This is a genomic window from Halomonas sp. 113, from assembly GCF_904067645.1.
GTDB lineage: Bacteria > Pseudomonadota > Gammaproteobacteria > Pseudomonadales > Halomonadaceae > Vreelandella > Vreelandella titanicae.
The window spans coordinates 854,775-1,085,460 of the sequence record NZ_LR881453.1 but is presented as its reverse complement, the minus strand read 5'-3'; the positions used below and the strand labels follow the sequence as shown (position 1 = coordinate 1,085,460).

General features: G+C 55.4%; 198 protein-coding genes and 1 pseudogene (2 of these 199 only partly in view). 90 read left to right on the top strand and 109 right to left on the bottom strand.

The window, feature by feature from the left end; translation table 11 throughout:
* The 7 genes from YERSI8AC_RS05180 to YERSI8AC_RS05150 form a co-directional block, all read right to left on the bottom strand.
* A protein-coding gene (locus tag YERSI8AC_RS05180) for an ABC transporter substrate-binding protein (RefSeq protein ID WP_159176247.1) crosses the window boundary here: on the bottom strand, positions 1 to 179 show its 5' end (the start). It extends 718 nt beyond the left edge of the window; the window shows 179 of its 897 coding nt (coding positions 1-179); its start codon is at positions 177 to 179; its stop codon lies off the left edge, out of view.
* Between the two features lie 47 nt (positions 180 to 226).
* Positions 227 to 2,704 (bottom strand): TonB-dependent siderophore receptor, encoded by a 2,478-nt coding sequence (locus tag YERSI8AC_RS05175; RefSeq protein ID WP_201304188.1) that lies wholly within the window; start codon positions 2,702 to 2,704, stop codon positions 227 to 229.
* A gap of 94 nt (positions 2,705 to 2,798) precedes the next feature.
* The gene (locus YERSI8AC_RS05170) at positions 2,799 to 3,824 is read right to left on the bottom strand and encodes a FecR domain-containing protein (protein WP_159176246.1); all 1,026 of its coding nucleotides are present in this window, start codon (positions 3,822 to 3,824) and stop codon (positions 2,799 to 2,801) included.
* On the bottom strand, positions 3,825 to 4,379 hold the full coding sequence (locus YERSI8AC_RS05165) for a sigma-70 family RNA polymerase sigma factor (RefSeq protein ID WP_159176245.1): 555 nt from the start codon (positions 4,377 to 4,379) through the stop codon (positions 3,825 to 3,827). It abuts the gene before it with no gap.
* A 74-nt stretch (positions 4,380 to 4,453) separates the two neighbouring features.
* Positions 4,454 to 5,698, bottom strand: coding sequence for an MFS transporter (locus YERSI8AC_RS05160; protein ID WP_159176244.1), 1,245 nt, complete (start codon positions 5,696 to 5,698; stop codon positions 4,454 to 4,456).
* Entirely contained in the window at positions 5,695 to 6,726 is a 1,032-nt protein-coding gene (locus tag YERSI8AC_RS05155; protein ID WP_159176243.1) for a methyltransferase, read from the bottom strand. Before YERSI8AC_RS05155 ends, YERSI8AC_RS05160 begins: the two co-directional genes overlap by 4 nt.
* Positions 6,723 to 8,726, bottom strand: coding sequence for a TonB-dependent receptor (locus YERSI8AC_RS05150; protein WP_159176242.1), 2,004 nt, complete (start codon positions 8,724 to 8,726; stop codon positions 6,723 to 6,725). Before YERSI8AC_RS05150 ends, YERSI8AC_RS05155 begins: the two co-directional genes overlap by 4 nt.
* A gap of 177 nt (positions 8,727 to 8,903) precedes the next feature.
* Between YERSI8AC_RS05150 and YERSI8AC_RS05145 the strand changes: the two genes are divergently transcribed.
* Together YERSI8AC_RS05145 and YERSI8AC_RS05140 are read left to right on the top strand one after the other, a co-directional pair.
* Positions 8,904 to 9,731: a helix-turn-helix domain-containing protein gene (locus tag YERSI8AC_RS05145; protein ID WP_159176241.1), complete on the top strand. Its 828-nt coding sequence runs from the start codon at positions 8,904 to 8,906 to the stop codon at positions 9,729 to 9,731.
* A 126-nt stretch (positions 9,732 to 9,857) separates the two neighbouring features.
* Positions 9,858 to 10,127: a HigA family addiction module antitoxin gene (locus YERSI8AC_RS05140; protein ID WP_051052223.1), complete on the top strand. Its 270-nt coding sequence runs from the start codon at positions 9,858 to 9,860 to the stop codon at positions 10,125 to 10,127.
* A 22-nt stretch (positions 10,128 to 10,149) separates the two neighbouring features.
* Here YERSI8AC_RS05140 and YERSI8AC_RS05135 read toward each other — a convergent pair whose 3' ends face one another.
* From YERSI8AC_RS05135 to fhuB, 5 genes are all read right to left on the bottom strand, one after another.
* A complete protein-coding gene (locus tag YERSI8AC_RS05135) occupies positions 10,150 to 10,542 on the bottom strand; it encodes a type II toxin-antitoxin system VapC family toxin (RefSeq protein ID WP_201304187.1) in 393 nt (130 codons plus the stop codon).
* On the bottom strand, positions 10,542 to 10,772 hold the full coding sequence (locus YERSI8AC_RS05130; RefSeq protein ID WP_138799744.1) for a CopG family transcriptional regulator: 231 nt from the start codon (positions 10,770 to 10,772) through the stop codon (positions 10,542 to 10,544). Before YERSI8AC_RS05130 ends, YERSI8AC_RS05135 begins: the two co-directional genes overlap by 1 nt.
* 198 nt (positions 10,773 to 10,970) lie before the next feature.
* A complete protein-coding gene (locus tag YERSI8AC_RS05125) occupies positions 10,971 to 12,629 on the bottom strand; it encodes a multidrug ABC transporter permease/ATP-binding protein (protein ID WP_159176240.1) in 1,659 nt (552 codons plus the stop codon).
* Positions 12,630 to 12,657: 28 nt separating this feature from the next.
* Positions 12,658 to 13,446 (bottom strand): siderophore-iron reductase FhuF, encoded by a 789-nt coding sequence (fhuF, locus tag YERSI8AC_RS05120; RefSeq protein WP_039860843.1) that lies wholly within the window; start codon positions 13,444 to 13,446, stop codon positions 12,658 to 12,660.
* Positions 13,443 to 15,443 (bottom strand): Fe(3+)-hydroxamate ABC transporter permease FhuB, encoded by a 2,001-nt coding sequence (fhuB, locus tag YERSI8AC_RS05115; protein ID WP_159176239.1) that lies wholly within the window; start codon positions 15,441 to 15,443, stop codon positions 13,443 to 13,445. Before fhuB ends, fhuF (YERSI8AC_RS05120) begins: the two co-directional genes overlap by 4 nt.
* 181 nt (positions 15,444 to 15,624) lie before the next feature.
* On the opposite strand from fhuB, the gene YERSI8AC_RS05110 reads away from it, so the two are divergent.
* From YERSI8AC_RS05110 to YERSI8AC_RS05100, 3 genes are read left to right on the top strand one after another with little or no spacing between them, the layout of a single operon-like run.
* A complete protein-coding gene (locus YERSI8AC_RS05110; RefSeq protein WP_159176238.1) occupies positions 15,625 to 16,581 on the top strand; it encodes a siderophore-interacting protein in 957 nt (318 codons plus the stop codon).
* Positions 16,574 to 17,197 carry a cytochrome b gene (locus tag YERSI8AC_RS05105; protein ID WP_159176237.1) on the top strand — a complete coding sequence of 208 codons (624 nt, stop codon included), beginning with the start codon at positions 16,574 to 16,576 and terminating at the stop codon, positions 17,195 to 17,197. The genes YERSI8AC_RS05110 and YERSI8AC_RS05105 overlap by 8 nt, the downstream gene beginning before the upstream one ends.
* A gap of 52 nt (positions 17,198 to 17,249) precedes the next feature.
* Positions 17,250 to 18,233, top strand: coding sequence for an Rpn family recombination-promoting nuclease/putative transposase (locus YERSI8AC_RS05100; RefSeq protein WP_159176236.1), 984 nt, complete (start codon positions 17,250 to 17,252; stop codon positions 18,231 to 18,233).
* A gap of 104 nt (positions 18,234 to 18,337) precedes the next feature.
* On the opposite strand, the gene YERSI8AC_RS05095 is transcribed toward YERSI8AC_RS05100, so the two are convergent.
* The 3 genes from YERSI8AC_RS05095 to YERSI8AC_RS05085 all read right to left on the bottom strand — a co-directional run bounded on the left by YERSI8AC_RS05095 (position 18,338) and on the right by YERSI8AC_RS05085 (position 20,437).
* Positions 18,338 to 18,526, bottom strand: a complete 189-nt coding sequence (locus tag YERSI8AC_RS05095) for a HigA family addiction module antitoxin (RefSeq protein WP_236557249.1) — start codon at positions 18,524 to 18,526, stop codon at positions 18,338 to 18,340.
* A 67-nt stretch (positions 18,527 to 18,593) separates the two neighbouring features.
* Positions 18,594 to 18,731: a type II toxin-antitoxin system RelB family antitoxin gene (relB, locus tag YERSI8AC_RS05090; RefSeq protein ID WP_236557248.1), complete on the bottom strand. Its 138-nt coding sequence runs from the start codon at positions 18,729 to 18,731 to the stop codon at positions 18,594 to 18,596.
* A 29-nt stretch (positions 18,732 to 18,760) separates the two neighbouring features.
* Entirely contained in the window at positions 18,761 to 20,437 is a 1,677-nt protein-coding gene (locus YERSI8AC_RS05085; protein ID WP_236557247.1) for a cyclic peptide export ABC transporter, read from the bottom strand.
* 211 nt (positions 20,438 to 20,648) lie between these two features.
* Here YERSI8AC_RS05085 and YERSI8AC_RS05080 point away from each other — a divergent pair, with 211 nt between their 5' ends.
* The 5 genes from YERSI8AC_RS05080 to YERSI8AC_RS05060 all read left to right on the top strand — a co-directional run bounded on the left by YERSI8AC_RS05080 (position 20,649) and on the right by YERSI8AC_RS05060 (position 27,459).
* Entirely contained in the window at positions 20,649 to 21,761 is a 1,113-nt protein-coding gene (locus YERSI8AC_RS05080) for a GNAT family N-acetyltransferase (protein ID WP_236557246.1), read from the top strand.
* A 23-nt stretch (positions 21,762 to 21,784) separates the two neighbouring features.
* The gene (locus tag YERSI8AC_RS05075; RefSeq protein ID WP_159176234.1) at positions 21,785 to 23,077 is read left to right on the top strand and encodes a lysine N(6)-hydroxylase/L-ornithine N(5)-oxygenase family protein; all 1,293 of its coding nucleotides are present in this window, start codon (positions 21,785 to 21,787) and stop codon (positions 23,075 to 23,077) included.
* Between the two features lie 174 nt (positions 23,078 to 23,251).
* On the top strand, positions 23,252 to 24,097 hold the full coding sequence (locus tag YERSI8AC_RS05070) for a formyltransferase family protein (protein WP_159176233.1): 846 nt from the start codon (positions 23,252 to 23,254) through the stop codon (positions 24,095 to 24,097).
* A gap of 239 nt (positions 24,098 to 24,336) precedes the next feature.
* Complete coding sequence (locus tag YERSI8AC_RS05065; protein ID WP_159176232.1) at positions 24,337 to 26,535, top strand: TonB-dependent siderophore receptor; 2,199 nt, start codon at positions 24,337 to 24,339, stop codon at positions 26,533 to 26,535.
* Positions 26,536 to 26,598: 63 nt separating this feature from the next.
* Positions 26,599 to 27,459, top strand: coding sequence for an ABC transporter substrate-binding protein (locus YERSI8AC_RS05060; protein WP_159176231.1), 861 nt, complete (start codon positions 26,599 to 26,601; stop codon positions 27,457 to 27,459).
* Between the two features lie 68 nt (positions 27,460 to 27,527).
* Here YERSI8AC_RS05060 and YERSI8AC_RS05055 read toward each other — a convergent pair whose 3' ends face one another.
* The 15 genes from YERSI8AC_RS05055 to YERSI8AC_RS04985 all read right to left on the bottom strand — a co-directional run bounded on the left by YERSI8AC_RS05055 (position 27,528) and on the right by YERSI8AC_RS04985 (position 59,324).
* Complete coding sequence (locus YERSI8AC_RS05055) at positions 27,528 to 28,901, bottom strand: thioesterase domain-containing protein (protein WP_442907328.1); 1,374 nt, start codon at positions 28,899 to 28,901, stop codon at positions 27,528 to 27,530.
* A 16-nt stretch (positions 28,902 to 28,917) separates the two neighbouring features.
* Positions 28,918 to 29,750, bottom strand: an 833-nt coding sequence (locus YERSI8AC_RS05050; protein ID WP_236557245.1) for an amino acid adenylation domain-containing protein, incomplete at its 3' end; no start/stop codon positions are given.
* Positions 29,725 to 31,668 carry a condensation domain-containing protein gene (locus YERSI8AC_RS05045; protein ID WP_236579231.1) on the bottom strand — a complete coding sequence of 648 codons (1,944 nt, stop codon included), beginning with the start codon at positions 31,666 to 31,668 and terminating at the stop codon, positions 29,725 to 29,727. The genes YERSI8AC_RS05045 and YERSI8AC_RS05050, both read right to left, overlap by 26 nt.
* Positions 31,646 to 34,327 (bottom strand): condensation domain-containing protein, encoded by a 2,682-nt coding sequence (locus tag YERSI8AC_RS05040; protein WP_268898627.1) that lies wholly within the window; start codon positions 34,325 to 34,327, stop codon positions 31,646 to 31,648. The genes YERSI8AC_RS05045 and YERSI8AC_RS05040 overlap by 23 nt, the downstream gene beginning before the upstream one ends.
* A gap of 77 nt (positions 34,328 to 34,404) precedes the next feature.
* Positions 34,405 to 37,256: amino acid adenylation domain-containing protein (locus tag YERSI8AC_RS05035; protein WP_422822667.1), on the bottom strand; the 2,852-nt coding region annotated here is incomplete at its 3' end.
* 33 nt (positions 37,257 to 37,289) lie between these two features.
* Positions 37,290 to 40,493, bottom strand: coding sequence for a non-ribosomal peptide synthetase (locus YERSI8AC_RS05030; protein ID WP_159176229.1), 3,204 nt, complete (start codon positions 40,491 to 40,493; stop codon positions 37,290 to 37,292).
* A gap of 25 nt (positions 40,494 to 40,518) precedes the next feature.
* A complete protein-coding gene (locus tag YERSI8AC_RS05025; protein WP_159176228.1) occupies positions 40,519 to 50,739 on the bottom strand; it encodes a non-ribosomal peptide synthetase in 10,221 nt (3,406 codons plus the stop codon).
* 3 nt (positions 50,740 to 50,742) lie between these two features.
* Positions 50,743 to 51,408 (bottom strand): phosphopantetheine-binding protein, encoded by a 666-nt coding sequence (locus YERSI8AC_RS05020; protein ID WP_201304703.1) that lies wholly within the window; start codon positions 51,406 to 51,408, stop codon positions 50,743 to 50,745.
* Positions 51,351 to 55,526, bottom strand: coding sequence for an AMP-binding protein (locus YERSI8AC_RS05015; protein ID WP_201304702.1), 4,176 nt, complete (start codon positions 55,524 to 55,526; stop codon positions 51,351 to 51,353). Before YERSI8AC_RS05015 ends, YERSI8AC_RS05020 begins: the two co-directional genes overlap by 58 nt.
* Positions 55,527 to 55,571: 45 nt before the next feature.
* Positions 55,572 to 56,573 (bottom strand): TauD/TfdA family dioxygenase, encoded by a 1,002-nt coding sequence (locus YERSI8AC_RS05010; RefSeq protein WP_159176226.1) that lies wholly within the window; start codon positions 56,571 to 56,573, stop codon positions 55,572 to 55,574.
* Between the two features lie 31 nt (positions 56,574 to 56,604).
* Positions 56,605 to 57,285 carry a 4'-phosphopantetheinyl transferase family protein gene (locus YERSI8AC_RS05005; protein ID WP_159176225.1) on the bottom strand — a complete coding sequence of 227 codons (681 nt, stop codon included), beginning with the start codon at positions 57,283 to 57,285 and terminating at the stop codon, positions 56,605 to 56,607.
* Positions 57,263 to 58,003 (bottom strand): thioesterase II family protein, encoded by a 741-nt coding sequence (locus YERSI8AC_RS05000; protein ID WP_159176224.1) that lies wholly within the window; start codon positions 58,001 to 58,003, stop codon positions 57,263 to 57,265. The genes YERSI8AC_RS05005 and YERSI8AC_RS05000 overlap by 23 nt, the downstream gene beginning before the upstream one ends.
* On the bottom strand, positions 57,993 to 58,238 hold the full coding sequence (locus YERSI8AC_RS04995) for an MbtH family protein (protein WP_035564240.1): 246 nt from the start codon (positions 58,236 to 58,238) through the stop codon (positions 57,993 to 57,995). Before YERSI8AC_RS04995 ends, YERSI8AC_RS05000 begins: the two co-directional genes overlap by 11 nt.
* Positions 58,239 to 58,466: 228 nt before the next feature.
* On the bottom strand, positions 58,467 to 58,685 hold the full coding sequence (locus tag YERSI8AC_RS04990) for a FecR/PupR family sigma factor regulator (RefSeq protein WP_233973850.1): 219 nt from the start codon (positions 58,683 to 58,685) through the stop codon (positions 58,467 to 58,469).
* 129 nt (positions 58,686 to 58,814) lie between these two features.
* The gene (locus tag YERSI8AC_RS04985; protein ID WP_236557244.1) at positions 58,815 to 59,324 is read right to left on the bottom strand and encodes an RNA polymerase factor sigma-70; all 510 of its coding nucleotides are present in this window, start codon (positions 59,322 to 59,324) and stop codon (positions 58,815 to 58,817) included.
* Positions 59,325 to 59,596: 272 nt separating this feature from the next.
* On the opposite strand from YERSI8AC_RS04985, the gene YERSI8AC_RS04980 reads away from it, so the two are divergent.
* The 6 genes and pseudogenes from YERSI8AC_RS04980 to fhuF (YERSI8AC_RS04955) all read left to right on the top strand — a co-directional run bounded on the left by YERSI8AC_RS04980 (position 59,597) and on the right by fhuF (YERSI8AC_RS04955) (position 67,138).
* Positions 59,597 to 61,777: a TonB-dependent siderophore receptor gene (locus YERSI8AC_RS04980; RefSeq protein ID WP_159176223.1), complete on the top strand. Its 2,181-nt coding sequence runs from the start codon at positions 59,597 to 59,599 to the stop codon at positions 61,775 to 61,777.
* Positions 61,778 to 61,902: 125 nt separating this feature from the next.
* Positions 61,903 to 62,781 carry an ABC transporter substrate-binding protein gene (locus YERSI8AC_RS04975; protein WP_159180173.1) on the top strand — a complete coding sequence of 293 codons (879 nt, stop codon included), beginning with the start codon at positions 61,903 to 61,905 and terminating at the stop codon, positions 62,779 to 62,781.
* Positions 62,782 to 62,928: 147 nt separating this feature from the next.
* Positions 62,929 to 64,357, top strand: a pseudogene (locus YERSI8AC_RS04970) (ATP-binding protein).
* Positions 64,358 to 64,467: 110 nt separating this feature from the next.
* A complete protein-coding gene (locus YERSI8AC_RS04965; protein WP_138799723.1) occupies positions 64,468 to 65,265 on the top strand; it encodes an inositol monophosphatase family protein in 798 nt (265 codons plus the stop codon).
* Positions 65,266 to 65,432: 167 nt separating this feature from the next.
* Complete coding sequence (locus YERSI8AC_RS04960) at positions 65,433 to 66,200, top strand: ABC transporter ATP-binding protein (RefSeq protein WP_027957190.1); 768 nt, start codon at positions 65,433 to 65,435, stop codon at positions 66,198 to 66,200.
* 149 nt (positions 66,201 to 66,349) lie between these two features.
* Positions 66,350 to 67,138, top strand: coding sequence for a siderophore-iron reductase FhuF (gene fhuF, locus YERSI8AC_RS04955; protein ID WP_138799722.1), 789 nt, complete (start codon positions 66,350 to 66,352; stop codon positions 67,136 to 67,138).
* Positions 67,139 to 67,162: 24 nt separating this feature from the next.
* Here the strand turns inward: fhuF (YERSI8AC_RS04955) and YERSI8AC_RS04950 are convergent, their stop codons facing one another.
* The 5 genes from YERSI8AC_RS04950 to YERSI8AC_RS04930 form a co-directional block, all read right to left on the bottom strand.
* Entirely contained in the window at positions 67,163 to 68,815 is a 1,653-nt protein-coding gene (locus YERSI8AC_RS04950; protein WP_138799721.1) for a multidrug ABC transporter permease/ATP-binding protein, read from the bottom strand.
* A gap of 183 nt (positions 68,816 to 68,998) precedes the next feature.
* A complete protein-coding gene (locus tag YERSI8AC_RS04945; RefSeq protein ID WP_022523611.1) occupies positions 68,999 to 70,087 on the bottom strand; it encodes a DUF1513 domain-containing protein in 1,089 nt (362 codons plus the stop codon).
* Between the two features lie 3 nt (positions 70,088 to 70,090).
* Entirely contained in the window at positions 70,091 to 71,116 is a 1,026-nt protein-coding gene (locus tag YERSI8AC_RS04940) for an imelysin family protein (RefSeq protein WP_009286895.1), read from the bottom strand.
* Positions 71,117 to 71,139: 23 nt separating this feature from the next.
* Positions 71,140 to 72,609, bottom strand: coding sequence for a di-heme oxidoreductase family protein (locus tag YERSI8AC_RS04935; RefSeq protein ID WP_009286894.1), 1,470 nt, complete (start codon positions 72,607 to 72,609; stop codon positions 71,140 to 71,142).
* 91 nt (positions 72,610 to 72,700) lie between these two features.
* On the bottom strand, positions 72,701 to 73,996 hold the full coding sequence (locus tag YERSI8AC_RS04930; RefSeq protein WP_138799719.1) for an imelysin family protein: 1,296 nt from the start codon (positions 73,994 to 73,996) through the stop codon (positions 72,701 to 72,703).
* A gap of 208 nt (positions 73,997 to 74,204) precedes the next feature.
* On the opposite strand from YERSI8AC_RS04930, the gene YERSI8AC_RS04925 reads away from it, so the two are divergent.
* On the top strand, positions 74,205 to 75,071 hold the full coding sequence (locus YERSI8AC_RS04925; protein WP_027957195.1) for a LysR family transcriptional regulator ArgP: 867 nt from the start codon (positions 74,205 to 74,207) through the stop codon (positions 75,069 to 75,071).
* Positions 75,072 to 75,277: 206 nt separating this feature from the next.
* The gene (locus YERSI8AC_RS04920; RefSeq protein ID WP_138799718.1) at positions 75,278 to 77,083 is read left to right on the top strand and encodes a sensor domain-containing diguanylate cyclase; all 1,806 of its coding nucleotides are present in this window, start codon (positions 75,278 to 75,280) and stop codon (positions 77,081 to 77,083) included.
* Between the two features lie 16 nt (positions 77,084 to 77,099).
* On the opposite strand, the gene YERSI8AC_RS04915 is transcribed toward YERSI8AC_RS04920, so the two are convergent.
* The gene (locus YERSI8AC_RS04915; RefSeq protein WP_009286892.1) at positions 77,100 to 77,657 is read right to left on the bottom strand and encodes a cytochrome b; all 558 of its coding nucleotides are present in this window, start codon (positions 77,655 to 77,657) and stop codon (positions 77,100 to 77,102) included.
* Between the two features lie 129 nt (positions 77,658 to 77,786).
* On the bottom strand, positions 77,787 to 78,659 hold the full coding sequence (locus YERSI8AC_RS04910) for a LysR substrate-binding domain-containing protein (RefSeq protein WP_138799717.1): 873 nt from the start codon (positions 78,657 to 78,659) through the stop codon (positions 77,787 to 77,789).
* Positions 78,660 to 78,760: 101 nt separating this feature from the next.
* On the opposite strand from YERSI8AC_RS04910, the gene YERSI8AC_RS04905 reads away from it, so the two are divergent.
* A complete protein-coding gene (locus YERSI8AC_RS04905; RefSeq protein ID WP_138799716.1) occupies positions 78,761 to 79,639 on the top strand; it encodes a DMT family transporter in 879 nt (292 codons plus the stop codon).
* 125 nt (positions 79,640 to 79,764) lie between these two features.
* Here YERSI8AC_RS04905 and YERSI8AC_RS04900 read toward each other — a convergent pair whose 3' ends face one another.
* Positions 79,765 to 81,210, bottom strand: a complete 1,446-nt coding sequence (locus tag YERSI8AC_RS04900; RefSeq protein ID WP_159176220.1) for a hypothetical protein — start codon at positions 81,208 to 81,210, stop codon at positions 79,765 to 79,767.
* 325 nt (positions 81,211 to 81,535) lie between these two features.
* Between YERSI8AC_RS04900 and YERSI8AC_RS04895 the strand changes: the two genes are divergently transcribed.
* The 3 genes from YERSI8AC_RS04895 to YERSI8AC_RS04885 all read left to right on the top strand — a co-directional run bounded on the left by YERSI8AC_RS04895 (position 81,536) and on the right by YERSI8AC_RS04885 (position 85,974).
* Complete coding sequence (locus tag YERSI8AC_RS04895) at positions 81,536 to 81,916, top strand: septal ring lytic transglycosylase RlpA family protein (RefSeq protein ID WP_027957199.1); 381 nt, start codon at positions 81,536 to 81,538, stop codon at positions 81,914 to 81,916.
* Between the two features lie 242 nt (positions 81,917 to 82,158).
* On the top strand, positions 82,159 to 83,157 hold the full coding sequence (locus YERSI8AC_RS04890) for an NADP-dependent oxidoreductase (RefSeq protein WP_138799714.1): 999 nt from the start codon (positions 82,159 to 82,161) through the stop codon (positions 83,155 to 83,157).
* A gap of 261 nt (positions 83,158 to 83,418) precedes the next feature.
* Positions 83,419 to 85,974, top strand: a complete 2,556-nt coding sequence (locus YERSI8AC_RS04885) for a glucose/quinate/shikimate family membrane-bound PQQ-dependent dehydrogenase (RefSeq protein ID WP_022523620.1) — start codon at positions 83,419 to 83,421, stop codon at positions 85,972 to 85,974.
* 93 nt (positions 85,975 to 86,067) lie between these two features.
* Here the strand turns inward: YERSI8AC_RS04885 and YERSI8AC_RS04880 are convergent, their stop codons facing one another.
* Positions 86,068 to 88,131: a TonB-dependent receptor family protein gene (locus tag YERSI8AC_RS04880; protein WP_138799713.1), complete on the bottom strand. Its 2,064-nt coding sequence runs from the start codon at positions 88,129 to 88,131 to the stop codon at positions 86,068 to 86,070.
* A 154-nt stretch (positions 88,132 to 88,285) separates the two neighbouring features.
* On the opposite strand from YERSI8AC_RS04880, the gene YERSI8AC_RS04875 reads away from it, so the two are divergent.
* The 6 genes from YERSI8AC_RS04875 (at position 88,286) to YERSI8AC_RS04850 (ending at position 93,697) form a co-directional block, all read left to right on the top strand.
* Positions 88,286 to 88,459: a YqaE/Pmp3 family membrane protein gene (locus YERSI8AC_RS04875; protein WP_009722289.1), complete on the top strand. Its 174-nt coding sequence runs from the start codon at positions 88,286 to 88,288 to the stop codon at positions 88,457 to 88,459.
* Positions 88,460 to 88,651: 192 nt separating this feature from the next.
* A complete protein-coding gene (locus tag YERSI8AC_RS04870) occupies positions 88,652 to 89,629 on the top strand; it encodes a GlxA family transcriptional regulator (protein WP_022523622.1) in 978 nt (325 codons plus the stop codon).
* Positions 89,630 to 89,812: 183 nt separating this feature from the next.
* On the top strand, positions 89,813 to 90,799 hold the full coding sequence (locus YERSI8AC_RS04865; protein WP_022523623.1) for a TRAP transporter substrate-binding protein: 987 nt from the start codon (positions 89,813 to 89,815) through the stop codon (positions 90,797 to 90,799).
* A 60-nt stretch (positions 90,800 to 90,859) separates the two neighbouring features.
* Positions 90,860 to 91,357, top strand: coding sequence for a TRAP transporter small permease (locus tag YERSI8AC_RS04860; protein WP_022523624.1), 498 nt, complete (start codon positions 90,860 to 90,862; stop codon positions 91,355 to 91,357).
* Positions 91,354 to 92,634, top strand: a complete 1,281-nt coding sequence (locus YERSI8AC_RS04855; RefSeq protein WP_138799712.1) for a TRAP transporter large permease — start codon at positions 91,354 to 91,356, stop codon at positions 92,632 to 92,634. The genes YERSI8AC_RS04860 and YERSI8AC_RS04855 overlap by 4 nt, the downstream gene beginning before the upstream one ends.
* 46 nt (positions 92,635 to 92,680) lie before the next feature.
* Complete coding sequence (locus YERSI8AC_RS04850) at positions 92,681 to 93,697, top strand: proline racemase family protein (RefSeq protein WP_138799711.1); 1,017 nt, start codon at positions 92,681 to 92,683, stop codon at positions 93,695 to 93,697.
* 44 nt (positions 93,698 to 93,741) lie between these two features.
* On the opposite strand, the gene YERSI8AC_RS04845 is transcribed toward YERSI8AC_RS04850, so the two are convergent.
* Entirely contained in the window at positions 93,742 to 95,004 is a 1,263-nt protein-coding gene (locus tag YERSI8AC_RS04845; RefSeq protein WP_138799710.1) for a dicarboxylate/amino acid:cation symporter, read from the bottom strand.
* A 63-nt stretch (positions 95,005 to 95,067) separates the two neighbouring features.
* A complete protein-coding gene (locus YERSI8AC_RS04840) occupies positions 95,068 to 96,012 on the bottom strand; it encodes an AraC family transcriptional regulator (RefSeq protein ID WP_138799709.1) in 945 nt (314 codons plus the stop codon).
* A 210-nt stretch (positions 96,013 to 96,222) separates the two neighbouring features.
* Between YERSI8AC_RS04840 and YERSI8AC_RS04835 the strand changes: the two genes are divergently transcribed.
* Together YERSI8AC_RS04835 and YERSI8AC_RS04830 are read left to right on the top strand one after the other, a co-directional pair.
* Positions 96,223 to 96,963: an SDR family oxidoreductase gene (locus tag YERSI8AC_RS04835; protein ID WP_159176219.1), complete on the top strand. Its 741-nt coding sequence runs from the start codon at positions 96,223 to 96,225 to the stop codon at positions 96,961 to 96,963.
* A 404-nt stretch (positions 96,964 to 97,367) separates the two neighbouring features.
* Positions 97,368 to 97,574: a cold-shock protein gene (locus YERSI8AC_RS04830; protein ID WP_007111402.1), complete on the top strand. Its 207-nt coding sequence runs from the start codon at positions 97,368 to 97,370 to the stop codon at positions 97,572 to 97,574.
* A 139-nt stretch (positions 97,575 to 97,713) separates the two neighbouring features.
* On the opposite strand, the gene YERSI8AC_RS04825 is transcribed toward YERSI8AC_RS04830, so the two are convergent.
* Together YERSI8AC_RS04825 and YERSI8AC_RS04820 are read right to left on the bottom strand one after the other, a co-directional pair.
* On the bottom strand, positions 97,714 to 98,580 hold the full coding sequence (locus tag YERSI8AC_RS04825) for a putative RNA methyltransferase (RefSeq protein WP_141439823.1): 867 nt from the start codon (positions 98,578 to 98,580) through the stop codon (positions 97,714 to 97,716).
* Positions 98,581 to 98,616: 36 nt separating this feature from the next.
* Positions 98,617 to 99,546, bottom strand: a complete 930-nt coding sequence (locus tag YERSI8AC_RS04820) for a DMT family transporter (RefSeq protein ID WP_159176218.1) — start codon at positions 99,544 to 99,546, stop codon at positions 98,617 to 98,619.
* 97 nt (positions 99,547 to 99,643) lie between these two features.
* Here YERSI8AC_RS04820 and YERSI8AC_RS04815 point away from each other — a divergent pair, with 97 nt between their 5' ends.
* Complete coding sequence (locus YERSI8AC_RS04815; RefSeq protein WP_022523632.1) at positions 99,644 to 100,579, top strand: LysR substrate-binding domain-containing protein; 936 nt, start codon at positions 99,644 to 99,646, stop codon at positions 100,577 to 100,579.
* 39 nt (positions 100,580 to 100,618) lie between these two features.
* On the opposite strand, the gene YERSI8AC_RS04810 is transcribed toward YERSI8AC_RS04815, so the two are convergent.
* Entirely contained in the window at positions 100,619 to 101,356 is a 738-nt protein-coding gene (locus YERSI8AC_RS04810; protein WP_022523633.1) for a helix-turn-helix domain-containing protein, read from the bottom strand.
* 159 nt (positions 101,357 to 101,515) lie between these two features.
* Here YERSI8AC_RS04810 and YERSI8AC_RS04805 point away from each other — a divergent pair, with 159 nt between their 5' ends.
* The 5 genes from YERSI8AC_RS04805 (at position 101,516) to YERSI8AC_RS04785 (ending at position 108,463) form a co-directional block, all read left to right on the top strand.
* On the top strand, positions 101,516 to 104,989 hold the full coding sequence (locus YERSI8AC_RS04805; protein WP_159176217.1) for an acyl-[ACP]--phospholipid O-acyltransferase: 3,474 nt from the start codon (positions 101,516 to 101,518) through the stop codon (positions 104,987 to 104,989).
* Between the two features lie 232 nt (positions 104,990 to 105,221).
* Positions 105,222 to 105,584, top strand: a complete 363-nt coding sequence (locus tag YERSI8AC_RS04800) for a DUF952 domain-containing protein (RefSeq protein WP_159176216.1) — start codon at positions 105,222 to 105,224, stop codon at positions 105,582 to 105,584.
* Positions 105,585 to 105,908: 324 nt separating this feature from the next.
* On the top strand, positions 105,909 to 107,495 hold the full coding sequence (locus YERSI8AC_RS04795) for a flavin monoamine oxidase family protein (protein WP_159176215.1): 1,587 nt from the start codon (positions 105,909 to 105,911) through the stop codon (positions 107,493 to 107,495).
* A gap of 13 nt (positions 107,496 to 107,508) precedes the next feature.
* On the top strand, positions 107,509 to 107,910 hold the full coding sequence (locus YERSI8AC_RS04790; RefSeq protein ID WP_022519606.1) for a c-type cytochrome: 402 nt from the start codon (positions 107,509 to 107,511) through the stop codon (positions 107,908 to 107,910).
* Between the two features lie 61 nt (positions 107,911 to 107,971).
* Complete coding sequence (locus YERSI8AC_RS04785) at positions 107,972 to 108,463, top strand: RidA family protein (RefSeq protein ID WP_035538940.1); 492 nt, start codon at positions 107,972 to 107,974, stop codon at positions 108,461 to 108,463.
* Positions 108,464 to 108,562: 99 nt separating this feature from the next.
* Here the strand turns inward: YERSI8AC_RS04785 and YERSI8AC_RS04780 are convergent, their stop codons facing one another.
* From YERSI8AC_RS04780 to YERSI8AC_RS04770, 3 genes are all read right to left on the bottom strand, one after another.
* Entirely contained in the window at positions 108,563 to 109,327 is a 765-nt protein-coding gene (locus tag YERSI8AC_RS04780) for an alpha/beta hydrolase family protein (protein ID WP_159176214.1), read from the bottom strand.
* Positions 109,328 to 109,404: 77 nt separating this feature from the next.
* Positions 109,405 to 110,154, bottom strand: coding sequence for an RES family NAD+ phosphorylase (locus YERSI8AC_RS04775; RefSeq protein ID WP_022519609.1), 750 nt, complete (start codon positions 110,152 to 110,154; stop codon positions 109,405 to 109,407).
* Positions 110,151 to 110,522 carry an antitoxin Xre-like helix-turn-helix domain-containing protein gene (locus YERSI8AC_RS04770; RefSeq protein WP_022519610.1) on the bottom strand — a complete coding sequence of 124 codons (372 nt, stop codon included), beginning with the start codon at positions 110,520 to 110,522 and terminating at the stop codon, positions 110,151 to 110,153. The genes YERSI8AC_RS04775 and YERSI8AC_RS04770 overlap by 4 nt, the downstream gene beginning before the upstream one ends.
* Before the next feature lie 227 nt (positions 110,523 to 110,749).
* Here YERSI8AC_RS04770 and YERSI8AC_RS04765 point away from each other — a divergent pair, with 227 nt between their 5' ends.
* Positions 110,750 to 111,526 (top strand): glutamate racemase, encoded by a 777-nt coding sequence (locus tag YERSI8AC_RS04765; RefSeq protein ID WP_022519611.1) that lies wholly within the window; start codon positions 110,750 to 110,752, stop codon positions 111,524 to 111,526.
* Positions 111,527 to 111,542: 16 nt separating this feature from the next.
* Here the strand turns inward: YERSI8AC_RS04765 and YERSI8AC_RS04760 are convergent, their stop codons facing one another.
* The 6 genes from YERSI8AC_RS04760 to YERSI8AC_RS04735 form a co-directional block, all read right to left on the bottom strand.
* The gene (locus YERSI8AC_RS04760) at positions 111,543 to 111,974 is read right to left on the bottom strand and encodes a helix-turn-helix domain-containing protein (RefSeq protein ID WP_022519612.1); all 432 of its coding nucleotides are present in this window, start codon (positions 111,972 to 111,974) and stop codon (positions 111,543 to 111,545) included.
* Positions 111,975 to 112,066: 92 nt separating this feature from the next.
* On the bottom strand, positions 112,067 to 113,794 hold the full coding sequence (locus tag YERSI8AC_RS04755; protein ID WP_159176213.1) for a mechanosensitive ion channel family protein: 1,728 nt from the start codon (positions 113,792 to 113,794) through the stop codon (positions 112,067 to 112,069).
* A gap of 189 nt (positions 113,795 to 113,983) precedes the next feature.
* On the bottom strand, positions 113,984 to 114,517 hold the full coding sequence (locus tag YERSI8AC_RS04750; protein ID WP_138799699.1) for a GDYXXLXY domain-containing protein: 534 nt from the start codon (positions 114,515 to 114,517) through the stop codon (positions 113,984 to 113,986).
* Positions 114,514 to 115,584, bottom strand: a complete 1,071-nt coding sequence (locus YERSI8AC_RS04745) for a DUF4401 domain-containing protein (RefSeq protein WP_159176212.1) — start codon at positions 115,582 to 115,584, stop codon at positions 114,514 to 114,516. Before YERSI8AC_RS04745 ends, YERSI8AC_RS04750 begins: the two co-directional genes overlap by 4 nt.
* Complete coding sequence (locus YERSI8AC_RS04740) at positions 115,581 to 116,552, bottom strand: DUF2157 domain-containing protein (protein ID WP_138799697.1); 972 nt, start codon at positions 116,550 to 116,552, stop codon at positions 115,581 to 115,583. Before YERSI8AC_RS04740 ends, YERSI8AC_RS04745 begins: the two co-directional genes overlap by 4 nt.
* Before the next feature lie 58 nt (positions 116,553 to 116,610).
* Positions 116,611 to 118,266: an FMN-binding glutamate synthase family protein gene (locus YERSI8AC_RS04735; RefSeq protein ID WP_022519617.1), complete on the bottom strand. Its 1,656-nt coding sequence runs from the start codon at positions 118,264 to 118,266 to the stop codon at positions 116,611 to 116,613.
* A gap of 173 nt (positions 118,267 to 118,439) precedes the next feature.
* Here YERSI8AC_RS04735 and msrP point away from each other — a divergent pair, with 173 nt between their 5' ends.
* The 3 genes from msrP to YERSI8AC_RS04720 all read left to right on the top strand — a co-directional run bounded on the left by msrP (position 118,440) and on the right by YERSI8AC_RS04720 (position 121,968).
* On the top strand, positions 118,440 to 119,456 hold the full coding sequence (msrP, locus tag YERSI8AC_RS04730) for a protein-methionine-sulfoxide reductase catalytic subunit MsrP (protein ID WP_159176211.1): 1,017 nt from the start codon (positions 118,440 to 118,442) through the stop codon (positions 119,454 to 119,456).
* Positions 119,456 to 120,073 (top strand): protein-methionine-sulfoxide reductase heme-binding subunit MsrQ, encoded by a 618-nt coding sequence (gene msrQ, locus YERSI8AC_RS04725; RefSeq protein WP_138799695.1) that lies wholly within the window; start codon positions 119,456 to 119,458, stop codon positions 120,071 to 120,073. The genes msrP and msrQ overlap by 1 nt, the downstream gene beginning before the upstream one ends.
* 101 nt (positions 120,074 to 120,174) lie before the next feature.
* The gene (locus YERSI8AC_RS04720) at positions 120,175 to 121,968 is read left to right on the top strand and encodes a S8/S53 family peptidase (protein ID WP_138799694.1); all 1,794 of its coding nucleotides are present in this window, start codon (positions 120,175 to 120,177) and stop codon (positions 121,966 to 121,968) included.
* 88 nt (positions 121,969 to 122,056) lie between these two features.
* Here YERSI8AC_RS04720 and YERSI8AC_RS04715 read toward each other — a convergent pair whose 3' ends face one another.
* Positions 122,057 to 122,635, bottom strand: coding sequence for an NAD(P)H-dependent oxidoreductase (locus YERSI8AC_RS04715; protein ID WP_022519621.1), 579 nt, complete (start codon positions 122,633 to 122,635; stop codon positions 122,057 to 122,059).
* Between the two features lie 183 nt (positions 122,636 to 122,818).
* On the opposite strand from YERSI8AC_RS04715, the gene YERSI8AC_RS04710 reads away from it, so the two are divergent.
* Positions 122,819 to 123,721 (top strand): LysR family transcriptional regulator, encoded by a 903-nt coding sequence (locus tag YERSI8AC_RS04710; RefSeq protein ID WP_022519622.1) that lies wholly within the window; start codon positions 122,819 to 122,821, stop codon positions 123,719 to 123,721.
* A gap of 9 nt (positions 123,722 to 123,730) precedes the next feature.
* Here the strand turns inward: YERSI8AC_RS04710 and YERSI8AC_RS04705 are convergent, their stop codons facing one another.
* The 4 genes from YERSI8AC_RS04705 to YERSI8AC_RS04690 all read right to left on the bottom strand — a co-directional run bounded on the left by YERSI8AC_RS04705 (position 123,731) and on the right by YERSI8AC_RS04690 (position 128,619).
* The gene (locus tag YERSI8AC_RS04705) at positions 123,731 to 124,600 is read right to left on the bottom strand and encodes an alpha/beta hydrolase (RefSeq protein ID WP_138799692.1); all 870 of its coding nucleotides are present in this window, start codon (positions 124,598 to 124,600) and stop codon (positions 123,731 to 123,733) included.
* A 31-nt stretch (positions 124,601 to 124,631) separates the two neighbouring features.
* Positions 124,632 to 127,040 (bottom strand): TonB-dependent siderophore receptor, encoded by a 2,409-nt coding sequence (locus YERSI8AC_RS04700; protein WP_236557242.1) that lies wholly within the window; start codon positions 127,038 to 127,040, stop codon positions 124,632 to 124,634.
* Between the two features lie 83 nt (positions 127,041 to 127,123).
* Complete coding sequence (locus tag YERSI8AC_RS04695) at positions 127,124 to 128,098, bottom strand: FecR domain-containing protein (RefSeq protein WP_159176210.1); 975 nt, start codon at positions 128,096 to 128,098, stop codon at positions 127,124 to 127,126.
* Complete coding sequence (locus tag YERSI8AC_RS04690) at positions 128,095 to 128,619, bottom strand: sigma-70 family RNA polymerase sigma factor (protein ID WP_022519626.1); 525 nt, start codon at positions 128,617 to 128,619, stop codon at positions 128,095 to 128,097. Before YERSI8AC_RS04690 ends, YERSI8AC_RS04695 begins: the two co-directional genes overlap by 4 nt.
* Before the next feature lie 487 nt (positions 128,620 to 129,106).
* Here YERSI8AC_RS04690 and YERSI8AC_RS04685 point away from each other — a divergent pair, with 487 nt between their 5' ends.
* Positions 129,107 to 130,471: a metal-dependent hydrolase family protein gene (locus YERSI8AC_RS04685; protein WP_236557241.1), complete on the top strand. Its 1,365-nt coding sequence runs from the start codon at positions 129,107 to 129,109 to the stop codon at positions 130,469 to 130,471.
* An 8-nt stretch (positions 130,472 to 130,479) separates the two neighbouring features.
* Positions 130,480 to 131,223 carry a hypothetical protein gene (locus YERSI8AC_RS04680; RefSeq protein ID WP_159176208.1) on the top strand — a complete coding sequence of 248 codons (744 nt, stop codon included), beginning with the start codon at positions 130,480 to 130,482 and terminating at the stop codon, positions 131,221 to 131,223.
* Between the two features lie 200 nt (positions 131,224 to 131,423).
* On the opposite strand, the gene YERSI8AC_RS04675 is transcribed toward YERSI8AC_RS04680, so the two are convergent.
* Positions 131,424 to 132,083, bottom strand: coding sequence for an NADPH-dependent F420 reductase (locus YERSI8AC_RS04675; RefSeq protein WP_159176207.1), 660 nt, complete (start codon positions 132,081 to 132,083; stop codon positions 131,424 to 131,426).
* A 100-nt stretch (positions 132,084 to 132,183) separates the two neighbouring features.
* On the opposite strand from YERSI8AC_RS04675, the gene YERSI8AC_RS04670 reads away from it, so the two are divergent.
* Positions 132,184 to 133,077 (top strand): LysR family transcriptional regulator, encoded by an 894-nt coding sequence (locus YERSI8AC_RS04670; protein WP_159176206.1) that lies wholly within the window; start codon positions 132,184 to 132,186, stop codon positions 133,075 to 133,077.
* A 9-nt stretch (positions 133,078 to 133,086) separates the two neighbouring features.
* Here YERSI8AC_RS04670 and YERSI8AC_RS04665 read toward each other — a convergent pair whose 3' ends face one another.
* Positions 133,087 to 133,941 (bottom strand): helix-turn-helix transcriptional regulator, encoded by an 855-nt coding sequence (locus YERSI8AC_RS04665; protein WP_159176205.1) that lies wholly within the window; start codon positions 133,939 to 133,941, stop codon positions 133,087 to 133,089.
* A 144-nt stretch (positions 133,942 to 134,085) separates the two neighbouring features.
* On the opposite strand from YERSI8AC_RS04665, the gene YERSI8AC_RS04660 reads away from it, so the two are divergent.
* Positions 134,086 to 135,252: an MFS transporter gene (locus YERSI8AC_RS04660; RefSeq protein WP_159176204.1), complete on the top strand. Its 1,167-nt coding sequence runs from the start codon at positions 134,086 to 134,088 to the stop codon at positions 135,250 to 135,252.
* A gap of 68 nt (positions 135,253 to 135,320) precedes the next feature.
* Here the strand turns inward: YERSI8AC_RS04660 and YERSI8AC_RS04655 are convergent, their stop codons facing one another.
* Together YERSI8AC_RS04655 and YERSI8AC_RS04650 are read right to left on the bottom strand one after the other, a co-directional pair.
* Entirely contained in the window at positions 135,321 to 136,217 is an 897-nt protein-coding gene (locus tag YERSI8AC_RS04655; RefSeq protein WP_138799686.1) for an NAD(P)/FAD-dependent oxidoreductase, read from the bottom strand.
* A 147-nt stretch (positions 136,218 to 136,364) separates the two neighbouring features.
* Positions 136,365 to 136,814, bottom strand: coding sequence for an Rrf2 family transcriptional regulator (locus YERSI8AC_RS04650; RefSeq protein ID WP_027957229.1), 450 nt, complete (start codon positions 136,812 to 136,814; stop codon positions 136,365 to 136,367).
* Positions 136,815 to 137,079: 265 nt separating this feature from the next.
* On the opposite strand from YERSI8AC_RS04650, the gene YERSI8AC_RS04645 reads away from it, so the two are divergent.
* From YERSI8AC_RS04645 to YERSI8AC_RS04635, 3 genes are read left to right on the top strand one after another with little or no spacing between them, the layout of a single operon-like run.
* Positions 137,080 to 137,298, top strand: a complete 219-nt coding sequence (locus YERSI8AC_RS04645; protein WP_022519635.1) for a DUF1656 domain-containing protein — start codon at positions 137,080 to 137,082, stop codon at positions 137,296 to 137,298.
* Between the two features lie 23 nt (positions 137,299 to 137,321).
* The gene (locus YERSI8AC_RS04640; protein WP_159176203.1) at positions 137,322 to 138,206 is read left to right on the top strand and encodes an efflux RND transporter periplasmic adaptor subunit; all 885 of its coding nucleotides are present in this window, start codon (positions 137,322 to 137,324) and stop codon (positions 138,204 to 138,206) included.
* Positions 138,207 to 138,209: 3 nt separating this feature from the next.
* Positions 138,210 to 140,285, top strand: coding sequence for an FUSC family protein (locus YERSI8AC_RS04635; protein WP_159176202.1), 2,076 nt, complete (start codon positions 138,210 to 138,212; stop codon positions 140,283 to 140,285).
* Between the two features lie 44 nt (positions 140,286 to 140,329).
* On the opposite strand, the gene YERSI8AC_RS04630 is transcribed toward YERSI8AC_RS04635, so the two are convergent.
* Positions 140,330 to 141,268, bottom strand: coding sequence for a LysR family transcriptional regulator (locus YERSI8AC_RS04630; protein ID WP_159176201.1), 939 nt, complete (start codon positions 141,266 to 141,268; stop codon positions 140,330 to 140,332).
* Between the two features lie 140 nt (positions 141,269 to 141,408).
* Here YERSI8AC_RS04630 and YERSI8AC_RS04625 point away from each other — a divergent pair, with 140 nt between their 5' ends.
* The gene (locus tag YERSI8AC_RS04625) at positions 141,409 to 141,801 is read left to right on the top strand and encodes a RidA family protein (RefSeq protein ID WP_039858874.1); all 393 of its coding nucleotides are present in this window, start codon (positions 141,409 to 141,411) and stop codon (positions 141,799 to 141,801) included.
* Between the two features lie 375 nt (positions 141,802 to 142,176).
* Positions 142,177 to 142,920: an SDR family oxidoreductase gene (locus tag YERSI8AC_RS04620; RefSeq protein ID WP_159176200.1), complete on the top strand. Its 744-nt coding sequence runs from the start codon at positions 142,177 to 142,179 to the stop codon at positions 142,918 to 142,920.
* 38 nt (positions 142,921 to 142,958) lie between these two features.
* Here the strand turns inward: YERSI8AC_RS04620 and YERSI8AC_RS04615 are convergent, their stop codons facing one another.
* Positions 142,959 to 143,969, bottom strand: coding sequence for an MBL fold metallo-hydrolase (locus YERSI8AC_RS04615; protein ID WP_201304185.1), 1,011 nt, complete (start codon positions 143,967 to 143,969; stop codon positions 142,959 to 142,961).
* Between the two features lie 171 nt (positions 143,970 to 144,140).
* Here YERSI8AC_RS04615 and YERSI8AC_RS04610 point away from each other — a divergent pair, with 171 nt between their 5' ends.
* A complete protein-coding gene (locus YERSI8AC_RS04610; protein ID WP_138799681.1) occupies positions 144,141 to 145,049 on the top strand; it encodes a LysR family transcriptional regulator in 909 nt (302 codons plus the stop codon).
* 65 nt (positions 145,050 to 145,114) lie between these two features.
* Here the strand turns inward: YERSI8AC_RS04610 and YERSI8AC_RS04605 are convergent, their stop codons facing one another.
* Together YERSI8AC_RS04605 and YERSI8AC_RS04600 are read right to left on the bottom strand one after the other, a co-directional pair.
* The gene (locus YERSI8AC_RS04605) at positions 145,115 to 145,672 is read right to left on the bottom strand and encodes a sugar O-acetyltransferase (RefSeq protein WP_138799680.1); all 558 of its coding nucleotides are present in this window, start codon (positions 145,670 to 145,672) and stop codon (positions 145,115 to 145,117) included.
* Positions 145,673 to 145,700: 28 nt separating this feature from the next.
* The gene (locus YERSI8AC_RS04600; protein ID WP_022519644.1) at positions 145,701 to 145,874 is read right to left on the bottom strand and encodes a hypothetical protein; all 174 of its coding nucleotides are present in this window, start codon (positions 145,872 to 145,874) and stop codon (positions 145,701 to 145,703) included.
* 60 nt (positions 145,875 to 145,934) lie between these two features.
* On the opposite strand from YERSI8AC_RS04600, the gene YERSI8AC_RS04595 reads away from it, so the two are divergent.
* A complete protein-coding gene (locus tag YERSI8AC_RS04595; protein ID WP_159176199.1) occupies positions 145,935 to 146,462 on the top strand; it encodes a TetR/AcrR family transcriptional regulator in 528 nt (175 codons plus the stop codon).
* On the top strand, positions 146,459 to 147,607 hold the full coding sequence (locus YERSI8AC_RS04590) for an MFS transporter (protein WP_159176198.1): 1,149 nt from the start codon (positions 146,459 to 146,461) through the stop codon (positions 147,605 to 147,607). The genes YERSI8AC_RS04595 and YERSI8AC_RS04590 overlap by 4 nt, the downstream gene beginning before the upstream one ends.
* A 273-nt stretch (positions 147,608 to 147,880) precedes the next feature.
* On the opposite strand, the gene aroQ is transcribed toward YERSI8AC_RS04590, so the two are convergent.
* The 5 genes from aroQ to YERSI8AC_RS04565 all read right to left on the bottom strand — a co-directional run bounded on the left by aroQ (position 147,881) and on the right by YERSI8AC_RS04565 (position 152,464).
* Positions 147,881 to 148,507, bottom strand: a complete 627-nt coding sequence (gene aroQ, locus YERSI8AC_RS04585; RefSeq protein WP_159176197.1) for a gamma subclass chorismate mutase AroQ — start codon at positions 148,505 to 148,507, stop codon at positions 147,881 to 147,883.
* A 111-nt stretch (positions 148,508 to 148,618) separates the two neighbouring features.
* A complete protein-coding gene (locus tag YERSI8AC_RS04580) occupies positions 148,619 to 149,542 on the bottom strand; it encodes an AraC family transcriptional regulator (protein ID WP_159176196.1) in 924 nt (307 codons plus the stop codon).
* 73 nt (positions 149,543 to 149,615) lie between these two features.
* A complete protein-coding gene (locus tag YERSI8AC_RS04575) occupies positions 149,616 to 150,023 on the bottom strand; it encodes a DoxX family protein (RefSeq protein WP_022519649.1) in 408 nt (135 codons plus the stop codon).
* Between the two features lie 216 nt (positions 150,024 to 150,239).
* Positions 150,240 to 151,724 carry an ATP-binding protein gene (locus YERSI8AC_RS04570; protein WP_236579230.1) on the bottom strand — a complete coding sequence of 495 codons (1,485 nt, stop codon included), beginning with the start codon at positions 151,722 to 151,724 and terminating at the stop codon, positions 150,240 to 150,242.
* Positions 151,725 to 151,744: 20 nt separating this feature from the next.
* Positions 151,745 to 152,464: a response regulator gene (locus YERSI8AC_RS04565; RefSeq protein WP_138799675.1), complete on the bottom strand. Its 720-nt coding sequence runs from the start codon at positions 152,462 to 152,464 to the stop codon at positions 151,745 to 151,747.
* 591 nt (positions 152,465 to 153,055) lie between these two features.
* Here YERSI8AC_RS04565 and YERSI8AC_RS04560 point away from each other — a divergent pair.
* From YERSI8AC_RS04560 to YERSI8AC_RS04550, 3 genes are read left to right on the top strand one after another with little or no spacing between them, the layout of a single operon-like run.
* Positions 153,056 to 153,505 (top strand): (2Fe-2S)-binding protein, encoded by a 450-nt coding sequence (locus YERSI8AC_RS04560; RefSeq protein ID WP_022519653.1) that lies wholly within the window; start codon positions 153,056 to 153,058, stop codon positions 153,503 to 153,505.
* 45 nt (positions 153,506 to 153,550) lie between these two features.
* Positions 153,551 to 155,719, top strand: a complete 2,169-nt coding sequence (locus YERSI8AC_RS04555) for a xanthine dehydrogenase family protein molybdopterin-binding subunit (protein ID WP_159176194.1) — start codon at positions 153,551 to 153,553, stop codon at positions 155,717 to 155,719.
* Between the two features lie 31 nt (positions 155,720 to 155,750).
* On the top strand, positions 155,751 to 156,764 hold the full coding sequence (locus tag YERSI8AC_RS04550) for an XdhC family protein (RefSeq protein ID WP_159176193.1): 1,014 nt from the start codon (positions 155,751 to 155,753) through the stop codon (positions 156,762 to 156,764).
* 170 nt (positions 156,765 to 156,934) lie between these two features.
* On the opposite strand, the gene YERSI8AC_RS04545 is transcribed toward YERSI8AC_RS04550, so the two are convergent.
* On the bottom strand, positions 156,935 to 157,891 hold the full coding sequence (locus tag YERSI8AC_RS04545; protein ID WP_422822512.1) for an AraC family transcriptional regulator: 957 nt from the start codon (positions 157,889 to 157,891) through the stop codon (positions 156,935 to 156,937).
* Between the two features lie 167 nt (positions 157,892 to 158,058).
* On the opposite strand from YERSI8AC_RS04545, the gene YERSI8AC_RS04540 reads away from it, so the two are divergent.
* The 3 genes from YERSI8AC_RS04540 (at position 158,059) to YERSI8AC_RS04530 (ending at position 160,945) form a co-directional block, all read left to right on the top strand.
* Positions 158,059 to 159,117, top strand: a complete 1,059-nt coding sequence (locus YERSI8AC_RS04540; RefSeq protein WP_159176192.1) for an aldo/keto reductase — start codon at positions 158,059 to 158,061, stop codon at positions 159,115 to 159,117.
* Between the two features lie 53 nt (positions 159,118 to 159,170).
* Positions 159,171 to 160,043 carry an aldo/keto reductase family oxidoreductase gene (locus YERSI8AC_RS04535; RefSeq protein WP_138799671.1) on the top strand — a complete coding sequence of 291 codons (873 nt, stop codon included), beginning with the start codon at positions 159,171 to 159,173 and terminating at the stop codon, positions 160,041 to 160,043.
* Between the two features lie 80 nt (positions 160,044 to 160,123).
* Positions 160,124 to 160,945 (top strand): SDR family NAD(P)-dependent oxidoreductase, encoded by an 822-nt coding sequence (locus YERSI8AC_RS04530; RefSeq protein ID WP_022519868.1) that lies wholly within the window; start codon positions 160,124 to 160,126, stop codon positions 160,943 to 160,945.
* A 43-nt stretch (positions 160,946 to 160,988) separates the two neighbouring features.
* On the opposite strand, the gene YERSI8AC_RS04525 is transcribed toward YERSI8AC_RS04530, so the two are convergent.
* Complete coding sequence (locus YERSI8AC_RS04525; RefSeq protein ID WP_022519867.1) at positions 160,989 to 161,912, bottom strand: NADP-dependent oxidoreductase; 924 nt, start codon at positions 161,910 to 161,912, stop codon at positions 160,989 to 160,991.
* Positions 161,909 to 162,379 (bottom strand): ester cyclase, encoded by a 471-nt coding sequence (locus tag YERSI8AC_RS04520; RefSeq protein ID WP_138799669.1) that lies wholly within the window; start codon positions 162,377 to 162,379, stop codon positions 161,909 to 161,911. The genes YERSI8AC_RS04525 and YERSI8AC_RS04520 overlap by 4 nt, the downstream gene beginning before the upstream one ends.
* A 102-nt stretch (positions 162,380 to 162,481) precedes the next feature.
* Here YERSI8AC_RS04520 and YERSI8AC_RS04515 point away from each other — a divergent pair, with 102 nt between their 5' ends.
* Entirely contained in the window at positions 162,482 to 163,387 is a 906-nt protein-coding gene (locus tag YERSI8AC_RS04515; RefSeq protein WP_138799668.1) for a LysR family transcriptional regulator, read from the top strand.
* Between the two features lie 6 nt (positions 163,388 to 163,393).
* Here the strand turns inward: YERSI8AC_RS04515 and YERSI8AC_RS04510 are convergent, their stop codons facing one another.
* The gene (locus YERSI8AC_RS04510) at positions 163,394 to 163,480 is read right to left on the bottom strand and encodes a hypothetical protein (RefSeq protein WP_138799819.1); all 87 of its coding nucleotides are present in this window, start codon (positions 163,478 to 163,480) and stop codon (positions 163,394 to 163,396) included.
* 114 nt (positions 163,481 to 163,594) lie between these two features.
* Entirely contained in the window at positions 163,595 to 164,212 is a 618-nt protein-coding gene (locus YERSI8AC_RS04505; protein WP_053857125.1) for a TetR/AcrR family transcriptional regulator, read from the bottom strand.
* A gap of 177 nt (positions 164,213 to 164,389) precedes the next feature.
* Here YERSI8AC_RS04505 and YERSI8AC_RS04500 point away from each other — a divergent pair, with 177 nt between their 5' ends.
* A complete protein-coding gene (locus YERSI8AC_RS04500; protein WP_236557240.1) occupies positions 164,390 to 165,610 on the top strand; it encodes an MFS transporter in 1,221 nt (406 codons plus the stop codon).
* Positions 165,611 to 165,700: 90 nt separating this feature from the next.
* Complete coding sequence (locus YERSI8AC_RS04495) at positions 165,701 to 166,633, top strand: alpha/beta fold hydrolase (protein ID WP_321169475.1); 933 nt, start codon at positions 165,701 to 165,703, stop codon at positions 166,631 to 166,633.
* Between the two features lie 112 nt (positions 166,634 to 166,745).
* On the opposite strand, the gene YERSI8AC_RS04490 is transcribed toward YERSI8AC_RS04495, so the two are convergent.
* Positions 166,746 to 167,693 carry a quinone oxidoreductase family protein gene (locus tag YERSI8AC_RS04490; protein ID WP_159176191.1) on the bottom strand — a complete coding sequence of 316 codons (948 nt, stop codon included), beginning with the start codon at positions 167,691 to 167,693 and terminating at the stop codon, positions 166,746 to 166,748.
* 124 nt (positions 167,694 to 167,817) lie between these two features.
* On the opposite strand from YERSI8AC_RS04490, the gene YERSI8AC_RS04485 reads away from it, so the two are divergent.
* A complete protein-coding gene (locus YERSI8AC_RS04485) occupies positions 167,818 to 168,729 on the top strand; it encodes an AraC family transcriptional regulator (protein WP_159176190.1) in 912 nt (303 codons plus the stop codon).
* A gap of 34 nt (positions 168,730 to 168,763) precedes the next feature.
* Here the strand turns inward: YERSI8AC_RS04485 and YERSI8AC_RS04480 are convergent, their stop codons facing one another.
* The 13 genes from YERSI8AC_RS04480 to YERSI8AC_RS04420 form a co-directional block, all read right to left on the bottom strand.
* Positions 168,764 to 170,983: a xanthine dehydrogenase family protein molybdopterin-binding subunit gene (locus tag YERSI8AC_RS04480; RefSeq protein ID WP_159176189.1), complete on the bottom strand. Its 2,220-nt coding sequence runs from the start codon at positions 170,981 to 170,983 to the stop codon at positions 168,764 to 168,766.
* A gap of 3 nt (positions 170,984 to 170,986) precedes the next feature.
* A complete protein-coding gene (locus tag YERSI8AC_RS04475) occupies positions 170,987 to 171,439 on the bottom strand; it encodes a (2Fe-2S)-binding protein (RefSeq protein ID WP_138799663.1) in 453 nt (150 codons plus the stop codon).
* A gap of 20 nt (positions 171,440 to 171,459) precedes the next feature.
* The gene (locus YERSI8AC_RS04470; RefSeq protein ID WP_138799662.1) at positions 171,460 to 171,855 is read right to left on the bottom strand and encodes a c-type cytochrome; all 396 of its coding nucleotides are present in this window, start codon (positions 171,853 to 171,855) and stop codon (positions 171,460 to 171,462) included.
* 289 nt (positions 171,856 to 172,144) lie between these two features.
* Complete coding sequence (locus tag YERSI8AC_RS04465; protein WP_236557239.1) at positions 172,145 to 172,591, bottom strand: class I SAM-dependent methyltransferase; 447 nt, start codon at positions 172,589 to 172,591, stop codon at positions 172,145 to 172,147.
* A 140-nt stretch (positions 172,592 to 172,731) separates the two neighbouring features.
* Positions 172,732 to 173,424 carry a DedA family protein gene (locus YERSI8AC_RS04460; protein ID WP_159176187.1) on the bottom strand — a complete coding sequence of 231 codons (693 nt, stop codon included), beginning with the start codon at positions 173,422 to 173,424 and terminating at the stop codon, positions 172,732 to 172,734.
* Positions 173,425 to 173,465: 41 nt separating this feature from the next.
* Positions 173,466 to 175,784 carry a xanthine dehydrogenase family protein molybdopterin-binding subunit gene (locus tag YERSI8AC_RS04455; RefSeq protein WP_159176186.1) on the bottom strand — a complete coding sequence of 773 codons (2,319 nt, stop codon included), beginning with the start codon at positions 175,782 to 175,784 and terminating at the stop codon, positions 173,466 to 173,468.
* A gap of 10 nt (positions 175,785 to 175,794) precedes the next feature.
* Positions 175,795 to 176,259 carry a (2Fe-2S)-binding protein gene (locus YERSI8AC_RS04450; RefSeq protein ID WP_138799658.1) on the bottom strand — a complete coding sequence of 155 codons (465 nt, stop codon included), beginning with the start codon at positions 176,257 to 176,259 and terminating at the stop codon, positions 175,795 to 175,797.
* A gap of 79 nt (positions 176,260 to 176,338) precedes the next feature.
* Positions 176,339 to 177,370 carry an alpha/beta hydrolase family protein gene (locus YERSI8AC_RS04445; RefSeq protein WP_201304184.1) on the bottom strand — a complete coding sequence of 344 codons (1,032 nt, stop codon included), beginning with the start codon at positions 177,368 to 177,370 and terminating at the stop codon, positions 176,339 to 176,341.
* Between the two features lie 231 nt (positions 177,371 to 177,601).
* Positions 177,602 to 178,570 carry an SDR family oxidoreductase gene (locus YERSI8AC_RS04440; RefSeq protein WP_138799656.1) on the bottom strand — a complete coding sequence of 323 codons (969 nt, stop codon included), beginning with the start codon at positions 178,568 to 178,570 and terminating at the stop codon, positions 177,602 to 177,604.
* Positions 178,571 to 178,671: 101 nt separating this feature from the next.
* On the bottom strand, positions 178,672 to 179,658 hold the full coding sequence (locus YERSI8AC_RS04435; RefSeq protein ID WP_201304183.1) for an alpha/beta hydrolase: 987 nt from the start codon (positions 179,656 to 179,658) through the stop codon (positions 178,672 to 178,674).
* A 183-nt stretch (positions 179,659 to 179,841) separates the two neighbouring features.
* Positions 179,842 to 180,864 (bottom strand): SDR family oxidoreductase, encoded by a 1,023-nt coding sequence (locus tag YERSI8AC_RS04430; RefSeq protein WP_159176184.1) that lies wholly within the window; start codon positions 180,862 to 180,864, stop codon positions 179,842 to 179,844.
* Positions 180,865 to 180,903: 39 nt separating this feature from the next.
* Positions 180,904 to 181,695 (bottom strand): MipA/OmpV family protein, encoded by a 792-nt coding sequence (locus tag YERSI8AC_RS04425; RefSeq protein ID WP_022519847.1) that lies wholly within the window; start codon positions 181,693 to 181,695, stop codon positions 180,904 to 180,906.
* A gap of 55 nt (positions 181,696 to 181,750) precedes the next feature.
* Entirely contained in the window at positions 181,751 to 183,136 is a 1,386-nt protein-coding gene (locus tag YERSI8AC_RS04420) for an NTP/NDP exchange transporter (protein ID WP_159176183.1), read from the bottom strand.
* Positions 183,137 to 183,386: 250 nt separating this feature from the next.
* On the opposite strand from YERSI8AC_RS04420, the gene YERSI8AC_RS04415 reads away from it, so the two are divergent.
* Positions 183,387 to 184,052: a response regulator transcription factor gene (locus tag YERSI8AC_RS04415; RefSeq protein ID WP_159176182.1), complete on the top strand. Its 666-nt coding sequence runs from the start codon at positions 183,387 to 183,389 to the stop codon at positions 184,050 to 184,052.
* Positions 184,052 to 185,431, top strand: coding sequence for a HAMP domain-containing sensor histidine kinase (locus tag YERSI8AC_RS04410; protein WP_159176181.1), 1,380 nt, complete (start codon positions 184,052 to 184,054; stop codon positions 185,429 to 185,431). The genes YERSI8AC_RS04415 and YERSI8AC_RS04410 overlap by 1 nt, the downstream gene beginning before the upstream one ends.
* Positions 185,432 to 185,570: 139 nt before the next feature.
* Here the strand turns inward: YERSI8AC_RS04410 and YERSI8AC_RS04405 are convergent, their stop codons facing one another.
* Positions 185,571 to 186,080, bottom strand: coding sequence for a lipocalin-like domain-containing protein (locus YERSI8AC_RS04405; RefSeq protein ID WP_159176180.1), 510 nt, complete (start codon positions 186,078 to 186,080; stop codon positions 185,571 to 185,573).
* A 341-nt stretch (positions 186,081 to 186,421) separates the two neighbouring features.
* Here YERSI8AC_RS04405 and YERSI8AC_RS04400 point away from each other — a divergent pair, with 341 nt between their 5' ends.
* Positions 186,422 to 187,258 (top strand): helix-turn-helix transcriptional regulator, encoded by an 837-nt coding sequence (locus YERSI8AC_RS04400; protein ID WP_159176179.1) that lies wholly within the window; start codon positions 186,422 to 186,424, stop codon positions 187,256 to 187,258.
* A gap of 26 nt (positions 187,259 to 187,284) precedes the next feature.
* On the opposite strand, the gene YERSI8AC_RS04395 is transcribed toward YERSI8AC_RS04400, so the two are convergent.
* Positions 187,285 to 187,647, bottom strand: a complete 363-nt coding sequence (locus YERSI8AC_RS04395) for a cupin domain-containing protein (RefSeq protein ID WP_053856885.1) — start codon at positions 187,645 to 187,647, stop codon at positions 187,285 to 187,287.
* A gap of 367 nt (positions 187,648 to 188,014) precedes the next feature.
* Positions 188,015 to 188,980: an AraC family transcriptional regulator gene (locus YERSI8AC_RS04390; RefSeq protein ID WP_138799645.1), complete on the bottom strand. Its 966-nt coding sequence runs from the start codon at positions 188,978 to 188,980 to the stop codon at positions 188,015 to 188,017.
* Positions 188,981 to 189,339: 359 nt separating this feature from the next.
* On the opposite strand from YERSI8AC_RS04390, the gene YERSI8AC_RS04385 reads away from it, so the two are divergent.
* The 3 genes from YERSI8AC_RS04385 to YERSI8AC_RS04375 all read left to right on the top strand — a co-directional run bounded on the left by YERSI8AC_RS04385 (position 189,340) and on the right by YERSI8AC_RS04375 (position 191,521).
* Positions 189,340 to 190,392, top strand: coding sequence for an NmrA family NAD(P)-binding protein (locus YERSI8AC_RS04385; RefSeq protein WP_201304182.1), 1,053 nt, complete (start codon positions 189,340 to 189,342; stop codon positions 190,390 to 190,392).
* Positions 190,393 to 190,447: 55 nt separating this feature from the next.
* The gene (locus YERSI8AC_RS04380; protein WP_138799816.1) at positions 190,448 to 190,804 is read left to right on the top strand and encodes an SDR family oxidoreductase; all 357 of its coding nucleotides are present in this window, start codon (positions 190,448 to 190,450) and stop codon (positions 190,802 to 190,804) included.
* Between the two features lie 291 nt (positions 190,805 to 191,095).
* Positions 191,096 to 191,521 (top strand): Rid family hydrolase, encoded by a 426-nt coding sequence (locus YERSI8AC_RS04375; RefSeq protein ID WP_022519837.1) that lies wholly within the window; start codon positions 191,096 to 191,098, stop codon positions 191,519 to 191,521.
* A gap of 100 nt (positions 191,522 to 191,621) precedes the next feature.
* Here YERSI8AC_RS04375 and YERSI8AC_RS04370 read toward each other — a convergent pair whose 3' ends face one another.
* Positions 191,622 to 192,515, bottom strand: coding sequence for a LysR family transcriptional regulator (locus tag YERSI8AC_RS04370; RefSeq protein ID WP_159176178.1), 894 nt, complete (start codon positions 192,513 to 192,515; stop codon positions 191,622 to 191,624).
* A gap of 109 nt (positions 192,516 to 192,624) precedes the next feature.
* Between YERSI8AC_RS04370 and YERSI8AC_RS04365 the strand changes: the two genes are divergently transcribed.
* Positions 192,625 to 193,461 (top strand): SDR family oxidoreductase, encoded by an 837-nt coding sequence (locus YERSI8AC_RS04365; protein WP_022519835.1) that lies wholly within the window; start codon positions 192,625 to 192,627, stop codon positions 193,459 to 193,461.
* Positions 193,462 to 193,491: 30 nt separating this feature from the next.
* On the opposite strand, the gene YERSI8AC_RS04360 is transcribed toward YERSI8AC_RS04365, so the two are convergent.
* Positions 193,492 to 194,424, bottom strand: coding sequence for an AraC family transcriptional regulator (locus YERSI8AC_RS04360; protein WP_022519834.1), 933 nt, complete (start codon positions 194,422 to 194,424; stop codon positions 193,492 to 193,494).
* A 166-nt stretch (positions 194,425 to 194,590) separates the two neighbouring features.
* On the opposite strand from YERSI8AC_RS04360, the gene YERSI8AC_RS04355 reads away from it, so the two are divergent.
* The gene (locus tag YERSI8AC_RS04355) at positions 194,591 to 195,334 is read left to right on the top strand and encodes an SDR family oxidoreductase (RefSeq protein ID WP_022519833.1); all 744 of its coding nucleotides are present in this window, start codon (positions 194,591 to 194,593) and stop codon (positions 195,332 to 195,334) included.
* Positions 195,335 to 195,476: 142 nt separating this feature from the next.
* On the opposite strand, the gene YERSI8AC_RS04350 is transcribed toward YERSI8AC_RS04355, so the two are convergent.
* The 3 genes from YERSI8AC_RS04350 to YERSI8AC_RS04340 are packed head-to-tail and all read right to left on the bottom strand — an operon-like array spanning position 195,477 to position 200,252.
* Complete coding sequence (locus tag YERSI8AC_RS04350; protein WP_022519832.1) at positions 195,477 to 196,043, bottom strand: sugar O-acetyltransferase; 567 nt, start codon at positions 196,041 to 196,043, stop codon at positions 195,477 to 195,479.
* A 28-nt stretch (positions 196,044 to 196,071) separates the two neighbouring features.
* A complete protein-coding gene (locus tag YERSI8AC_RS04345) occupies positions 196,072 to 199,134 on the bottom strand; it encodes an efflux RND transporter permease subunit (RefSeq protein ID WP_138799641.1) in 3,063 nt (1,020 codons plus the stop codon).
* Positions 199,131 to 200,252 (bottom strand): efflux RND transporter periplasmic adaptor subunit, encoded by a 1,122-nt coding sequence (locus YERSI8AC_RS04340; protein WP_236557238.1) that lies wholly within the window; start codon positions 200,250 to 200,252, stop codon positions 199,131 to 199,133. The genes YERSI8AC_RS04345 and YERSI8AC_RS04340 overlap by 4 nt, the downstream gene beginning before the upstream one ends.
* Before the next feature lie 213 nt (positions 200,253 to 200,465).
* On the opposite strand from YERSI8AC_RS04340, the gene YERSI8AC_RS04335 reads away from it, so the two are divergent.
* The 5 genes from YERSI8AC_RS04335 (at position 200,466) to YERSI8AC_RS04315 (ending at position 205,057) form a co-directional block, all read left to right on the top strand.
* Positions 200,466 to 201,281 carry a MipA/OmpV family protein gene (locus tag YERSI8AC_RS04335; RefSeq protein ID WP_009286854.1) on the top strand — a complete coding sequence of 272 codons (816 nt, stop codon included), beginning with the start codon at positions 200,466 to 200,468 and terminating at the stop codon, positions 201,279 to 201,281.
* Positions 201,281 to 201,967, top strand: a complete 687-nt coding sequence (locus YERSI8AC_RS04330) for a response regulator transcription factor (protein ID WP_009286853.1) — start codon at positions 201,281 to 201,283, stop codon at positions 201,965 to 201,967. Before YERSI8AC_RS04335 ends, YERSI8AC_RS04330 begins: the two co-directional genes overlap by 1 nt.
* Positions 201,936 to 203,300 (top strand): ATP-binding protein, encoded by a 1,365-nt coding sequence (locus YERSI8AC_RS04325; RefSeq protein ID WP_009286852.1) that lies wholly within the window; start codon positions 201,936 to 201,938, stop codon positions 203,298 to 203,300. The genes YERSI8AC_RS04330 and YERSI8AC_RS04325 overlap by 32 nt, the downstream gene beginning before the upstream one ends.
* A 49-nt stretch (positions 203,301 to 203,349) precedes the next feature.
* Positions 203,350 to 203,775, top strand: a complete 426-nt coding sequence (locus YERSI8AC_RS04320; RefSeq protein WP_039858846.1) for a Rid family hydrolase — start codon at positions 203,350 to 203,352, stop codon at positions 203,773 to 203,775.
* Between the two features lie 130 nt (positions 203,776 to 203,905).
* Positions 203,906 to 205,057: an alpha/beta hydrolase gene (locus tag YERSI8AC_RS04315; protein WP_159176177.1), complete on the top strand. Its 1,152-nt coding sequence runs from the start codon at positions 203,906 to 203,908 to the stop codon at positions 205,055 to 205,057.
* Positions 205,058 to 205,171: 114 nt separating this feature from the next.
* On the opposite strand, the gene YERSI8AC_RS04310 is transcribed toward YERSI8AC_RS04315, so the two are convergent.
* A partial coding sequence (locus tag YERSI8AC_RS04310) for a transposase (protein WP_422822534.1) occupies positions 205,172 to 205,324 on the bottom strand: 153 nt, incomplete at its 3' end.
* Positions 205,325 to 205,515: 191 nt separating this feature from the next.
* On the opposite strand from YERSI8AC_RS04310, the gene YERSI8AC_RS04305 reads away from it, so the two are divergent.
* From YERSI8AC_RS04305 to YERSI8AC_RS04290, 4 genes are all read left to right on the top strand, one after another.
* Positions 205,516 to 205,845, top strand: a complete 330-nt coding sequence (locus YERSI8AC_RS04305; RefSeq protein ID WP_159176176.1) for a hypothetical protein — start codon at positions 205,516 to 205,518, stop codon at positions 205,843 to 205,845.
* 654 nt (positions 205,846 to 206,499) lie between these two features.
* A complete protein-coding gene (locus YERSI8AC_RS04300) occupies positions 206,500 to 207,036 on the top strand; it encodes a class I SAM-dependent methyltransferase (RefSeq protein WP_201304181.1) in 537 nt (178 codons plus the stop codon).
* 91 nt (positions 207,037 to 207,127) lie between these two features.
* Positions 207,128 to 208,225: an efflux RND transporter periplasmic adaptor subunit gene (locus YERSI8AC_RS04295; protein WP_236557237.1), complete on the top strand. Its 1,098-nt coding sequence runs from the start codon at positions 207,128 to 207,130 to the stop codon at positions 208,223 to 208,225.
* A gap of 3 nt (positions 208,226 to 208,228) precedes the next feature.
* Complete coding sequence (locus YERSI8AC_RS04290; RefSeq protein ID WP_159176174.1) at positions 208,229 to 211,384, top strand: efflux RND transporter permease subunit; 3,156 nt, start codon at positions 208,229 to 208,231, stop codon at positions 211,382 to 211,384.
* A gap of 514 nt (positions 211,385 to 211,898) precedes the next feature.
* Here the strand turns inward: YERSI8AC_RS04290 and YERSI8AC_RS04285 are convergent.
* Positions 211,899 to 212,069 carry a hypothetical protein gene (locus YERSI8AC_RS04285; RefSeq protein WP_201304180.1) on the bottom strand — a complete coding sequence of 57 codons (171 nt, stop codon included), beginning with the start codon at positions 212,067 to 212,069 and terminating at the stop codon, positions 211,899 to 211,901.
* A 458-nt stretch (positions 212,070 to 212,527) separates the two neighbouring features.
* Here YERSI8AC_RS04285 and YERSI8AC_RS04280 point away from each other — a divergent pair, with 458 nt between their 5' ends.
* Positions 212,528 to 213,709 (top strand): AAA family ATPase, encoded by a 1,182-nt coding sequence (locus tag YERSI8AC_RS04280; protein WP_159177895.1) that lies wholly within the window; start codon positions 212,528 to 212,530, stop codon positions 213,707 to 213,709.
* Between the two features lie 46 nt (positions 213,710 to 213,755).
* Here YERSI8AC_RS04280 and YERSI8AC_RS04275 read toward each other — a convergent pair whose 3' ends face one another.
* From YERSI8AC_RS04275 to YERSI8AC_RS04260, 4 genes are read right to left on the bottom strand one after another with little or no spacing between them, the layout of a single operon-like run.
* The gene (locus tag YERSI8AC_RS04275; protein ID WP_159176173.1) at positions 213,756 to 214,931 is read right to left on the bottom strand and encodes a mandelate racemase/muconate lactonizing enzyme family protein; all 1,176 of its coding nucleotides are present in this window, start codon (positions 214,929 to 214,931) and stop codon (positions 213,756 to 213,758) included.
* Between the two features lie 17 nt (positions 214,932 to 214,948).
* On the bottom strand, positions 214,949 to 216,220 hold the full coding sequence (locus YERSI8AC_RS04270) for a TRAP transporter large permease (protein WP_159176172.1): 1,272 nt from the start codon (positions 216,218 to 216,220) through the stop codon (positions 214,949 to 214,951).
* Positions 216,217 to 216,795 (bottom strand): TRAP transporter small permease, encoded by a 579-nt coding sequence (locus YERSI8AC_RS04265; RefSeq protein ID WP_159176171.1) that lies wholly within the window; start codon positions 216,793 to 216,795, stop codon positions 216,217 to 216,219. Before YERSI8AC_RS04265 ends, YERSI8AC_RS04270 begins: the two co-directional genes overlap by 4 nt.
* Positions 216,795 to 217,760 carry a sialic acid TRAP transporter substrate-binding protein SiaP gene (locus tag YERSI8AC_RS04260; RefSeq protein ID WP_159176170.1) on the bottom strand — a complete coding sequence of 322 codons (966 nt, stop codon included), beginning with the start codon at positions 217,758 to 217,760 and terminating at the stop codon, positions 216,795 to 216,797. Before YERSI8AC_RS04260 ends, YERSI8AC_RS04265 begins: the two co-directional genes overlap by 1 nt.
* A 146-nt stretch (positions 217,761 to 217,906) precedes the next feature.
* Here YERSI8AC_RS04260 and YERSI8AC_RS04255 point away from each other — a divergent pair, with 146 nt between their 5' ends.
* The 5 genes from YERSI8AC_RS04255 (at position 217,907) to YERSI8AC_RS04235 (ending at position 221,520) form a co-directional block, all read left to right on the top strand.
* Positions 217,907 to 218,602, top strand: coding sequence for a FadR/GntR family transcriptional regulator (locus YERSI8AC_RS04255; protein WP_159176169.1), 696 nt, complete (start codon positions 217,907 to 217,909; stop codon positions 218,600 to 218,602).
* 193 nt (positions 218,603 to 218,795) lie between these two features.
* Positions 218,796 to 219,224, top strand: coding sequence for a DUF2231 domain-containing protein (locus tag YERSI8AC_RS04250; protein ID WP_159176168.1), 429 nt, complete (start codon positions 218,796 to 218,798; stop codon positions 219,222 to 219,224).
* Positions 219,221 to 220,513 (top strand): PQQ-dependent sugar dehydrogenase, encoded by a 1,293-nt coding sequence (locus YERSI8AC_RS04245; protein WP_159176167.1) that lies wholly within the window; start codon positions 219,221 to 219,223, stop codon positions 220,511 to 220,513. Before YERSI8AC_RS04250 ends, YERSI8AC_RS04245 begins: the two co-directional genes overlap by 4 nt.
* A 77-nt stretch (positions 220,514 to 220,590) precedes the next feature.
* The gene (locus YERSI8AC_RS04240; RefSeq protein WP_159176166.1) at positions 220,591 to 221,136 is read left to right on the top strand and encodes a hypothetical protein; all 546 of its coding nucleotides are present in this window, start codon (positions 220,591 to 220,593) and stop codon (positions 221,134 to 221,136) included.
* Between the two features lie 87 nt (positions 221,137 to 221,223).
* Positions 221,224 to 221,520: a DUF1330 domain-containing protein gene (locus YERSI8AC_RS04235; protein ID WP_159176165.1), complete on the top strand. Its 297-nt coding sequence runs from the start codon at positions 221,224 to 221,226 to the stop codon at positions 221,518 to 221,520.
* A gap of 95 nt (positions 221,521 to 221,615) precedes the next feature.
* Here the strand turns inward: YERSI8AC_RS04235 and rhuM are convergent, their stop codons facing one another.
* Together rhuM and YERSI8AC_RS04225 are read right to left on the bottom strand one after the other, a co-directional pair.
* Complete coding sequence (gene rhuM / locus YERSI8AC_RS04230; RefSeq protein WP_159176164.1) at positions 221,616 to 222,605, bottom strand: virulence protein RhuM/Fic/DOC family protein; 990 nt, start codon at positions 222,603 to 222,605, stop codon at positions 221,616 to 221,618.
* A 233-nt stretch (positions 222,606 to 222,838) separates the two neighbouring features.
* On the bottom strand, positions 222,839 to 224,965 hold the full coding sequence (locus YERSI8AC_RS04225) for a TonB-dependent siderophore receptor (protein ID WP_053856879.1): 2,127 nt from the start codon (positions 224,963 to 224,965) through the stop codon (positions 222,839 to 222,841).
* A gap of 264 nt (positions 224,966 to 225,229) precedes the next feature.
* On the opposite strand from YERSI8AC_RS04225, the gene YERSI8AC_RS04220 reads away from it, so the two are divergent.
* Genes YERSI8AC_RS04220 through YERSI8AC_RS04205 form a run of 4 tightly spaced genes read left to right on the top strand, consistent with a single transcriptional unit; the run spans position 225,230 to position 229,107 of the window.
* Positions 225,230 to 226,225, top strand: a complete 996-nt coding sequence (locus YERSI8AC_RS04220; protein ID WP_159176163.1) for an iron-siderophore ABC transporter substrate-binding protein — start codon at positions 225,230 to 225,232, stop codon at positions 226,223 to 226,225.
* Complete coding sequence (locus tag YERSI8AC_RS04215; protein ID WP_022519807.1) at positions 226,182 to 227,273, top strand: FecCD family ABC transporter permease; 1,092 nt, start codon at positions 226,182 to 226,184, stop codon at positions 227,271 to 227,273. The genes YERSI8AC_RS04220 and YERSI8AC_RS04215 overlap by 44 nt, the downstream gene beginning before the upstream one ends.
* Positions 227,270 to 228,313 carry a FecCD family ABC transporter permease gene (locus YERSI8AC_RS04210; RefSeq protein WP_022519806.1) on the top strand — a complete coding sequence of 348 codons (1,044 nt, stop codon included), beginning with the start codon at positions 227,270 to 227,272 and terminating at the stop codon, positions 228,311 to 228,313. The genes YERSI8AC_RS04215 and YERSI8AC_RS04210 overlap by 4 nt, the downstream gene beginning before the upstream one ends.
* Positions 228,310 to 229,107 carry an ABC transporter ATP-binding protein gene (locus YERSI8AC_RS04205; RefSeq protein WP_022519805.1) on the top strand — a complete coding sequence of 266 codons (798 nt, stop codon included), beginning with the start codon at positions 228,310 to 228,312 and terminating at the stop codon, positions 229,105 to 229,107. The genes YERSI8AC_RS04210 and YERSI8AC_RS04205 overlap by 4 nt, the downstream gene beginning before the upstream one ends.
* Here YERSI8AC_RS04205 and YERSI8AC_RS04200 read toward each other — a convergent pair.
* Positions 229,104 to 230,477 (bottom strand): Asp-tRNA(Asn)/Glu-tRNA(Gln) amidotransferase GatCAB subunit A, encoded by a 1,374-nt coding sequence (locus tag YERSI8AC_RS04200; protein ID WP_022519804.1) that lies wholly within the window; start codon positions 230,475 to 230,477, stop codon positions 229,104 to 229,106. The two genes, YERSI8AC_RS04205 and YERSI8AC_RS04200, sit on opposite strands and share 4 nt — an antisense overlap.
* Complete coding sequence (locus YERSI8AC_RS04195) at positions 230,471 to 230,686, bottom strand: hypothetical protein (protein WP_022519803.1); 216 nt, start codon at positions 230,684 to 230,686, stop codon at positions 230,471 to 230,473. Before YERSI8AC_RS04195 ends, YERSI8AC_RS04200 begins: the two co-directional genes overlap by 7 nt.
* A protein-coding gene (locus YERSI8AC_RS04190) for an MFS transporter (RefSeq protein WP_022519802.1) crosses the window boundary here: on the bottom strand, positions 230,683 to 230,686 show its 3' end. 1,226 nt of this gene lie beyond the right edge of the window; 4 of the gene's 1,230 nt are visible here — the last part of the coding sequence; the start codon falls outside the window, past its right edge — the gene reads right to left on this strand; it ends in the stop codon at positions 230,683 to 230,685. Before YERSI8AC_RS04190 ends, YERSI8AC_RS04195 begins: the two co-directional genes overlap by 4 nt.

The window sequence follows — 230,686 nt, the reverse complement described above, 5'->3', positions numbered from 1 at the left end:
CGATAACCTGAGAGACCGCCCACGGCTTGAGGCGGTGCTCCAAGGGCTTGCAATGTTTCAGCAATCGCATAGTCCAGTGTGACTACTGCCGTGTTAGAAGGCGCCTCTCCCTGCCCAAACAGCTGTGAGGAGACCGTCAGCAGCATGGCGGACAAAAGCCCGCACGTAGCCTTTTTCATGGGTGCGACATGTCTAGTTACCTTGGGGTAGCTCAATCAAACCCGTGTTAATAGCGGAAGGACAAGGTGCCCTGCACAGTACGGTCGGTGCCCCAGTAGCAGCGTGCGGCGTTGTTGCACTCCCCCACATACTGCTTATCGAATAGATTTTCCACGTTAAGACCTACCCGCCAGTTAGCATCCAAGGCGTAGCCTAGGGAAAGATCAGCCAGTGTCACTGCTTGGGTGGTCAGCGTATCGCCGTAGGCGAGGCTAGCGTCAGGGTAGGCGTTAGAACTCCCCAAATAGCGCACCCCTAATCCTACTTCAGCGCCCTGCATAACGCCTTCCAGGAACTCGTAGTTCGCCCACAGGGATGCTTTATGGCGGGGCACACCGGCTACTTGATTATCTTCATAACGGGGAAATGCCACATCCTCAACAATACGTGCATCGGTGTAGGTGTAAGCGACGGCGACACTGAGCGCTTCGTTAATATCGCTGACCAACTCTAACTCGACGCCATTGGAATCGGTACGCCCCACATTGCGGTAACCACCGATAGCGCTGTCGTAGTTAATGTCATTTTTCATCACGATATCGTAGGTCGAAAGCGTAATCGCGGTATCCGTGTCAGGGACGTCGTAGCGCAGGCCCAACTCATACTGGCGCCCAGTAATTGGCTCTAGCGGTTCGTTAGTGGTAACGGAGACTTGGCGCGCAGGCACAAAGGTAGTGGCATAATTCATATAGGGCGATAAGCCGGAATCAAATTGATACATTAAACCCGCTTGCCAGCTAAACTCCTCATCGTTCACAGAGAAGTCACTGCCGGGAGCAAGATAGCTATTATATTCTGTTTTAGCAGAGTCAAAGCGCCCGCCCACTTGGGCAATAAAGCCACCCATTTGGCTATGCAACTGGGAGTAAATGCCAGTTAACTCCTGCACATCCTCGCCATCTTCAGAACGCTGTAACGTTTGTGGCGGCGAACTCCACTGCGGGTTAAAGATATTGATCAGCTGTGGCGTGCTAAATCCCACGTCCTGAGTCTGAGAAAAAGAGGTTCGGTCATACCCAAACCCGGCTAGCCAGGTGTGCTCAACCACATCGTTACCAAATTTACCCACTATTCGGTTATCAATCGCCAGCGTTTTGCTATCGTTATCGCGATCACGCCCGTAAGCACCCACTACGTCATCATATCCATCGCCTGGGTAGCTCCACCATACTTCCTGACGGTTCACCTGGGAACGCAAATAGCGCGCATTTTGTTGGAAACGCCAGCTATCATTGAAAGCATGCTCATACTCGTAACCTAGCGACCAGACTTCACGATCAAAGGTGTCCCATTCAGGGTGACCTAGATTGGTACTACTGCTTAGCGTACCTGAAGGATGACCGAGTAGCGTACCCGCCGCAGGAAGGCCTAATTGCAACTCGCTATCATCTTTCTGGTACATACCCAACACCGTCAGACGGTCTTGATCACTCAACTCAAACGTCAACGAAGGGGCTATGTAGGTGCGATCATCATTTACGCTATCGATCTGGGTATCCGACTCACGGTGCAGGAATACAACACGCCCCTGTACCGACCCATCAGCGTTCAGCGGGCCAGAAACGTCGGTCGAGATTTGGCGGCGGTTATGGCTGCCATAACTAAGGTTTACTTCTCCCTCATGGTCAGCGGTAGGCCGCTTGCTTACTAGATTGACCAGCCCACCCGGTACGTTTTCACCGTAAAGCGCCGACGTTGGACCTTTGAATACCTCGACGCGCTCCAAACCATAGGGCTCAGCGGAAGTCGAATAAGCATTGGGTTGAACGCGCAGGCCATCGCGGTAGGTGCCGTAGCCGTAGTCGCGCTGGTTCATACCACGAATAAAGAAGATGTCCCCTGCCAGGCCGTCGCCCACAGGAAAATCACTCGACGAAATACCGGACACATAACTAAGAATATTGCTTAGCGTGCGCGGGTTCTGATCTTCAATACGCTCACGTGTGATTACCGACACCGTGCGCGGCGTATCCTCAAGGGCGATATCAGTTTTGGTAGCCGTTAAGCTGCGCTCTGCCCGATAGCCATAATCCGGCCCCACGGGGGAAGGGCTCAACCATTCTGCTTTCACTTGAAGCAGCGGCAACGCTTCGTTGCTAGCCCGCGCTTCCAGCCGGTAGCTACCATCGGCATTGCGCACTGGCGCAATGCCTGTGCCTACCAACAGCTGCTCTAAGCCCTCTTCTACTCCATAATTTCCCTGCAAACCAGGGCTTTGACGCCCCTCCCCAAGCTCGCCAGCGCCGCTGATAAAGACACCGGCCTCCGCAGCAAAGCGATTGATCACGCTGCCTACTGGGCCAGCAGCAATATCATAGTGGCGTGCTTGCTGCTGGGTGGACTGGGCCATGGCATGCTGCGATAGCTGCGGCACGGCTAATAGTCCGGCGGCGGCAAAATGAACCGCCAGCGCCAAGGCGCGGCGGTTAAGCGTCGGTTGGTGCTTGGCAGTAAGCGGTTGAGGTGCAGTGCGCTGTTGGAGCATGTCGGTTCCCCTTGCAGATACGTTTTAAGTGCTTATAAAGGGGAATCGAACCAGCGCGAAAAAGGGGAACCAGAAAAACCAATTTTTGCTCTTTTTATTCCTCGCTGGAGCTTGCTTCGCCTGCCTCTATTTTGATCCACCAGGGCATTACCCGGCGCACCTTCACCGGCAGCGTGGTCTCTACCATGTTCAGGGTGCGCTCTAGGTCATCGAGCGGGAAAGCGCCGAGCAGCGTGAGATCCGCCACCGACGGGTCGACCTCAAGGCGGCCACGGTGATGGCGGCTAAGCGCCGCGGCGAAGGTTTTAAGCGACATGCTCTCGGCCAGTAGAATCCCGTTGGCCCAGGCTTCCCGACGGCCTTCGGCGGGGGTGAGTTCCCCGATGCGGTCAGCGGCGTAGTGGGCCTGCTGCCCGGCAGTGACTACCTGCCGCTGGCTCGCATGCTGAGCATCGCCCAGGGTCTGGATGGCCACGGCACCGTCAAACACCGCCAGCAGTTCGCCTGATGGCTGCTCACCCACGCTAAAACGCGTGCCCAAGGGCGTTAGTCGCGCACTGCGGGTATCCAGGTAAAACGGTCTTTCGGTGTCTTTGCCGGTCTCTATCAGTATCTCGCCGGTCACCAACGCCAAACGGCGCTGCTCTTGGTCGTAATCGACATTCAGCGCCGAGGCGCTGCTCAGCCAAACCTGAGTGCCATCCTCCAGCACGATGTGAGTGATTTCGCCGGTGGCGGTGTGATAATCAGCGCCCCACTGCTGTACTAGTCGTGGCAGTGGTGGGCTTTGCCAGAGCGCTGCGGTGAGTACAGAGACCAGCGCAAGGCTTGCCAGACCACCCAACAGGTGACGCCGCCCCCGCCGCCGCTGGCGCGCCAGGCTAATCACGCTGTCAGCGGTTTGGCGTTCATCTTCGCCTAGATGCTCGGTGAAGCGGCGGCTTACGCCTTCCACTTGATGCCAAGCCCAGCGATGGATGTCGTTAGCATCCCGCCATGCCTGCCAGCGTTGACGCTCTGTTGCCGACAACTCCCCCGCTTGCCACTCAGCAAACCATTCAGCGGCCTCCGACAACGCGCGGCGCTTGGCGGCTTCATCGGCGCTAGCAGCAGAAACCATTTAGAGGCCCGCCTCGAAGCCCGCTTCGATCAACGCGCACTGCAGCGTGGCCTGGGCCATATATTTTTTGACCATGCGTTCGGAAACACCCAGCTCCTCAGCAATCTGCCGATAGGGTTTGCCGTGCAGTTGGGAGGCCAAAAAGGCGCTAGCGACTTTCTCGGGCAGCCGCGCCAGCATGCGGTCGATCTCGCACAGCGTCTCGATAACGATCTGCTGGTGTTCGGCAGAGGGCAAATGCACCTCGGCGCTGGCCGCCAGGGCTTGCTGCCAGGCGCGCTCGATATCCTGGCGGCGCCAATGATCCACGCACAACCCTTTGGCCATACGGCTGAGATAGGCTCGGGCACCTTCGAAACTATCCAGGTGGCGGGGCGTTTTCATCAATCGCACAAACGCATCCTGCGCCAGATCCGCCGCCGACTCACTGCACCCCAACCGCTGGCTGAGCAACTGCTGCAGCCAGGGTTGATGGTGGTGATACAGCTGGCCGAGGGAGTCTCGACAGCCGGTATGGTAAGCCACAGGATCGGCTGATCGGGGTGCCGCCGCCATATAAAAAGTGCCTCACTTCTACGAAAATGATTCTTATTCTTTTTCAATTCACAGACAGTGTCAATGCACAGTGCTCAACGAACCTCTCCACTTTTTGATATGGCACCCTGCAAAATACTACCCCTCAGCAGCGCCATCACCGTCACCGCCGCCATGCCTAGCGCCAGCGCCGTAAACATAGCCGGGTAGCCCAGCCGGTCTAGCAAAATACCAGCGAGCACAGGCACAGCCAAACGCGACAGGGTGAACAGACTGGCCTGTAGGCCGTAATCTAACGCCTGATACCCTGACCGGGCAAAGTGCATCATCAGGCCGAACATGACGCCCGAAAGCGCTCCCATGGCACAGGCCAACAGTCCTGCGCCCACCAGCCAAAGGCTATGCCCCGCAGCCATATAGCCCACTCCCCCCAGAGTCGCCAGGGCCAGCGTTGCCAAAGCGGCTAACAGCGGTAAGGCTCGGCCAAGCCCAACACTCCGTGCCAGGCGCTGTCCCGCTAGACTCGCCAGGGCGCCCGCTATGCCACCACCAACCCCCACCCACCAGGCGACTTGTTCCATCGGCATCCCCAGGTCGAGCAATAGCGGTTTTAGATAGACCCAGCCAGCGCCAACGAAGGGAAAGAGTAACATCAGCAGGGCGATCCAAAGGCCTGCGGCTGGCTGACGGACAAAGCCCATTGCCCCCTTATGGCTCACAGGTTGAACCGCCTCCGCTGCCGAGACATACCGTTGCCTGCCAGCCTCTGGCGGTACCGATATCCAGCGTAATAGGAGTCCTCCCACGGCTAATAGCAACGCCATCAGTACGAAGGGCACGGCTCCCCCTGAACGCTCGTGCACGACCAGTAATAGGCCGCCGCCCACCACCGCGGCCAGAAACAGCGCCGCCGAACGAATTCCTCCGGCGCGTAGTCGCTCTTCGGCGGGCAGGCAGCGAATCGCCAGCGCGTTCACGGGCACATCAGCCCAAGTCGCCAACCAACTGATCAGCAGCACCCAGCCATAGAAACGCGGCGGCTGCGCCAGGGGGAAGTCGTACGCTAACCCTAGCAACGCCAAGCCCAACAGCAATCCGAGCAGACCAGCCCAGGCGCGATAGCCACCGCCACCCAGGCGGCAGCGCTCAACGGGAACCGCCATCACCAGTTTAAGCACCGCTGGCAGGCCCGCCAGTTGCAGTAGGCCAATCTGGGTACCGCTCCAGCCCTGCTCGCGCAGCACCAGCGGCATTCCCAACAGCAGATAGATACTGGGCAATGCCAGGGCGAAGTGGAGCCAGCCGAATGCCAGTTGCCGGGCGGTCAGAGAGCGCATCATTTCGCCCTCCTACGCGCGACCAGAGCCGTGGCAGGCGCCATGGGAAGTGCAATCGGCTGCGCCTCACACACCTCAAAACCCTGCGCCAGCAATGCCTGACGCAGCTCACCGGCCTGGGTCACCCGACGCCCCTGCCACAGCAGCGGCAGGTAATAGGACAGCATCCGGCGGGCCGCCTCGGGTTCTTCGGGAATTTCAGCGTGCACACAGATCAACTCGCCGCCGGGCTTTAGTGCGGCATGCAGTTTGGCTAGGCAGGCCGAAAGCTCGGGCACAAAATGCAGTACCGAGGAGCACCAAATCAGATCGTACCCTGTGCCGATATCATCCCTCGCCAGATCGCCGCCCCGCGCTTCGAGACGCGATGCCAAACCAGCCTCGGCGATGTGTTGCGCGGCGACATCGGCGGCTTCGGGCAGTTCAAAGACCACGCCGTGCATATGTGGAAACGCCTTCGCCAGGGCGACGGCGACCAGCCCCGGGCCACCGCCTAGATCCAGCAGCCGCCAGGCTGATTCAGTCGCCCTCCGTTGTGCCACCAATTCACAGGCAGCAGGCGCCGTTACCGCCGCCTGCTCGCGTGCCAGATGGCCGCGCGCTGCCACGGCCCAGCGCTCACCGTTAGCCAGCGGTGCTGGCCGGCTTTGTCCGCGCAGGCCATCGGCTAGCCCGGCACCGAAATCACGCAGTGAAACAAGTCGAAAGCACCAGGCATCACCACAGTCTAACGCTGAGGAAGACGCCAGATAGCGCCGCGCCACCTCGCTGCTGGTGTAGTGCCACTCCCCCTTCGCATCACAGCTTCGGTCGAGCAGTTGCATGCTCCATAACAGCGTCAACCAGTGGCGCGTGGCTTCGGGCTGCCATGCGTGCATTTGTGCCAGGGCCTCGGGGGTGCAGGGCGACGCCAGCGTCTCAAATAGATCCTCTGCTAAGGCAAGCTGTAGGGCCTCGGCCTGTACAGCGGCCAGCGATAGATCCCAATAGGGCTGCAGCGCATGGGGAAGCGCATCCGCGGGCCGGCTCATAACGATACCCCCACACGCAAGCCAATCTCACGGGGCGGGCTGTACTCCCGTATCGTGCCGTTGAGCAGGCCCACTGCATCGTATTGTCGGTCAGTGGCGTTGTTCACATAGACCCCCAGTTGCCATGGCCCCTGTTGATAGCCGCCAGCCAGATCGAGCAGGGCATGACCGGGGCGGCTAAAGCGGTTGGCCGCATCCAGGTAGGTCTTACTCATGCCACTCAGGTTGGCCTGGGCATACCAGCCCTGGGGTGAGTCGTAGCGCAGCCCCAACCGACCGCTGATATCGGGCGCAAAGGGGTTGTGGTTACCGGCGTGGTCACCGCTCAGGTCGTTGAACTCGCGAAACCGGGTACGATTGAGGGCCAGGCCCGCCTGGAGCGTCCAATGTCCGCCCAGCAGGTAGTCAATATCCAGCTCTACGCCCTGGGAACGCGCCGCGGCAGCATTGGTGATCTGCACACTACCGGGCTGAATAACTTGCTGGACTTGCATGTCGTCAATGGTCACCCAGTAGCTGGCTAGCCCATAGCGCAGCCGTTGCGAAAGCGCTGTTCCCTTGATACCCAGCTCGTAGGAAGTCACTTGCTCAGGTTCGTAGCCGGGATAGTCACTCTGAGCAGAGAAGGCGTTGAAACCGCCGGTGCGAAACCCTTCGGCATAGCGGGCATACAGCCAGTCGTCGTCACCCAAGCGGTACTGCAGGGCCAACTGCGAGGTAACATCACCCCAGCGCTCGCTGCGCTGCCCGGATCCCCGGGGCGTCAACGCCACCCGGCTCTGCTCTAAGCGCAGGCCTGGTGTTAGGCGCCAACGCTCGCCCAGCGGCAACGTCCACTGCCCGAACAGCGCGAGGTTCTCAGCCTCCAGCGTCGCCTCACTGCGCTGGGTGCCCATCGGGTTGCGTTGCTCGAACTGCAGTTGATGATCATCACGGTCACCGTACAGGCCCAGCACCCAACTGCTCTGCCCCTCATCACCCTGACGCTCCAGACGCAGTTCCTGGGAGAAGGTGGTCAAACGCTGGTCGCGCCCGACGGCAAAGCGCTGAGCTGGCGTTAAATCGGTATCCTGGGTGACGCGATCACGAATCTCGCGCCGCGCTGTGATGGATCGCAGCGTCAAATCAGGCGCTAAGGCATGACGCGCATCCAGGGAAATATCCCGTCCGCTTGAGCGGTTACTACCGGGATGAGGGGAGTCAATGCGACGCGTATCGTGACCGTTTGACCCGACAGGCCCCCAGGGAGCCGCACCGTCGCGGTAGTGTAACTGCCCATAGCGCAGGGTAACGTCCGTCTCCGCTGTCGGCATCCAGAGTAGACGTAGCCGCCCGCTCTTGCGCTTGCGGTCATCTGCCTCACCCGCACGCGCCAGGTTATCCACGAAGCCATCCTGCTGGCGCCACTCCCCACTGACCCCCAAATAGAGCTGCTCGGGCACGAGTGCCTGAGCGGCATCGAGGCGTAGCGCGTTCAGGTCGCGGCTACCCAACGTCGTCGCCAGTTCGGCATAAGGGCCTGCATCCGGCTGACGAGTATGCAGGCTGACCACGCCTGCCTCGGCGTTGCGACCATAGAGCGTCGACTGGGGCCCGCGCAGCACCTCAACCCGTTCCACGCCCTGCAGGTTGTGATCGAACCCCTGGCCGGCCACGACTGGCACCCCATCCACCAGCATGAGTACTGATGAGGAGAAAGCGGTAGCACCTGAGGTTAGCCCCCGCATTACCGGCAGCGCGGTACCCGACTGGCCAAAGGGCTGAAAACTCAACCCAGGTGCGTAGCGCGCCAAGTCGCCAATATTGGCAGCACCGGCATCCGCCAGCGTCTCGCCAGAGATGACCACCAGGCTCGCCGGCACCTCTTGCTCAGCCTGCGCGACCTTGTTAGCCATTACCTTCACCACGGGTAGTGCTTCCCCTTGAGCGATGCTGCCCACGCCGCATCCCCCCAGCAGAAGCACCACCGCTGCATTTCTTTTTAACCCCTTGCTCTGCATCGCCCACCCCCTTAGCGCTGTTTCTGGCTCCCGACTAGCGCGGGAACATTCAAGGGAGTAGGCTAGCTATAAACGATAGCAATTATCATACTCATTCATATGCAAACCAATTCACTTCTTATGCGTAGCGACGCTTCACCTCCCATTAGCGACTCTCTGCAAGGTTCTCAATGCTGCGTGCTGGATGATGGCCTCTCGGTAGTGTTAACCCGCTACCGTGCTAAACAAGCGCTCGTCGAAGAGAGCCGCACACCCCATACGGGCGCAGGCGTGATTGTGACCTTTGGTCTACAAGGCCGCTCTGATTACCGAGAGCGCTGGGGGCCGCGCATCGATTTCGGTCACGGTCACACCACGGTAACCACCTTTGACCACAGCCAGGGGGAGCGCCATATACCGGAAGGGGAAACAGTGCTTCAGTTACGCCTTGTCGCCAGTACTGGCTGGCTAGCGCGCTACCTGGGCGAGCGATATCAAGCAGCACTCCCTGCCTCTGGGGGTATTCGACCGCTGGCTTTTCAGCCTACGTCGCCGGTCAGCCGGGCACATCTGCAGGCGCTCCAGGTATGCCTCCAAACAGGCAGCGCTCGGCTCCAGCAACACATTCACGCCTTGAGCTTATTGGGGGAACAACTCGAGACGCTGCTGCCGGAACCCAGCCCTACACGGAACATCGCCAGCGCAGACGCCGAGCGCATCGTCCAGGCCCGTGAGATCCTTCTCAGCGAACTGGATCGCCCCTTGACCCTGACCTATCTAGGAGCACGGGTGGGGCTAGGAGAGCAGAAGCTTAAGCAGGGATTTCGTCGCATGTTTGGCACAACGCCTCAACACTTTCTTCATCAACAGCGCATGCGCCACGCCCATACGCTGCTGGAGAGCGGTCAACAGGTCGCGCAGGCCGCCTACGCCACGGGCTATCAGCACCCAAGTAACTTCAGCGCAGCCTTCACGCGCTTCTTCGGTTATGCCCCTAAAGCCATCAAACAGCGCAAAAGGTTATAAAAAGTATTGCGAGTACTGATGCAGCTGTACGAGCGAGTTCTGGGGGAATTGCACACTGTCGCGCGACACACTACAATAAATAAAAACCAGTTGGGATTATCACTGATGGGAGAAGAAACAATGGCCATGTATAACCCCTCACATCCGGGTCGCATTATCCGGCAACGTCTGATTGAGGATGAAGACGGCCACAAGATTGGCAGCGTGGCATCGGTCGCTGAACAACTCGGCTGCCACCGTAACACCCTGAACCGGGTAATTAACGGCAGCGCCTCCGTCACACCTGAAATGGCATTGGCTCTAGAAAAATTGCATGCCGGAAGCGCCGAATTCTGGCTATCCATGCAGACCAATTATGACCTCTTTCAGCTTCGCCATAATCAGGGCGCGGCTTAGCTGAGCGATACCGCGCAACCAGCTAGTACCAATCTTCAACCGCTAGCTTTTTAATGCGTTTAAATTCCCCAGTATTGTGGGTGACTAATGTACCTTGGTTGGCGAGCGCGGTACCGGCGATCAGCGTATCGTAGGGGCCGATAGGGGTTCCCTGCTTTTCCAGGGTTGCGCGAATTTGCGCTGAGGCTTTGGCTTCGGGTGTGGAAAACTCAAGAATCTGTACAGTGTCGATCAGTTTGTCGAGCTGCATCATTCTCTTTTGGGGAGCAGCCGATTTTGCAATACCCAGCTCCAGCTCGTACAACACAATCGCAGGTATGCCAACATCGCCAGGCTTTTTTGACAAGAGGTTATCGGCGACACTGCCCATGCCTTTGAAAAAGTAGATGAGCGTATTGGTGTCAAGCACATACATCAAAGTGGTTCCCGCTGATGATCGGTGCCGGCTCCTGCCCGAATCTCCTCCAGGGACGGAAACTCATCCCAAGCCCCAGCCAGTTCGACCACCGCCTGTGGCCACTCATTGGCAACCTCATCTTTGATCAGATTAGTAATCCATTTGCTCTTGGAGACATTCATCGACTTGGCCGCCGCCGCCATTTTCTTCTCGGTATCATCATCGATATAAATCGTAACTTGGCCCATGACACACCTTTTACCAGCAAGTATATGTTGAAATATATGTCCCTGTGGTAAAAGCGTCAAGGCTGCTGGCGGTGCAAGTGCTGGCAACGGGGCCTTTCTCTAACTGGAAAACGGGACACTCCGCCATCACCAGGGCATGGCTTAGACAAGCGATATCACTCGCCATAACTAATCATTCCAAGCGACTCACATCAATGACTACCCATTCACCCTTGCCACCGCATCGCGGCTGGCGGCTTCCCGCTGTTCGCCGGTGAGTTCAACCAACTGCCCCTGGCGCATTTCCAGCAGCCGGTCGGCCTGGTCGAAGTAGTGGTCATCGTGGCTGATCACCACCAGCGTCTTGCCCAGTGCCCGCAACTGCGGCAAGAGCTCGCGGTAAAAGACTCGGCGGAACTGCGGGTCTTGGTCGGCGGCCCATTCGTCAAGCAGCAATAGGTCGCGCTGCTCCGCAACGGCTAGCAGCATCGCCAGACGCTTGCGCTGGCCCTGGGAGAGGTTGACGTTGGTGATGCGATCGCCGTCGAAGTCGAGCTTGCTATGCATGCCCAGCGCGGCAAGCCACTCCTCCACCAACGCCGGGTCGGGTGACTCACCCGCAGGGCCCATCAGACGATCAAACAAATGCAGGTCAGTGTATATGGCCGAGAAGTGCTGGCGATAGCGTGTCCAATCTTCCTCCTGCAGCGGCCTGCCATCGACGCGCACACCGCCGCTTTGAGGCTGGTAGAGCCCAGTCAGCAGCCTCGCCAAAGTCGATTTCCCGCTGCCGTTACCGCCGATCAGAAACACCACCTCGCCACGTTTCAAGGTCAGGTCGATAGGGCCGATGGCAAAACCCGCCCGAGATTCCTCATCCGGGTAGCGATAGCTGACCTGCTCAAGGGTTAGTTCCTGCCAGTCGTGGCGCAGCGCAGAGTGGCCGAACGCTTCGCGGTGCTCGGCCAAGTCTAAACTGCTGATCTTTTCGAACGCCACTCGGGCGTTAATCAGCGTCGGAAAGGCGCCAATGGCCTGCATAAGCGGCGCACGCAAAAACAGCAGCGTGAGTGAAAAAGTAGTGGCTACCTGCACCGATGCCCAGCCCAGGCCGTTGGCCAAAAAGAACGCGACGCCGATGGCGCCCAGCATCATGATGTTGAACCAGTTCACCGCGCTGAGATGGTAGGTATCACCAAGAATAAAATGACGCCGACAATCCTGTGCGTTAGGTGTATAGACATCGCGATACAGCCACTCGGCGCGGTCGCGATTGAGTGCCAGTTCCTTACGCCCCTCGATCACCGACTGGTAATCCGCGTAGAGACGATCCTGTATGTCGCGCAGTTTGGCCATATGCCCATAGACCCGGGCCACCAAACGCATGCCAATCAACACCGTCACGATCACCCAGAGCGCGGAGACACCCAGCATGGCAGGCGAAAGCCACGCCAGGTAAAGCGTGGCACCTATCGTCAGCACCCCGCCCTGCACCAGTTCCGGCAAGCGTATAAAAGCAACGGTCACTGAACTCACGTCGGAGGAGAGACTTGCCAGCAGCCGCGCACTGCCAATCTGCTCGGTGCGTTCGATATCGGTATCCAGAATTCGCTTGATCAACTGCCCCCGCAGCCGATAGACGAAATGGTGACCCAGCGTGGTCAGCGCCAATTGTGATGTCAGAGTAATGACCAGTAGCAACGCTATCAGCCCCAGGAACTCGGGCAGGATGCGCCAGGGGTCAGTGAAGGTGCCCAGCAGCCGTTGATTGATAAAGGCGATGACACCGATGCCCAGGCCAGCACTTGTGAGGCTAAGCAGTACCACTGCGACAAAAGGCCAACGATAATCACGCCATACAATCCTCAACAGCTCCATAAACAAGGCTCCTTTGGCGATTCGAAAGTTAGCTCCGGCGCTTGGCCGGCTTATTCTCAGGTTTTAGCGGGCAACCGCCACATAGCGGCTCACCGGGTAGCCGGTATTTGATACAGCATAGCCGCCGCACACGAGCAGGCGTCTCACCGCCCAGTTCTAGATAGCGCACCGGCTGGTAGAGCGGGTTGCGCCGCCCATCGGGCAGCGTCTTGGTATCGAGATAATCCAGCAGTGGATCACCCGCGCCGCTGAATTCCGGGAGCCGCGAACAGGTCTTCCCCACGAACTCCACATAGGCTCCAAGGTTGCTCCAAAACACTTTGGTAGAAAGCCCAGAAACCGCTGCAAGCGCCTCAATGAGTGGCGCACAGTGGTCGTCAAATAGCGTGCTAAAGCGGGCTTGGGGCGCTTGAGAGGACAGCGGAATGCCACCATGGGGCAACCAGATACGCCCGGTCTGGCCTTTATCACCAAGCGCCAGCCGTAGTTCGTTTATGCTCACCGGCAACGCGTAACCGAGGAGCAGATTGGCCACCAGCGTCGGAATCGAGACACTACTGAAATGATACTTCGACCAAATTGAAGCAACGGCTTTGCGGTCGGCATCTTCACCGTGGCTGCGGCCATAGCGCGCCAGTTGCTCACTCAGGAAGTCTCGATCCAGCAACGCAGAGGCTGCCAGCGTCGGTTCATCAGGCTGACCAAACGCTGGGGCTTTCAGGTTATCCAGTGGCGGCTGGCGGTACAGCGCTAACAGCGCCTCCGCAGGGTTCGCTGCTGCCCAAAGCTCCCTCGTTTTGATCGCCACGTTACTCATAGCCGCCGCAGCCCCCACATAAAGTAAGCGCCGCCAATCAGGGAGGCGACCAAGCCCGCTGGTATCTCATAGGGGAAAATAATCTGACGACCCACCCAGTCCGCCAGCACCATCAATAGCATGCCGATCAATGCAGCCCCCAGCAGATGCTGACCCGCCCGGGAGAAGCCGACCAAGCGCGCCATATGCGGCGCCAGCAGGCCAATAAACGAAAGCGGCCCCACCACCAGGGTGGCGCAGGCGGTTAACAAGGCCACCAACAGCAGCAACGCCAAACGGGCACGGTTGAGGGTTACCCCAAGCGCCTTGGCCGTCGGTGCGCCTAACGGCAAGATATCCAGCCAGCGGGTGAAGGGCAGCGTGATCAGCGCCAGCACGGCAGCAATCCCCCCTACCACCACCGCATTGGTGATATCCACGTAGTAGGTGGAGCCCGCCAGCCAGGCAATCACCTGCTGGCCACGAGGATCGCCACCTGCCAGCATTACGCTGCGAACCGCATCAAATAACGCACTGACCGCCACCCCGGTGAGCAGCAAACGCTCGGGGAGGTAACCGCTCTTGCGGTTGATACCTACCAACACCAGCAGTGTTGCGAAAGCCCCCAGGGTACCCACGCCAATCAGCATCATATTGGTGGGCGCAGGCAGCAGAAAAATCCCCAGAATCAGCGCAATGGCACAGCCACCGCTGATACCCAGCACTTCGGGGCTAGCCATGGGGTTGGCGGAAAGGCGCTGAAGAATCGTCCCGGCAATCGCCAGCATCAATCCGCTGGCGGCGGCCGCCATCACCCGGGGCATGCGCCACTGCATGACATTCCAGTTATTGGGTGCCAGCCAGTACCAGCCGTCTACACCCTGGCCAAACAGCAAGCCGAGAACCGTTGCCCCCAGTAACGCGAGCAGTAATCCGGTGGCTAAACGTGAAGGCGCTGGGTTACGGCGGGCGAAAACACCCGCCCCTTTCGGCGGCTGGTCGCCCTGCAGTTTCAGGCGCGGAATCAGCCACATTAACAGCGGTGCCCCCAGGGCACCGGTAATCGCCCCGGTAGGAATAAAAGCTGCCACCATGCCACCGAACTGCTGCAGCAGCAGATCCGTGGTAGCCAGCAGCACGGCCCCTAATAGCGTCGACCAGATTAGCCGCGGCCCTAAGCGGCGCGCACCGGCCATGCGCACGATATTCGGCGCTGCCAAGCCGATAAAACCGATGATGCCCACCACGCTGACAATGCTGCCGGTAATAAATACTGCCAACCCCATCCCCGCAAAGCGTAGATAGGTCAGCGAGACTCCCAGGCTCTTGGCGCTGGCGTCGTCCAGCTCCAGCACCGCCAAGGGCCGTAGCAAAAACCACGCGGCCACGCAGCTAATCGCCAGCCGAGGCCAGAGGATTGCAACGCCGTCCCAACCGTTTTGCGCCAGCGAGCCCGCGCCCCAAATCAGTAGCCCGGAGAGCGCCTCGTGGTTGAACAGCAGTAGCGCGGTGGAGAGTGCCCCCAGGTACAGATTGACCACCAGGCCCGCCAGCACCACCACGATCGGCGCCAGCCCGCGCCGCCAGGAGAGCAGAAAAACTAAGCCAACTGCCAGCGCGCCTCCCAGCAAAGCCACCCATTCTCGCCCGGCCACAAGCAGCCCCGGCGCCAGCAAGGTGGCGGTCATCAGCGCCAAATTAGCGCCCGACGCCACACCTAGGGTGGTGGGCGATGCCAAGGGGTTGCGCAGAACCTGCTGCATAAGTACGCCCGCTAGCCCTAACCCCCCCCCGGCGAGCAGCGCAATCGAGAGGCGCGGCCACCACGCGTAATAAAGCAGCAGCTCGTCAACGTTTTCAAAAGAGGGCGCCACTAACGCCTGCAATCCCAGAGTAAAACCACCCTGCCCCTGCAGGCCCACCCAAAACAGCACAACCATCGGCAGGCTCAACAACAGGCAGGCTTTTGCAGGCGACATTCCGCCCACTCGTTGGGCAACTTGCGAGGCGCCTAGCATAGTGGGCACCTGAACACCGAACAGCTCGCCACGCGGGGCGTAATAGGCAACAGCGTCATTGTCTTAGCCTTCAATGGTTTTGGAGGTTAATGATTAAATTATTGACAACGATTCTAAATGATAATAATTAGCACTACAATTGACTCCTTGATTTATGCAGACGTATAAGGAGACCCACACCATGGCAGCCAAACCGAGCTACCAGCTTTTCGATATCACCCTAGCCCGGCGCACCCAAGTCAGCGCCTCATTAGTCAGGTTCACCTTTACTGGCCCGGAAGTCAGCCAAATGGCGACCTACGCACCGGATCAGCGCGTCAAGCTATTCTTTCCCGAAGGCGGTGGCAGTCTCGACCCGCTGTTTGAAATTGCCAAGCTGGAAGAACACGACTGGTACGGCGCCTACCGCGCACTGCCGGATGCGCAGCGCCCCTCTGCGCGCACCTACACCATCCGTGCCCTGCGCCCAGAGCAGGCTGAGGTGGATGTAGAATTCGTGCTCCATGGTGACAATGGCCCCGCCTCACGCTGGGTAATGCACGCCCGCCCCGGCGACCGGCTAGCCATGACAGCCCCCGACGCTAACGCGGAAGGCCCAAAGTTGGGCTACGAGTGGAAGCCGCCCCAAGGCGTACGCCGTATTCTGATCATCGCCGATGAAACCGCCCTCCCCGCTGCCGCCGGCATTCTGGAAACCCTTGATGACCTACCGCTCAAACCCAAGGTCGAAGCGCTATTCGAAGTGCCTCGTGGCGACGACGTTCAGCCTCTGCCCCAGGCCGCCAAGCTGCGCTGGCTGGCACGTGACGCTGAGTCCGGCTGCCAACATGGTGAGCTGCTAATGAGAGCAGTACGCGATATTGATTTACATAGGGAAATTCAAGCGCTAGGCGGCACGCCTGCTAACACCACTACCAGCGCCACTACCGGCGCCACGACCGACGACGAAAGCAACGATGAGGATGGCCCACTCTGGGAACCCGCCACCCTGGATGACAGTGCGCCCTTCTACGCCTGGATCGCCGCTGAAACCAAGGTCGCCATGAAACTGCGCCGCTACTTAGTCAACGAGTGCGGGCTACCCAAGCAGTACGTTACCAGCATGGGCTACTGGCGCCAGGGCAAGGCCAATGGTTAAAGGAACGGCAAACAACACGGCGTTAAACAGTGATATCACAAGCAAGCCAGCTCAAACGCCTATTGGCTGGCGAGACAGCCCCAACTGCTATGGGCGGGTCAGCCGTGTACTGCACTGGTTGACCGCCGCGCTGGTCACGCTGCAATTTTCCGTGTTGCTGGCCTGGAGAGGAATGGGCGAAAACGCTATCACGCTGTTCTTGGCGAGCATCGGGCCTCACGGCTCATTAGGATTTATGATTCTGATCGTGACGCTGGCTCGCCTTGGCTGGGCATGGATAAATCGCAAACAACGCCCGCCCCACACGCCAGGGCTAGGTGGGCGCTTGGCGCGCTTTGTCCATATCACCTTTTATGGGCTACTAATGTGGTTGCCCGCTTTCGCTATTTTGCGCCAGTACGGCCGCGGCGGGGCGCTACGCTTTTATGGCATGGAGCTGCTGCCCGAAGCGGAACGCGACATCACCTGGATGATCGCCCCAGCCGAGCTCCTTCACGGCCCGCTCTCGTGGCTGCTATGTGGATTAGTCATCGGCCACATAGCAATGGCACTGGTTCACCATTTCTGGTTCAAGGACAAGGTATTGGCGCGGATGGTGGGGGGAAGTGGCAGGTAAAGGTCTGGATTAGGATTCTTAGGTTATGCAGTTGTAAACGATAGGAGACCTCATGGCTAACCACTACGACACTGGCTATAAAGAACTCTTCAGTTACCCTGAGTTTGTCCAACAGCTCATTGAAGGCTTTACACCCCCAGGCATTGCCGAGCTGATGGATTTCAAAACGTTGCAGCTACATAGCGGCAATTACATTACCCCGCTGTTTGAAGAAAAATTTGAAGACTTGGTCTGGTCAGTGCAAGTAAATTGGCAGGGCGCTACCCAAGAAGTCTATCTTTACCTGCTGCTCGAGTTTCAATCCACAATCGATCACACCATGCCGATTCGGCTCATGCACTACGTCGCCTGCTTCTACGATCACTTATTAAAAAATAGCGCCACCACCGCCAGTCAAGGGCTTCCGCCGGTGTTTCCCATCGTGCTGTATAATGGCTCGCGACGCTGGCAGGCCAAACAAGATATTTACGACATGGTGCAGCCCGAGCCTCCTGCTTTCTTACAGTCCTACCAGCCACATTTACGCTATTATTTAATCGACGAAGGCGCCTACACTGATGAGGAACTCGCTCAGCGTCATAGTGCTCTAAGCGGTGTATTCGAAATTGAAAAGGCATCACTTGACCACACTTCACTCCAGCTGGCAGTAGATAGGATCGTCAGCATTATCAAGAACGATCCAAATAAGGAGAGAATTGACAAGATCCTGACTCGCTGGCTAAAACGCCACCTGCAGCGGCTGAGTACCAATATCAACCTGGATCAGTTACATAGCTTAGTGGAGGACAGAGATATGTTGGCAGAAAACTTAGAAAACTGGCGCCAAAAAGAACGGCAGGAAGGGCGGCAAGAGGGACGGCAAGAGGGACGTTTGGAAGAAGCCCGCGATATGGTACGCACACAACTCACCTTTAAATTTGGTGAGATGCCCGAGTGGGTGGAAACGGCACTTGCACAAGCCGACCATGATCAGTTGAAGGACTGGATGCGAGAGGTGTTATTCGCCACTAGCCTGGACGATATGTTTAAGCGCTGATAGCCATGAAAAAAGAGCACCCCGACGCAGACGGTGGCTCTAATACTGCCCTCCTTGATCCATCGCAGGGCCGAAGCAAATGGGACATGCCCTTTAGCTTGCCTTCACCCTATTGCGTGAAGAGGAGTGACCTGAGCGCGTGGACGCTGTGACGCTTGCCATAGCTCATACTTGAGCTGCATTTCCAGCCACATTTCGGCGCTGGTACCCAATGCCTGCTCAAGCCTCAGTGCCATGTCGGCAGAAATACCGGCATTACCGTTCAGAATCCGCAATAGCGCAGTACGCGTCATGCCAGTGGATAGGCAGGCTCACGAAACTCCGCCGCTTTGGCGTTGCTCCGCGTCGGCGATGATCGCATCAACCTTGGTCATAAGGCATTCCTTGGCCCGGGTTGTCGATGCTGCTCTGAACTTTGGCCTTGAGCCAACGATCATAGCTATCGGCTTGTTCCTGCGTCTCGAATTCCGAAACGATAGGATCTAGCTGGGTATTCATGATCATCTCTCCTCGGTTACCTGTACAGTTTAATCGATACTCCCTATTTTGACATCTTCCTCTGAAGCTCCCACCTCCGCGCCAATCGACTGCTCGTCAGTCGTTTGCCCAGCAGTCAACAGCTTACCGCTCTCTAGCCGCACCAATCGATCTGCGAGGTGGAAATAGCGGTCATCGTGGGTGATGACCAGCACCGCTTTACCCATGCGTTTTAGCTCGGGCAACACCTCGCAGTAAAACACCTCTTTGAATAACGGATCCTGATCCGCCGCCCACTCGTCAAACACCAAGAAGGGCCGATCCTCAAGGTAGGACACCACCAGCGCCAGACGCTTACGCTGGCCCTGGGAGAGTGCTTGGGTGGTGAACGCACCGTTTTCAACCCGCACCTTGTGCTGCAGGTGCAACTTGGCCAGCAGGCGATTACCCTCCTCGTCCAGGCCATCACGCGGTGCCTCTAACAGGCGCTCAAAGAGATGGAAGTCTGAGAACACCACCGAGAAGAGCTGCCGGTAGGCATCCCAGCCATCCGCTTCGACCCGCTCTCCATTGAGCAATACCTCGCCACCTTCCGGCGGGTAAAGCCCCACCACTACTTTGGCCAGCGTGGTCTTACCGCTACCGTTGCCCCCCACCAGAAACACCACTTCCCCCGGCGTAAAGCTCAGATTAATCGGCCCCAACTCAAAGAAGTCATCGCTCTGCTCGTGGTAGTACTGATGGGTGACATCGCGCAACTCAAGACGCTGCAAAGCAGGCACCTGAGGTGACGCTTGCCTCTTCTGCCCCTGGGGCATCTCTCGTGTAATGTCATCAATTCGACTAGCAGCTACCCGCGCCATATTGATCCGCGGGATATTGATCAGCAAGCCTTCAAGGGGGGTCACCATAAATACAAACACCAGGGCAAAACCGGTCATTACCTGGGTTTGATTAGGCCCATCGCCCGCCAACACAAACAGCACCAGACCGATAAAGGCGTACATCAGGAACTGCCCCCAACTGGTCGAGATCACGAACAGCGACATGCCATAGGTGCGCAGCCGCCGCACGCCTTCAACCGACTCCCCCAGTATCTGATCCATAAAGACCCGGCTCTTGCGCTGGTGTAGGCGTAGCTCTTTTGCACCATCGGTCAGCGCGCGGAAATGACCAAACAATCGATCCTGCTCTGACGAGGCATCCTGGAGGTAGTGAATAGCGCGTAAGTGCACCAGATGGTAGCCGACAGCGCCCAGCCCAATCACCCCCAGTGCAAACAAAAACACCTGCCATGAAAGCATTGCCAGATAGCCCAAGCACCCCACCACGATGACCGTATTGGTCAAAATCACCGGCAAGCTAACGAACAGTACCGCCACGTTGTTGCTGTGCTCGGTGAGCGCCGACTGGATCCGTGCACTGCCCACACGCTCGAACCGAGCAAAGGGGGTCTCGGCCACGCACTGGGCGACAAAACTGCGTAACTCGGCCAGAGCACGCTGCCCCAGCCGCTCAAACAGCGCCGTCGACACCATCCGACAGACCATTAGGGCCACAGCAATCCCCGCGAAGCCCCAAGCCGCATTGGCACGGCTGGCGGCATCGCTGTTTAACGCCGCATTGATTTGGGCAATCAGCAGCACGCTGAAAAGCCCCGAGAAAATACTGGCCAGCGCAGCGGCGGTCATCAACCCGCGGGTTCGACGAATCAGATAGGAAAGCACATTCACCTCATTGGAAAGCGATTGGAAAAAAGCTATTGGAAAGCGGCATCTACCCATAAGACGAACCAGCGCCACAAAAAGTTAGCCATCTTTTATGTAAACATGCCTCATTCTCATTCGTCTTTAGGTAGAGAAGTCAGTACGCCGCCCCTCGGTGGGGGTGATTTTTTATTGCTGTTTTTTGATTCTTTTTTTCGATAGGAGCTTAGCGGTGTCCAGTTCTGTCCAGGCACAACCACAGGTACACGTACCCTCTGAAAGCTACGCGGTGGCCCCGCTGCTCTCACGCCCAGAGGGGTGCACCTATCAAGTTTCCTATGAGGTAACCACGCAGACACTTTATGTGGAAGGACATCAAGAGCGTCTTGAGTGGTTGCTAGTAGACGATAACAGCACCTTGATGCTGCAGTGGTCACAGCGTTCAGCACCACCTTTCCCGGCATTGCTTGCCGCTATCGAAGGGGCTTTTGCCTTTTACCCGGCCAGTGTTGCGCTACGCCTTCAGCTACCTAGTGTTTTGCACGCCAACCTGTGTGCCGCCGGCATCGCGGTTCAAGAAAGCCATGGGGAGCTCTGGGTCTATGCCGAGTTAATTTGGCAGTTACCCACACTTTGGCTTAACTCGCCACCCACGCGCCCTTACCCGCAGCAGCCCATATTGGAGAATGGAAAACGACACCCACGCCGCCCGCCGCGCCCCAGTGGCACGGTCTATCAGCGTCATATTGCCTGGCTGGATGCCACCTTAAGCTTTCGAGTGCTTGACCTGGAACTTGATCTGGAGCGCTTCAACCGCTGGATGAACGACCCGGTCGTCGCCCATTTCTGGGAAGAGCGGGGTGATTTGGAACAGCATCGCGAGCGGCTAGAAAGCACGCTCCAGAACCCCAGCGTTGTGCCATTGATCGGCTGTATCGACGGTGAGCCCTTCGGTTATTTCGAGACCTACTGGGCCAAGGAGGATCGCATCGGCGCTTATTACGATGCCGGTGACTTTGATCGCGGCTGGCACGTACTGATCGGCGAAGCCGCTTTTTGCGGGCGGCCCTATGTCGCTGCCTGGATGCCCTCCATCTCGCACTACCTGTTTCTGGATGATTGCCGCACCCAACGCCTAGTGATTGAGCCCCGCGTGGATAACACCAAGATGCTGCGCAACCTTGCCCAGTGCGGTTATGCCCATGTTAAGGCGTTCGATTTCCCCCATAAGCGGGCCATGCTCAGCATGCAGCTACGCGAACACTTTTTTAACGAGCGCAGTTGGATTCTGCTGCCTCCGCACCCTGGGTCAGCGCCACGACCCGACCCACGCTTCACCCCATAAACACGTCAGCCACGAGGACTCTTATGCATATTCACGACTTGATCGGCATCGGCTTCGGCCCCTCCAACATTGCCCTGGCCATTGCGCTCGACGAACAGCGCCAGGCAGGGCAAGCACGGGATGCCTTGTTTATTGAGCGTCAACCCTGCTTTGCCTGGCACCCGCATATGCTGCTGGAAAACGCCCATATGCAGATCTCTTTTCTCAAAGATCTGGTCACGCCGCGTAACCCAGGGAGTCGTTTCAGCTTTCTCAATTACCTCCACAGCAAAGGCCGCCTGCAGGACTTTATCAACCTGCAGACCTTCTTCCCCAGCCGCCATGAGTTCAATGACTACCTAAGCTGGACGGCCAGCCACTTTGAACACCAGTGCACCTATGGAGAGGATGTGTTTGAAGTACTGCCCGAAACGGATAACGACGAGATCGCCTACCTCCGTGTTCGTTCACGAGATGAAAGTGGCGCGGTGCAGGAAAGACTCACCCGCTCACTGGTGATCAGCGTGGGCGGCGCGCCCAATGTGCCTGAATGCTTCGCCGGGCTAAAAGACGACCCGCGGGTCTTCCACTCCAGCCACTATCTGAGAGAGCTGGCGAAGCAAGATGCCCCCAAACGCATCGCCGTTATCGGTGCGGGCCAGAGCGCCGCTGAGATATTCCTGGATCTGCACGGCCGCGAAGGCATTCAGGTGGATCTTATTAGCCGGGCATGGGCCTTTAAACCCTCGGACGATAGCCCTTTTGTTAACGAAATCTTCAACCCCGAATACACCGACTACGTGTTCAACAACCCCACTGGCCAGCGGGAAGCGCTGCTACAGGAGTACAAAAGCACTAACTACTCAGCCCCTGACTTGGCGCTGATTCAGGAAATTTACGATGTGTTCTACCAGCAAAAAGTAACCGGCCAGGCCCGCCACCGCTTCCTCCGCCGCCATGAGGTGATCGGCAGCCAAGCAGGCCCTGAAGGCGTTGAGCTAAATGTGCATGATTTGGAGAGCGGCCATACAGAGTCCACCCGCTACGACGCAGTGGTATTAGCCACCGGCTATGTACGCGATACCCATAAACAGCTGCTGGCCCCCGCTGCGGACTACCTGCCTGATTTTGCCGTCAATCGCCACTATCAGCTCTACACCAAGCCTGAGTTCAAACCGGCTATTTTCCTGCAAGGCAGTTGCGAACCCACCCATGGTTTAAGCGACACCCTCCTGTCGATTTTGGCAGCAAGGACAAGTGAGATTTGTGATGCACTAGATCAGACAACTGCCTTATATGCCCCTTCTCCCTGTAAGCAGGAGGTTACTATTTCCTAGTTTTCATCAACTCTCTTTCATAAATCATACCAGTGGTCAGGCCACTTCTTGACCACTGGGCATCGCAACTAGATGCTGTTCTTGAATACCGTTTCGGTTGAAGCACAGGCACTAAGTCAGCATGACTGATGAGCCTTAAAACTAACATCTACTATTCGAAAACATGGATAAAACATGTCTAAACTCAAACTAGCTTATATCCTGTCACTGAGAAATGCTGCAGCCGATAAAGCGGGGCAACACATTGAGTATAAGGGGGAAAAGCAGTACATGATGTCACCCCTTGAACACCTAGTAACATTTCTCAATGAGACTCCGCTAGGCGATGCCTACTCTCTGGAAACAGTGATTTATGATGACGATGAAGGCTCAATAAAAGACCAAGAGAAACTCAAAGACTATGGTTTCTGTCGTCATCCTGGAAAGCCATGGATATTGCCACAAGAACTCTTTGTGAAGGGACGCCACATTGACGACCTATTTTGCTCTATACCATCCACTTACCGACGCTTACCAACCGACTCGCCCGATAGACTCCCTGCGAAATCGACTTTTGAAAAAAGCTTGCTAGAAAAGTTAGTGGCCGTAGGAGCAGATGTCGTCGTTCTTGACGGACTATTAGTCATTCTAGACGAACTCATCCGCCCCCAGAGTCCTTTTTATCGCAAGATCGTCAATATCCATCCCGGTATTACGCGCCCAGACTCCCCCTATCAAAGACGGGGTGCCTCGGCAACACTTGATGCACTGTACGGGGCTCAAGGAAAAAAAGTTATCAATTGGCAGACAATGGAGACCGAAAGCGTTCCTGCTATCAACAAGACTGGCGCCTCACTCCATTATGTAGACAGTGGAATTGATTCTGGCGAAGTCATCTACGACCTATTGGAAACTCATATCGAACCAGATGACTCCATCATTGAATTACGGTGGCGAAACTTCAATAAAAGCCTCTTTCCTACGCTTCACGAAGGGTTGGAAGCTCTAAAAAACGATATCACGGCTTCCTCAATATGCTGAATTAATTGAATAGCCGCAGCACTGAATCAGGCTTCGACACTTCGTGTTCCCATACCTGTGAGCGCGAAGTCATCGCACCATAATCTGAAGCCAATCCTCAATTTTTGGTTTGAATTCAGGGTTACCCTCTCCCGGATACTCACACGAAGTTGACATCAAGATACAGATACTCATAATACAAACAATAACAATTAACATTTACAAAAAATCCAAATGAATCTAATGCAAGGAGAACATTCGTGAACCAACCTTCTTTCCGCAAACGGTGGCTAACCACAGCTATTGCTGTTGCTGCCTGTAGTGCCCCGACGGCCGTGCTTGCTCAGGATGCTGAACAACGCGCCTCGTCAGGTAGTGGATCTTCTACCGAGCTACCTACACTGCAAGTGACAGAAAGTCGTATCTATGAAGAAGCCACAGGGCCAGTAGAGGGCTATGTAGCAACGCGCACCGCCACCGGCACAAAAACTGACACTCCCATTAATGAGGTGCCACAATCGATATCTGTGATTACCCGTGACGAGGTCGAAGCTCGGGGCGCACAATCAATCGGTGATGTCTTGAGCTATACGGCCGGTGTAGAAGGCCACGCTAATGGGCTGGATCCTCGACGTGATGTCATTTCCATACGCGGTTTTGGTGGAACAGAATACTTCTATCGTGATGGTTTAAGGCTCACAGGGTTTAGTAATCAGGGGAAAGTCGTCTCTGAACCTTATGGGCTAGAAAGAATAGAGGTACTTAGAGGCCCCGCGTCAGTTCTTTATGGGCAAGGCGGCCCTGGTGGGATAGTCAACTTAGTCAGCAAAAAACCCACAGAAACGCCTCAAGGCGAAGTGCGTGTGTCTGCTGGTAGCCACGATCATCATCAAGTCAATACTGATGTTAGTGGTTATCTGGATGAACAAGGAGAGCTTAAATATCGCTTCGCAGGACTTCTAAGAGAGGCGAACGCGGAGATTGACTACATGCAGAACGACCGCACTTATCTCGCCCCTAGTTTTTCTTGGACACCAAACGATAGAACGTCCCTTACGCTGCTAGCTGAGTATAAAAATATTGATACAATTGGCTCGTATATAGCGCTTCCCAGACTTGGGACATTAGACAACAACCCCAACAACGGTAAAATCCCCCGTTCACGGTATGTCGGTGAACCTGATACTGACAACTTCGAACAAGACTATTTTTCAGTGGCGAGCTTATTCGAACATAAGCTCAACGATACAGTAACCATTCGACAAAATACTCGTTATCGGGAACTAGAAACAGACATTACAAATACCTATGCTGGTCAAATAATGGACGACCTCCGAACGGTTCCACGCTTTGGCTTAGGTCGTAATGAAAAAATTGATGCAATTACAACTGATAACCAACTACAATTTGATATCGACACTCAAGGAGTTGACCATAAAATATTAGTTGGCGTAGACTGGCAAAGAGCCAATAACGACCTTACTTACTACTCAGTCCAAGGCTTTACACCGTTAGATATTTTTGATCCTGTTTATGGAACTAGCAGTCCAACGCAGGCGGTTTCAGCTAGAGCTTCACAAGAACTTGAGCAAACTGGTCTTTATATTCAGGATCAAATAAAAATGGATGATCGCTGGGCTCTGACGCTAGCTGGTCGCCATGACTGGAGCAGTCAAACTAATCGTGATCGGATCGAAAATACTGAAAACAAAGCGTCTGACAGCGAATTTACTTATAGAGCAGGGCTCGCTTACACCGCAGATAATGGCCTAACGCCCTATATTGGTTACTCTACATCATTCTTGCCAGTCGTAGGTCAAGGTGCTGATGGCACAACTTTTGAGCCAGAAACAGCACAGCAATATGAGACTGGTATCAAATACCTCTCTAATGATGGAAATCTTTCGATTACAGGATCCATTTTTGACCTTACACGCCAGAATGTTACAACGGCTGATTTAGACAACCCTGGTTTTAACCAGCAAACAGGCGAATGGCGCTCCAGGGGCCTTGAGCTAGAGGCAAGAGCAAGTTTGCCCGTCGGTTTAGACCTAGTCGCCAGCTACACCTACTTGGATCTCGAAGTAACGGAAAGCAATGGGGATGATCTAGGCAAGAGACCAATTGATCAGCCTGAGAACATGGCAAACTTATGGGCTAATTACAACTTCAGCAGTGGTATATTTAACGGCTTAGGCCTTGGCGCTGGCGTGCGCTATATAGGCTCTAGTTACTACGATAGCGCTAATGAAAACTCACTTCCATCTACGACACTGTTTGACACATCAGTGAGTTATGACTTTTCAAAAGTCGATGCTAGCTTTGAAGGTTGGCATGCACAGGTCAATGCAAATAATGTTACCGATAAGGAGTATATAAGTAACTGTGGCTACTTTGGCGATTCATGCAAATATGGTGTAGGAAGAAATGTAATAGGAACAATATCCTACGATTGGTAGAACGAAGCCCCGAAAGTTAGCTTTCGGGGCTTTTCAGTTAATATTCTGGATTTCAATAAGACCATGGCAAATAAAATTTTATTAATATCCATTTTTTCTCTTTTCTCAAACTACGCGATAAGTTCTGAAGGACTGTCAATTGTCACATCTGACTGGGCTGCTGCTGAAACTCTTAGCATGTTAGGAGTTGCACCTATAGCTATTGCCCAGCTTCGAAACTATCAGGGTTGGACTGGTAACGAAGTTATAGAAAAGAAAGATGGCATTGACGTAGGTTTAAAAGCCATGCCAAACATGGAACTAATTTCAAACTATGAGCCAGACTTCTTGCTAGGTGAAAACCCAATCTTGCTACAGCATGTCTCAAAATTAGCGCCTACTATTGACACTTCACTTTACCCTTTTGAGCATGATCCATGGGAGTCAATTGTTGATTTTACTTTTGAGATTGCGGAACAACTTAATCTTCTTGCAGAAGCTGAAATTGTAACCGCACAAGCAAGCCAACAGTTAGCCATCCTGAGAGATCAAATAAAAAACAAAGAAACACCTGTTATTATTGCTCAATTCAGAGATGATCGCCATGCTTGGGTTTACGGAAAAAACAATATATTGCATGGCGTTATTGGTCAGTTAGGATTAACCAACGGGTGGGAGCCATCAGCAAGTGCCACAGGTCTTTCAGTTGTAACTATTGATGTGTTAGCTAGAGTAGAAGGTCATTTATTTATTATAGAAAGTCCTGCTTACAAAGAGTGGGTCCGTGAGCGCTTAGAAAGCAGTGACATCTGGCAAACACTGATTAGCCAACGGGAAGGTAAAATCAGTTACATCCCTGGCGATTTTTGGGTTTTTGGCGCACTGCCTTCCGCCCTCCGTTTCGCCGAGTCTTTGACAGAAGCACTGGAAAATCAGCAAGAGTGAGGTGGGACGAATCCTTAATTCTTCCCAGCCATACGACTGGGAAGAATTTCACATTATAGAAATAGCTATCATATCAGTAGCTTATCAGCCATATAAATATCCCGAGAGTTATCTACCTTCTGCAGCATTTCCACTATTTTTAATAGCAAGGTTTTTCCTGTAATGATAGAGAAATGATCATCGGATGTTTCGGTCGAGTACCTCGGTGGCTGTCCCAGCTGATGTGCTAGCGCCTGTTTCTGTTCCTGCAGTCGTCCATCCGCCCACCAACAATCCACCGCACAATACAGTTTTGGCAAGGCATCAACCTGTAATGAAAGGTACTTCAAGCGCCGAGCCACGCAGAATATCCGAGCGAGTTGTTCACTACCCATGGCAGCATAACCCTCACGACCATGTTCATCGTATGACGACATCAATTTCTCTAATTTAAAGGCGAGCACTTCCTCTCTTGGCTCTTGTGAGTCCTCATCTAAACCGTCGAGTACATCAAGCGAAACACCTGGCAGTATTACCGATGCAAAGCCAGCAAATTCTTTCTGCCAACTATCTTCACTATGCAGCCCGCTTCCAGGGATATAGGGATCTATCAAAGCTAACTGGGTTACGTCTTGGCCTTGCCTTTCAAGCCTAGCCGCAACCATCGCTGCCAATGACCCGCCAAGAGACCACCCCAGCAGTCGATAAGGACCCAGTGGTTGTATTCTACGTATCACCTCAACATAGGCATCCGCCATTGCATCAAGGGAGGTATCTTGATGCTCCGGATCGGCCAACATTCGGCACGGCAGGCCGTAAACAGTGCATATCCCTTGCAAGCGGCGGGCCAACGGCTGGTAGTCGAAAATTGTCCCCATAACGGCATGGATGCAGAATAGAGGCGGCTGATGACGACACTCACCATTGAGCATGACAGCCCCTTTGGGCAGTATCTCAGTATGATTTCTCACTCCCAGTAAATCGGCTATGGTCGGTTTCTGCATCAGATCGAACAATTTGAAGTTAAGCCTAGGTTCCTGCAGAGCTTGCACATGGCTCATCACTTGTAGACTTAGTAGGGAGTCACCACCTAACTCGAAGAAGTTATCGGTCTCGCCGACACGCTCAACACCCAGCACTTTTTGCCATATCTCGGCAAGCTGTAGGGCTTCTGGCGTAGAGGGTGTCACATACTCGCATTTTTCCTCAAAATTAGGTTCAGGCAGTGCTTTGCGGTCTACCTTGCCATTGGCATTCAACGGCAGTGCCTCGAGCATGACCACGACGCCCGGCACCATGTAGTCCGGCAGCCGCTGCCCTAGCGCTTCACGTAGTGAATTAGTGTCGAGTCCACTGTCGGCCTGGGGAACCACATAAGCGACTAGCCTCGAGCTACTAGGACTTTCCTGTGCAACCACTACCGCTTCGCGAACCGCTGGCTGAGCGAGCAGTTCGGCTTCGATCTCGCCAAGCTCGATNTCCGGCAGCCGCTGCCCTAGCGCTTCACGTAGTGAATTAGTGTCGAGTTCACTGTCGGCCTGGGGAACCACATAAGCGACTAGCCTCGAGCTACTAGGACTTTCCTGTGCAACCACTACCGCTTCGCGAACCGCTGGCTGAGCGAGCAGTTCGGCTTCGATCTCGCCAAGCTCGATACGTAGGCCACGGATCTTCACCTGGTGATCCAAGCGGCCCAGGTACTCGAGTTGCCCATCCTCCCGCCAGCGTACTAGGTCACCGGTGCGGTAGAGGCGTTCGCCCTCTGTGAACGGATCGGCGATAAAGCGCTCCGCAGTGAGATCACTACGATTGAGATAGCCACGGGCCAGACTTACCCCGCCCAGGTACAGCTCTCCCGCAACACCCTGTGGTACCAGGTTGAGTTCACCATCCAAGACGTAGGTGCGGGTACCGCTAATGGGTCGCCCAATAGGTATCTGGCGCTGAGCGTCATCACGGCACCACCAGTGAGTAACATGAATGGTAGTTTCGGTGGGGCCATAGAGATCATGTAGGTTGGCAACATCAAGGCACTCTGCCACATCTTGCTGCAGCGCCGCTGGAACGGCCTCTCCACCGCACATAATATGCTTTAGACGAGTTTTGGCTTTAACATCAGGGTAGGCCAGGAAAGCCTTTAACATTGAAGGCACAAAATTGATCGTGGTGACCCCGTGCCGCTGGATCAGCTCAATGATGCGCTCAGGATCCCGATGATCGCCTGGCTGAGCAACTACTAGGCGAACCCCAACACTCAGCGGCCAGAAAATTTCCCATACAGAGACATCAAAGCCGAACGGCGCCTTGTGCACTCAACAGTTGCTGTTCGTTTTTTCCTAGCAGGCTAATCTCACTTAGTGATTGTTGAGATGCAGCTTGCAGGCTTGCCACGATACCGGCCACGGCCGAACGCATGTAATCACACAGTCGCTGCGCACCAATCGTGCGACTCACCTGCCCCACCAGTCGGAAGCCTTCTCCCAGATCATCTACCGACATCCCAATGGGGTAGTTAGTACGCTCCTGCCCCCCCAGAGACTCCATGCCTTCCCATACATTGGTGGGCCTACTTTCTGTCTGGGGTGCGCCATACCGATAATTCAGCAAACTCGTGAATAATGGCATTCCCCCGGGCAACCCACTGCAGCGCTGCGCTAGCCCGAGGCTGGCATGCTCGTGGTGCAACAACGCACTAAGGGCGCTGTGAGTCTGCCGCAAGCACTTATCAACGGTTTGAGCCCCCGTTTTGATGCGCACAGGCAAGGTGTTGATAAACATTCCCAGTGCCCGCTCAGCCCCTTCAGTGCCCTGCATACGGCCGAACAAAACGGTGCCAAATACCACGTCGTCCCGCCCGGTGGTTTTGCTTAGCACCAACGCCCAGGCCAAGTGGAACAGGCTTGCCGTGCTGACACCATGGCGCTGCGCCTGCTGCCGCACCTGTTGAGCCAATTCCGGCTCTAGCGGCAACTGCATTTCCTCAATATCACTGCCATCGCCGCGCACCTCCAGCAGCCCGAAGGGCGCTGTCGGTTCCTCTATGTCGCCCAATCGCTCGCGGAAGAAGGCTTCATGCTCATCTGAGCTTACCCCTAACCGTGCCTGTGCTACGAAGTTGCGGAATGGAATCGGCTTGGGCAGTTCGTCCTCGCGACCTTGCTGAATCAGGGCAATTTCTTCCACCAGTCGCTCGAGGGTGGTGTGATCCATGACGAGGTGGTGGCTAGGTAACTGTAGCAACCAGCGTCCCTGCTCAGCATCGTATGCAGCCAGCGCCCGGATCATTGGTGCTTGGCGCACATCGAGGCGATGGTGTTCAGGGTCCACTTCGGCATTCAGCCGTTCAGCAACGCTTTGTGATGGGACATCATCCACGGTTAGCCACTCGAGGGCTAATTCAGCATGCCGGTATACCACCTGCACCGGCTCACGCAGGTTTTCCCAAAGCACGGCAGTGCGCAGGATATCGTGGCGGGCAACCAGCTGGTTAAAATCGGCAGTAAAGGCTTCCAGCCGTTCGCGGCTGTCGAAGCCCAGCAGCCGAGGCGTCACATAGGCATCGCCCTCTTCCTGTAGCCGATGGTGGAAGAGAATGCCCTCCTGCAGTGGTGCCAGCGGGTAGATATCCTGAATATTGTTACCACCGCCGGGCACTGCCGCTTCGATGGCACTGATCTCTTCGGCATTGAGCTCAATCAAAGGCAGCATCTCGGGCTGGATTGCCGAGCAACCATCTGGAATGCGGTTGGGCGGGATGATGATCTCCTGCCGTTCTGATGTCTGCGTCAATACCTGGGCAAAGGATGCCAGTTCCGGGGATTGGAACAGCGTGCGTACCTGAGCCGGTAGACCCCGATGCCGCATTTTCTCCAACACCTTCAGAGCCAATAATGAATGGCCCCCCAGCTCGAAGAAGTTGTCACGGCGACCCACCTGGTCGACGCCAAGCACTTCAGCCCAGATTTCCGCCAGCGCTTCTTCTACTTCGCCCTGGGGTGGCTCATAGTGCGCGCCACTGGCCAAATCCGGCTCAGGCAACGCCTTGCGGTCTACTTTGCCGTTGGCATTCAGCGGCAGTGCCTCGAGCATGACCACGACGCCCGGCACCATGTAGTCCGGCAGCCGCTGCCCTAGCGCTTCACGTAGTGAATTAGTGTCGAGTTCACTGTCGGCCTGGGGAACCACATAAGCGACTAGCCTCGAGCTACTAGGACTTTCCTGTGCAACCACTACCGCTTCGCGAACCGCTGGCTGAGCGAGCAGTTCGGCTTCGATCTCGCCAAGCTCGATGCACCGTATCGCCAGCCGTTAGGCTATAGGCCTCCTGCATCCACTGTAAGCGATTAATCAGAGCGCGGTGGCAGTTGGCCGCACCCTTGGGGCGCCCCGTGGATCCCGAGGTGTAAATCACATAGGCAAGATGCTCGCCATGCAGGGCCACTTCAGGGTTGGTTGACGAATAATGCGTCACATCCAGTTGATCCAGTTCGATGACACTCAGGCCTTCAGTCAACGGCAGTGCTTCACGCAAGTATTGCTGGGTAAGCAGCAGTTCAATGCTACTGTCCTCGACCATATAGGCCAGTCGCTCGGCGGGGTAATCCGGATCCAGTGGCACATAAGAACCACCCGCCTTGAGAATCGCGAGTAGCCCCACCACCATCTCGATGGAGCGTTCCATGGCAATGCCCACTCGGGTGTCGGGGCGCACTCCCAGGCCAATTAGATAGTGCGCTAGATGATTAGCGTGGGTATTAAGTTCAGCGTAGCTGAGCGACTGATCAGCAAATACAAGCGCCGTGGTTTCAGGGGTTGCCGCAGTTTGGCGCTCGATCAGATGATGGGCTGGAGAAGTGTCAGAATACTGTTGTGTATCCTCTCCCCAATCTCTCAACAGCTGCTGCTCGTCCGTTCTGAGGAGACTGGTCTCATTTAATGGTTGTTGAGGCACCGCTTGCAGATTTTCCACGATGCCAGTTACGGCCGCGCTCAGGTAGTCACACAGCCTCTGCGCGCCGATCATACGGCTAACCTGCCCCACCAGCTGGAAGCCGTAACCTAGGTCATCCACCGACATTGTGATTGGGTAATTGGTACGCTCCTGATCACCTAGCAACTCCATGCCTTCCAAGGCATGGAGGGGGGATCCCTCTTGATAAGGCGAACTATAACGGTAGTTCAACAAACTCGAGAACAGCGGTATTCCCCCGAGCAATCCACTACAGCGCTGTGCTAAACCCAGGCTGGCATGCTCATGATGCATTAGCTCAGATAGAGCATCGTGGACTTGGCGCAGGCATTTATCGGCACCTTGCCCCCCCACCTTGATGCGCACTGGTAGTGTATTGATAAACATGCCCAGCGCCCGTTCAGCGCCTTCAATGCCCTGCATGCGCCCAAACAGCACAGTGCCAAATACCACATCGTCCTTACCAGTGGTTTTGTTTAGCACCAGCGCCCAGGCGAGGTGGAACAGACTAGCCGTACTGACACCATAGCGCCGCGCCTGTTGCCGAACCTGCTGGGCCAATTCAGGCTCTAGCGGTAGTCGCACTTCTTCGATATCACGGCCATCTCCAAGTGCCTCAAGTATCCCGAACGGTGCCGTAGGTTCTTCCACATCACCCAACCGATCACGGAAAAAGACCTCATGTTCTTCTGGGCTAATTCCCAATCTGGCCTGGGCGACAAAGTTTCGGAATGGAAGCGGCTTGGGTAATGCCTCCTCACGCCCTTGCTGGATAAGAGCCACCTCTTTCATGAGTAGCTCTAGTGTGGTGTGATCCATCACTAAGTGATGGCTAAGTAGTTGCAATAGCCAGCGCTCATTTTCAGCATCGTAAGCGGCCACCGCTCGTAGCATAGGCGCCCGACGGACATCGAGCCTCAAATGATCAGGATCCACCTGGGTGTATAACCATCCGGCAACATAATCCTTGGCTTCATCCGTTATAGTCGGCCATTCGACCTCTATTCCAGCATGTTTGTGTACCACCTGAACCGGCTGACGGAGCCCATCCCACAGCACTGCGGTACGCAGAATGTCATGGCGGGCAATTAGCTGGTTAAAACCGGCAATGAATGCTTCCAGTCGCTCTCGGCTATCAAAACCGAGAAGATAAAGAAGGACATAAGTATCTCCCCTTTTCTGCAGCCGGTGATGGAAGAGAATCCCCTCCTGCAATGGTGCCAGTGGATAGATATCCTGAATATTACTCGCACCGCCGGGCACTGCCGATTCGACCTCACGAAGCTCTTCGGCATTGAGCTCGATTAGCGTCAACATCTCAGGCTGGAGAGCCTGGCAATCGTTGGGAATCCGGTTAGGCGGGATAATGAATTCCTGCTGCTCTGGCTTCTGTGCAATCGTCTGGGCAAAGGCTGTCAGTTCCGGGTGTTGGAACAGCGTGCGTACCTGTGCCGTCAGTCCCCGATGCCGCATTTGCTCCAATACCTTTAGAGCCAATATCGAATGGCCACCCAGCTCAAAGAAGTTGTCGTGTCGACCCACTTGCTCGACGCCAAGTATCTCTGACCAGATCTCTGCCAGCGCTTCTTCCACTTCGCCTTGAGGCGACTCGTACTGCGAGCCACTGGCCAAATCCGGTTCAGGCAGGGCCTTGCGGTCTACCTTACCGTTGGCATTCAACGGCAGTGCCTCGAGCAAGACCAGAACTCCCGGCACCATGTAATCCGGTAGCTTTTCGCCCAGCGCTTCACGTAGTGAGTTGGTGTCGAGTTCACTATCGGTTTGGGGCACCACATAAGCGACTAGCCTCGAACCACCGGGGCCTTCTTGAGCAACCACTACTGACTCGCGAACCCCCGGCTGAGCTGATAGCTCGGCTTCGATCTCACCCAGTTCGATACGCAGGCCGCGGATCTTCACCTGGTGATCAAGGCGGCCCAGGTACTCAAGCTGACCATCTTCCCGCCAGCGCACCAGGTCACCGGTGCGATAGAGGNTCCGGCAGCCGCTGCCCTAGCGCTTCACGTAGTGAATTAGTGTCGAGTTCACTGTCGGCCTGGGGAACCACATAAGCGACTAGCCTCGAGCTACTAGGACTTTCCTGTGCAACCACTACCGCTTCGCGAACCGCTGGCTGAGCGAGCAGTTCGGCTTCGATCTCGCCAAGCTCGATACGTAGGCCACGGATCTTCACCTGGTGATCCAAGCGGCCCAGGTACTCGAGCTGGCCATCTTCCCGCCAGTGCACCAGATCGCCCGTACGGTAGAGACGCTCGCCCGGCACAAATGGATCAGCGACAAAACGTTCTGAGGTAAGGTCTGGGCGGTGCAGGTAGCCCCGTGCTAAGCCCACGCCACCGAGATAGAGTTCACCCGCGACGCCAGACGACGCCAAGTTAAGATCGCCATCCAGTACGTAGGTACGGATACCAGCGATCGGTTGGCCGATAGCTACCTGGTTGCGCCCATCGTCTCGGCAAGTCCAGTGGGTAACATCAATGGCTGCTTCGGTGGGGCCATAGAGGTTGTAGAGCGCCGTGCGAGGCAACCTAGCAAAGACTTGGTTCTGCAGTTCAGCCGGAAGCGCCTCACCGCTACAGATCAGACGCGTCAGGCTGGTGCAGGTCTCGACCTCGCCATGCGCCAAGAAGGCCTGCAGCATTGAAGGTACGAAATGTAGCGTGGTGATCCCATGGGTACGGATCAATTCGACTAGTTGGGCTGGCTCGCGGTGAGCGCTTGGTGGCGCCACCACCAGTTGGGCGCCCTGCATTAGCGGCCAGAAGAATTCCCACACCGAGACGTCGAAGCTGAAGGGCGTTTTTTGCAGCACCGCATCGTCGGTTGTTAGGCCATAGGCCTCCTGCATCCACTGTAGGCGGTTGGTCAACGCGTGATGGCGATTGGCTGCGCCCTTGGGCCGCCCGGTGGAGCCCGAGGTGTATATCACATAAGCAAGATGTTCACCGTGCAGGGCCACACTCGGATTAGTCGGCGCATGGTGAGCGACATCCAGCCGTTCCAACTCAATGACGCTCAGGCTCTCAGCCACCGGCAACGTATCGCGTAGATGCTGCTGGGTAAGCAGCAACTCGATACCGCTGTCCTCAACCATATAGGCTAGCCGCTCGGCGGGGTAATCCGGATCCAGCGGCACATAGGCGCCCCCCGCCTTGAGAATCGCCAACAGCCCCACCACCATCTCGATGGAGCGTTCCATAGCGATGCCTACTCGAGTCTCGGGCTGTACGCCCAAGCCAATCAAGTAGTGGGCCAAACGATTGGCACGGGTATTAAGTTCAGCGTAGCTGAGTCGTTGGCCTGCGAAGACAAGGGCTATAGACTTGGGAGTCGCTGCTACCTGTTCCTCAATTAGATACTGGATTGGAGAAGTATCGGGGTACTGCTGAGTATTCTCTCCCCACCCAGTCAACTCCCGTTTCTCACTAGCTCCGAGAATATCAAGCTCTCCCAGGCAACTATTGTAATGCTCGCAAAGCGTCGTCAAGACCTGCTGGTAGCGCTTGAGCAGCTTTTCAGCAGTCCCCTGTTCGAAGAGATCGGTACGATACTCCAGATCGCATTGAACGCCTTCCTTTCCGATCACACAATTGAGGGAAAGCTCAAATTTAGTCGTGCCATTTTCTGACCTCATCGGCTCAGCAATGACGCCATCAAATTCCAGTTGCTCGGCGTCGCCATCCATCTGTACGCCAAACATAACTTGAAACAGTGGATTGCGCGACGGATCGCGCTGCTCACTACGAGCTCCCAATAGTATCTCTAGGGGCAAATCCGCATGATTCATCAATCCGAGCGCATCTTTCCTAACCTGCTGGACGATGTCGCGAAGCGTCATAGCTGGCGATAAGTTGGCACGAAATACTTGGGTCGAAACAAAGTAGCCCATCAGGTCTTGCAACTCATCAAACGGTCGGCCAGCATGCGGTACGCCAACAGCGAACTCCATCTGATCGCTGTAGCGCGCCAGTAGAACTTGCCATGCCGCTAATAGGATCATGAAGGGCGTGCATTTTTCTTTCCGGCAGAGTTGTCGCAACGCATCAGCAAGGTCAGCAGGCAGAGCTATAGAAGAACGAGCACCTGAAAACCTCTGCACCCCAGGGCGCTTATAGTCAGTGGGTAGCTCAATGTCGGGTACTTGGTCACCCAGATAACTATTCCAATACGCTAAACTTTTCTCAAACTCACCACGCTCATATCTCTCGCGTTGCCAGGCTGCATAGTCTGTATATTGGATATTCAGTTCTGGTAGAAAAACCTCTTCCTGGGATGCCGCTGCCAAGCGGTAAGCTGTTGCCAAATCCTTGGCGAGAATAGGGTTTGACCACGCATCGGAAACGATGTGATGCATACACACCGCCAGCACTTGCTCTTGCTCACCCACTTTTATCCATCTCGCCACCAATGCCGGTGATACGGTAAGGTCAAAAACATGACCTGTGACCTCACTGATGGATGCAGTCAGCCGGTGTTCTCGTTCAGATGGCGTTAGCACCGATAAGTCTTCGCACTGAAGGGCGAACCTCACATTGGGGGCAACGACTTGCATCGGTTCCCCGTCTTGTTCGACGAAACAGGTTCGCAGCACGGCATGTCGTGCAATGACAGCCTGAAAAGCTCGCTCCAGTGCCTCAGGATTCACGCTCCCCTTCAGACGAAAGACCCGAGGTAGGTTATAGGCACTCAACCCTGGCTCCATATTCTGCAGTAGCCATAACTGATGCTGAGAGAAAGAGAGGGGAACGTGCTCTCCTACCTGGGTGCTCGCGACGATGCTCTCTTGGTGCCGTTCACTCTGATTAGCGGCTAGAGATTCCTGACTCATACCATTCATTGCTGAATCCTTAACTAGAGGCTGTTATTCGATTGACAAGGAAGGATGCGTCTCTTCCTGTATCCCGTATTCACTCTCGCGTAGAGCGGCTCCCAGCTCGGCGACGGTGGGATGATCGAATACCACGCCGGGGGCTATCTCGATGCCGAACTGCTTACGGATGCGGGCCACCAGTTTGATCACCAGCAAGGAGTGCCCGCCAAGCTCGAAGAAGTCGTCATCAATGCCTACCTCATCGCGGCCCAGCAGCTCAGCCATGGCTTGACACAGGTTGGCTTCCACGGCATCCCGGGGCTTCACCAAGGCTTTTCTTTCCGCGGTTTTTTGGGCCAAGGCTTCCAGCGCGGAGGTGTCTACCTTGCCGTTACCTAGGCGGGGGATATGCTCAACAGGGATAAAACGAGAAGGACGCATGGGTTCAGGCAGTAGCACAGTCAGCTGCTCGCGAAGCTGGGTCTGGCCCTCAGCAGACATCGCCTCGGAGTCTCCGATTAAAAACGCTACGAGTTCCTGGGTATCAGCCCCCCGTCCCATCAGGCGAACCAGGCTCTGCTTAACCCCTGGCAGTGCTTGCAACACGCTTTCGATTTCCGCTGGTTCAATACGAAAGCCGCGCAGTTTGATCTGATCGTCGGCTCGCCCGATAAGACGTACGCCCCCCTCGGGCAGTACACACGCCAGATCGCCAGTGCGATAGAGCCGTTCGGCGACAATAAAGGGATCTTCGACAAACGCGGAAGCATCGCTATTGAGATACCCCCGCGCCAGTTGAGCGCCGCCCAGATACAGCTCACCCATGGCACCGGTGGGGGTCGCGTGCAAGTTATCGTCAAGCACGCGATAGCGGCAATTCGGTAGCAACTGGGTTAGCGGCAGCGGGCCTTGAATATCTTGCGACAGCGATACCGGGTGCACCATAACGCCCACCGTGGCTTCTGTAGGGCCATAGTGGTTGTATAGCTGGCACTCGGGCGAGATCCGCGCAATGTTCGAGAGTAAGGCAGGTGAAGCTGCCTCGCCGCCTAGAATCAGCGTTTTCGGCAACTGGGGCGCCTCGCACTCCAGCAGGGCTTCCAGGTGAGACGGCACTATCTTGAGCGCATCGATATTGGTCGACGACATAAAGCGCGCAAAGTGGTCGCCATCCTGTATATCGTCAGGTGCGACAATCACCAGGCGGGCACCATTGAACAAGGCGCCGAACAGTGCCGTATTGCCCAGGTCAGTAGCCAGCGACCCGGTTAATGCCCAGCGCTGGCATGCCGATAGCCCCATAGCCTTTGTGGCACCGGCTACGTAATTGAGCAGTTGACCATGCTCAATTACCACGCCTTTGGGCGTGCCTGTGGAGCCAGAAGTATAGAGAAGGTAAGCCACGTCGCTGAGGCCAGGCTCTGGAAACGACAATGCGCTACCACCCGACTCTTCGATTCCTCTTGGCAGCCCTACGCTGCGGATACCGGGAAGGGCCAGTGCTGCGAGCTCCGCCTCGGAGTTTTCAGCGCTAACTACCAGCGCAGGCTGGGCATCCTCAAGCACTCTCAGTTGGCGGGCAACGGGCCACTCTGGGTCAAGCGGCAGGTAGGCGGCACCTACACGCCATACTGCCAGTAGCAGCACGACCAAATCGGTGGAACGGGGCAAGTTGAGCGCTACATAATCTCCATGTTTGACGCCCTGGTTATCCAACCACCGCGCGATACCATTAATGCGGGCTTCTAATTGGGCGTAGCTCAGCGTGCGGCCCTGCTCCTCAATGGCAATGGCATCTGGCGTCGAAGCAGCCCAAGCGGCGATATGGGTAGCTACGCTACGCTCGCCCACGTCGAGCTCCCTGTCCTCAATCGACTGTAATCCCTGCTGTTGCTCAGGGGAGATAAGCGGCACCGAAAATAGCTTTTGCGCAGGGTCAGCTAGGCCCGCCTGAAGCAGCGTCTGGAACTGATCCAGCAAGCACTCAGCCGCCGCTCGGCTATAGCATGATGGGTCGGTGTAGAGCGTTGCCACTGCCCCGCTCTCATTGCGGCCAACGTGCAAGGCAAGTTCAAATTCTGCCGATGGCCCTGGCAATTCTCGCAAGCGCCACTGCAAACCCGACGTATCTAACTCACTCACTCCTTCTGAAAATGCGAACCCCATTGCGAGGTGGCGCTTATCAGGCAGCGCATCAATTGACCAATACTCTTGAGCCTGGGTATGCGACTCTAGCTGCTCTGCTAAACAGGCAATCCAGCTAGAGAAATCGCTATCAGCAACACCTTCAATCAGCACCGGCAGTACCTTGTCGAAGAGCCCGATCGCCCCTTGCATTACCTCGTAATCCTGACGGCAGTCATGTTGCCAGCCACCTAGCACACTCTCATTGCCACTAATCCTGACGAGCAACGCCCACCAAGCCGCCTGCAGCACTGCCTCTGCGGGTACTTGAAGCTCGTCTGCCAGGCTATCGATACGCGCCACTAGATCCGCTTCAAGCTGACAGGCCACATATTCATGTTCTGCCCGCACATCATGGCGATTCGCTTGCCTGGCAGGTAAGCGGCATGCGCCTGCCTGCTGGGCATGCTGCTGGTGCCGTTGCCAATACTCACGCCCCTCTTCGGCGTCATCGTCGTTTTCGAGCGAAGCGCGCCACTCGATAAACTGGGAATACTGTAGCGCCGACTCATCATCGGCTCCCCCGCTCTGACCGTAAGCCTCCACCAACGCTGAAAATAGCGACTGCAAACTGCCGCGATCCGCCACCAACGCCGAAACAGCCAGCACTAATACCCAAGTTGTTTCGCCAGTTCTCAGCAGCGCTGGACGCAGTAGTTCGCCACTCTCGATAGCCATGGGTCGGTGCTTGAGTGACTCGCGATAGTCATTAAGAAAGTCGTTGAGAGCGCTGTCGAGCAGCGATTGCTTATCATCGCTGCCGCGTAAGTCTTCATTTCGCCACTCGACAGCAGGCAGGTTTTCAAGCGCTTGGTGACGCAGCCCGCGATACCCCGCCACGCTTTTCAGAGCCGTAGACAGGGCTTCATGCTGTTGTCTAAGGTCGCCCAGTGCTTGCTCCAGCCGCAAGCTATCAAGTGCCCCTTGAATATCGACCACCATGACATTCGCCTGCGCCGGTGCTCCCTGCTGGGTATCACCTTCATTAGCTTCTGCCGCCACCAACACTGCGCGCTGTTCAGGGCTAAGCGGCCAATGGGCAAGGCTCTGCTGTTCCGTTATCGCATTCATTTATTGACTCCCAAACCCCGTGACTTCATTGACCGACCAGCTCGGCATCGGCATTTACCCCTTGGGCCTCTTCCAGCGCCGAGCGCTCATAGATGTCTCCCATCGCCACTACAATCTTGCGTGGCCCTTCGTAGGGATCCCGGGCATGGGCCGCTAACATGTTGTCGACCATCACCACATCGCCCCGGCGCCAGTCGAAACGCACCGCACAGGCTTCGTAGGCTTCTCCGACAACCTTCATCATCTCGTCGCTAATCACGGAGCCGTCTCCGAAATAGACATTGCGCGGCAGGCGCTCCGGGCCAACCATGCCAAGCAGGTCTTCTTTCACATCAGGCTCGAGGCAACTGACGTGGTGGAGCTGCACCTGATTGAAGAACACCCGATCACCGGTTACGGGGTGGGTGACTACTGCAGGGCAGTGCGTACGCGTCTGCAGCTCGTCATCACCCAACCACTCCCAGTCGATTCCCGCTTCTTTGAGCCGCGCTTCAACCTCCTCCCTGCTATCGGTTTTGAAAAAGTCTCGCCAGCTCACGTCCAGGTTGCGGGTGAAGGTGCGCACATAAAGCAGCCCTTTGCGCTCGAACTCCTCCACCACATCGGCGGGGAGCTGGCGTAGCATCTCGCGACAGTCAACAATCGGGGTGGCCCCTCCCACAGGAGAAGGCTTCTCGCAGAAGAACAGTTGCTTACGCGGCCAGCGCTCCAAATGCGAACTTTCGTTGTGATAGAGAATCATCTGGCGTTCAGGATAGGGGGTTGAACGGTAGGTATTGCGCCCCCCTTCTTTCTTGGGCAGGTCACCATAGTTGCCGTAAAGGCCCGGCTGGATAGCCTCGGCAAAGGCTTCAAACTCTTGCGGTGTGGTCAGCCCAAAGTTACGGAACAGAATGCCTGCATGCGTGCGTAAGTGTTGCTCGATAAAGTCACGCTGGGAGGTTGCCCACGCCACCGCATCAAGGTCAGCGTCCGTTGCTTCGATCACGAGAGGAAAGACTCTTTTTTCGTCGAGCAACGCCTTTCGTATCGGTGAGTCACTGTTGGTCGAGGGGCGCGCACCTGGTTGGGATTTCAGGCTGCCAAGCTTGTTGAGTTTGGAACCTTTTGAAAGCTTGTTTTGCATAGCGTGTTTCTCCATTTGGGGTAAGCGAAACTCCTCAACGGGCGTGCTGGGAGCTTCCACGATCTGCGCTAGTAGCGACTGCCAGGCACCGGTCAAGTGCTCGATGGTTTCGCGTCGATACAAGGCAGTGGCATAGACCCACTCGACTGATAGCCCGGTATCACTCTCATCAACGAATACCGCCATATCGAACTTCGACTCCTGCCGGGGTTGAGGCATTACCTCCACCTCAAGACCCGGAAGTGAGAACCGCTCGGTTGGCGTGTTTTGTAGTACGAATAGGGTTTGTATCAGGGGCGAACGATCCCGCTCACGGCTAATTCCCGAAAGCTCGACAATTCTGTCGAAGGGAACGTCTTGATGATCGAAGGCATCCAGCATGCTGGTCTGTACGTGCTCGAGCCAGTGGCCGAAATCAATCTGACCATCAGCCAAACGAGATCGCAGCGGAATGACATTGACGAAAAAGCCAATTAGCGGCTCAACATCAGGATGGCTACGACCCGCGACATCGGTTCCTACCACTAGGTCTTGTTGACGTGTCTGGCGATGCATCAACAGCTGAAAACTCGCCAATAGAAGCGTAAATAGCGTAGTGCCATGCTGGGTGGCGAGCCGGTTTAAGGACGTTGACAGCTCAGGGCTTAGCGACATGCTCAGAGCACTACCGGCGTGCGATACTTGGGTGGGCCTAGCGAAGTCCCCCGGTAGTGTTGAGAGCGGAGGAGCATCGCTTAGATAGCGACGCCAGAAGGTTGCGCTTTTCTCGAAGGCCGCTCCCGACAGTGCTTTGTCATGCCAAGCGGCGTAGTCAACGTACTGAATAGGGAGATTGGGTAACGCCTTATCTCCTTCGCTGATAAGCGCCCGGTAGGTTGTAACGAACTCTTTGATGAAGACAGCTTCTGACCAACCGTCGAATACAATGTGGTGAACACAGAGCAGCAGCAGATGCGACCGTGGCGATAACCTTATTACAGCGGCACGGAGAAGCGGCCCCGAGGATAGATCGAAGGCGCGCTGTGCATGCTCTTCCGTAAGCTGCCGGGCTTGATCACGCTGCGGGTCGCCCTCCAGGTTCACCAAGTCGACCCATTCAATTTCCACAGGGTTGCCGGATGCAATGACTGCGATCGGTTCACCCGCTTCGTTCTCTGGATAACGGGTACGCAGTACTTCATGACGATCTACAATCACATCAAGCGTCGACTTAATCGCTTCTGCATCCAGCTGCCCTGTGAGGTTTAGAGCAGCGGACATGTTGTAGCCTGTTCGCTCGCTGGAGGAGCCTGCCAATCGATCGACCAGCCATAACCGCTTCTGGGCCGGAGACAATGGCATTTGCTCACGCCGGGTAATGGGACACAGCGGCGTATCGCCCACCACATCATTTCCACCAGTAGAGGCAAGGAGAGCCAATTCGCACAGAACGGGGCTTTTAAATAAGTCGCGAAGGGCCAAGCTCTGAAGACCTGCCGCTCGTATGCGTGCAAGCACCTGCAATGCCAACAGCGAATGCCCCCCTAACTCGAAGAAGTTGTCGTGACGACCCACCCGATCGACACCCAGCACCTCGCTCCAAATCGCTGCTAGCGTTTCTTCCGACTTACTCTGGGGAGGCTCGTACTGTGAGCTACTGGATAAATCCGGCTCAGGCAACGCCTTGCGATCTATTTTGCCATTGGCATTCAGCGGCAGTGCATCAAGCGAGACCAGCACTCCCGGCACCATATAGTCCGGTAGCTTTTGACCGAGTGCTTCACGTAGTAAGGCGGTATCGAGTTCACTACCAGCTTGGGGCACCATATAAGCGACTAACCTAGAACCACCGGAGCCATCTTGAGCGACCACGACTGACTCTCGCACCTCTGGCTGAGAAAGCAGCTCAGCTTCGATCTCACCAAGCTCGATACGCAGGCCGCGGATCTTCACCTGGTAGTCGAGGCGGCCCAAATACTCAAGCTGACCATCCTCCCGCCAGCGCACCAAATCGCCCGTACGGTAGAGGCGTTCGCCCTGCGCAAATGGATCAGCGACAAAACGTTCTGCCGTAAGGTCGGCACGATTCAAGTACCCCCTCGCTAGACCAGCACCGCCCAGATACAGCTCACCCGCTATACCGACCGGTGCGAGACTCAGGTCAGCATCCAACACCAGTGCCTTACGTGCTCCAATTGGCTGACCAATAGGTACTTGGGACGACTGACCCAGCCCAGCATCGTCCGACCATAGCGTCGGTGAGATGATGGTTTCGGCCGGACCATAGGCATTGAAAAGACGCTCTGGCTGGCAAGCTCGACGAATTCCCTCGAAGTCTTCACGAGACCAGGCTTCTCCACCGGCAATACAGAGGCGCACCGGCAAGGAACCTGCTGGCAAGCTTTGGTAGAGATGGCGTAAATAAGCCGGCGGCAGATACAGCACGCTAACGGCATGCTGCCGCACCAGAGTGGCTAGCGTCTCGGCCCTTAGATGTCGTCCCTGCGGTAGCACAAGGGCTGCTCCTGCTAGCAGTGGAAGCAACCACTGCTCCCCAGCGGCGTCAAAACTGATCGAAGCGAACTGAAGCAGCCGATCTTCAGGCGTCAGACCATAACACTCTCCAATCGCTTGGAGATGCATCGACAAGGGGCCATGACTGACTCCAACTCCCTTCGGTCTTCCGGTAGAGCCGGAGGTGTAGATCACATAGGCAAGTTGTTCACCGTGCAATGTCACCTGAGGGTTGGTTGACGCATGATGCATCACATCCAACTGATCCAGTTCAATGACATTCAGGCTTTCAGCTACTGGTAACGAATCATGAATGCGCTGCTGGGTAAGCAGCAACTCGATACCGCTGCCCTCGATCATATAGGCCAACCGATCACTCGGATAATCTGGGTCTAGCGGTACATAAGCACCACCCGCTTTGAGTATCCCCAGTAGCCCCACCACCATCTCGACGGAGCGCTCCATCAAGATGCCCACTCGGGTTTCGGGTTTTACGCCTAGGCCAATCAGATAATGGGCTAACTGGTTGGCTCGAGCATTGAGTTCGGCGTAGCTGAGTGACTGATCATCGAATACTACGGCCGTAGCCTCTGGTGTTATCTCGACACGGTGTTCGATCAGACGGTGGATCGGGTCAGTCTTGGTATAGTGCTCACCCTTGACACTCCACGCCTCGATTCTCTGTCGTTCATCGTCACTTAACCAATCGATTTCCCCAACTCGTTGAGTAGCCGAATCGCTCAGTTGCTCAAGCGCTCTAACCAGATATTGGATCAACATCGCGGCAGTAGAATCGTCTAGCTGTGATCGTGAATAGCTGCAGCAAAGCTCCAACGTTTCCTTCTGGAAAATCACCAGCGTGACGGGGTAATTGGTCTGTTCGCGGTTGGCCACCTCGCCGAACGCCAGCTCACCCGGCAAGTTTTGATCCAGTGCTGCATCAACGGGATAGTTCTCGAATACCAACAAGCTATCAAACAGTGACTGACCACCCTGCCCTGCCCAGCGTTGGATATCGTAGAGCGGCGTATGCTCATGCTCGCGACTCGCCAAGTTTTGTTCCTGCAACTGGCGCAACCATTTATCGACGCGCAGCGTGGGATCCAGTGAGACAATCACTGGCAAGGTATTGATGAAGGGGCCAATCAACTGCTCTGCCGCCGGTAGCTCCGCAGGCCGCCCGGCCACGGTCGCGCCAAAGCAGATGCTATCTTGCCCCGTGTAACGGGCCACCAGCAGCGACCAGGCACCTTGCATTAATGTATTGAGCGTTACGTGGGCAGCCTTGGCGAAATTCTCCAGTCGCTGAGTGGTAGTGCTATCCAGTGACAGGGTGATCTCTTGATGCCCAACTTGCGCTTCATGGGATTTAGGCATGGCACTGACGAGATGCGTAGGCGCATCAAGATGCTGTAATTGGTCACGCCAGTAGGCTTCACTAGCATCAGCGTCACGGCGCTGCAACCATTCAATGTAATCACGATAGCGCCCCTCTGTAGGTGGCAGAGTCTCTCCGGCGTAACAACGCAGTACCTCACCCATCAGTTGCGAGGTACTCCAGCCATCCAGCAGCAGATGGTGGCGCGTCCAGATAAAGCAGTGCCGGGTATCTGCGATTTTCACCAGCGCCAAGCGCATCAGCGGCGGCGCCGTTAGATCGAATGGCGCCCGTTGCTCATCGGCCAGCTTCTCAAGCGCCGCTGACAGATCCGCTCGTTCGCGCCAATCCGCTTCGAACCACGGCAGCTCAACGGTGCGTGCTACCCACTGCAGCGGCGTTCCGGCTGGCTCCAGGAAACCACTGCGCAATATCTCATGGCGCACAAGTACGTTTTGCCAGGCGCGCCGGAAGCGTTCGACATCCAGGTGGCTAATCTCTACCTGCAACTGGTTGAGGTAGGCCACCCCCTGGTCATCGTAGAGGCTATGGAACAGCATGCCCTGCTGGAGTGGTGACAGCGGATAGATATCCGCCAGTTGATCGGCGGCAACAGGCAAACCGTCCAACTGCTCTTGACTCAGCCCCGCCAGCGGGAAGTCCGATGGCGTGGCGCCACGAACGCCGCTGTTACAGTGCTCAACCAATGCCTCTAGTTGCGCTTGGAAGCTTACTTGCAATGCATGTATCGCTGCCTCGCTGTGAATCTCACGACTGTAATTCCAGTCAAAGCGCAGTTGGCCATCTTGAACCCAGGCCACCACCTCAATCCAGGTACGGCGCTTGCTTTGCGGCGCGCGAGCCTGCCCTGCATTCTCTTTGGCGAGCCGCCAGGCCCCATCGCTCTGTAGGGAGCGATCCAACTGGCCTAGATAATTGAAAGTGACCTGGGGGTAGGCACCACCCACCAGCGCGGGCGCCTCTTTCAGATAGCGCAGCACGCCGTAGCCGAGCCCCTTGTCGGGCACTTGGCGAAGTTGCTCCTTGATTGCTTTTAAGCTTGTACCGGGCTCCGCATTACCTGGGGTCAGGCGAACCGGGTAGAGCGAGGTGAACCAGCCTACGCTGCGACTGAGATCGACACCGTCGAACAGATCTTCGCGGCCATGGCCTTCCAGTTCGATTAGTACACTGTCTCGCTCCGCCCATTGGCACAGGGCGCTCGATAGGGCAGTGAGGAGCAGGTCATCTACCTGGGTGCGATAAGCTTTATGCACCGGCCCCAGCAGTTGCGTGGTGGCCTCGGTAGGCAAGCTGCCAACGAGCGATGCGGTATCGGCGACGGTGTTGCTGCCATGGGGATTCAGTGCCGGTAGGCTGGGCTCAGGCTCTTTGACAAGGCTCTCCCAATAGGAGCATTGCTCAGCCAAAGCCTCCGATTTGGCATAGTCGGCCAGGGCACGCGCCCACTCATCTAGCGAGGTGGTTGCCGGTGATAGGTCGACTGTCTTTCCTGCACTTAACTGCGCGTAGGCCGTTTGCAGGTCGTCGAGGATCACACGCCACGAGACGCCATCTACCACTAGGTGGTGAGCCACTAGCAGCAATCGCCCGCCGCGCTCGCCTCCCAGTGCCATCCAGATAGCACGGAACGGCCGCGCCAAACTCAGACTGAGTTGCGCAGCATCGGCAGCCTGGGTGATGGCCTGCACCGAATCCGCATGATCGCTTACGTCCACGTGTTCGAAAAGATCGTCGGCTAGCTTGCCATAGGCTTGTTGCCAGCTATCGCCAACGCGCTCAAAGCGCAGCCGCAAGGCACCATGGTGACTTACCACTGCCTCAATGCCGCGCTGTAGCAGCGCGGCGTCTACACCACTGGCTGCTTCCAGCATCAACGACTGATTCCAATAGTGTGGCTCGGCAAAGTTCTGCTCGAAGAACCAGCGCTGTACCGGCAGCAGTGCGAAGGGGGCCACCTTATCGGGCGCAGCCGCTTGTTTAGGGGCCGCCGCGAGGGGCGTTGCCATCGCCGCCACGGCGGCCACCGTCTGCCCTTCCATCAACTGCTTGGGCGCTATCTTGTAGCCACGCTTGCGCGAGCGCGCAACGATCTGCAGGCTGAGGATGGAGTCGCCACCCAGCTCGAAGAAGTTGTCGTTACGCCCCACCTGCTCGCAGCCGAGCACGTCAGCCCAGACCGCTGCCAACGTCTCTTCTGCTTCTCCCTTGGGCGCTTCGAAGGCTTTACCACCACCGGCTTGCACCGGCTCGGGCAGCGCCTTGCGATCCAGCTTGCCATTGGCGGTTAGCGGCAGAGCCTCCAGCCGTACCAGGGCGCTGGGCACCATATAGTCCGGCACGCGTTCGCCAAGCTGCGCGAGTAACGCGGCGTCCTCGACGTCGCTCCCGGCGGCCATGACCACGTAGGCGTACAGTTGCGCGCGTCCCTCCTCATTTTCCCGCGCGACCACTTCGGCCTCCGAGACCCCTGGCTGGTCGCGCAACAGGGCAGCGATTTCGCTCGGCTCTACCCGATAGCCGCGAATTTTGACCTGATCATCCACACGGCCAAGGAACTCCAGGCTACCATCGGCCAGTTGGCGCACCCGGTCACCGCTGCGATAGAGCCGCTCCCCCGTTTGGAAGGGGCTGGCAACGAAACGTTCCGCTGTTTGCCCCAGCCGCTGTAGATAGCCTTGAGCCAGCCCTGGGCCACCCAGGTAAAGTTCCCCAGCTACGCCCTTAGGTACTGGATTAAGCCAGGGGTCGAGCACATAAGCCTGAGCGTTGACCAGCGGTGTGCCGATCGGCAGTGTGCTGGCAGCTCGATCGGCCATGTCGGCCTGCTGGGTGAGAATACCTACCGTGGTTTCCGTAGGCCCGTAGTGATTGAGCACCCGGCAGGTTGGCTTCAGCTCGGCGATACGTTCCAGTAGCGCCCAGTCGGTCGCTTCGCCGCCCAGAATCAGGCGCTCGTGCGGAAGCACGTCAGCCGGAGTTGCCGCACTCAGCAGTGCCCGCAGATGGCTGGGCACAACCTTGAGCACATCCACCTGCTGTTCCCGCATATAAGCCGCAAAGGCATCCGGGTCGAAGGCGCACTCGGGGGAAATGAGGTGCAAGGTGCGGCCGGTGCACAAGGCACCAAACAGCACCGTATGCCCCAGATCCGCCGCTACCGTCGACACCATCGCCATGTTGCGGGCATCCTCTGGTAGCGCCAACGCTTCCAGAACGCCCTGTACGTAATTGGCCAGAGCACCGTGACTTACCGCCACCCCCTTGGGCTTGCCCGTGGAGCCAGAGGTATAGATCACATAGGCAGTCTGCTGAGGATGGATGTCGGGCAGTTTGTGCTCTACTGCAGCCGGAATATCATCGGCAAACGCCAACTCCATTACCGGAACGTCACCGCTCCAGTCGCAAGCCGTGCAGCTCAGCAGCAAGCGAGCGCCACTGTCAGCCAGTTGATAGGCCAAACGCTCCGCTGGCAATTGCGGATCCAGTGGCACGAAGGCCCCGCCCGCTTTGAGTACGGCGAGAATGCCGAGTACGTATTCGCATGAACGCTCGGCGTGAATGGCAACACGCACCTCGGGGCCTACGCCCTGTTCCCTTAACGCTGCAGCTAGCCTTTGAGCCTGGGCATCCAAACTTCCATAAGTGACTGTATTATCCCATGCATCTTGTATCGCAAGTTGCTGGGAATGCTCTTCGACGGCCTGATCCCAGAGCTGTGTGACGTTGCCATAAGAAAATGCGGTTGATTTGCCTTCAAGCACTGAAGTCGGGGCGGGGATTTCGAGCGATGCCAACGGCGTATTTGGTTCTTTAAGCACTTGCTCAGCTAGGCTTTGTAGTGCTCCGGCGAGTCTCTTGATTGTCTGTTCGTCAAACAGTGCCGTCGCATAGGCGAAGACGCAGCGAATACCATAGGAGGAATCGGTAAAATCAACGCTTAGATCGAAGTGAGCATCACCACCGCTGAGTGCTTCAAGATGTACCTTTAAGTCACCTACGGTCTTTTCTCTTTCCAGCTCTTTCTGCTGGGTGCACTTGACCTGAAATAGCGGATGTACGCCAGACTGGCGCTCAGGCTGTAGCGCCTCTACCAAAGTATCGAAAGGAATATCCTGGTAGTCCTGCGCATCAAGGACGGTTTCTTTAACTGCATCTAATAAACTGGCAAACCCCTTTGTAGGCTCTAATAAGGTTCTCAGCACTTGAACATTGAGCAGATAACCAATCAAACCATGTGTTTCAGCTCTGTTTCGATTCGCACTTGGAGAGCCTATCCGTATGTCACTTTGTCCACTGAAGCGATGTAGCGTCAGCTTTAACAGTGACAGCATCACCATATACAGTGAAGCGCCATGCTCACGGGCTAGCTGATGAATACAGAGGCTCACCTCACGAGATAATTGAACATGACACTGACCGGCTTTCGATGTTTCCAAGGAACCTCTTGGGCGATCAAAAGGAAGATCGATAGGCGCGTACGAGTCCCCCAAGCGTTGGCGCCAGTGGTCTAGCTGCCGCTCCATTTCGCCAGCCTCAAACCAACTCCGCTGCCATATCGCATAGTCACCAAACTGAATGGGTAACGATGGTAGTGCTGCATTACGTTGTTGGATTCGGGCTTCGTAAAGCTCGAACAGCTCATCGATGAGCAGTTGAATCGACCAACCGTCACAAGCGATATGGTGCAATACAATGGCAACCGCATGATGGTTAGTATTCAACTGGTAAATTGCCATTCTGAATGGCGGCTCAACGTCAAGCGCAAACGGGCGCTGAGAGAACTCGCCAATAAGACGCTGTAGCTCTTTTTCCTGCTCTAACTCGGCGTGGTGCTGTAAATCATCGTGTAGTACTGGAACACGCCAGTCACTGAGAACCTCCTGGAGAGGTTCTCCCTCACTGCTCTGAGGATATATCGTGCGGAGTACTTCATGACGCGTCACAAGGTCATTCACACTTGACTCGAATGCAGCAACATCCAGTGGGCCTTGCAAATAAAACACACCTGGCATGTTGTAAGCCGGGCTTGCCGGATCAAGCTGCCATGTCAGCCATAAGCTACGCTGTGAATATGACAACGGAAATCGCTCAGCACGGGTAGCCGGCACAATAGGTAGCTCACGAAAATCGATGCCACTACTTCTCAGCTTATTCAGGAAACTTCGCTGCGCATCAACCTGTAACTCTGCAAAACGTTGAGCAATCTTTCTTTCGTCCAATTCCATGCCTCACCCCTCCAATTCGTTGAGCAGTTGATCCATAGTGGAGAGCCGGTTCGCGCGGCCACCATCGGCATTCACCTGTTTTAACGCGACTTGTGTTGCCATTTTCGCCAGCGTCGGGTGTTCAAAAATAAGCCTTACTGGCAACGCCTCTCCAAAGCGCTGCGTGAAATGAGCCGATATCTGAGTTGCTAAAAGCGAGTGGCCTCCCAACTCGAAGAAGTTGTCATGACGTCCCACCCGTTCGGAGCCAAGTATCTCCGACCAGATCTCCGCCAGCGCTTCTTCCACCTCGCCCTGGGGCGGCTCGTACTGCGAGTTACTGGCCAAGTCCGGCTCGGGCAAGACCTTGCGATCCACCTTGCCATTGGCATTCAGCGGCAGTGCCTCGAGCGTGACCACGACGCCCGGTACCATATAATCCGGTAGCTTTTGACCCAGCGCTTCAAGTAGTGAGGTGCTGTCGAGTTCACTGTCGGCCTGGGGCACCACATAAGCGACTAACCTCGAACCACCGGGGCCTTCTTGAGCAACCACTACTGACTCGCGAACCCCCGGCTGAGCTGTTAGCTCGGCTTCGATCTCACCCAGTTCGATACGCAGGCCGCGGATCTTCACCTGGTGATCAAGGCGGCCCAGGTACTCAAGCTGACCATCTTCCCGCCAGCGCACCAGGTCACCGGTGCGATAGAGGGCACCGTATCGCCAGCCGTTAGGCTATAGGCCTCCTGCATCCACTGTAAGCGATTAATCAGAGCGCGGTGGCAGTTGGCCGCACCCTTGGGGCGCCCCGTGGATCCCGAGGTGTAAATCACATAGGCGAGGTGTTCACCGTGCAGTGCCACTTCCGGGTTCGTTGACGCATGATGCGTGACGTCCAACTGATCCAGCTCGATAACGTTGAGGCTCTCAGCCACTGGCAACGACGCGCGCAAGTGGTGCTGCGTCAGCAGCAGCTCAATGCCACTATCCTCGACCATATAGGCCAACCGATCACTCGGATAGTCTGGGTCCAGCGGCACATAGGCGCCGCCCGCCTTGAGGATACCCAATAGCCCCACCACCATCTCGATGGAGCGTTCCATGGCGAGACCTACCCGGGTCTCGGGCCTTACGCCTAGTCCAATCAGATAGTGGGCCAGCTGGTTGGCACGGGCATTGAGTTCGGCGTAGCTCAGATGCTGATCATCGAAGATAAGAGCTATGGCTTCTGGAGTTGACGCTGCTTGGTGCTCAATCAAATGATGAACTGGCGCAGCATCGGAGTATCCTTGAGAGTTTACTCCCCATTGAATAAGTTGCTGCTGCTCAGAATTTTCAAGCAACTCGATATCGCCCAGTGCCTGCCCTGGTGACGTAAGCAACCTTTGCAGTAGTGTCTCAAAGTATCCTGCAAGGCGTTGAATGGTCTCAGGCTCGAAAAGCTCTGACGCATAAACCATGCTAAATTTCAGCTGTCCATCAGGGAAATCCCGCACCTCTAGCGTTAAATCGAACTGAGCATCCTGCTGTAGAAACCCTGACTCAGTCAGTGTCAGGTCGGGCAATGTCTGAAACGCCGTGAGATCCTCTTGCCGATAGTTGAACATGACCTGGAAAAGAGGGTTATGAATCGAATTACGTGTGGGCTGTAGCGCTTCAACTAGCTGCTCAAAAGGTAAGTTTGAGTGCGCCAAGGCACCGACAACAGCGTATTGACACTGTGTCAGTATCGTTTCAAATGAGTGGCGACTATTGATGTCATTGCGCAATACCAAGGTATTAACAAAAAAACCTATTACCCCCTCTATTTCCTGACGCTGCCGATTAGCTACCGGCACTCCCACGCGAATCTCTTGCTGCCCGCTATACCGTTGCAACAGTCCTTGAAAGCCGGCCAAGAGCACAGTGAAAAGGCTTGTATTCTGGCTCTCGGCGAGTCGGCGCAGGCCCACTTGGAGCTCGTTGGAAAGAGAAAACTCATACTGACCGGCACGCTTGGCCGTCGACGTCTGGCGGGGATGGTCGGTTGGCAAGTCCAACACAGGGTGCTCACTGCCAAGCTGTTCTTGCCAGTAAGCAAGCTGTCGCTCTCCCTCACCAGCTGACAGCCAGTCACGCTGCCAACTTGCGTAGTCAGCGTATTGGACACGCAACTCAGGTAACTGAGCAGGCTCACGACGCATATGGGCACGATAGAAGGCCACCAACTCATCAAGCATAATCTGCATCGATACGCCATCGGAGATAATGTGATGCATGACAACGACCAAGGCATATGCATCGTCGCTCACACGCAGCAACGCGGCCCGCAACAAAGGGCCTGTTGAGAGATCGAACGGCTCATCATTAATCCGTCGTATCGTGTCATTCTCACGCTGCTGAGCCTCCTCAGCAGGCATGCCACGAAAATCGACGACCTCCAAGTCAAAGGAAGTGTCAGGTCTAATTAACTGTTTGGGACTCCCTCCCTTGTCAACGTAAAACAGAGTACGCAACGACTCATGCCGCGCTACCAAACCGTCAAAGGCGTCACGCATCGCGTCTATATTCAGGTGGCCCGATAAACGCAGAACACCACCGATATGGTAAGCCGTACTCTCAGGGTCTAGTTGCCATAAGAACCATAGGCGTTGCTGATCATGAGAGAGAGGCAGTGGCTCGGCACGACGCGCATATGACAATACAGGGATAGGTGAGCGCCCCAAATCGGCATGATCATTTTTTATGCGCTCTACTTCATTTGCCATAGCGCCCAGTGAGGAGTGTTCGAACACTGACTTAGCTGAAAAATCAATCGCCCAATGATCGCTAATACGTGAAGCTAACTGCACCGCCGCCAGAGAATTACCACCGCTGGCGAAGAAATGAGCATCGCTGCCTAGCGGCTTTCTCTGAGACAAAGCCTCGTCATCCCCCAGCACCTGATGCCAGAGCTTCGCTAACGTCTGCTCCGTTTCGCTTCCAGCTACCGCAGTAGAGTGCGATGACTTTCCTCCGCCCTCAGAGTCACCACCACTGACAAAACTCCCAAAGGCGTGAATGGCGTAGGCATCCAGGCTGCCCGCCTCCCAGCCTTGGCGGCAGGCGCTGCGCTGCAGTTTGCCGCTGGAGGTTTTGGGGAGGCCACCTGGGTTGAGCAGTAACACTACCGAAAGTGGCTCATGGCAAGCGCTCCCCACCGTCTCGCTTAGCGCTTCGACCAGCTTCTCGGCGGGCACTAGCTTCTGTATGCCGCGGGAAACTTCTGCCGCCACACCGATCCCCTCGGCGCCTTCGGGGGTGGTCACTGCAAAGGCCGCCACCCGCCCTTTGCGCACCGCTTCAACTTCGGCCTCGATAGCGCTCTCGATATCCTGGGGGTAGACGTTATGGCCGCGCAGAATGATGAGATCCTTGATGCGCCCGGCGATATACAGCTGCCCTTCGTGTAGAAAGCCCAGATCACCGGTGCGCAGCCAGCGATCATCGCGAACGTCGTGAGCCTCTGCATCGGTGTGCTGCCAACTGACCCCATCGCGGGTGACAAAGGTGTTGGCCGTTGCCTCGGGGTTCCGCCAATACCCGTGTGCCACGCTGGGCCCATTGACCCAGATCTCGCCGACGTCGCCTTTGGGCAGCGAGTGAAATCCTTCGGGATCGACAATATCGATTGTGTGACCCGGCTCCGGCGTGCCGCAGCCCACCAGGGTGTTGCCTTCAACTGCTGAAACAGCCTTACCTTCGGCCAGTGACTGTTGAGAAAAAGCCGTACCCACCACGCCCGTACCGCGCGAATTACAGCTAACCAATAGCGTCGCTTCGGCCAAGCCATAACAGGGTGCTGCGGTGTCAGCGGCAAAGCCCGCTGGGCGGAAGCGCTCGATAAAGCCAATGAAGGTATCGTGGCGTACCGGCTCGGCGCCTGAGAACGCGACCCGCCAGCTAGATAAGTCGAGCGCCTCAAGCTGCTCGTCGCGGATACGCTCAAGACACAGCCGGTAGGCAAAATCGGGGCCACCGCTAATGGTGCCTCGGTGGCGGGAGATCGCTTCCAACCAGCGTACTGGCCGCTGTAAAAAGAAGGTGGGGCTCATCAATACCGCAGGGATACCGCGATAGATGGGCTGCAACAGGCCACCGATCAGCCCCATGTCGTGGTAAAGCGGCAGCCAACTGACGAAAACATCGTCGGCACCAATCGAGAAGCCCGTCTCGATAGCACGCTCGTTCGCCATCAGGTTGCCATGGCTGACCATAACGCCCTTGGGCGTGGCCGTGGAACCTGAGGTGTACTGTAAAAAGGCGAGATCACCACGCTTTGGGCGATGCTCAATCCAGTGTTCAGCGCGGCTCTCATCTACGGCATCCACGGGGATCAGTTCGGCGCTGCCGAAGCCTTCGCTTGCAGATGCGACCACATCGATAATCGTTGTAGAGGTGAGCACACAGGCGGCCTGAGAGTCGGCGGCAATGGCGAGCAGGCGCGCCAGATGCTGCTGCTTGGCCGACTCTGGAGGGAAGACCGGCACGGCAATCACCCCGGCATACAGGCAGGCGAAGAATGCCACCACATAATGTTCATCGTTATCCAGCAGGATCAAGGCACGCTCACCAGCCGGGAACCGCTGCTGGAGCTCGCTGGCCAGGGCGCGGGAACGCCGCTCCAGAGTGGCGTAGTCAAGGGTGGTCTCACCTTGAGCGCTCACTACAATCAGCGCCCTGTCGCTGGGCCTTTCCCGGGCCAGGCGACTTAAATGCTCAACGAAGCTGTGGTTAGCAACGTTATGGGATGGGTGGCTGTTCATTGTCTGGGCGTGCCTAATATTCATATGCGTACCTGCTGGAACTCCTGGCCGTGAGATGAGGCGTTATGTTTAGTCGTTGGAGAGGTTGCCGTGACCTTCCGCCATGGCGACGACGACTTTGCGCGGCCCTTTGAACGGCGTGCGTGCATGGGCGACCAGCATGTTGTCGAGCATCAGCACATCGCCTGCCTGCCAGGGGAACATCACCGTTTCGTCGGCCAGTACGCCGCGGATCTCATCGAAGATGGCATCGTCGATGGGGCTACCATCGGCAAAGAAGACGTTGCGCGGCATGTCTTCGGGGTCGAGCAGCTCTTCCAGCGACTCACGTACTTCTGGCTGCAGGTTGGAGACATGGAAAAGATGGCCTTGGTTGAACCACACCTGCTCACCGGTGACAGGGTGAGTCTCTATGCTTTGGCACAGTTGGGTGGTACGCAGGTCGCCATCGGGCTTCCACTCACAGCGAATACCCGCGCGCTGGCAGAATGCCTCCACTTCAGCGCGGTCTTCGGTGTTAAACACCTTTTGCCAAGGCATATCGAAATCGCCGTAGTTGCGTACGTAGAGAATGCCGGGGGCAAAGCGCTCGCGGATCTCTGCGGGCATACGGCGGTAAATAGCGCGGCTATCGGCTATCGGCGTCTCTCCCCCTTCGGGGGAAGCGGTGACACAGTGGAACCAGATTTTCATCGGCCACTCGCGGGTGTAGGCCTGCTCATTGTGGAGGGGAATATGTTGATGAGCGGGATACTCGGTCGAGGTATAAATGCCCGATGACACCGCTGAACGTGGCGTAGAAGCGAACTCATAGCTCAGCAGCGGATGACCAAAGGCGGCAGCAAACTGCTGAAAATCGTCCACGGAGGGAACATCGAAACCTCTTAGCAGCACCCCACCGACTCTAGTCACTAGTGACTCAATATCCGCACGCAAATCACCGAAGGCTTCCAGCAGCGGCTGCCCTGGGTAGGCGGGGGAAATCATAATGGGCAGCTCTGAATCAACAGGCCCCTGACGTTGGGATATGACGTTGGTTGGTTGCGTTAGTGTTGCGCTTTGGCTGTCCATTATTGATCTCCTAAAAAGTCGTTGAGTAGCGTTAACTCTGGGCATAGCTCTTTGCATAGCCCAGGGCAGCGGCATAGCCACTCGGCGCTGGCAGCGGCCATGCCTGCAGAGGTGATGACACGGGAAGCGAGTGCTTAAGGCAGTAACTAGCAGGCGGCACTGCCGCTGGGCTAACCGAGAGCGCTTGCAGATGGTCCGCGATTCCTAAACCCAAGGTCTTGAGTACCGCTTCTTTAACCACCCAGCGCTCCATGAAGGGCAGCGTGGCACCGCGAATGTGGTCGCGCTGCTCGCTCGGCGATAGCACCAGCCCGTGCAGCGGCGCCAGTTCGGCCTCGGATCGACGACGCTCAATATCGACCCCCACCGAGCCGCCGGGAGCGAGCGCGATTAGGGCGACATGGCCAGAGTGGGAAACATTGAAAGCAGGCCCATCAGCGTTTTCCAACTCGGGTTTGCCGTAAGCGTTCTGAGTGAACACCAGCTTTTCTGGCGCTATACCGGTGTGCGCGGATAGCAGTCGCCGCAGGGCAGCGCGTGTCGCCACAGCGCGTACGACATCGGCGTGATGGCGAAGCCGCTGGGCGCGCTGCCACTCGGCTCGACTCAGCAACCGATCATCTTCGTCAGCCACCGGGGCGTTCAGGTCGAGCGCTAAGCGCCAGACTTCAAGCCCCTCAGGAGCCCCTTCAGCTAACTGCAGGCGCTGCATGGGGCACCTCCTCAAGCCGTCGAGTCAGCGCCCGTTCGATAGTCTCCAGCACTTGTGCTTGCTGCTGGCGAATAAAGAAGTGCCCTCCTTCGAACCAGTCCAACGAGAACGCCCCGCCCGATTCTCGCTGCCACGCTTCTAAACGCTCTCTTTCGATATCGTCATCGCGCCCTGCGAGTACCTGTAAGGGATAAACAAGCGGCGACCCGCCGCGATAGCGGAAACTGCGGCAGAGGCGATAGTCCGCTGCCAACACATCAAGAGTGAGGCGCAGCAGTTCCGGGCTTTCGAACACTTCCTCTGGGGTGCCGCCCTGCTGGCGTAGATCCGCAATCAGGGCTTTGTCGTTATCAAGGCCCGCCAAGCGTTCTGCGTCGCGCATTGAGGGCGCCGCGCTGCCTGAGGCGAACAGTATCCGCGGCTGAGGCCGCCCTACATCACGCAAGCGAGCTGCCATGCCGTAGGCCAACAACGCCCCCATGCTGTGACCGAACAGGGCAAAGTCGCCGCGCATCCGCGTTGCCTGCTCTTCGCACAGTCGCACGACCTGGGTCTCGAAGTCATCGATGAGCGACTCACCCAGTCGCTCACCACGCCCAGGCAGCTCGACGGGATATACCTCAATCCAGGCGGGCAACTGACGCTTCCAGCGCAGATACATGGTGGCGCTGGCTCCGGCGCAGGGCAGGCAGAGCAGTCTTAAACGCTTAACCTGCATTCACCTGCTCCGCCTCAGCGTTGGCCTGCTCATCCATCCACTGGCGCAGCGAGAGTGGCCGCATATCGGTCCAGGTTTTTTCGACGTAGTCGAGGCAGGTTGGCTTATCGCCGAGTACGCCGGTATCGGTCCAGCCAGCGGGAATCGCTTTCCATTCTGGCCAGAGGGAGTACTGCTCTTCGTGGTTGACTAATACGCGGAAAACACCATCTTCACGATCAAAACAACTTGTCATGGGACTAACCTCATCGTTGCCAAAGGAATGAGAAATAAAATGCAATTACTTCTCATTACTCAATGACGAGTGAGGCACATGAAAATTTAATGTGAAGGAAGAAGAAAGTAGAAAAAATACGTGCGGGGGCTATACGGCTCTAGCGCTTAAAAACGCGACAGCCGTGAAATCATCAATGAAGAAAACCAGGGGGAACAAAAAACGGAGTGGGCAAAAAGCAGCGATTTGTCAGTTGCGCTCATCACTGCGCGGAATCATCCCCGTTAGCAGCCATAGCTGTTCGGCTTCACGAAATACACGGCGGTGCTGAGAAGAAGCCGCTAACCACGCATGAAGCGCCTCGCGATCAGCGTCGCTCAACGTCTCTTCATGCTCGCGCATCAGCCAGTCTAGCGCCGTTTGCCAAACGGCATCATCGCCGCTGTCGTTATCCATCGTTACTGTCAAACCTCGCTACTGCTGCCTGCTGAACACCTGTCTCGGGAAGCGTGTAATATTATCAACGCTATTTGCTGACAGTGTAACAAAGCGACAACAAAGAAGGGACGGAACGTGGGCTTACCGATCTGGCAACGTTTAACCTTGTAGCGACTGGCGGCAATGCGTCAATGCATCGCGAATCATAAAATTAACTAACGTGGTGGAAATACCTAACAAGTGGGCCACTTCCCGCTGCGTATGACTTCCCGAACGATAGAGCTCAAAAGCGCGCCGCGTACGCTCGGGCAGCTCATCCAAAGCGTTAACCACCTGGGCCAAGGCCTGGCGATCAATCGCGATCACCTCTGGGGAGTGTGACGCGTAAGAGGTGGTATCCCCTTCCTCTTCTTTTGCAAACAAAGTTGACTCAAACGCCGAACGGCGGCAGCGGTCAATGGCGAGGTTGCGCACCACACGTGACACGTAAGATATAGGCTGCTTCACCTCAAAAAGCGTGGTTGCTTCCGAAATTTTTAGATAGGCGTCCTGCACGACATCATCGGCTTGATCAGCATTGCCCAAGACTCTTGCGGCGACACAGCAGAGCCGGGGCCGCTGATTAACGAAGATATCTTCTAACTCAGCGCTCCAGGTCTGGGTATCCACAGCTCGGCCTCCTGCCTTGATTAACACCACGGAATAAATGGCAATAATTATTATTTGCGTTAGAGCCTGGCAAGTCAACTGGTGAGAGCTAACTCACTTTTTATAACGATATGCTTGTTGACGTTATTTTCAGAAGCCACGACCTTCACCTGCTTGGGCAGACTTGCCCAAGCTCATTAAGCAGCGTTGACACTGCATAAAAGACATTCATAATACAAACAATAATGATTAACATTAAAAATTAAAACGAACTCTATGCAAGGAGAATATTCTTGAACCAACCTACTTTCCGCAAGCGGTGGCTAACGGCTGCCGTTGCAGTGGCTGTCTGCAACACGCCGACGGCTGTGTTTGCTCAGCAGGCCGAACAGAGGGCATCTTCAGGTAGTGAAACCTCCACCGCGCTACCCACACTGCAAGTCACGGAAAGTCGTCTTTATGAAGAAGCTACAGGGCCTGTGCTGGGTATTGCCGCCACCCGCAGCGCAACCGGCACCAAAACCGACACGCCGATCATTGAAACACCGCAATCGATTTCCGTGATTGGTAGCCAGGAGTTTCGCAACTATGGCGCACGGAACGTCAACCAGGCGCTGGGCTACACAGCGGGCGTATCAAGCGCTTATGGCGGAGGAGGAGCTGATACAACCCACGACAGCATGATGATTCGCGGTTTCAGTGTGTATAACAGTTACCGGGATGGCAGCAAGTATCAGGTTAACGTATTCGATGCCCAGCAGGAGCTCTATGGCCTGGAAAGGTTGGAGGTACTCAAGGGCCCATCGTCAATTCTCTATGGCGTGGCGTCTCCCGGGGGCTTGATCAATGCGGTCAGTAAGCGCCCTACCAGTGAGCTCCTGCGCGAAGTTAATCTCCAGGTAGGCAGTTTTGATCGGCGCCAGGTATCTGCGGACTCCTCTGACTCCCTGGATGAAGATGGTGAGTTTTCCTACCGTTTAACCATGCTTCGCCGCGATAGCAACACCTTTGTCGACCATGTGCCAGATGATCGCACCTACATCGCGCCTGCCTTTAAGTGGCAGCCAAACGAGGATACCTCGCTCATCCTGCTCAGTGAGTATCAGCGGGACGAGACGACTTATATCTATGGGCTGCCTGCCAGTGGCACTATTCTTGCCAACCCCAATGGCGATATACCGCGGGAGCGGTTCGTTGGTGAACCTGGATTCGATGACTACGATAACGAAAGCTACTCACTTGGTTATCTGTTCGAGCACGATTTTTCCAACCGCCTGAAGCTGCGCCACAATTTGCGCAGCTTCCACTCAGATAGAAACTTCGACAACATCGGTATTGTTCAGCAGCCTCAAAGCTCCGCTGGGCGACTTTTTTCCAGAACCGCCCATGATCGGCGTGATGCTTCCAGGGCAATCTCCTCCGATACGTCCTTGCAGTATGACTGGGAGGCCGGAACGACAACCAATACCTCTCTGGTCGGCCTTGACTATGTCCGCCAGCGCCACGAAACAGAACGCTACCAGCAGAGCGTTCCTGCTCTGGATCTCTATAACCCTGCCTATGGAAGTGGGCAATTGGGTGAAAGCACCCCTAATAACTATTCCAATCTGAGCCGTAAGCAGCAGGTGGGACTGTATGTTCAGAACCAGATGAAGATTGCCGATAAATGGGTAGTCATGCTGGGCGGGCGTCAAGATTGGACGGATACCGAAGCTGCTCGGTACTTCGATCCCTCTCAAGAACAACAGCAGGATGATGATGCTTTCACCGGTCGTGTTGGATTCGTTTACCTGGCCGATAATGGCTTGGCACCCTTCGCCAGCTTCAGTCAATCCTTTGAGGTAGCGACTGGCACCGATCGCAACGGCAATCAGTTCGAGCCCACCCAAGGCGAGCAGTACGAGGTAGGCATCCGCTATCAGCCCAAGGGGTTCGATACCATGCTCACCGCCACCGCTTACGAATTGACTCAAGATAACGTGCTGGTCGCCGACCCGGTCAACACTAACTTCCAGACACAAATAGGCGAAGTGCGCTCTCGGGGTGTCGAGCTGGAGGCCAAGACGGAGATCGGCCTCAATGCCAATCTGGTCGCAGCGTATGCCTACACTGATGCCCGAACAACAAAAAGCAGCCCGGCGACCCCCGAAAAAGTCGGGGAACGAACCGGTCAGGCGCCCTACAACCAGTTCTCACTATGGGGTGACTATCGCTTCAGTGATTTCGGTCTGCCGGGACTCAAACTGGGGGCGGGGGTACGCTATGTTGGATCAACGCTTCCTAACGCCCACCTTGATGGCGAAGTGCCTGATTTTACCCTGGTTGATGCCATGGTCAGCTATGAGACGGGCCCATGGTTACTTTCCTTGAATGCGACCAACCTGACCGATGAAACCTATATCGAGTCCTGCACCTACGCATGTTATTACGGAGAGCCTCGCAGTGTTGTAGGCACGGCGTCCTATCAGTGGTGATGAAGGCGCTTCTTTATTCGCTAAACACAGGCATGATCGTGACATATCAAAATGGGACTTTTTATCCCCCTGTACGCCCTAAAAAAAGCATGATCTTATCGATCGCATTGCTTATCAGCTTATTGATGGGCAATGTATCGACGGCCAGCGATAAAAACGGAGTGGTGCCATTAGCAACGTTTGACTTCGCTATCGCGGAGACCCTCAATGCCATTGGTCACCCGCCTAGGTTTCTGTCGGGCCTTGAAGGGTATGAAACCTACTCCCGTCAAGATGGCGTTATTCCCGATACGACTAACCTGGGTTATCGCCACCTCCCTAACCTTGAGCTACTGGCAAGCGATCCCCCACAACATATTCTAATTTCACCGCCTGCTCATGCCAGCTTACTCCCACGGCTCAGAAAAATTGCGGAGGTTAAGGAATACCCGCTTTATAAATTTGCCGATAGCGATGGCGACCATAACGACTGGGAAACCATCGAGGAATTGACGCGTCAGCTTGGCGATTTGGTTGGTCATCCTAACGCTGCGGAGCATTATATCGAGCAGTCCCGCCACCACTTCGCTGCGCTAAAGCAAGCGCTTAATGATATCGACTCCCACGTTTTACTGGTGCGCCTGATGGATGAGCGCCATGCCCGTGTATATGGCACAGGAAGTGTTGAAGGCATGATGTTAAATCACCTTGGCCTCCAGAACGCCTGGCAGGGGGATTTAGGCCAATGGGGAATGACAACCGTCAGCGCAACGCCTCTGTTTGATATCGATGCGAAACTAGTGTTTCTTGACAGCCCCTACGGCCCAGACGGAGGTGTGAGACAACTCCTATCCGATGGCCAGTGGCGACACTTGCCAAGCGTGAAACAGGGAAATTATACGATTATTCCTGTCAATTATTGGTCTTGGGGAGGACTACCAGCCGCCCGACGCTTTGCCGATAGCCTTGTCAGCCACCTGACTGAAAGCAATCGCACAGGCAGTGCCTCTGTCGATACAAACTAGTGGCTTACTCTTTTTGTCTAAAGCAGTAAAATTCACTCTGTGTGGCCACATGCGCCCTCCACAGGCAAGCTCGTCACTGCGCAATGCAATCGGTGAGCATGCTAGACTATTGGTCGTAACGTTGTTTTTTTGCTCTGGAGACCCACCGTGACGGATGCCCACCGCCGTAAGCTACCCATCGGGATTCAGACGTTCTCGGATATCCGCGAAGGGAACTATTACTACGTCGATAAGACACCGCACATTGAGCGTTTGGTTAACCAGAACAAATACTACTTGCTTTGCCGATGGCGTGATGCAGAGCCGTGAAGGGTTGGATGAACGTATCCGTGAGCAGCTACGCGTCCAGCGTGAGCAACTCGGCATTACCCACCACCATAAAACCGATATACCGGGTGAATTTTCTGCCCTCATTCGTGCCGCCCACCAGCAGCGTGGTCAACGGGTGGTCATTCTGATTGATGAGTACGACAAGCCGATTCTGGATAACATCCTGGCGCCGGAGCGTGCCCGGGAACTGCGCGAGGGTTTGAAGAACCTTTACAGCGTGCTGAAAGACGCCGACCCGCACCTACACTTCGTGCTGCTTACCGGCGTTTCCAAATTCAGCAAGGTCAGCCTGTTTTCGGGCTTGAACAATCTCCGCGATATTACCCTTTCGCCCGACTATGCAACCTTGTGTGGTTATACCGATGACGATATCGATACCGTATTTGAACCTGAACTTTCTGGGTTAGACCGTCAGGAAATCAAACAGTGGTATAACGGCTATCGCTGGGGTGGTCGTGAGGTTACCTCTGTCTACAATCCCTTCGATGTACTATTGCTGTTCCAAGAGCAAGAATTCGGCCCGTACTGGTTTGAGTCCGCGACGCCAACGTTTTTGGTCGATATTCTCAAACAACGCGGGGTGTTTACCCCTCGATTGGAGACCTTGCAAGCAAAAGCACAGTTGCTCGGCCGCTTTGATGTCGACGATATCACCACCGAAGGGCTGCTGTTCCAAACCGGCTACATCACCATTAAAGACGTGCAGGAACCCATGCTGGGTTATCGCCTCTATACGCTGGGCTTTCCGAACAGGGAGGTAGAAAGCAGCCTTAACGATTTATTGCTGCCAGTATTGGGTATTAACACAAGCGATGCGCAAACCTACCAACTGGCGTTATTTGACACTTTTCAGCGCCATGACCTTGCTGCGTTGGAAGCTCACTTAAAGGCGCTCTACGCCGGACTCCCCCATGACTGGTACCGCAACAACCCCATCGCCAAATACGAAGGCCACTATGCCAGTGTCTTTTACAGCCACTTTGCGGCCTTGGGGCTGGATGTAACCGTGGAAGACGCCAGCCACCACGGCAAGGTGGATATGAGCGTGGACTTTGGTGGGCATATCTACCTGTTTGAGTTCAAAGTGGTGGAACAACTGCCGGAAGGTAAAGCGCTGGAGCAGATCAAACATAAAGGCTATGCCGATAAGCACCGCGCTTCGGGCAAGCCCATCCACCTGATCGGCGTGGAGTTTTCCAGCGTTGAGCGCCAAATTGTGGCGTTTGAGGTGGAGACCTTGGCTTAGCTACCAATCTATCCGCCACTGTCATCTCCGCGTCATGAATGGCTAGTTACATTGAATGCATACAGTTTTTGCCATTCACTAAGGCACGATGAATGCCCAGGGGAAATACAATGCTCGATAGCAGTAACGACCTACTCGAAACGGTGAAACAGGCGGCGTACGAGGCAGGTGCGCTGTTACGCGAGGGATATTCGCTAAAGGGCAGAATCGCCTTTGAGCAAAAGGGGGCGTCAGACTTTGTCAGCTACTACGATACGGCCGCAGAGAACATCATTATCGACTGTATCAATAGCGCCTTTCCCGATATCGCTTTCCTAGGTGAAGAGAGCGGGCTTACACCCACCGATAGTGACTATACCGTCATCATTGACCCTCTCGATGGCACCAGCAACTTTTTGCATGGGGTACCTCACTTCTCAGTCTCCATCGCGGTTACTAAGGGCGATGAGCTGATCATCGGCGTTGTCTATCAACCGCTGCTTGATGAAATGCTTTGGGCCAGCCTTGGCACCGGCGTCTTCCTCAACGACACGCCGCTCACTACGCCTGAACCGCGCCCACTGAACGAGATGCTGGTAAGCACCTGCCTGCCCTACCACGCTAAAGGCGACTGTACGACGGCCCTAGATCAACTCGCTGCTCTAATGCCCCAGGTGGCCGGTATCCGCAGCCCAGGATCGGCGGCGCTGGAGATCGCCTACACCAGCCTGGGCCGGTTTGATGCTTTTTGGTCTCAAGGCGCTAAGCTCGACTTTTGGGATATCGCCGCCGGTATTGTGATTGCCAGAGAAGCTGGCTACACCGTCACGGATCTCACTGGCGAGCCGAATCCCTCTCAATGGAACAGTTTACTTGCGGCGCACCCCGAGAGGCATGGACAACTGCTAGCGTGTTTAGCGTCTTGCTGATAAACGATCAACGTCATCTCTAATCACCTGAGACCTACCCCTTGCCTGCTTTCCCCAAGCGGCGTTTGCCATCTATCACGTAAATCTTTTCATTTTTTTGTTAAAAATGAGAACTATTAGCACTAGAATGGAGGCATTATCATCAACCCTATCGCCAGGAGTCATTCATGTTCGAGGTCAAAGGCGCCACCTTTGAAATCAATGGTAAGCAGATTTTAAATCCCATTGACCACAGTTTTCATGAGGGCAAGGTTTACGGCCTGATTGGCCATAACGGCTCGGGCAAGTCGACGCTGATCAAGCTCATGGCCCAGCAGCAGCCGGTAAGCCAGGGGGAGGTTCACTTTGATCAACGCCCGCTGAGTGACTGGGGAAATCGTGAGTTCGCCCGTCAGGTGGCTTACCTGCCCCAGCATTTACCAAGTGCAGAAAGTCTTACCGGACGCGAGCTAGTCGCCTTCGGCCGCTACCCATGGCACGGGCTTCTGGGCCGCCACACCCAGAAAGACAAAGATGCCATTGATCGCGCCATAGCCCTGACCCACACAGAGGCCTTTGCCGACCGCTTGGTCGACACGCTCTCTGGTGGTGAACGTCAAAGGGTCTGGTTGGCGATGCTACTCGCCCAGGGCAGCCGATTCCTGCTGTTGGATGAGCCGCTAGCGGCGCTGGATATCGCCCACCAAATCGAAGTGCTGGCGCTGATCCGTAAGCTGTGCGATGAGCTAAATCTTGGGGTGATTATTGTACTGCACGATATCAACATGGCCTCGCGCTACTGCGACGAGCTGATGGCACTGCACAGCGGTCGCTTGCTGGCCCATGGCAGCCCGGGTGATTTGATGAGCTGCAGCACCTTAGAGGCGATTTATGGCCTACCGATGCAGGTCATGAAGCACCCCAACGGAGAGCACAATATCGCCGTGGCTCAATAGCGCTATTCTCCGAGGTCAGACACTTTTAAAAGCACTCATTCGCAATCAAAAGCTTCAACTGATACGCATTATCGATTAAGCTGAATGCCATATTTTACCTGTGTGCTGTGTCAAAACCTTGTGTTAAAGCCCTGTGATGGAGCCCCGCGATGCCCTCTGCTCTACGTCAGCCGCAACTGTTCGAGCCTTCGTTAGCGTCCTGCTACACCGGGCCGTTGGCGAACTTTACGCCGCCGTTAATAGGTGGAACGCCACCGCTGGAAGCGTTCAAAACAGCCCGTTGGCGGAATGCCGATTGGCTCAAAGAAGATCTCTCCCGCTTCGCTGAACAGTACCCAGACGGAGACCAGCGGGCAGTGGTATCGATCTGGTCGAAATGGCACTTAAGCGCACTAACCGTTCCCACACTGACAGCCAACCTGCTGCTTAACCGTGACCTGCCGGTGGGGCTGGGCGACATGCAGGTTATCTTTAACGACAAGGGCGCCACCTCGCGGCTGTGGTTGCCCCACGAAGGCACGTCGATAACCACTCACGACCCGTTTGAGCGTTTTGCTACCCTGATTGAGCAGCACTGGGCACCGTTGATTGAGCAATTAGCGGCTATCTCCGGCGCTGCACAGCGGGTGTTCTGGAGCAATGCCGGTGGCTATCTGGACTTTTACGTCAACGCGCTGGGCGAGCACCCGCTTGCCAATAGGCAGGCGTTTGAGGCTGCCAAGGCGCTGCTGGAAGCGCGCAACCTGCCCAACGGCAAGCGCAACCCGCTGTTTCAGCCGGTGCGTTACTTTACGCCCAAGGGTAGTGAGGAAGTTAAGCGGGTGCGCAAGCTTTGCTGCCTGCGCTATTTACTGGATGAGTTTGCTACGTGCGGCACCTGCCCGCTAGAGGGCTGCGACCTGGAAGCGCGAAAGCGCGCCAAACAGGTCGCCCGTTAAAACGTTAGCTATTTTTAACACTGTTTAGATATTAATTTGCGCAACAGCGTCCTCACTCGCTCGAGCACGCTGCTCGCCTTTCAGCTCGCTAAGCTGCCCCTTCGACATCTCCAGCAACCGATCAGCGTGAACGAAGTAGCTGTCGTCATGGCTGATAGCAAACACGGTTTTACCCATCGCTTTTAAGTGCGGTAACAGCTCGCGGTAGAACAGCCGCCGGAACTGCGGGTCTTGATCCGCCGCCCACTCGTCGAGCAGCAGGATATCGCGTTTTTCGGCAATCGCTAGTAGCAGTGCCAGGCGCTTACGCTGCCCCTGGGAGAGCTGGGTGTTGATGACGCGATCACCCTCCCACTGCAATTTGTGCTGCATCTGCAGTCGCTCAAGCCAGGTATCAACGACCTGCGGGTCAGCAGGCAGGCCTTCAGGGCCCATGGTCTGATCAAACTGATGGAAATCGGTAAACACGCTGGCAAAGCGAGCGCGGAACGCTTCCCACTGTGCAGCAGTGACCACCTCGCCATCAATCTTAATAGTGCCGCTTTGGGGGCGGTATAACCCCGAGAGTAGCCTTGCCAGGGTCGACTTACCGCTGCCGTTGCCGCCGATCAAGAACACCTGCTCACCGCGCTCTAGGGTCATATTGAGTGGCCCCACCTGGAAGCCCTCGCCCTGGGCAGTGTCCGGGTAGTGATAAGTGACTTCCTCCAGCTCCAGACGCTGCCAATCGGCCAGCGTATCGTCGACGGCAAAGCTTGACTGGTACTCGGCTAGCTCCAGGCTGCTCAATTTATCAAACGCGACCTGGGCACTGATCAGCGTTGGCCAAGCGCCCACCGCCTGAATCAGCGGCGTACGCAGGAACAGCAGCGTCAGCGCGAAGGTGGAAGCCACCGTGGTATTCGCCCAGCCCAATCCATTAGAGAGGAAAAACACCACCCCGATGGCGCCCAGCATCATAATGTTAGACCAGTTGTTAGCGCTTAAATGGTAGGTATCGGCGCGGATGATATGATGACGATAGTCACGGGCATTGGCGGTATAGCGCTCGTCATAAAAGCGCCGGGCACGGTCGCGGTTGAGCGCCAGTTCTTTGCGCCCTTCAATGGCCGCCTGGAAATCTTTATACAGACTGTCTTCGCTTTCACGCACGAGGCGAAAATGGCGATACACCCGCGACACCAACACCCACCCCACACCCATGGTGAACGCGATCCACAGCACCGTGATCACCACCATTTGTGGCGACAGCCATGCCAAATAGGCCACCGAGGCAAGCGTAAGCACCACGCCCTGAATCAGCTCCGGCAGACGCACAAAGCCAATAGTGATGTTACGCACATCGCTGGACAGACTGGCAAGCAAGGTGGCGTTGCCCAACTGCTCCAAGCGCTCAATATCGGTGTCGAGAATACGCTTCACCAGCCGCGAGCGTAGATCAAACACAAAGTGGTGCCCCAGCACGGTCAGCGCTAATTGCGTACTGAGTGTGACCGCCAGGAGCACCACCAGCAGGCCTAGAAATTGCGGCAGCGCCGCCATACTGCCTACTTCGATAAGCCGCTGGTTGATAAACGCAATCACCCCGACCCCTAAGCCAGCGCTCAATAGGCTCAAAGCAATGGCGCCTAAAAAGGGCCAGCGGTAGTGATGAAATACTAAGCGCAGCAGTTCCATGGGGCTCCTTGCCTTCCTGTAAAGAGCGCTGAAGTCTAACAGCAGCGCCTCTCACCAAGAAGACGTCATTCATATTGGGTGGCAAACGAGCAGCGACAGAGGCCTGACAAAGAGTAGTCTGAACCGGAACGCTATTCCTAAGAGCTATTCCTAAGGGCGATTCCGAAGGGCGATTCCTAAGAACTATGTCAGATGGTTATCCCAGCGGAGTTCCAGACTGGCGACCAGTTGGGGTGTTGCCGAGCCAGGCGTTACTCGGTAGAGCCCGCCCTGGCCGGAGGAGACCAGAAAGCCGCCGTTGCCGTCGCAGCGGGCGCCGGCGGCGTCGGGTAGCGCTAGGCTGGCAACAAGCTTGCCTTGCGCGGCATCCAGCAGCAGTACCCGGTTGCCGCGAGGGGCAGTCACCAGGGCATTGCCAGAAACACGGCTAAACGCCACGCTGGCAGTGTAGTGCTTCAGACTGGCGGTGACTTCATCGGCCAGCGCCAGCTCAGAGAAGTGCCCTTGGGCATCCAGACGGCAGATCAGCGGATGGGTCTCCCACTCGGGCCCTTCAAACTGGTAGCCAGCGATCACTGTACCGTCCGCCGCCACATCCAGATGACGGCAACTGAGCTGGTGGTGCGAAGGTTCGTGACGTGCCAATATCTCGCCGCTGTGGCGATCCAGCAGCATCAGCGCTGGTGCCATGGTATCAAGATTGAGTTTAACCCGGCCATAGTCAGGATGAGTCTTGATCCCCCCCAAACCAATCACCAGTGTGTCACCATCCGGCATCAGCCTAAGCTCATGAGGCCCGATACCACCCAGCGGCATATCGCGCACATGGGCGTAGTCGTTGGCAGCGTCGTAAACGCGCACTAGCCCGGCGCTGTCCTCCAAACGATTGGCGGTGACATACAGATAGCGCCCGCTCAGGTCGAAAACGCCATGCCCGTAGAAGTGGTAGCCCTCCCCGGCCGCAATGGTGTGGGCTAATTGGCGGCTGTCCCCATCGATCACATGCATCCGTGTGCCAGGGCGGCGAGCAAACAATACCGCCTGGCGAGAGTCGGGCTGCAGACAGCCTCCATGGCAGCGCTCGGGTACTTCGATCATAAAGCGGGTCTGACCATCCAATGCCACCCCGGCGATGTAATGCCCTCCTCTGGGGTCGTCTACCGCGCTGAACAGCCAAGCGGCTTCCTCCCGCGCGGGCAGCGCCCAACTCAGCGGGGTCAGCGCCATGGCGACGCTGCCCAACCCTACTTTGAGTACTTGGCGTCGCTGCATGGTTCAATCCCCATCGCTGGAGTTAAAGCCTCGTACCAGCCCCAGTTCACCAGCGATCTCGTTACCCAGTAGATGGCGTAGCTGGCTGATGTCGAGGTAGAGCGACTGCAGACCGCGAAACGCCTCTTCGTCTTCAAGGGAAGGCACCAAGCCCGGTGGCAGTTCGCTGGCCTGAACGAGTGTCTTATCCAACTGATCACGAAACGCCTCGGCGAGCGGCAGCGCATCGGCCTCGCGCAACAGCGCGGTGAGCCCCGGCAAGAAGCCGGTACGCAGACCCTCCAGGCTGCTCTCTACCAATCGAACCGTTTGTCCGCTTCGCCACGCTTCCGCCAAGTAGCCGTTGGCGGGTGCGCCTTTAAGGCCCATGGGCTCACCGAGCCGTTTATCTTCGAGTATTTCGAGAGCCTGGATGGCGCTCGCCAGCGTGGTCTCCGTGTAGTCAGGAGTCTCAAGATAGTGCTCGCCAAAGGCCTGCCAGTCGCGATGCAGCGCGCTTGTGGTATCAGCAAGATGCGTGGTGATGGCCTGCATCAGCGAGCAGGCTCCAGGGTCGCTCAGGGCCTGTTCGTCCATGGCGTCGTCATAAAGCAAGTATTCAAGGGCGGGAAAGCCTTGAATCGCCACGCTGTCACTGGCGATATCTTGGGCATCCGGGGCTTCGGCTGCCTTCAGCCAGCCGCGCACCTTGCTGCCCACCAGGTTTTTACGGTCTGGCCAGAATTGCAGTTGCCAGCCTCGGCTATTCTGCTCGACCGGGCCGAACTGAATAAAACGCACCGCCTGCCAAGCTTGATAGGCGCTCAGCCAGTCATTTTCCAGCCGCTGTCTGAGCGCTTCGTCTGGGCTCTGGCAAAAGCGTGCGGCGCTAGCTTCCAGGCGCTCGGAGGCGGCGCTCAGCTCAGCATACTGAAGTTCCACCGCGCCGTGCCACATTTCCCGCGGCGTAGGGGTGTCCGTAGCAAAAGAGAGCGGCGTCGCGAGTAGCGCGCAAGCCAGCAAACTCAGGCGGCGAAGAGATGCGATCACGTTAACTCCTTAACAGTAATGACTTACAGGGATTCAAGGAAACGTATAAGTTCCGCTCGCTGGTCAGCGGGCAATGCGCGATAGCCCTGGGTAGCGCTTTCTGCCTCACCACCGTGCCAGAGTATCGCCTCTTCCAGAGTGCGGGCGCGACCATCGTGGAGAAAACCAGCCCGGGGGTTAACCGTTTGCGCCAAGCCGATGCCCCACAGCGGCGGGGTGCGCCATTCGCGGCCATCGGCCTGGAACTCGCTGCGATGATCAGCCAGGGCATCGCCCAGATCGTGGAGCAGTAGGTCGCTATAGGGCCATATTTCCTGATTGGCTAGCGCCGGACGGGCAGCATCCGCAGCGGTGCGATGGCGCGGCGTATGGCAGCTCGCGCAGCCGAGCGCGTTAAATCTCTCAGCGCCCTGTTTCACCGCTGGGTCATCCATATTGCGTCGCATCGGTACCGCCAAGCTGGAGGCGTAGAAGGTCACGAAGTCGGCCACGTCATCGCTGACCTCAGGCGTGCCACCGTTAGGAAAATCATCGCACCCCTGGCTCTCCATGCAGTCGGTTTGTGGCACCAGACTGGAGGTCAGCCCCATATCCCCGGCAAAGGCGTGCAGCCCCTGCTGCTCAATGCTGGGCTCGCCGGCTTTCCAGCCAAAACGCCCTAGCACCGTGGTACCACTGCGCACATCCCATACCTGGTTGTAGCGGCCGGAAATCCCGTCGCCATCAGCATCGTCAGGGTCTGCGGCAGCGATAAGGTCAGCTTCAGGAATCGCTTCTAGCAGGCCCAGGCCAATCATTGGAGGTGCTAACCGTGGCGAAGTTTGCAGTGACTCCGGCAGCTCTCCGTAAGCGGGCTCGGCAATCGAGTAGAGCGGCTCCTGCAAGGTGACGCTGGTGCCATCGGTGAAACTCACTTCCCGAGGACGATACTCAATCACCAGCTTGGCCTCGGGCTTGGCACCGCTAATCGCCGCGGTTTGGAGCTGCAAACCGTAGTTAGGTACCGGAAGCGCGCCCCGCTGCTCCAGTGTTTCTGGATCCGCTTGGCTTGCGGGTAGCGAGAGGCGCAGAAACAGCGCGATGGGGTTTTCGTCGCCGGTGGGTGGGTGCCCCCGACCATCTTTAAGGTGGCACCCCTGGCAGCTATTGGTATTGAGCAGCGGCCCCAGGCCATCCCGGGCCTCGGTGCTGGCGGGCGCCGCCACCCAAGGGTTGCGAAAGAAGCTGTTACCGACGCTGAAATCCAGCCGCTTGGTCATCGACATATTACCCAACGGCAGCGAATAGGCGTTATGGTCAAACTGCTCCACCGAGCCATCGCCACCACTCATGGGCGTCGTTTGAATGGGATAATCTTGGCTAGGTGGCGCATTTTGTATAGGTGATTCGGCTGCCTGCAAGGGCACGGCCAACAAGAACAGTAAGAAACTGCTGTGGGCTAATGTGCTGGGCACCCACTTGGCTAGGACAATAAACCGGGGTAAGCGGTACATGGTGATACCTTGAGAAGGAAGATACTGACAAAACCAACAGAGCCGCGCGATAGCAACACTATCGGCGGCTCATAGTAGACGCTAGTCCGCTCTAGAACCGGTGACCGGCATCATCAGGCTGTAGGGAGGTCACGCCCAGTTCACCTGCGGCCTGTTCGATAGACCCTGTTTGCGCCACCAGAGAGAGAATCGCCTCGTTGATCAATTCACTGCCCTGCTCGTTACCCGGCGCAATCATCATATCGAATGCCATCGGCGAGCTTTCCGCTTCAGCCGCCTGCTTGATAGCATCAAGCCTCGCCATGGTGGCTTCAAGCTGCGCACCAAGGGTGTCGGCTAGCTCGCTATCTGCTTGAGACAGTAAGTCTTGCAGCGAAGGCCCCTCTACCACACTGCCATCAAGGCGTTGATAGCTGCCGGTGTAGATATTCTGAACACCCTGGCCGTTGTAGTAGTGAGAGTTGTGGGTATTGTCACTGAAGCAGTCGTGTTCATCCTCAAAAGAGTTGGCTTCCAGCGCTACCTTCATGCGCTCACCCGCCAGCTCGCCAAGCGACAGCGAGCCCATGCCAAACAGCATGCGGCGCAGGCCTTCCTGATCGCTCTCCGCCAGCAGCTCCTGGCGATAGTTGCCTTCAGTTTCCGGCGCCCACTGGGCCACCATCCACTCAAGGTCGTCAACGAGCAGGTCGGACACCGCGTCCAGATAGCTGCGGCGGCGATCGCAGTGGCCATGAGTGCAGTCATCGCCGGTTTGGTAATCACTCACCGGTCGTTCGCCGTTGCCTTCCTCAAAGCCATGCAGATCCTGCCCCCAGAGCAGAAACTCGATGGCGTGATAGCCGCTGGCGACGTTAGCCTCCGAACCGCCAATTTCATTCAGGTCGGCGAGTAATGCTGGGGTAATGTCGCTAACGTCCAGAGTTTCGCCGCCGACAGTGATTTGCTCGTTGGCAATAATATTAGCAGTGGCGCCTTCGTTACCCAGCTCATGCTGGTAGTCGTCGCCTTCGACATAATCGATCATGCCTTCGTCCAGAGGCCAGGCGTTGAGCTGTCCTTCCCAATCGTCCACCACCGCATTACCAAAACGAAACACTTCGCTCTGCTGATAAGGCACCCGCGCCTGCAGCCAGGCTTGCTTGGCTGCGCTCAGGGTTTCGGCCGTGGGATTGGCGAGCAATTCGTCGATACGCTCGTTCAATGCTTGGGCAGCATTCAGTGCATCGGCGTAATTGGCATGAGCCAGATCGGCGTAGTGTTTAACCACGGCGTCAGCGCTAACGGTGTCAGCAGCAGCGGTGTCGACAGCAACTGGGGCAAAAGGCATCAGCGCGCTAAGCGCAACGATGCCAGCAAGAGGGCGACGGAGCATGATGGCGGGCATTACAGTGTCCTTTAGGCTGTGGCATTACAGAAACTACTCACATAAAGTGCTAGGCAACCCGAGAGGGTTTTGGTGCTCTAGCCCTGCCTGAAATGTAATTCATTGACCTATGAGATTCAATCCTATTTGATCTTAAATAGAGAGCACTACGCCGTTTCATCACCATTTTTTGCTCTGTGTCACTTTTTGCTGCCTTGGGAAAACCGACATGCTGGATTATAAACTGCTTCATGCCTTGGCAATCGTGGTGGAGTGCGACGGTTTTGAGCGCGCAGGCGATGTACTGGGGCTTTCGCAGTCAGCTGTCTCCCAGCGCATTAAGGCACTGGAGGTTCGCCTTGGGCAGCCGGTGCTTATACGCTCTCCTCATCTAGCGCCGACCCCTGCGGGCCAGCGGCTGTTGACCCATTACCAGCAAGTACAGCTATTAGAGCGCGATCTCCGCGGCTCCCTACCCACGCTGGATGACCAGGCGCCGCGTCTGCGGATTGCTATCAATGCGGATAGCTTGGTCACTTGGTGGGCCGAGGCCGTTGCCACGATCTGCCAAGAGGAGGGTTTACTGCTGGATTTGGTGATTGAAGACCAGGATGTCGGACTCAAGCGCTTGCGCGATGGCGATGTAGCGGCCTGCCTGTGCGCCACACCACAACCGATAGCCGGTGCACGCAGTGTTGCGCTGGGAGAAATGCGCTACCACCCTTTGGCGACACCGGCTTATATCGAACGCTACTTTCCAGAAGGCCCTTGCAAAGAGAGCTTTCAATCCGCGCCAGCCATCGTCTTCGGCCCTCACGATCAGTTGCAGCATCGCTTTCTTGCTCAGTGCGGCTATCACGGCCACTTTCCTTATCACCTCTGCCCATCTTCAGAAGGGTTTGTGCGCTTAGCCACAGCCGGGGTCGGTTACGGCATGATGCCTCAGTTGCAGGTCGGCGAATTAATGGCCAGTGGCCAACTAGCCAGTGTTGCTCCCGGTCATTTTTTAGCAGTGCCCTTGTACTGGCATTTTTGGCGCCACAGCGGGCAACTCATTCAACGACTTACGCAACATTTAAGTCGTGCTATGACTTAAGCATGAGAGTTTTCAACGTTTCCTTTCACCAAAGCCAACTACACTCAAAGAGCTTATCGTACGGCACAAGGAAATTTGAGCTGCTTTTGAGCGGGGTGGCATGCAAACCGCATCTGAGCGCTATGCCGACGAATTAGCGGCCCCCGGCGGGTAAGGGAACCCAGGGAACAGCGAACGGGGTAAAAAAACGAAAAAAGCGATACCCTATGCATGCACAACGTTTAACAGCGGGTGTTTACACCGGCTTATTACTGCTGCTTGCGGTTTGTTTTATGCCCTGGGCGCAGGCAAATACTCTCCTATCCGCATCGCCAAGCCAGGCGAGCTATTCACTTGCCCCTTATAACGAGTTCTGGCACGCCGACGAACAGTCTGTAACGCTTAACGATTTGCTCGCCCAATCGCGTACTTTTACACCCACGCACCAAGCCCAAGATTTAAATTTCGGCTATACCCGTGGTGATGTGTGGCTGCGCACTCAGGTGCGCAATGATTCGTCGGAACCCCAGCGTTGGATGGTGGAGTTTGAATACCCGTTCTTGGATTACGTTACCCTTTATACGCTTCGCCAACAACTCCGCGATGTGCAGCAAAGCGGCAGCGCGGTTCCCGTTGAACAACGCGCGCTCGCCCACCGGCAGGCGGTTTTTCCACTGGAGCTGGCCGCCTTTGAAACCGTCACGCTGTATACCCATGTGGCTGCCTCAGGCAGCAAGATGCTTAATTATAACTTATTAACGCCAGAGGTGTTTTATACCCAAAATGATCGTCATAATTTTTGGCTGGCGACCTACTTTGGCATGCTGCTGGCGATGGGTTTATATAACTTACTGCTATTTTTCGGCTTAAAAGAGCGCATATTTCTTCACTACTCGCTATTTGTCGCTGGCTTTGGACTTGCCATTCTGGCGTTTAACGGCATTGGCACACTCATGTTTTGGAGTTTTCTGGGTGAGAACACATCTCGCTTGGTGGCGCTCGGTTTCACCTTTGCCTCTACCATGGCCACACTGTTTGCGCAGAGCTTCCTAAACACAGAGACGTATTGCCCACGCTGGCACCAGGTATTAAACACCTTTCGCAGCTACTGTTGGCTCGCCGTCATTGCCTCGCTGCTGCTGCCCATTCCTGCGGCCCTCCACCTAATGGATGTGACGGGGTTTATGGCGGCTTTACTGCTCCTGATATGCGGCAGCTACTGCAGCTTTCGACGCATACCCAGCGCTAGACTCTTCGTGTTTGCGTGGTCGCTATTTCTGCTGGGTGCAGGTGTCTTTGCACTCCGCAATCTGGGCATACTGCCGGCTAATTTTATTACCCTACACGGCATTCAAATTGGCTCAGCGCTAGAAATGTTACTGCTTTCGTTTGCACTGGCATCACGCTTTAACAAACTTAAACGGCAAAAAGAGCGCGCTCAAGCCGCTATGCTAGCTGCGCTAAAAAAGCAGGAAGCCGTGCTGGAACAAAAAGTCGCTGCCCGAACTAAAGCGCTAGAGCATTTAGCCAACGGCGATATGCTGACCGGTTTATTAAATCGCCATGGCCTGGCGCGCTGCGCCGCAGAAGCTCTGGAGCGTAATCGTCAAAACGGCCATCGCTTGGCGCTCCTGATGCTTGACCTGGATCGTTTCAAACCCATTAACGACTGCTACGGCCATGAGGCAGGTGATTTTGTCTTACAACAAATTGCCAAACGTATTGCCCATATGGCGCGTACCGGTGACCACTGTGCACGCTTTGGTGGTGATGAGTTTATTATTATCATGGAGAACATCGAACCTCACGATACGCTTGAGAATATACAGGCACGTATCGACGAAGCCATTCGCTCACCCATAAAACTCCCCTGCGGCGAGCGAGTTAGTGTTAGCGTGAGCATTGGGGTAAGCACTTGCCAGGGAACAGAGGGCGCCACTCTTGAGAGTTTACTGCGTGAAGCCGATAGCCATATGTACGCTGTCAAATCACGCCAAGCGGTAGAGTTCTATCGCTACGGCTCGGCGAGTTAGGTATTAACCTTGGTCATTAATCAAACAGGCTCATACGTTTCATAACGTTATCGCGTTTGATTTTCCAATGGAACATGGCACCGGCAACGTGCAGTACCACCAAACCTAAAATGGCCCACCCCAGGCGCCCATGCCACATAAAGAGTTGTTCAGATAGTTGCTCGCGCTCGCCAATCAGACCGGGTAAATGCCAGTGGAAAAACTCCACGGGAAAGCCGCCGCTTGCGGTAGCCGCCCAGCCCAATAAAGGCATAACGACCAACGCCAAGTAGAGCAAATGGTGAACGCTGGTACTCACCACCCTCTCGAAGGCATTTAGAGGCGGTTCATGGTCAGGCACCACAAAGGCCAGGCGGGTAATAATACGTAGCGTCATTAGCAACAGGATCAGCACACCCAGCGTCTTATGGCTGGTATACAGCAAGTTCGTCAACATATTGCCGACTAGAGCGAGGGTGCGTTCATAGCCCAAAAAGCCTAACGTTAAACCGCTGGCCAAGGAGAGCAGCACCGCGCCAGCCACCAGCCAGTGCAACACCCGATGCGGGTAGATATAGTGATCCAGTTCGTGCATGCAGTGCTCCTAACAGCCAATTCATTTGCTCTTCATTCTAGTCAGTAACGCTCCCTTACGCTGATTAAAGCACTACACGGCCATCAACGCTAAGCATTACCTAGGCTCTACTTGGTCTCAAAAGCCACTTTATAACGCTTGTTCGGGCACTGCCAGTTGATCGCGTATTAACTCTGCCAAACGGCGCGCAGGCTCCGAAGGTCGGTGCGGCGCCCGGTGCAGCGCCAACTCAATCATCGGCAGCGCAGGCAGCCCACTGCTCTCATCCAGCGGTCTCAGTGCAGGGGTTAGCATGCTGCGAGTCACCACCACGATGGCCAGCCCAGCGGTCACAATTGGCGCCAGCCCTGCCATGGATTGGCTGGTATAGGCCACGCGCCAGCTGCGCTCCGCCGATTGCAGCGCCTGCTCGGCCACTTCACGGAATACGTCAGCTCCCGGTGAGTAGAGCGCCAACGGCAACGGGTCGCTTAGCAGCGGCTGCTGGTTCATACCGACTGCCCACAACAGCGGTTCCCGGCGAATCACATCGCCGCCCGGCGAGTTGCGCTGCCGGGTCACCAGAGCGAGATCCAGCTCTTTAGCTTTAACCTGCTCAACGAGATGCGCGCTAGTGCCGCAGATCACCTTTAACCCCACGGCGGGGTAGAGCTGATGAAAGTAGGCAAACACCGAAGGCAGCAACGAAGCGTAATCTTCAGGAATGCCGAGGGTAAGATCGCCTGTCACCTGGCGCGCCTGCATATCGCTCCACGCGTCATCGTTAAGTGCTAATAGCCGTCGGGCGTGGTTAAGCAAGCGTTCACCTTCTGAGGTAAAGCGTATTCGCCGCCCTTCCCGCTCGTGCAGCGTGAGCGAGAGCTGCGCTTCTAACCGCTGGAGCTGCATGCTCACAGTGGACTGGGTATACGCCAACCGTTTAGCAGCTGCGGTCACACTCCCAGTGTCCGCAATCGCCACCAGGGTGCGTAGCAGGGTTAGGTCTAACGTGGGGGCACGCATATATCACCAAGCTTGATGAAAACGATCACAAAAGATCGATATTGTGATGCATTGATGATGAGTATGCTGCTCGGTACATGCTCAAATCAAGGAGAACTCTTATGCATCCCGTTCACTCCCCTGCGTTATTCCCACGTTGGTACAGTGTTGGTGCGGCGCTGGTGGCCGTGATGCTTTGGAGTTCGGCACCGCTGCTGGCTGAGTTTGCCAAAGCGACACCGCCCTTGCAGTTAACTGCCGTTACCCTGTTAGCGGGATCATTGGCGACGCTACCATTAAGCCGCCGCGTAAACGTCGCTGCCAGCGGCGTGGGTTGGCAACTCAGCGTTTGGGTGGGTATCCCACTGCTCATCTTTGGCGCCGTCAGCACCTACTTTATTGGTATGCGGCTAGCCCCCGCCGCCGAAGCGGCGCTAATTACCTACACGTGGCCTGTGCTGTTCGTGCTGCTCAGCCAATGGAGCCATTTTGGCCGCCTACGCATCGCAGGGGTGGTCGGCGCTCTGATTGCGTTTTCAGGCGCTGCGCTACTGCTGGTTCCTCAAGCCATCAGTGGAGGGCTGGGTGGTGCCACCACGGGCTACGCGCTAGCACTGCTGGCCGCCTGCTGCTGGGCGATCTATTCATGGTTAAGCCAAGCTGCACCAGTGGCCTTAACACCCCTGCTGCCGCGGCTACTGCTGATTACCTGCGCTATTGCCGTGGCTGCCAGCTTAATACTGGAAGGCACCCTCGCCCTCCCCAGCGGTGAAGCGTTACTCGCGGGCATCGCACTGGGTTTAGGGCCTTACGGAGTAGCCATGGTGGCCTGGGATAAAGCATTGCGCTGGGGGCACGCGAGCCTTGTGGGCAGCTTGGCGTATGGCGTGCCGATTCTAGCCGCCCTACTGCTGGTGCTAGCAGGCATGAGCGTGCTCGACTGGCGCCTACCCGCCGCGACCGTGCTGGTAGTGGCAGGCTGCCTCAAAGCTGGCCGTTAACCTCCTCACGCCTAACTATTTACGTCTCACGCCTCACCATTTACTCCTCACCATCGACCAATAAACCAACGCCCCTATCACGATAAGCAACAGGGGCGCTGGGTATTATCGATTAACGCTAACAATTAAAGCTCTGGGGGAATGTCCGTCGGCTCCATGTCGAGGCTTAGTTCAAATAAGCCGCTACCGGTAGCGCTAAACCCGCGTGCGCTTACCGTGTAAGTGCCGGGCAGCAACTGCTCTTGAAGCCGTGAGTCGGTACCGCCCGCGCCGTCGTCATCGCTGGCGACAAAACCCTGGCCACTGATCTCAATAAAGGTATCAAAATCGTCAGAGCGCATTTCCAACGTCACTAACGAGCTCTCTTCTACTTCCAACTGATACGTCAGCGGTTCACCGCTATACCAACCGTTAAGCGCTTCACCAGGGGTAAGCGTGCCTTCATTACGCAGATTAACATCTGGCATATCACGCGGTGCCATGGAGAGCGTAAACATGCCACTGCTCTCGCCATAGGCAGTACGTGCCGTTAGCTGATACTCACCGGGAGCAAGAAAATCAGCGATGCTAGCATCCAGATTGCCGGCACTGTCATCATCTTCGCGGTAGTAACCGTTAGGCCCTTCAAGCACCAGGTAGGAATCGATATCGCTGGAGCGCATCTCAATTTGGTACATGCCTGCTTCTTCTACTTCTACTTGGTAACTAAGCCCCTGGCCACTAAACCAGCCGTTGAGAGAGTCATCGGGAGTGAGCGCTCCATCATTACGCAGCTCACCATCACCCGGTAACTCGTGAGGCTCTACTGAAAGCGTATAAACGCCATTGCCATCATCGTAGGCGCTACGTGCCGTCAGCGTATATTCACCGGGTTCAAGGAAATCAGCGATGCGCGCGTCTAAATCACCGGCGCTGTCGTCGTCTTCGCGGGCGTAACCGTTCGGCCCTTCAATCTCCAGGTAAGCGTCGAAGTCGTCAGAGCGCATTTCCAGTTGGTAGAGGCCTGCCTCTTCTATGTTCAAGGTGATTTCACGGGCATCCCCTTGCAGCCAACTATCGATGGGCTCGCCCACTGCCACTGTGTCAGCATCCGTCAGCTCAACGGTTCGGCTGACAACGGTAAACGGGCCATAACTGTGGGCATCGGCACCGCTAACCACCACTACATAGTCGCCGCTCTCTTCTATACGGTGACGAACGATAGGGGCATTATCGAGCAGTTGTAGCTGATCATCATAAAGCGCCACAACACCTTGCAAGGCTCCGTTGAGAGAAATCTCAACAATCTCATCCTCTTCCAGTGCGATGGCGTAGCGCATGAAGCGGCTGCCATCGTTACCGTTCAGCTCGCTGGCCGAGGTTATTTCGCCACGCATGCGCTCATCAAGCGTGAGCTTTTCAAGGCCAACAATAGCCTCGGCAACGGACGGCTGATCAGTTGTCTCAGCAGTTTCGTCAGGCGCTTCATCGGCGGTTTGCCCCGGTAAGGGAATAATTTGAGCAGCGAGAAAACCAACGGCTGCGCCACCGATCGCCACCAATACAAACGTAAACGAAGAAGATCTAGCCATGAGCGGTTCCTTGTTGAGTCGCAATGACAATCATTAATTAGATAAGTGTCAGTGATTATAAGATGCTTACTCAATTAAAGTGAGCGTTTCATGAAGAATGCTGCTTTGCACAAAGTGCTTTCTCTATTCATTTCATACCTGGGTTGATAAGTCACTGAAACCCAAGGCCACATAAGTAGAGATTTAAAAATCTTGAAATTGAACCTATTTGCATCGATCTTCTCAAAGCTTGCTGACTCGTTGCGACAAGGGTAGTATCGAAAAGCCTATTCAGGCACCTCATCAAGAGTGCGGGATTCGCAACAAGCAAAACCGAGGTACTCCCATGGGAGCCGAAAAACGACTGATCCGAACGATTTGTTTGGCAGCGATAGTGGTAAGTAGCGCTGCTAATAGTGCTTTTGCACATGAAACAGAAACGCAGGAAGGCGTCGCCTCCTTTTACAGTGACCGCTTTCAAGGAGCGACCACTGCCAGTGGAGAGCCCTTTGACCAGCAGGCGTTGACCGCCGCCCACCCGAGTTTGCCGTTTGGCACCAAGGTGTTGGTGACACGCCCGGACACGGGGCAAGAGGTAGAAGTACTGATCAATGATCGTGGCCCTTTCATTCAAGGACGCATTATTGATTTATCTAAACGCGCGGCAGCGAAGCTTGGCATGATTCGCCGCGGTACAGCTCCAGTGATGGTAACGCTGTTGGATTAACGGATAACACATCCTTGGTTGTTGTGTGATACCCATTAGCCTAATCAATGCGACAGCACACGAAGCATCGTTATCTTAAAGTAGTCAACAGACAGGGTGACCAGCAATGGTCACCTTGTTTCTTTATATGGCTTACCTCTTGTGACTTACTTCCCGATACATTAACGAACTTGCAAGCAGGCTAATGGTCTCTATGCTGCAAGGAGTTCGATACACGCTCAGTATTCGCAGGAGACAAATCCATGCAGTCACAATTCTATACGCTTACCGATTATCCCAAAGGCCTACCCGATCGCACGCTCTTCAAGCTGGAAACACAAACCCTACCCGACCTAGCCGAAGGTGAAGTGCGTATTCGCAACCGCTGGCTTTCCGTAGATCCCTATATGCGTGGTCGCATGAGCGGCATTCGCACCTATGTGGAGCCGTTTGAACTCGGCAAGCCGATGGAAGGCGGTGCCATTGGCGAGGTCATCGAGACCAATGATTCAAGCTTAAAAGTGGGCGACAAAGTGAGCCATATGGGCGGTTGGCGGGATATTGCCCAACTGCCTGCGCAGGGCGTCACGCCGCTACCCGATATCGATGTTCCCGAACAAGCCTATCTGGGCGTACTCGGTATGCCTGGCATGACCGCCTGGACTGGCCTCAACCTGATTGCCGAATGCAAGCCGAGTGACAATGTGTTGGTTAGCGCGGCTAGCGGTGCCGTAGGCTCCCTGGCAGTACAGTTGGCCAAAGCCAAAGGTTGTCATGTGGTCGGTATTGCCGGGGCTGCGCATAAGCTGGCCTGGCTTGAATCATTGGGCGTTGAACCGGTTAGCTATCGTGACCGTCCCGCACAGGAGTTAAGCGACGCCATTAAGCTCGCCAGCCCCAACGGCATTGATGTGTATTTCGAAAACGTCGGCGGTATCTGCCTAGAAGCAGCATTGAACCAGCTAAATGAAGGTGCGCGGATTGCCGTATGCGGCATGATCGACAGCTACAATGCAAAAGAGCCTACCCCCGGCCCGAGCAATCTCTCTCAGTTAGTAGTGCGCAAGGCCAAAATGCAGGGCTTTATTGTGGCTGACCATTGGGCTAGCTACCCCTATTTCCTGAACGAAGTAGCCCCCCAAGTAGCGGAAGGTAAGCTGGTATATAAAGAGACAGTGAAAGAAGGCCTGGAGAACACCCCCGATGCATTCCTGGCCCTGTTTGACGGCGGCAATACCGGTAAAATGCTGGTCAAGCTATAAACCTCACGCCTTCTGGCTAACCCTACCGCGACATTAACTACCCTGGCGGTAGGGCACCCGCCTTAGAAAAAAACATCAAATCGTTAGACCAATAGCGAATTGATTATTAAAATCATCCACCATAGCGGTGTGTTTTAACCCATCGGCGCCGCCGATGGGTTAAAGCGCGTTGCGGGTTCGCCGCTTGGCACTTATTGCTTGAATTTAGGGTTTAAGCGGCATGCATTAACGTATTAAGTACGTTTCACTAGGGGAAATCTCATGGAAGAAAGCACGCGCGCTCACAGTAAATGGCCAGCTATTATAGTTGGCCTGCTACTATTTATTATCGGCTTGGTGCTTGCTTTTGGCGGCAGCAAGCTCGTCAGCGTAGGCGGCAGCGCCTACTACCTAATTGCCGGGCTTAGCATTATTGCTTGCGGCATTCTATTTGCCCTGCGCAAAGGCGCCGCTCTGTGGCTCTACGCGCTGATTCTTTTTGCCACATTAGTGTGGGCTCTGTGGGAGGTTGGTCTCGACTGGTGGCAGTTAGTGCCTCGCGTTGCCATTCTCTGTTTAATAGGTATTCTGCTGCTCCTGCCCTGGTGGCGTAAGCCACTACACTCAAAAGGCGGCAGTCTGGCGCTTGTTGGCAGCATTACTGCCGCTGTTATCGTGGCCATTGCCAGCCAGTTTAACGATCCCGGTACTATCGAAGGGTCGCTAGCCGCTAACAACCAATCAACGACCGATAGCGTAAACCCTGCCCAAGTGGCGGGCGATGATTGGCCCGCCTATGGCGGCACCAATGCAGGCACCCACTACTCTTCCCTTGATCAAATTACGCCGGAAAACATCGGCGAGCTTGAAGAGGTATGGCGGATTCAAACCGGTGACAAAGCGGGCCCCAATGCGCCCCCGGAGATCACCAATCAAAATACCCCGCTGAAAGTGAATGACAGCCTGTATATCTGTACCTCTCACAGCCGGGCAATGGCGCTGTCACCCGAGACCGGTGAAACCCTCTGGGCATTTGACCCCGAGATCAGCACCATGGGGGCGGATGACTTTTCTGGCTGGGCACATATGACCTGCCGCGGCCTCGCCTACTATGACGCCGCAAACTATTCTACTGACACTAATGACTCTGCAACCGATAGCACAGAAGTGACGAACAGTGACGCTGCCCCGAACAGTGCAACGGCACTCTCTTTTGATATCTTCGATGACAGCGATATTTTCAGTCTGGATCTCTCCTTCTTGTCACTGCTGTTTGGTGTTGAAGAAGAAAACGGCGCCCCGCAGCAACCCATGCTCAGCGAGACCGACGTCATGTGCCCACGCAGGCTCTACCTACCCACGGCGGATGCACGCTTGATTGCGCTGAATGCCGATACGGGTGAGCGGTGTGCCAGTTTTGGTAATAACGGAGAAATCGATCTCACCAACAATATTGGCGATTTCTCACCGGGCGGTTACTACTCCACCTCCCCTGCGACGGTAACCGAAAATCTGGTTATTCTGGGCGGCCACGTCACCGACAACAGTTCCATTGACGAGCCCTCAGGCGTTATTCGTGCCTTTGATGTGCATACCGGCGAGCTGGTATGGAACTGGGATAGCGGTAATCCCGACGACACCGACCCGCTACCAGAAGGCGAAACCTACACCCGCGGCTCCCCCAACGTATGGGCACCGATCAGCGTTGATGAAGAGCTAGGCCTGGTTTACCTGCCAATGGGTAACGCCACGCCTGACCAGTATGGCGCTGACCGCACCGAGAACGATGAAACCTACAGCGCGGGTCTAGTGGCACTCAACCTGGAAGATGGTCAGGTTGAGTGGGTTTACCAGTTCGTACACCACGACCTATGGGATATGGACTCACCTGCGCAACCGGTACTGATTGACCTGGCCACTAGTGATGGCACCCAGCCCGCGGTTATTCAGCCGACCAAGCAGGGCAGCCTATATGTATTGAACCGTGAAACCGGTGAACCGATTGTGCCCATTGAAGAGGTTCCTGCACCTCAGGGCGCCGTGGAAGGCGACTGGACCGCCGAGACTCAGCCGCGTTCAGCGCTTAACCTGCTGCCACCGCCGCTCACCGAGCGCGACATGTGGGGCGCTTCACCGTTTGATCAAATGATGTGCCGTATTCAGTTCAACTCTTTGCGCTACGAGGGCCAATACACGCCACCTTCGCTGGAAGGCAGTATTGTTTATCCAGGTAATGTCGGTGTAATGAACTGGGGTGGTGTGGCCGTTGATCCCGAGCGCCAAGCGCTCTTCACTGGCGCTAAATACCTGGCGTTTGTGTCTACGTTAATTCCTCGTGAAGAGGTAGAAGAAGGCCAAGGCTCTGCCAGCGAACAGGGTTTACAAGCCAATGAAGGCGCACCTTATGCCGTTGAGCTTGGCCCGCTGCTTTCAGTGCTCGGCCTGCCCTGCCAAGCGCCCTCCTGGGGCGATGTAGCCGGTATCGATCTGCAAAGTAACGAGGTGGTGTGGAAGCACCGCAATGGCACCACACGCGACAGCATGCCGTTTGATCTACCGATTGGCTTGAACGTCGGCGTTCCTGCACTAGGCGGCCCGCTGACGACGGCTGGCGGGGTGTCGTTCTTAAGCGGCACGCTGGATCAGTACCTGCGCGGCTACGACATCACTACTGGCGAAGAGCTGTTTAAAGCACGCCTGCCAGCAGGTGGCCAAGCCACGCCGATGACCTACACCGGCCAGGATGGCCGTCAGTATGTGGTCGTCACGGCGGGTGGACACGGCACCTTTGGCACCAAGATGGGCGATTACGTGATTGGTTACGCTCTGCCTGAGTAAACGGCTAACTTAGCGTTATCACCCACGAGAACGGGCGGCCTCAGCAATAATGAATGAGCGCCGCCCGTTTTTATTTACTTGCAGTATTTCGACTTAAAAGCGTACTTCTAAACCGCCATACACACTGCGCCCCGGAGCAGGTTCATAGAAGCGACCAAAGGTGCCGTTCAAGCGCACGTTGGCGTAGTGCTCTTCATCTAAGAGATTGCGCACGCCCACATACGCATTTAGCCGTGTATCGCTTCCCAACTGCCAACCATCACCCACCCGCAGGTTCACTAGCCAGTAGCTATCGACTTCTGTCTCATTGGCGTTGTCCGCCACCATATCGCCCACGTACTGGGTTTCCAGCGTGGCAAAGCGCTCATCCAGACCCTGCCAAGTGAGTTGATTGACCCAGGTTTGCTCGGGCAGGCCAGGAATGCGATTCCCGCCAAAGCTTTCAGTTGGTGTAGCAAATTGATCAAACTCATAGCTCGCCAGCGTAACGGCGCTATTCAACCGCCATTGGTCGGCCAACTGCCAGCCCAGCGCCAGCTCGATACCGTCGCGGTCGGTGTCGCCTGCGTTTTGGTAGAAGGTGCGACCGCCGTCATCATACGGCACGAGCTCGTCACGCACGCGCACCGAAAATAGCGCCAGATCGTAATCCATGGCCAGTGGTTCAACGTAGCCCCGCAGCCCCACTTCACGATTCCAGGCTTTTTGCGGCGACACCGACGGGTTAAAACCACCGCCCGCCGGATTGGCAAACTCGGAGAACGTAGGCGTTTCAAACGCCGTACCAGTATTGATATAGGCTTGATGCTGCGGACGATAACGGTAACTTAACCCCGCCGAACCGCTCCACTCATTGAAGGTCTGGTCACCGCTTTGATCGCCATCGTCCTGATAGCGATCATCTACTTCTAGCTCCACTCGGTCAAAGCGTGCGCCAAGCGAGAGCGTTACCTGCTCGGTCAGCGCTAAATCGCCCTGGGCAAATACCCCAGCGGAGGTCGCCGTTTGGGTCTCTTCCGCCAACTGCTCGCCGACCACACCTTGGCCATTTACCGCATTACGAAAGCGCTCGTCGTCTTGACGCGCCACATCGACACCGGTGATATAGCTCAGCGGCAGGCTGCCCAAGCTGACTTCATGATGATACTCAGCACTCGCGCCCAGATAATCACGCTGGTAGCCGATACGGCTATCGCCCACGTAGGGTAGCTGCTGCTCAAAATCACGCTGCGCAACAAAGCCTTTTAAATAGAACTCACCAGGGCCGGCGGATAAATCTTCGTACTGTAAGCCAAGAAGCTGCTGATCTACGTTCTGTCCTGCATCCAACGCCAATGAGTTTGGCGCTGCTTGATCACGGCCACTGGCCACTTCACGCGCGTTCAGCGCGCCAGGGTCTTCGGAACGGGGATTTTCAAGCAGGTTGATAATCGCGGTTAACGCCCGATCACTGCCTAACTCTCGGCGCAGTTTGGCATTCAGCAGGTATTTCTCCGTAGAGCTCTGTTCCCGATAACCATCCACATTGAGTGCCGAAAAGCTCACATGGTGCGACCAATCACCCTGGGCTCCACCGGTTTGTACGACCGCCTTACGGTAGCCATCACTGCCCACCTCGGTTCGCACGCTTGAGCCAGGGTTATCGCGGCCATCGGCGGTGGTCACATCAATTACCCCACCCGCCGCGTTGCCGTAAAGTACCGAAGAGGGCCCGCGGATAACTTCGATGCGCTCAGCGCTGTCCAGATCAATGGCATCTAACTGTGCCTGGCCATCGGGTAACGTATACGGAATGCCATCCACCATCACGGTAATACCGCGAACGCCAAACGGCGCCCGAGCGCCGAAGCCGCGAATGGAGATTCGCTGGCCTTGGGCAAAGTTATCGCGGTTTTGCAAAAACATGCCAGGCACTCGCACTAACGCCTCATCCAGCCGTGTGCGCTGCTGTCCCTGAGCAATCGCCTCACGGTCGAGCGTTGAAACCGCAGCGGGCGTGGCGTAAAGCTCTCGCGATAGTCGTGGCGCTGTGACTTGCAGTGTGGCTAGCGTGTTATCAGTTGTCGGGCTCTCTTGCGCCCAGCTTTGGCCTGCGCCAAGACAGCTTAATAAACAAAAAGACGTGGTGGTTACTTTTAATGGCACTTTGATGAACACGGAGTCCCTCCCAAACAGCGTAGAGCGGAAATAAATGGCGGAATTGAACGATTGCCTACTTGGCCAGTCACAGGAAATTAGCCAAGGCATGGATAAATAAGTTGATCGTGCCTACACTTGTACAAGTTACACCAATGAAAGCAAAGGAGGCTTCATGGCGTTTACAGCGACTGATCCAATCAAGATGATTTTTGCCGTAATACTTCCCCCACTCGGCGTATTTTTTGAGGTCGGTTTTAAAGGGCATTTCTGGCTGAATATTATTCTAACGCTATTTGGCTTCGTACCGGGCATTATTCATGCGTTTTATGTGATATTGAAGCACTGATACCCGAGAGCAGTAGATTGCTTTAACTAAACAGGCGTCTCTATGTAGGGGCGCCTGTTTGGGTTCAAATGGGATCGTTATCGATGACCACTATGCGTATGGATATGCGTAAAGTCCGGCCATGGCACCTTAGGCTGGCTCAGGGCATACTCTAAGGAGTCGTGCCCACTCACCATCAAGAGCCTCGCCCCTATGCCATTGGGCCATCAACCGCCTCTGCGCGTCGGATTTATCCTACTCCCGCTATTTACCATGAATGCCTTTGCAGGGTTCATCGATTCATTGCGCTTGGCTGCCGACAAGGGTGGCCGAAGCAGGCAAATCCACTGTAGCTGGCAGATCATGGGGCCCGGCCCAATCACCTCCAGCTGCGGCTTGGAGGCCCACCCACAAACACCATATCGTGAACCGGGTGAATTCACTCATATTGCCGTTTGTGGTGGTAATGACTATCTCAATCCCCACGAAGATCAGGCACTGAGTCAATATCTCAAGGAAGCGCATAGCAAAGGAGTGAAACTTGTCGGTGTATGTACTGGCACATTTGCCATTGCCCGTGCAGGCCTGCTGAGAGGCCAACGGGTATGTGTGCACTGGAACGTAATCAATGATTTTCGCCAACAGTTTCCCAAAATCGATGCCACTCCCGATCGAATATTTCTGGAATCCGCCAGGGTAATCACTTGTGCAGGCTCGTCAGGTGCAACGGATATGGCCCTGCACCTGATTCATCGCACATGTGGCCCCGAGAAGGCCCAGCAGGCGGTTCGTCACATGATCTTAAACGGCATGCGTACGTCCAACTCTCCACAAACACACTTTTTTGAAGCCATCCATGAAATTCGCGATGAGCGAGTCCGGGTAGCCGTACTCACCATGGAGCAATCGCTGAATACCCGTCTAAGTGCTTGTGACCTGGCCAAGCGGATCAATTTAAGCCCCCGACAGCTTGATCGACTCTTTCGTCAAGAACTGGGAATCACACCTATGCGCTACTTCAAAATCATGCGCCTGCGCTATGCAGACTGGCTACTCCACCATACCGACAGCTCAATTGCCGATATTGCCGCTGACTGCGGTTTCTCCGATGCCGCTCACCTCGCCCGAGACTTTCATGCGCATTTCGCTTGTAGCCCAGGCCAGTCACGCCGTCAGGAAAAACGTTTGTAGCTCTTCGTTAGCCGCCTGCTGTCATGATTTTCAAACAGTTACTACGTGCGCAATCCGTCCAAAAAATTCAATTTTCTGTCTCTTTTATTCTATAAATCATGGTGGCGCAGACCTACTCTAGAGACACGTGATCGTAAAGGTCCGTGACATGACTCCCGCAAAAACAACCTCCGGAGCGTCACCATGAAAGCACTTTCCTCCGTACGATATATTGCTTCCTTCGCCCTAGGGCTCGGTTTGGCAGGCCAGGTAGCTGCCGCCGAGCTAGAGCTTCGAGCGGCGACCATTGGAAGCCAGCAAGGCATCCAGATGGCGGGGTTGAATGCCCTAGCCGCACACGTGGCAGAAGCGACCAATAACAGTGCCGACATAAAACTTTTTCATTCTGGTTCACTTGGCGATCAAGTCAGCAATATAGAAGCAATAGATACACGCTTGTTAGATATCGCCACTATTGAAACGCCGATTACTACCATTGATGAGGATATGGGTATTCTTTCACTTCCCTATCTATTTCGAGACAGGGAGCATGTGAGCAATGTCCTGAGCGGTGAAATCGGTCAAGAATTAAAAGACAAGCTTCAAAAGCAAGGCTACCGTGTTATCGGTTTTTATGAAGGAGGTTTCCGTCATATTACCAACAATAGTCATGCCATTGAAAAACCTGAGGATCTTGACGGGTTAAGAATCCGTACCCCTGGCAGCCGCCAGCGTGTCGAGATGTTTAATGCCTATGGCGCTAACGCTTCCCCGCTGCCTTATCCAGAACTTTACTCCGCCCTTCAGACCGGTGTCTTCGATGGCCAAGAAAATCCTCTCGTCGAAGTAGAGGCCAGCCGCTTTTACGAAGTACAGGATTACCTTTCACTCTCTGGGCATGTTTACACCGTCGGCTTCCTGCTGATGAACGAGTCACGTTTCCAGGATCTTGATGCCAGCGTTCAGCAAGCTCTACTCGAGGGTGGCGAACAGGCCTTCGAGGCAACGGTTAACTTTGGAGAACAAGCGGATCAGAGCGTCGTGGAGCTTGTAAAAGAGAACGGCATGGAAGTGAACGAGGTAGACACTGACGCCTTCATAGCAGCCTCTCAACCTCTATGGGACTCCTTTACCGAAGGACTGTCACAAGAGGCACGTGACATGGTGCAACGCATCGCCGACCTCCCCTAACGACAGAGCACACTTCCCGGCGGGCACTTCCTGCCCGTCGCTACTCCCGGGAGCACTACCATGCTTGATCGTTTTTTTGAAGCGGTCGCGGCACTGCTGTTGGCTGCCATTACTCTCCTGGCAATAGCGGCAGTGGCTGCGCGCTACATCCTGAATGCCTCGCTATCGTGGAGCGCCGAAGTCTTAGTGGGTCTGCTGGTCTACATTACCTTTTTCTGCGGTTATCTGGCACTCAGGCAAGGCGCTCACCTACGTATTGATGTTATCGCTGCCTTACTTCCCTATCGCGGTCAATGGGTATTGTTCTTTATCAACCAGACACTGATAGGGCTGGTCTGCGTCATCATGATCGTGTGGGGCTTGGAACAAACACTCACCTTTTCCAACCGTACAACGCTGATGCTAGGTGCACCTCAGTGGCTTTTCTACTCCGCCGTGCCTATCTCCGGCGCGGGCATGTTGCTGGAATTGGTTCGCCAGTGTGTCGTTGCCGCCAAGGCAAAGATACCGCCCTATGAAGCCGCTCGAAGAGCCGCTCTGGAGGAGTCAGAGCTATGATTCTACTCGTCATACTACTTGCACTTCTGGCTCTGATTGGGCTGGCCATGCCAATCGCCTTCGCCTTGACACTTGTTTCTATCGGCGTACTCGCTTTTTCCGGTGTCGATATGCTCGTGCTGGTACAGCGCCTATACCGAGGTACCGAGTCCTTTCCGCTATTGGCTGTTCCGCTGTTCATTCTAGCGGGCCAGATAATGAACCACAGCGGTATTTCAGCACGGCTTGTCGATCTGGCTCGTTCCATGGTGGGGGCCATACGGGGTGGGCTGGCGGCGGTCAATATCTTGACCTCCATGTTCTTTGCAGGCATGAGCGGCACCTCCATGTCAGATACGGCCGCCGTGGGCGGTGTGATGATCCCCCAGATGGTCAAACGGGGTTACTCCGCACCCTTTACTGCCGCCGTGACTGCCTCCTCCTCCACTATTGGCATCATCATTCCTCCCAGCGTGCCCATGGTATTATTGAGTGCCTATATGGGACTTTCGACAGGGGCGTTATTTGCTGCCGGTCTAGTCTCAGGGCTCCTCATTGCCATAGGACTCATGCTGATGGCGTGGTGGATATCGGTGAAACGCCAATATCCTATCGAAGCTGCATTTTCGATCAGGCAACTGGGCAGTAGCTTGGTCAGTGCATTCCCGGCCCTGCTAATGCCAGTCATCATCCTCGGCGGTATCCTCGGCGGCATTTTCACACCGACCGAAGCCTCCGCCGTGGCAGTCGCTTATGGCATCTTCGCTGGTATGGTGCTTTATCGTTCGCTTTCACTACGTGCGCTTTATCGTGCCCTGGTTGAGAGTGCCGTGTTGACCGGTGCGGTCATGTTTGTGACGGCAGCGGCACATACACTCGGCTACACCTTCACTTACCAAAGTCTCGGGCAGCTAGTTCTCGGGCCGATCGCAGCTCTGGATATGGGCCCCATCGGCTTTCTACTGATTTTGAGCATCGTCTTGATTATTGCCGGTACCTTCCTCGATGGCATCGCGATGATGTTCATAGTGGTGCCACTGTTCCTGCCCAGTGTTCAATTGCTAGGCATAGACCCTCTCCAGTTCGCCATGGTGGTCATTCTTTGCTGGGGTATTGGCCAGCAGACGCCTCCGGTCGGGGCCGCCTTGTTTATTACGAGCGTGATTTCACGTGTCGATATCATCCGCATTACCTACGCCAACCTACCGTTCATTGCCGTGATGTTCGCAGTGCTGCTCGCCGTGATTGTCTGGCCTGCTGGCATGGTCATGAGCGTACCCCGCTGGTTTGGTCTTTAACCCAAGACTAATAACCCAACCGCACAGCCCATAGGAAGAAGCAACCATGAAAAACCAACAGTTCCTTGACGTTATCTATACCCATACGGAAGGCGAGCCAACCTGCATCGTGCATGCTGGCATTCCCTACCCGTATGGCAGCAACATTCTATCCAAACGCGCTTATTTGAAAGAGCATCACGACCATGTCCGCACTAGCCTGATGCGTGAGCCCCGCGGCCACCAGCACATGTTTGGTGTTTTTCTAACCCCACCTTCCGATGAGCATCATGACGCTGGCATGCTATGGATGGATGGCGAACAGTTCGTCGACATGTGTGGTCACGGCACCATAGCCCTTTCCATGGCGATGGTTTCTCACCGCTTGGCGCCACCAGCACAAGAAGACGGCATGACACGCATCCGTTTTGAAACTACCGCTGGCACCGTCGTCTCGGAGGTCAAAGCCGATGCCGACAAAGTGCATTGGACTCGCTTTGAAAATGTGCCCGCCTTCGTGATGGAGCAGGACATTCCTGTTGACGTTCCGGGGCTGGGTACACTAAAGGCTGACCTGGTATTTGGTGGCAACTTCTTCGCTATCATTCGCATTCCATCTGACAAGCAACCCATCTGCCCCGAAAATGGCAGTTATTTTTCGATGGCGGGAGAGGCGGTCAAGGCAGAATTGAATAAACGCATGACGATTCGTCACCCCGTACATGCTCACATCAATGGTCTAAATTTCGTTACGTTCTGGCATGAGGGAACGCAGCCAGATTCACTTTACCGCAACGTCCATGTGTTCTCAGGCGGCAAGCTGGATCGCTCGCCTGGTGGCACTGGAACCAGCGCCATGATGGCCATGTTTCACGCACGAAATGAACTGGAAGAGAACAAGGAAATCTACTCGGAAGGCCTGCTGGGAAGCGGCCGTTTCACGGGCAAAATATTGGGTGAAACCGAAATTGGTGGTTATTCTGCCATTCGTCCAAGCGTGCAAGGTACCGCTGAACTGATCGGTTATGCCAAATGGCTGATTGATGAGAGAGACCCCGTGGGTCGCGGCTTTATGATTGGTTAACGCGATCTCCCCCCTAAGTCGTTCTCAGGGGGGAGATAAACGCACTACCCTCTTACTGCCAAGCCCGCGTCTTCGACGGGCTCCTCTTGCAACTCCTCGCCTTCACTACGGGCTATCACGGAGGTGCCGACCAAGTCGCCTGTCACGTTCAGCGCAGTACACCCCATTCCCACCAGTGCATCGATAGCGGTGAGCAACGCGACGGTTTCAATTGGCAGGCCCACCTGAGCAAACACCGTGGCAATCATTATGATACCGGCCCCCGGCACCCCTGCCGTGCCCACCGACACTAGCGTGCCGATCAACACTATTTGCACCATGCTGATGAAATCCAGCGGTGCACCAATCACGTTGGCGGCAAACACCGCCGAGATGGCGATACGAATCGCCGCCCCATCCATATTTAAAGTAGCCCCTAACGGCAGACTAAAACCATAGATGCTTTTGGGAATTCCTAAGCGGTGGGCAGCATTAACCGTTAGCGGTAACGTACCCGAGCTGCTTTGGGTGGCAAACGCCGTGGCCATGGGCGTACGGGCTTCGCGAAAAAAGGTGCGCAGCTTCACGCCAAACAGCCGCATGATGCCGCAATAAATCAGCAGTTGAGTTGCCAGGGCGATATAAAGTACAACCACCATATCACCTAGTGAGAGTAGCGTTTCCAGTCCCTGCTGACTCACCGTTTCAGCAACAATCGCAAACACGCCGATGGGCACGTAGTGCAATACCCCCGACATTACTTTTAGAGTGACCTCATTTAGCGCTTCAATCACCCCATAAAGGCGTTCCCCCATGGCATGCTGGCGCTCCGACTGGCGCATTTTTAGCAGCGCAATGCCAAACACCAGCGCCGTAAAAATAATGCCCAACATGTTGAGTTCGGCAAACGCACCAATAATATTATCCGGCACTATATTCAGCAGCGTATCGACAACGCCTGGATTCTCGGGCACCGAGAAACTGGCACTCTCATCCAACGTCATACCGCTGCCGGGACTAAACAACGTGGCAACCGCTAAGCCCACCATGATCGCCAGCGCTGAAGAGGTAAGGTAATAACCAAACACCTTGCCGCCCACGCGGCCAGCTCTTCCCTCCCGGGACTGATTCACCCCCACCATCAGCGTAAACAGTACAATGGGGACAATCAGAAAAGTAAGCAGCCGTAGCAGCAGGTCACCCAGCGGCGCTAGCCAGACAGCCACTGTCTCACCACCAATAAGCCCAACGACAACGCCCAGAACAAGCGCAACAGTGACGCGTAAAATCAACGATGCCTGAGCATAGGCCTTCCATATACGAGTCATTTGCGTCCCTACAGATTTGAAGAAGTTGGTAGGTCTAATTTGATAAGCGTACATCACACTCTATTAGTGTGGCACAGCGATATCTACCAGGTGAGTAGGCGGCAATAAATCAAGGCTTGCCTTCATGGTGCGCACCTCCTCCGCTGGTGGGCGGCCAAAGAAGCGCTTGAATTCACGACTAAACTGGGAGGGGCTTTCATAGCCCACTCGGCTAGCGGCCGCGGCAGCCGTCAACCCATCACGTATCATTAACAGCCTAGCATGGTGCAAGCGGGTGGATTTAATGTACTGGATAGGTGAGGTCTGGGTGACCGCCTTGAAGTGTACGTGAAAGGCTGGCGCACTCATGCCAGCTTCATTCGCCAGGCTTGCTACTTCCAGCGCATCGGCATAGTTAGCATGAATACGGTTGAGCGCCTTAGCAATTTTACCAAATTGCCCATAATGGGAGAGCGCTGTTCGAACACTACCGCCCTGCTCTCCCGTCAATACCCGATAGCAGATCTCCCTGACAATAAGAGGGGCAAGAATATGCGCATCCGTTGGTGAGGTAAGCGCATTCAATAAACGTAATGTCGCATCTGCCAGCGGCTCTTCCAGCGGGCTTGAAAGCATGCCGCGCGGCGCCTCAAACCCATACTCGCCTGACGCCTCCAACATCGTCACCAATTCGGCGATTACTACCGCATCCAGGCGGATAGCAATACCCAGCATTGGCTCGTCAGGGCTGGCTTCTGTTTCCGAAGTAAACGGCAAGGGTACTGATAGCACCAAATAGCGCTGCGCATCGTAGATATACACCTCATCTCCCAAATAGCCACGCTTTCGGCCTTGGCAGATGATGACGATACTCGGCTCGTAGAGCACAGAGGTGTTTTTAAGCGGGCGGTTAGAACGCATAAAGCGTACGCCGTCCAGTAACGACTGGGTATATCCCTCGTGTGGTGCGAGTTGGTATAAGCATTCGACGATATTGCTGTAAACCACAGAATCGCTCTTCAGTGTCATGTTAACCACCTTGGTCATGCGTGCCGCACCTGAATCAACCCTAAGAGCCAATAACACCATAAGAGCAATATACATGCTGTGTTGCTTGTCTCGCCGCCCACCTTTAACAAACAAATAGGATTAGGCAAGCATGCAATAGGATTGCCTATACAGATGCCTGCCGCAGCAGCTTAATCTTCTCCGGGTACCCACTACCCTGAGGATTATCCAATGACTGCTTTATCAACCTCGTCTTCCAAAGTCGTTTTATTGACCGGTGCCAGCAGCGGCATCGGTGAAGCCACTGCTCGCTGGCTTGCAGGTCAAGGGCACCGTTTGATTATTGGCGCACGCCGAACTGACCGATTGGAAGCATTGACCCAATCACTTCGCGAAGAAGGAGGCGTAGTGGATTTTCAAGCGCTGGATGTCACCGACCTTCAGGACATGCAGTCGTTTGCAGATTTCGCGATCAATACCCACGGCCGCATAGATGTGATCGTCAACAACGCAGGCGTTATGCCGCTATCACCGTTAGCAGCACTTAAGGTAGATGAGTGGAATCGTATGATTGATGTCAACATTCGCGGTGTACTCAATGGTATCGCCGCTGTTCTGCCTACTATGGAGGCCCAGGAAAGTGGCCAGGTGATCAACATCTCCTCCATCGGTGGCCTCACTGTTATGCCCACCGCAGCAGTCTACTGCGCCACTAAATATGCGGTGCGCGCTATTTCCGATGGGCTACGTCAGGAAACCGACAAGATCCGCGTGACCTGTGTCTACCCCGGGGTAGTGGAATCAGAGCTGGCCAATACCATCACCGACGCTGAAACCGCAAAGGCAATCGACCTTTTCCGCCAAATTGCTCTCAAGCCCGAAGCGATCGCCTCCGCCATTGCGCATGCCATCAACCAGCCCGATGACGTAGATACCAGCGATATCGTCGTACGGCCTACAGCGAGTCACTAACTGCGCGTCAGGTGCTGTCCGAGCTTTTGGCCAAACGTAAACATTAGCACGAGCGATATTCATGTAAGAAAACAAGCTTCCCATTTACTGGAAACGTGCCCTGATGGTCGCTGGCATTATCACTACTTTCCAGCGACCACCTCTAATAGAGGCTCTCACTGCGCCCCATAGGCAAGACAATCCAGAAAGGCTTTGACACGCGCTACAATTCATGACAATGTAGCGCCAGTTGGTTAGCAAGCAAGCATGGTTTCAGAAGTGTACGAAAAAGATTTAGAAATGTACGAGATAGACGTGTACAAAATCTTTCGGCAAGACTGTAATTGTATTCCTTGTTTTATCCGCTATTAATCTGGGTGATACCAGGAACTTTACAAAGCGCTTTGCGCGAAAGGATTTTTACTATGTCTACTGGCACAGTTAAGTGGTTCAACGATACTAAAGGCTTCGGTTTTATTGCTCCTTCTGACGGCGGCGATGACCTGTTTGCCCATTTCTCTGAAATTCAAGCAGACGGCTTCAAAACCCTGCAAGAAGGCGCTAACGTTTCTTTTGACGTTACCCAGGGTAAGAAAGGCCTCCAAGCTTCAAACATCAAGCAAATTTCCTAAGCCCTAGCGCTTAAGAATTTGCTCGAACCTTCTAAGGTTCGGATAACAAGGCCCGCTTATGCGGGCCTTGTTGCGTTTGGGCATATTAAAACTGCGCGTTTAGAGCAGACTAAAGGGAAGCTGCGTTTGCACTACCCTTCTATATTCGCATGTACATCACTATTCGCACATCCACCGTCACCACCAGCACCTCAAGTGCCGCTGCGCGATCACGCCCCTCAGGGCTGGTTCGGTAAAGATGCGGCGTCATCGCCAACAGATCGGCAATTTCCTCACTTCCATTTAGTGCAATTGAGTAGCTTACCCTCTCGCTGCCATGGTGAATAAAGCCATCGGGCACTACCGTCTCACTCGCACGTTCAGCTTTTAACGTGGGGTAGATAATCTCCCGCAGCTCCCTCAAGTGATTAGGCCCCGCTTCAACCTGCAGTAGTACGCCACCGGTTTTCAACACACGAGCAAACTCGCTTACCACTGGAAAGCCAAACATACACAGCACGCTATCCAACGTTCCCGTCTGCACCGGCAAGTGTGCATTACTCCCCACGACCCAGCTGCTTAGCGGTGCCTGCTTAGCATCCTGTTTTGCTGCGGCCAATACCGCCCATTTAGAGATATCCAGCCCCATCAGTGAAAGTGGCTGCGCGTTAGTCGCCGCGTCAGCTAATTGGCGAAGGTAATAACCTTCACCGCAGCCCGCATCCAGGCAGCTAAAAGGCAGTCTGTCTGCCTTTTGAACCTCGGCATGGCCCAACACAGCATGACTGACTGCCTCCGCAATGGGTTGATAGTACCCCGCGTTAAGAAAACGCTGGCGAGCAGCTACCATCGCCTTGCTATCACCCGGATCGTGGGAACGCTTTTGCTGCACAGGTAGTAAATTAACGTAGCCCTGCTTAGCAATATCAAAGCTGTGACCATCAGAGCATCGCCAAACACTATCCGACCAACTGAGTGGTTTTCCGTCTAGCGGGCACGCCAGTGCTTGAAAAGGGGTGATGCTCATATCGGTGTCTTCGCAAAGGTAGATGGGTGCATGCGTTTAGCGAGTCACCAGAATGATGCCAACTAAAATAACGCCACCGCCGATTATAAAATTAATACTCAGCGGCTCATTGAGCAGCAGTGTACCAAACAGAATACCGAAAAGCGGCGCCAAGAAAGAAAACACGCCTAACTGCGAAGCGCGGTAGCGGCGCAGCAAGGTAAACCATAACAGCAGCGCAGCAAACGAAATGATCAGCGTCTGAAAACCAAGGCTGGCTAACGCCATTGGGGTAAACTGCGCGCTCATTAGCTGCCCGGATATAGCCGCCACCGGCAGGAGCAACAACGCCGTCACGCTCAGTTGATAGCTCAGAGTGAGCTCTGCTGGCGCCTCAGAAAGCGAAGTCTTGCGGATCACGACGGTCGTGGCCGCCCATGAGAGGCCAGCGAGCAAGCCCAGCGTATCCCCAATAAGAATCTCGATGCTGTAAGCACCGCTTGGCGCCATGGCAATCACCATTCCCAGAAATGCCAAGCCAACGCCCCACCACTGGCGAATGGAGAGTTGCTCGCCAGGTACCCAAAGATGCAAACCCAGGGCAGCGAAGATGGGCGCAGTATACAGAAAGACCGACATGTGGGACGCCAAGGTATAGGTTAATCCCCAGGCGATAAAAGCGAACTCAGCCGCAAACCCCAGGCCCACCAGCAACCCAGGGCCCCAATGATGACCCACATCCGCCCAGCGAATACCGCGCCAAGAAGCCAGCCCGCCGACCAGACACACCGCCAAAGCTGAGCGCAGGGCCATCTGCACCACGGGTGAGATATCCTCAGCCACACCCTTGATCGCCACCTGCTGAAAACCCAACACTAGGCAAAATAGCAGCATCAACGATGCTGCCGCTGCGTCCACTGACTTTCGCTGCGATCGACCAACCATGCAGACAGTGTGGTTGGTGGAGGCTATTCTTTGATTACTCATTGCGGGCTCCTATAACATATAGGTGCCCATTGCAGCAGTAAGCGTCATTGCATACAAACGATTACTTATCGGCCCTAGGCTTAGGAAAACTCACGCTATGAGAATAGAAAGGCTACCGCTGAATGCATTGCGCGCGTTTGCCGAGGCCGTGCGAGAAAATAGCTTCAAAGCCGCCGCTTATCGCCTCGGGGTGACGCCTGGCGCCGTTAGCCGACAGGTCAAACAGTTGGAAGGCCACTTAGGCGTGGTGCTGTTTGAGCGTCATGCCAATGGGGTATGCGTTACCGAAGCAGGCCGGGTACTGGCTGAAGATGTGCAGGCAGGCCTTTTGCGCATCGCAAGCGGCATACAGAACGTCACCGAGCGCTCAGAAGAGGCTTTTCGATTGTTACTGAGTGCACCGCCCTCCTTTCTACAACTCTGGCTACTCCCCCGCTTACCCCGCTTTGAAGCTAATGAACGGCAAATAGAAATCTCTCTGGATGCCGAGGCGCGCTTAACGCCACCGCTGTGGTTGCCCAACAGGGCACGCTTATCATTGCGCTATGGCCAGGGCCCTTGGCCCGGTGTCACCAGCCTACGCCTGTTTGAAGACACGTTATTTCCGGTTTGTTCGCCCTCTCTATTAGCGCAGGCAAACATGCAAACCCCCGACGATTTGCTGGCACAGACACTGCTCACCGTGGATTGGTGCAGCCACGCAGGCCACCCCATTCCAAGCTGGAGCGATTGGTTTAAAAGCGCTGGGGTAGCGCTAACCAAGATGCCCAACCAGCGGCAATACTCGCTTTACAGCTTGGCTCTCGATCAGGCCATTGCCGGGCAAGGCGTGGTACTCGCCAGCTACCCATTGGTGGCTGACCGGCTAGCGAGCGGTGTTTTGGTACGCCCCTTCGCGGAACACTATCCACTCGTTTCTCCGTTCGCCTACGAACTGATTCTACCTAGTAATGGAGAAGCGCCACCGGCGGTAGCTCGATTCACGGAGTGGCTTGAGCACGAAGCTGCCAGCTTTCGTGATACATCACTATAGCGGTGGCAGTCTCAACCTTTATTTCATCTACCTTCTTACTTAACCCTCACGCTTATAGCCTTGGAACAGCCCATACTGCCACTGCCGTACCGCCAGCACCGAGGTCGTGCCAAACCGCTGATGAATGGGTAGCCCACTCTCTCGTTCGCATAGCGCATGAAACTCTTTCGCCAAGCGTTGCATGGTCTGCTGCCATTCAGCATTTCCCGCAGGGGATAATAGTCCGTTAAGGACAATGAGTTTTTCGCTGTCACTATCAAAACGGGAACGGAAAAACTCGTTGGCGATATGCTGTTGAAAGAAACGCTGTATCGGCCCATCCGCCCGCCAGCGGAAATTAGCAGCGACCCGCCGTCGGATCCGGTTATCGGGAAGTAGCTCTACAAGCTTAAGCCGCTCAAGCTTCAGTAACTGCCGGATACATTCTGCTTCACTGAGCTGGTACTGGTGATGAATTTCGTCGAAGCTATAGCCATTGATGACGCAGACAGCCACCAGAAACAGCTCACGGTCATCCACAATACTCTGCTCTTGGCCATGGGTTAGCTCCTGCAAACGCTGCTCGTCCGCTTGCATGGTCTGCACCAGTTCAGCGAATTCGATATTTAGCTGGTCGCAGATGCACTCTAACCGCGATAGCGTAAAGTGCTTCTCTGCGAACAGGCGCTTCACGGAGGCCTCGCTCAGTGCCAACCACTGAGCAACATCGGCATAGGTTTTACCCTGAGCGCGGAGCTGGCGCTTTAGCGTTTCAATCAGCGAATCGGCTTGGGACATTGAAATCTCATCAGTGAAATGAAAGAACAGACAACATAAAAGTAGCAAATAACGATACCGACCAGCACCCATAACACAACTTTGTGCAAATGAGTTGCAACCAGTAAGCCTCACAGAGAAAGTGCTACGACTTCCAGGGATTAAGAAGGCTAAACAACGATGCACCGACTACTGCACTTGAAGGGCGCTTTGCCCTATTTGATCGCTATTTTTCTCAATGCCTTTGTGGATCTAGGCCACAAGATCGTCATTCAGAACACGATCTTCAAAAGTTACGATGGCGAAGCACAGGTCGTACTCACCGCACTGGTCAACGGACTTATCCTGCTGCCGTTTATTTTACTGTTCAGCCCGGCGGGCCATGTGGCTGACAGCTATCCCAAGGTACGTGTTCTGCGCACATCGGCCTGGGCCGCCGTCGTGGTCTCACTGGGCATCACCGCCGCTTACTACCAGGGCTGGTTCTGGTTGGCATTTTCCATGACGCTGCTGCTGGCGATTCAATCGGCCTTTTACTCACCGGCCAAATACGGCCTGGTAAAAGGGCTATTCGGCAAGCCGCGTTTGGCGGAAGCCAACGGGCTGATCCAGGCCGTTACGATTGGCGCCATTCTAGCGGGCACCGTGGCGTTTACCGCACTGTTTGAAACCTGGATTACCCCTGATGATCAAACCCCAGCACAGCTGTTGCGCCAAATAGCCCCTCTGGGCTGGCTGCTGGTGCTCAATAGCGCCATCCAGGTGGTGGCGCTTTACCGCCTTCCGCTTGATAACACCACTCGGTCAGATATACCGCTGACCTGGCAGCGCTACATCAAGGGTGCTGCCTTGAAAGACAACCTGAGGATTATCGCTCGCCAGCCTGTCATCAGGCTCTCCATTATCGGCCTTGCCACCTTTTGGTCAGTGGGCCAAGTGCTGCTGGCGGCCTTTCCTGCTTATGCCAAAGATGCCCTGAGTATCGATAACACCTTAGTGCTTCAGGGAATTCTCGCCGCTAGCGGCATCGGAATTGCGCTTGGCTCGCTATTCGCCAGCAAACTTTCCCACAACCGTATTGAAACCGGCTTGATCCCCGTAGGCGCTATTGGGGTGGCCGTGGGTTTATGGTGCTTGCCGCTGTTGACCACACCCGTTGGCCAAGCGCTGAACTTTGTGTTCATCGGCATCATGGGTGGGCTGTTCATCGTGCCGCTCAATGCGCTGATTCAGTTTCACGCCGCCGACAACGAGCTAGGCACCGTACTGGCCGCCAACAACTGGATTCAAAACATCGCCATGCTGGGCTTTTTGGTGCTCACAGCGCTGTTCGCGTTGGCGGGAGTGAATAGCCACTACCTGCTGCTACTTATCGCTACCGTGGCCATGGTGGGCGGTGGTTACACCATTGTTAAGCTACCCCAAAGCTTGGTGCGCTTTCTGTTGAGCTTCCTGCTGACACGCCGCTATCGCGTAGACGTCCATGGCTTACAGAACCTGCCCGCCCAGGGCGGCGTGCTGCTATTGGGCAACCATATCAGTTGGGTGGATTGGGCCATGGTACAAATCGCCAGCCCCCGCCCAGTGCGCTTTGTCATGCTCAGATCGGTTTACCAGCGTTGGTACCTGCGCTGGTTCTTCAAAGCCTTGGGGTGTATTCCCATCGAGCGCGGCAGCGGTGCCGAAAAGGCCCTAGCCGGTGTTGCTGAACAGCTCAACGCAGGCGAAGTGGTGTGCCTGTTTCCTGAAGGGGCGATCAGCCGCACTGGTCAACTGGGCGAATTCCGCCGCGGTTACGAGCGTGCCTGTGACATGGCAAATCCAGACGTCAAAATTGTGCCCTTCTACCTGCGAGGCCTGTGGGGCAGCCAGTTCTCCCGCTCATCCAGCAAGCTTAAAGAATTGCGCAATTCGCCATTCCACCGCTCGGTAGTGGTCGCTTTTGGCAAGCCGCTGCCCAAAGACACCTCTGCCGATGTGCTTAAACGGCGTATTTTTGAGCAGGCTACCCGCTCTTGGCAGCGGGCCATGGGCGAGCTCCCGAGCCTGCCTAACGCCTGGATTCAAAGCGTTAAGCGCCGTCCTAGCGACCTTGCCTTAGCTGATACCCTGGGCCGCCCACTCAACGCAAGCCAAGCGCTCACCGCCAGCCTGCTGATGGCAAAACGACTTCGCAAGCTCAACCCAGGGCAGAACGTAGGCCTACTGCTACCAACTAGCAGCGCCGGGGTTATCACTAATATGGCCACGCTGCTGGCGGGTAAAACGGTAGTGAACCTTAATTACACCGCCGACCACGAGGCGCTGACCTCTGCCCTTTCCCAGGCGGAAATCGCTACCGTATTCACCTCACAGCGCTTTGTGAAGAAGCTTGAGCAACGCGGGCTCGACGTTAGCCAATTGCTTCGCGAGAAACAGGTGGTCTTTTTAGAAGACCTGCAGGCCACGATTGGCCGTGGCGAACGCTTGAGTACCTGGCTGGCGGTGAGAATACTGCCGACTTGGCTGCTACAGCGCTGCTTCTGCCACGGCCACGATGCCGACGCCACCGCCGCCATCCTGTTCTCCAGCGGAAGTGAAGGCGAACCCAAGGGCGTGATGTTGAGCCACCGCAACCTGATGGCCAATATCAAGCAGACCTCTGACGTGCTCAACACCCAGAGCAACGACGTGGTAATGGGCTCACTGCCGCTGTTCCACGCCTTTGGCCTTACGGTCACCCAGCTGCTACCGCTGATTGAAGGGCTGCCGTTGGTGTGCCACGCCGACCCCACCGATGCCCCCGGCATTGCGGGCGCTATTGCCAAGCACAAAGCCACTATCATGTTCGGCACCTCCAGCTTTTTAAGACTGTTTATACGCAGCTCAAAGGTGCATCCGTTAATGCTGGAGAGCTTGAGGGTGGTGGTTGCCGGAGCCGAGAAGCTCGACGAAAACGTGCGTAGCAGCTTTGCGCTGAAATTCCACAAGCCTATTTATGAAGGCTACGGTGCCACGGAAATCGCCCCAGTCGCCTCAGTGAATCTTCCCGACGCCATGGGCGTTCACTATCAACAGGTGCAGCGGGGCAGCAAAGCAGGCACCGTCGGTATGCCTTTGCCCGGCACCAGCTTCAAAATCGTCAACCCTGATAGCTTTGAAGAGCTACCGACCGGCGAGGCTGGCATGATATTGATTAGCGGCCCGCAAATAATGCAGGGCTATCTCAATGACCCCAACCGCACGACCAAGGCGCTTCATGTGATCGATGGCTACCGCTGGTACATAACGGGGGATAAAGGCTTTATCGATGAAGACGGCTTCTTAACCCTGATTGACCGCTACGCCCGCTTTGCCAAAATAGGCGGTGAAATGATCAGTCTCAGCGCCGTTGAGGCGGCAGTTAAAGCAGCTCTGGAGGATACAGACACATCGCTGATGGCGGTGAATATTCCCGATAGCCGCAAGGGCGAGCGCATTGTGCTGCTTTCAGAAACAGCGTTAGACGCCAAAACCGTCAAGGCCACTATGCTCGCTAACGGTACGTCACCCATGATGATCCCCAGCCATTGGTTTACGGTAGAGACCATCCCTCACCTTGGCTCTGGAAAAGCGGACTTTGCAGGGGCGAAACGTTTGGCCCAAGAACTGACAGAGGAAGATTTGAAGCATTAAAAGCTGATGTTGGAATGAGATACTGTACAGCAAAGCCCAAACTCAATATGCGCTGTGCAGTATCTAGCTCTTCTTAATAAATCAGTTCTAAAATCAGCAGGCCGCTTAGCTTAGCCATTTCTCAATCAGCAGCATGACTTCATACCTGATATTACATCTTCAGCGCCACTTGACCTCAAGTTAACTTTAGGTTTTAGGCTACCTTAGTCGGAAAAAAACCACTGGAGCTCTTATGCGCTTATTCAGAGTCGTTAGTAAAACTATTTGGGATCAAACTCAGCAACTTGGCTATGTACCCCGCTGCGGAAACGATCATAAGCTCGACTGCGTTCATTTGAATGTTGAAGAAGCTGTTCTTTTTATCGCCAACAAATACTTCGTCTATGCAGAAGCACCGTTGGTGTTAGAGATTGATGATGCGCTATTTAACGACCGTATTGAGTGGCTGCCACCCAGTGATGAGCAGCCCTGGCTGCAGCCGAGAGCGCATATCGACAACCTGCCCCAAGCAGCCATCATCACCGCCACACCTATTAGCTACCGAGAGGGGCTTTTTGGTGGGGAGAAAATCTCTAGAAGATCATGCGGAATATAAGGGCAATCAAAAGCAGATATCCACTTACCAATACAATCCCCCTTTCGCACCAAAAAGGAGATCCCCCCTAGAAACGCGCACTAAGTTGCACGTTTTTATCGGTGCGTGTTTCCTTAAAATCATGTATAAACTTTTACTTATATAATAAAAACAAAGGGTTAATTTAATTTGGCACATCACCTGCATACGTTCAGATATTACGTATATTGGCCGGATAATTAGAGCCCTGAAGATTAACTCAACGCAGCGCCTGCTGCAGTAGGACGACATCACGTTACTGAAAGGACTCTACTTGCCTGCCTATGACTTCATAGTGAGGTAGCAATGTCATTCAATCCAGAAGGTGTAACGCGTCGATCTTTTTTAGGCATGGTGGGCGCGGTGGCGGGAGCTGCGGCCATGTATTCCGCAATGAGCACAATGGGCTTTGCATCTCAGTCTAATTGGCGAGGGCGCTTAAACCTACAGGGAGCCCCTGACAATACCAATATATTAATCTTAGGGGCTGGCTTAGCCGGTATGACGGCAGCCTTTGAACTGCGCAACGCTGGTTATAATGTCAAAGTGCTGGAGTATCGCGATAAAGCAGGTGGCCGCTGCTGGACGTTACGCGGTGGAGATAGCTACACCGAGTTAGGCGGTTTTACCCAGCATATCGATTTTGCTGAAGGCAACTACTTAAATCCTGGCCCATGGCGAATCCCTTCGGATCACTTCGCCGTATTGGATTACTGCAAACGCTTTGGAGTGAAACTAGAACCCTTTATTCAGGTCAATTACAACGCTTACTTACACGACTCAGAAGCCTTTGATGCTCAGCCTCAACGCTTCAAGGAAGTGGCCACCGATTTCAGAGGTCACGTTGCAGAGCTACTTGCCAAAGTCGTTGATCAACAGGGGCTAGATGAGGCAGTTAGTGTTGAAGATGCAGAAAAGCTCGTTGCCGCACTTAAACGCTATGGCGCATTAAATGACAACTTAGATTATATAACGGGCAGCGAGTCCTCCACTTTCCGAGGTTGGAGTCACCCTGAAGGCGGCGGTGTTGATGGAAAGCCTGAGCCATCTCAGGTCAACTCACTCTCAGAAATACTAAACTCAACGTTATGGCGTAACCTTACCACTGGCGATAATTTGCACATGCAGTCCACCATTTTCCAGCCGGTGGGTGGAATGGACATGATTGCAAAAGGGTTTGAAGAACAGGTTGGCGAGCTGATTACCTACAACGCGAAAGTGACTCGCATACGCCACGAAGGCGACCAAGTAACCGCCTCTTGGATATCTGCCGATAGTGGTAGCAATGAGCAGACAGAAACGGCCGATTACTGTATCTGCACCATTCCGTTTTCCGTGCTTAGCCAGATTGACCATGACTTTTCACCTCGCATGAGCAAGATCATTGATTCAATGCCCTATGCATCAGCCTTCAAGGCTGGAATTGAGTTTAAGCGGCGCTTCTGGGAAGAGGACGAACATATCTATGGCGGCATTAGCTATACCAATCTTCCCATTACGTTAATTTCTTACCCACCCTACAACATGTTTAGCGATGGCCCAGGAGTCCTTTTAGCGGCTTACCCTTGGGGAGCCTACGCCTATCAATTTAACGCCCTCTCCCCCGAAGAACGTATCGACAAAGTGATGGAATACGGTTCGCAGATTCACCCTCAATATTACGATGAGTTCAAAACCGGCGCTTCAGTCGCATGGCATCGTGTTCCATGGACCTTAGGTTGCTATGGCCTGTGGCAAGACCGTGAAGCGGACTACCAGGATGCCACCGCAATAGATGGACGAACGCTAATGGCAGGTGAGCATATTTCGTATCTACCTGCGTGGATGGAAGGGGCCGTACTCTCCGCTCTGGATGCCGTCGAACGCCTACACACCACCATTACTGAGATTTAAGGAGTCTGTGATTATGAAAATGCTATTCACATCAATGGCAGCACTCTTTCTCTCAATGCCGGCCATCGCCCAGGAGACCTCCATTGATACCACCACTTGGTTCGATGACCCTTCTACGTTAACTCAAACCGACGGGGCTTCCATCTATGCGGGCGTTTGCGCCGGTTGTCACATGCCCAATGGGCAAGGCGCCAAAGGGGCAGGAGAATATCCAGCGCTTGCTAACAATCCCAGCTTAATGGCGACCGCTTACCCTATCAGCCTTGTTATTCACGGACATAAAGCCATGCCCCCGCTAGGCGGCTTACTGGATGACGAGCAAGTTGCTTCGGTGGTGAACTTTATCCGCACCAACTTTGGTAATAACTACACTGATAACGAAGCCAGTACAGAACTGGTAAAGAACATGCGCTAAGGCTTTTCGCTAAGCCTTAAGCAACGCAAAACGCGTTCTTACTCCCAAAAGGAAATATATGATGAGTTTTAAAAGCACGATTATTGGCCTAACACTTCTTTCTGCTTATGCGGGTTCGGCTCTTGCTGAAGACATTATTCGCCACCCCATTCCCAATTCAGATTTCCCTATACTGCAGGCGGTTGAAATCCCTTCCGATAGTACAACGGTTTATCTCAGTGGCACTGTTCCTAGCATCATTAATGAAGATGCTGATCCAAATAGTATGGAGGCGTTTGGAACAACCGAAGAACAAACGGTCACGGTTATGAACCGCATTAAGTCGAACCTGGAAGGTCTCGGTTTAGGTGTCGGCGATATCGTCAAAATGCAGGCGTTTCTTGTAGCCCCTGAGGGTGAGACCGTCGATTTCAAAGGCTTCATGGCGGGATATACACAATTCTTTGGCACCGAAGAACAGCCTAACCTCCCTGTGCGCTCCGCCATGGTCGTCGATGCGCTGGTCAACCCCGGCTGGCTGGTAGAGATCGAAGTTACCGCCGTTAGGCCATAATTTAAACAGCAGGACAGCAAAACAGCCGACTACATTAATGTAGTTGGCTGTTTTGTGATGGCACCGCTAGCGGCTATGAGGCTGTTCGCGCTTCTATTTTTAAGGTTTTATCAAATGCTTTGAGAAAAAATCTAGCAGTAGTTGGCAGTGTGCATTCTGCCCAGAGCTACTGGGTATATGATCTTCACCTTCGTAGTAGTGAACTTCTGGGGAGCGGCCATGCTCGCGCAGGCGTTTTTCCAGACGCTTGGTCATTTCCACCGACCACATTCGGTCTTTGGTACCATGGGAAAGTAGTAGCGGCCCAGGGTAGCGTTCGATTTCGATCGGCGTGGTCGGTAGCAAGCTTTCGTGACTGTCACGCCATGTCCAGGCGCGCTTGCTGACGTCCCAGGCTTGCCAACCTGGATCCCCTCCATCGCGAAAATTACGTGCATCAAAGGCTCCGCACACAACATCTGGCGGGCTATGCGCAGCGATGGCATCAGGTGCGCCCTTGATCTTATCTCTTGCCATTAGGGAAGCGAGCAATAACGCATGCTCGGCACCGCGTGAAATACCATAAAGCCCTACCCGCTTATCAGCGAACTGGAATTCTCGTAGGGCTTTAAATGCCTCCACGCTGCGATCCAGTGGGTAATCGATAATATGCCCCGCATTCCATGCATTACCGCCGCTTGAGTAGCCATAAGGGAACGCCAAGAAGCCATGAGCGGCGAATAGCATCGCATCACGATGGCTCCACCCTGACCACGCGCCTTCAGAACCATGCAACAACATGGCGGCTGGAAAAGAGCCATCGCCCGGCGGGCCATAAGTAACGCCCCAGCCGGGTAGCAAACGCTGCACGATATTTAAAGGCATTTAGACAACCATTCCTTCCTTGTTTTCTGATTCATCCAAACTAACTTTTTGTCAAACCCTGCTCGGAAAGCCGTTCACTAAGCAGGGAAAGGCAACACGCCTTGGTGAAGAAAATCATCCAGGTGGTAGGTATAAACGCCTGATGCGTCTTTGCGTTTAAATGACACTTGAGCGGCACTTGTAACGCAAAGCCAAGGGCGCATATCGGCTGGCTCATGCTGGGCAAGCGCATCAGGGGTAAACAAGCCCACGCACGCACCACCCTGAATATCTCTTGCGGAGGCATACTCAAACGCCTCAACGCCTGCCCCACGCATTGCGCTACCCAATTGCTGACACGGGGCGTAATCAACTGGATGTTTCAGTACCGCAAGGTGGTCGACAAAGAAGCCTGCGTATAGCCTCACTCCCCGTTTAGCGGCATAGTCTACAGAAAAGAGTGTGTGCTCTGAGCGCAGCGAGGCGGTAACGGGATCACCTTCCATGGAGTACCAGAAAACCAGTCGGTAGTAGGCAGATTCAGCGAGAGTGGTAGCAATGCCCTTACCACCGTAGAAAATGCTTGGCTCAAACACACGGCCAAAACGTGACCCCCATTTGAGAGGGGGATACCGAAAAGGGGTTTTTAGAAGATAGTGCAGGTCTCGCTCCTGTTCAGGGTAAGGCGGTTTAGCAGTTTCAAGCAGTGCTTCAAGCATCTCCTGCTCTTCTAACGTGTCGACATAGCTAAGCGTTGCGACTTGCTCCTGACTTTCCACCAGTCGATAAAGGGTTCCGGAAATAGGTTTAATATTTCGCGCGCCGCCACAGGCTTCCCACACACTCACACTTTACCCCGCATACCATCCACGAATCTCAGTACCGCAAACAGCCCCTCCAAACGTGTTACCTGCTCGGCCGGGATGCCACCAGTAACACGATTGGATGTTCGCATAAAATGCTGAATCCATGTTTGGTCGCCTCCGGTAAGAGCGAATAATGCTCGAGCCAAGCGGATAAGCAGCAGAGCTAGTTCACCCTGCTTAGAGTTCGGGTCAAGCTTCAGGCTTTTTTTAAGTTGGGTAATAGTCGTGCGGTGTACGCCTAGCACCTCTGCCAAATCAGACTGCGATAAACCCAATTGCTCAGCAGCACGCAAAACTGCTTTAGCTAGCACCATTTCCGGGGTGGGCTTTGTTTGAGTAAGAGCTGGCATGGCGCACCTCAGAGAGATGGATTTTCATCAATGATAGCAAAAAAGTTCTTTATTCACACACTGAGCACAATTTTCCTATTTATCTAGGTGGCCAGGCGAATGGTTTCATTTAGTGCCGTGCCCCATCACCGTATAAAGTTTAACTAGCATAGTAGCTAAAAATGACGCTTCCATCGCATTAGAATATTATGGATCATTAGACTTTAGCCGACACCCAGGATATTACTATGCACCAGCCAATCGCTGTTTTCGACGCTGGCATTGGTAGCTATGCCATTGTTGCCGAGATACATAAGCGCCTTCCCAAACAGGATATTGTTTATTTCGCTGATCGGGCGAGCTTTCCTTATGGGAGCAAAGGGCGTGAAGAGCTACTCGCTGTCATGCATCGCACACTGCGTTTTCTTGAGGGCTATGCACCCTCTGCCATCGTCATCGCATCGAACGCACCGTCTATCATGGTGCTGGATGATGTTCGCCAAAGCACCTTGGTGCCATTGTTCGGCGTCTACCCGCCCATCGAAGAAGCACTCGCTATGTCGGCGAGCGGCAAGATCGGCATCATGGGGGTGCATTCACTCATCGAAAGCTCGCCGCTCAAACAGTTCATAGCTCGCCATGCACCCCACCCGGAGAATGTCAGCCTGATCAATGCTTCGTCCATGGTGGAGCTTGTCGAGAATGGCGCCTTTCTATTCGACCCAAAAGCGACGCAGAAAGCGGTCACTGCTTTTATCGACGGCGTCTTCCGGCAGCACCCCGATATCGACACGCTGACACTTTCCAGCACGCATTTACCATGGCTTCGCTCCTTCTTCGAAGCGGCGAGACCCAGTTGCCGATTCCTCGACCCCGCCGAATCTATTGTCGCTGGATTAGGCGATGGCACGCCGGGCACAGGCCAAATTCAAGGTCTGGTGACAGAAAGCGAGGCCTATGATGTTGAGACATTCCGACGTATGTTGCAGCAGTTCGGCATCGATATACCGCTAGAGGTAGTCTAAGCGCCATAAGGCTTTATCAGGTCAAAACGCGTAGTTTTTCCCTGGGTTCTTTAAACGAGTCGGTAGCGATGCCAAACCGTTCCGAAAGCTCGCAGATTTGGCGCCAGTTCAGCTTGCGGCGCCCACTGAGAACTTCAGACACCACTGATTGAGCGCCAACTTCAGGTAGCTCGCTCTGCGCTATCCCATGCTCTTGCATAAGGTAGCGAAGTACCTCACTTCCAGACACCTCAGGCATCGGGCGATGTGCTTCATCATAGGACTCAATGATATCACCCAAGCGATTCGCCAGGCCGACAAGTGGGTGTGTCTCATCGTCACCGACAAGATCAAGAATTTCATCAAGCGCCTCGACCCGGGCATCGTATTCAGCTTCGGAATGTGGATCGCTAAGAAGAGGGGCAAGATAAACCCAGTGTTCCGTCGCTTGCTCAACGAGTGCGTGCATAGTCACTCCTTTTTCCACTTACCCTTGTCATAACAAGACTACTTTATGGGTAAAATACGCGAAAGCGTTATCTGCCGCTGCACAAACACCCTTTATTCAAATGGTTTGACCTCAACACTACCCACTCCCTCCGAGCTTTTTCCTTGCGCCCCTCGGGCGATATCGTTGTGGCTGATAACCACAATTTCACGTGGCCACCACTCTGGATGGTTATCGCGGATAAACGCCAGCAGCTTCTCGCGCACATTCATTTCCGCTGTCCAACCCGCCAAAGGGTCTGAGGTCATGAGGTAACAAGTGACGGTTTGCGCCGTTCCTGTTTGTGCCGTTACGTAGCAGAGCAGCTTATGGTGTTCGATAACGCTGTCTTCTTCTTTGGCGACCTCGATAAATTTCTCTCTTAACAGTCCTATATCGGCGCTTAAGTGAAGCGTCAGCGTCAATGACCGGTACATCTTGGTACTTTTTACCGACAAATTGTCGAATGGCTTAGAAGTAAAATAGGTAACGGGCACAATCAAACGCCGCTCATCCCATGACCTCAACCGGATAAAGGTATAAAAGATACCTTCGACATAGCACCACTCGTCTTCAAAGATCACCAAATCGCCAATGCGAATGGGTTTAGCAAACGATAACTGAAATGAAGCGAGGATATTGCCAAGTACCGTTTGGCCCGCCACGCCCACTAATACGGCCAATACACTGGCAGACGCCAGAATCGATAAGCCAAGGGTTTCGAAGAGCTGAACCTGGCCCAGTATGTAGATGGATACGCCGGTAACGGTGATCAGAATAATGACTCGGCGCAACGCGTAGAGTGACGTCAGTAGTCTGCGCTCGTCTCTGGGCTTGGTATCATCGATTTCACCCACAATACGCCGCGTTAAACGCAGCATAATGGTATCCACTAAGCGCAACGCAATCGTGCCGACTCCCCAGGCCATAATACTGATTAACAGCACCCGAAAGGTTGTGGTGGCAACCGCAGAAAACGACACCACATAATCCAGCACCATCTGGGTAACCAGCGACATTGCAATCAGCGCCCCAGGCATACCGATTTGGCTGGCAAAAATGCTCGACACTCCTGAAGGTAACCATTTCGACATCAAGCTGATCAGACGGTGAACTCCCCACCCTACGAGCCCGATAAATAGCACAAACAAGGGAATCGCGATCCATTCCCAAATTCTCAGGACGCCAAACGAGGCCTGGAAGCGTTCGGGAATATAGCTTTCCAGAGCTGAGGGGCCGTACTGTTCATACAGCGCCGGAATATAAGACACACTGATAGGCATGATTAGCCAGACTGGCTCCTGGTCACCCACGCGGTATCGACCCAAGCGGATATCGTAGGTTTCGCCATCGGCTTTTAAAGAGGAGACCTCAACGTTGCGACGGGTCTCGCCAACGCGGGGGTTTTGGCCTGCGGGATCTTCAATCACCGCGTCTTCGCGACCGGGCAGATCGGAAACGCTCAACCACTCGCCGCGTTGAAAAATCTCTGCCAGTTGCCGGGCGAGCTCCCCCCCTTGCTCGCGTTGCTCATCCTCTGAGAACTCGGAAAGGTTGAGCATATGGGCAGCGGCTGCATACTCTTCCTGGCCCGTGAGGTGCAAAAAACTCCTGATCGATTCTCGCGGTGTTACTCGGTTTGCCTCTTCGGGAGGTTCACCAAGCCCCGTATTTAACGCATCGATGGTAAACCACCGCTCACTTTCGCTCTCTCCTCCTTGAGTTTGTGCCGCGCATAGGTTGGAAAAGGTCAGTGCCATCACCAACAAAACCCATGCGAGCCACGAGCTGTTTGCTTTCATAAATGCCTTATTCATTGAAGTGGGTCAGTTTGACTACCCACCGACCGGCCCTATCGAGCCAGTCCAGCGTCATTACTGGACTATCCATGTCAGTGGAGGAACAAAGTACAGCCTACCTTACTGAATGAAGCAAGACAGAATGCAATAGTGAAAAGTGGAATGAGAACAGCTCGCCAGATAAAGTAAATTTTACTTAACGCTTTCTCCTAACTTAGTTAATTCTGCATTGTATAAAGCCACCAGCAAGGGCTCGCCCTTGGTATTCACCCTAAACTGACCATAACGCGCTGGCTCATAGCGCTCACCGTGCCCCTCCTGAAAGAAAAACGCATCGGTGGCAAAGCGTACCTGACCATTGCGTAGCCGGTAGCGAAGGCGCCGTTCGTCGTCGCGTAAAGAAGTACCTTCATCCAAGCGCTGAAAGTGAGCGATACGCTGTTCATCCAAACGCACCACTACATAGCCGTTAAGAGCTTTCAGCGAGTCTTCATCACGCTCACTCTGATAAAGCGCGCTTTGAATTTGGTTACCCAGCGCAAAGTTTAGCGCCATATAGTCGCCCTGCATCAATGAGCGCGGGTCGACAGGCGCCAGCTCCAGGTAAACAATTTCTCCCTCGGATAAATGACGCTCTTTCTGCCAAACGGCCCAGTTCACCGCCATCAACACAACGACGGTGGTTAACACTATGATCCAGCGATTTCGCTTGGCTTTCAGCATCATTGCCCATGTCCTTCCACAGAGGTCGACGGACTATTTTCCTCTACGCTCAACCACTTGAGCAGCGTCCAACGTAGCGCCAGCAGCCCTCCCCCCAACACCAGCAACGTTAGAGCCTTGGTTAACAGTGTTGCGTTCAGCCAGTAGTAATAGCTGCCAATGCCCATCAGCAGAGAAAGCACTCCAAGCCCCAGCACTAGGCGATGCCCGATCGCGAACCCTAACAGTACGACGACCAAACCTTGGCCCACACTCGGTGCATAAAATGAGACCAACAGCAGCGCTAAAGAACTGAGATACAACCCCCAATGGGTTTTGGAATGAGGGATGGTATAGAGCAGCAACGCCAGAGAGAGTGCCACGAACACGGCGTTCAACCAGGGTGCTGACCATGCAAAAGCGTTAGTGCTCTGTGCGTCAAACCAGAAGGCAAAGGAGTGGCCGCTATGCGCTAATCCCTGCATCACCAAGAGGCCTATCAACAGGCCGTAGCCCCATGCTTGCACATCTTGAATACGGCCAGGACAGCGAAACTCATTCAGCCAGAGCAGCGCCAATGCCAACAGCACCAATCCACCCGCTGCTGGCGCCATAGTGTTCACTGCCAAAGCCATATAGAGCGCCAAGCTGGCGGCAAAGGCTGAAAAGGTGCGATGTACCTGGCTTGGCATTACCAGCGCCAGTGCGCACTGTAAGGCCAGCAGCGACCACCACAAATAAGTGGACACATTCCAGAACTCGACCAGCGCCCACGCTATTAGCAGTTGCCCGGCTAAGCTAACCGCAAGCGCCAAGTGCTCGAGCACATCACCGCGAGCTTTGCAAAACAGCCCATAAGCCGCACCGATCATCACAAGCCCCAGGCCCAACGACGCGGCGGGGCTCTCCACCACGAACACCACGCCCATGGCGATAAAGCCGAGCAGAAATAGCGCCGCTAACCAGCCTGAAAAGGCCTGCAGCGCACGTACAAACCAAAGCGTTTGCAACTGCGCTGGGGAGGTAGGCTCGTTTAACGGAATACCCGCTTGGCTCAGCCTAACGCTTAAATCATTAACGTTGTTCGTCACTGGGAAATCTCCCGATGTAGCCGCTTTAGCCATACCACGGCCCCAGCGCCCATCGCCAGTACCGCGATGGTGATCAGCAGCAGACTTCCCTCTTGCCAATCGCCTTCCCAGAGCAACAGCCTGGCAAGCAGCAGTGTGGTCACCGTTAACGCCGAGACACAGCCGCCCGCGATCATAAACAGGTCAGGCCGCCAATAGCGATAAACGCCATACAGCACCGCCAGCCAGAGTGAGTAAATCTCCAGCACTGGCGACCATAAGAGGCCTGCATCGACTATCAACCTCATCGTTAACAGCGTCATAGGCACCCCGCTACCCACCGCCAGCAAGCGTAGTACCCACTGCTGTGACCAGTTCCGACAACGGGCACCCCATTCCCATGTCGCCAGGGCAAGGGTATTGAGCCCAAACAGCCCCCAAAGCGCGGCATCGCTACTGACCAAAACGCCAAACGGCCCGCCCCAGGTACGAAAATAGAGCCCGACGACCAAATTGAGTAACCCCAGCCACAACACCCAGAGCAGCTCAAAGCGCGCCACCCAGACCCAGGGCAGAGCAAGCAGCGCCCAGGTAAAAAACAGTTGCCAGGGGTCGGCACCGGTTTGGTACACCTGCCCGAACAACGCCAACAGCACGCCCACCAATAAAGTGGCCGAGGTTAGCGCCACACGTTGAACCATCGGGCTGGCCTTGGGCCAAACGGCGATGCCTACCGCCAGCACCATCGCTGCCTGCACCACGCCAAAGCGCAGCCAACGGCCCATCTCAGCCCAGTTATAAGCGATGAAAAACAGCACCGCGAAGGCCAGCGCCAGTCCGCCTAGCCACAGCAGTAAGCGATCAATAAACAGCGCCCAAGCGCGAGGCGAAGGGTGCAGCCCAGAAGCTTGCACTGCGCGCGTCACCTGTTCAGGTGGTATCACGCCCTGCTCAATCAGTGGTATCAGTTCACGGCGGGTAGATGCCATGGGGGCTCCCTTCTAAACGGCGCAGTGGAAACAAAGTAATCTAGGCTAAGCGCCACGATCACTCCAACTTAGTAAAGCGCAACCGAGCAACCTGCGCAGGCGGCTGGAAGGAGTCGGCTCGGGCATTTTCCCAATAGTGCTTGAATACCGTGTGCTCGCACTTTGCATTGAGCAATTCATTGGGTTTTAAGAAGGTGAATATCTGATCGTAGGACTGAATCTCGTTTTCCGAGACACGCCGGATAATGTGCTCGGGCCCCAGCTCACTAGGGTGGCTAAGCCCTGCGGCACCTAGCATTTCCGCCAGCGCTTTTAAGGTATTGCGGTGGAAGTGGTAGACCCGCGCTGTTTTATCGACAATGTCCAAATGGCGGCTGCGGTTAGGGTCTTGAGTAGCCACGCCGCTGGGGCATTTGTCGGAATGGCAGTTAAGCGCCTGAATACATCCTAATGAAAACATAAAGCCCCTGGCCGAATTGCACCAATCAGCACCTAGTGCCATGGTTCGGGCAATGTGAAAACCGGACATAATCTTACCCGCCGCGCCGATACGAATCTCCTCGCGCAGCCCGGCCCCCACCAGGGTGTTATGCACCAGCGTAACGGCTTCTGTTAAAGGCACACCTATACGATTGATAAACTCCAGCGGTGCCGCACCGGTTCCTCCTTCGCCACCGTCCACCACTATAAAATCAGGCCGCTCGCCGGTTTCTAGCATCGCCTTAACGATCGCAAACCACTCCCAGGGGTGGCCAATCGCCAGCTTGAAGCCGATCGGTTTACCCCCAGAAAGCGAACGCAGGCGGGCAATGAATGCCATCAGTTCCAGCGGCGTCGAGAAAGCTGAATGGGCAGCGGGTGAAATCACGTCCTGGCCCATGGGAACTTCTCGCGCTTCGGCAATTTCGGCAGTTACCTTAGCCGCTGGCAATATACCGCCATGCCCCGGTTTGGCGCCCTGGGAAAGCTTGATTTCGATCATTTTCACCTGATCGGCACTGGCGTTAGCTGCAAAGCGCTCCGCATTAAACGAGCCATCGTCGTTGCGACAGCCAAAGTAACCAGAGCCTATTTCCCAGACGAGATCACCTCCATGCTTGCGGTGATAGCCGGAAATAGAGCCTTCACCGGTATCGTGATAGAAACCGCCTTTACCAGCGCCCGCATTCAGCGCCTCGATAGCGTTGCCCGAAAGCGAACCGAAACTCATGGCCGAAATATTGAAAACACTCGCCAGGTAGGGTTGGCTGCAGCGGCTACCGCCCACCCGAATCCTGAAGTCACTGTTTTCGATAGCCTGGGGAAGTAGCGAGTGGTTGATCCACTCATGCCCCGGCTGATACATGTCCAGCAAGGAGCCAAAAGGCTTTTTATCGCTCTCATTTTTAGAACGCTGATAGACCACAGCGCGCTGCTCGCGGGAAAATGGTCGTTCGTCAAGATCAGACTGGATGAAATACTGACGTATTTCCGGCCCAATGGACTCTAGAACATAGCGAAAATGGGCCAGAACAGGATAGTTACGGCTCACCGTTCGCCGCGTTTGGCGTAGATCATAAAGCCCCAGCCCAGCGAGCATGCCAAAAATCGCCACGCCCCAAAGCCATGCTAAAGAAAACACCACCCCCACCAGCGAAACCAACAGCAGGATCAGGCAGGCAACAAAGACGGCATTACGCAGAGGAATACGGGTCAATCCCCGGGCTTCGATCATCTGAACACGAACTCCTTATCAACAGTTCACCACGGGGCGACCAGCTACCCCGACAGGCTCAATTTAAATCGTAAGGGTTTTGTGTAAGTTTTGGCGAACTTACTACACCCATTAATATCGAATGCTGCACTCACCTCGTATGCTACCCACAAAGGCCTTAGTGGAGACACCCAATGCTAATAAAGATTGCCAAACCGAGTGACTTACACGAATCCGATGTCACGCCGGAATCTATCTACCTCTCCAGGCGGCGCTTTATGGGCGGTGTGGCAGGCCTAGGTGCAGGGCTTGCCCTATCCGGTCACGCCAGTGCCAACGCCGACTACTCGGACGTGCCTGAAGGCGATGCGCCAGCCTGGTTAAAGGAGAAAATCAGCGAGACCCAATGGCGGGCCATTACCCCTAGCGATCCAGACAAAGATAAAATCGCCCCCTTTGATGACGCCAGTGGCTACAACAACTTTTTCGAGTTCGGCACTGACAAGGGCGACCCCGCCCGCCATGCGGGCAGCCTACAAACAGAGCCATGGAGTGTGGTAGTTGATGGCGAAGTCAATAACGGCGGGCGTTTTGCCCTGGAGGACTTCGCCAAGCCTTCGCAGTTTGAAGAGCGTATTTACCGCCTGCGCTGCGTCGAGGCGTGGTCGATGGTCATCCCCTGGCTGGGCATTCCGCTGGCGGAAATCATCAAGCGCGCCGACCCCACCAGCAAAGCCAAGTACGTACGCTTTGAAACCCTGGTAGACCCGGATCAGATGCGTGGCCAGCGCTCCTCGTTCTCAATCATCGACTGGCCCTACGTGGAAGGCTTGCGCCTGGACGAAGCCATGCACCCGCTAACGCTGCTGGCCATGGGCATGTATGGCCGCGAACTGCCTAACCAAAATGGCGCGCCCCTACGGCTGGTAGTGCCCTGGAAGTACGGCTTCAAGAGTATCAAATCGATTGTGCGCATCTCGCTGGTAGAAGAGCAGCCGGTCAACTCCTGGCAGCAGATTGCCGCCGATGAGTACGGCTTTTATGCCAACGTTAACCCAGAGGTAGACCACCCCCGCTGGAGCCAAGCCACCGAGCGGCGTTTACCCAACAGCCTGTTCAACCCCAACACTATCGATACCTTGATGTTTAACGGCTACGCCGACGAAGTTGCCGAGATGTATGCGGGGTTAGATTTGAGGAAGAACTACTGATGGCAACGCAGCACAAATGGCTAGCCTGGCGCGTCGCGGTATTTCTGGCGGCGCTAGCACCGCTACTGTTTTGGAGCTGGCAGGTGGCGAATAACGCCGCAGGCCCCGAACCGGGGCGCTACCTGCTATTGAATATCGGCATTGGTGCGCTGTGGTTGCTGCTATTCACCCTTAGCCTTACCCCACTGACCAAGCTTACCCGCTGGAAAGGCTTTGCGCTGATCCGGCGCCAGTTAGGGCTTTGGTCGCTGGCTTACGCCACCCTACATATGCTCAGTTACGCGTTGTTTATTCTGGGGCTTAACTGGGCACTGCTGGGTAGTGAGATCGTCAAGCGCCCGTATATTATTGTCGGTATGATCGCGCTAATCGGCCTTTCCGTGCTGGGGGCGACGTCTAACAAGTGGTCGATGAAGCGCCTAGGCAAACGCTGGAAGTCGCTGCACAAATTCTCTTACGCCATTTTGGGGCTGGTGCTGCTGCACTTCTTCTGGGTGGTGCGCGCGGATATGCAGGAGTGGGCAATGTATGCCGCTATGGCTGCGCTGATTATGGCCACCCGCCTGCCGCCTGTTGCCCGCTCCCTGCCTAAACTGCGTTATCGTTTTAGCCGTTAAAGCCTCAATAGATCCCCTTTCGTACCAAACGGGTTCATGTTCTGTTCAGTTAATGCGTTTATGCTGCGTGCAGTCAATCGGATAGCGTTTGGAGTAGTCATATGGCAGCAACGTATTTGGGCGCTGGTCGGCTGGTTTCAGCGCTGGCATTAATGTTGATTGGAACTGTCGCGGTTGCAGAGCAATCTGCGCAAGCTGAACAGCCGTTGCGAGTCGAACAACTGCAGCGCTGTGGCAATCTACTGACGCTGGATATACAAGAGTTCTGTCTTAGCGTCAGTGGGCTTGAGAACAACGACTTTCAGATAAAGCTGAACGGTACAGCACTTCAGCCAAAGGAGATCACCCGCGACAACGACCGGGTGCGTGTAAGCATCAGCAGCGCTGATGCGCAAAGCGGCCCACTGTGGTTTGAGCAGCGTGAGCAGTCCAGCAACCCGGTTTGGCTCAGCCTTAACGGCAGCCACGTAGTAGCCGCCACCGACCAAGAGGTGGCGAAGAACATGGATGGCATCACCACCTACGTGGATCTGATCAGCCTGATTATTGAAGAGAGCCACGACGGTGCCGAGGAAGCCCAGCGTTTGGCAGAGAAGTACGACGCCGAAGTCGTCGGTATGATCCCACCGCTCAATACCTATCAGTTGCGCTTGCCCGCCCGCAACCTGGAAGAGCGCGACGCGCTGGTACTTAGGCTAGGCAGCGAAGTGAGCGTGGATGCGGTGGTGGTCGAAGAGTCGGGGGCAGAAGAGAGCATTGAGAGCGAAACGGAAAAGCCGCCCGCTGCGGATAATCAGGAGTGGGCGTCGAATCGTTTTCTGGATGCCGTGAACTATTACCAGCGACGCTTATCACGTCAGGGGCACGGCGGGGATATCGAGACGCAGCCCATCCGTATTGGCGTCATCGAGCGGGAGGTGGACTTTGACGCCCCGGATTTTGCCGATTACCTGGGTGACTGCCGCACTGATTCCACTAGAACCTGCGTGTACGCCCGCGATGCGGCTAAGCCCGACGGGCATGGCACAACGGTCGCTGGCGTATTTTCCGCGGCCTGGAACGAAGGTGGCAACAGTGGTTTTTTACGCGGGCTGGACGATGTGGGCCCTGGCTTCGATGTAATTGTGGATCGCAACTCAGATGCCGGCATAACGGCTAATGTTGCTGCTTCCGTCAATCTGGTAGAGGACGGAGTACGCGTACTCAACTGGAGTTGGGGCATTCACCGAGTAGGGGCAATCGACATTAACGGGAAGGAGGTCGATTCGCTGGTGCGTTCCGGCATCGCCATGAGCGGTTACGAAGAACTGCTCGAAGAGTTCTTCTTATGGCTGCGCCGCGAACACCCCGACGTAGTCGTCGTGAACTCAGCAGGCAACGCGTCGTCATTTTCAGGAAGTGACGATTATCGCCTGCCCTCTTCTTTTATTACCGACCAACTGTTTGTCGTGGGTGGGCATGAACGCAGCGATGAGGATGTGCAGGTTGAAGATCCCCGCTATGTGGTCAAACGGAATGCATCCAATATCGATATGCGGGTGGATATAACCGCAGCGGCCTGTGTACGAGGCTCCTCCCTGGTAGAGGGTGAGCAAGGCGAAGCCCATTGCGGAACGTCCTACGCGACCCCGCTGGTGGCTGGCCTATTAGCGGCAATGATGTCAATTGACCCCGAACTTACCCCGGCACAGTTACGCATGCTACTTCGCCGCAGTGCCATGACGATCGGGGAGGAGTACGATTTCGAGCCGACAGACGCGGATGATCTGACCGCACCGATACTGCCATCGGAGCGGGCCAACGAGCTGAACCACCCGGATATCGGTCTGTCCGCCCGCCTGGATATGTACAAGGCGCTGGATCTGACGGTGCAAAGCTTGGATCGGGATCGCTAGGTCAGATAAATCAGCCAAGCAAAGCCCACTTCGCGAGGTGGGCTTGTCCGAATTAACTACGTTAAGCCAAATCCTTTAGCCAAGTACTTTAGCCAAGCACTTTGCGCAGATGGGCACGATAAGCCGCTTTATCGCGATCGACATCCGGCATCTTCATTACATCGTTGGCGATAAAGGTCGGCAGCGCTTCTAAGCCGATAAATTCCTGAGATTTGTGGAACGGGAAGTAGACACCATCCACACCGCGCCCTTCGAAGAAGTTGTCAGGCTCATCGAACGCTTCCAAAGGCGCGTTCCAGGTCAGCGATAGCATATAGCGACGGCCCTGTAGCAGGCCACCACTGCCGTACTGCTTGGTCGGGTCTTGGCGGCTGCGGCCATCGCTGGCGTAGAGCGAACCGTGGCCTTCTGTGAATACCTCATCGATGTAGCGCTTAACGATCCAGGGCGTTCCCATCCACCAACCCGGCATCTGATACACAATGGTGTCCGCCCATAGGTAGTTCTGCACTTCGGTCTCAAGATTGTAGCCTTGATCAACCACCGTCTCGCGCACCTCATACCCCATTTCCTGCAACGTACTCACTGCCACGCCGTGCAGGGTATTATTGAGCTTACCGCCAGAGTGGGCAAACGCCTTGCCCCCGTTAATCAGTAGAATCTTCATCTAACGCTTTCTCCCAAAGAGTTTCATCATCAAAGCTAACCGAGTAGATTTGACGTTAATGGCGCGTATTGTGGGAGTAACAGCGCGGAAAAAGAAGCGACGTACCAGCAAGACTCTTTTGATTTTAAATCAACAATGTTAAACACTCACTAAGGCAAACGGCAGCGCTATGAAAAGCAATTTATGAAAAGCACCCTTGAAGAACAGAAAGCATTTGTGACAGTCGTGGATAGCGGTTCTATCACAGGCGCCGCTGAGCGGCTTGGCATGACCGTTTCCGGGGTTAGCCGTACGCTTAACCGTCTGGAGCAAAAACTTGGCGCCACGCTATTACGTCGCACAACGCGCCGCTTGGAACTTACCGAAGAGGGAGAAACGTTTCTAAACCACTGCCGCCATATTCTGGCTGCCGTTGAAGAAGCCGAAGAGGCAATGCTGGATCGCCACAACCAGCCCCAAGGCAGGCTACGAGTTAACGCCGCCCCCAGTTTTATGCAGTTCGTGATTGTGCCGGTGATTGGCGAGTTCCGCGCCCGCTACCCTGGTATTACGCTGGAGCTGGATACTCATGATCGCTTTGTCGACCTGTTGGAACAGCGGGTTGATTTGGCCATCCGCATTGGCAAGCTTGAAGATTCGTCGCTGCACGCCCGCCTCCTTGGCTACAGCCCGCTGCGCCTTCTGGCCAGCCCCGTCTACCTTAAACGCCAAGGCGCGCCGCAAAGCATCGACGACCTTCAAGATCACAGCTTGCTAGGCTTCAGCCAGCTTGATCATCTCAACCGCTGGCCACTGTTCCGCGCCGATGGTCAACCCCTGCACATCACCCCAACGCTGGCGGCTTCCAGCGGCAGTACACTAATCGAGTTAGCCGTTGCGGGAGAAGGCATCGCTTGCTTAGCCGACTTTATGACCATCACTCCCCGTCAAAACGGCACACTGGTGGATGTACTACCCGACTGCACAGAAATGCAGACCCAAGCTGTGAACGCCGTGTACTACCGCCAAACCACGCTTTCACAACGCACCCGGCTGTTTATGGAGTTTTTAGCTGAACAACTGCCAGGGAAGTATTTGATCGCTTAAAACACTCGGTCAGCCGCCCCGAGTGCCCAGAAGCTGTTTGAGAACACGCGACTCCAGCACAAAGGGAACAGACATATGATCTTCGCCCTCTACTTTGTGAAAACTGCTACGCAAACCATATGCCGACAGGTCTTCAAGCCGCTGATAAAGCTGACTAGCATCCTGCTGGTTCTGGAGTGAGTCGTTGTCGGCCACGACCAATGAAAGGCTGTGATGGATGGCATTAACCTCCCCTGCCTCCACCTGCTGACTGAAGTCCCTTTCATGTTTCAACAGGTAGCTATTGTTCCACCAGAGACTGGGGCTGGCCGCGACAATGTGGTTAAACAGCTCCGGCCGAGTAAATAAGGCATAAATCGCAAACATACCGCCGAAAGAGTGGCCATAAAGACTCTGGTGATTAGCATCTACAGGAAAGCGCTCGGCAATAGCAGGCATCAAGCTCTGCTCGATAAAATCCAACAGCTCATCCTGTCCGCCCTGAGGTGGCGTGTTTTGCTCCTCGGCCACCGGCGGTGATAAATCGTAAGAGCGCCGCAGGAAGTTATGCGGCGCTTCGCCCGGATAAGCGATGCCCACAATAATGGCCTGGCGGAACGGCTCCTGTGCCCGCTTGGCCTCATGCAACGAAGCGAAATAAGCGTTGCCATCCAACACGTAGATCACCGGGTAACCGCCGCTGTAGGGTACCTCGCCTTCCGGTTTGCTGATCAGGATACGATAGACGGCACCTTGCTGGTTTTGCATCGTCCATTCCAGCGTCTGATCAAGGGTCACTTGACGCTCAGCCGCCACGTCTGGCTCATCTGCGTATGCTGCCCCTGAACCGGCCATTAAAACCAACCCAGCAAACACTAAACTACTCACAAAAAGTTTCATGACTCGTTGCCCCCGCGACGCTGCCACTTCATCACCATTGGTAAGCGATGCTACCAATCAGACTGCGACCGGCACCGCGATAGCAATAGATGCCCTCACAGGAGATATGCTCTTCATCCGTTACGTTAGTGGCGTTGAGGCTGGCACGAACCCCCTGTAAAGAGCCCGCGAAATCATAGTGAGCCGCCATATCAAACAGGCTGTATGCAGCGTTTTTATTGCTGTTGGCATTATCAATGTACTCACTACCGATATAGCGCACCCCACCGGAAAGACGCAGCCGTTCCAACGCAGGAACGCGATAATCCAACCACAGGGACGCCAGGTGACGCGGGGTATTCGCCAGGTCACTGCCCTCGTTGCCATCATTATCTGCGGTGATTTCGCTGCGGTTGTAGTTGTAGCTTGCGGTCATGCGCAGGTCGTCGGTGACATTCCCAACGGCCTCAAGCTCCAGCCCACGGGTACGCACTTCTCCGGTTTGTACTTGAAATAGCGGGTTCTCGAGATCAGTGGTTTTACGATTGGCCTCATCGATCTGGTAGATCGCCGCAGTCAGCATCGCGTCACTGCCCGCTGGCTGATATTTCAGCCCCAGCTCAAACTGCTCACCTTCAGTAGGATCGAAGTCATTGCCGCTCACATCGGTACCGCTCTCAGGCAGGAACGATTGCGCATAGCTGAAGTACGGCGACAGCCCCGAATCAAATGCGTAGAGTGCGCCAAAGCGCCAAGTGTTTTTCTCATCCCGGCTTTCGCTGGCAGTACCGGTGAGGTGGTTGCGAGTCTCGTCACGCGCCCAGTCGCGGCGGATTCCTGCGGTCAAACGCCAGTTATCGAGCTTGACCTGATCCTGTAAATAAAGACCTCTACGGTGGGCTTTCCCACTGTCGTTTGTCCACACGTTACTCGGCTGGGCTACAGGCTGACTGTAATCCGGGTTGTCGATATCGATCGACGGCGCGCTGCCGCCCGCATAAATGACATCGTTCTCGAGATAGGCGTAATCGGCGCCTAGCATCACCTCATGTTCCACCCCGCCCTGATCAAAGGTTGCCATCAGCCTAGTATCAGTACTAAGAGACTCCATCTCTTCGTAAAGGCCGACACTGCTGCGGCTCAGCGTTGTACCGGATAAGGTGCCTGCTGAGAGGTACTGGTTGGTGGTATCCACCTGGCCGTAGCGCACATTTTGCTGCAGTTGCAGCTGGTCACTCCAATGGTGGTTAAATTCATAACCTAGTGCCCACTGCTCTTGATCCAGCTTGTCAAAGTCTTCATCGCTGGACCAAAAATGAGTCAGGTTATCGCCGTCCTGATAAGGACGCGGTGAAGCAGAGGTCTGGCGTTCCTGATACTGGGTAATAAAGGTAATGTCGGTACGATCGCTAATCTGCCAATAAAGAGATGGCGCCAGCAGCGAGACGTCATTATCCACCTGTTCAATGTCCGTTTGCGCATCGCGCATAACGCCCACCAAGCGGTACTGCACATCGCTGCCCATATCACCACCCACATCGAACTGGCCTTGCAGATGGTCATGGCTGCCCACCTGCAGTTGCACTTCCTGTGGCGCATCAGCACTTGGACGTTTGCTAACCCGGTTCACCAGCCCACCCGGTGATAGCTGACCATAGCGCATCGAATCAGGGCCTTTGACTATCTCAATTCGTTCCAGATTATAGGGCACGGTGGAGTAGTAGGAGAGCCACCCGCTATTGGGTTGGCGCAAGCCATCAAGGAAATCGCCATGATATACCGTCGGATACCCCCTCACCGATATCAAGTCAAAGCGCGGATCCATCCCCGCTGCTTCAACCCGAACCCCAGCCGTATAAGCCACCGCCTGCTCTACTGACGACGGCTGCCGGTCACGAAGCTGCTCTTCGGTGACCACACTGATACTTTGCGCAAGCTCTATCAGCGGTGTGTCGGTTTTGCTGCCCGCTGAGGTGCTGTAAGCCAAATAACCGTCACTACTGATTCGGCTGCCTACCACTGCCACGGTATCCAATACCATGTTTTCTGCAGTACCTGCTTTTTCCATTACATAGTCCGCGGCCCCCCGCTTGACCACTCTCAAACCACTGCCCTGAAGCAACTGGGCAAACCCCTCCTCCACGCTATAACGCCCATTCAATCCAGCGCTTTGCAGGTCATCAGTGAGGTCAGCGGGGAAAGACAACACAATGCCCGCATGGCTGGCGAACTTGCTCAATACACTGCCCAACGATCCTGGTTCGATGCTGTATGCCTGCTGGCTAGCAGCCTGTTGCGCCTGCCCGTCCGCTGTTTGTGCTTGCGCTGCTTGTAGGGGCAACAGCGACATCGAACTCATCAGGGCACAGCCTAGTGCGATACCGCCAAGCGCGCACGAGGGTTTGCCATGATGGTATCGAAGGGATATGAGTGTCTGCTTGGGGTTAAAGGGTTTGGACATCTTTATCTCGTTAATTCCAGAATCGGTTGCTTTATCTCTGGGTCGAACGAGATCGGAAAAGGGACAATAAATAATCCAACTTTTTATTCGCTAGATTTGAGAGTTACCCAATATTGGGTCAGTCGGTCGACGCTAACCGGCAGCGCATTGGCAATGGCTTGCAGCGCCCGGTCGGTATCATCAATAGGGAAAGCGCCTGATACCCTCAGCCCGGCAATGGCGGGATCACAACGCAGCACGCCTGTACGGTAACGGCTCAACTCTGCTACCAAACGGCTCAACGGCCAGTCCACCGCTACCAGCAGACCGCGTGTCCAGCTATCCGCCTGGGCGGTGGCGGTGGCAACCTCTACAGAGCGTGAGCTCATCTGCGCCTGCTCTCCAGCAACAAGGCGCTGGGTCTTGCCACCAGCCAACTGCGGAATCAACTCGACCTCATCCTCCAGCACGGTGACTTGGGTAGACGTGCCCTGCTTGCGCACGGTAAACACGGTGCCCAACGGCACAACAGTGCCTTGCTCGGTATGCACCTGCAGCGCTTTAGCGGCGGCAACGCCTTTCGCCCCTTGGCCCGTGCGAATAAAGATTTCGCCTTCATAGAGGCGAATCAACCGCGTGGTCGAGGTTTCCACTACATCCAGCGCGGTGGCCGTGTTAAGTACCAATTGCGTACCGTCGGCCAGGGTATATTCACGGCGTTCTCCCCGTGCGGTGCGGTGGCTGGCCATCCAGCTTTCTACTGGCGCCTGTTGCCAGGCCAACGAGCCCAGCGCGCTTCCTGCTGCCAATAAAGCAAAGCCGCGCAGCACTGCTCGTCGGCTATGACTCTGACGTTGTTTGATCTGCAACGCATTGAGCGAAGGAGTACCAGGAATCACCTGCAATTGCTGACGCAGTTTTTCTACCTGTTGCCAAGCCTGAATGTGGGCCGGATCCTCCGCTAACCAAGCCACATGTGCGTGTTTTTGCTGTGCAGTAACATCTTCCGAGCACAACAGTGCGTACCAGCGGGCCGCAGCTCTGAGGGTATCTTTGCGGGTTGCCTGGGTATCGCTCATAGTGGTTCTTCAAACATCAGCAGCAAGCAATGTTCAGTGGCTTTGGCCATGTACTTTTTCACCGAGCTGACGGATACCCCCAAACGTTCGGCGATCTCGGCATAACGCAGACCCTCCAAATGGCAGAGCAAAAACGCCTGGCTTACCTTGTTGCCTAACCCTTCCAACATTTCATCGATCTGAAACAGGGTTTCCAGAATCAAGGCCTGCTCTTCCGGCGAGACGACCACCGGCTCAGGTTGATGCTTTAAGGCTTCCAACCAGGCTTTTTCCAAGGCATCCCGACGCACAAAATCCACCCACACCCGGCGAGCAATGGTGGTCAGAAAGTTACGCGGTTCATGGAGTTTGCTAATTTGGTCGGCGTTACTCGGAGAGGTGAGAATGCGCAGAAAGGTATCCTGAGCCAGATCAGCCGCCTGCCAGCTACAGCCCGTTTTGCGCTGCAGCCAACGCTGCAACCAGCCATGATGTGCATTATACATCTCGGCCAATGGCGTATTCTCAGCTGAAACCGGCATCCCCCCTCCCAAACGATCAGCAAACGGAGGGATATTCTAGTAACAGCTACCAGTTAATACAAATCATTATTATTTTCCTTAACCACACTATTGTCCTTCGATAGCTGCCGCTGAAAAGTGGACGTACAGCCCGCTCTTATTGAACTGCAGACCCAAGCTGTGAACGCCGTGTACTACCGCCAAACCACGCTTTCACAGCGCACCCGACTGTTTATGGAGTTTTTAGCAGAACAGTTACAGGGGCAACTGCATGGAAGCTTATCCAATCACTGATTACAGCTTGCGCGATTCACTCCCTCATTCTAATTTACTTATATGCAAGGCTATTCAACGTCGCTCCAGATGTCACTTACCACATCGCTACTGAGACAAGGTGCCGCCTATGCCTCCCGCCGCCGCCCACTCTTTATTGCAGTCGCCACTAAATCACTCACAAGGGGCTTGCTGTTGCGGTTCACCGTTACTACAACGCTTTCATGAGCGTGTGATGGCAGATATTACCCGCCGCCAATTCATGGGAGGAGCCGCTGCAGTAATGGCACTTTTCTCTGGTCTGCGCGCACCCACCGCCATAAGTGCTCAACCTAAACGGGCTGATGGCCCACTATTATTGACCAATCTAAGGCTCTTCGACGGCAGCGGCGCGGCGTTACGCGACAACGTTTCAGTACGTATTGAAGAGCAGCGTATCCAGGCTATTTTGCCTGATGATGCCGCACCTGAAGGCGCAGCAATCATCGACTGTGGTGGTAGCGTATTAATGCCAGGCTTGATTGATGCCCATTGGCACACGACGCTGGCGGCTATTAGCCAAGTAGACGCCATGACCTCCGATCTAGGCTATATCCATCTAGTGGCGGCTCAGGAAGCAGAGAGAACGCTGATGCGTGGCGTTACTTCAGTGCGAGATGCGGGCGGGCCATCCTTTGCACTGAAGCGTGCTATTGATGAAGGAATTGTGGCTGGACCGCGAATACTTCCAGCAGGAGCCATGATCTCCAAAACCTCCGGCCATGGTGATTTTCGAATGCGCTACGAAATCCCACGGGCCAACAACGCACCGCTTAGTGAACAGGAACGCCAAGGCGTAGCCGTCATTGCCGATGGGGAAGCAGAAGTATTACGACGTACCCGTGAACAACTCATGCTAGGAGCTTCACAGATCAAATTGATGGCGGGTGGCGGCGTGGCGTCTACCTATGACCCATTGGATAGCACCCAATTCAGCGAGCGCGAGCTACGCGCAGCGGTGGATGCAGCAGAAGACTGGGGTACCTATGTCATGGTGCATGTTTATACCTCCCGAGGTATTCAGCGTGCATTAAGGGCAGGCGCTAAATCCATCGAACACGGGCAGCTCGCCGATGAAGAAACCGTAAGGATGATGGCAGGGGAAGGCGCATGGTGGAGCCTTCAGCCTTTCTTGCAAGATGAAGATGCAAATGTTTATCCCGATGCCGCTCGCCGCGAAGCACAACAACAAGTAGCCGAAGGCACTGTGCAGGCCTACGAGCTAGCCCAACGTTTTGATATCAAGACAGCCTGGGGCACTGATATTTTATTTACCCAGCAAAATACCCCCAACCAGCTGCGTCAATTAGTCAAACTGACTCGCTTTTATGACCCACTTACCGTGTTGGCCATGGCGACTGGCCGCAATGGTGAGCTTCTTTCACTATCAGGATCACGCAACCCCTACCCTGGCACGCTCGGTAAAATAGAGCCGGGCGCGATGGCCGATCTACTTTTAGTAGACGGTGACCCTAGTAAGAATCTTGATTTCCTTCATGACCCTGAACGCAATCTGCGACTGATCATGAAGGGCGGACGCATCTATAAAGACAATGTATAAGGATTTCTGTGATAGCCAAATTACGCCCGTTTATCACTGCCTTCAGCATCTTAGCGATAGGCTTTGCAACGAATGCCAATGCCCAAGAGGATGCTTGGCGTTTTCAGCTTACCCCTTATGTCTGGATGACGGGTTTAGCTGGCGATGTGCGCCCTCTGGCGACTGCTCCTACCATTAGTACATCGCGCTCATTTAACAATGTACTTGATGATCTTGATGGTGCCTTTTTCATGGCTGGCAGCGCACGCCGCGACCGCCTAGTGCTGTTTGGTGACATTACCTGGGCATCGCTTAGCCACGAGAGCACGCTGCTTCCTGGCGTTGCTATAGAGGGCAAGCTGCGCCAACGCTCTTTAACTGCAGCAGCAGGTTATCAAGTGGTCAATACTTCGAGCCAATACTTAGATTTACTGGCGGGCGCTCGCGCTTGGCGGATCGAGGCGGAAGTGAATGTGCCCGCGCTGGGAGTTGGTGCAAGCGAGACCGAACGTTGGCTCGACCCGATTTTAGCCGCTCGACTGCGTTCCACCTGGAGCCCCCAGTGGTCAACATTAGTGCATGCCGATATTGGTGGCTTCGGAATTGGTTCTGATAGCACCTGGCAGGTAGTGGCTACCGCTAATTACCAAATCAGTAAGGCGCTCCACTTATCAGCAGGCTATCGCCATTTGGCAGTGGATAGAGACGAATCGGGTACACGCATCGATATATCGATGAGCGGTCCTTTGCTGGGCGCTACTTGGCGCTTTTGAGTAGGCCAATTCTTCCCTCTTAAACCTCAGAATCATCTCTCCTGCCATAGTCCACCCACACCCGGCGGGCAATGATGGTCAGAACGCTACGCGGCTCATGAAGTTTGCTAAAGGAAGGTGTCCTGGGCCAGATCAGCCGCCTGCTTTCACCTCCAGTCTTTGGATTTCAATACACAGCCAATTTTCTCATTATTTGTCTTTCACCGACGCCATGATCCTTCCGGCATATCAATGTCGCGTTGAGCCTCATCGAGCGCCTGACGCACCCCCTCCCGATCAAACGGTATACAGTAAGCTGGTTTGGCGCGCTCAAAACGCCAGCTTTCCGCCAGCGACCCAGCATCGACAACGTCGAAGCCGAACTGTCGCACCAACCTTGCGACGCTCTCCTTAGCCGCATCGTCATCTCCCGCTATCGGTAGGGCGCGCCGGTTTCCCGAAGGCAGCGTCTGCCCACCCTTCTCCAGATCGGAGGCCAGAATCGCGTTGAATGCCTTCACGAGACGGGAGCCTGTCAAATGCTGCGCCAGCAGTCCACTCGTCGTCGCCCTGCGCTCATCCAGTTCGGGGATCGATCCATCTCGATCTGGATAGTAGTTATTGGCGTCCAGCACTATCTTGTCACGCAGTGGCTCAACCGGAAGAGTGGCATATTGATGAAAAGGAATGGCGATCAGTATAATTTCGCCGAAGCCTATGGCTTCATGCAGGCTGCCAATCTGTGCTCCAATTTTCGGCGGAATGCTGCTGAGTGTCTGCGGCCCCCGCGAGTTACTGATCATGACGTCATGGCCTGCCGCAATCACCTGGCGTGCAAGGGCTTGTCCGATAAAGCCCGCACCAATAACCCCAATCCGCATGTCTTTCTCCCGACCGTTTTAAGATAAGCAGTACTTTATTGCGTTACTCAAACGTGATAAACAGGTCTTTATTGACTTAATAATCCACTGAGAGTTGATAATGCTGGATCGGTTAACGAGCATGGCTATTTTTGTGAGGGTTGCCGATCTTGGCTCTTTCACAGCCACCGCCGCAGAATTCGGCCTATCGACGCAGATGGTTTCCAAACACATCATGGCCCTGGAGCAGCTGCTTGGGTCGCGGCTCTTGCACCGCACCACGCGCAAACAGAGCCTGACCGAGATCGGACATCTCTATCACGAACGATGTCAGGTTATCCTTGCAGAAGTCGAGGCGGCCGAAGCGCTGACGGAACAGGCCCGGGCCGTTCCACGGGGTCGCCTCAGAATCAACGCGCCCGTCACATTTGGCAGTCAAAGCCTGGTGCCTCTTGTCACCCGCTACCTTCGTAAGTACCCAGAGGTGGAGGTCGACCTCACCTTGTCGGATCGTCTGGTCGATCCTATCGAGGAAGGTTACGAAGCTGTCATTCGCCTCGGGCTCATCAGCGACAGCACCACATTGGTGGCACGTCCGCTTGCCCCCTACCAGCTCATCGCCTGCGCCTCGCCTGCCTACTTAGCGAAGCATGGAGAGCCGGAGACGCCTGCGGATCTGGTTGAGCATGAGTGTCTGGGGTTCGCCTATTGGTTCGGCACCTTGGGCAGGCAGTGGCGCTTCAGTCGCGACAACTGCAATTTCGACGCTTCCGTGAACGGGCGGCTACAAATCAACGACTGGAAGGGGCTGCTTCGCGCAGCATTGGAAGGATTCGGCATTACATTGGGCTACGAAGCTGCATTGACGGAGGCGTTATCCACTGGGCGGCTGGTGCGCATCTTGCCAGACTATGATGGGCCATCAAGACCAATGCACCTGCTCTACGCCGCCGATCAACGCATGACGCCGAAACTACGTCATTTCATAGACGACGTTGTGGCCACGTTCGCTTAACTTCCACCGTTACCTCGCGCCTTTGTCGTCACTCACCCAGCGGGTAAAAGCAGCGACCTGAGGATCCGCCTCCTTTACGGCATAATAAACCAACCGTAGGTGGCGCTCTTCATCAACGGTTAACGTCGTGTGCTCGAACGCTACCTCGCCTAACTCCTCAAGGTGAAGATGACGTACTCCCTGGCAAGGGGCGTTGACCTCCTGGGTTTTCCACAACTGCTTAAACTCAGGCGAGACCTTGGTTAACTCTTCGACAAGCTCATCAATGGTGGGGTCTTGCGCCGCGCGGGCAAAGTCGCGCCGAAAGCTGGATAGCATTTGGCTGACCTGCGTTTCCCAGGGTGACAAGCGCTGACGCATGGCAGGGTCGGTAAATAACAACCACAGCATATTGCGGCGCTCTAGTGCATGGTAAGAAAAGTTGAACAGCTTATTGGCCGCGCCGTTCCACGCCAGCACATCCCAGCGCAAGTTCAGGATATACGCAGGTCGTGTGGGCAGGTCGTCCATCAAGGTTTGAACCAGTGGCGGCACGCTGCACCAGGTTTTGCCTAGCTGAGAGGGTAAACGCTGATGGGCAAGCAAGAACAGATGGCGGCGTTCAGCCGCATCCAGCTTGAGCGTTTTGGATAAGTTGTCCAGAAACGTCGCCGATACGCTAATATCGCGGCCCTGCTCCAACCAGGTATACCAAGTCAGCCCCACGCCCGCTAAAGCGGCGACCTCTTCACGCCTTAACCCCGGCGTACGCCTTCGGCGGCCACGAGGAAGTCCCACCTCTTCTGGGGCGATTTTCTCTCGGTGCATGCGTAGAAACGCAGCCAAGTCTTCCCGTGTTCGAGTCAGCGTCCGTTGAGCGGTCATTTTATTACCTTGAATAACTTATCACTTTTAGTAATAGCATAAACAGTTAAATTGTACCCCCTTTAAAGCCTCTCCAGAATAGCCCTTCGCTGGCAAAAACAGCGCTGGCGGATTCTTTTCTCATGCTTATGCCTGGAGTGCGTTATGGCTGACCAATCTCGTCTATCAGTATATCTCGTGGCACTGGGTGCGTTTGCACTTGGGATGGCCTCTTATGTCACTGCGGGGCTAATTCCCCTCATCGAAGGCGCCTTTAGTGTCTCTGCGGCCACGGCTGCTCAGTTAGTCACGGCATTCACCTTAGCCTATGGCTTAGGCTCGCCTGTCGTCGTTGCGCTACTACCTGGCAAGCACCAACGCCTGGGCTTACTACTAGCGTTAGCCGTTTTTATTGTGGCAAATATCGCCAGCGCCCTGGCCACCAGTTTTATATCACTCGCCATATGGCGGGCGGTCGCTGGCGTTGGCGCAGGGGTTTACCTTGCCATGGGAATTGCCGCCTCAGCCGCCATAACGGTTGAGGCTCACCGCGGTAAAGCGATTGCCATCATTATGGGTGGTATGGCGAGCGGCACGGTACTGGGGGTGCCTATCAGCCTGTTACTGGCGGAGCGTTTAGGCTGGGAGTCAGCGATGTGGCTTATTTCAGCACTTGGGTTAATCGCCTACGCGGGGCTACAGGTAAAACTACCTGCGCTTCCATCCGCACCAACGCTTTCACTTGTTCGCAAGCTCGCTATTTTGCGAAGCCCTCATGCCATGGCCATTCTGGCGGTTTCCTTATTGGGCGCCGTGGCCAGTTTGGGCATGTATACCTTTATTGCCCCGTTTATGGCGGCCACCGAGTCAGGTGCTGTTCAGTCGATTACCGGCTATTTATGGGTGTGGGGGATTGGCGGCGTCGTGGGCAGTTTTCTGATTGGGCCTCTGGTGGACAGGTTTATCGGCCCTGTGATTACCCTGGCGATTATGTTGCTGCTCTTTTTGGCGCTCATTGCTCTACCTTTCACGGCGTCGGTTCACCCACTGCTGACGTTACTTCCAATTGCGCTTTGGGGTGCTGTGGGCTGGGCGCTTCAAGTGCCACAAAACAATGAACTCGTTCGTGCACGCCAAGCCCACGGCGACGGTAACCTGGCGGTCGCACTCAATGAATCAGCGCTCTATTTAGGCAGTGCGATAGGCGCGGCGTTCGGGGGCGTTTTGCTGGCTTTCCACCTTCCCGTTTCGACATTAGCCATTGGCGCGGGGGTTATTGCCGCTGCAGGTGCAGCAACACAGCTAATCATCGTCATGCGCATGAAGCGCTAGATCAGTTAGTGCACGCCAAGTGGCACTCTTCATGCCCCTTGGCGGCTCTGCATAGATCAGTCTTTTGCTTAACACCCAAACATCAGCGACCGGTGTGTAGAAAGCCCGGCCATGGCGCCATCAGCCACGGCAAAGGTGACCGACCCTGCGGCGCGGGCCACATCACCGCAGGCGAAAACACCGGGGATTGAAGTGGCCTGCATTGCATCGGTTTTAACAATGCAGCCCATGGGAGACTCCTCTAGCTCGCATCCCAATTGAGCTGCTAACGGGCTAAGGTGAATGCGCGGCGCGACAAATAAGCCCACCAATGGAAACACCCGACCATCCTGCATTACCAGCTCAACGCCAACCTCCGTTTGGGAGACTAGCCGTGCCGCTGCGCCATATTCGATATGAGTACCGCGCGCCTTAAGCTGAGCCAGTTGCTCAGCAGTGGGTTCAAAGGCATCGTTAACAAACAGCATGGTTGCGCCCCAGTCGGGCAGCATCAAACCATGGTGCATCGCGAGTTCTGAGGTTGCCAGCACACCGATACCCTCTTTGCCCAGCTCATAGCCGTGGCAGTACGGGCAGTGGAAAACGCGTTTACCCCACAGCTCGGCGAGCCCCGGTAAGCCTGGAAGCTCATCGGTAACACCCGCGGCCAGAATAATGCGCCGTGCCTGATAGGTGCTTCCATCGGCCAGCGCCACCAAGAAATTATCAGCCGTCCCCGTTACTGCCTCCACCCGCCCCGTGCGCCACTCAACCGTTGGGTACTCCATCAGTTGGCTACGGGCCTCTGCTGCTATCTCTGCGGGTGGTGCACCATCCTGGGTTAAAAAACCATGGGAGTGAGAAGCAAAACGGTTACGGGGTTGTCCCGCATCTATCAGTAATATTTTCCGCCTTGCTCGGGCTAGCTGTAGCCCTGCCGCCATGCCTGCGTAGCTGCCACCGATAATCACTGCATCAAAACTCATTGCCCTTCCTCCGTGTACACCCAGTCTTTTAAGCCCATGGTGAATAAACTCACTTCATGTATCTTTTATTGATACATTACAAAGCGCACAGAGGTCAATGGCAATGTTGAGAATGCCGATTAACGCTAATCGGGTTGGTGGTGAAGATTAAGGCGTCGGCAGCTGGTAGCCTTTGCGCGTCGCAATATCGTCAAACTGAGTGGCTAGTTCCGCCAGCGTGACCGCTCCCAAGCGGTCGATCAGTAGCGCTTCTGCTTCGCGCATGGCATCAAAAAGCGCCGCATTAACCACCTGCTCTACCGCGCAGTCCGGGTTATCACGGTCGGTGCCGATGGCGAAAATACGCGGTCCGCCTACGGCGTTGTGTATATCCAGCAGCGTTACGCTGTGCAAATCACAGGCGATGCGCCAGCCGCCGTTGTGCCCCTTTTCAGACTTTACATAGCCCGCCTTACGAAGGCCCGCCATAGTGCGCCGCACCACGGCAGCATTGGTGCCCAGCATGGCGCCAATCTGCTCTGAAGTAATCGGTTGGGATTCCCGCGCGATGTGCAGCAGCACATGCAGCATACGAGAGAGGCGGCTATCTGTTCTCACGGGCAACAGTCAACTATTCAGAGGATAAACAAAGGAAAACAACGAAGCTGCACTTTAGCACACCCGCGAGCGGGGCTGGGAATGAACCCAACCAGGGCCACCGCACACGAACCTACACCTCGTTCGCCGTTATAAGGCAAACTATGCTCTAGCTCTCTATACTGGTGCTGAATCACTTTCACTGGCAGGGGATAAATGTCTGGCACGTCATTAGCCCCATTTAGCGCCTCCCATTGTCGTTAATTACAGGCCACTTAAGGATGTTATGGGTCTTCACGAAATCGCTGTCGGTGGCATCTACTTAAGCCCTCTATTGATCTACGCGCTGATCGGCTTTGTGGCTACGCTGACCATTCGTTCACTACTTCACTGGGTGGTCGGCGAGTACGCGCTCTGGTACGAGGCGTGGTTCGACATTTCATTATTTGTCATCCTCACCGCTGCCACCACGTTCATTTTTACTGTTTTGCTTCAAAGCCCTTAAGACAGCCCTTGAGAGAATCGCCGATGCGCCCTTCGCTCCGTATTTTGCTCACCCTCGTTATTGTCGCCATTGCCGTTGCCGCTGGTGCATGGCTATGGCACTACTACCTCTATACCCCCTGGACTCGTGACGCTCGGGTTCATGCGGAAGTGGTGACGATTGCCCCCGATGTCTCTGGCTGGGTACGCACACTTGAAGTAGTGGACACCGACCATGTTGCCCAAGGTGATACGCTGTTTGAGATCGATAACACGCGTTACCAAGCGGCGGTGGACAGCGCCCAGGCCACAGTTGACCATCGCCAGGCAACCCTGGAGCTAAGCCGCGCCGAGGAGAATCGACGTAACCAGTTGAGCAATAATCGTGCGATTAGCGCAGAAAACCAGCAGATTGCCCAGATCAACTCGCGCATTGCCGCCGCTGATTTACAGCAGGCTCAGGCGGAGCTGGCCAGCGCCCAGCTTGATTTAGCGCGCACCCAAATAACCGCGCCGGTAAGCGGCCATATCCTCAATGTCCACCTTACCGCTGGTACTTACGCTAATCGCGGCACGCCGGTAATGGCGCTGATCGCGGATAATTCCTTCTATGTCGTGGGTTATTTCGAAGAGACCAAAATGACGTCGATCGACATGGGTGATCCGGTGAATGTGATTCTGATGAACGGCGACACCCATCTGGCGGGCCGAGTGGCGGGTATTGGTCGAGGCATTGCCGATAGCAACACAACCCTTAACCAGCAGCTGCTACCGCAAGTGGAGCCCACCTTTAGCTGGGTGCGCCTGGCTCAGCGTATTCCGGTGCGCATTGCACTAGAAGACGTTCCTGATGACACTCTGCTAAGCGTCGGCATGACGGCAACGGTGCGCGTCCGCCCTGCTAAAAACGCTGCCGATCAGTCTGAGTAACCCATGTCGCCGTTTGTTAGCACCTACCTGACACCCAACGCTACGGCGGTCAAGTTTGCGATCAAGACCACCCTGGCGATGATGCTCGCGCTCTATATCGCGCTGATGTTCGACTTGGAGCGCCCCTACTGGGCCCTGATCTCGGCGGCATTTCTGCAGATTCGCCCTATGAGTGGCATGGTGATCGAGAAAGGTATCTGCCAACTTGGCGGCACCTTGATTGGCGCCTTGGCGGGTATCGCGATCATGGCCCTATTCGCCCAGGCCCGCGTACCTGCGCTTATCGTGCTTACCGCTTGGATTATGCTATGCACTTACGTGGGCTCGCTGTGGCGTAATAACTACACCTACGGCTGTCTGATGGCCTCCGTAACGGCCATGCTGATTGTGGTCATCTCCAGCGGCAGCACGCCCGCCGGAATCTTCGATATCGCCGTGGCGCGCCTTACCGAACTGGGGCTGGGCGCCATCTGCGCCATGCTGGTCAGCTCGCTGCTCTGGCCATCCCATGTGGGCGCCCACCTTGCCACTCAGGCCGACAGCGTGATCAACGAAGCCTTCGAGCATGCCGCCCTGCGTTTAGAAGCCAGCGACGATATTCCGGCGATGCAGAAAGCCCTGCGCAGTAGCCTCGGGCCATTAACCCTGCTGGAAACCGATAGCCAGGCCGCCCGCTTTGAAGGCCCGGTAGGCCCCGGCCGAGTGCGCGCAGCCCACGTACTAACCCGCCGCACGCTGCGCTTTTTCGCCAACCTGCAGGCGCTGCACCAACTGATGCACGACCACGCTGACCGGCTCGCCCCACAAAGTATCGAACTCGCGGGCGAGGTCGCAAAAGGCTTTCGCGATGCTGAACATGTCAAAGGGGTCATTGAGGCCAGAAAAGCTCTCCAGTCGCTACGCCACCGGGTTCATGAAAGCGAGGAAGAGGCCAGCTTAGCCCCTCTCGATCGGCGTCTGCGGTTGGGGCTACGTGAATCGATCGGCCACGCCATGATCATGCTCGATGCCCGGGAGGCGATTGCCTCGCCGGAGAGCCATAAACTGCGCTCATCGCCACTGGCCTGGCACCGCGATCACCTCGCCGCCGGTATTAACGCCATTCGCTCAGGGCTAGTATTTTCGCTACTGGCGACTTTCTGGGTCGTCACCGCCTGGCAGAGCGCCATGATCGCGATGATGCTGGGCACGCTGTTTTCAGCTTTTTTCGCCAGCCGCGATAATCCCCTTGCCATCACCATGATGTTTTATAAGGGCATGCTGGCGGCGATTCCCAGTGCTTTTCTGTTCGGCCATGTATTGCTCTCCCAGGCCAACGGTTTTCCGATGCTAGCAATGCTGTTTGGTACACCGCTGTTCTTGGGACTATTAGGTGCCACTAACCTAGCCACCATGGGCTACTGCCTAGCCTTCACTATCTTCAATATTCTGCTAACCATGCCCGGCAACGGCATGGATTTCTCGTTCGACAGTTTTGCCAACCGGGTGGTGGCCGTAGTGATTGGGCTAAGCTGCGTGGTAATGAGCTTCCGCTTGCTGCCGGGGCTGGGCACCCGACTTCGGCGGCGGCGTTTAATCAATGCAATTTCCACCGATATCCATGAGCTAAGCCAGCGCTCGATTCGCGATGCCGAAACCCGCTTCAGCGGCCACATGGCGGATCGGCTTCTGCAACTGGCGCAGCATGACGACATGCTACCCGAAGACCAACGCCACCTGTTTATTCTTGGTTTGACCGGGTTGGATGTTGGCACCGCTACGCTGCGCCTGCGTGATCGGCTTGATGATGCACCGCACCCGCGAATCCGCGAGGCGCATCGCCACCTACTAGGCACGCTAGCTGGCGGGTTTGAAGAGAGCGCCAACGGGCGCCAGCCACAAGGAATTCGCGAAGCAGGCCAGCAGTTGGAAGAGGCAATAGAGGCTTACGGCGACGTGCCCACTGACCGCCGGGTACTGTTGGAAGGCTTGGTTGAGCGGCTCGAATTGGCATTAGAGCGCCTTGCGCGCATCATGGAGGAGCGACCCCAGATTAAGTCTATGCATAAAGCCCCGAACGCTCCCGTGCTAAAAAAATAAGTGTCCGTTCATGGAATTACCTGAGTAAAGCGCGAGTGAACTAGCTACTTGTATCGCTGTTGCTCCCGTCGATCAACCATGGGCGCATGCTGAGCCATCAACTCTACGATCCAATCGATAAACACGCGCAGCTTGGCGCTTACGTGCCGATTCGGTGGGAAAGCGACGTACATCGGCATTGGGTCGAGATGCCAGCCATCAAATAGGCGAACCAGCTCCCCGCGAGATACGTGCTCACTGGCCATATAGTCAGGAAGCCAAACTACTCCGAGCCCCGCGATGCCTGCCGCAAGACCGGCATTACCGTCATCAACCGAAATCACATAGCGCCCTTGTACGGTGACACGCTCCCCGTTGCGGTACATGGCGTAGGGAGAACCCACCCCGGCACGGGCCCATCGGAGCCCTACAATGTAGTGAGGGGGAGCTGAGAGTTCTTGCGGGTGCGAAGGCAAACCAGCACTTTCCAGATAGCTCGGCGCTGCGTAAATACCGATCTTCAGGTCGCCTACTCGGCGCGCCACTAACGATAAATCCGTAAGTTCTCCGCCACGCACCACACAGTCCACGCTTTCACCTATCAGATCCACCATGCGATCACTCGCCCCCATATCGATTTGAATATCGGGGTATTGAGCGTGGAAAGCAGGCAACGCTGGTATCAAGATCATCCGCGCGAACGGGCTGGGCACGTCTACCCTTAGTCGGCCGCGAGGCAACACCGAGGCGTTGGACAGGCTGGTTTCGGCATCATCCATATCAGCCAGAAGCTTGATAACGCGCTCGTAGTAGGCGGCGCCGTCAGCCGTTACGTTCACCTTGCGCGTGGTGCGGTTGAGCAGCTTTACCCGTAGCCGTACCTCTAGTTGTTGCACGAGTTGCGTCACGCTGGTTTTGCTCATGTGAAGTGTTTCAGCTGCCTTGGTAAAGCTGCCCGTCTCCACGACCCGAGCAAAAGCCTGCATTGCGTTAAAACGATCCATGAGGGTGCCAAACACCTTTGATTGTTTGAAATATACAAACAATGTTGAACAGAATTCGCCGTTTATCCACCTTTACTGACGGCTTAAAGTGACGCCATCGTAGATAAAGGGTCGGCTTCGACCTATTGATGGAGATTCACATGACTCAACGTGACGTTGTTTTCCCCCCAGGCCGTCAGGCGCTTTATGAACAGAACGCCTACTCCGCTGCCATTCGCTCTGGCGACCTCCTGTTCGTGTCGGGCCAGGTCGGCAGCCGTGAAGACGGCTCGCCCGAGCCGGACTTCGCTGCCCAGGTACAGCTTGCTTTCGACAATCTGAAGAGTGTCTTGGAAGCAGCGGGCGCAAGCTTCGAAGATATCGTCGACGTGACGACCTTCCATACTGATCCCGAAGCCCAATTCACCACCATCATGGAAGCCAAGGCACGCGCATTCCCGGAAAAGCCCTACCCTAACTGGACGGCGGTCGGCGTGACATGGCTGGCGGGATTCGACTTTGAAATCAAGGTCATTGCCAGACTACCTGAGTAATCAAGTGCCATGTGGCACAAGCGCCTATTCGCTGCGACGTCGCTGCATGGTTATTGGCTGCCTCGATAATTTTCTGACAGTACAGCCTGTTTAGCTGCGCTTAGCATACGTTTGGATGATCTGCTTGAGTGGATTCGTCTGATTTTTTCCCGCCTTTCAACTCAACGTTAGCAAAATGCTGAAGGTATTCCCCACCCCTGCAGGATCAGGCAAGTTTTGCGCAAGGGTTGGCAAGCCCTGCCGCCGTGGAATTGTTAAAAAGTAAAGGTCAGCGCAGCCGTTCAGGGGCCTCACCAACGAAGCGGTTCGAGCAGCACGACTATCGATATCCATATTGATGGCATTGAATCCTAATGATAGGCGGAGTGTATAACAGTGAAAACATCAGGAAACACCATTCTCATCACCGGCGGTGGCTCCGGCATTGGCCGTGAGCTTGCTCTACGCTTTAACGCGCTGGGCAACACCATCATCGTCGCTGGACGGCGCATGGAAACGCTGGAGGAAACCATTGCCGGTCACCAGAATATGCACGCGATGGTCGTCGATGTAGAGGATCCGCGAGCAATTGTGGCCTTTGCTGAGCGCGTCGTCGCTGAGCACCCCGACCTCAACGTGCTAATCAACAATGCGGGCATCATGCGCCGCGAGGACTTGACCAGTACCCATGACCTTATTGATGCCGAACAAACGGTCGTCACCAATCTGCTTGGGCCTATCCGGCTGACCAACGCACTGACCGACCACCTGACAAGCCAGCCAGACGCGACGATCGTGAACGTATCGTCCGGGTTGGCGTTTGTGCCGTTAAGCGGCACGCCCACCTACAACGCCACCAAGGCGGCCATTCACTCCTATACGATTTCGCTCCGCGAACAGCTCAAGGGCAAGGTCGAGCTTATCGAACTGGCACCTCCCGCCGTGCAGACGGAACTGACACCAGGCCAGTCGACCCGCGAAGGCTATATGCCGCTCGATGACTTTATCGACGAAGTCATGACGCTTTTCCACGAAAAACCCACGCCCAAGGAAATACTGGTGGAAAACGTCAACTTCCTGCGCTGGGCGGAACGCGACGGACACTTCGATGAAGCGGTGGAGATGCTCAGTAAAATGTGAACGGCAAGGCTTCACACCGACTGACGGTCTGTCCCGGATCAAAACTGCCAATTGGCTGGAACCCAGGCATAGCCGTTGTCGGTCTTGAGCATTCGGCCAATGCCCGGGAAGGGAAAGTGGAAGCCGAGAACGGGTAGCCTGTCTGCCGCGGCCATATCGAAGATCCGGCGGCGCGAGGCGAGTGCCGTTTCCTTGTCACGATCCGGCCCGGGCAGCCATGAGTGATCAATATTGACGATAGGATGATAGGCAAGATCAGCGGTCAGCAGTAGCTGATCCTTCCCGGAGTGGACAAGGAAGTTCGCCATGCCGGGGGTGTGGCCCAGTGCCGGAAGCGTGGTCAAGCCAGAAACGATTTCTGTGCCAGCTTCGTACAATTCGATATCGCCGGTGACCGGCGTGAGGCTCTGCCGGATGGCTGTGGCGAAATGGCGGCGAAAATCCTCGGGTACCGGCATGTAGGAAAGATCCGGATCGTTAGTGATGAAGAAGTCCCAATCGGCACGGGGCGCAAAGACTGTTGCCCGCGGAAATGCCTTGCCACCATCGGCCGTTCGCAGGTTGCCGACATGATCCGGGTGCGTGTGCGAGATAACCACAATGTCGATATCATCGGGCCGTAAACCGATAGCGGCCAGATTATCGAAGATGCGACCGCCTAGCGACCCCATGGTCTGCCCGGCACCAGCTTCGAGAAGAATTCGCCGGCCATTCGTTTCAATAAGAAGGGTATTGAGATTCAGCGTCATGTGGTCGGTCGGCAGGAAGGCTTGCCTCAACACCTCCTCAAGTTCCGCCTCCGACGCATCGCTGGCGTAAACCTGCGGTGGGCCGCCTATCAGCCCATCGCTCAACACGGTGGCAGAGATGTCGCCGACGCGAAAACGATAATAGCCGACATTGCCACTCGCATTTATACCCTGAGCCGTAGATGACGCGGTGGAAGCCTGCTGTGCAAAGGCTATGCCGCTGGCCGGCAAGATCACCCCCGCCGCTACCGACGCCGCTGTCAGCATCACCTGCCGACGATTCACTGTTATTCCGCTCATATGTCCACCCTGTTCGAGTCACTGATTGCTCTGCAGTACTTGTTTTCAGCGCCGGCCAAGACCAGGGGTAACCAAAACCGAGTCATTGCGATGCGCTTTTAAAGGATGACCCAGAACAGGCATGCGGATAAGCTAACGAAAACGGATCAGCTTATTAAGCAGGGCTTTGCAATGAGCCAACTACGCCTTGACAGCTTAGAGATATTTGAAGATGTGGTGCGCTGCGGTGGCTTTAGAGCCGCTGCCCTTGGCAGGGGCGTGTCATCGTCCGCCATTAGCCAGTCGATCAGCGCACTTGAGGAAGCGCTGAGCATTCGGCTGCTGAACCGAACGACACGTAGCGTCGCGCCCACTGAAGCAGGCGAACAGCTTCTTGAGCGACTTGGACCCGCTCTTCATGACATCAGAACAGCGATCGACGATCTCAATCAGCTTCGAGAACGCCCATCTGGCAGCGTGCGGATCAATGCCCCAGGGCCAGCGGCCGACCATGTGCTGTGCCCATTGGCCTTTGAATTCATGAAAATGTATCCCGATGTCAATGTTGAGATCGTCAGTGATGCTGCGATCGTCGATATTGTGAAGCAGGGCTTCGACGCTGGCGTGCGCTTCGGGAATCAACTCGCCCAAGACATGATCGCCATGCCCCTGGGCCCCTCCTTGCGATATGCCATCGTGGCCTCGCCCGATTATCTTCGCGAGCGTGGTCGGCCCGACTCACCGCGCGATCTCTTGCAGCATGACTGTATTCGCCGCCGTTTCCCCGGCGGCACCATGGTAACGTGGACATTCGAGAAGGACGGCGATGAAGTGGAGATCACGCCGCAAGGCCGGTTGACGCTGAGTTCAGCGCACCACGAACGCCAGGCGGCGATCGCGGGATCAGGAATCGCTCATCTGTTTGAGGACTATGTCCTCGCCGATCTCGAACAGGGCAGCGTTATTGAATTGCTCAGCGACTGGAAGAAGAAGCTGCCGAGTTGGTATCTGTATTATCCGAACAGGCGGCATACCAGCGCAGCCATGCGGGCCTTCCTCGACTATATCCGCCATCGTGAATGGCCTCCTGTCAGCAACTAATGCTTCACAGGCTATGCTTGCTTATTCATTTAAACCAATAGCAAAGTAAAAAATAACCGCCCCCCTTAAACGTCGATGGTTTTAATAATGTTGGTGGGATTACCCCCTACCACAACATTATCTGGCACATCTTTAATAACGACGGCCCCCGACGCGATAACAACGTTATTACCTACACTAACACCTGGGTTAATGATGGCACCGCCACCAATCCAGACGTTATTTCCAAACGTAATCGGCTTTGCGTACTCTTTGCCCGAATTACGCTCACGCGGATCCAAGGGGTGCGTGGCCGTATAAATCTGCACATTCGGCCCAAGCATGCAGTTATCACCAAATCGTATTTCACAAACATCCAGCAGTGTGCAGTCGAAGTTTGCAAAGAAGTTTTCACCGACATGGATATTATATCCATAATCCAGTCGAATATTTGGCTCTACATGAAGGCACTTCCCCGTAGAACCAAATAAATCTTTTAACGCTTTCAAGCGCTGAGCATCGGTTTCCAACACTTGATTGTATTGCCAAACCTTGCGCTTTGTTTCCTCATGCTCTTTTCGCAATACCGGATCAGCAGGGTTATAGAGCTCTCCTGCTAGCATCTTGTCTTTTTCCGATCGCATTATTCGCCTTCCTTGCTAGAACTCTATGTTAATCACCCCCAACCGGTATTGTCTCGCTCCGGTTCGGAATCAAGCGGTGCAGCCAGTTCAAGATATCATCGACACCACTGTAGGCAACGGGAATCACCAGCAGACTCAAAAACATCAACGTGACCAGCCCACCAATGACCGCGACGGCCAGGGTGCCCAGAAGCTGGATCACCCTCCTCCCTTGAGCTCAGTGAGAGTTGATCATGTAAAGTGATCGTTTTACACTACTCACATGGATACTAAAACAAAGCTTATTTCAGCAGCAGAGCAGCTATTCGACCGGCACGGCTTTACCGCCACCGGGATGGACAAGCTAACCAAGGCGGCTGGCATGTCGAGCCGAACGCTCTACAAGCATGCGGGCAGTAAAACGGCGCTGATAACGGAGGTGCTCAAAGAGCGCCATCGACGGTTCCAGCCGCACATCGAAGTGGGCAGCGTTGATGCACTCTTCGACGCGTTGGAAGAATGGATAAGGAGCGAGAGCGCAAGAGGATGCCTTTTTCTGCGCGCTTACGGCGAAACCGGCGGTGACACACCGGCAATCACTGAAGCCGTGCTGGCTCACAAGACAAGGCTTTATGAGAAGATCCAGGACATTGTCGCGATAGAAACCGATGGCCAGGAGATACCGGAACTCGCCGAGCAGATCCTTATTCTGTACGAAGGCGCCACCGCGGCCGCGATTTACCGTGGCCCGGAGGCGATAGCCTCGGCACACAAAGCCGCATCAGCACTGCTCAAGCAGGCACGATCATGAGCCCCAGCGTGTACCTCGGCGCGGCGGGGTTTGGCCTGATTGCGGTGTGCTATGGCTTTGCGCGCTTCGCCTTCGGACTCTTCCTGCCCCAGATCGACACTGACCTTGCTCTCACGCCCACCTTGAGTGGCTTTATCTCAGGTGGATCTTTTCTGGGCTACTGTGTCGCCATCATTCTATCGGCGTACCTGACCGAACGGATCGGCGCCCGCGCCGTCGCCATTGGCGCGGCGCTGGTCGCGGCAGTCGGCATGGCGGGCATCGCCATGGCTCCTTCCCCCCTATTGCTCGCCTGCGCGGTCATGCTGGCAGGCTCAAGTACGGGGTTAGCCTCTCCGCCCATGGCGGCAGCGGTGGCCGCTGCCGTCCGCCCTAAACGGCAGAGTGCCACCAACACGATCATTAATGCCGGAACGAGTGCCGGTGTGGTGCTTTCCGGGCCGGTCGCGTTACTGATGGGAGGTCAATGGCGGTTAGCGTTCGCGTGTTTTGCAGTGGCAGCTTTTGTAATGACGGTAGTCGCCGCGCTCAGCGTACCCAGCGGCACCAAGGCGACCCAGGCCTCTGGCGCCTTGCCACCCTTTAACAGCGTTATTATGCGCTTGATCGCGGCTGCTTTTCTGATGGGCGCGTCCAGCACCGCTATTTGGTCTTTCGGCGGCACACTCGTCGCGCTGCAGCTTGGCTGGGGCAATACCGGCGCGGGGCTGCTTTGGATCGCTATCGGCGCCGCCGGTATTGTGGGCGCAGGCGCAGGTACACTAGTGGCACGCTTCGGGATCGACCGGGTGCATTGGCTTTTTCTGGGAGCATTGGCGGCAGGCACTCTTTTGGTTGGTACCAGCGCCACCACTCCCCTACTGGCAATCGTCGGTGGCATGTTGTTCGGCGCGGCTTATATCATGGTGACAGGTGTCTATCTGGTATGGGGCGTTACTGCGCTGCCCGACCGGCCCGCTACAGGCCTGATGATTGGCTTCCTGACCATCGCGATCGGCCAGACGGCTGGCGCCCCACTCTTTGGCTTTTTGATGGATCGGCTGACCCCCGACTACGCTGTGCTGGTCTTCGCATGCATTGCCTTTACCGCGGGGCTGGCAAGGGCCGGCAGCGCCATACCCAAGCCCGCCCCAAAAGCCACCTAGTCAACACAAGAGGTAGGTCGCCTAATAGCGGGGGTTACTGGCCATACATCGACAATAACGAGGCAGCGTTAACACTCCTGACACAACACGTTGAAGCAGCCATCAAGAGCTGCTCGACGGGTATGTTCAGCTATTCGCCGCCGTACTCAAGCCACACAGTGTTTTACCGCTAGAAACGTTAAAACAACGCTGCATTGGACTGATCGACGCAGGCTGGGTGGCACATGCCGGTTATCAGAGTAGATACACGCCCCTTTCTTGCCAACACCGAACTTATTGCACGTCCACATTTGCAGTGTCGGTGGCTTCGTAAAGTGGGCGTAATGCCTCTTCCCGGGCTACACCTCCTACACCGTCATTCACCAAGGTTTCGGCATTATTTTCAAGATATTGCTTAACGCCTTCGCTTTCAGCAACAACCTGAAAGTCGCGAAGTGAAGCCATCAGTTGTGGTGTTAATTGGTCAAGTTGGGGGCGAATATCTTCGGCAAGGTCTGGCGGGGATTCAAAGGGAGGCTGCTCTGTTTGCCTCCATTGTTCATGGAGCCGATGCTGGATAACCTTGCTTGCCTCAAACTGATGTTTGAAAAACGTTTGGGCAAAGGCCTCATTGATACCCGCCCGGGTGGCTTCAGCCACGACCCTCTCTAGAATTTGCGCTTCTCGTGCGGGAGCATCAATAGGAGCACCAGAGTTCCATTTAGCCTTTGCGACATCGGGTGCAATAGCAAGCCGCTCATCAACCAACCGGAGCAGCTGATCCACCGTCTGTCTGACGTCATTGGAAGGCTCGGCGGCACGGGCCTGATATCCAACACCGAGCACCAGCGCCATCAGGAGAATGGCGCACAACATGACACGTTGAGAGGCAAGAGAGATCGTTCTTGAAGTGACCATCATGACCGTCCATAGCTAGTTAGAGTGAATTCAATTTTTCTGTTTGCGACGCGCCAAAGTTTAGCAAAAGGCATAGTGGTCAACACGCTTTACGCATTCAATGGGACGCAAAGGTCACGCTGTGGTAACCGTTAACGGCGATGCTCTATGTTCAATAGATCTTCGAGCTCGCAGAGCGTCCTGTTTCGGCGGCTTCTGAAACAGCCGCCCATATTCACGGGTAAACTGGGGCACGCTCTCGTAGCCCACTTCAAAAGCAGCGCTGCTCGCAGAGAATCCTTCATTGAGCATCAAACGGCGCGCTTCAATCAGGCGAAGTCGCTTCTGGTACTGCCCCGGCGTGAGCGACGTCATGTGCTTAAAGTGCTTGTGAAACGAGGTGCTACTCATTCCCGCTTCTGCCGCAAGTCGCTCAACGGGCACACGCGACTGATACTCAGCTCTGAGTACCGTAATGGCGGCGGCAAGACGGCTTGCATGGCTGTCCGGGTCTGCCAACGTCCGCAAAGCATTACAGTGAGGCCCAGACAGGAGCCAATAGTGCAGCTCCCGCATGATTCCTGGGCTCAAGAGCGGCGCCGCTTCCGGGCGATCCAACAGGTGCATCAGCCGTGATGCGCAATCGAGCAGTGCGGCTTCGGTGTCGACGGCGAATAGCGTAGGCATCTCTGAAGAGCGCTGCGGGCGGGGGGTATCGATATGGGCCGTGAGTTCGCGCAACAGCGCCACCTCCAGTTCGACTGCGATCGCCAGATAGGGCTCGCTCTGGCTTGCTTGCACGACCCGTCCGATGACCGGCATGTCAGCACTAACGAGGACGGACTTCCCGCTAGAAAAAACCCGCTCCTCATTCCCCACTATCAAGCGCTTCGCACCCTGCAGAACCAGGCATATCAGCGGCCTGTAAACCGAATGCAGGTCGCCAGATGGCGCCTTGAGGCACATCATTCGTAACCCCGGCACCGGGGTTAGCGCCATACCACGGTCGTCGGCGTAGCGGCTGGTATAAGCCCGGACAGCCTGTTTGAGCGAGTTCATAGGACTCCTCCCGCATTTCAGCTGGAACTTATCATGAAGGGATGGCATGAGGGGATAGTTTCAAACAGCGGTCTCACCCCACCCGACTTTGCGCTCGCGAAGCATCAAAGCTCCACACGCCTGGGCCTGCGGCACTAATATAGAGAAAGATGAAGCAATAAAGCATGGCCGCTTCACCGTGGTTGAGAACAGGAAAAAAACTGTTCGAGCTGTGCGCGATAAAGTAGGCAAATGCCATTAAACCAGAAAGTAAGAAAGCCGTTGGTCGCGAGAACAGACCCATTAATAGCAACAACCCGCCCACTACCTCCAGGATGCCAGCGGTATAAAGCATAGGGTTAAGGGGATACTCGAAAGGGGCGGGCCAGCTGAAAAGCTTCATCGTCCCATGTGTCAGGAAAGACCCAGCGGCAAAGATTCGCAGAACGCTGAGAAAGTACGGAGCCAATTTGCTCAAGCGGTGCATTGGTAGTGTCGGCATATTGTCCTCGCTCTATGCTAGAGATTACTGTGCCGAGCTAACTAAGCTCTGCGGCGACAACGAGGATGGTAGGTGATGGTTGTGTCCATGATATGCCGTAGTTTTGGTTATTTTGTAGCAAACTGTGCCACTAACGCTAAATCACAATAAACAATGTGATGAGTTTGCCTCGCAACATTGGGCATGGGTTACTGGAGTGTCAGGACAAGAAACAGGCTATTTAGGTGAGTGAGCGCTTTGCACGGGTCGTGAAGTTCTTTTAAGTCGCCAGATGCGCTCTTTTCTCACTGGCGCTGCATCTACACTGCCTTCTCTAGGAAGCGAGATGATGGCTTGCATACCGGCTTCGCCATTGAAAAACGAGATATCTCCCCCGTGCTGCCGCGCGACTGCGCGCACTATCGAGAGGCCGAGACCGATGCCTCCGGTCTGTCTGTTTCGCGACGTTTCAAGCCGGACAAAAGGCGCGAAAACCTTCTCTTTCATGTCGTCCGGAATCCCCGGCCCACGGTCTTCAACGACGATATCAACCGTGGAAGGAGTCTCCCGAAGAGACACTTTTGCCTCCCCCCCATAACGCACCGCGTTCTCGACCAGATTTCTTAACGCGCGGCGAAGGCTATCTGGTCGACAACGGTACTTCATCTTAACGCTCTCGACATGGGTGACCGGATGTCCCAGATCAGCGTGGTCGTCACAAATACTCCCCACAAGCGCTTCCAGATCAATGGTGCGCGTTTCCTCTTTAATCGACTCTCCACGCGCAAACGAAATCGCGGCTTCCGTCATCGACTGCAGCTCGTCAATCGTCACTATCATTTTGCGCTGGATATCTTCGTCGTTGACGAATTCGGCTCTCAGCCGCAGCGAGGTCAGCGGCGTCCGTAAATCATGGCCAATCGCTGCAAGCATCTTCGTCCGATCCTCTACGAAACGATGTAGACGGCTTTGCATCTTATTGAAGGATTGAGCTGTGCGCCTGATCTCTTCTGGCCCCTCTTCCAACAATGGCGGCAGGTTTTGCCCTCGCCCTAAAGCTTCAGCGGCTGTGGCCAGATTTCGTAGTGGTTGAGCGATACGGCTTGCTATAAAAATGCTGATCAAAGCGAGCATGATAGCAGTAAGCCCAAGCGAAATCAGAGGCTTGGATGTCCACAAACTACCTTTATCGTGCTGGTAAAAGGCCGCATTCAACCAACGCCCGTCACCCAGTTGCGCCTTGTACCCATACCCAAGACTGCCTGAAAATTGGAGCACCTTGGTTGGCTGTGACAGCATCCACAAATAGGGAGTTGGAGTCCACCATGGGTCATCGGCGTTTGCAGTGGCCACTTCGTCGACGTTCGGTAATTTCGGATGGGGAGAGCCAGCCCATCCTAATGTTCCGTTTGGATCGACGGCGCTATCCAAAGGCCGGGAAAGCTGGGAGAGGGCCGCTAATCTCCAGGCATTAGGATCCGCAGGGTCGCTGTCGGTCAACCAGTATCTTAAATAACTGCCTTCACTTGCACGCAGAGCCTGCTCTCGCAATGGCGGCGATAGCGATTCCACCAAGCGGGTCACTGATGACGCTCGGCTGATAAATTCAGCTTTTACCCCTGCATCGAACTTTTTGGTGTACTCATCCATGGAAATCAGGAAGGTAAGCGCCTGGGAGACGATTAACGCCGCTAGCGTCAGCCCGATGATTTGTATAGCCAAGCTTTTACGCCAAAGACGAATCATTCGAACACGACCTCAGTACACAGGCTGTAGCCACCGCCCCAATGGGTTTTGATGATCGACGGATTCTTGGCATTCTCCTCAATCTTCTTTCGCAGACGGCTAACTTGGTTATCAATGCTACGGTCAAAGATGTCGGCTGTCCTCCCAACCGTCAGATCAAGAAGCTGCTCTCGGCTGAGTATTAACCCAGGTCGCTCAATGAAAACCTTGAGAAGACGAAATTCCGCTGTACTGAGAGGAATGCCAACACCATCGTCACCGAAGATCTCCTGGCGCCCTAAATCGAGTTTCCAATGTCCGATGCGCACTATCCTACGATTGAGAATTGTACCCACCGGCGTAGAACTGGTAGCACGACGGAGGACGGCTCTAATTCGAGCAAGAAGCTCACGCGGATTGAATGGCTTAACCAGGTAATCGTCCGCGCCAAGCTCGAGACCGACGATACGATCTGTATCTTCGGCCATCGCAGTCAGAAATATGATAGGAACATCTCCGGATGCCCGAACCTCCCGGCATAGCGAGATACCGTCCTCACCGGGCATCATGACATCGAGAATGATCAGGTCGACCGTCTGTCGCGCGAGGATTCGTCGTAGGGTTGCCCCCCCTTCCGCTACGCTGACCTTGTAACCTTGATGCTCGAGATACTCCCGCACCAGATCCCGTATATCATTATGATCGTCAACGACGACTACATGTGTGGCCTCGTGCATTGCCCTAACCTCCGCGCCGTGAACCTGAAACTCTCGTCAGCCGATATCTGGCCAGCCTTCTTAGCCAGTTCATCATAGAGTCGCGTCGCCTTCGCCAACCCCGACTTCACTTTAATCATTGACGGGATCCTAGGAACCCCACCGTGCGCTTCTGGATTAGTTGCGGCATAGGCAGCATAGAGTGTCGAGAGCGCTCCGGGTGAGACGTGATGCAGAGCATAATCAATACGATCAATTTGTCGCTTAAGTGTGCCGTACCGATACCAAATTGTAGCAAAGTGTCTCCCAAAGGAGGCGAGCTGGGCGGGCAAATCCTTTCAGTTCCACTTGTGACTTCAGAATCGACCAAATAGAGCGAATCTATCTGTTTCCCTGCCGCATTCAGGTTGAACTTAGCATGATGTCGAAGGCCTTCCTCGCCCCCTGCAGGAAAAGGCAAGGTTTGCGCAGGTGCTGGCAAGTATTGTCTCCATCAACTTGTTAAAAAAGATAACGCAGCCTTGGCCGAAGCCAACTGCTGCCTCTAAAGCAATCGAGAAGAGCCAACAACCCTGCCATGCTACGACCCGAAATGAGGCCAAGGAGCCCCCCATGACAGCATTTACGATCAACGGACGCGCGGTAGACGTTACCGCCGAGCCGGGTACACCGCTTCTCTGGGTGATCCGGGAGCAACTAAAACTCACCGGCACCAAGTTCGGTTGCGGCATCGCGCAATGCGGTGCGTGCATGCTGCATGTGGATGGAGAGCCGGTGCGTGCCTGTGTTTTCCCGTTATCTGGCGCCGAAGGCAGATCCATCACCACGATCGAAGGGTTGTCCGAAGATGGCTCGCACCCCGTCCAGCAGGCCTGGGTGGAACTGGACGTCCCGCAATGCGGTTACTGCCAGTCGGGTCAGATCATGAGCGCCGCTGCGCTTCTGGCGCGCAATCCGCGCCCTACCAATGCGCAGATCGATGACGCAATGAGCGGCAATCTTTGCCGCTGCGGCACCTATGTGCGCATCCGGGCGGCCATACACCGTGTCGCCGAAAGCTAACCGGCACCGTATCACCTCAAGACTTATGGAAAGGACAGGTCAACAATGAAAACACATCATTTATCCTTTAGCCGTCGCGCCTTTCTAGGCGGCACCTTAGTGGCAGGCGCCGCGCTCATCATTCCCCTTCGTCTCCCCACGGCCTGGGCACGAGAGGAAGAGGATTCACTCTTTTCGCACGCTTATATCCGCATCGACACGAACGGCCAGGTGACCTTCCTGCTACCCACGAGCGAAATGGGCCAGGGCACCCACACGGGCCAGGCCCAGATTCTCGCCGAGGAGCTGGGCGCCGACTGGTCGAGTATTACTGTCGGCATGCCGAATCAGCTCTCCGACGACTACAGGATTCCGTTCATCGGCCAGATGCGCTCTGTGGGTTCGTTCGGCATCCGTTTCTGGCACGGCCCGCTGCGCCGCGCGGCCGCCCAGGCACGGCAAATGCTGACCCAGGCGGCGGCCGAGCGTCTAGACGTAGCAGCGGCAGCCTTGCACGCCGAGAACGGCTTCATTGTCCACGCCGACAGCGGCCGAAGGATTCCCTTCGGTGACCTGGTGGAAGACGCCATGGCGCTGCCGATGCCTGAGGATCCAACCTTCCGACCCGATAGCGAACGCACGCTGACCGGGCGCAAGGTAGCGCGTCTCGATACCCCGGCAAAGGTGACAGGCAAAGCCGTATACGGGATAGATGTCGAGCGCGAAGGCATGCTGTATGGCGCCGTCAGACTCGCCCCGGTCTTTTCCGCCGATGTCGAGACATTCGATGAGAGCAGCGTCTCCGGGATGCCGGGCGTTGTCGCCGTGGTTAGCGTGCCGCGCGGCATGGTGGTGGTTGCCGACTCCTGGTGGCAGGCCAAACAAGCAGCCGACACCCTGGATATCACCTTCACACGAACACCGGCGGACACGCTTTCCACCGATGAGATAAATGCAATGCTTCGCGAGGGACTGGATCGAACCGATGCCCCCGTCACCACGCTGCGGGGCGAGGCTGAGGCAACCCTATCGGACGACGGCCAGGTCGTCGAGGCCGAATACTCGGTGCCGCTTCTGACTCATGCCAGCATGGAACCGATCAACTGCACGGCCGAGTCCACCGAGGAACGAACAGAACTATGGATCGGCACACAGGGCCAGGACGTCGTACGCATGACGCTCGAGAATGCGATGCAGATACCGGCTGACCGGTTTTTTATCAATACCACCTATTTGGGTGGTGGCTTCGGGCGCAAGACCCACGGCGAGATCGCCCTTCAGGCAGCGCTCGCCAGCCGCGCCGTCGATGGTCGGCCGGTCAAGGTGCTATGGGCGCGCGAGGATGACGTTCAGCAGGGCCAGTATCGCCAGACGATGATGTGTCGCTTCCGGGCGGTTCTGAACGAGGCCGGCCAGATCACCGGCATGCGCATTCGCGTCTCCGGGCCGCAAATGGGCCGCGAATACGGTATCGATCCGGAGCAGCGGGCGCAGTCGACGGGCAATCTCGCCAACTTCGACCCCTTCTCGCTCGGCGGCCTGTCGGACATGCGCTACGTCATCCCCAATTTTGTCGTGGATCATGCCGTGGTCGACCTGCCGATCCCGCTTTGCCCCTGGCGTTCGATCGCCCACTCCTTCAACGGCTTCTTCTTCGAAAGCTTTATGGACGAATGCGCTGCGGCAGCGGACCGCGATCCGTTGGAGTTTCGCAGAAGCCACTGCACCGATCAGGCAAGGATGCTCGCCGTCCTTGACCGGGTCGCCGAGATATCACACTGGCAAGAGCCTGCGGCAAAGGGAATCTCGCGCGGCTTTGCCGTGGTAGAAAGCTACGGCTCCTACGTTGCCCAGGTAGTCGAGGCTCGAGCTGACGATGAAGGTATCCAGGTTGAACGTGTTTATGCCGCTATCGACTGCGGGCGCGCGATCAATCCGGGCCAGGTGGAAGCGCAAATACAGGGCGCCGTCATCGATGCGCTCGGAGCCGCCATGAGGCAGAAAGTGACGATTCGTGACGGCCACGCCGAGCAGTCGAACTTTCACGACTATCCGTTGCTCCGCATCGGGGAGGCACCAGCCGTGACGGTGAGCATCGTCGATATCGGCTCGCCGCTAGGCGGCGTGGGTGAGCCGGGCATTCCCCCGCTCGCCCCGGCGCTGGCCAACGCGCTATTTGCCGCTACGCAGCAACGAATCCGCCACCTGCCGCTTTCCGATCATGTTCAGGGTTAGCACAGCAGAGCATAGACCAACGAGGCCTAACATGTATCTGGAACACGCACAGGATATCCTTGGACAGTGGCTAGACTGGCGCAGGGAAGGCAAGGTGGCACTGGTTATCGTGACTGCGACGGAAGGGGGCGCCGTGCGCATGCCGGGCGCCCTGATGGCCGTGTCCGCCACGAGTGACCGTTGCGGCTACATTTCAGGCGGGTGCATCGACGCGGATGTGGCCAATCATGCGCGGCAAGCGCTTAGCACGGGGCGGGTCAAACGCCTGAGGTACGGCAAGGGCTCACCGTTCATCGATTTGCCGCTACCCTGCGGTGGTGCCATTGATGTTTGCGTACTTCCCAACACCCAGGCCAGTGTTCTGCGTGCCTGCCATGATCAGCTCGCCTCGCGCCAGCCGGTATCGATCACGCTTTCTGACTCGGGCTCGCTCGGATTGGGACATCTTCCCACCCCAGGCGCTCTGTCTTTTCAGTACATACCCAAGCTCCGCCTGCGCATCGCCGGGCGCGGCGCCGATAGTCTGGCGCTTGCCCGGCTGGCGACGGCAAGCGGCATCCACACCGAGCTGCAACTCCGCGACACTGCCGAAGCCCAGGATGCCCAACGGTTAGGAATCGAGCGCGTTACGACGCTGACGGTTCCTTCGGCGCTTCCCAAGCTGGACGATGATCCATGGACGGCATTTCTGCTCGCCTTCCATGACGTGGACTGGGAGGAGGCTCTACTCGCCCAGGCGCTTAAAGGCGCCGCCTTCTATATCGGCGCCATTGGCAGCAAAGCTACCCATGCGCGGCGCTGTGAGAGGCTTCAGTCAATCGGTTTTACCGAGAGACAGACTCACTGCATCCGCGGGCCCGTCGGATTGATACCTTCCATGCGCGACGCTTCATCGCTTGCCGTGTCCGTGCTCGCCGAGATCGTAGAAGCCTATCAACGCAAGGTGCGATCTCCCTTCAGTTCGACCGCCCTTGCGCTGCTCACCGATATGCCGAACGTTCCAGATACACACCTATTTCAATCTTCGTCCTGCACAAACGTCTGAGCGCTCCGCGGTCATGTCCGTTGGAGGGGTAACCCATCTGCCACCTGCCATCTTCGCTAGCACTAGCTGAATTGGATCATTTAGTCGAAGCAACTCGAGTCGATGGTGGATTGGGATCCTAACGGTGAAAGCTCAGCCGACCGCGCGATTGCATGCCTAAGAGTTTCAGCTCAAGCAATGGATCCGGTCTCCGGTGAGCTATCGGCTTCGGCCTGTAGCACCCCAAACGAAGCACCCCGGGCATAACGGGCAGGCGGAAGCCCGACATGACGGCTAAAGGCGACACTAAAGGTGCTGGCGGAGCTGTAGCCAACCCGTTCGGCGACGTCAGCGATACTGGCTTTTTCTCTGCGCAGCAAATCCTTGGCCAAGGCCATACGCCAGGCGAGCAGGTACTCCATTGGCGCCATGCCCACCGCGCGACCAAACCGCTCGTAAAATGCGGAGCGGGAGAGTGTCGCTTCATTTGCAAGCTGTGCAACCGTCCAGGGGCGCTCGGGACTCTCATGTATCCGGCGGATCGCGATCGCAATCCGCTCGTCGGTAAGACCGCGCAGTAGCCCGGGCGAGGTGTCCGTCGTACCGACAGAGCGAAGGGCCTCGATGAGCAGGACTTCCAGCAGGCGTTCCAGAACCACATCCCGCGCCGGCCGTTGCGCACGCGCTTCATCGCCGACGAGTTGCATGAGAGTGGCCAGCCGATCCACTCCCCGAACATGTACAAGCTTGGGGAGCAGCGACGAGAGCAGAGCCGCATCCGGGGAGCGAAAGACACAGTAACCCACCAGAAAGCGGACATCGGGAGAGTCGTCTGGGTTGCCGACCCTGTGTTCGCCATCGGGTAACACGATGGAGGTATGAACGATGTCTTCGGGGGTCGTGGGCGAGTGGCTCGACATTGAGAAGTTATACGCGGAGGGGAGGAGCACGAAATCCCCCTCTTCGAGGGCGATCTCGTCGTGCCCGTCGGCTTTGAGACGGCATGCTCCCTCAAGAATGGCGCAATAGAAAGGGCGCCCGACCTCTGTGCGGAGCACTCTCCAACGACCGGCGCCGCTACCCCGTTTCGAAAACGGGGTAGCGGGTTGAAGGAGCGTGACTACCTGGGCAAGCGGATCGAGCAACACAGGACACCTGCAAACTAAATACGGACGATTTATTGTAGTGCATCCTGTTTCGGCTTGCCATACTCGACTCATGGCAGATGCCAGAAGCGCTCTGCAGCGGGGATCTCTCCCGCGACTGTTGTGAACATGATTCACCTGCACCGTTGCCATCATACGAGGAGAGCACCATGCAATATCGTCAACTTGGCCGTACCGGCATCCAGGTCAGCCCCTACTGCCTGGGCACGATGATGTTCGGGAAAATCGCCAATGCTGATCACGATGAATGCGTCGGCATGATCCACAAGGCACTGGATTTCGGCATCAACTTCATTGATACCGCCGATGCCTACAGCCAGGGCGAATCTGAAGAGATCGTTGGCAAGGCACTGAAGGGGCGGCGAGACGATGTCGTCCTTGCCACCAAGGCTTCTCTCCCGATGGGGGACGACCCTAACCGCCGGGGTGGGTCGCGGCGTTGGCTGACCCGCGCGGTCGAAGACTCGCTGCGCCGCCTGCAGACCGACCACATCGACCTTTATCAGATTCATCGGCTGGCGCCGGATACCGATATCGAGGAAACCCTGTCGGTTCTCACCGATTTGATGCGCGAGGGCAAGGTGCGCGCCATCGGTGCCTCGACCGTTCCTGCTTCCGCCATCGTGGAGGCGCAATGGGTCGCCGAGCGACGCGGGCTGGCCCGTTTCCGCACAGAACAACCACCCTACTCTATTCTCAACCGTTCAAGCGAGCGGGAAGTGCTGCCCTCCTGCCAGCGTTATGGCATGGGAGCGATGGCGTGGAGCCCGCTGGCTAAGGGTATGCTCACAGGCAAATACCGCAAGGGTGGAGAGCAACCGGACTCGCTGCGCGCGAAATATTTCCCCAAGGCGATGTCCGACGAAGCCAGCCTCGACGCTGTCGAGCAGCTCATCCCGCTGGCCGAAAATGCGGGCCTGTCGTTGACCCACATGGCACTGGCCTTCGTCGTGACGCATCCGGCGATTACATCCGCTCTCATCGGCCCCCGCACGCCCAAGCAACTCGACGATCTGCTCGCCGGCGCGGAGGTGCAGTTAAGCGATGAAATCCTCGACCGGATCGACGAAATAGTCCCGCCGGGCGTTGATGTGGCGCCGCTGGAAGGAGCGGCTTATGTCCCGCTGGCGATCGCCCAGACATCCCTGCGGCGGCGTAATCCCCAGGAGCGGGCGGCCATTGTGCGTGGTGAGCAAGGAGAAAGCTGAAGGCAGTGCCGTGTTTATGCCCTTGTGGCGGAAATCAAAAACAGGAGACTTTCATGAACGACATCGAACAGGTAGGCACCTTTAAATTAGGTGATCGGCAGATCAAGCGCATGGGATATGGCGCAATGCAACTGGCCGGCCCCGGCGTATTTGGCCCACCGAAGGACAAAGAGAGCGCCATTGCCCTACTTAGAGCAGCCGTGGAATACGGTGTGGATCATATTGATACGTCCGACTTCTATGGCCCCCACATCACCAACCGAATCATTCGGGAGGCCTTGCATCCCTATCCCAAGGAGTTAACGCTTGTCACAAAAATCGGCGCCCGGCGTGACGACAAAGGTGACTGGCTTCCGGCCTTCTCTAAGGCTGAGCTTACGCAGGCAGTCCACGACAATCTGATTAATCTAGGCTTGGAGCAGATAGAGGTGGTGAACTTGCGGGCAATGTTTTCTGCGCACGGTCCGGCTGAAGGTTCCATCTCTGAACCCTTTTCAGTACTTGCAGAACTACAGCAAGAAGGGCTTATTCGCCATTTGGGTGTCAGCAATGTCACCGAAAAGCAAATCGAAGAGGCCCGCGCCATTGCGCCTATCGTCTGTGTGCAGAACCATTACAACCTTGCCCACAGACATGACGATACTCTCATCGAGCAGCTTGCACAGGATGGAATTGCCTATGTCCCTTTCTTCCCCTTAGGAGGCTTTACACCGCTGCAGTCTACAATTCTGCAACAAGAGGCAGAAACGTTGCAGGTATCGCCGTTGCAGGTTGCTCTTGCCTGGCTGTTACAGCGATCCCCAAACATCCTGTTAATCCCTGGAACATCATCCCTGGTACATCTACAGGAAAATTTGGCTGCCGCACAGTTAGTTTTGCCGGAAGAATCGGTCAACAATCTCAATCGCATTGCCAGCGAAGCTTGAGTGGAAGCAACACGGGTAATACCGCCCCCCTATAAGAGAAGATGTTGCTGACAACAATCTGAAGCACAGGAGGAAACACCATGAGCGCACACAAGACAATCCTCGTGACGGGCTCAACCGATGGACTTGGCCGTCGGGTCGTCGAAGAACTTGCACGACCCGGCATGCATATTCTGGTGCACGGACGTGATACGCGACGCGGAGCGGCCGTTGTCCATGCCGTCGAACAGGCCGGAGGAACCGCCCGGTTCTTCGAGGTGGACTTCGCCTCTCTTGGCGACGTGCATAGACTCGCTGATGCGGTTCACGCGGAATGCTCTCATCTTGACGCTCTCGTCAATAATGCCGGAATCTCGAAGCCCGATGGGCCACGCCGAGAAAGCACGGATGGCTACGAGCGACATTTCGCGATCAACTACCTCGCGACCTTCTTACTGACGGAACGCTTGTTGCCCTTGCTCAAAGCGGGCGGTGGCGAGGATCCTTCGCGCATTGTGACCGTCGCTTCAGCAGGCCAGAGCGCCATTGACTTCGACGATGTGATGCTCAAGCACGGTTACCAGGGTTATCGCGCCTACGGGCAAAGCAAGGTCGCACAGATCATGTACACGATCGACCTGGCAGAGAGGCTGGATGCAAGAGAGATTATCGCCAATTCGCTCCACCCCGGCACTCACATGGATACGACTATGGTACGGCAGGCCGGCATCACGCCGAGCACAGCAGTTGGTACGGGGGCGGCCGCTGTGATCGCCCTTACAACCGGTCGGGATCGCGCGACGATAACTGGCCGATATTTCGACGGTCAGCGCGAGTCACGCGCGATATCGCAGGTATATGATGCATCGGCGCGCCACACACTGCGGGCTCTCAGCGAGGACTTAACAGGACTGAACCGATAAATACCGCAATCTTCAAGCTCTAAGCTGGCGGCTGCAGTCACGCTCAATCAAATGTGATGATGATTTTGCCCCGTGCATGCCCCGAGGCCTGATGTTGGAATGCTTGAATGAATTCTGTAAACGGCACTGTTCGATCCACAAGAACCTGCAAGCCGTATTGGTCGATCGCCTTCGATACTCGCGCCAGCCGCTGACCGTCGGATGCATGGAATACGAAACCGGCAGTGACGTTATGAGCCGCGACCAACGTTTCATCAGGCGGCATGACGGTAGACAACAAATGCCCTCCCGACCGCAGCACCTCGAAAGAGCGTTGCTGGGTTTCGCCACCCATTGTATCGAGTACTACGTCAATGTCGGATACCTTCTGGACGAAATCCTCGCAACGATAATCGATACCCATATCGGCGCCGAGTAGGCGGACGATGTCTAAACCGCTACCCGAGGCCGTTGCGATGCCCCTTGCCCCAACGCAATTAGCGAACTGAATGGCAAAGCTGCCGACGCCACCCGCGCCGGCATGGATCAACACCTTCTGACCCTCAGTAAGCTCGGCGGACTCGAACAAGGCCTGCCAAGCCGTTCCGGCGGCTGTCGGAATGCCGGCCGCTTCCTTGAGCGGTAGGGTACTAGGTGCCTTCGCAAGGAGCTCCTTCGGCACCAGTGCGTATTCTGCAAAAGCACCTCCGGCGGTCGGTTCGGTCCTGGCGACCACCTGATCGCCGAGAGCCCACCCTTCGACATCCGCCCCCAACTGCTCGATGACACCGGCGAGATCGGTGCCTAGCGTGTAGGGAAAGGTCAGGGGAAAGAACTGTTCCATGTAGCCGCGTTGCAGCTTGACGTCGAGCGGATTGAGGCTGGCGGCCCGAACCCGAACCAATACTTGGCCGCTAGCTGGCACTGGTTGGGAGACGTCATCAAGGTTCGGTTCGGTCTCATAGCCGGTGATACGGATGGCTTTCATCGTGTGCTCTCCTGCTGAGTCGCTGGCCAGGCGCCGACCTGGTTGAGCCATCCAAACCAGTCTTCCAGGTGCCAGGTGTGGGTCAATCTGCCGTTAGCAATATGGTGGAATTCGTGAATCGCGAGCTGGCAGGTCTTGCCGGTCGGTGCAATGCCAAACCACTCGCCTTCATGTGTGCCTGAGATCACGGCTCGCACGGCGGCCCGGCCAGGAGCACTGATGATCTCGTGGATAGTAACCTTTGCATCTGGAAACGCAGCTCCGAAATCGGCAATGAGCGGTTTCATTCCGTCTCGGCCTGCTATTTGTCCAGGAGCGAGCGGTATATCCTGCCAATCGGCCGCGACAGCATCGTCGAGCAGTTCCGGCTTTCCTTCAAAGGCGCGATAGAATGTTTCGATAGCCTTGAGTTCTTCAGCGGGTAGGCTCTCTACTTTGGCCTTGTGCTGAGTGGTTGAATCAATCATGGGGGGCTCGCTGTGAAGGTTCTCGTTGTGAGGGTTTTCATAGCTTAGGGCTGCAAAGAACATACTTGAAATCGATTTTTGATATGCATTAACATCCATCTCATGAATCTACACGGCATAGATCTCAACCTGCTCGTCGCTTTCGATGCCTTAATGGTGGAGCGAAGCGTCACGCGAGCAGGAATACGGATCGGACGCACCCAGCCCGCAATGAGCGCTGCGCTCTCAAGGCTTCGTGCTCTGCTCCGGGATGAGTTGTTCGTACGCGGAACCAACGGTCTACAGCCGACCCCACGGGCACTCGAATTGGCCGAACCGATTGGCCATGCGCTGGCGGAAATCCAGCGCACTCTGGATTTCACACAAGAGTTCGATCCTTCTTCATCCACCGTCGCTCTTTCTATCGGCCTGTCCGACCACCCGGCGTTCAGGTTTTTGCCGCGGCTGGTGGCGAAGCTGTGCGAGGTAGCTCCGGGCATAACGCTAGCTGTACGGAATTTCACCAGTCGGGATGATGCCATCTCAATGCTTGATGCCGGGGAAGTAGAAATGACCATCGGCGTCCCGCCCACATCGACCGGCCGCATTCTTAGTGTTCCCCTGTTTGAAGAGCGCTTTGTCTGCATCCTGCGTAAAGATCATCCGGCCATTCGTCAGGGTCTGAACCTCGAAACATTCCTGTCCCTGACGCATCTTCTTGTCTCTCCCGAGAACGACCATTTCGGCGTCGTGGATACAGCCTTAGCAAAACAAGGGCTGAAGCGGCAACTCGCTTTGACCCTTCCGCAGCTCTACGCCGCTCCGGCTCTTGTCGCCTCATCGGATATGATCGCGACGATTCTCGAAGGGGTGGTGGAAGCTTCCGGCCAAGCGGAGCGTCTCTATGTGGGAAACCCGCCGATCGAACTCGACCCGGTTCCTTTCACACTATCCTGGCATCGCCGCAACGATACTCACCCTGCACAGCGCTGGTTCCGTGAACGGGTTATTGAGGTATTTAGTGTCTGAACTTGCTTAAGCGATGCCACCATTCGCACGTATGACTTGACCGTTGATCCAGCCCGCCTCCGGCGACACGAGGAAGACGATGACCTCTGCGATATCGTTGGGCTGATCCCATCAATGCGTGATGCATCCATGCTAACCGTGTCGACACTCGCCGAGATCGTGGAAGCCTATCAGTGCGAAGTGAAGCTCTCATCTAACGCGACAGCTCTACCCCTTGGCTCTCGATGCATCCCAAACTAGCATCACTTGGGTGATAGCAGCATCTAGATCCGAGTGACGAACACCGTCTCGAGATAGCGTGGAAAGCCCCAATAAAAATGAGTCAAACACCATGGATAAGGCACGCTCATTGGTGTCAGCCCGCAGCTCGCTGCTCTCGATACCACGTTTCACGCAAGCCACGATACCCGCGCGGGTTCTTGCACGCGAACGCGTTAAGGGAGCGATCACAGCGGCATTTTCATCCGAAGGCGTGCTAATGACGCTCAACCCTACCATGCAGCCTTTAGGATGCCCGCGTTCACACTGCATCTTAGCTGAGCGCCGCAGGGTAATTTCGATGGCGTCGCGGGGAGCAAGCTCCTCCTCCCACAAGGATTCCGTCACTAGCGCATAGGTGGACAAATAACGTTGTGTACACTCCTGAAACAACGCTTCCTTGGAACCAAAAGCGGCATAGAAACTGGGGGCAGAGATACCGTTGCCGATACCCGCCTTTAATTGGCTTAACGACGTAGATTCGTAGCCATTCTGCCAAAAGATGTGCATCGCCTCCTCCACTGCCTTATCACGATCAAAGGTTCGAGGCCGCCCCATCGTTGCCATATTGAACTCCATAAATTCTCCCACTCAACTAATATACTATTCGGTATATAAATACTTGACAAGGGACTTCCGTTCCGCCTAGTTTTATACCGATCGATACATATATAGTTAAAAATCGGGATGTCACAGCACTGAACACAGCCCGGAGATTACTTAACCTTCTAAAGGATTTTCGTTGTGAGCTACTTATCCGCACAGACAGAATTAACTGAACCTGACCGCCTACCATTAGCGGGGCTGCTGGCCTTGGCCATGACGGGCTTTATTTGCATTGTCACAGAAACGATGCCAGCGGGTTTGTTGCCTCAAATCAGCCAGAGCTTTGGCATTAGTCCAGCACTCGCGGGTCAAATGGTAACGGCCTATGCGCTGGGATCTTTGTTAGCTGCTATCCCACTCACGATTGCAACCCGCGGGTGGCGGCGCCGTAACGTGTTATTAACAACCGTTGTTGGTTTTCTCATTTTCAATTCAGCGACAGCGCTTTCCACTAACATCTGGTTAACGCTAGCCGCTCGCTTTTTCGCCGGGGTTGCCGCGGGACTTGCGTGGAGCCTGCTTGCTGGTTACGCAAGACGAATGGTGGCGCCTCATCAGCAAGGACGCGCTTTGGCAGTGGCAATGGTAGGAACCCCCATCGCACTCTCCCTGGGAGTCCCTCTTGGAACCTTTATGGGTTCAGTGATTGGCTGGCGAGCGGCGTTCTGGATAATGTCAGCCTTGGCACTCATCTTGATTGCATGGGTACTCGCCAAAGTTCCTGACTACCCCGGTCAGCCCACTCACGAACGTATGCCATTGCTGAAAGTGTTTACGACTCCTGGCGTGAGACCGGTACTGGCGGTTGTTATCGCGTGGATGCTCGCTCACAACATTCTCTATACCTACATTGCGCCCTTTGTAGCTCCGGCAGGACTTACCGATCGCATTGACCTTGTTTTACTAGCATTTGGCGCGGCGGCCCTCGCCGGGATCTGGATCACCGGGAAGCTGGTGGAGAGCTTTCTGCGCGCAACCGTACTGGCAAGCTTGGCAGCATTTGCTCTAACGACGTTGGTGTTCGGTTTGGGTACGCTGAATCCCCTTGTTGTTTACCTGGGCGTCGCAGTATGGGGCATTACCTTTGGTGGCGCGGCAACGCTACTACAAACGGCGCTCGCTGATACTGCCGGTAGCGGCTCTGATGTAGCACTTTCCATGAATGTAGTGGCCTGGAACAGCTCTATAGCTGGCGGTGGGTTATTGGGAGGCTTTCTGTTGCAAACATGGGGAGCTGGCTCATTTCCATTAGCTCTTACCTTGTTGCTCCTAGTAGGACTCGCTATCGCTTGGTCGGCAAAAATACATGGTTTCCGACCAGGACGACGCACCGCAGAGAGCCCTTCAATTAGTCACTAAGCCTATCGCTAAACCTCTTTTACCAATCTAGCAGTAACCATCTGGATCTCTGCCTATCTTTCCACCAATCAATTAATTGAGGATCAATCCGTGTCCCAACATCATAGCAATACGTTTTCTAATGCTTCATCTACTTGCCCCGCTGATGAATTCCCGATCCCCGATGGATTCACTAGTGGGTATCAGACCATCGACGGCGTTAAACTTCATTACGTCAAAGGCGGATCGGGCCCACTGGTTTATCTGGTGCATGGTTTTGGACAAACGTGGTATGAGTGGCACCAACTGATGCCCGCGCTGGCAAAAAGCTTCACCGTCGTTGCACCAGACTTGCCAGGTCTGGGCCAGTCGGCTGTTCCCCCCTCCTATAGAGCCACCGATATTGCAGTGCTGCTCTATAAGCTTGCCAAACAATTCAGTGGCAATCAGACGTTTGATCTGGTCGCCCATGATATCGGCATCTGGAATACCTACCCGATGCTGGTGCAGCATCAGAATGCTATTCGTCGTGTTATCTACATGGAGGCACCGATCCCTGGCGTCAGTATTTACTCGTTCCCCGCTTTTACCCCCGAAGGTGAATCATTGGTATGGCATTTCAGTTTCTTTGCCGCAGAACAGCAGTTGGCAGAGAAGTTGGTCTCAGGCAAGGAGCGCATCTTCTTCGAACACTTCATCAAAGTTCATGCCGCCAATAAGGAGGTATTCACACCGGAGCTTCTTGACCTGTATGCCAGTTCGTATGCCAAACCACACAGCCTTAATGCCGCTTTCGAGTACTACCGGGTACTCAATCAAGGCGTAAAAGATAATAACGAATTGGCCAGGACAAAGGTCACTATTCCTGCACTTGCCATCGGCGGTGGAGATCATGGCGGCATGGGACAGTATCAGATTGATATGATGCGTCATTACTCCAGCGACGTGACAGGCATCGTTCTCCATGGTGGTGGCCACTGGTTGCCTGAAGAGTGTCCCGAAGCACTGAACAAAGCTGTGATGGAGTTCTTGAATAGAGACTAAGAGAGCCTACACTTTCTTGCGTTTAGTGCTTTAAAAACCATCGGGATCTACAAGATCCCGATGGCATCATATCAAGAGCCTTCGCCCTTTTATCAAAAAGACACTGTTTGTATTACGAATCAGGAGTGAGAATATAACGAACGCTTGAATCTCCGCCCCAGGCCTCTGCCACAGCACTAAGCGGTAAGCATTTATGCGGGGCATGGAAACCAGCTGCCGGTGCAGCGGCAAGCAACTCGCCAGCACCTTGGATGAGTTCATTGACAGCCACACTGCCGATGCCGCTTCCGATCAGCTCCAACCCTGAACTACGCAGCATATCGCCGCGAATGGGGATCTCATCTCCCGCCACGGTGCCGAGTTGCACATAGCGGAGACGTGGTTCACCGGCACCCGAGCCACGATTTAGAGTGGCGGCCCTTAAAACATGTACAGCGGGCTCACCCCATAGGAAGTCGAGCACAATATCGACCCGCTCGTTAAACTGCTCACGCAATGCTGCCTCGCTGCCGTCATTGAGGGCGATCTTCACATCAGCGTTGAGGCTTTGAAGTTTTTTCTCATCACGGCCGACGGCGATGATCTTACCTGCGCCACAATATCGAGCGGTATCAAGTGCCATTCCACCAGCTGAGCCTGTCGCACCCAACACCATCACCGTTTCACCTTTTCGCAATTTGGCTCGACGTGTAAGCGCGATCCAGGACGCTAGCCCAGCCGTGGCTATGGATGCTGCGTGTATGTCAGGCAACTCATCTGGCACTGGCACCATCATGTGATTGGTAACCAATGACTGCTCTGCCATAGAACCAAACGGTGCCTTGGGGAAAAGAAAGTAGACGCGCCGTCCGCTAGCATCGACTCCTACGCCGTCAACACCCGGTATGAATCCGGCTTCTGCACCACTCGCATAGTGTTTACCTGACGCTAATCCTTTCACAATAGGGCTTAGCGCAGTGGCATTCACCTTGACCACCGACTCTCCCTCACCGGCCACTGGCTCGCGAAAATCCTCAAACGATGGTGGAGCACCGAATTTATTCACAACAGCTGCTTTCATGATGTTTATTCCTGAATATTGATTCTTCCCACTGAAGAATTGCCGCATTGGCAATGTAGGCAGAATCAACAAAACGATCTATACTTTAAAGTCCTCTTTTTTTACGCATTCGTCCGGGTAATATATGGATCCTCTTTCTGAAGTACTCTCAATGCTAAAGCCCCGTAGCTATATCACCGCTGGCTTCGATGCAGGCGGTGCATGGGCGCTCACACTCGATGATCTAGCTGGTCGAATCAAATGCTATGCCGTCATGCAAGGCGCCTGCTGGCTGTCAATGAAAGATATGGAAGCACCAGTGCTGCTCCAGGCTGGTGACTGTTTTGTCTTGCCCAGTGGCAAAGCCGTACGTATAGGCAGCGACTTGAGCACCGAGCCTAAAAGAGCCAGCGAAGTACTTGATCCCTCTCGTAGCGGCGAAATCGTCACCTATAACGGTGGTGGCGACGTATTTCTGGTGGGCAGCCGTTTTGAAGTCAATGGACGTCACGCAGAGGCACTGCTGCAAACGTTACCACCCCTGATGCGAGTCGAGACCTCGGCTGATCGCGCCAGACTACGATGGTCGATCGAACTGATGATGGAAGAGTTGCAAGAGGCCCGCCCCGGTTCATCCTTGGTGGCACAACAGCTGGCACACATGATGTTAGTACAAGCGTTACGGTTATACCTATCGGAGCAATCTTCTAATGACATTGGTTGGTTTGCCGCGCTTGAAGATCCTCAACTCAGTAAAGCACTCAGAGCGATGCATACGAACCCTGCACACTCCTGGACAGTTCAGGAGCTAGCGACACAAGCAGGGATGTCACGCTCTACATTTGCCGAGCGCTTTCGCCATAAGGCAGGTGAGACTCCCATCGCCTACCTGACGCGCTGGAGAATGATGCTTGCGGGGGAGCAGCTCACTCACGGTCGTGACACGCTAGCGCGAATAGCCCTGTCAGTCGGCTATGAATCCGAGCATGCGTTTAATACGGCTTTCAAGCGCGTTATGGGCATATCACCAGGGCGTTATATCAAAGCCACGTGGTGAGTCGGACATCGTGATCGCACAACACTTCAGGCGATCAGGCGCCGAGTGCCGCCTTTACCCGTCCAGGTAGGAAAGGGTAGTGCCGGAGCCGCACGCCGCCAGTGAGGCGCGCCACGGCGTTGGCGATTGCTGGCCCGACCGGCGGCAGGCCAGCCTGGCCTATGCCGCCAACCGGACTCCCGCTTGTCGGCACCACCGCCACTTCGATTTCAGGCGCCTCTGACATACGAATCACCCTATAGGTATCAAAGTTTCCTTCCTGCACCTCGCCATTGACGATGTTGATCTGCTCAAATAGCGCGTGGCCGGTTCCGTTTGTGATGCCCACGATCATCATGCCTTCAATGTGGCGCGGTTGGATCGCCACCCCTGGATCTACAGCACACCAGACCTTATGCACTCTAATCACACCGGTTTCCCGGTTGAGCGACACTTCCGCAATCTGCGCACAATGAGAGCCAAAGGCATCGGAATAGGCGAGGCCTAACGCCCGGTCATCACGCTCACGATCCCATTCGGCCATCTGGCCAACGGTCTCGATGACGTTGCGCGCCCGTGGCTGATCCTTCAGGAGTTCGAGCCTGAGCTGCAGAGGATCAGTTCCCCTAGCGGCTGCGATTTCATCGATAACGCATTCGATACTGAATCTGGTGTAGCCAACCCCGACGGCGAACCAGAAGCCGATATCCAAGCCATTATCCTGACGGATATACTCGATCCGGTGCCCTGGCACCGTGTAGTTGAAATGCGCGCCCTCGGTCACCACGTCGTCATGCCCACCCGCGCTTGCGAACAGTTCAGCATTCGTACGAGCAAAAATGGAATCGGCCACAATACGGTGCCGCCAGCCAGTGATATTTCCATTGACGTCGAGACCAACCTGAATGTGCTGCGCTTCGAGTGGTCGGAATTTATCGTGCCGGACATCGTCCTCGCGGCTCCAGATGACCTTGACCGGACGTCCTTCCACCTCCTTGGCCAGCGACACGGCATCGACGATGAAGTCTGCCTCGGCTTTGCGGCCGAAACCACCACCAAGCAGGGTCACGTTCACCTTGACCTTATCCGGCGTCGTGCCGACCACCTCTGCAGCAAAGCCTTGCGTGCCCGTCGGTCCCTGCGTGGGCGCCCAGATTTCAACAGTGTCACCAGTCACCAGCGCCGTGGCGTTCATCGGTTCCATGGTTGCATGGCAAACCAGATCGCTCATGTAGTTGACTTCAATGACCGTTGCCGCATTCGTGATCGCGGAATCTGCATCACCCTCCGAGAACGCCTCAACGCCCGTTTGCGAGAGATCGCGCCCCACATCGCGATAATGTTCCAGCAGGCGGTCGCTTGTGTAGTTGCGAACCCGTGAGGATGTGCTCCACGTCACATTAAGCAGATCTTTGGCCCGCCGCGTCGCCTCGACCGTCTCGCCGATGATACCGACCCCGTAGGAGAGCGGAACAATATGCGTGATGCCAGGCAGGGCCCTGGCTTCCGAGTCGTCAATTCTCTCGGGTTGCTCACCCTGGACAGGCGCCCGCAATACTGCGCCATACAGCATGTCGGGAAGCTGCACATCAATGCCATAGACTGCACTCCCGTCGACCTTCGAAGGGAGGTCGATGCGGTGGATGTCACGCCTGCCGATATAGCGCCATTGATCGGTCGGCTTCAGATCGGCCTCGGTTACCTGCGGCAGCGGATCGGGAAGCGAACCATCTGTGGCGATCTGGCCATAACTGAGTGAGCGGCCGGTTCGTGCATGTACGACCCTACCCGGCTCTGTTGTGAGCTCTCCCACTGACACGTCCAGCATGTTGGCCGCGCTCGACAGGAGAACCTTACGGGTCTGCGCGCCGGTAATCCGTAGCAGCTCATAATAGCCGCGCGTAGATTCGCTGCCGCCCGTGAGCTGGATGCCATAGAAGCCAGGATTGCCGTATTTATCCGCATCGGATGGAGCCTGAACAATGCGAACCATCTCCCAATCAGCATCCATTTCTTCCGCGATGAGAAGCGGCAGAGTGGTCATGATGCCCTGCCCCATCTCGGAGGCAGGCGACATGATCGTCACGGTTCCATCGCCCGCGATGGTCACCCACGCATTCGGGAGGTAATCGCCCTCACCGACCAACGACATTGTTGCGCCAAAGGCATTACGAACTAGACCGCCGAATGCAACCGCAACGCCGAGACTTCCAACCGAAATAAGGAAGCTGCGCCGAGAAATCGCGTGACTGAAAATCTTGACTGTCTTGGTCATGTCTCAGGCCTCCCGTGCGGCGAGCTGTATGGCGCTGATAACCCGCACATAGGTTCCGCAGCGGCAGATATTACCGTCCATATGTTCAATGATCTGCTCACGCGTGGGATTGGGGTTGCTCTCAAGAAGTGCCGCTGCTTGCATGAGCTGTCCGGACTGGCAATAGCCGCATTGCGGCACCTGTTCGTCGATCCAGGCCTTTTGAAGCGGATGGCTCGCATCTGGCGACAGCCCCTCAATCGTTGTTACTTCACGGCCAGCCACGTCCTCGAGCCAAGTCACGCAGGAGCGCGTCGGCGCGCCATCGATATGAACCGTACAGGCTCCGCACTGCGCGATGCCGCAGCCGAACTTGGTGCCAGTGAGCTGCAGATGCTCCCGGATCACCCATAGAAGCGGCGTGTCTTGCGCGGCGTCGACATCCACCACACGCCCATTGATTGTAAACGCTGTCATGACGGCTTCTCCTGGGAGGGTTACTGATTTTCGAGATAGTCGATGATCGCCGCACGCTGAGTGTCGTCGGGGACGGTGACGGTCATCCGAGTGCCTGGAACCACCTCATGCGGCGCTGCAAGAAACGTGTCGAGCGAGCGATTGTCCCAGACGATGCCTGAATCACGCATAGCATCCGAATAGCGGGCCCCTTCGATGCTGCCGGCAGCGCGGCCGATAACACCCGCGAGATGCGGGCCAATTCCGTTCTGGCCAATCTGAAGGCTGTGACAGGAACCACATCGTTGTTGAAAGAGCCTCTCGCTGCCAGTTTCCTGCGCCTTTACAGCAGTCGCCAGGGCAAAAAAAACCGCTAATATGCCCGTGGCGAACAGCAGCAAAGCGGCAAAATGAGGGGATTCGTTGGTAGTCTTCATGCCGTTATATCCATATCAGGGCTGCAGTGAGAGGAGGTTGCTTCGTGCGCCTCTAAAAGATAGGCCGTCGGAGAAGTACTATCTATGCTCAGAAATCCGCTTTATCTTTGCGATCGTCCAGGATACTTGATGGAATCACTGCCAGACGTGCTGGTATTGTTCAGGCGAGCAGCTATGTATCCTCCGTTTTTGGCACGGACGTCGACGGGTCAATCCAATTTTCCTGTCAGCAAAACCGAATAAAATGACATGCGGCAATATCAGCATGACCTGACCCAAGCACTGGTAGCTAATGCGTGGAAGTGACCCGACGGAAACGGTAGACCGTCGCCGGGGGAAGATTGGCTAACGTGCGGCCTAGCAGTTCCGCTTTAATCCCAAGATGATGCTGGAACCGCTGTGAAACGGGGCAGCGAGCGCCATAGGTAAACTGATAGAACACGCCCTCTGGCCCCATCTTACGAAACGCCCCCGACAGAACCGCGACCACTTTACGTGGCGACATGGAAAGTAATGGCAGGCCACTAATGACCGCACCAGCAGGTTTCCCATCGAAAAGGTCGACCATCCGAAGGCGAGTGGCGTCCATTCTCAGTATCTGGGCCTGCGGATAGAGAATACTGAGTGCAACCGCAAACTCAGGCATGGATTCAATCAGCGTCAGATCCTCTTGTTTAACACCACGTTCAATCAATGCGCGCGTAAATACCCCGGTTCCAGGCCCAAGTTCTATCACGGGCCCAGTTTCGCGCGAGATTTCAGAAGTGATAAGACCAGCTAGCGCGCTTCCTGACGGTATAACGGAAGCGACAAGTAGAGGATTTCTGGCCCATGCCAGGAAAAAACTTAATGATGTATTCGTGGTCGTGCACTGCTTCATAACCGATGCTCCTGAACGCGAGTTATAGATGGAAGAAAGTCGGTTGCATGCGCGCATTCGGTGCTTCTTATTACATTGCGCCGACTTGATACCCGTCGCAGAAGCCAAAACAGGACAATTTCTAAACACAACAGAAAACCGAGCGCTACCAGGGTTAGAACCGTTGTATTTTCAGCAGCTGACCAATGGGAAGCGAAGTAACCGATGCTAATAAATAGGCCGTTCCAAATCACGACTCCAGCAGCCGAGGCCAACAGGAAACTCCCTGAGTGACAGCGTAGAAGAGCCGCAAAGGCAGGAGCGAATAGCCTGACGGTAGGCACGAGCTGGAGCGCAAAGGCCAGTACGGTCTGGTGTCGCCGGAAAGATGCAACCCATTGTGTAATGCGATCGGCAGACATCCCGAAGAGTCGCCCTAATTTGTTGAGCAGCCGCCTAGAGCGGAGCTCGCTAAGCCCTCTAAAAATGTAAAAGCAGAGGGTCGCCCCTAAGGTATTGCCTGTAACGGTCACCAGGAAAGCAATTGACAGCGACCAAGTTCCTTCCGCTGCTGCAATCCCAACAGCAAGTAGCAATCCATAAGAAGGTATTACCGGAACGAAACGCTCCACAAAAGTGATAGCGAAAAGTGCGATCAAACCATAGGCACTGGGCCATGCGGTAACAGTACTAACTGGATCGAAGTTCATAGGTTGTACTCTCCTGTCACAAGCTACTGTGAGCCCTCTCTTCACACCGCAGAGGTAGGTAGAACGGTTCGCGTGCGGCGTTCAGCTATGGTTTCAGTAGTGGTCAGTGGCAGTGAGCGTATCCGTCGGCCCGTGGCGGCTTGAATGGCATTGGCGATGGCCCCTGCGATGGGCACGATGCCGGGCTCACCCGCCCCGCCAGGCGGCAGGCCGCTGTCGACGATCGTGACTTCAATCTCGGGTGCGTTCGCTAGGCGCAGCATCGGGAAATCGTGGAAATTCGATTCCACGACCGCGCCACTTTCCAGCGTAATGCTACTCATCAGCGCGGCTGTCACGCCAAAGGCGATTCCACCCTCCATCTGAGCGATCACAGCATCAGGATTGATCACCATTCCTACATCGATAGCGCAGAAAACACGATCCACGGTGACAACACCATCTTCCCCAACAGTGACTTCAGCAACCTGGGCGACCACGCTGCGATAGCACTCTTCGATGGCGATGCCGCGGCCACGGCCGGGGGCCATGGCTGAACCCCATCCAGCCATCTCCGCCACCCGATTGAGCACGGTCAAATGTCGCGGACTGTTTCGAAGCAAGGCACGGCGGTAGTCCAATGGGTCTCTCCCCGCCGCCAGTGCGCATTCGTCGATGAAGCTCTCGGTGAAGAAGGTATTGAAAGAAAAGCCGTTCGAGCGCCAGAGCCCGATCGGCACGTGGCTGGCCACATGCTGGCTGCGAATGCGTCGGTTGGGAATGGCATAGTGCAGCTTGTCCACCCCTTCGACGGTCAGACGATCGCCGTTGGGTCCGGGGTTGAACGGCAAGTTGCGGCCAGCGACAGATTCAATGACCGATTGAGCCGCAACCAGTGCGTCATAAGCGCTGGGCAGACCGTCGGGCCCTAGGACAGCACGCAGGCGTGCGGCAGCATGGCTGCGGTAGAGGCCGCGGCCGACGTCCTCCTCACGCGACCAAATCAGCTTGACCGGCCGGCCTCGGTGCCGAGTGGCCAGGAAGGCTGCCTGGGCCGCAACGTCTAGATCACCGCGTCGACCAAAAGCACCACCATTCATGGTGATGTTGCATGTGATTGAGGTAGGCTCTACGCTTCCCCATTCCGTTCCTCGCTGCACACCGGTACGCACCCCCAGGGGAGACTGGGAAGGAACCCAGGCCTCGGCCGTCCCATCTTCACGTACGATCACGGTCGCATTCATCGGCTCCATGCAGGCATGCGTCAGAAAGGGAACCTCATAGGTTTTCTCGATTACAGACATGGAGCTGTTAGCTATGCTGGCCTCCACATCACCGTCATTGATATTTTCGTACGGCGCATCGCTGCCAAGCGCAGCTTGCAGCCTTACGGACATCTCGGCGCTGTTAATGCCATCCCCGTCGGTTTGCGCCCACTCAATATCGAGACGCTGGGCTGCCTGTTCAGCACGCCACCAGGATTCAGCCACGACGGCCACCTGACGCCCATCAATGATCGCGACATCTCTAACGCCGGCAACGGTACGCACCTCAGCCTCGTTCACGACCCGAGCCACCTGCGCTCCAAAAACCGGCGCATGGCGGATAGAGGCATACAGCAGGCCAGGCTGAACCACATCCATTCCAAAGACCGGCTCCCCTCGGATCTTGGCGGGAAGATCCACACGGGGCTGCGACCGGCCAATCAGCCGCCAATCAGATGCCGGTTTCAGCGGAGGATCATTGGGCGGCGGCAAAACAGATGCCTCTCGAGCCAGCTCGCCATAGGACAAACTTTGGCCCGAGGCCTCGTGCCGAACAAAACCATCGGCGGTTGTCAGCTGATTTACCGGGACGCCAAGACGCGCGGCACCAGCGGCAAGCAGCATCTGTCGGGCAGCGGCACCTGCCACACGCATCGGATACCACAGTGCCATCGTTGATGCCGAGGCGCCGGTCGCGATAAAGCCAAGAAGCCCGAGCACCCGCCGTCCGACCCAGACCACAGGCCCGCTGGCTTCCTCGGGACGCTGTTGCAAGACGTTGAACCAGCTAGCATAGGCAGGCAGAGGTTCGACCGGAAACTCAACGCTGATACGGTCATCGAAGGGAATATCAAGTTCCTCGGCCACCACCATGGCGAGACCGGTATGGATGCCCTGCCCCATCTCGGTACGTGGTACGTTAACCACTACGCGGCCATCTTCATGGATAGTAAGGAACGCATTGAGCACAGCACGATCACCATCGACATATCCATCGAGGCCATCCACATCGACCGACGCTAGGTATCCGACGCCACCTACAGCGGCAACAAGGGCGGTGCCACCAAGGGCCGCACCGGTGAGCAGAAAGGCACGTCGGGAAAGTAAACGAGGCATGGCTGTCTCCTCAGCGCTCGGCTAGCATGGCGGCGGCACGATGAATGGCACGGCGAATACGCGGATAAGTGCCGCAGCGACAAATATTGGTGATCGTTTCATCAATGTCGGTATCTGTTGGTCGCGGCGTCGATTCCAGCAGCGCTGTGACAGCAATAATGAAACCTGGTTGACAATAACCACATTGCGGCACCTGCTCATCCAGCCAGGCTTGCTGAATGATCGATAAACGACCTTCCGCATCCGCAAGACCCTCGACAGTGACTACCGATGCGCCTGCCACAGAGCCAACCGGCGTTATACAGGAAAAGCTCGACACTCCATCAATGAGGACACGGCAAGCCCCGCATTGAGCAATACCGCATCCGTATTTCGGCCCGAGCAATTCCAGATCCTCACGAAGTACCCAAAGAAGGGGCTTGCTGGAATCTGTCTCGACGCTTACCGACGCTCCATTAACCACAAACTCAACCATGCTCTTTCTCCTCGGTTTTACCCGTTTTGCATAGGTAATCGGCTGATAGACCTTAAATCGCCTACCCCCTTGTGGGCACTTACATGAAGTTCATGCTGGCTATGAGTAGCTCGTCGCTAGTCCAGTGGCTGTCGTGGCTGTCACCTTGTGCAGAATCATGCGACATCGGTTCTGGAGCCCTCGCCAAGATCGACTGCCAAGTGATTTGCCATTCCGCAAGCGCTTCATCGTCGCCCTCAAAGACTAAGTCAAAGAAAGCTAAGGCCAAATCGGCGGTGGCGACTTTAACTTTGGCGTTGAGCGCACGACCGCCGGTAAGGGTGCGATCAGTGAATATGCTGTGGGAACCGCCCCGAAAAACGGCCAGAAACTTGTTCGGGCTGGTGATCGCATCGAAGATATCGATCCGATCCTCTATGCCCGAGTGATAGCCTGGGATCTGGATCACATCATCGGTCGCAGTGACGTGAATGGTAGGGATCGACACATTGTTAAGCACCGTTGCCACGTCGGACTCCCCATAGAACGGCGGAGCGGAGATCAAGACTGCCGCGGAAAAGCGTGAATCCAAGTAGTCAATCGTTTGGCCTTCTCTCACAACTTGCGCGCCAATCGTGAGTAGTGTGGTATTCGCGCCGTATGAGTGGCCTGCAATAACGAGGCGCTGACGGTTAACTGCAACACCGCGGCTGCCCATTTCATCCGAGAGCATTTGGTCAAGCGCAAAGCGTACATCGGCGGCACGTTCGATGGCCTCCGTTTCCCGCGCTGCAGCCTGCAGGCGATCGACCATCCGAAATGGATTGCCTCGCCACAATTCCTCATCACTGCCTACGTGCTGTACATGTAGGCTGGCAACGCCCTGGGCCGACCAGTGTTTTCCGAGATAGCTGTAACCTTCCCGCGAACCACCGATGCCGTGTGAAAACACGACCAACGGCACCGACATTTCAGGCGTAGCCGCCGTAGGCCAGTACAGTCGTGCGGGTACCGGGCGCGAACGATCTTGATCCACCCAGTCGAAATCAGTCACTGAATAGGTGGGCTCTGACTCTATTAACTGCGCGCTCACCGCCGAGTACGGTACGGCCAACCCCGCTAATAAAAGCATGGCGCTCACTTTTCGCCGCCACATGTTTACCTGTTTTTTTACAATCACTGTAGAGATCGGTGTGCCGCTGAACTCAGCGGATCGATCTGGAGCTATTGGTCGATGTATTGGGATATCGTTCATAAGTTGTCTGGTTCCGCACTACGCTACTTTGATAGAAGGCTGTAGTAGTAGATTTGAGAGAGATACGAAAAAAGGCGGCAGACTAAAGACTCGCTAGCGGCCAGCGAATCAATGGAGGCTTATATTTCGTTTATCAGCGACGCTGGAATTCTGAATTTCCTCAAGGGAAAACAGTGCTCCCGTCAATCGTTCCGACTCCTCCCATAACCTGATTGCAACTTCTAGATCCAGTGCTTGTGGAGGAAGTTTGGCCGCGGAAGGATAGCCTCGGGTTTCACCAAACCTATCGGGTCCGTAATAGGCACCACCTTGCGCCTGCGGTGACGTAGCGGCGAAAAGTGTTGGCAACGCCCCCTGCGCTGCTGGCTGAAACAGGAACCAAAGGTAACGACGGATGATCCCCACGACACTTTGTGCTCCAGCGCCATTGGGCAACAAGTCGGTGCGTGAAACGCCTGGATGCGCCGCAATACTCTGGATGCCCCATCCTGCGACATCGCTGCGACGTTGCAATTCGAGAGAAAACATCAAGCAGGCCAGTTTTGACTGGCCATAGGCAACCATTGGTTTATAGCTGCGCCCGGACTGCAAATCGTCGAAGTCGATCGCACCGCTACGAGCGGCAACGCTTGATAGAGTGACGATACGCGGATGATTACCATTACACAGAAGCGGCAATAGCTGGGCCGTCAAAGCAAAGTGGCCAAGATAGTTCGTACCAAACTGTAGTTCGAAATGATCGGCCGTCATTTTCCGATCTGGGGGCGCCATAACCCCTGCGTTGTTGATAAGGAGATCGATGCTGTCAAATGAGGAGTGCAGATGCTTACCAAATGCTGCAATTGAATCGAGATTAGCGAGATCTAGTTCCTCAAACCACACATTCGCGTTAACAACATCATGGCGAATCCGATCAATGGCCGCCGCCCCTTTTGATGGGTTTCGGCCTGCAAGGATGACGCTCGCGCCAGCGCGAGCCAGCGCCAATGCGGTTTCTAGTCCAAGCCCACCTGTGCCAGTGACGACCGCGGTACGGCCACATTGAGAGGGGATGTCGGAATCTGTCCAGTTGGTCATGGGGCGTACCTCGCGTTAAGAAGAAAGATCAGTTGAGTGAATAAATCAGCTCATAGGCATTTCCGTATGCAGCAGTATTTACTGGCGAGATTAATTTGCGTTTAAGACGCTCGGCACGAAGGTTGTGTTCGAGCCTGGGCTTCCAGAAGCGTCAGATATGACGGACTAGGACTTAAATGTTTCGAATAGAACAGAGTGAGACGTTCAATGGCTTGATTGACGTAATCGGGCTTGTGGTACAAGTCGTAGTGGCTGGCCCCTTCTACAACGAAGAAGTCTTTCTCAGCGGCAGGTGAACTATTGAACAGCGCTTTACCATTTTTGTATTGACCAGTGTTACCGCGGCGCCCCCCAACGATCACTTGAAGAGGCTGCGTCAGCAGTTCAGGTACCAAGTTAAAGGCATCAAAGCCGAGCAGGTGGATATAGCTGGTGAAGAGCAAGCGATTACTAGAGTTGGGGTGGCGATAGCGCGACTCCCGATAGAACGTGACAGCTTCTAGTACTTCCGGATCCGTGATGCCAACGGCTTCTGCTACTTTTATGCTGTCAGGAATCCAAGGATCAAACCTCGGTTCGGCTCCGCGTGCTTCGTCTGTACGCTGCCGGCCTATTTCTTCCAGCATTTTGAGGAGGTCTTCCCTTGTCTGCATCTCACGGAATGCTCGACCTATATCATTAGCCACGACCGTTCCAATGGCGTTGAAGCGCCGGTCGGTAAGCGCCGCTTTGACCGCGTATCCACCACCGGCGCAAATTCCCAGCAGCCCAACGCGTAACTCGTCTATGAAAGGCAGTGTCATCAGATAATCAACGGCGCAACGGATGTCCTCGACCCGAACGGATGGGTCTTCGAGATTTCGCGGCACCCCGCCACTTTCTCCCTGATATGACGGATCGAAAGTAAGGGTCACGAATCCTTGCTCCGCCATCTTCATTGCGTAAATCGCGCCGACCTGCTCCTTTACACTACTACCTGGCGTGGCTAGAACGAGTGCAGCATAGGTTTTGGTTTCGTCGAACCCGTTAGGAAAATGGATAATTCCGGCCAGTTCGATGGCTCTGTTTCTAAAAAAAATGCGTTTCATACTGACTCTCCTGCTTATATTGGCTGAGGCCGCCGTATGCACTGGGATACTGCATACGGCGACAGGGAAGCCTTTACTGGTAATCAATAAATTCGACCCAGCCATGTCGCTTGCTTCAAAAGGTCACCGCTAAACCATGGTTAACAAGCTGGATGAACGGCAGATCAGCTTAGTCAGGATTGGTTAAGGGGCACTTGATGGATAATGTGTGCCGGCGATCTCTTCGGTGACCGCCCACAGGCGAGCAGTGATCGCAATATCATTGGCCACAGAGGGGACGGTCGCCAGGCCAAGCGGGCCACTAACCTCCCGTTCTCCAGTCGGCCCGTAGTAGGCGCCACCTTGTGCGTCAGGCGCAGTGGCAGCATATAGTGTCGGCACTGCACCTTGGGCTGCCGTCTGGAGGTGTTCGCGGTTGGCAGACCACTGGCGCCCCTGCTCACTATCCAATCCGGGGCCGCGAGCAACCAGTTCGGTTACCGCAACACCGGGGTGGGCGGCCATGCTCTGGATGCCCCAGCCTGCCGCAGCGCTGCGCCGCTGCAGTTCGAATGCAAACATCAGGCCCGCCAGTTTGGACTGCGCATAGGCCGTCATTGGTTCGTAGGCCTGAGCGGAATGAAGATCGTCAAAATTGATGCTGCCGCGGAGGGCAGCGATACTCGACAGCGTAATGACGCGAGGCGCATCACTGTTGCGTAACAGCGGTAATAGCTCTGCAGTCAGGACGAAGTGCCCGACATAGTTGATGGCGAATTGCATCTCAAAGCCCTCTGCGGACGTACTGCGCTCTGGAGGCGCCATGATGGCGGCGTTGTTGATCAGACCATCCAATCGAGGGAGTGAAGTGTTGAGGCGTTGGCCCAGGGCACGAACCGAGGACAGATCGGCTAAGTCAAAGGGTTCAAAGGTCACCTGAGCATCAGGCACCTCCCGCTTGATCTGATCAATCGCCTCCTGTCCCCGCTCGGGATTGCGCGCAGCGATCACCACCTGGGCCCCCTCAGTTGCAAGGGCTTTTGCGTCTTCATACCCCATGCCGCTGGTTCCGCCAGTGACCAGAAAAATGCGTCCTTCCTGGGAGGGCATATCGGCCAGACTCCAATCCGGTTTGGGTGGGTTCTGCGCCAGCGTGGCACCCGCAAAAAATAGACACATCAACAGCACACCAAGGGCGGCGACACGGATTCGTAATACGTTAAACATTTTTCTTTCCTCATTTTTGGTTTGCTATATATCGATAGATCAGAAACGCCTGCTCAACCCCAGAACGAGGCGTCCTACGCCATTTTGATCAGGCTCCAGCAGCGGGCTGTCTCTAAGTTCGCTCGGCAGGAACTGGTACTCGACCGACCCGAGGAGTTGCCACTGCGATGATCCAACGGAATGCGCCATCGTCAGGCCAATACGCGGAACAACAGCAGAACCCGGCAAGTACTCTGCGACCCCGCGCGCCACTTCTTCATCCAGTACCCCGAAGTAGTAGCCCGCGAAATCGGAGGACATCCAGCTTGCCCCCGCATTGGCTGTGAGCGCAGCTCGGCCGAATTGCCACGTATTGCGATAGTCGAGCGAGATTTCATAGCCTTCACTGGCATCTGAAACGTCGTGAACAGCCTCAAGCGATACCGCACCCCACGACGAGCCCAAGGTCGTGCGAAAACCGGCATCTATGCCGTCATCGCGATCACTCAAGAGGTCAGGATCCACGCCATTGACCAGAAGCTCCGAACGTCCCAGATCGTCGATATCGAACCCATAAAGCCGCGCAGCTAGAATCGCATCGAACGTTAATTGACGAGACTGGTATAAATGCACACCGCCGGAGGTACCCCGGAGGAACATGCGCTCTCCCTCGTAGCTGATCAGCGGCAATGGTCGGACACGTAATCCTTCGCCTGCATAAGGGCTGTCGATAGCTGCAGCACCGACGCCGACGGACCACCTGACGGAGGGTGCCGAGACCTCCTGACCGAACGCGGCGATAGGAAGTACGCTAGAAGCGAGTTGCAATAGTATTCGAGCTAACATATTCATTCTGTGACCCTCATAGCCACGGTTTTATTGGAGTTTGGGCGACACCTCATCGCATCTATTGCACTGAAGAGCTCACGCTCTTTTCTACCAGTTGTTTAAGGCCACCGAATTCGTCTTTAGGCCCGGTGAGTGCTACTTGACCGGCCTGTGCGCGGCCCAACCAGAGACCCAACACGGCCCAAACCAACGCCAAAGGAACAACCACACTGACCAGCCCACCTATAGCCAGCCCTAATCGCCCAAGCGCGCCCTCAGTTTGGGCACCGACAACATCGCCAGCACGGTAGATGAAGGTATCTACGAAGGCCTTGGCCTTGTACTTGTCCTCACGGCCGACCACGGTAAATAACGCCTCCCGTGCTGGACGGGTGACGCCGCGTTGAAGCGCACGAGTAGTGGCCTCTAACAGGATTAACATCACGAACGACCCGTATATCGCCAATCCGATGAAGCCAAGCGCGGTTGCTATCGGTAGGATCGCTAGCGCCACGCCCAAGCCGTAACGCTGGATAATCTTACCGGTCAGAGTAAGCTGTAGAACCAGCACCGCTACCTGCGTCCACATGTCGATCTGGCCTAGTATTTCCGCGCGCGCGTCCATGTTGTCTGATACCGCTGCGACCATCTGTAGGCGGGTGAAGTAGATGAATGTTGCGAGCACAGTCATTAGCAGGATGTACCCGGCAATACCGGTCAGATAGCGTGATCGGAAAACGGCACGTAGACCTGCCCAGGCGCCACCACCGATACGTTCGTATTCGCTCGCGAATCCGGCTACGGCAGAAGTCTCCATGGAGCTGGCCTGATCCGGCACCACGCGCACCAGCAGCCAAGCCAAAGAGAGAGCTAGCAGCAAGAAACCACCGGCGACAAGCAGCAGGCTGGGCGTACCCAATGGCAGGGCCAGTTGCGACGTAAGCCACGGGCCAAAAATCGCGCCGAGGGTGCCACCGACCGAGATAAGGGCGAAGAAACGTTTGCCCTGCTCACTGGTGAACCGGTCAGCCAGCAACGCCCAGAACACCATCGTGACGAACAGGTTGAACACACTGAACCAAACAAAAAATACCTGTCCACTGCGCTGACCCACGGCGGCGGGCGCGAACACCAGCAATGCCCAAAAGGCCACCAAACTCAGCACGAAGAATGTGTAGGTCGCCCCGATGAACTGTAGTCGCTTCAAGCGACTGACCAGCCAGCCGAACAGTGGATTCACTGCCAGCGTCACCAATGCGGTACCGATAAACAGCCAACGGACACTCTCGATACCGCGTTCCATACCTAGCGCATCACGAACAGGGCGCAACAGCATCAATGCGGTCAATACACAAAAGAAGAACAGTGCTGCAATTAGCACAGGCCCAACCTCCTCAAGGCGGAGATTGAAGAGGGTTTTCAATAGACGTGGACGTTGTGCCACCGAAGTCTTGGTTCTGCTCATTGGATAGCGTCCTGGGTTGAAGCACACCACAAAGGCGTCTTTAATACTCAGTCGAAGCGGCTGATGTCGCAGTATTTACCGGTGAGATTAATTTGCGTTTAAGACGATTAGAGCAAAGTTGTTGCCGCTGTAAGCGACCGTATCCAGCGATCGCCAGCCACCTAACAGCCTTTAAGCACAGGCCTTAATCCGTTATTAATGTCGATGTAGGAATATCGCTTCCCTCCCCTTATTACTCGAGCTGCCCGCTATGGATGCGATCCTCCTTGTTGAAGACGACCACATGCTGGGTCGTGCGCTGTCATCCGCCCTTGGCCAGGAAGGCTGGCGCGTTGTGCATTGCAAAGACGTTGCATCCGCGCGTACAGCGCTGGTCGACCACGCATTCGTCGCGGTTCTACTTGATCTCGGGCTGCCGGGCGGCTCTGGATTGGAGGTGCTGTCCTCGATGCGCAGTCGCTACGACCCGACGCCGGTGCTGATCATTACCGCACGCGATCAGTTGAGCGACCGCGTCCGCGGGCTTGACGTTGGTGCTGACGACTACATCGTCAAGCCGTTTCAGCGCGACGAAATGCTGGCGCGGCTTCGTGCGGTATTGCGCCGCAGCCGTGGCGCAGTCACCCCCGTGTTGCGGTGGCGTGATGTCGAGATCAATCCCGCTGCGCGGGTTGTGACCCGTGAAGGTCAGCGTATTAGCCTTAGTGCGCACGAGTTCCGTCTACTGCTGGCACTGTTCGAGTCGCGTGGTCGTGTTCTCAGCCGTGATCAATTGCAAGATCGGCTCTACGGCGACGATACGGAGATCGGCAGCAACACCGTTGCGGTCTTCGTGCACCAACTGCGCCGCAAGCTCGGCGATGGCGTAGTGGTAACGGAGCTTGGATTCGGCTATCGCCTCGGGGATGAGCACTAATGCGCGCGCTACGCACGCGGTTGCTGGTTGCGCTGGCCACAGTGCTGCTCTCTACTTGGGCTATCGGGTTCGCCATTCAGTACGTAAACGTACTGGAGCGCCAGGGTGGCGAGATAGATGGCATGCTGCGCAATATTGCCGAGCAGATACTGCAGTCGTTGCCTGCGGACATCGCCACCGCAGGCCAACAGCAGCAATTTCTGCTCAGCGGCGAGACGGTGCCCGCGGAAGGCAAGTTCGGAGCGCTAGGCTTCCAAGCCTGGGAGCATGGCACTGGGCGACGATTGATGTCTTCGCGTCCGGCACCCGCGCACCCGATGGCGCCGGACTTTGTTGATGGCTTTGCCGATGCAACCGTTGCTGGAGTACCCTGGCGCGTATTCGCAGTCAGCGACGCTGACCAACGGGTGCAGGTGCAGGTCGGCGTGCCGACATCGGCCATCCGGGCGGAATTGATGCGTTGGCTCGGCCCGACCCTACTCACAGCACTGTTGCTCCTGTTCGGTATCGGTGTCGCGATATGGTTGGTGATCCACTGGTCGCTGAGACCAGTGCTGCGCGTCAGCGAGTCGCTCGCTACGCGTGCCCCTCTCGATCTGGCACCGTTGCCCGAACATGGATTACCAAACGAATTCACGCCGCTGGTGCGTTCGTTCAACCAGTTGATGGCGCGATTGGCGCAGGCGCTTCAGCATGAACGCGAGTTCATCGGTGAGGCCGCCCATGAGCTACGCACGCCGTTGGCAGCGCTGCTGACCCAGGCGCAGGTGCTACAGCACGCCAGCGACCAAGAAGAAGCGGGCGAAGCGCTCGAGCATCTCATCGCTGGTATAGAACGCACCTCGCGACTGGCGCAACAACTGCTTGATACCGCGCGGGTGGAATCCGGCGGTTCCGCCGCGCGCGCGCAAGATGTGGATCTGGCAATGATTGCGGGGATGGTGGCCGACGAGTTCGAGTTGGTTGCGTTACGCAGTGACCAATCAATCGAAGTCGAAGGAGGTCACGCGCCGGTACATGGCGACATTGATGACCTCGGCATACTGGTTCGCAACCTGCTCGACAATGCCTTACGTCATGGAGGCCCGGGCGCGCGTGTACGGCTGGAAACTTGGGTCGAAGATGAAGGACATGCTCGAATGGCGACCCTAAGCGTTGCTGATAATGGCCCTGGCATTACCGATGGCGATTACGAGCGCGTATTCGAGCGATTCTACCGCGCCGAGAACGGTCATCGTACTCAGGGCATTGGCATGGGCCTTTCGTTAGTCGAACGCGTGGTCGCTTCGCATGGCGGACAGTTAAGATGTGGCGTCGGTCTTGAAGGTCGTGGATTTGGCATCACAATCCAATTACCGGCATCCAAAGGGCAGAGATAGTCCCACCTCTCACCTTAAAGCCTCTCAACTAGCTGACGATTGCGCTTTTAGGCCAGAATACGTAACCCCCTTGTGCAACATATCCGTTGTTGGAACACCAACGATGCGGCACTTGAACTTTGCCGGGGCTTTTTATGCACTATCGAACGCGCACGAATTCTGCACTGACTTGCCCTCCATCAGGGCGAGTGAACGTTTCGTACATCCGATCGCCTTCCACTCTCAGTTGAAGCTCCCGCGAGCTTCTTTCACTGCCCACCCAGTTAGGGAACGTAGAACCTTCTACGTAATTACCGGCGAAGCGCCCCTGTTCATCGACGGTATAACTACCAAAGAAGCCAATACTCGAAGCCATGGCACGGCTATTCTCTTCGTCGGTGCCACCACCACGTGAATTTGACTCAAAACGCTCGGTGTCACCATTGGTTAATACCTCGACGAAGTGCATGTCAGCAGTGAAAACCAGCATGCCCTGTGGATTCTCACCATAAGGATGCTCGGTAGCCCCATCGTTTTCCAATGTAGCTGACACCATGCGCCACGTTCCGGCAACCTGATTGGGTTCGGAAGGAGGCAGTAAAGGCTCGCTAGCCTGAGTAGCTACAGCGGCCGCAAGTAATAAAGTGCCAGTTATAATTCCTAGCTTCATAAGGATGCTCCTGACGGGTTCTGAAGAGATATTTATTCTGTTGTTTTTAACTGTTGAGATAAATACCTATATTTCGCATGACCTAGTGAATAAATACCACCAACAGAAGTGCTTCAGCGCCTAGCTGTCTGAGCTTATCTGCACTTTAGCCGGAGCGGGCCAACCCTAGAACTTGATGGCCACTAGCAAGTAGCTCTCTCGTAACGGCTATGCCTAAAAAGCCTGTCGCATCAGTCAAAAACATCTTCATAACGCTTCCCCTTCCTCCCAGTGAATACTTGTCATGGGAGAGAATATCGATCAATCTTTATCCAGATAAATAAGCGGCTTTATAGGGGATAATGACTAACACGCTAGCTCCCTCCTGCGATTCCAATAACCTTGGTGCTTTCTTAAAGGATCGGCGGCAACGACTTGACGCGCTAGCACTTGGTTTCGGAGGGCGCCGGAGGACATCTGGCCTTCGGCGTGAAGAAGTCGCTCAGCGAGCCCATATCAGCACAACATGGTATACGTGGCTCGAACAGGGACGTGGGGGCGCACCATCAGTGCGCGTACTCGAAAGCCTTGCTAAGGCGCTGATGCTGACCGAAGCCGAGCGCGAGCATCTATTCTTGGTCGGCATCGGTCACCCGCCGAAAGCCCACTCCTCTGTTCAAGAAGGTATCTCGGAACGACTACAACGATTTCTCGACGCTATGCCTATGATCCCAGCGACCGTCGCAACGTCGACATGGGACATTGTTGGCTGGAACCGAGCAGCTCAACTAGCGCTCACGGATTACCCGGCACTACCTCCCGATCAACGAAACATATTGAGGCTCATGTTCCTTGATCCAGCGACACGCGCTACCCAAAACGACTGGGAAACAGTGGCACGGTTTCTAGTGGCAACCTTTCGCGCAGAAACCGCACGTATGGGGGAGAACCCGCGATCTGCTGGACTCGTGGCGGAAATATCCAGCAAGAGTACGGATTTCAAGCGCATGTGGAGAGCAAACGATGTTCATACCGCTGGGGAAGGATCGAAGACAATTTTCCACGCAGTGGTAGGAGAAATTACCTTCGAGTTTTCATCCTTTGCGATTGACGGGCGGCCGGATCTAAAACTGATGACCTACAACCCGGCGGAGCGCTCCGACTTGGAAAAAATGGATCGGCTGAGCCACTCCGGATAACCTGTCGGCCGACCCTTTTAAAGGTGCTAATCGGCGTAGGCTGAGTCGATCGCACCATCGAAGACCACGAAGGCGACACAGAACTCTGACAAGCAATTGTCAGAGTGCAACTGGCCTCCAGGCTGATACCAATAGGCGCCCGCTGTCTGAATCGGCACGTCCGCTTCAAGCTGACCTTCATCCCAGTGCTTCATAGTCCCCTCCATAAGCGACAGGTGGTAAGCCGCGCTATGACTGTGGAAGCGACCGCCATAATTCAGAGGGAACCGAAACAGCGCTGCCGATGGGCCAGTCTGAGGATTCCCCCACAGCACCGAGATCTGAGGGCTGTTTGGATTATCAGCGTAAAGCGGCGTGAAGCGAGCCTCGGCAGCTTCGTAAGGAACCACGTACGTTCTTCCTTCGGTGGGCGGGATTTGGTCGACGTCGCTCGAATATGCAGGGATGCAGACCAACGAGCCAAGCAGCGAAGCGGCGCATGCCAAAAAAGCAGAGCGGGTCCCTAATCCAGTCCTGTCCATTCTTATTACGGCATGTAAGCTGAACACTACCATGATGCTTTCTCCATTTAGAGGGTGGCGCAAGCGTGTTGCCTGCCGCCGAGAAAGCTGGATTGTGTGCATACCTCACATCCTGGTAAATATGTTTTGTTATAGGGGTAAAAGCACTAACAGGTTGGGCAAACCATTGCAGTCACTGCACGTTCTTGAAAGAGTGCTAGAGAGCCTAGACGCTATTTTCATCACTTTCAGCGATCTATGCTGGGTTGACGCCAGCGCCATTGAGACCAACTGCGTGGCTATACGAAGCGGGCGTTGCCCCACGACTATACTGCCTCGGAGAAACTCCCATGACCCGCTTAAACGCAGTGCTGAACGCGCTTTCGGATTCGTATCCAAGGGATAATGAAATAACGGAAACGGGATCTTGGGAGTTCTCCAACCTCTCTCCCGCCAGCATCATGCGCCAGCGCGTCACGTACTCCATGGGCGATGCTCCTATCGTTTCCCTGAACTTCTGAGCGAACGCCGAGCGCGACATACAGGCGCACTCGGCCAGCGCCTGCAGCGTCCAGCGGTGTGCAGGGTCGGCATGGATCGCATTAATTGCCGGCCCCAACTGTTTGTCCGCTACCCCCAAAAGCCATCCCCCACCGTTAATGACTCCTTCCGCCATATGAAGCCTTAGTGCCTGTACCAGCATCATATGAGCGAGGTGCTGGGCAATCAGGAAACCACCGGGCTCGGGGTCGTGCAACTCCTTCATCATGCGTTCCACAGACCACCGTAATGCAGCCTGTTCTGTCTCGTTGTGGATGTGGACGATGGGCGGCAGCATGCCCATCAGCATATCGGCATGCCCCCCACTGACGCCGAACCGGCTGCCCACGATAAAGAAATCGCCCCCGCCGTTGACCTTCACAACGGTGCCAGTACGTGGTGGGGGAAAATAGTTGCTGGAGGGCTCTGGTGGCAACGACATATCGCTCGCCAACCGAAAAGGGCGTCCGCTCGGTAGAACGAAACAGTCGCCCTTCTGCAGATGTACGGCCTCCGGAACACCATCGACGGCCAACCAACATTCGCCGGAGACTACGGCATAACACTTGAGGAGCTTATGCTGATCCGGAAATTGGAGCGACCATGCACCGCCAGCCTCCACTCCAGAGGAGACATAGCTTCGCGGTTTCAGTAGCGAGAGTACATCTGATAGGGGATCCATGGGTTCTCCTGGACGATTGCAAAGATAAGCAGGACAAACGCGCATAGACCAACCTGCACGCACCCCTTATGGTCGCAGAGTACTCGACTCTGGCAGACACCGCGAGACCTAGTTGAACGCTAAGTTAGCCACACCCTTTGTCATTCACGCCAACAATCTGAACAGCATTATAGAGGACAACACTCTGATGCCATCAACTGTAAGCCCCCATCCGTTTAGCAGTGCGAACGATCAGTGTAGGCCGGGGACATCGCCGCGGGACATGGAACAGGAAATACTGATTGAACAGGAGCAGTATCTACGCAACTTATCCAATAGAACACGATACGGTTCCACTTCTCAGTCAAAGGAGATGAAACATGGACAACAAACAACTTCATCACAGTGAGCAATGCATAGGGGTAAATGATGTTGCTCGGCGCCAATTTCTTAGCGGCCTCGCTTTGGGTGCCGGTGCAGGCTTAGCTATGAGCCTAGCAATATCGCCTCTGGCGAATGCAACCAACCGCACAACTGGCACTCGAATCGTCGTGACTGCGCCGACTGGCAATATTGGTTCGCAAGTACTGACAAATTTACTAACCAGTTCCAGTGATGCGAAGATTCGCGTTATCGTGCGCGATCCATCGCGCCTTCCAGCGCAAGTACTTGATCAGGTCGAGGTCATTCAGGGCTCACACAGCGATGCGAGTGTCATGGATCAGGCCCTAGAGGGAGCCAGCAGTCTGTTCTGGCTATGCCCTCCGGACTCTCGCGCAGAAAGTGTTATGAGTGCCTATGTAGACTTCACCCGCCCCGCCTGCGAGGCAATCAAGCGGAATGGCTTAGGAAGTGTGGTCAGTATCTCGGCGCTAGGAAGGGGTACACCAATGGCGGCAAATGCCGGTTACGTCACTGCCTCTCTGGCAATGGACGACTTGATTGCGAGTACGGGAGTGGCGTTTAGAGCGCTAACCATGCCTTCGTTTATGGATAATATTGCTCGCCAGGCTTCCTCTATCCACGAACAGGGTAGATTCTTTCTACCTATTGATGGTGACCTCAAACTACCGGCCGTTGCCACCAGAGATATCGCTTCGGTCGCCACAGGGCTTCTACTTGATCCAACTTGGCGCAGCCAAGAAGAAGTGCCAGTGTTAGGGCCGGAAGACCTCTCCTTCAATGAAATGGCGAGAATCATGTCCGACGTTTTGGATAAGCCCGTAATTTATGAGCAGGTTTCTTTCGAAACGTACAAGACTGGCTTCGTTCAACGAGGAATGTCAGATGCCATGGCTCAAGGCCTAACCGACATGGCAAAGGCAAAGAACGAGGGGATCGATAACGCACTCAATCGCACGCCTGAAAACAGCATGCCGACCAGCTTCAGGCAATGGTGTGAAGAAGAATTGCGACCATTGATTCTCGTGTAGCGGAATTCTCCTATTTTCACTTCACTAGCCTTACGACTTACCGACGCAGCAAAACATAGATCTGGCGCGTCCGCCGGTCACTACAGCGATCAAACTGAAAACAACAGTATCAAGGTCGTCGACTATCTCGTCTGGGGGAACTTGCCAGCAAGTTATAAACCGCACGAAAGCGGCTTTAAACATGACAACGGTGCTTTTAGCCAAAGAACTTCATGATACGAGAATAAAGGTAAATTCGGTCGCACCCGGCTTTACTGCTACTGCCCTGAACGGTGGTGGCTCAGGTGCGCAAACTGAATTAGAAGCGGCTCGGGTGTGCGTCATGGTAGCACTATTGCCTGATAATGGGCCCACGGGCGGCTTCCTTGGGCAAAATTGCAAAAGAGCCTTGGTAATAGCCATTCTATGTTAATTCCGACCAAAAAATCGCTACAGCCACACTCACAACGCTAACAGACTTGTTGGCGATGATTGTCTTATGCGCTACTTACTGGAACCTATTTTAATTCAGATTTAATGTCCATAAGAAAAAATAGAGAAATTAAGCTTAATCGTCTAGCCACGCATTCATCTTTTACCGCCTGATAGTTAAGTTTCTCTAAGTAACTATTCGGCGGTAGTCATAGGTCGAAAGAGTATCAAGTGCGATTGATCAATCGATACTTTTTGCTAATTATCATATTGGCTTACCATCAAGGTTACTATGCATATTTTAAAACGCAAGCTCCTAAATCCGCCCAACCTGCCCGATACCTTGATTGAGGGACATAGCCAAGCCGTATTAGTAGAGGGAGGCACCCGGGTGCTGATGTCTAGCCAGGTGGGGATGGATTCCGCAGGAGAGTTGGCGGGCCCTGAGCTGGCCGAGCAGACCGAAGCGGCGCTGGACAATGTCGAACGGTTGCTAACAGGCCTCGGTGGCGATCTCTCACGAGTGGTGATGCTAAGAATCTACTTAGCCGAATCCGCTCGCTACGATCAGCAAGTGGTGATGGAGGCGTTGAAGCATCGCTTCCCTGTCGCACCGCCGGCTGCCACTTGGTTAATTGTGTACGGCCTTGCCGAACCGGAATGGTTAATTGCTATCGAGGCTGAAGCTGTACTACCGGGGTTCGTCTTGAACAGCTAAATGCTTGTCACCACCGTTCACTGGCTAGAAATAACCGTAATTTTAATAGAGGCTTTGATGGTATGAGTTGTTGTATGAATTAAGTCACAACAAGCGCAAACTAACCCTGCAACGCTCGTAGCAAATCAATAAAAGCCCGCAGGCTAGGCGGCACATGCCGGTTATTCGGATAGTAGAGAAATAGACCGGGAATGCTTGGACACCACTCTTCTAGCACGGTGACCAGCCTCCCATCCCTCAAATAATCTTGTGCATAGGGCTCTGGCACATAGGCTATGCCTAAATCATCCGCGGCGGCCTCCACCATCAGTTGGCTACTGTCCAAGGTCAGCGCACCGGGCACATCTACCGCCACATCCTGGCCATGCTGCTGAAACTCCCAGCGGTAGAGTTTACCGCTCGGCAGCCTTTGCCTTATGCACTGGTGAGAGGCCAGATCGTCCGGTGTCTTTGGTACCACACGGCCACGCAGATAGCCTGGGGAGGCAACGGCAAGAAAGCGCAGCTCATGACCCACAGGGATGGCGACCATATCCTGGGGAACCGCCTCTCTCAGTCTTACGCCCGCATCAAACCCCTGCTCGACAATATCAACCAGCCGCCCCTCGGCCACGAGATCAAGCTCGACGCCATCATGAAGGGCAAGAAAACGCGGCACCACGGTTTGCAGCAACAGCCGCACGGCTCCTTCACTGCCATTGATACGCAGCCGCCCCGTGATCTTTCCTTCGGCGCTGGAAGCATCCTCAAGGATTGACTCCAAGTCGCTCAATAGCGGGCTCAGCCGTAATAACAGCCGCTCGCCGCTCTCTGTCAGCGAGACACTACGTGTGGTTCGGTGCAGCAGCCGGGTGCCCAACCGTTGCTCAAGCGTGCGCACAGTATGGCTGAGTGAAGAGCGGCTGACTCCCATCAGGTCAGCTGCTCGGCGAAAGCTACGGTGCTCCGCCACGGCCTGAAACGCCTTGAGGTCGGTTAACGTTGGCTTACTCATTGGTGAATAAACTTCACCTCCTCGTGCCAATTGATGAGCATTCCCTTACCAGTTTTACTGCCCTAACCTTTGTCTTGCAACATTTAATGAATGGCTTAGGAGATATCTCATGGCTAAAACCTGGCTTATCACAGGCACATCCACCGGCCTTGGCCGGCTACTCACTGAACGGCTGCTTGAACGCGGCGACCGCGTTATAGCAACGCTACGCCGCAAGGGTTCGCTGGACGACTTGCTCGCCCTGCATGGTGATCGCTTGCAGATACTGACCTTCGACGTGACGGATACGTCGACGATGAGAGATGCCGTTTCGCAAGCGTTCACTACGTTCGATCGAATCGATGTGGTCGTCAGCAATGCGGGGTATGGACTCTTTGGAGCTGCCGAAGAAGCCAGCGATGAACAGATTGAGCGGCAAATCGCGACCAACCTCACAGGCTCTATCCAGTTCCTTCGCGCTGTACTGCCACATTTACGTGAACAAGGGGGCGGCCGCATCATTCAGGTATCGTCAGAGGGCGGCCAGATCGCCTATCCAAGCTTCAGCCTTTATCACGCCACGAAGTGGGGCATCGAGGGGTTCGTCGAATCCGTGGCAAAGGAGGTCGCGCCATTTGGTATTGATTTCGTTATCGCCGAGCCGGGCCCCACGGCCACTCACTTTGCTGAAGGACTGGATCGCACACCCACGACGACGATCTATGAAGATACCCCAGCAGGCGAGCTGCGTAGAGCACTGGCGTCAGGAGACTTGGCCATTAAAGGCGATGCAGGCAACACCGTTGATGCCATCATTAACATAACTGACATGCCGAACCCACCACTGCGTATTACGTTAGGCAGCACGGCCTATGACTCCATTAGCCATGCGCTAAAAGAAAGGCTTGAGTCGCTCGAAGCGTATAAGGAGGTGGCGCTCTCTGCGGACAGAGATGAAGTGACTTAGTATGCAACTCCCGCTATGCATTGTCTTCACTCAAGCGCCTATTCGTTGCGCTTCAGGAACGTCTCCATTAACGGCTTGGAGAGATTTTTGATAGCGGAGAGCATCGCGCTTCGGTGGTGTTTGAAAAAGACGGCCGTATTCGCGAGTGAATTGCGATACGCTCTCGTAACCGACCTCAAAGGCAGCATTACTCGCGGAGCATCCCTCGTCGAGCATGAGGCGGCGCGCTTCAATCAAACGCAGCCGCTGTTGATACTGTCCCGGCGTTAGCGAGGTCATGTGCTTGAAGTGTTTGTGAAACGAGCTGAGGCTCATGCCTGCCTTTGCCGCTAGTTGCTCCACCGACACCCGAGACGTGTACTCGGCTCGCAAGAGTGCAATGGCGTCAGCAAGGTGGCTCGCGTAGCTATCCGGGTCGGCGATATCCCGTAAAGCGGCCCCCTGAGGGCCCGACAGCAGCCAGTAATGCAACTCCTGCATGATGCCTGGGCGAAGAAGCGGCGCTGAATCAGGGCGATCCAGCAGTTTCATCAGCCTTGATACGCAGTCAATCACCTCGACTTCACTATCTTCGGCAAATAAGGTCGGTATCTCGGGTAGTTGCTGGGCATGGGCACTCCCTATATGAGCGGCTAGCTCACGCAGGATCGCCCTATCCAGCTCGACCGCAACGGCTAGATAGGGCTCCTCCGTACTTGCCTGCACAATCCTACCCACCACGGGCATATCAGCGCTGACGATCACCGACTCCCCGGCGGACAAGACCGCTTGTTGTTTCCCAACAAGAATGCGCTTGGCGCCCTGGAGAACCAAACATACCAGTGGCTTATAGACCGATTGCAGATCGCCAGCTGGCGCCTCGACGCACATCATTCGCAGGCCCGGCACGGATGTTAACGCCAAACCATCGCTATTGGCGTGACGTTTGGCATACGTCTGAACCGCCTGTTTGAGTGAGTTCATGAGCTTTTCTCTAGCGTTTCGGCTCAACGTTAGCATGGCGATGAAGGCTTTTCTTCTCGCCTACAGGATCAGGCAAGTTTTTTGTAGATGCTGGCAAGCCCCGCCGCCGCCAAATTGGTAAAAAGTGAGTGGCATTCGCCTCTAAAAGTAGACGGAGAGTTAAACCATGAAAATGTCAGGAAACACCATACTTATCACCGGCGGTGGCTCCGGGATTGGTCGTGAACTTGCCTTACGTTTCAATGCGCTTGGCAACACCGTGATCGTCGCCGGTCGGCGCATGGAAACGCTGGAGGAGACCATTGCTGGCCAGCGCGACATGCACGCGATGGTTGTCGATGTTGAGGATCCAGAGGAGATCACCGCCTTTGCTGAGCGTGTCATCGCCGAGCACCCCAACCTCAATGTACTGATCAACAATGCGGGCATTATGCGGCGCGAGGACTTGTCCCGCACCCGCGACCTGAGCGATGCCGAGCAGACAGTCGTTGCCAATCTACTCGGGCCGATCCGGCTAACGAACGCACTGACCGACCATCTGGTAAACCAGCCAGACGCGGCGATCGTGAACGTCTCCTCGGGGTTAGCGTTTGTGCCGTTAAGCGGCACGCCCACCTATAACGCCACCAAGGCAGCCATCCACTCTTACACAATCTCACTACGCGAGCAGCTCAAGGGTAAGGTCGAGCTCATCGAGCTTGCGCCCCCTGCGGTGCAGACGGAGCTGACGCCGGGCCAGTCGACCCGTGAAGGCTATATGCCGCTCAATGATTACATCGAAGAGGTCATGACACTGTTTCAACAGCAACCGACACCCAAGGAAATTTTGGTGGAGAAAGTCAATTTCTTACGCTGGGCAGAGCGTGACGGACACTTCGATCAAGCGGTCGAGATGCTCAGCAAGATGTGAGCTCCCCTATCCTCTAGCCTTCTAACTCGCACATGCACTGTTTGCTGATGGCCACAGTGCATTTGTCCATTCACGTCGGTCAACCATTCTCAGAGCGAATAAAGGATAGAAGACAAGCCCTTACCTCAACGCAAGCTAACGATTACCCACCCTTCACTGCAATATTTTTAATTATGCGAGCAGGATTACCGCCTACCACCACATTATCGGGTACATCCTTGGTTACAACAGCGCCCGACGCTATGACCACGTTATTGCCTACTCTAACGCCTGGATTAATGATGGCGCCGCCACCAATCCAGACGTTATCGCCAAACGTAATCGGCTTTGCGTATTCTTTACCCGCATTGCGCTCATGCGGATCAAGCGGATGGGTCGCCGTATAAATCTGCACATTCGGCCCAAGCATGCAGTTATCGCCAAAGCGTATTTCACAAACATCTAGCAGGATACAGTCGAAGTTAGCGAAAAAGTTTTCGCCTACATGAATGTTATACCCGTAATCCAAGCGTAAATTAGCTTCTATATAGAGGTTTTCTCCCGTCGATCCGAACAACGATTTCAAGGCTTTCAAGCGCTGGGCGTCAGTTTCCAATACGTGATTGTAGAGCCTCACTTGTCGCCTTGTTTCTTCACGCTCTTTTAGCAGTAGCGGATCAGCAGGGTTATAGAGCTCTCCTGCTAGCATCTTGTCTTTTTCTGAACGCATTAGTCACCCTCCTAGATTTTGCCCAATATTAATCACTCTCAGCCGTTGTTATCACCCTGCAGTTTTCCGTCAAGCGTCGCAGCCAGTTCACAAAATCGTCAATACAGCTGTAAACAACAGGAATGACCAGCAGGCTCAACAGCGTCGACGTAATCAACCCGCCAATGACCACTAAGGCCATGGGGGCCCGAAAGCTGGGATCGCCAGCCCATCCTAGGGCGATCGGCATCATGCCCGCCCCCATGGCAATGGTGGTCATCACGATGGGCCGGACACGTTTTTTGCAGGCATCAATAATGGCGTCCACGCGTTCCAACCCATGCACCCGACGGGCGATAATGATGTAGTCCACCAGCAGGATTGAGTTCTTGGTGGCGATGCCCATCAGCATGATCAATCCGATCATGGCAGGCAGCGACACGGGCGTCTGCGTGAGGAACAACGCCAGGAAAGCCCCAGGTACGGAGAGCACCAGAGCCACCAGAATAGTGACCGGCTGCATGAAATCCTTGAGCAGCAGCACCAGCAACATATAGATACACAGCACGCCGGTCAGCATGGCAATCCCGAAGCTTGAGGCAAGCTCCTCCATTTCCTCTGCATCGCCTTCTGCTGTCTGAAACACGCCGCGTGGCAACTGACGTAAACTGGGCAGTGCCTGCACGGCCTGCTCGATTTCTCCCAAAGGCTGCCCTTGCAGGCTCACCTCGAAATTGACGTTGCGCAGACGATCATGCCGGGTGATTTCCGAAGGACCGCTGCTCCACTCGAAGGAGGCCACACTCTCAAGCGGCACTGGCCCATTCGCACCAGGCACTGGTAGCCGTTTAAGGGTCGCCATATCCTCCCGAGCGGCATCCGCCAGCCGAACCATCACCGGCACCTGACGCGAGCTGAAGTTCAACTTAGGAAGGTCCTCGGCGTTATCGCCCACTGTCGCGATGCGCAACGTATCGGCGATGGCCTGAGCCGAGGCCCCAAGGTCGGCGGCACGGGCAAAATCAGGGCGTACAATGAGTTCAGGCCTGACCAGGCTGGCCGTCGAACTCACCGCGCCGATGCCGGGAATGGCGCGCATCTCCCGCTCGACTTGGCGGGCATGCAGTTCAAGCACTCGGCTATCCTCACCGGCGAGCACCAACTCATAGCCATCCCCCTCGTCGCCTACGCGAGTTCGCACGCCGGGAAGCGTGGCGAGTGCAATGCGTAACTGCTGCTCTATGTCTTGCTGCGTAACGCCCGCGCGGGTTGCGCGATCCGCCAAACCAACGGTCAGTTCCACCGAGGTCACATCAGAGTCACTGCTGCCGGAGTCCTCACCGACGGCCGCGAAGACGCTGACTACATGCTGTTGCGTCTCTAGTCGTGAGCGTGCCTGCTCGGCAAGCGCCTCCGCTTCAGAAAAGGTGCTACCGGGCGGCAAGGTGAGCGTCGCCTGCGTCTGGGAACCATCATCGGGGGGTATGAAGGTACCCGGCAGGGTCGAAGCCAGCCAGATACCGCCTGCAAAGCAGGCCGCCGCCGCGAGGAGGGTTGTCTTGCGGTGGCGCAGGCACCAACGGGCGACAACCAGATAGTAGCTAATCCACGCTGGGTCGCGATGATGCAGATGGGGTTTGCGCAACAGATACGCAGCCAGCATGGGCGTGAGAAGGCGCGCCACCAACAGCGAGAACAGTACTGCCACAGAGGCCGTCCAACCGAACTGAACGAAGAATTGCCCGACGGTGCCGCTCATAAATGCTGTGGGCAGAAAAACGGCAATCAACGTAAAGGTGGTGGCGACCACAGCCAAGCCGATTTCTGCCGCCGCATCCATGGCGGCCTGGCGCGGGGGCTTGCCCATTAGCAGATGCCGTTCGATATTCTCAATCTCGACAATGGCATCGTCCACCAACATCCCGATCACCAGCGAGAGCGCCAGCAACGTCACCACATTGAGCGAGAAGCCCATCAGGTGCATGAAAGCGAAGGTGGGGATGATCGACAGCGGAAGCGTAACCGCCGCAATCAGTGTGGCCCGCCAATTGCGCAGGAAGCAGAATACCACCAGCACCGCCAGCGCCATGCCCTCGAATAACATATGCATGGAGCCCTGGTAGTTCTCCAGCACCGGCCCAACAAAATTGAAGGCTTCTTCGATCTCGACATGGGGATATTGCACCTGCAACGCCGCGAGCGCAGACTGCACGCCCTCGGCCACATCCACCTCGCCGTACCCCTCGGCACGGGTCATCTCTAAGCCGACGACGGGCACTCCATCCAAGAATGCAATTGAGCGCCGCTCGGCCACGGTATCGGTAACCGTCGCCACCTCATCAAGGCGAATACGGCGGCCATCGCTGAGTGCCAGCTCCATCTTCGCCAGCTCGGCTGCGGATTCAGCGTTGGCGATGATGCGCACGGCCTGTTCGGCTCCGCCGACATCCACGCGCCCACCGGGCGCCTCCAACTGCGCCTGGCGCAGCTGGTGTGAGATATCCAACGCTGTCGTGTTCATCGCCAGCAGGCGGTTCGGATCCAATGCCACGCGGACTTCGCGATCGACCCCGCCGATACGCCGAACCGAGCCAACGCCTGGCACCGACAAGACGGCCTTGGTCATTTTGTCATCGACGAACCAGGAGAGTGCCTCATCGTCTAGATCGGAGGAGCTCACCGCGTAGCGTACAATCGGCTCACTGAAAAACTCACCCTTCCGAATCACTGGATCACGCAGGTCGGCGGGTAGATCCGAGCGGATGCGAGCAACAGCGTCGCGCACATCCTCCAGAGCCTCTTGCAAGGACTTTTCCAGTCTGAATTCAATAGCAATGTCGGCATTGCCATCCGTCAGCGTTGTAGAGATGTTTTTGACGCCGGAGACGGTAGCGATGGAGTCCTCGATCTTGCGGGCAACCTCGTTCTCCATTAAGGCGGGAGCCGCCCCCGGCAACGAGGCGGATACCTCTACGAGGGGCAGCTGTACATCCGGCAAGTCCTGAATAAACAAGCCTCGGAAGGAGATGAGCCCCCAGAAGGTCAATAGGATGAAGAGCAGAACAACCGGAATAGGGTTGCGAATCGCCCAGGATGAGGTATTCAGTGTCATACCCCCTCCTCGGCGTCGGTCTCAACCACCCGCACCTGATCACCGTTGCCAAGAAAAGCACCGCCCGAGGCGACCACCAAGGCGCCAGGTTCAAGGCCGGAGAGAATTTCGATTCGATCCTCTGTGTGCTGGCCCAAGGCAACTTTCTGCTCCGTTATCTGGCCTTCACCGCTGACGCGATGTACATAGCCAAAGCCGTCGCGTAGTTGCACCGCGGCACGGGGAAGCGTCATCACTTGGCGGCTGCCCAGTTCAAATTCACCCCGTGCAAACATTCCCGACCGAGCGATGTCGCTTAACGGTAGGTCGACATAAACCAGCCCATTGCGTGTAGCGGTGTCCACTAGCGGCGCAATGGTGCGCAAGCGCCCTTCGAGGTCGTAGCCGCCAGGCAGGCTTATCCTGGCAGTCTGGCCGGGTCGCAGCTTATTCAGATCGGACGCGGCGACCTCGGCCCGCCACTCCAGCCGACCGTGGCGCGTCAATCGGAACAGCTCCTGACCGGCGCCTGTAACAGCGCCAACAGTGGCCGTGCGGGAGGTAATCAAACCGTCGTCTGGGGCGGCAACCTGCGTCTGAGCCAAGCGTAGCGCTTGGGCTTCATTCTGCGCTTGCGCAACGCCTAACCGCGCACGGGCTGTAAGTTCGGCGGTTTCGTATTGCTGAATCTGCTGCTCTGAAAGCGAGCCGGTGGTTTTCAAACTTCGGGCACGCTGGGCGTTGGCCGTTGCTTCCGCAAGCGTCGCCTCGGCTTCCGCCACGGCGGCGCGGCTCCTAGCCAGCTCTGCGCGCACCGTTGTATCGTTATAAACGGCCAGCACCTGCCCTTCCGTGACCTCATCACCCACGTCTACCTTGACGTCTACCAGCCGCAGGCCACCGATTTCGGTACCGATAATGATCTCCTGCCACGCAGCAATATCACCATTGGCCGCAATCGTCGTTGGAAGCGTCTGAGGTTCTAATGTCGTCACGTTGACTGATAGTGAGGGCTGCGCCGTCGGTTCGGCGACGGCATCACTTTCCGACGACACCGCCTGCATACATGCCAGCGCGGCAGCGCTAGCAATCACGACAATCATAATGCCGAAACAACTTTTTCGTTTTGGAAATGGCATAATCCAGGCCTGCTTCAAAGGGTTCAATTCATTGATGAAAAAGAAAATCCAAGAATTTCAGTTGAACCACTATCGGCCTGCCTTCCTTTCTCATTTCTTACTGACGTCACGTTTTAAATAAATCCGGCACCAGTAAGAAACGCGTAAGATAGCGCTCCTGATGATGGCACTTTCAAACCACTCTCACTTTCAAACCATGCTAGGAGTGCCACCATGAGTTATCATCAGTCGCTATTACTGAACGGCCGCCTCATCACTATAAGATTGGCGACAGCCGCATGTATCGGTGGTCTTGTTATTGTCTCTCCGTTGGCGTTCGCCGACGAAGAGGACTCAGACGAAACCACTTGGGGATTGGGCGTAGGCGCAATAAGCGAACAGGATCCCTATGCCGGTATCGACAGGGAAAACACCCCATTTCCCTTGTTCCTGATCGAAAACCGGTACATTAGTGTCTTCGGACCGGAAATCGAATTTAAACTGCCGAGTCTTGTCATCAACGACTCACAACAGCTCAATTTCGGCATCGTCGCCCAGTACGATGAGAGCGGCTACGAGCCAGGCGATGCCCCGATTCTCAACGGCATGCGTGAGCGCAAGGGCGGATTTTGGGCGGGGGCCAAAATGGAATGGGAGACCGACTTCGTTGATGTTAGTGCCGAATGGCTCACCGACGTCTCCGGCAACAGCGACGGACATCGCTTCGATCTTGGCCTGGAGAGAACGTGGGAATTCGGCGAACATATAATGGTAACCCCACACGTGGGGGCGTCCTGGCAGGACGACAAGAACGTCGATTACTACTTCGGCGTTCGCGATAATGAGGTTCGCTTCGATCGCCCCGCCTATAAGGGAGAGTCGGCTACCAATATCGAGGCGGGGGTGCGCGGCGTGTACCAGTTTGACCAGCATCACTCTGTGCTGTTAGGTGTTGAGGTCACGAGCCTGGCGAACGAAATCAAAGATAGCCCACTGGTGGATCGTTCGACCCAAAACGCCGTGTTAGTTGGCTATCTTTATACATTCTGATGAGCCGCATACTACTGATCGAGGATCATGACCGGCTAGCCCACTTGATGTGCAAAGGGCTGGTGGACGCCGGTATCGGCGTTGATGTGGTCGACCGCATCGATTCGGCTTGGGCTGCCGTTCAGCAGATGCCCTACCAGGCACTGGTACTCGATCGTGGCTTGCCGGATGGCGATGGGCTGCTATTGCTCAAGAAGTTGCGCAACGCGGGCCTTAGCGTGCCCTGCCTGGTGTTAACGGCTCGCGATGCGCTGCATGACAGGCTAGAAGGCCTCGAAGCCGGTGCCGACGACTACCTCCCCAAGCCGTTTGCCATGGATGAGATGGTGGCACGTGTCCGTGCCTTGCTACGCCGCCCTGCGGAATTCCATTCAATCGACCCCATTCACGGCGACCTGAGGCTGCATACGGAAAGCGGCGTTCTGTTTAGCGGCGACAAGAGCATTACCCTCGCCCCGGCGGAGCTGCACATCATGCAGTTGCTGTTATATAAGCACGATGAGGTAGTTCGCCGCAGCGCGCTGGAAGCAGCGGCCTGGGGGCTAAGCGAGGCGGTGACACCGAACGCCTTGGATGTCGCCCTGCACCGTTTACGCCGCAAGCTGCTTGCCATCGGTTCGCGCCAGCGGATCGCCAACGTGAGAGGGATGGGATATGCGCTTCGTCAAGCGGATGACGCTCAATAGCCTGAGGCTGAAGGTGCTGCTGGCCTATTTGGCAGGTATGGTGCTGAGTATCACACTGCTGGTAATTGCCGCAGCAGTGGTGCTTCAGAGCGATCTACTGCCTCGTATGGATATGGCCGACGCGGCCGATGGGCTGGTGGACAATGTCGAGTTCGACAGTCGTGGCCGGCCCGTTGGTTTCGACGCCAGCATGGACGACCGCGCTTGGCTATACGAAGGCCCACAACCCGAAACGGCGTACCGTATTCTGGATGATGCCGGGAACGTGGCGGTGGCCTCGAGTGCCAGAGAAGCTTTCTGGCCAGCCGACGGCGAGGTTCTACGTTTGGCGCGGGGCACCTTTTCCTTTGAGTATGACGACAGAACTTTCTACGGTGCCACGGAGCCCTTTGAGCATGGTGAAAGAACGTGGTATCTGCAGTTCGTCGCCAGTTCAAGATTCGTTGATGTCCTCTATCTCGTCGCCTTTCCACTGGTGGCAGCGGGCGTACTGGTGTTTGGCTTTGTCATGTTCGTTGCCTTCGGTCTATGCGCCTACATTACCTTGCGCTTAACCCTCAAGCCGCTGCGCGATGTTTCCAAATCGGCGGCGGCTATCTCGCCGCGCTCTATAGACGCCCGGCTCGATACGGACGCCGTGCCTGTGGAAATTGCCCCGCTGGTACATAGCTTCAATCACGCTCTGGAACGCCTTGAGCGGGGTTATCGCCTGCAACAGGAGTTTCTCGGCCACGCGGCCCACGAGTTAAAAACGCCCCTGGCGCTGATCCGCGGGCAGGTTGAGTTGCTCGAGGAAGGGCGAAATGACCGCAAGGCGCTATTGAGCGATGTCGAGTACATGACCCGCCAGGTGCAACAACTGCTACTTCTGGCCGAAGCGAGCGAGGCGCACAACTACCAGTTTAGCGTTGTTCGAATGCACGACATCGCCCACGAAGCTTCCATCTACTTGCAACGCATGGCGGAGTCCGCCGACGTGCATTTAACGGTGCTTGCCGCGGATCAAGGGGTGACATGGAAGGCTGATCACGGGGCATGCTTCACTCTGCTCAAGAACTTGCTGGAGAACGCCATCCAGCATGCCCCCGCGCAGACTCTCGTCAGCATGGAAATCCAGAGCAATACGATAACCGTGCGTGACCGAGGGTCTGGCGTCGAGCCTGAACAGCTGTCTCTGCTGTTCTCTCGTTTCTGGCGAGGTGCACATCGACGCGACCATGGTGCTGGTTTGGGGCTGGCCATCTGCCAGGAAATCGCCATGGCACACGGCTGGGTGCTTTCGGCTCACAACGCCCATCCCGGGTTGATCATGACGCTACGCAAAGAAGCCTAGAGTTAATCCCTGCAAACAGCGCCCTACATCACTTATCAACGAGGTGGTCATGCAAATTTTAAGACGCAAGCCCCTAAATCCGCCCAACCTGCCCGATACCTTGATCGAAGGTCACAGCCAAGCCGTATTAGTTCAGGGAGGCTCCCGGGTGCTGATGTCCAGCCAGGTAGGGGTCGATGCCGAAGGCCATTTAGCGGGCCCTGAACTTCCCGAGCAGACCGAAGCAGCGCTGAACAATATCGAACGATTGCTATCAAGCCTCGGCGGCGATCTCTTGCGGGTGGTGATGTTGAGAATCTACTTAGCCGAATCCGCTCGCTACGACCAGCAAGTGGTAATGGAGGCGCTGAAGCATCGTTTCCCCACCGCCCCGCCGGCTGCTACTTGGTTGATTGTGTACGGCCTTGCCGAACCAGAATGGTTAATCGCTATCGAGGCCGAGGCAGTGCTGCCGGGGTTTGCTTTAAACAGCTAAATGACCGCAATAGTCGAAATAATAACGCTGCTCGTTAAACACCGCACCGCCCGGTTGCCCGATCATTCTAAATAAGGGGGAGCACATTTGTGGCTCTCTGTTAGAGGCAAGCACCGACAGAGAGGGTTCCATGATTAGCCGCCTTAGCGTTCTACTTTTCACACTCTTTCTGCTGACTTCCTGCGCCGTGCCGCCAGATTTCCCTGGTTTTCAACCCTCAGAAAATCTGCCTCGCTATGATCAGGAGAGTTTCGACCAATATGTGCACGATACACGTGCATGGATTGCGGATAACCGCGCTTTCATCAGCGAAGATCGCGACCTTGAAATAGAGCTCAATACGCCGTTCGAACTCCGCCCTGATAAACCGGCGAAACGCGGTATCCTGTTAGTTCATGGACTGGGCGCAAGCCCGTGGTATTTCATCGATATCGCCACAGCCATGGCGAATGACGGCTGGCTGGTTCGCTCCATTCTTCTGCCTGGCCACGGCACACGCCCTGCCGATCTTATGCTGCCTGATAATGATGATTGGGAAAAAATAATTGCCCATCACGCCAAACTGCTTGCAGCCGAGGTCGATGAACTTTGGCTTGGCGGTTTCTCAACCGGAGGTAATCTAGTCACCTCTCATGCGTTCACAGACGACAATGTCGATGGCCTGCTGCTGTTTTCTCCTGGATTTTACCCCGATACCCACTATCTATTTCTCGCCCCGACCATTTCCTATTTATGGGACTGGCTCGATATCGATGATGAAGACAATATCGTCACTTACCAATCATTTCCTGCGCGAGGGGCCTCGCTCTATTATCACTCGGTCAGTACCGTGCAAAAAAATCTCAAAACCTCACACTTTAATAAACCTGTCCTGATGACGATGAGTCAACATGATAGTGTCCTTGACCCCAACGCGACGCTCATTGCCTTTCAAAACCGCTTTCCCAACCAACAATCGCGCTTCATCTGGTACGGCGATCCACCACAACACCTTGACGATTCCCGCGTCACCGCTTTTATCAGTCACCTACCCGATCAGCGCATTAGCACCTTCTCCCACATGAATGTGCTGTTTGCGCCCGAGAATACTTATTACGGCCAAGCGGGTAGCTATCTTATGCTGGAAAACGGCCAGGACGGTCTCGCGCCACCCGATGACACCAACGCCCTCTGGTTCGGCGCATGGGGACAGAGCGACGCGAAAAAATACCACGCTCGCCTGACCTGGAATCCCTATTTTTACGACCTCCTCGATGGTATTCGCGAGGTAACGAGGCTGTAGAAAAACCCGGTTTCGAGCCCTCTCCACCGCCAGTCGTCCTAATTCATTTACCCAGCCAGTCCTCTGGCGGGATAATATTAATATCGGCATTCAGCCACTTGAGCGCCCAGCTANATTGCGGTACTTGGCATGGAAAACAGACAAGTCGAGTTTGTGCTCGATCAGGTAGTGCACAGCGTGTTCAAAGGTGCCTGGCTGGAGCTGATCCTGGTAGTTGATCACCACCATGGCGTTCTGATCGTAGTTATAAGCCTTGAAGCGCGGCATGCTGACCACTCCTCGTCTGTTTTCTCGATCCTACCAAAACTTAGCCGTCAGCGGGGTTTTTCTACAGGCTCAACAGGAGACTAATCGACGTCCCTCCCCGACTGAGCTTTTCGGGACTCATGGAGAATAGGTGCAATAAGATGGTTATATCTATATTTTCACTATCCAAGTGTTTTCTTGTAACGCTATGCATGGAAGAGAAAACGTCATTCTCAAATGCTTGGTTCCCGGAATCCCCTGGAACATTAAGCCATTCACAGTGCTTTGCTTTACGTATTACAATAACTTTAACTGCTTTTTTAGCTTTACCCATGACACTTCTTGATGCAGGATCAATTGAAAACATCATTGCCGTCTTTAGCGTTGAAGCTAGCACTACAGCCTTAATCTTTTCCAAAGTAAAATCAAAAAGCACTACAGCTTGGCTACTGAGTGATATTGAGGATGAGATACTAGAGTGCACCAATACAATAGGAGTGGCAGGCGTAGGGACTCTTTTAGTTATATTTTTGTTGGCCTAATCCACTTCTTAATTGCTGTGCTGAATATCAAATGACGAATTAATCATTAATAACGACTTGGCCGCAGAATCTGAGAAAAGCAGCCCCTCGAATATACTTGCGGGAAGAGACAGGTAACAGCACCGTGTCACTCGCAAGCCGGTGGACACTCACTCGGTAAGTCAAAGACAGTCTCTTTTCTTTCAATGTGCCGCTTCAAAAACTCCCCCCCGATCGCCAATCAGCATTCGCCTGAAACCACTGCTTAGCATTCGTTGAGTTTGGCCTCGACCATTCGCAATAGAACTCTCCTCCGGTGGAGGTGGATAAGTAGCTGCGTGGCTTCAGCAACATTTATTGCGCTTTATCTATCTTGATGCACCTTGCTACAAAATAACCAATTCTTGACACATTGTGGGCACAACCATGGCTTACTTTTTCATTCCCAGCGAAAAGTTTTGATAGCCCGTCTCGGTAAGCAGAGATAATCACATATAGAAATCAGCGAAGTATTAATAGTAGGCAGGGTCTTGGTAACAATCGATAGTCTTCGCAGATGCTGCCACCTTCGATTCTTTTGAAGAGTTTAGAAAAGCTATGGAACTTAGAAACCTGTCCGACACACTCTTATTCTTCAAGGCTTGGCTCTTTAACCCACTGAGTATTGGTGCGCTCATGCCTTCCGGTCGAGCGCTGGCCAACCTTATCACCTCGGAAATATCTACGGATACGGGTCTGATCATCGAGCTTGGGCCGGGGACGGGTGTCTTTACACACGCACTCATTGAGCGTGGTATCGACCAGAAAAACATAGCATTAATCGAGAATGACGCGGCATTCGTTACCAAGCTACAGCATCGCTTCGGGCATGCTCACACGTTTTGTATTGATGCTTCAAGGCTACACGAAGTTAAGTTTTTCGACGGGGCGCATGCTGGTGCTGTCGTCAGTGGGTTGCCCATGCTGTCAATGTCTCCACGTAAGATGATCGCCATTCTGGACGGCGCTTTTGCCAAAATGCGGCCCGAAGGATCTTTTTATCAGTTCACTTATGGCCCGAGCTGCCCTATACCCCGAGCGCTGCTCGACCGCCTTGGGCTTAAGGCAACGCGTATTGGTCGCATACTCGTAAATGTCCCTCCCGCCACCGTCTACCGCATCGTCCGACGTAAGCCTCGTCCTGCCGCTAGCGGTGAGCGCATCGGCGTGTGATGACGGAGTGTCATCTGCACTACTCCATTCACAGTAATCGAAACCCACTGATGGCTTTTCTCCTAGCAGAGGATGGCCGGAGAGGATGACTATGACCATCAAATTCTGGCTTTCTGGATTCGCCTGTTTTCTTCTGACCGCCTGTGGCACCCCTGCTGACGATAATATAAGTGACAATGAGCGTGCTGCCGTACCTGTCTCAGCGGTACCAGCGGAACTGGCGACGTTAGGCGAGCAGTTGTCACTTACGGGTACCCTAACCGCTGAGCGCCAGACACGCCTCTCCCCTCGCGCGGACGGGCTCGTGGCACACGTGCATGTTGAAGCGGGTGATCATGTTAAGACCGGACAGTTACTGCTCGAACTCGACCCGGCCCTTGCACAACAGGCGCTCATGCGTGCTCGCGCTCAGGAGGAAGAGGCAAACGCCTCGGTGCGAGAGGCTGAACGCTTGGTAAATGAGGCACAGCGGCTTGCTGAACGTCAGGCCATCCCCGCAACAGAGGTCGCATCGCGTGTTGCCGCGCTAAATCTAGCACGGGCATCGGCAGCCTCCGCTCAAGCAGCCACACGAGAGCAGGAAGAACTGGTTGAACGGCACAGTTTGCCAGCCCCCTTCCCAGGCGTCGTCGCCGAAAAACTCACCGAAGTTGGCGAATGGGTGCAACGGGGAACGCCGGTGTTATCGTTAGTCACGATTGATCGTATACGTCTGGATGTGCAAGTGCCCCAAGAGCGATTTGGGCAGCTAGATGAGCAGGCACAAGCGCAAGTATATGCCGATACGCTGGATGACACCCCATTGCCAGCGCAGATCATTGCACGGGTTCCCGTCACCGACCCCGAGGCGAGAACCTTTCTACTTCGCCTACTGGTAAACGATCCACAGGGTCGATTACTTCCTGGCACCTCCGCCCGGGCAGAAATTTCTTTACCCCCGCAAGCAACCGATACATTGGCCATTAGTCGCGATGCGTTGCTGCGCCAACCGGATGGTAGCCACAGCGTCTACATCGTCGATAACACAAACAATGAACGCATCGCCCGCCGGCGCCAGGTGCAAGTTCTGTATGAACAGGGCGGTCAGGTCGCCGTCGCGGGTGACACCCTGCGCCAGGGCGATCAGGTCGTCACCCGAGGCAACGAGGCCCTGACCGACGGTCAGCCCGTGGAAGTGGTGGAGCGTTAACACATGGATTTCGGACGCGTTATTCACCACAGCACCCTGATTGCCGTCGCGGTTCTGATCCTTTGCTTACTGGGGATCACTGCTGCACTGCGGGTACCGGTTCAGATGATCCCCGACCTGGAAGTACGCACCATCAGCGTGGAGACAAGCTGGCCTGGGGCGTCTCCCCGTGACGTGGAGCAAGAGATTCTTATCGAGCAGGAACAATACCTCCGCACCTTGCCCAATCTCCAACGAATGGTTTCCACCGCCAGCATCGGCCAAGCCAGTATCGAGCTGGAGTTTCCCTTCGGCGTCGACATTAATGAAGCGCTGATACGCACCAACAACGCGCTTAGCCAAGTATCCAGCTATCCTGAAAATGTCGATGCCCCCGCCCTGACGACAGTCTCTTCCTCGGACGAACCCTTCATGTATTTCCGCATCGGGCCACGTGCGGAAAGTGGAGAAAATCTCGATCTGGCGATGATGCGTAACTTTCTGGAGGATGAGGTGCGCCCCCGCCTGGAGCGTGTCAATGGTGTTTCGCTCGTGGAAATATGGGGCGCGGAAGCACGGCAGGTGCGCGTAGAAATCGATCCGTACCGTTTGGCCGAACGCGGGCTCGACATGACCGATGTTCGCAATGCACTACAGACCCGTAACGTCGACAGTTCAGCGGGCGACCTGGACAGTGGAAAGCGCAGTGTGATGGCACGCACGATCGGCCGCTTCCACGAGCCCGCCGATATGGGCGAGTTGATCATTGCCGAGCGCCAGGGCGCCTTGATGCGGCTCTCCGAACTGGCCAATATCCGGCTCAGTCACCATGAAATGCGTACCCAGGCATTCTATAACGGCCTACCTTCACTGATCCTGGCGGTGCGCCGCGAAACGGGATCGAATGTCGTCCAGACCAAGTATGCCGTACTGCCGGAAGTCGAGGCGATCAGCGACGAGATTCTGGCGCCGCTGGGTCTTGAAATGACGCTGATCAACGAAGATGCGCGCTACGTTGAAGACTCGGTCGCCAACGTCTGGAATAACCTTTTACTCGGGACACTGCTGGCAACACTGATAATGTTTGCCTTCCTGCGTTCGGCGAGCAGCACCTTTGTCGGGGTGATTGCCATACCGGTCTGTACGATCACCGCCTTTATCGGCCTGTTACTCGCAGGCCGGACGCTGAACGTTATCTCATTGGCCGGCGTAGCGTTTGCCATCGGCATGACGCTCGACAACACCATCGTCGTCCTCGAAAGCATCGATCAAGCACGACGACGCGGCCTGAAACCCTTCGATGCCGCAGTGGCGGGTGTGCGCCGGGTCTGGACGGCGGTCATGGCGAGCACGCTTACGTCAGTCCTGGTATTTGCCCCCACGCTGTTCATTCAGGAGGAAGCCGGACAGCTCTATTCGGATATCGCGATTGCGATTTCCTCTTCTATTCTTGCGTCGATGGCCGTTGCGGTGACCGTGCTACCGGCGATGGCGGCACGACTGCTACCGGCAATCCAGCCAGGAGTTACCGTCGAGGACGGCGCCTTTGACCGCATCGGCCGCTGGATCACCCGCGCCTATCGCCATCCGATACGGCGCGTGATGATTCTACTCGGCACGCTTGGCTTGTCGGCATGGGTCGTGGTGTGGCTAACCCCTCCGGCGGAGTACTTGCCGGAAGGCGAAGAGGCGCGCATCTTCTCTAACATGATCGCACCGCCGGGCTACAACCTGACGGAGATGGAATCCATCGCGCAGGAGCTAATCCCGGAGCTGCAGCAGCGTCTTGATGACGAACCGGCACGCTTCCACCGTGGCGAAACGAATATGCCCGCACTGCGCTTCTTCGCCATGTTCGTCGATGCCCAGGGCATTCGTGTCATTACCGACCCGAAAGATCCAACCGATCTGGAAGCGTTAATGGGCGCCCTCGAGGCACGCTTTACGGCCTGGCCGGGCATGCGCGCATTCGCCTCACGGGGCTCCATCATCTCCACCAACGATGGCGGCACGCGCAGTATCAACATGGACATTTCCGGCTCTGATCTTGGCGAGATCTATCAGGTTGCGAGCCTTGCCTATGCCCGTGCAGGAGCACTGTTCGACGACGCTCAGATTGGTTCCGAACCCAGCTCACTCAGCCTGGATCAGTTATTGCTGGAGATCCGGCCTCGGTGGGAGCGTCTGGTGGAAGTCGGGCTCGACGCTGAGCGCTTTGGCTATTCCGTGGCGGCGCTAAGCGATGGTGCTTTTGCCGACCAGATGATCCTGGATGACCGTCGGGTCGACATCTACCTGTTCAGCAGCGCGGGTAGCGATCAGCGGGCAGAGCGCCTGGGTGACCTGCCCATTGCCACACCGTCTGGCGACGTGCTGCCACTTTCTGCATTGGCCAATTTGAACGAGTCCGTCGATACGGACAGCATTCGGCGGCTGGACGGGCGCCGCACGGTGACACTGAATATCGTACCGCCACGCTCGGTGGCGCTGGAAACGGGCGTAGAACGCGTGGAAAACGAGTTGATCGGGGCCATGCGCAGTGACGGTGAGATCCCGCACGGCGTCTCGATAGATATCACCGGTGCCAGCGACCAGTTGCAGGCCACCCGCGAAGCGGTCTCGGGTAATTTCATGATCGCGGTGCTGTTGTGCTATCTGATGCTAGTGGCGATTTTCCGCCACTGGGGGCGGCCATTATTCGTCATGGCCACTATTCCCTTGGGGCTCGCGGGCGGGATTCTTGGCCTGGCGGTACTCAACGGCCTCGGTGCTCCGTTTGGCATCCACCAGCCTTTCGATATGATCACGTTACTCGGCTTCCTGGTATTGCTCGGCTCCGTCGTCAACAACCCGATCCTGATCGTCCAGGAAGCTTACAAGCGACTGGAGGAAGGCGCTGAATCCATCGTCGCGGCCGTCAACGATGCGGTCAGGATACGTCTGCGGGCGATTCTTATGTCCAGCCTGACCACCATCTTCGGAATCGCCCCGCTGGTACTGATTCCCGGGGCGGGCACAGAACTCTACCGTGGCCTGGGCGCCATCGTGATGTTTGGCATCGCGTTCTCCACCATCGTCACGCTGACTTTCCTGCCCAGTTTGATGGTAGCCGCCATAAGCGGGCACCAAAATATTGCCGGGTGGGTATTATCACGCAGGGCTCAACGCTCAACACCATGAAAGGCGCGGGGCTGGACAAAGCAACACTTCACCTAATGGGGTAAATGTTGTGCTTGGCTATTGAGACTGCAGCCCTAGGAGGTAGCGTAAAATCTCAACCTTACTGAATCAAATGGAAGCCTGAAAATAAACGGGCGGGCCTAAAATAACTAGGCCCGCCCGGCATTATTGTCTACATCAAAATCAATAGTTCGCTTAAAGCTTTATAACCAGCGTTTCAGATAATAAAAAACTCCTTTCGCTTGCTGCGAAGACATTGCCTCGAGATAAGAAATCTCTGTATCTTCATCGGAACCTCTCTCAGCGGATTCTTTCACCTGACAAAAGTACTAATATAACCATTTAGGTTGCATTTAAAATCTTCATAATTTACTCCTTATCCTTAAATAACTAGCCATCACTCGACCAACCCTGTGACATGTGATTAATTTAAAATCCACATGCCACCGAGCAGTTTCAATGACTTTAATTCACATCAAAACACACTACCTACAACTGACCTACTTAGCTCTGTTCAAGGGTTGTCAGAAAGCACCTGGGAGGCCGGAATATCCTGATTACCGCTGTCTGTAGATGTCGATCCAGAATAAACAATCCTGTTATCTTCATCCGAGCCTCTTTCAGCAAGTGCTACGCCTGAAGAAAGCATTAACGCAATGATTAAGGCCGCATTTAAAAGTTTCATGATTTACTCCTTACGTTTAACTAGTTGCTCAACCTACTGAGCTGAAAAAGAACCTCATGGATCGCTTTCTCTCTAACTTCATACATGTGAGTTAATTAGCTCTTTTAGAGAAGAAGGCTTGGTTTTCCAGTCGATTCATCAGCACATGAATGATAGATTCAAAATTAACGAATCAGAATGCCAAATACTCTTTCGTTCTTGCCTGATCCAGTTTTTCGGTATATTTCCGAGAATCTTTTAATATTGAGAAGAAGTGATGCCCGCATGATACTCTCGTCAGACAGCTCGTACAGAATAAAGGCAACTGCCGACCAAAACCGTCACCGAAATCGCGGACATGAGCATTCCACCCCTCAATTGGCACTTAAAATCTCCAGCTATCGATGTCTTCTAGTGAGGGGGCACTTGGGGCTAAACTGGTATTTTCACGATGCCAAGAGCAGCCAGTCCCCAACGCTATGATCAGCACCTTTGCCGTATCCAACTACCGCAGCCTGAAAAACGTTGTCTCTCCCCTGTCGAGTCTCAATGTAGTGACTGGGCCCAACGGGTGCGGCAAATCCAATTTATACAAGGCGCTGCGGTTACTGGCGGAGACCACCAAAGGCAATCTTATCTCCTCGATTGCTCAAGAAGGTGGGCTTGATTACACCTTCTGGGCAGGTCCAGAAAAACTCACCAGAGGCATGAGAGACGGCTCCAATCCCATCGAGGGCACTGCCAAGAGAAACAGTCCTCGGCTTAGGCTGGGTTTTGTGGGTGAAGATTTCGGCTACGCCATTTCATTGGGGATGCCCGCCTCTCAGGGCTTTGCGGGCTACCAAGATCCGTCCATGTTCCAGTTCGACCCCGAGATCAAGCGGGAATGCATTTGGGCAGGCGATGTCTGCCGACCCAGTAGCTGCTTGATTGACCGCGTTGGGTCTGTGGTCAAAGTGCGTGCAGGTCGTAAATGGCAGGTTTACGATGCCCACCTTAATAGCTACGAAAGCATTTTGAACGAAATCAGTGACCCCGTCGCCGTGCCTGAAGTCCATGCTGTTCGGCAAGCCATTCGTCATTGGCGCTTCTACGATCAGTTCCGAACCGATCCAAATTCCCTCATCCGCACACCGCAAATCGGTACCCGCACCACGGTGCTGGATCACGATGGCCTCAGCCTAGTGGCCGCATTGCGAACTATCCACGAGATCGGCGACCGCGAGGCGTTGTACGAGACGATTGAAGATGCCTTTCTCGGCGCCACTATTAATTTTGAAGCCGACGCTGGGAATCGCTTTCTACTGCAGTTTCTACAAAAGGGGCTGTTGCGCCCCTTAAACCAGTCCGAACTATCAGACGGCACGCTTCGCTATCTGTTGCTGGTGGCGGCGCTGCTCACACCCAGGCCGCCTTCCTTGCTAGTGTTGAATGAGCCAGAAACCAGTCTACATCCGGATTTGCTTCCCGCCTTGGGCCGCCTGATTATCCGTGCATCGAGGGAAACCCAGGTGTGGGTGGTCTCCCACGCGCCACGCTTAGTGGCAACACTGGAGCAAGATCAGGCCTGTAACTCTATCGCGCTGGATAAAGAGTTTGGTGAGACCGTTATCCTAGGCCAGGGGTGGCTAGATGAACCGCCCTGGCAGTGGGCGGATTAAACAGTACACCGCTCAGGCGTATCGACGCCTAAGCGCATTTGCTTACCTAAATATCAACCTTAAGCGCCTGAAGCCGCTCGTCATCGATTTCGATACCCAGCCCTGGAGCGCTGGGCAGTGCAAGACGCCCATGGTTAAGGCTTAACGGCGACGTTAAAAGTGCTTCACGCAGGGGGTTATTGGCCGATACGTCAAACTCGACCCAGCTAGGCGTATGGTTACGGTCGGGATGCGGATGCGGCGGCAGCGCGGCGGCGAAGTGGGCGGCGGTCATAATACCCACTGCGCTTCCCCATACGTGAGGCGAGATTCTCAAGCCGTTTAACTGGGCCATATCGGCAATGCGCAGCGCTTCTACATAGCCGCCACACAGGTTGAGGTCCGGCATTAGCACATCGACACCACCGGTGGCGGCCAGCTCACGAAACTCGACAGCGTTGACCGAAGCCTCGCCCGCGGCAATACGCCCCTCTCGGCGCAAGGCAAGGCGGCGGAAACCAGGAAGATCTTCAGGTGCCACCGGCTCCTCGATCCAGTAAGGGCGCAGCGGCGCCAAAGCGGCCATGGACTCCAGTGCAATGTCCGCCGTGTAGGCTCCGTTGATATCGGCCATGATGGCCACGTCATCGCCCAGGATCCGCCGCGCGCTCTTCATCCGCTCAAGGTCGCTTTTGATGCCGTGACCAATTTTGATCTTATAGCCATCAAACTGCCCCGCCACGCGCTCAAGCTGCGCTTCCAGAGGTAGTGCCGCCGGTTCATGAAAATAGCCCCCGGAGGCGTAGACCTGCACGGTGGCCTGCTCTTCCCCGCCCAGCAGCCGGTAAACCGGCAGCCCCAGCAGCTTACCAAGCCCGTCATGCAGCGCAATATCCAGCCCGCTTACTGCCGCGGCGAGCTGGCTCTGGGCGCGCACGTGGTAGAGCACATTGGTCATTCGCCGCCAGATCACCCGGTGGTCGAAGGCGCTTTGCCCCACATAGGCTTCGCGCAGAATGTCCAAATAGGCCAGCGTGGTCTTGGGCGGGCCATAGCACTCGCCAATACCGACAATACCTGCCGAAAAACGTACAAACACAAGAGTGGCCATGCGTGCGTGACCGATTTCCCGCGCGCTTCCATAGCCGCCGTCCGCCGGTAAATAGCTGCCGATGGGCACCATATCGATGGCTTCTATAATCGCATCACGGGCCACAGAAGGATTACTATGCAGATGATTCATGCAACTGAGTCTCCAAACTAGATCAGGCTAGGCAGCCATAGCGTCAAAGCGGGAATAAAGGTGATCAGCAAAAGCGACACTAACAGTGCCGCGATAAAGGGGAGCGTGGCCTTGACCGCACGGGGGAAAGAGATATCGGCAATCCGCGCCAGAATAAACAGCACCAGCCCCACCGGCGGTGTCAAAAGCCCGATCATCAGGTTGAGCACCATGATGATGCCGAACTGAACCGGATCGACCCCGGCCTGTACGGCCAGCGGCAGCAGCACGGGCGTCAGGATGGTGATCGCCGCCACGGTTTCCATGAAGCAGCCAACGATCAATAGAATCAGGTTGATCAACAGAAGAATGACAATCGGGTTATCGGCCACTGCCATAACGGCTTCGGCGAACGCCGCAGGCACACCTTCGCGGGTAAGAATCCAGGCAAAAATTGACGAGGCGGCAACGATTAGCAGAACAACCGAGGTCATTTCTACGGTTTCGCGGAACACCGTAATGATCTGGCGCCATCCAGCGCTGCGGTATACCAACGTTGCCAGCACCAGTACGTAAGCCACGGCTGCAATAGCGCTCTCGGTCGGGGTGAATATTCCCAGAACGATGCCCCCCACGATGATCACCGGGATCATGAGCGAAAGTGCCGCATGCATGAATGAAGAGAGCAGGCGCGCCACCGAAAAGCGCTCACCCACCGGATAACCGCGTCGGTGCGAAATAACCGCGACCATCACCATCAACATTGCCGCGATCAGCAGTCCAGGCACAATGCCTGCAATAAACAGCTGGCCAATAGAGGCCGATGCCACCACACCGTAAACCACCAGCGGGAGCGAGGGCGGAATAATGGGGCCCACGGTTGAGGATGCCCCGGTGATCCCCACAGCAAAATCAACGTCATAGCCCTTGTCACGCATCGCCTTTATTTCAACGGCACCCAGGCCGCCAGCGTCAGCAATGGCCGCGCCCGACATGCCGGCAAAGATTACCGAAGCGCCTACATTAACGTGGCCCAGGCCGCCGCGGGTCCAGCCGACTATTGAATCAGCGAAGCGAAAGATACGCTCGGTCACACCGCAAACATTCATCAGGTTACCAGCCAGAATAAAGAACGGCACCGCCAGTAGCGGGAAGCTATCCACCCCTCCCACCATGCGCTGAATCAGAATAATGTCCGGAATCTTGCCGGAGGCGAGCAGATAGACCAGCGACGACCCGGCCAGCGCGACCGCGACGGGGGCACCGATCAATAGCAGGCACGCCAGCGCTACAAACAGCAGAATGATCATTTCTCCTCCTTGCCACGCCAGTAGGCGATGCCCTGGCGGGCCATACGCAATGCCATTGCCGCACAGGCCACGGCAATCACGGTGTAAAGCCAACCTTTCGAGATCGGCAGCGTGCTCATGCTGGAATTCCATACCCGTTGGCCAACTTGCCAGGCAAGCCAGGCCACATAAACGAAGAACAGGGCGCTAATCAGATTATTGAATCCACGCAGCCAGCGTTTTGCCTTTGCAGGCACGATTAGCTCAAGAATCTCGACGTTAATATGAGCGCCTCGCGAGGCAGCGCCAGCCGCGCCGATAAACACCAGCAGCACCAGCAACATGCGGGCACCCTCTTCAGTCCAGCCGATCGAGTGGTTGAACACGTAGCGCGACAGGAACTGCGCAAAGACCACGCTTCCCAGCAGGATCATGACCCCAAGCGCTACATGGTCTTCGCAGACCCATTTCAGCGGTGGTGTCGCTGTCGTAGTATTGTGCGATAGCCCAGATTCACCTCCGGCCGCACTTTCGCGGCCGGGCTCTACCGACATCGCCGTCACCTCACCTTGACGAGTGTCTTTATCCCCTTGCATCACTCAATCGCCTCCAAGCGCTGGTATTGATCAGCCGTCCAACCTACGTCTTCACCCGTCAGGCTCGGCCTTACCGCTTCGGCAAACGCTTCACGATCTACCTCGTGTACCTGAGTTCCTTGCTCCTGGAACCAGGGCACAAGATCCTGCTCCTGCTGTTGGATATCCAGGCTCCCCTGTTCAGCAGCCTCCTGAAAGACGTCCCGGAAAAGCGCCTGATCCTCAGCAGAAAGCTGCGCCCAGGCATTGCCACTCATAATGATCGGCTGGCTGTCATAGATATGGCCGGTCAGCGAGATGTCCGACTGCACTTCTTCAAACTTCATCGCGCGAATGATCGGCAGCGGATTTTCCTGGCCATCCACTACGCCCTGCTGAAGCGCCAAATAGACCTCCGAGAAGGCAATCGGTGTAGGATTGGCGCCAACGGCTCTTGGGAACATCAGCAGCAGCGGCGCATCCGGCACGCGAATTTTCATGCCCTGCATGTCTTCGGGAGTAAGCACCGGCTTGTTGGCAGTCACATGGCGCTGGCCAAAATAGATCAAACCAAGTGGCACATGTCCCGTGCTCTCTTCGTAGCCCTGCGAAAGCTCTTTGAAGAGATCGCTTTTTGAATAGGCGATCCAGTGATCAAAGTCTCGGAAAACGAAAGGAGCACTGCCTAGTGCAATCGGTGGATAAGCGTTTCCAGCGAAAGCATTACCGGTATAGATGATGTCCAGCGTGCCTAAGCCGAGGCCTTCATTGAGCTCGACTTCATTACCTAGCTGGGAGGAAGGGAACACTTCAATGTGATGGCGGCCTTCACTACGTTTTTCAATTTCATCAGCCGCCCACTCGGCCCATTTGTGGTGACTGTGACTCGCTTCGTATACATGGCCAAAAACGAAATCATTCGCTTGAGTGAAAGGCGTTATAGATAGTGCTAAAAGCAGTGTTGTAAGTTGATGACGTGCACGCATTGTTGTCTCCTTATTTATGGCTTGAATCACCAACCTCAGTACACTCTGGCTAAACAAATTTATCAATTTGTTTATAATCAACTTTTAATAACACATGTAAATATATGTTTTTAAATAAAAACAGCCAAAGCAAGGAGTTTTCTAACGTGACAACAAAGACAAAAGTCGAAAAGACTAAAGACTTATATGAAGATATGCGCAACTGGATTCTTCGCGGTCAATATCTGCGTGGATCGCGCCTGCCAACAGAGGCCGAACTGGCAAGCCGCTATGAACTTAGCCGTAGCGCCACGCGACAAGTGATTGCGCAACTTAAAACCGAAGGTCTTGTCGCATCTCGACAAGGGTCAGGCCTTTTTGTTGTCGCCCGACCCACAACAGCGCTTGATGCGCCAAACTTTGTTAATAACTTCAGCGACCTTATTGCGCTGTTTGACTTCCGGTTGCTAATTGAAACGGAATCAGCGGCTCTGGCTGCCTCAAAGCGTAACGATAGTGATATTGAGCGCATTGAGGAAAAGAGCCGTATCTTAAAAAAAATCAATCAAAACGGTGGCCAAGGTACCCAGGAAGATTTCGACTTTCATGTACAGATAGCTAAAACGTCCGGCAATAAATTTTTACTTAGCTCGGTGCTAGCTCTGCAAACGGGGGTTATCTTCTCCGTCAAACTGGGGCAAAAAACGTCCGATCTTCCGCGAATATTGCAATCCAAGCAGGTCACAGAAGAACACAACGACATCATAGAAGCGATTCGCCAAGCTGATGAGGCAAAGGCACGAGCGGCAATGCAACGCCATATAGAGTCCTCACTCTCACGCATTCTGCATGGACAGCCGTGAGCAAGCGCAACTGGCTCTACCATTCCTGACGAAGAGAGCAACTCTCTACCCGCTATCTTCGCTTTGGGCAAGTTGCTTATCGTCAACTATGCTGTGAATTAACGCACATGATGTCGTTGCCTAGGCTGGTTTCGCGCATGGCGCTGCTGAGCCTTGGCAAACCAATTCGCTTGAACAGCATAAGGAGTTTGCCGTGAAAGCCTCCAGTGAACACACTTATCGTCGCGGACTGCATCCGCTTCACACTGTACTACTTGTTGGAACTCTTCCTCTCTTTGCTGGCGCTATGCTGTGCGATTACGCCTACTCAACGAGCTACCATATTCAATGGGCTACTTTTGCCTCCTGGCTAAACGTCGGTGGGCTTGTTTTTACAGGTTTAGCGTTTTTATGCTCGATTGTCGGCTTCTTTCGCGCCGCAGATCGCAACCTCGCACTTATGATTTATCCAGCGCTTCTACTGCTTACCTGGATACTTGCCTTGGTTAATGCATTGGCCCATGCCAGGGACGCCTGGGCCATGATGCCAGCAGGTTTTGCGCTTTCGATCGTCGTTGTGTTGCTGGCGGGCACGGCCACCTGGGTGGGCTTTTCTCGCCTTGGCACCGGGGGTAAGTCATGAAACTTACCAGCCTTTATGCTGCGCCCCTATCGGCTCTACTGTTGGCAGGTAGCGCCAACGCTCAAAATGCTCAACAATACGGGGCTAACCCCACACTGCCAGAACCCCAGCGCGGGCTCTTGCCCGACATGACAGTGCCTGAACCTGCAGAATGGGGTGACCAGCTACCCACCGTCCCTGATGGTTACGCTATTACTGCCATTGCTACCGACCTTAAAGTACCCCGCCAAACGCTGGTATTGCCAAACAGAGACATTTTGGTAGCTGAAGGTAGTGGCGGCAATGCACCGAGGCTGAAGCCAAAAGACTTTATTGCGGGTTATATAAAAAGCCAGGGCACCACCTCTGTTGAGAGCGGTAATCGCTTAACCCTTCTGCGCGATGAAAATGGCGATGGCAGTTACGAGCAGTCAGTGTTTGCCGAAAACCTCAACGCGCCCTATGGGCTGGCATTGGTTGATAACAATCTCTATGTAGCTAACCAGGATGCAGTTGTACGCTTTGATTACGAGGAGGGCCAAACCGAAGCCAACGGGCCGCCGGAGGAGATTAGCAAACTACCTTCTGAAATTAATCACCACTGGACGAAAGCGATGACCGCCAGCGCCAACGGTGACTTCTTGTACGTGGGTATTGGCTCCAACAGCAATATCACCGAACGTGGTATGGCTGCAGAAGTTAATCGGGCTGAGGTGTGGGAAATTGATACCGAAACGGGTATGCATCGGCCTTATGCCACCGGCCTGCGCAATCCTACAGCGCTCACCATTCAGCCCGATACAGACCAACTATGGGCAGTGGTCAACGAGCGGGATGAACTGGGGCCCGACCTGGTTCCTGACTACCTCACGACCGTACAGGAAGGTGGCTTTTATGGCTGGCCTTACAGCTACTGGGGACAGCATGTCGACCCACGCGTTCGCCCACAGAACCCTGACAAGGTGGAATCGGCGATAGCGCCCGATTACAGCCTGGGTTCGCACGTAGCGCCGTTAGGGCTCGCCTTTTCCATTCCTGAAATGGGCGACGAATTCGCGGAAGGCGTGTTTATCGGCGAGCACGGCAGTTGGAACCGCAATGACCCTGTGGGGTATAAAGTTGTTTTTGTGCCCTTCAGCAACGGTGAACCGGATGGCGAACCGATTGATTTTGTTACCGGGTTTCTGACCGATGACAGCCGAACACGCGGTCGCCCCGTAGGTGTCACCATCGATCCTGACGGCGCCCTTATCATCGCCGATGACCTGACGAACGCCGTTTGGCGCGTGACCTATGAAGGTAACGAGTAAAACGCTTTACCAGCAGCGTTAAGGAAGACGGCATTCGCTTAGGCCGCCTTTTCCATTTGAGCTAACAAGGACGTTATATGATCGAGTCATTCGAAGAGCTCGAAGCGATAAGAAAATCGTGTCATTCGATAGTCACCAAGAGTTCAAGCTTTTCTGCAGGCGCGGCGGCTATCCCCATTCCTGGCGTGGATATTGGCTCAGACGTCGCCATATTGATGCGACTAATTCCCAAAATTAACCAGAAATTTGGTTTAACGCCCGAACAGATTGAGAGCTTGGATACAGAGTCAAAGCTATTTGTGATGACGGCCATTTCCAATACCGGCAGCAAGATGGCAGGCAAATACATCACCAGAAAGCTTATCGTGGTATTGCTAAATAAGATGGCTGGCAAGGTAGCAGCAAAGGGTGTTGCTAAGTTCGTACCCTTCGTAGGCAGCGCCGTGGCAGGCAGCATTAGCTTCGCCGCCATGAAGTACATGGGCAACAGCCATATCGACGATTGCTATGAAATCACCTTGGCGGCACTGGAAAAAAGACGGCTAGAAACCGCAGCTGTGGTAGTACCCGCAACTGAACAAACGGTAAGTATCGCTGCCAATGGCCCTACAAAAGCCGAGTAGCGGACGATTGTGCTTTTCTCATGCAGTTCAGCTTTGAGCTAATGATATGCTCTAGCTGCTTTTTAATGGTTACGTAAGGAGAATTTAATGCCCGCTTATGTCGTTCTGACTCGAGAACACATTCACGACGCCAAGGAAATGGAGCGCTACGGCGAGAAAGCAAAAGCCGCTCGCGAAGGCCACGATCCGCAACCGCTCGCTTTTTATGGCGATTTTGAAGTGCTTGAAGGTAGCGCTATGGAAGGTGCGGTGATTCTGCGCTTTCCGGATATGGCTGCCGCCCGCGCCTGGTATCAAAGCCCCGCCTATCAGGAAGCCCGCAAGCATCGCTTCCAGGGCGCCGACTACCGCGTTTTTATCGTTGATGGCCTAACAGAAGCCTAAAGAACCTCACCTGCAAAGGCGATGGAACCCTCGCCTTTGCGGGGCCGATTTTCCCTATCCCAATCATGACGCAACGATTACCCCCGCGTTAGCGCTCAACTTTCTTTAAGCAGTACAAAATGCTCAATCAATCGAATCATCAGTGTTTTCTGATCGGGCAGACTTTCCGCCACTAATAACGCTAACGCGACTAGCGTGTTGTCATTAATAAGCTGCTCAACAGGGCGTGCCAGTAATGCGGCGTTGCGGCGCAGGTACCACAAAAACAGAAAAGAGCCACAGCGCTTATTTCCATCAGCTAGGGGATGGTTCTTGATAACAAAATAAAGCAGGTGCGCCGCTCGGGTAGCCACATTAGGGTAAAATAGCTCATCACCAAAACCTTGTTCGATGGTGGCGAGAGCTGATGTCAAACCATCACCCCGCACCTGTCCAAAAAGCTCGGTTGCTTCGCCTTTGCTAATGAGAGTTCGCTTCAACTCACTAATGGCTTTCAGTGCCTCTTCTAACCCTAGCGAATGCATATCAGGCTGCTTGATGTTTAACTCAGCTAATTGCTGTTCATCGTAGCCCTGCAGCAAACTCCAGGAGCGTGCGTAGTCGCTAATAACACGCGCCACGGCTTCGCCTTCGGTAGATACCAGCCCTTGATTGGTCAAGGTTCGGCTGAGCAGATTGACCGCCTGCTCAAACTCGATACCGCGCTCGGTTAGTCGGCGTTGGTTAAGGGTATAGCCTTGAACCAGATATTGTTTGAGTACATCGGTGGCCCACTTGCGAAACTGTACACCACGCTGAGATTTCACGCGGTAGCCAACTGAAATAATGACATCAAGATTGAAGTGATCAACCTGATAAGCTTTGCCATCTTCGGCAGTATGTGCAAATTTTGCACATACTGAATTTCGCTCCAGCTCTCCCTCGTTAAAAACGTTACGAATGTGCTTTGTAATAACCGAACGCTCGCGCCCAAACAGTTCACACATCTGCGCCTGACTCAACCACACGGAGTCCTGTTCCAACGCCACTTCCAGCTGCGCTTTGCCATCTTCGCTGGTGAATATCTGTATTTGCTGTTCATTCATCGATTGCGCCCCCGTTTTTATCCCGATCTACCTGTCGCTAAAGCGACTCTCTTAGTTAGCTAAGTATAAATCGCGACTTAAACTGTACACCCATACAGCAAAAATCCCAAAAAATGTTTGCTGTTAAACATCCACGAACGCTCTGGGGGATGGAAAACGCGATACCAAAACGCCCCGAACCAAGTCGGGGCGTTTTGCCGTTGCTTTACCTCTGGGGTATAGGTGGAATTACATCACCAGCGATAGCTCACTTTCGCGCTGATTTCGCGACCCGGATTATAGTAGTCGGCGGTGCTTGAACCGACCACGTGCTGCTCGTCGAGCAAGTTGCTGACGTTGACGGCTAGGTCGGCGTCTTTGGTGAGCTGGTAGCTGAAGGCTGCGTCAAAGAGTGTTGCCGCACTGCTCTTTGACGTATTGGCGACATCAAAGTAGTAGGAGCCAATGTAACGGGCGCCGAGGCCAACACTCATATCCTGGCTTGGCAAGGTATAGTAGCCCCACAGCGACGCCGTATGTTTGGGTGCTGCAGTGAACTCGTTACCCTCTCTGGCTGCGTTGCTGTCGCGCACCACCTCCGACTCCATATAGGAGTAACCACCGGCCACGCTAAGGCTATCGGTCAACTCAGCCTTGGCCTCCAGATCAAGACCCCGCACGCGGGATTCACCAACGGTTTCCCGCTCAATAACGCCATTGTCCTGTACAACCGAGATGGTAACGTCGTCCCTGGTTAGGTCATAGATGGCCGCCGAAAACAGCGCATTCGTACCAAAGGGAGAATATTTCGCACCAATTTCGTACTGCTCGCCCCGTTCAGGCTCAACGCCAATGGTGGGCGGTGCGACCGACTCCACCATGCTGACATAGGTAGAGATTTCGTCAGTGACGCGATAGGTCAGTGCACCGCGAAGTGAGGTCTCAGAGAAGTCATCGGAATCGGTAACGCCCGCCATGTTGGTGCTGGAGACATCCATTGAGTCGTTGCGCACACCCGCTGTCACAATGAATCGGTCATAGAAGGACAAATTCTGGGTCAGGAAAACCGACTCGGTGGTGAAGTCCTGCTTGTTGCTGCTATAGACATTGAGGCTACTCGGCGCACCGCTAAAGACGGGGTTTGCGATATCAATGGAGGTCGCATCCCCGTAAAACGAACTGTCTTCGGTTGAGGCATCGCGATACTCGACACCCACAAGTGTGCTGCTATCGACCTGATCAAAGCGGGCGTCGTATTGCAGGATAGCGTTGCCGATCAACTCCTGAGCTTCGTTGTCGGTACCAAAATAGTCGCGATCCACCACGCTGCCAACTCGCGCTGCAGAGTCAGTGATATAGACGTATCCGAAGTCGTCGGTCAGGTCGCTATAGCGCAGATTACCGCGCAGCGTCAGGCCGTTGTTGAAATCATGGGTGAGCTGCCCGGTGAGGCTGGTACGCTCAACATCGTGATAGTTGAAGCCAGGCTCGCCGAAGAAGTCGCTGCGGTCGTACTCCCGGTCGAGCGGATAACCACCGCTATTGGGGGTGTCATCACGCTTCAGGTAATCGAAGATAACGCTTGCTGAGGTGTACTCCGTCGGCTCCCAGGCCAAGCCACCCATCAAGAAACCATTATCGTCTTTGGAGTGATCGTATTCGCGGTCGCTGTCTCGGAGGGTGCCGGTAAAGCGGTAGGCCACTGTCTCGTCAGCGTTCAGCGTGTCCCCCACATCAACACCGGCCTCTTTGGCGTCGAATGAACCGTAGGAGAGATACCCCTCCCCAAAACGCTCAAAGCGTGGCCGTTTGCTCACGAAGTTGACCGAACCACCCGGATCCGCCGGACCAAACAGGGTGGAGTTGGCGCCGCGCAATACTTCAACGCGCTCGTAGGCGTAAGGCTCTTCGCGTACACCGCGCATTGAGCCTAGCGTCAGCCCGTCACGGTAGGTGGTCGCCTGGAATCCGCGGATTTTGAAATAGTCGTTACGGTCATCGGTGCCGTAATAATCAGTGAGCACGCCTGGCGTATATTGCAGCACTTCCTCGGTGGTAGAGGCGTTGCGCTGCTCAATCTCCTTCTCGGTGACGACCGACACGGAGGCAGGTGTATCAAGAATACTGGTGGCGACCTTACCGCCCACCCACAGCTCCTGAGCCACTATCGAATTGGCATCATCATCAGCGTAGGCCTGGGCGTTGACGATAATGGGGGCGAGGCGATATCCCTCGTTATCGTCACTGCCTTCGCCGGTCTCCTGGGCGTTCCCGAGCATGGGAATACTCACCAGCGTGGTGCCGCACAGAATGGCGGTAGTGGTCTGCTGCCACCGTAACCGGCTTGCGCCGCGCCGGACTGTACTACTGCTATCAGTCATGTTGAAGATCCCTTGAAATGGATAAACCTGCCTTGCTCGCCTTGTGGTTTTCTTTTGAAAGGCCGTGAGAGTATCCGAAGCTAGCATCCCCGAGTCAAGAGTGATAATGTCAATCACAATCATTTAGTTGAACTTTTGATAATAATTATAATACACCGTGGCGACATGCATCACCCGGACTACCGGTCATATATCTAGACGCTGCGTTCTTATCACGCGGTGAGGATTATTCGTTATTTACGTCTTAAGCTTTTGGAGAAGGCTATGGCCCTGTTCCATAGAAGTCTGAGCGCTTACGTGGCGCTTATCGCTGCGTGCAGCCTCGGCGCTTTGCCCGTTGGCGCGCAGCAATATCCCCTTGAAATCGAAAATGCCTTAGGCACCACGGTGCTTTCCAAGAAGCCCGAGCGGGTAGCGACCGTGGCCTGGGCCAACCACGAAGTGCCGCTGGCGCTTGGCGTTTTGCCGGTCGGCTTTGCCGCTGCCAACTTTGGCGACGACAACGGTAACGGGCTACTGCCCTGGGTAGAAACCCGGCTTGAAGAGCTGAATGCCACACCCCCTGCCCTGTTCGATGAAGGCGACGGAATCGATTTTGAAGCCGTGGCCGCTAGCCAACCGGATGTGATTCTGGCGGCCTATTCAGGGCTCAGCCAGTCGGACTACGCCACTTTGAGCCAGATCGCCCCGGTGGTCGCTTACCCTGAAGGCCCCTGGGCAACCGACTGGCGGGATATGATCCAGTTGAACAGCCAAGGGATGGGCATGGCCGAGGAAGGCCAGGCGCTAATCGAGCAGCTTGAGGCACAGATTGCCGATACCGCCGCCAACCACCCTGACCTTGCGGGCAAGACGGCCATGTTCGTGACCCACCTTGACCCCACCAACCTCGGGCGCATTTCGTTCTACACCGACAACGACGCGCGGGTGCGGTTTTTCCATGACCTGGGGCTGGCCTCGCCTGAAGTCGTCAAGCAGAACTCCACTCCCGGTAAATTCGCTGGCGAAATCAGCTCTGAATTGATCGACGAGCTCAACGATGTGGATATTCTCGTCACCTACGGCGGTCAGCCGCTGATCGAGCAGCTCAACGCCCACCCGCTTACCTCCCGCCTGCCGGTGGTAGAAAAAGGCGCCATTGTCACCCTCGGCAATACGCCGCTGGGCACGGCGGCCAACCCTACCCCCATGTCGATCTCATGGTTACTGGACGATTATGCAGACCTGCTCTCAGAAGCCGCGCGCAAGTCACAACGGTAGCGGTCCGGCGTCTGGCTCAAGCGTTAATCGCTCTGTCGCTCTTCGTATCAAACGCAACGCTGCCCGTCGGTTGTCTGGCGGCGCAGCGCTGCTTGTTCTGCTCGGCCTTGCCGCCATGCTCTCTGTGGCGTTTGGCGCCCGTGAAGTAGGCTGGCCGGAAATCGCCGCCGCGCTGAGCGGCCAGGTAGAAACCGTTGGCGACGCTGCCGTAGCCAGCCGCCTGCCGCGCACGCTACTTGCCATGCTGGCCGGAGCCGCCCTGGGGGTTTCCGGTGGCGTCATGCAGGGCCTGACCCGCAACCCGCTGGCCGACCCTGGCCTTCTGGGCGTTAACGCCGGGGCGGCGCTGGCGGTGGTGATTGGCATTGCCTGGTTCGGTATTGACGAGACGACCAGCTACATCTGGACAGCCATTGCAGGCGCCGCTATCTCGGCCTGTGCGGTTTACGCGATAGCCAGCCTCGGCCAAGGGGGCGCTACGCCGCTGCGGCTGGCGCTGGCAGGGGCGGCCATTACCGCCGCGCTTAGCTCGCTTGCTACTGCCGTGGTACTGCCACGGGGTGATATCGGCGGGCTGGTGCAATCCTGGTTGGTGGGCGGTGTGGGTGGCGCGACCTATGAGCAGCTTCTTCCAGTGCTGCCCTTTCTGGTGACGGGGTTTGTCATCACCCTGCTCGCCGCGCGCAAACTCAATATGTTGGCATTGGGGGACGACACCGCCGCCGGGCTGGGTGAAAAGGTGGCCGTGGCCAGGGCCATGTCGGCAGTGGGCGCGGTACTGCTGTGCGGCCCGATTACGGCGGTGTGCGGCCCGATTGGCTTTGTGGGGCTGGTCGTACCCCACGCCTGCCGCCTGCTAGCGGGCGGCGATTATCGCTGGCTGCTACCCTTCTCTGCCCTGGGTGGCGCCGTACTGCTGACGTTGTCAGACGTGGCCGGGAGGCTAATCGCCCATCCTTCAGAGCTGGACGTGGGCATCGTGACCGCCTTTATCGGTGCGCCGGTGTTTATCTGGATTGTGCGCAACCGCAAGGTAGGCTCACTATGAACCAGCCGCCCCTCAGCGCGATCAGCCATTTCCGACAGATTAGAAAGACAAACGCTAAGCACCGCGCTCGCATGATTGCATTGCTTAGCGCTAGCCTAATCGCAGGCGTGCTGTTAACCCTGATGGTGGGGCAGTCCTTCACGCCGTTAACCACGGTGCTACGCATACTTGGCGGTGCGGAAGTGCCTGGGGCTGGTTTCACCGTGCGCGAACTGCGCCTGCCCAGGGCCGTCGTTTCAGTGCTGGTAGGCGCCTGTTTTGGCCTGGGCGGCATCGCCTTTCAGACCCTGCTGCGCAACCCACTGGCAAGCCCGGATATCATCGGCATCAGCACCGGTGCCAGCACCGGGGCGGTATTTGCCATCGTGGTGCTCTCGCTAAGCGGCCCGGCGGTTTCTATGGTGGCAATTGCTGCCGGGCTGGGCGTGGCGCTGTTGATCTACACGCTCTCCTGGCGTCAGGGCGTGACCGGCGGGCGACTGATTCTGATCGGCATTGGCCTGGCCGCAATGCTGCAAAGTATTACCGCCTATCTTTTAATGCGCGCGCCCAGCTGGACGCTACAAGAAGCCCTGCGCTGGCTCACCGGCAGTGTCAACGGCGCTCAGTTGGATCAAGCGCTGCCGCTGTTGGTCGCCCTGCTCCTGTTCGGCGGGCTGCTATTGAGCCGCCACCGAGACCTTGAAACCCTAAGCATGGGTGACGACCTTGCCGCCGGGCTGGGGGTTCGCCTGGCTATTACGCGGGTTGTCGTGGTCATTACCGCGGTGGCACTGGTGGCGTTTGCCACCGCCGTTTCCGGCCCGGTGGCCTTTGTGGCGTTCCTTTCCGGCCCGATTGCGGCCCGCCTAATGGGCCGCAACGGCTCGCTGCTCATTCCCGCCGCGTTGGTGGGCGCCCTGCTGGTGCTGCTAGGCGATTATGCGGGGCAGTTTCTGCTCCCCGCCCGCTACCCAGTCGGCATCGTGACCGGCGTATTAGGCGCGCCCTATCTCGTTTATCTGATACTTCGCGACAACAAAACCCGAGGCACTCTATGAGCGCTTGCTCACTACTCGCCCAGGGCCTGGTGGCAGGCTATGGGGAACGCACCATTCTGGATGACGTTAACCTGACTGTGCCTGACGGCCAGACCACCGCCATTGTGGGTGCCAACGCCTGTGGAAAATCGACCCTTTTGCGCGTGCTTTCACGGCTACTGACGCCCGCGCAGGGCAGCGTGCTGCTGGAGGGTAACGCCATTCACCAGCTACCCACCCGCCGCCTGGCACAACAACTTGGGTTTCTGCCGCAATCGCCCATCGCCCCGGAAGGCATTAGCGTGCTCGAGCTGGTCAGCCGGGGCCGCCACCCGCACCAGGGGCTTTTCAAACGCTGGAGCGCGGCAGATGAAGTAGCCGTCGCCGACGCCCTGGCCGCCACCCACCTGAGCGAGCTGGCCGAACGCCACGTGGACGAGCTTTCCGGCGGGCAGCGCCAGCGGGTGTGGATCGCCATGGCGCTGGCCCAGCAAACCAAAGTGCTGCTTCTGGATGAGCCCACCACCTTTTTGGATATCAACCACCAGATCGATGTGCTCGACCTTCTCACTGACCTAAACCGGCAGCGCGGCACCACCATCGTGATGGTGCTCCACGAACTCAACCTGGCCGCCCGCTACGCCGACCAACTGGTCGCCATGGCTAACGGCAAGGTTTACGCGGCAGGCCCGCCAGAGGAGATTCTGACCGAACAGATGGTGCGTGAGGTATTTGGCCTGGAAAGCCGGGTTATCGAAGACCCCGTCACCGGCAAACCGATGATGATACCGCTTGGGCGGCATGGGGCGTGTTAAGCGGGTAAAAGAGGCCGCTCAATGGCACGCCCAACCTGTAGTACCTTGGCGTCATCAAATGCTTTTCCCATGATTTGGACGCCTATCGGTAGCCCTTGATGATCCTTACCGAACGGCACGGTCAGCGCGGGCAGCCCGGTCACATTGGCGGGTGCACATAAGCGCACATACGCCTCGGCAACACTCTCTTGACTGCCATCCTTCCAGGTAAACGTATCCTGCTCTATAAGCGCTGCTGTCTGGGGCACGGTTGGCGCCAGTAGAATGTCGATCTCTGAAAAAAGGGAACCCCAGCGCTGTGCGATCAGGTGTCGGGCACGCTGTGCCTTCAAATAGTCTCCGGCAGGAAGCAGTTGTCCGGCTTCGAGCAAAGTACGTACATCATCACCGTATAGCGATGCCGATTGGCGTATGTCCTTGGCGTGTACAGATGCCGCCTCAGCCACCATCAGGCCCCACTGGGTCGGAATGAGGTAGTCGGCCAGCGGAATATCCACCTCCACCAGCACAGCTCCCTGCTGTTCCAGATGCGCTGCCGCACGCCTAACAGCCGCGGCGACTGGCTCCGCAACGTGGTCAAAGTAATAGTTGCGCGGGATACCAACACGCAGCCCTTGCACACCCGACTCTGCGTTGATACCGAAAGAGGCAGACGGAGTACGGCTAGCGGGGTCGCGCGCATCAAAGCCCATCACTGCCTGCAATAACAGGCCAACATCCTCTACCGTGCGTGCCATAGGGCCCGCATGATCGAGTGACCAGGCCAGGGGCGCAGTGCCGTGGCGGGAGACCAAGCCATACGTTGGCTTGAACCCGACTAACCCGCAAAGTGCTGCGGGTACTCGAATCGAGCCACCGGTGTCTGTTCCCATGGCCGCCCAGGCACCGCCATAGGCAACCGCTGCTGCAGAACCCCCACTCGAGCCCCCCGACGTGCGCTGGGGATCACGCGGATTGCGCGTTTGAGGTGTGGTCAGGCCGAAAGCGAACTCATGCAAATGGGTCTTGCCCAGGAGTATGGCGCCGCCACGCAGCAAGGCATCCGTTACCGCGCTGTTGGCCTCTGCCCGATGCCCGTCCCGAACACGGGAGCTGGCAGTGGTGGGTTGGTCAGCAACATCGAACAGGTCTTTCAGCGCGATAGGAATGCCATGCAGCGGCCCACGGTAACGGCCATGTTGAATGTCTCGCTCGGCCTCAAGTGCCTGCTCACGGGCGGCTTCTACCCATACAGATACAAAAGCGTTGATCTCTGGCTCTCGCGCACCAATACGCTCCACGGCCGCATCCACCAACTCTACTGGCGACAGTTCGCGTGCCGCGATGGCGGCACTGGCTTGGGCCAGTGTCAGGTTTAATGGGTTTAGCATGGGTTGTTCTCCTGACTGGCATCAAAGGCAAATGAAGGAGGGTATGATTCATCAATAGGTAATTCGTCGAGCCGGGTAATTACCGTGTGTATGTGATGCAGTACGCCAGCAATCAGTGGCGCACGTTCAGAGGCCAGGGGCAGCCCCAAACTGGTAGCCAGAGCCTGGGTTTCCTCGGCGGACATAGGGGTGGTATTTTGAACAGTCAT

Coding starts and splice junctions, on each gene's coding strand:
- YERSI8AC_RS04715 (WP_022519621.1), bottom strand. CDS start 122,635: ATGAAGATTCTACTGATTAACGGGGGCAAGGCGTTTGCCCACTCTGGC.
- YERSI8AC_RS04995 (WP_035564240.1), bottom strand. CDS start 58,238: ATGACAAGTTGTTTTGATCGTGAAGATGGTGTTTTCCGCGTATTAGTC.
- YERSI8AC_RS04590 (WP_159176198.1), top strand. CDS start 146,459: ATGAGCCCCAGCGTGTACCTCGGCGCGGCGGGGTTTGGCCTGATTGCG.
- YERSI8AC_RS04605 (WP_138799680.1), bottom strand. CDS start 145,672: ATGCGATCGGAAAAAGACAAGATGCTAGCAGGAGAGCTCTATAACCCT.
- YERSI8AC_RS04700 (WP_236557242.1), bottom strand. CDS start 127,040: ATGTCCAAACCCTTTAACCCCAAGCAGACACTCATATCCCTTCGATAC.
- relB (WP_236557248.1), bottom strand. CDS start 18,731: ATGAATACCCAGCTAGATCCTATCGTTTCGGAATTCGAGACGCAGGAA.
- YERSI8AC_RS05155 (WP_159176243.1), bottom strand. CDS start 6,726: ATGAGCCGGCCCGCGGATGCGCTTCCCCATGCGCTGCAGCCCTATTGG.
- YERSI8AC_RS04705 (WP_138799692.1), bottom strand. CDS start 124,600: ATGAAACTTTTTGTGAGTAGTTTAGTGTTTGCTGGGTTGGTTTTAATG.
- YERSI8AC_RS04210 (WP_022519806.1), top strand. CDS start 227,270: ATGAACCAGCCGCCCCTCAGCGCGATCAGCCATTTCCGACAGATTAGA.
- YERSI8AC_RS04420 (WP_159176183.1), bottom strand. CDS start 183,136: ATGAGCAGAACCAAGACTTCGGTGGCACAACGTCCACGTCTATTGAAA.
- YERSI8AC_RS05160 (WP_159176244.1), bottom strand. CDS start 5,698: ATGATGCGCTCTCTGACCGCCCGGCAACTGGCATTCGGCTGGCTCCAC.
- YERSI8AC_RS04695 (WP_159176210.1), bottom strand. CDS start 128,098: ATGAGCGATACCCAGGCAACCCGCAAAGATACCCTCAGAGCTGCGGCC.
- YERSI8AC_RS04615 (WP_201304185.1), bottom strand. CDS start 143,969: ATGAGCGGAATAACAGTGAATCGTCGGCAGGTGATGCTGACAGCGGCG.
- YERSI8AC_RS04690 (WP_022519626.1), bottom strand. CDS start 128,619: ATGCCGGTTTCAGCTGAGAATACGCCATTGGCCGAGATGTATAATGCA.
- YERSI8AC_RS04370 (WP_159176178.1), bottom strand. CDS start 192,515: ATGAGTAAGCCAACGTTAACCGACCTCAAGGCGTTTCAGGCCGTGGCG.
- YERSI8AC_RS04720 (WP_138799694.1), top strand. CDS start 120,175: ATGGCAGCAACGTATTTGGGCGCTGGTCGGCTGGTTTCAGCGCTGGCA.
- YERSI8AC_RS05130 (WP_138799744.1), bottom strand. CDS start 10,772: ATGGGCCAAGTTACGATTTATATCGATGATGATACCGAGAAGAAAATG.
- YERSI8AC_RS04205 (WP_022519805.1), top strand. CDS start 228,310: ATGAGCGCTTGCTCACTACTCGCCCAGGGCCTGGTGGCAGGCTATGGG.
- YERSI8AC_RS04795 (WP_159176215.1), top strand. CDS start 105,909: ATGTCATTCAATCCAGAAGGTGTAACGCGTCGATCTTTTTTAGGCATG.
- fhuF (WP_138799722.1), top strand. CDS start 66,350: ATGCCCTCTGCTCTACGTCAGCCGCAACTGTTCGAGCCTTCGTTAGCG.
- YERSI8AC_RS04865 (WP_022523623.1), top strand. CDS start 89,813: ATGAAAGCACTTTCCTCCGTACGATATATTGCTTCCTTCGCCCTAGGG.
- YERSI8AC_RS04535 (WP_138799671.1), top strand. CDS start 159,171: ATGAACGACATCGAACAGGTAGGCACCTTTAAATTAGGTGATCGGCAG.
- YERSI8AC_RS05010 (WP_159176226.1), bottom strand. CDS start 56,573: ATGGACAGCCAAAGCGCAACACTAACGCAACCAACCAACGTCATATCC.
- YERSI8AC_RS04525 (WP_022519867.1), bottom strand. CDS start 161,912: ATGAAAGCCATCCGTATCACCGGCTATGAGACCGAACCGAACCTTGAT.
- YERSI8AC_RS04920 (WP_138799718.1), top strand. CDS start 75,278: ATGCATGCACAACGTTTAACAGCGGGTGTTTACACCGGCTTATTACTG.
- YERSI8AC_RS04335 (WP_009286854.1), top strand. CDS start 200,466: ATGAGTTATCATCAGTCGCTATTACTGAACGGCCGCCTCATCACTATA.
- YERSI8AC_RS04430 (WP_159176184.1), bottom strand. CDS start 180,864: ATGTTTAACGTATTACGAATCCGTGTCGCCGCCCTTGGTGTGCTGTTG.
- YERSI8AC_RS04870 (WP_022523622.1), top strand. CDS start 88,652: ATGCCATTGGGCCATCAACCGCCTCTGCGCGTCGGATTTATCCTACTC.
- YERSI8AC_RS05005 (WP_159176225.1), bottom strand. CDS start 57,285: ATGCAGCGCCTGCAGTTAGCTGAAGGGGCTCCTGAGGGGCTTGAAGTC.
- YERSI8AC_RS04670 (WP_159176206.1), top strand. CDS start 132,184: ATGCTGGATCGGTTAACGAGCATGGCTATTTTTGTGAGGGTTGCCGAT.
- YERSI8AC_RS04975 (WP_159180173.1), top strand. CDS start 61,903: ATGGGCAATGTATCGACGGCCAGCGATAAAAACGGAGTGGTGCCATTA.
- YERSI8AC_RS04290 (WP_159176174.1), top strand. CDS start 208,229: ATGGATTTCGGACGCGTTATTCACCACAGCACCCTGATTGCCGTCGCG.
- YERSI8AC_RS04755 (WP_159176213.1), bottom strand. CDS start 113,794: ATGAAAGCAAACAGCTCGTGGCTCGCATGGGTTTTGTTGGTGATGGCA.
- YERSI8AC_RS04805 (WP_159176217.1), top strand. CDS start 101,516: ATGCACCGACTACTGCACTTGAAGGGCGCTTTGCCCTATTTGATCGCT.
- YERSI8AC_RS04780 (WP_159176214.1), bottom strand. CDS start 109,327: ATGCCTTTAAATATCGTGCAGCGTTTGCTACCCGGCTGGGGCGTTACT.
- YERSI8AC_RS04235 (WP_159176165.1), top strand. CDS start 221,224: ATGCCCGCTTATGTCGTTCTGACTCGAGAACACATTCACGACGCCAAG.
- YERSI8AC_RS04300 (WP_201304181.1), top strand. CDS start 206,500: ATGCCTTCCGGTCGAGCGCTGGCCAACCTTATCACCTCGGAAATATCT.
- YERSI8AC_RS04305 (WP_159176176.1), top strand. CDS start 205,516: ATGGAAGAGAAAACGTCATTCTCAAATGCTTGGTTCCCGGAATCCCCT.
- YERSI8AC_RS04530 (WP_022519868.1), top strand. CDS start 160,124: ATGAGCGCACACAAGACAATCCTCGTGACGGGCTCAACCGATGGACTT.
- YERSI8AC_RS04520 (WP_138799669.1), bottom strand. CDS start 162,379: ATGATTGATTCAACCACTCAGCACAAGGCCAAAGTAGAGAGCCTACCC.
- YERSI8AC_RS05105 (WP_159176237.1), top strand. CDS start 16,574: ATGGTTAAAGGAACGGCAAACAACACGGCGTTAAACAGTGATATCACA.
- YERSI8AC_RS04225 (WP_053856879.1), bottom strand. CDS start 224,965: ATGACTGATAGCAGTAGTACAGTCCGGCGCGGCGCAAGCCGGTTACGG.
- YERSI8AC_RS05000 (WP_159176224.1), bottom strand. CDS start 58,003: ATGCAGGTTAAGCGTTTAAGACTGCTCTGCCTGCCCTGCGCCGGAGCC.
- YERSI8AC_RS04360 (WP_022519834.1), bottom strand. CDS start 194,424: ATGAACTCACTCAAACAGGCGGTTCAGACGTATGCCAAACGTCACGCC.
- YERSI8AC_RS04835 (WP_159176219.1), top strand. CDS start 96,223: ATGACTGCTTTATCAACCTCGTCTTCCAAAGTCGTTTTATTGACCGGT.
- YERSI8AC_RS04330 (WP_009286853.1), top strand. CDS start 201,281: ATGAGCCGCATACTACTGATCGAGGATCATGACCGGCTAGCCCACTTG.
- YERSI8AC_RS04215 (WP_022519807.1), top strand. CDS start 226,182: ATGCAGACCTGCTCTCAGAAGCCGCGCGCAAGTCACAACGGTAGCGGT.
- YERSI8AC_RS04425 (WP_022519847.1), bottom strand. CDS start 181,695: ATGAATATGTTAGCTCGAATACTATTGCAACTCGCTTCTAGCGTACTT.
- YERSI8AC_RS04475 (WP_138799663.1), bottom strand. CDS start 171,439: ATGACAGCGTTTACAATCAATGGGCGTGTGGTGGATGTCGACGCCGCG.
- YERSI8AC_RS04595 (WP_159176199.1), top strand. CDS start 145,935: ATGGATACTAAAACAAAGCTTATTTCAGCAGCAGAGCAGCTATTCGAC.
- YERSI8AC_RS04930 (WP_138799719.1), bottom strand. CDS start 73,996: ATGCCCGCCATCATGCTCCGTCGCCCTCTTGCTGGCATCGTTGCGCTT.
- YERSI8AC_RS04840 (WP_138799709.1), bottom strand. CDS start 96,012: ATGACACTGAAGAGCGATTCTGTGGTTTACAGCAATATCGTCGAATGC.
- YERSI8AC_RS05100 (WP_159176236.1), top strand. CDS start 17,250: ATGGCTAACCACTACGACACTGGCTATAAAGAACTCTTCAGTTACCCT.
- YERSI8AC_RS04390 (WP_138799645.1), bottom strand. CDS start 188,980: ATGGATCCCCTATCAGATGTACTCTCGCTACTGAAACCGCGAAGCTAT.
- YERSI8AC_RS04275 (WP_159176173.1), bottom strand. CDS start 214,931: ATGAATCATCTGCATAGTAATCCTTCTGTGGCCCGTGATGCGATTATA.
- YERSI8AC_RS04945 (WP_022523611.1), bottom strand. CDS start 70,087: ATGCAGCGACGCCAAGTACTCAAAGTAGGGTTGGGCAGCGTCGCCATG.
- YERSI8AC_RS04485 (WP_159176190.1), top strand. CDS start 167,818: ATGGATCCTCTTTCTGAAGTACTCTCAATGCTAAAGCCCCGTAGCTAT.
- YERSI8AC_RS04895 (WP_027957199.1), top strand. CDS start 81,536: ATGGGAGCCGAAAAACGACTGATCCGAACGATTTGTTTGGCAGCGATA.
- fhuB (WP_159176239.1), bottom strand. CDS start 15,443: ATGCTAGGCGCCTCGCAAGTTGCCCAACGAGTGGGCGGAATGTCGCCT.
- YERSI8AC_RS04860 (WP_022523624.1), top strand. CDS start 90,860: ATGCTTGATCGTTTTTTTGAAGCGGTCGCGGCACTGCTGTTGGCTGCC.
- YERSI8AC_RS04810 (WP_022523633.1), bottom strand. CDS start 101,356: ATGTCCCAAGCCGATTCGCTGATTGAAACGCTAAAGCGCCAGCTCCGC.
- YERSI8AC_RS04770 (WP_022519610.1), bottom strand. CDS start 110,522: ATGCCAGCTCTTACTCAAACAAAGCCCACCCCGGAAATGGTGCTAGCT.
- YERSI8AC_RS04915 (WP_009286892.1), bottom strand. CDS start 77,657: ATGCACGAACTGGATCACTATATCTACCCGCATCGGGTGTTGCACTGG.
- YERSI8AC_RS04790 (WP_022519606.1), top strand. CDS start 107,509: ATGAAAATGCTATTCACATCAATGGCAGCACTCTTTCTCTCAATGCCG.
- YERSI8AC_RS04195 (WP_022519803.1), bottom strand. CDS start 230,686: ATGACTGTTCAAAATACCACCCCTATGTCCGCCGAGGAAACCCAGGCT.
- YERSI8AC_RS05030 (WP_159176229.1), bottom strand. CDS start 40,493: ATGAATGCGATAACGGAACAGCAGAGCCTTGCCCATTGGCCGCTTAGC.
- YERSI8AC_RS05060 (WP_159176231.1), top strand. CDS start 26,599: ATGGCAAATAAAATTTTATTAATATCCATTTTTTCTCTTTTCTCAAAC.
- YERSI8AC_RS04875 (WP_009722289.1), top strand. CDS start 88,286: ATGGCGTTTACAGCGACTGATCCAATCAAGATGATTTTTGCCGTAATA.
- YERSI8AC_RS04850 (WP_138799711.1), top strand. CDS start 92,681: ATGAAAAACCAACAGTTCCTTGACGTTATCTATACCCATACGGAAGGC.
- YERSI8AC_RS04825 (WP_141439823.1), bottom strand. CDS start 98,580: ATGAGCATCACCCCTTTTCAAGCACTGGCGTGCCCGCTAGACGGAAAA.
- YERSI8AC_RS04365 (WP_022519835.1), top strand. CDS start 192,625: ATGGCTAAAACCTGGCTTATCACAGGCACATCCACCGGCCTTGGCCGG.
- YERSI8AC_RS04815 (WP_022523632.1), top strand. CDS start 99,644: ATGAGAATAGAAAGGCTACCGCTGAATGCATTGCGCGCGTTTGCCGAG.
- YERSI8AC_RS04435 (WP_201304183.1), bottom strand. CDS start 179,658: ATGAAACGCATTTTTTTTAGAAACAGAGCCATCGAACTGGCCGGAATT.
- YERSI8AC_RS04325 (WP_009286852.1), top strand. CDS start 201,936: ATGCGCTTCGTCAAGCGGATGACGCTCAATAGCCTGAGGCTGAAGGTG.
- YERSI8AC_RS04900 (WP_159176220.1), bottom strand. CDS start 81,210: ATGGCTAGATCTTCTTCGTTTACGTTTGTATTGGTGGCGATCGGTGGC.
- YERSI8AC_RS04415 (WP_159176182.1), top strand. CDS start 183,387: ATGGATGCGATCCTCCTTGTTGAAGACGACCACATGCTGGGTCGTGCG.
- YERSI8AC_RS04345 (WP_138799641.1), bottom strand. CDS start 199,134: ATGACACTGAATACCTCATCCTGGGCGATTCGCAACCCTATTCCGGTT.
- YERSI8AC_RS04450 (WP_138799658.1), bottom strand. CDS start 176,259: ATGGTTGAGTTTGTGGTTAATGGAGCGTCGGTAAGCGTCGAGACAGAT.
- YERSI8AC_RS04655 (WP_138799686.1), bottom strand. CDS start 136,217: ATGAGTTTTGATGCAGTGATTATCGGTGGCAGCTACGCAGGCATGGCG.
- YERSI8AC_RS04470 (WP_138799662.1), bottom strand. CDS start 171,855: ATGAAGACTACCAACGAATCCCCTCATTTTGCCGCTTTGCTGCTGTTC.
- YERSI8AC_RS04240 (WP_159176166.1), top strand. CDS start 220,591: ATGATCGAGTCATTCGAAGAGCTCGAAGCGATAAGAAAATCGTGTCAT.
- YERSI8AC_RS04910 (WP_138799717.1), bottom strand. CDS start 78,659: ATGCGTGCCCCCACGTTAGACCTAACCCTGCTACGCACCCTGGTGGCG.
- YERSI8AC_RS04675 (WP_159176207.1), bottom strand. CDS start 132,083: ATGCGGATTGGGGTTATTGGTGCGGGCTTTATCGGACAAGCCCTTGCA.
- YERSI8AC_RS04830 (WP_007111402.1), top strand. CDS start 97,368: ATGTCTACTGGCACAGTTAAGTGGTTCAACGATACTAAAGGCTTCGGT.
- YERSI8AC_RS05165 (WP_159176245.1), bottom strand. CDS start 4,379: ATGGCGGCGGCACCCCGATCAGCCGATCCTGTGGCTTACCATACCGGC.
- YERSI8AC_RS04685 (WP_236557241.1), top strand. CDS start 129,107: ATGGCAGATATTACCCGCCGCCAATTCATGGGAGGAGCCGCTGCAGTA.
- YERSI8AC_RS04400 (WP_159176179.1), top strand. CDS start 186,422: ATGACTAACACGCTAGCTCCCTCCTGCGATTCCAATAACCTTGGTGCT.
- YERSI8AC_RS05110 (WP_159176238.1), top strand. CDS start 15,625: ATGGCAGCCAAACCGAGCTACCAGCTTTTCGATATCACCCTAGCCCGG.
- YERSI8AC_RS05135 (WP_201304187.1), bottom strand. CDS start 10,542: ATGTATGTGCTTGACACCAATACGCTCATCTACTTTTTCAAAGGCATG.
- YERSI8AC_RS04765 (WP_022519611.1), top strand. CDS start 110,750: ATGCACCAGCCAATCGCTGTTTTCGACGCTGGCATTGGTAGCTATGCC.
- YERSI8AC_RS04565 (WP_138799675.1), bottom strand. CDS start 152,464: ATGCACGAGGCCACACATGTAGTCGTCGTTGACGATCATAATGATATA.
- YERSI8AC_RS04285 (WP_201304180.1), bottom strand. CDS start 212,069: ATGAAACTTTTAAATGCGGCCTTAATCATTGCGTTAATGCTTTCTTCA.
- YERSI8AC_RS04455 (WP_159176186.1), bottom strand. CDS start 175,784: ATGCCTCGTTTACTTTCCCGACGTGCCTTTCTGCTCACCGGTGCGGCC.
- YERSI8AC_RS05175 (WP_201304188.1), bottom strand. CDS start 2,704: ATGCTCCAACAGCGCACTGCACCTCAACCGCTTACTGCCAAGCACCAA.
- YERSI8AC_RS04385 (WP_201304182.1), top strand. CDS start 189,340: ATGGACAACAAACAACTTCATCACAGTGAGCAATGCATAGGGGTAAAT.
- YERSI8AC_RS04550 (WP_159176193.1), top strand. CDS start 155,751: ATGTATCTGGAACACGCACAGGATATCCTTGGACAGTGGCTAGACTGG.
- YERSI8AC_RS04405 (WP_159176180.1), bottom strand. CDS start 186,080: ATGAAGCTAGGAATTATAACTGGCACTTTATTACTTGCGGCCGCTGTA.
- YERSI8AC_RS04610 (WP_138799681.1), top strand. CDS start 144,141: ATGAGCCAACTACGCCTTGACAGCTTAGAGATATTTGAAGATGTGGTG.
- YERSI8AC_RS05070 (WP_159176233.1), top strand. CDS start 23,252: ATGTCTAAACTCAAACTAGCTTATATCCTGTCACTGAGAAATGCTGCA.
- YERSI8AC_RS04580 (WP_159176196.1), bottom strand. CDS start 149,542: ATGAACTCGCTCAAACAGGCTGTCCGGGCTTATACCAGCCGCTACGCC.
- YERSI8AC_RS04845 (WP_138799710.1), bottom strand. CDS start 95,004: ATGACTCGTATATGGAAGGCCTATGCTCAGGCATCGTTGATTTTACGC.
- YERSI8AC_RS04350 (WP_022519832.1), bottom strand. CDS start 196,043: ATGCGTTCAGAAAAAGACAAGATGCTAGCAGGAGAGCTCTATAACCCT.
- YERSI8AC_RS04890 (WP_138799714.1), top strand. CDS start 82,159: ATGCAGTCACAATTCTATACGCTTACCGATTATCCCAAAGGCCTACCC.
- YERSI8AC_RS04855 (WP_138799712.1), top strand. CDS start 91,354: ATGATTCTACTCGTCATACTACTTGCACTTCTGGCTCTGATTGGGCTG.
- YERSI8AC_RS04950 (WP_138799721.1), bottom strand. CDS start 68,815: ATGGAACTGCTGCGCTTAGTATTTCATCACTACCGCTGGCCCTTTTTA.
- msrQ (WP_138799695.1), top strand. CDS start 119,456: ATGGCAACGCAGCACAAATGGCTAGCCTGGCGCGTCGCGGTATTTCTG.
- aroQ (WP_159176197.1), bottom strand. CDS start 148,507: ATGATGGTCACTTCAAGAACGATCTCTCTTGCCTCTCAACGTGTCATG.
- YERSI8AC_RS04660 (WP_159176204.1), top strand. CDS start 134,086: ATGGCTGACCAATCTCGTCTATCAGTATATCTCGTGGCACTGGGTGCG.
- YERSI8AC_RS04340 (WP_236557238.1), bottom strand. CDS start 200,252: ATGCCATTTCCAAAACGAAAAAGTTGTTTCGGCATTATGATTGTCGTG.
- YERSI8AC_RS04710 (WP_022519622.1), top strand. CDS start 122,819: ATGAAAAGCACCCTTGAAGAACAGAAAGCATTTGTGACAGTCGTGGAT.
- YERSI8AC_RS04265 (WP_159176171.1), bottom strand. CDS start 216,795: ATGCAAGGGGATAAAGACACTCGTCAAGGTGAGGTGACGGCGATGTCG.
- YERSI8AC_RS04925 (WP_027957195.1), top strand. CDS start 74,205: ATGCTGGATTATAAACTGCTTCATGCCTTGGCAATCGTGGTGGAGTGC.
- fhuF (WP_039860843.1), bottom strand. CDS start 13,446: ATGAGTAACGTGGCGATCAAAACGAGGGAGCTTTGGGCAGCAGCGAAC.
- YERSI8AC_RS04625 (WP_039858874.1), top strand. CDS start 141,409: ATGACTCAACGTGACGTTGTTTTCCCCCCAGGCCGTCAGGCGCTTTAT.
- YERSI8AC_RS04260 (WP_159176170.1), bottom strand. CDS start 217,760: ATGCGTGCACGTCATCAACTTACAACACTGCTTTTAGCACTATCTATA.
- YERSI8AC_RS04555 (WP_159176194.1), top strand. CDS start 153,551: ATGAAAACACATCATTTATCCTTTAGCCGTCGCGCCTTTCTAGGCGGC.
- YERSI8AC_RS04960 (WP_027957190.1), top strand. CDS start 65,433: ATGTTCGAGGTCAAAGGCGCCACCTTTGAAATCAATGGTAAGCAGATT.
- YERSI8AC_RS04220 (WP_159176163.1), top strand. CDS start 225,230: ATGGCCCTGTTCCATAGAAGTCTGAGCGCTTACGTGGCGCTTATCGCT.
- YERSI8AC_RS04505 (WP_053857125.1), bottom strand. CDS start 164,212: ATGGCAACGATGGGGCGGCCTCGAACCTTTGATCGTGATAAGGCAGTG.
- YERSI8AC_RS04740 (WP_138799697.1), bottom strand. CDS start 116,552: ATGGCATCTACCCGCCGTGAACTGATACCACTGATTGAGCAGGGCGTG.
- YERSI8AC_RS04480 (WP_159176189.1), bottom strand. CDS start 170,983: ATGACCAAGACAGTCAAGATTTTCAGTCACGCGATTTCTCGGCGCAGC.
- YERSI8AC_RS04280 (WP_159177895.1), top strand. CDS start 212,528: ATGATCAGCACCTTTGCCGTATCCAACTACCGCAGCCTGAAAAACGTT.
- YERSI8AC_RS04965 (WP_138799723.1), top strand. CDS start 64,468: ATGCTCGATAGCAGTAACGACCTACTCGAAACGGTGAAACAGGCGGCG.
- YERSI8AC_RS04440 (WP_138799656.1), bottom strand. CDS start 178,570: ATGACCAACTGGACAGATTCCGACATCCCCTCTCAATGTGGCCGTACC.
- YERSI8AC_RS04735 (WP_022519617.1), bottom strand. CDS start 118,266: ATGATCGAAGCCCGGGGATTGACCCGTATTCCTCTGCGTAATGCCGTC.
- YERSI8AC_RS05095 (WP_236557249.1), bottom strand. CDS start 18,526: ATGACGCGTACTGCGCTATTGCGGATTCTGAACGGTAATGCCGGTATT.
- YERSI8AC_RS04640 (WP_159176203.1), top strand. CDS start 137,322: ATGCGCCCTTCGCTCCGTATTTTGCTCACCCTCGTTATTGTCGCCATT.
- msrP (WP_159176211.1), top strand. CDS start 118,440: ATGCTAATAAAGATTGCCAAACCGAGTGACTTACACGAATCCGATGTC.
- YERSI8AC_RS04445 (WP_201304184.1), bottom strand. CDS start 177,370: ATGCTTTTATTAGCGGGGTTGGCCGTACCGTACTCGGCGGTGAGCGCG.
- YERSI8AC_RS04410 (WP_159176181.1), top strand. CDS start 184,052: ATGCGCGCGCTACGCACGCGGTTGCTGGTTGCGCTGGCCACAGTGCTG.
- YERSI8AC_RS04645 (WP_022519635.1), top strand. CDS start 137,080: ATGGGTCTTCACGAAATCGCTGTCGGTGGCATCTACTTAAGCCCTCTA.
- YERSI8AC_RS04905 (WP_138799716.1), top strand. CDS start 78,761: ATGCATCCCGTTCACTCCCCTGCGTTATTCCCACGTTGGTACAGTGTT.
- YERSI8AC_RS05075 (WP_159176234.1), top strand. CDS start 21,785: ATGCATATTCACGACTTGATCGGCATCGGCTTCGGCCCCTCCAACATT.
- YERSI8AC_RS04785 (WP_035538940.1), top strand. CDS start 107,972: ATGAGTTTTAAAAGCACGATTATTGGCCTAACACTTCTTTCTGCTTAT.
- YERSI8AC_RS04885 (WP_022523620.1), top strand. CDS start 83,419: ATGGAAGAAAGCACGCGCGCTCACAGTAAATGGCCAGCTATTATAGTT.
- YERSI8AC_RS04630 (WP_159176201.1), bottom strand. CDS start 141,268: ATGGATCGTTTTAACGCAATGCAGGCTTTTGCTCGGGTCGTGGAGACG.
- YERSI8AC_RS05170 (WP_159176246.1), bottom strand. CDS start 3,824: ATGGTTTCTGCTGCTAGCGCCGATGAAGCCGCCAAGCGCCGCGCGTTG.
- YERSI8AC_RS04760 (WP_022519612.1), bottom strand. CDS start 111,974: ATGCACGCACTCGTTGAGCAAGCGACGGAACACTGGGTTTATCTTGCC.
- YERSI8AC_RS05125 (WP_159176240.1), bottom strand. CDS start 12,629: ATGGAGCTGTTGAGGATTGTATGGCGTGATTATCGTTGGCCTTTTGTC.
- rhuM (WP_159176164.1), bottom strand. CDS start 222,605: ATGAATGAACAGCAAATACAGATATTCACCAGCGAAGATGGCAAAGCG.
- YERSI8AC_RS04820 (WP_159176218.1), bottom strand. CDS start 99,546: ATGAGTAATCAAAGAATAGCCTCCACCAACCACACTGTCTGCATGGTT.
- YERSI8AC_RS04315 (WP_159176177.1), top strand. CDS start 203,906: ATGATTAGCCGCCTTAGCGTTCTACTTTTCACACTCTTTCTGCTGACT.
- YERSI8AC_RS04560 (WP_022519653.1), top strand. CDS start 153,056: ATGACAGCATTTACGATCAACGGACGCGCGGTAGACGTTACCGCCGAG.
- YERSI8AC_RS04320 (WP_039858846.1), top strand. CDS start 203,350: ATGCAAATTTTAAGACGCAAGCCCCTAAATCCGCCCAACCTGCCCGAT.
- YERSI8AC_RS04935 (WP_009286894.1), bottom strand. CDS start 72,609: ATGTACCGCTTACCCCGGTTTATTGTCCTAGCCAAGTGGGTGCCCAGC.
- YERSI8AC_RS04515 (WP_138799668.1), top strand. CDS start 162,482: ATGAATCTACACGGCATAGATCTCAACCTGCTCGTCGCTTTCGATGCC.
- YERSI8AC_RS04460 (WP_159176187.1), bottom strand. CDS start 173,424: ATGAACTTCGATCCAGTTAGTACTGTTACCGCATGGCCCAGTGCCTAT.
- YERSI8AC_RS04295 (WP_236557237.1), top strand. CDS start 207,128: ATGACCATCAAATTCTGGCTTTCTGGATTCGCCTGTTTTCTTCTGACC.
- YERSI8AC_RS04750 (WP_138799699.1), bottom strand. CDS start 114,517: ATGATGCTGAAAGCCAAGCGAAATCGCTGGATCATAGTGTTAACCACC.
- YERSI8AC_RS04270 (WP_159176172.1), bottom strand. CDS start 216,220: ATGATCATTCTGCTGTTTGTAGCGCTGGCGTGCCTGCTATTGATCGGT.
- YERSI8AC_RS04200 (WP_022519804.1), bottom strand. CDS start 230,477: ATGCTAAACCCATTAAACCTGACACTGGCCCAAGCCAGTGCCGCCATC.
- YERSI8AC_RS04665 (WP_159176205.1), bottom strand. CDS start 133,941: ATGACCGCTCAACGGACGCTGACTCGAACACGGGAAGACTTGGCTGCG.
- YERSI8AC_RS05025 (WP_159176228.1), bottom strand. CDS start 50,739: ATGGAATTGGACGAAAGAAAGATTGCTCAACGTTTTGCAGAGTTACAG.
- YERSI8AC_RS04355 (WP_022519833.1), top strand. CDS start 194,591: ATGAAAATGTCAGGAAACACCATACTTATCACCGGCGGTGGCTCCGGG.
- YERSI8AC_RS04245 (WP_159176167.1), top strand. CDS start 219,221: ATGAAACTTACCAGCCTTTATGCTGCGCCCCTATCGGCTCTACTGTTG.
- YERSI8AC_RS05150 (WP_159176242.1), bottom strand. CDS start 8,726: ATGCAGAGCAAGGGGTTAAAAAGAAATGCAGCGGTGGTGCTTCTGCTG.
- YERSI8AC_RS04800 (WP_159176216.1), top strand. CDS start 105,222: ATGCGCTTATTCAGAGTCGTTAGTAAAACTATTTGGGATCAAACTCAG.
- YERSI8AC_RS04375 (WP_022519837.1), top strand. CDS start 191,096: ATGCATATTTTAAAACGCAAGCTCCTAAATCCGCCCAACCTGCCCGAT.
- YERSI8AC_RS04635 (WP_159176202.1), top strand. CDS start 138,210: ATGTCGCCGTTTGTTAGCACCTACCTGACACCCAACGCTACGGCGGTC.
- YERSI8AC_RS04490 (WP_159176191.1), bottom strand. CDS start 167,693: ATGAAAGCAGCTGTTGTGAATAAATTCGGTGCTCCACCATCGTTTGAG.
- YERSI8AC_RS05140 (WP_051052223.1), top strand. CDS start 9,858: ATGTATAACCCCTCACATCCGGGTCGCATTATCCGGCAACGTCTGATT.
- YERSI8AC_RS05015 (WP_201304702.1), bottom strand. CDS start 55,526: ATGAATATTAGGCACGCCCAGACAATGAACAGCCACCCATCCCATAAC.
- YERSI8AC_RS04575 (WP_022519649.1), bottom strand. CDS start 150,023: ATGCCGACACTACCAATGCACCGCTTGAGCAAATTGGCTCCGTACTTT.
- YERSI8AC_RS04540 (WP_159176192.1), top strand. CDS start 158,059: ATGCAATATCGTCAACTTGGCCGTACCGGCATCCAGGTCAGCCCCTAC.